This window comes from Cellulophaga sp. 20_2_10 (assembly GCF_023476645.1).
In the GTDB taxonomy this organism is placed as follows: Bacteria; Bacteroidota; Bacteroidia; order Flavobacteriales; family Flavobacteriaceae; genus Cellulophaga.
On sequence record NZ_JAMCOJ010000006.1, the window covers coordinates 1 to 171,128 of the forward strand.

The window sequence follows — 171,128 nt, forward strand, 5'->3', positions numbered from 1 at the left end:
TACGAACCTGCAATTGGAACTGTTCCTGCTGAAACAAATGAAAATAGTTGGCGATTAAATCAAGGAAAATGGAGAAAAGTCTGGAAAAATAATGATAAATCTATGAAGAAATATAGAAATAAATATAATCAGCTAGCAATTGAATTAACATTAACGAATTAAAATACTGTGGGCAACACCGTGTATAATTAATTGCTTGTTTTAAGCCTACTTACGAATCCCGAAGCGTCGGGACTCGCGGACTTTCTATTCGGTTTTTTTTGCTAACTTCAGTGCTTAAACACGTAACTAACCATATACAATCACGTTGTATTCAATTTAAAAAATGCAGGACAATTTTAAATTAATTACTGAAGGAGTATTAATAATTGCATCTTCAAATTCCTTAAAGCGGAAGTATAAGAATGAAGAATTTAATTACGATTTTCCAGATGGTATTAGTCAATTGATTTTCGATAATTCAATCATCGCGATAACAAATTCTGGCGGAGATAGTTTATTGGTGGAATTCTCAATGGAAAAAGAGGTTGACATTGCTGAATTCGATAAGGTCATTGAGCAATCCATAGAATTATCCGAAAATGACGAGCTATTAATCCTTTCGCATGCAGAATTTACTATGATTTGCCGTAAGGATGGAGATTTCAGAAATGATAAATGTTGGCCAATAAAATTTTCAAAATCACTTGAAAACGGAAAATATCTTGTACAGATTGCTGTAATGGATGTTGAAGAAGAATTTGAAAAATATAACGCATATTTTAAAGTGGATATTAATTTGAAAAAGATTTCGGAAGAATTAACTACAAATTTCGTCTGTGAATTGTGCGAGTAAAAACTGAATACAACAAAACCTATAAACAATACGGGCTTAGGTTTTAAACGCTAAGGTCTGCGTATATTTATAAAGTCCGCCAAATCTTTTGATTTGGCTTTTAAAATGAAAGATTAAAACAAAATAAATCCCGAAGCGTCGGGATGACTTAGTAACAATCCAAAATGTAGTGCTTATCATCTGCCCTACGTGTTTTATACTAAACCTTGCCAACAATATGGAAAAACGAACCTCTACATACATTTTAGTTATATTTATCATGTCATTTGTGTGTTGTAAAAGTCAAGAAAACAAACAATCTGAATTAATTAAAATACCAAATTCGTTTAAAATTCTTGGCGAAACAGAAGGCGATTTAGACAAAGACGGAATATCTGAAAAAATTGTAGTTTACGATACAGAAAAGAAAACTTATTTAGATAGAGGCACTGAAAGACAAATATTCATTTACAAAAAGAAGAATGATAAATGGGAAATTTGGAAAAAATCTATCGGAGCAATATTACCAAGTGAACAGGGAATGATGATGGGAGAACCATTTAGAGGAATCTCAGTTGTAAAAAACTGTATTGTAATTAATCATTTTGGTGGAAACCGTAAAACATTCAATTATACGCATACGTTTAAATATCAAAATGCTGATTTTCATTTAATTAGAGCAACAGTATATATGGAATCACAATGTGATAATTACTCTAATCTTGATTATAATCTTTCAAATGGCAAGGTTAATTATAAAAAAGTAATAACAGATTGTGAAAAAGCAAGTTCAAAAATAGAGAAAGAAAAAATGATTAGAAAACTGGAATTTTTACCTACTATGAATGGTTTTTATCCTGGAAATACTAAAATGAAATTTCCGAAATCTGAAACGACAATCTATTATTAAAAAAAATACTGTTGGCAATACCATATATAATTTATTGCCAGTGCAAGCCTACTTACAAATCCCGTAGCGTCGGGATGGCTAAGTGCAAACTTGAGAGGTTATTACTTTTTACTGACTTACTTGCTATATATTTAACGTTACCAACAAGCTAAAACTGCATAGACAAAATTGAAAAATATGAAAATAACAAGAATATTTATTTATTCAATAATATTAATTTTAATTAGCAGTTGTGCAACTAGTAAAGCCGTAAAATACTTTAAAGAAGGTAAAACAAAACAAGGAGCCTTTAAAGTAACTTTACCTTTCGAAGTTAAAAATGGATGGATAATTATCCCTGTAGAAATAAACAATAAAAATTATAATTTTCTTTTAGATACAGGAACACCAACACTTGTCTCAAAAGAACTTGCTCAAAGTTTAAATTTAAAAGTTATTGACTCTGTTAATGTTTCTGATGTTTTTAATAAAAAACAAACTAATAAATATACCAGAATAGAAACTATTCAAATTGGAAAAATAGATTTTATTGAAACAGTAGCCTTAATAAATGATTTTAATTCAGTACCAATTTGGTCTTCTCTCAATATTGACGGATTTATTGGTTCTAGTTTAATGCAACACGCTGTTTGGGATATTGATTTTAATAATAAACAAATTACTATAACTGATAATGAATCGAAATTAAGCTTACCTGAAAAGATAATTGAAAATAAGCTATTTATTGGTTACGCAGGAATACCTTCTATTGCCTGTAAGATAAATGGCGAAAAAGTTTGGAATTTTGATGTTGATTTTGGCTATAATGGAGGTCTAGTTATACCTTTTTCCGAATTTAAAAAGCAAAAAGAAAATGGTAAAATTACAGATTTTACAAAATCTAAAACAACTGGTGCTATTGGAATTTATGGAAAACAAGATAATGAGAGAATATCTTACTCAGGAATTATTAATGAATTGGAATTCGGAAATACTATTTTAAAAAATCAAAAAGTATATTCGGAGCAATATTTGGGTCGTAGATTTGGTTCAGATTTTTTTAAAAATTATAGAGTTATTCTAAATTGGAAGAGTAAAAAAATAAAGTTAATCGAAAAATCGAACTCGAAATAAAAAGTCTACGCGCAACACCCTAAAAAATCAATTGCGAGTAATCACATACTTACGAATCTCAATGCATCCCAATTCTACTCAGTTTTATTTACTAAATTAGTCCCATAAACCTCAAAAAAAACAATGGTAAAATATTTAGTCTCCTTTGAAAACTTTATGTCTAATGAAAAAAAGATAGAGAAAATAGTTTCTTCGCCAGAAGAGGTACTAGAAGAATACAAAAGTATAAATTGGTTTAAATTACTAACCAAAGCTACACCAGAAAACCAAAACGATTCTGATATAGTTGATGACAATTCTTGGAATTTTTCGGTTACATTTAAAAATCATAAAAAAGAAGATATTCTTCATATTCACCCACACCTTTACCCAAGTACGCGTGTGCAACCAGATGAAATTAAACTAGTTGTAGAATTTAGGGCGTGTAAAGTAGTACCTACTTCAAAATTTAGTCAGTTTTTTGGTGGATCTAAAGAAAAAGCTGTTGAGGAAAACAAAACCGCTGCTATAGGTGTTTTACAAGCAGATGCGCTAACTCATCTAACTAATTTTTTAGATAACAACCATATAGATCTTCATAAGTTTAACAGTCCTTCTTTACATACAATTATTGAAGAAAGCGGTAAAGTATATTAATTTAGAATTCATACAAATGACGTTGCCAGAGCTGTAGTATATTTAGCATCTGAGTATGATGGTTTTATAACTGGTGCAACACTAGACATAAACGGTGGCGTATACAATATGTAACACACCAATAACATAATTTTATAGTAGTTTAAAAAATCTAGGGGAGCTTGCTTCTCTAGATTTTTTTTGTGTTTATAATGCCATTTATACTAAAATAATACCCAATTACACATTTCCGTAATTGTGATATAAAAAATAGTTTTACATTGTAGGAAAATTAGTAACCAAACTGCAATATGTGCGTTTACTGACTAGTTGTAAAACATTTTAACCAAAATCTATGAAATCAATTATTGTTGCAATAATATTTATTCTATTAGGTGCTCTAATTAAATATGGAAAAATGTATTTCCTGATTGCTGGATACAATACAATGTCAGAAAAAGAGAAAAACAAATATAATGTGGACGGATTAGCAACCGTAATGTGGAACGGTATGTTAGGAATGGCTGTACTATTAGTAATAGGTTATTTTGCGGCAAAGTTGTTGGACAATCCTCAGATTGAGACTTATGTAATGTTTGGTGCTTTAATAATTGGAATACCCTACATTTTGATAAAGTCCAATTCTGGTAAATACAAAAACGACAACGTATCAGATTGAAAAAAGAAAAAACGTTTTACAACAAAACCTATAAACAATACGGGCTTAGCTGCTTAAGATATAAACCAGGAATATCGACCAACACCGCCAAATCTATTGGATTTGTCTTTTGAAAACAAAAATAAAAAACAAACAAAAAGTTTTAGCTTAGTCCGAAGTCGGAAACGAAAAGGTTTCCTTTACTCCGCACTAACTATAGCTGAAACGTTGTATGCAATGAAAAAAATCATCTTAATATTATTATCTGGGTTGAGTTATTTGAATATTTTTAGTCAAATTGATTCTATCCCTATTGTAAAAATACCTAATGAACAATATGCAATTTATAAATACGATTCGACTCTTCAACTAGATATTTTGACTTACCAATATAACTTATGGGATATTGATAATGATAAGCACAAAGACGAAATAGAGTTTATAAGTAATGGTGGTGCTCATTCTTATTACCACCTTAGAATTCGGCTTTCTTCTAAAAAGAAATGGATAGAATTCCCAACATTTGAGATTGACCTTCCTTACCCTCACAAAATAAAAAATTTGACAGAATTAGGTGAAATGTATCCTCAATTTGTTGTGTATGATTTTGATGATGATGATTTAAAAGAAATATACTTAAATCTTTACAATCTATCTTCAATACCAACAGGATATGGTTTAACGTCAAAACAAATTTTAATTGATTATGAAGATGATAAACTAAACGTAATAGATTTCAAAAAATAGGAAACACTGCATACAACAAGGGCTATATTTAATAAGCGTTTTGGTGTTTTACTCAAAGTTTAGTGTATTTGCGAAGACCGCCAAATTTTTAAATTTGGCTTTATAAAGAAAAAGATAAAACAAAATAAAAAGTTTTGGCTAAGTGCTTAATCGAAAGTTAATCGCTTTTTAATCCCGTACTAACCATAGCCGCGACGTTGTGCACTATTTAAGAAAAAACACACTTGAAAGAATATTTTGATGAATAAACAGTATTTAATAATTGTAATATTTTCAGTTCTGCTATTAACTTCTTGTGACCCTTACGGAGTAAACAAAGATGAGGATTTTCAAAAAATAAGAAAGCAACTATCTGAAAACCTAAGTGTAAATTCAATTGAAATTGAGGATAATAAAAATTTATTAATTAAAGTAAAAAGTCCTTTTAAAGAAAATAAAGGTTCTTTTGAAAATTTTGCTTCTGTGGCTCAATACATAATCGGAAAAAACTACAAACCGAATACTTTAAGTATGGATAAAAATATCATTATTGAAATGACCGATACTTTGAATAATAATTATAAATCCAAGACTGATTTTAAATCAATATTTTTTCTTGAAAAATTTTTCGATAAAACTTTAAACAACTTAGAACTAATTTTAAATCCTGAGTATAATGGGAAAGAAAATACAATTAATGAATTTCACAAAACAGATTGTTTCAAAAAAATCATAAGTAAAGAAATTAAATCAGCAAATATTGTTGGAATAGAGAAAGATAAAACCGGAAAAGTAAATGTAATTATTATAGCAGAAGGAAACGAAGAACATTATTTAAAAATCAATTATATTGGAACTGAATTAAATATTATAAAATGTTTCAATGATAAATAAAAACAGTGCACAACAAAGAACTGAGGTAAAAAACAAACAAATTCTTCGTTAATTTGAGGCATTATTATAGTAAGCTCATAGACTCTAAAACTGGTTCTTTGAGCTTTTTTTATTGTATTTATTTTATATTTATCTAGGCAGTATAGAAACGTAAGTTTCATCATATGGCCTTCCAGATTTTGCAATAGCAAAAGACTGCTTAAGAATTACTGTTATAAAAACAACTAAAAACTCCTTAATTTTTAGCAAAAGTACTTCTGTCAGAATATCGAAAAATTTGTAATTGGTTCGTTTTTGGTGTAAATTAGCATCAAAAATATATTTCTAATGGCTAGACAGAGCATATCTTTTACAAAACCAAATGACGAGTGGTTAAAGGAACAGGTTGACAATCAGGAATACTCCAGTAAAAGTGAACTTGTAAATGATTTAATTAGACAAGCAAGAAGCCAGCAAGTTCAAATAGACTGGATTAATTCTAAGCTAGATAACGCTGAAAAGAGCGGATTTACAAGTGATTCTAAATCTGAAATACTAAAGCAGTCTAAAGCCACGCTTAATGGCTAAATACAAATTAAGTAATTCTGCAAAAGAAGACCTTATAAGAATTCACCATTACGGTGTTAAAAAATTTGGAATGAGTCAAGCCGACAAATACTTTGATTCATTTTTTAAATATTTTGACATAATTGCGCAAAGACCATATTCATTTGAATCAGTAGATTTTATAAAAAACGGATATAGAAGATGTGTATGTGGGTCAGACAGTATATATTATCGCATAAATAATGATACTGCTGAAATAATGGCAATTGTAGGAAAATAGGATTTAAAAAACATACTATAAACTGTCCGCAAAAAAATACTGTTTCCAACAAAGCCTAAACGTAATACCGTCTTTGGAGTTTAAACGGAAAGGTCTTTGTATATTTATAAAGTCCGCCAAACTAGTAACGTAGTGCTCACCACCTGCCATACGTTCCTTAACTAACCGTTACAAGCCATTAAAAAAGATTGAGGAGACTAAAAAAAATAATTAGTTACATTGGAATTATAGCTCTTTTGCTAATTCTGTTTCGTGGATTTATTTACCGAAAATCTGTCCACTATACGCAAGTAAAAACCAGAAATAATATATCGCTAACTAACAAAACGCTTACGAAATCAATTGACAAAGAACTAAAAAATAAAATACTGAATATTGATGAAATAATTGAGTTAAGTAATCAAATAACAAGTAAAAAACTAAGCTTCACTTTTGGAAAAGCATCGAGTAATCCAAATTTGGTCCATGGCGTAACAAAAGCAAATTGTATAGGTTATTCTGCCCTGTTTAATTCAATCGGAAATTACATAATTGCAAAACAAAAAATGACTGATACCTATGAGTTTGAACATTTGGTTGCGAAATTAGATTTTTTTGGAATAGATGTTCATAAAGCTTTTAACAGCCCATTTTTTAAAGACCACGATTATAACGAAGTAAAATTTAAAAAAACTGGTGAAAGCAAATTTGTTGACCCAAGTTTGAGTGATTATTTAAAAATTAGGTATATTAAGTCTGAATAAAAAATTAGGCTCGTACTAAATTCAAAAAGTTAGCGTCTACTTATACGCTACGGACCATATACAGAGACGTTATAAAATATAAATGAAAAACATAACCCTATTTCTAATTCTTAGCTGCTCAACGCTAGTATTTGCCCAAAAGCCAAAAAATAACCTAGAATTATTAGATTTTAAAGGAAAAGTAAAGTCTGTTAAAGAAGTTTACTTTGTGGCAAAAGATAGTTTTGGAATTGCTGTTAAGAGTGAAAAAGAATATAATAAGTATAGTATTAAAAACTTTAATACGAAAGGATACTTAACCGAAGAAAAAACTTATAAAAGTGGCAATAGACTAAAGAATAAAATTAAAACTACTTTTGATAACCAAGGAAATAAAGCCGAAATAAATCAATATTATGGCAAAAAAGAACAACTACAATTTAGGCAAACTCGAGAGTACAACTCACACAACAAACCAATTGTTTTAAAAAACTATACGGCCTACTCCAACGGTGACATACATTTAGATGCTATAACAAAATACACATATGATAAAAAAAATAGGGTAACAGAAGAAAATGTTTTTCTGCCAAGTGGTACTTTAGAAACAAAGACATTATACAAGTATAATACTCAAAAAAAAATAGTTAAACTACAAAATAGATATGACTCGAATGGAGAACTATCTCTAAGAATTTCTGAATACAAAAACCCTAAAAAGATAGTTATACTATATTATTTAGATGGAGAACCAAGTTCTGACAATATATACTTGTTTAACAGTAAAGAACAAAATATAGAAGAGCAAACATCTAATCTTGATGGAACTGTTAGTACTTCTAACAAATTAACGTATAATACATACGGATATAAATTAACCCAAATAAGCGTAGAAAAAAAATTCGGGACTATTATTAAGGAAGATTACTATAAGTTTTCATACAAATTTGATCGGTATAAAAATTGGACAAAAAAAGTTATATCCAAGAATGAATCTTTTACTCTTATTATAGAAAGAGAAATAGCATATTACTAAACATTTTAGAACACTAAATAAAAAGTCTTAAAACGAATTTTTATTTCAACTATTACCACCAATAATAACCCGTATTGATATATATACAACAAACAATTGTATAAAAAACAGGCTAAGGCTAATAGACCATATGCTAGAAAATTTGAGATATAACTAGTCCTAAGAAAATAAAAAGAATGAATAAACTAAGAGAACTAACTGAAGCTAAAATTGCAATGGGGCGAAAAAAAAATCCCGCATTTATGAAAGGTGTTGATGACATTATCAATGAAGCAAAAGAGTTTCAAAAAGGAAAAAATGCTATTAAAATTGGAGAGGAAGCTCCAAATTTTGAGCTCCCTAATCCTCAAGGAAAATCAATTTCTTTATCTACCTTTTTAGATAAAGGTTCTGTTGTTATCTCATTTTATCGTGGTAGTTGGTGCCCATATTGCAACTTACAACTTAGAGCTTTACAAGACAGGTTAAGCGATATTACTAAATTAGGAGCCACACTAATTGCCATTAGTCCAGAAATACCAGACGGATCAATGACAAAAGATGAAATTAGTAAAATGGATTTTATTGTAGTATCTGATCAAGATGCAAAAGTTGCCTCAAAATATGGTGTTGCTTGGGAAGTTCCAGAATTTTTGATGGAACATATGCGAGTAGACCGTAATCTTGATTTAAAAAAAATAAATAATGGTAATGATAGTATATTACCAATTCCAGCCACTTTTGTATTAGGTAGTGACGGAATAGTAAAATGGAGCTATGTGAATGTTGATTACAGAACACGTTCCGAGCCTGATGAAATTATTGAAGCTTTGAAAAACTTATCTTAGAAACTTATTAGGGTACAAAAAACTGTATCATATAAACGGAGTATAAAAAAATTACGGCTTAGTGCTAAATCAAAGATTTGGCACTTAAAGGAAAAGCAAAATAGTTATATTTAGCTAAAGGTTAAACGGAAATGAAAGTACTTTTTTTATTGCCCTTCGTGTTTTATATTAAACTTTAGGCACAAATGGATTCAAAATGAAAACTTATATAAAAATAACGTTAATTGCACTTCTATTGATTTCTTGTAGCTCTGGAATCGATGTGCAAAAGCGGAATTTAGCAGTTGAAAAATATGATTTAATGAATTATGAGAGTTTGGAAAAGCCAATTCTTATGAGTGTAGATGATTTTTTCGACGGAAACAATGACATCTCTTCAATTGCCCCCAACTTAACTGAGAAACCAAAACTATCAGAATACTATTCAGTCTTTAAAAAAATACTAAAGAATAAAAATGTTGAGGATGTCTTTGTAAATATTAAAGACATAAATATTTATGAAAACGGAAAATTACGCGATTCGGAATGGTTTTTTTCAGATATGATATACATCGTAGGAAAAATATCAAAAAGTGAAGTTGCTGAATTAACTGAGCATTTAAAACCGGACGAGGTAGAATTTGACAAGGGGAGTATAATCCAAAATATAAAACCAAAATATTCGGAATTAAATGTAGTCTACGTTTGGTGGGATTAAATCAACAATTGCTAACACCGTGTAAAATTAATTGCTACTTATGAATCCCGAAGCTAGGGGACTAATGGACTTTATTGGTTGGTAATTATTTACTACATTAGTTGCTTGAAACACGTAACTAACCATACAAACAACGTAACCAACAACCTGAAAACAAAATGGATACAGAAGAATTTGTAAAAGCTTTTCACACAGAAAAAGAATCTCAATTAAAAGATTATTTATCTGATAATCCAGATTCCGCTGTTGGACTCCTAATCAAATCCCTCAATTTAGATAAAAGTCAAACCGCCATAATGCAAAATATTATAAATGGTACTCTTACAGACACTTATTACGGTATTCTTTTAGGTTTAGAAGAGAGTGGTTCTATTGGCGGACTTGTGCAGCAACGTTATGATGTAAAGGACAGTAAAGGAAATCAATTAAATGATGGAGATATAGGTGGATTTGCTTATGAATATTTTCAAGAATCAGAATAAAATAAATACATAAAGCCTACAGTAACGCCGTATAAAATATATTGTTAGTATCAGCTTTCATATTATTAGAATAAATCAACTGTTTATTCTTTAAAACTTATAAATCTCAAAACCAATTACAAATGTCACAATCTGCTTCACAAGCCGCAATATTTTATAGAGATGTAGCTTCTTCTGGCAAAGTATGGACTATAAAAGATAGTGGTGGGTTTCCTGCGCCAAAAAACGGAGACGGCATTAGAGCTATGCCATTTTGGTCTAGTAAATCTAGAGCAGAAATAATTATAAAAACGGTTAAAGCTTATGAGGGTTTTGAGCCCGTAGAGATAGATTTAAATACGTTTTACAATTACTGGTTAAAAGTATTAAAAACCCATAAACAACTAATTGGTTTAAACTGGAGCGGAAAAAAAGCTGTTGGGTATGATATACCTCCGGAAAACTTAATTGATTGGATTGACAAAATTAGAACTTCATAAAAAACAGAAACACTAAGACCGCATCATTCTGGCAATTTCTTCTTTAATTTCAGATAGGTTATCTATTTCTTTTGGTATTGCAACAACGTTACCAACGACCCCAGAAACTTTTATTTGTACCGCATTTTTCTTATCCTGTATTGACTTTATTTTATTGGCATAAAATGTTTTATCATTATGAGCACCAAACCTATTAACACGGCTAAATAAGTGTTTTTGTATAAAATTAAGCTCTTCTTTAAACTCTGCACTTGTACCAATAGTTACAGAAGCACTATCTAGTCTAACATATTTATACTTTGCTAATTTATACAGCAAATCGTTTACTTGTTTTATCATTAATGAAAAAAGCACAACAAATAATAACACTACTAAAGTTAAAGGTATCACCGGAACTTTTTTCTCTCCACTTACTATTAAATAAACAGTAATAGACGCTATTATTACAAGTGTTATTACCGTAGAAATAATAGTATTCTTTTTTGTCTTATCAGCTAATTCTTTAAGCTTTTTGGGATCTGTAATTTTGTACATTTTCATATTTTCTTCTCTTAAGTCTTAGCTAATCTATACTTTTTAACAAGAAAAACAGTATTATTGGTTAAATATTAAAAAACAGGAAGCACAAGTCAGCATATAATTAATTTGTTGTTTTAGGCTACTTAGTTAAGCCAAAACGTTACCCCTTATTTAAGAAAAAGGATATAGATGAATTTTATTTATAAAGGAATATTACATATAAAAAGCTTCAAAATCAAGGTAGGAATAACTACAATTGGTGTGTTTTTAGGTGTGATACTTTATTTTTACTCTCTTTTTTTATTTCGAAGTTTTATCGAGGAAAAAAGTTTCTTCCATCTTTTTAGTTATTCATTATCAGTCTACTTTTCTTATTTTTTCTTTAGATTTTTTAGACTTTTAATGTACAGTGCTACATACGATGTAAAACATATAATTTTACACCAAAACAAACATATTTCCAAATGGATATACACTAAAGATGAATCTTCTAATTTTAGAAAGGATTATAATAATTCATTAAAGAAAGACATTATAAAAATCTTAAAATATTTAGGCGTATTTATTTTATTTATGTCCATTATATTTTTTGCTGCAGGTGCACATAGCCTTGATGCGATGTTTGATTTAATTTTTGGTCTAATTACTTTTTCTCTTATTATAGTATTAGCAATCAGAGATTTTAATAGTTTTAGACAAGCACTAAAAGCAGAAAATATTGTCGTAATTTTTTCTAAAGATGGTATTGTTGTTTCAGATTCATTTACGTGTCCTTTTCATATAAAACTTAAAAAATTAACTGAGATAGACTATGATAAAGCAACAAATAAAATTGTGTTTACGTCTAGTGAGTTGTTACGTGACCAAGATGGTCCAGATAGTGTTTACAACATAATACATACATTTCCTGTACCAACAAGATATGCAGAAGAAGCTGAAAAACTTCTAAAGGAAATAAAAACATACCGTTCTTTTTAATTTTAACTTTAACCTAAAAACCAAAACCTATGAAAAAAATAGTCTTTATACTTATTACATTTTCGCTAGTTTCTTGTATTGGAGATTATGAGGTTACTACTGCTTATTTAGATGGTAAAATCTTTGAAGACAAAGGCTACGCAGAAGACCAAATGTCTCCTGCAGATGCAAAAGCAAACCCAGAATTTGCAAAAGAAATACTAACAACTCTTGCTACTATTACTTTTGTAGACCAAACAAATATTACGGCAACATACTGGAACTACTCGCAAGAAACAATAACCAACAAGGGCACCTATTTTATACAAGATAATAAAATTGTAGTCCGTTTTAATGACATAAATTCCATATTTGGTAGAACTTTTGAGTTAAAAGATGCCGAACATCTTACATCTGACGGTCAGCTTAACGCATACCAATTAAAAAAATAAAAGCCAAGCACACGCGCATAAATAAAACCGTACAAACACAAAAAAGAAACAGAAGAACTAGATGTATCTGCATCTGAAATTGTCTTTTTAAAAAAGTATTTAAAGAGAGCCAAACGTAATATAATACTTTCGGTTGCCGCATTTTTTATCATCTACACAGGTCTATTTTGCTCTTCCAGACAAAAATGAGATTAGTATATACAACACATACGGTTTATTTAATGTGCTTTTGGGCTTATTTGTTGTTACCGGTATTATTGCTTTTATAGCGTTTAAAACCATAAAAATTAGCAAACTAAAAAAAGATGTACTAGAACAAAAGAAATTAAGGCAATATGGTATTGTTAGCCGAGCAGCTTATCATAAAGGTAATTACTATCTAAAGCTTGAAGCGGGTAATCCCCGCACTTTAACATCTAAGACGCAAAATTTTTATCATTTAAGTAAAGGAAACACAATTAATTTATTGGTTCAATGCTATTTACAAAACTACACTGATTTTCTATTCAGTTTTTATTTATTAAATTAGACGCTTAACCACCAACTATTCTTGTAGAAAACCGTTGCATTAATTTAACCAAAATGAAAAGCAGAATATTTTTAGCTCTCTTTTTAAGTGGCTTATTTACAAATATTTACTCACAAGATAAAGATTGTAGTTGCAAAACTGACTTCACATTTTTAGACAGTAAAATAAGAAAAACACCTGCCTACAAAGTAAATAAGGAAGCATACAACACTTCGTATTCAAAAATTGTAAAAGAAGTAAACACTATAAATTCAGTTTTTGATTGTTATGCTTTACTAAATAAATTATTAATTTCCTTAAACGACAATCACAGTAAAATTTATGGTCTGGATTTAGGAGCTACAGAGAAAGTAAAAGCAAGTCCTGATGAGCTAGATAATTTTAAAAAATCTCCCCTTTTTAATGCGTACCCCATACCAAATATTGATTTAGATAGTTTAAAATCGGTCTTGAAATCGAAGACTAAAATGGATATAGAAGGTGTCTACACAAGAAAAAATTTTATGACTATTGGTGTGTATAAAAGTGAAGACAAGGAAAGTTATAAGGCCATTATTCTAGAATCTGAGTCTGATGTTTGGCAAGTAGGTGAAATTATGTATGTTCTAATTCCGTTTGCTAATGATTATCTATTAAGCATAGGAGGTAGCACAACATCTAAAAGGTTAATTGCTTACACAGAAAGAATAGAAAATGGTTTCTTTTATTTTATGGGCTTTCAGAAAGATATTTCTGAAACAAATTATGCTGCAAAAATGCCCTCTGGTGATACCTATTACCGTGAGGAGTTTTCTGATGAAATTACATACCTAAGAATAGGAAGCTTTAACTCTTGGTACCCTACTCTATCTGATGCCGAAAATTTTTATAAAACCTTAGAAGGGAATTTAAACAAGAGTAACTTAATTGTTGATCTAAGAAATAATGGCGGCGGTGGTGACCGAAACTCTGATATTATATACAAGCTACTAAAAGACTATGCTAAAAAAAATAAGATTTATGTTTTAATTAATCATAGAACTGTAAGCAACGCAGAACAATTTGCAAATAGACTAAGCAAATTAGAGAACTGCAAACTTTTTGGCATAAGAACAAATGGTACTCTCGCCTATGAAATAAAGGCGGAAAGTTACACGCTACCTTGCGGTAATTTTATAGCTGTACTTTCCTCTAAAAAGAACTCGAACTACCTAGCATTTGAGTCTAAAGGAATAGAGCCAGCGGTTACATACCAAATAAATACAGATTGGATAGAGAAATTAAAAAACCATATTAAGAATAACAACTAAGCCCTAAAATGGGTATAAATAATTACTAAATTGGGTATGTAAGCACTCCCCTATTCTTGTACAAATAGGGGCTACGAAATTTAAAAAAATCCAATTTATGTTTTCAATAAAACAATTATCAATTTTACTTGTTATAATAGCGATACCAAATACTACTTTTTCACAATACAAACAAAACACCTATAGTATTGATAGCGATGGAGAGCATTAAAAGATAGCAAGGAAATAATGTCTGCGCAAAACACGCTGCTTAATTAAACAACAAATACTAAATGGGTTTTTACATCATTTCTGGTCTCTTTATTCTTCTACTCTACTATATGTTAAATTTTATAGCAGAGCACCTAGTTCGTAAAGAATACCAAGATGCAGAAAATAGAATTTCAGGCACTAAGACTTACAAAACCATTTCTAGGCGTAATGAATTGTTTGAATATGAATTTCCTTTTAACCCAAACATAAAGAAGCTCTACTTGCGTCTTATAGCAAAAGTAATTGACTATGGTTTGTATTATGCACTATCTGTAGGTTTTAAAATCTGTTTCCCTAGTCTCGTATTTTCACCATTTTTTACCGCTTTTCTTGCTTTGTTTTTACTAAGTCCCCTTTTAGAATCTTTTACAGGAAAAACAGCTGGTAAATTTGTTCTTGGTCTAGAGGTAATAGATGATATAGGTAACAAACCTTCTTTAACTATATCTTATTTAAAAAACATACTTCAGTTAGGAATTATTATTGTTTATGCGGCATCTTACGCCACATTTTGGGAAGATGAACTGTTTTTTCATAACAAAAAGACATTTACATATACCATTAAATCGAAGCAAAAAAAAGAAATTCTAGACACCGTAAAAAACTTTGCTAAACAACAGCATACTTAAGACATGCTTTATATACAAATCTGCACAGCACACTATGAGCACTTCTTTTATATCAAATATATATTCAACTAGCACGAATATAGGTTTACCAATTAAAACCCTTAAAATTACTCCTATGTTTGTGTTATTAGGTAGCAATTGGTTTAAAAAAGTGACCTAATTAGACATCAACTATAATTTAATAAACAACTAAAAAACTAAAAATGAAAGCATTAAATATTGTTAAATACGTTTTAGCATTTATAGGAACAGCTATGTTAGTAGGAACTTTTTTTCTTTATAAAAGCACTAGCGATTTTATAGAAAAATCTGTAGAAACCCAAGGTACTGTTGTAGAATTATTAGAATCGCGTTCTAATAGCTCGTCAGATAAGTCTATAACGTACAAACCATTAGTGGCGTTTACAGATGCTAAAGGAACAGAGGTAGAGTTTGCATCATCTACAAGTAGTAACCCACCAAGTTATAGTGTTAATGAAAAGGTAGATGTTATTTACAATCCAGAATCACCAAATAAAGCTAAAATAAAAGGTTTTTTCTCTCTTTGGGGAGGCGCTATGATATTAGGAATCTTAGGTCTTATTGTTTTCTTAATTGGTTTTGGTCTAATTGTATCTGGTGTTAAGAAAAAAAATATGTTAAAACACTTAAAAACTCACGGAACAAGGATAGAGTCAGATTTTCAGAATGTAACTCTAAACACTACTCTTGCTGTTAATGGGCAAAATCCTTTTGTAGTTGTGTCTCAATGGCAAAACCCAGCAACTTCTGAGCTACATATTTTTACAAGTGATAATATTTGGTTTGATCCTACTGACTTTATTAAAACAGATAAAATAAATGTTTTAATAGACAAAAAAGATCCTAAAAAATATGCCGTAGACTTATCTTTTTTACCAAAAGTAGCTGGATAGAAAACATAAGGCGTCAGCTTATAAAACCTAGCGTATTAACATAATTAGTTTTAGAAATGAAGCACGTAAAAGACATAGATTGGAGCCTACTTTGGAGCATCACTAAAGATATTATTCTTCCACACACAGGAACACTAATACTTAATAGTATCTTGTTTTTAATAATTGGCCTTTTCTTATCTATTATATATGCTGTTATTTTACATAAAAAAGGAATACTCAAAAGAAAACCTAAATATTACAATTGGTTGGTAAAACTTTACATACCAATTATAATAGGTTTATTTATGTACATTTTTGGCCAAATTGGTTTGTTAAGAGGCGTTTATAAAGTTATAGATAGCGAAAAAGCAATTGTAGTTAACGGCTTATATGATGTAGGTGTAGACTATACTTTTGACTCTGAAGAAAGTAAAAATGATTTTATAAAAAGACTGCAAAAAGCTGCAAAAGAGGCCAGAACTGGGTCTAATTATTTATCTGATATTTTAAAAATATCTGCGGTAAATTACAATACTGGAAACTCTGTTATTGACGCAGGTAAAAACAAACTTTCCCTGTATTTAATTGATGAATACGGAGATGAAATTTATACAACAGGTATGTACGCTATGCTTAATGTTGCTGGTGCCAAAGCGCAGATTAACATTAATGAAGCCTTGCCCTATAGTGAGTTTAGTGCTGCTATGGAGATTTTGTTAGAGGTAGGCTATACTGATATTGAAATTGCTGTAAAAGCCAAGCTAACCAATTGGTTTTCTGCAATGCTAGAGTCGCAATACAAGTCTATGGTAAAATCTTTGTGTGTTTTATTACTCATTATTATGGCTTTTCCGCTGCTAGAATTTTTTATATATACCAGATATATGAAAGCAAAAAACAAAGACATAAAAGCTTAAGACGATACTAATAATAAGCAAAATCATTAAAACTACTTACAACAAAAGAAGTAATTATTATGAAAAAAATAACAATACTACTGCTACTTACTAGCTTATTTGGCTATGCCCAAATAGACTATAAAGGACTTATAAAAAACATAGAAGACATTACATTAGAGACTGATATAAACACTTATTTTAAAGGCGTTCCGTTTACTACAGAATACGGGGATATTAAATGTGATGACGAGCGTTTTTTACGCTTTTATGGGGTTCTTGTAGATAGAGTAAAAATAAGTAATACATATAAAGGTAAAAGTATTACTATGAATTTTTTTGACGAAAAATCTGATTACAACAACATTAAAACTAAACTAATAGCATTGTATGGTGAGCCAGAAGTTAACGAAGGTAGTAGCTCTATTTATTACGAATGGAAAACGGATAATAAAAGCCTAATGCTAAGAATTAATACAGAAGATGGCTTATTTACCGAATTTAATGAACTGGTCGTGACATTATTCCAATAAAACAAAAAATTATACGTAATGAAAAATACAATAACAGTTCTAGTTTTATCAATTTGCACCACCTTTATCTCTTGTAATAGTGGCGATGTACTTAAGTATGACTTTGCAGAAGTTAAATCTAGCTCACAAACAAAAGCTTTAATTGCTAAAATGCAATTAGAAAATTTAGAAGAGGATATAGACAGCACATCTAGTGATCATGATATTACACTAAAAGGAATGCACTATGCTGGTGTACCCATAAAAAGTGCCTCAATTACAGATAATTACACGCTACTTACAACAGACACTATTAATGTTTCTGCTAAAAAATTACTTGAAGTTTTAGAGACCGAAAAAGGCTTGACAAACCCAACTGAAGGTTTTGGTGATGATATTGAGTTTGAATGGAAAGATGAAATTGAAAATAAAGAACTAGAAATTAATTTTATAAACGGTAAACATTTAGCTGCGTTTGGCAATAAAGATTATGCTAGGCTAACTATTAAATACAATCCTCTTTATACTATTCCGTTAGCAAAAATACATGAACAGGTTAAAGTTTTTGATACAGCACCTAAATACCTGCTAAATATTAAGTCGTACAACTGTGTTTTTGATATTCGAATTAATGATATTAATATCGCTAAAAATACTAACTCAGAGTCACTTAATCTAAATAACTACATTACTGGCCCTAATTCTTCAATAGTAGTAACTGCTAAAACAAAAGATAAAAGCAGAAAAAAAGAACAAAATACGTATTATGAAGACCCTATTTTTTCAATAGAAATTATAGATGACAGTACAAAAGAGGTTGTTAAAACTATAGAAAAAACAAGCATTAGAAACAACAACCCCGTAAACCTTAAAATAGACTTTAACACCACATTACCATACTACCCAGAAGCTTGGACAAATGGTGCGGATTTAAGAAACGATAAGGACTTAAAAGAAAAAGTAATTGCATTATACACCAAATTAGGAAATGCCATTTTAGCAAATGATGAGCAAGCCATTAACGACTTGTTTTATCAAAAAGATTTTGAAATGCAACAGCTAGATTTTGATACTAATTTTGAAACCGCGCGTAATGAGTGGGAGGCCTACTTAACAATTTTACTACATACATATAAGTACACGGTAGCAAAAGATTTTGATCTTGAATTTAATGCTGGCGGCAAATTAATTTATACCTACGCAAAAGACAAATCAGATATGCTCATTTTAACCGGTAAAGAATATGATAAAACTTTTAATCATTTTTTATACCAACCAAAAGGGTCTAACGAGCTAAAAATAATCAGATAATGAAAAATATAATATATCTAATTACCGTACTCTTAACCGTAGTAAGTTGTACCAAAAACCAATCTAAAGATAATACAGAATTAAATGAGTTTATATCTGCTTTAGACAATAAACCGTTAGAGGAAATTAAAGAGGAAGTAAACACCAATATTAAACAATTTGAGTCTATGGCTAAATTCTTTAATGGCTCGTTTTCTAATGATATTAAAACAATTGACAAAGAAGACGAAAAGTATGAAGAGCCTTTTAAAGTAGATACCACAGGAATAGGTAAAGCTCTTAATCAATTTAAAAATGTGAAGTTTTCACAAACGTATAGCTACTACAAAAGTGATCTGCAATTTATAGGCACCAATAATGATAATGAGGGTCCTATAAAGCTTGGCCAAGGTGTTACACAAACATTTATTCCTGAAAAAATATACTACCATGATGGCGAGGTTCGCACAGATAGTATTGAAGATTATGAATTAGATTTTCATTTTAATGAAGATTGGGGGAAAGCCAAAGCTATAGATAGCGTAGATATTACCTTTAAAGTAGATTATGTTAAAGATTATGATGTAGTTGAAATTTCATCAGACAACCCAACAGTACAATATAAAGGAGGAGAAATTAACTTTGTAAAAGCAGAAGGCAATTATATTTATTTTACCTTGAGTGATACCATTGCTTCTCCTGTAAAAGTACAAGGGCATAATGAAGAAGGTAAAGTCTTAGACCGCAGCGGATACTCTAACAATGGCGTAGCTCCTGGTGATGAAGAAGATATACTTACAGAAATGTTAGGGTACTTTAAAAAACTACAAGGAAAATTAAACGACGATGATTTTAAGGATACTGCAGAATTACAAGAGTATTTAAAAGACAACCTATCTAGTGTGGACTTTTTTAACGACGATGATGGTATTTTTCACAAGCAATATTACTATTACGGTACTGTAAAAAGTGTAAAGCTATTTTTTAAAAAAGATTCAAAAACCCAAGAAACAACATTTACAGCATACAACCACCAACCAACTAAAAAAAATGATGCACTAATTGCTATGCAAACAGAAGATGCAATTGTATTTATAGACAATAATGGAGAACCAAAAATAACAATACAAGGAGCTGGAGGTTTAGAAAGTATTGGAGGTAATTTTTATGAAGATTACAGTCATTTTTATCACTTAAATAAAGCTGAAGAAAAATTAGATACGCTTTTAGTTTACAGTGTAGAAGCCTTTAGCAATGGCCTTGTTGGTATATTACCAGAACAAGAAAGTGATAATTATACGCTTGTTACCCAAGATAATAAACCAATAGGCTCTAAATTATACTGGCAAGTTAAAGAAATTGACAATTTAGTATTTGGAATTACTTATGATGACAAATACTACCTGTTAGATGAACATGCTAATGCAACTTTACTCCCTGGCATACATAAAATATATGACACAGTAGAAAACGACAGACTTATGGTTAGTGATACCAACTCTAAAATAGGGTTTATGAATAGCAAGGGTAAGTTGGTAATTCCTTGTAAGTATAGTGACGCAAAAGACTTTGAAGATGGTATAACTACAGTAGCGTTTAATGGTACTTATAAACTTATTGATACAAATGGAAAAGTACTCCTAGATACAGAAGAAGATGATTTGGACTTTTTACAGAAAGACGATAATGAAAAACGAATCTATAGTTTTAATTACGGCAGAAAAAAGTACAACTACAAAGGAGAACTAATAGAAGAATAAATATGAAAAAAATTGCCTTAACCTTTATAATTTTCATACAAATTATACCTCTTTTTGCTCAAACCAATTTGTTTGTTACTGCAAGAAGCGGCTTAAACGTTAGGGAAAATTCTAGCTTGGACGCTAAAAAAACAGGGAAATTTAATTATGCCGAAAAAGTAGCGGTATTAACTAAAACAGATCTATTTTTTGAAGTAACTGACGACGGAAAAAAAATAAAAGGACAATGGTACAAAGTAACCGGTAAGTCTGATAATAACGAAGAGCTTACCGGCTATGTTTTTAGTGGGTTTTTATCCCAGCCAAAACAAAAAGAAACGTTTAATTTTCTTCATTATAATGACAATTTTGATTATCCCGTTATAGGAGTATCAAAAGGCAGCTCTTTCTACGGCTTTATTAATACCGAAGAAAGTCGCAACTATTTAAAAGGAGATCGTATTGAAATTGAATGGGAAACGGGTGTTGTTTATATTGCTGGTGATGGTGACAGAAAAGAACTAGCTGATTTTATTCTTACTACTAAAAAAATTAAAAATGGTAAGGTTGCTGACTTTAGAGAAACATATAAAAAAGAAATAACATACACTTATACAAATAATTACACAGAAGATTATTTAGATAAGCTTTATCTAGAAGTTGAAAACTATATAGTTAATTCTAATAATGAATTGATTAAAAAAATAATAGAAGACAAAGAACAGTTAGCCTACACTATAGAAGAAAAAACAGTAGATGGTGAAGATATAACCGTAATAGGAATTTATAAATCCTTTGAGGGAAAAACAACAACAGTACAATGGTTATCTTATTATCCTGAGTTTCCAAAATTGTATGAGATTGATTTATAAAACTATCATTAATTAAAACAATACAACTTACTACCGACTTTTAATACATTTAGTACTATGAAACATTTAATTGCAATTGTATTTTTTTTAAGTTCAATAAGTTTATTTAGTCAAGATTTTAATGCACTTAAAACTAGAATTGGTTTACTAAAAACTACATCTAATTTTAAGGTAGATTCTACGGGTATTTCCAAAATACAAGTACCTACATATTATTGTGACACCAATGAACCTGGAAATAATTGGCACGTACAAGATTTAAATAATGATGGTTTAAAAGATCTTATATTCACTGGAACGTGTCAACCGTATCATCAAACAGCCATCTTTTTAAATAGCAAAAAAGGGTTTCAGCTTGTACATGATGCTCCTGGCAAAATACGGTCAATAACAAGCACTACAAATGGCACAGAAATAAATAGTTACAATCCTAGTTGCTGTTGTGATTATTATTCTAGCTTAATTAAAGTATCTATAAACAACGTATCTGTAGTAGAAGAAAGTACAATATCGTTTCATGATAAAACAATTATTACGGCATCAGACAAATTATATTCTAAAACAATATCCGGGATTTTAAGAAGTACACCAGAGCTAGATGATGTTATTACAAAAGACCCTTGTACAGGTGACGAAATTGTAGGTAACACTATTGGCTCACTAGAAAACGAGTCCGCAATAGTTGTAAACCAAGAAAAAAATTGGCTTTTGGTATTAATTAAACAAAATGATACCTACTCCAATCTTGGATGGGTGCAAAAACCAAAAAATTAATGGGCTTAAAACCTAGTTATAAATCTGAAAAAATACAATACTTAACCCATAATTTATAGTGAAAAAAAGCAAACTTAAATCTTATGAAATAGCACTCATAATAGCTATGTTAATAGTAGTTATTCCCCTGCTTTTTATTTTTCTAATGGGCTTTACTAAAGAAGACATTGATTATGAAATAAGCGCTAATGGTAAAGAGTTGCATGGCAAATTTAAGTTTTATCAAAATAACATCTATGCTTCTGTTACTAGTAATGGCTATTACTTGGTTCCTGAAGCCGACTTAAGTAGTTTTCGTTCAATTGGTGATACGTATACCGATGGACATATGGCACTTGACAAAAACAATGTTTATGTCGGTGATAAAATTGTTACGGGTATGGATCCAAATACAACTAAATCTCTAGGAAATAATTATTATACAGATGGTAAAACCACCATTTTTAGTAGTTACCACACGCAAAAAAATAGTTCTACCCCTCTATATAAAGAGATATGGCTAAGTATTAAATATAGTATATCTGATGAAAAAAAACCACAAACTTATTCATATAAAATAATAAAACTACCTAGCTCAAAAACCCCATACTATACATTATTAAATCCTCCTAACTCTATAATACACCCTAGTATATATGGCACAATCACTAACGGTAAAAGCACTTATTTTAACGGTAACATTATACCCAAAGCAGACCCAAATACGTTACATAATATTAGAGAACTAGATAATGGTCATCAACGCTTAAGCATAGATTATTTAGCGGATAAGAGTAATGTTTATTACCATAATACTTTGCTCCCACTAATAGCAAACGATAGTTTGTACTCCATAGATATTAGTCATCAACCTACAGATCATTGTCTAATAAACCCAATAGATAATATGGTTTATGTTAATGGCATAAGCTTTAACAAAAATTATGCTCCGTATAAATTAATAAGCCAGCATAGTTCTCATATAAATCAAGTTTTGTTTTTAAGTAACAATGGTGTATACTTTTATAACCTTAAAGAAAATAAGGTACAGCGCGCAGGTGACAATCCCTTTTTAGGACGAGACGTTAAAGAAATTGCCCCTTTGGTATTTTCTGATGGAAAAGAAACTTGGTTTGTGAGCAAGAAAGAGAATTGGTCTAGAGGAAGAACTTCTAGATCTCTTATAAGTCGCTCCACAACCATTAACAAACTAAATACTGAACCTGGAAAATGGGAAAAACAAAGTAATAATGCCGATAAACGAGGAGCCATCTGGAAAAAAGGAAATGATTTTTATTATTTTGATTACTCTGATTTTAGACGTCATGCCTTTTACAAAATACCAAAAAGTAATACAGCTAAACAATTTATACAACACTCTAATGAAATACGCGAACTCATAAAAAAGAAAGAGCTGATAGCCGTTACACATACCGAATTACTTGAAGCAAAAACAAAATATAATTTAGAAGAAGGGTTTGTAAGTAAAACACCCGTAAAATGGATAATGCTGCTTGTGGGATTAACCGTAACCATCCTTATAGCTTGGAAAGGTCAAAAAAAGCCAACACCATAACTATGGTTTAAACCATATAGTTTTACAAGAAAATAAAGTAGCACGTTACTATTTAATATAATGAACAAAAAAATAAATTTAATATCTTTTTTACCACTTTTATTTTAACCTTAGATGGTTGCAATGAAGAAAAAAACTAAATATCTCCTAAAAAATAAAAAGCATGTCAATATATTTTAAGCAAATTAAAAACAGATTACCGAATGTTGTTTTAGCAATTACTGTTCTACTATTTTTTGGTAGTTGTACTAGTAAAGATGATAATAACGACTGGACTAAAGATAATTTAAAAGGTAAAGTTACATCTTTTACTGAAAAATCTTATGAGTTTATCAATGAAGCAAAAGAAGAATATCCTTATAAAAATATTCAAAAAAATTACGATGAAAAAGGGTATATGCTAGAAGAAAACAACTATAAATTAGATGGTAGTTTAGATTATCAATTTATTAACCGTTATACAGATAACGGAAGGCTCATAGACAAAAAAAACATCTATGCTAATGGTCACGTATCTTATAAATGGATTTACGAATACGATGAACAAGGGAATGTAATAAAACATTCTATTTTTAATTCTAATGATGAATTAACATTATATCGTTTGTTAGTAAATGATGAAAATGGCAACAGAGTAGAATCTAAAGAAAGATATGTTCATAACCCAGAGGGAGTTGTAAGTAGAAAAACCTATGTATATGATGAAGATGGCAACAATATACGTGTAAATATATTTAGTCCAACAAATGGCGAACTAACGTTATACCATATGTTTGCCTATGACGATAAAGGAAATGCCATTAGAGAAAACATCTATAAAGCCGATGATGAATTAGATACAGAATGGCGATATGACTATATCTATGATGATGAAGATAACTGGATTAAAAAAACAGAATACAAAGTTGGCCAATACCCAAAAACTACTACAACACGCGAGTATGTGTATTATGATTAATAGGTTTTAAATAGAGAATAATAGTACACTTACAATACCATAAAACACTTTATAATATGCTACGTCTTTTTAAATATCTCTTTGTTTTAACTCTAGTTGTTAGTTGTAAAACTAACTCAACTAAGGCAAAAAATAAACCAAACACATTTATAGCGCAAGTACTTAATTCATTACAGGCTGTAGAGGCCGCTGAAAACAATGGAAGTATTGATTTTACAGGCTCAACTAAAAGTAAAGAGGAAGTAGAAGAGTTATTTATTACATTAGATAAAGAGCTAGATAAAGCTATCAAAGAAGTGGAAGACTTGCCTAAACCTGCTAAAGATTTTAAGATAAAAAAGAATACCATTTTTATCTTATATGATACAAAATTTGCATTAAAAAATATTTCATTAACCTATACAGAACTTATAGATTTTGAAAAAACAGATGGTTCAGATCTTAAAAAGATAGGAGCAATAATGAGAAAAACCCTCTTTTATGCTTCTAAGTTCGTGGAAATTTCAAAAGCAACAGATCGTTTAAATACAGATATAATAGCGTATCATAAATTCTATAAAATTGAATTACCAGAAAAGCTTAAACTGATTGACAACGAGTTAGAAGCGAAAGAATATGATGTCAAAAAATTTACAATTCCAGAAGATGATTTAAAAGCATTCTACGCTCAAAAAAATAGATTTGAGGTTAAAGATGGATATGGTTCTTACAATGGTCAAGAAATAAAAGGAAAAATTGACATAGAACATATTGAAACCATTTTAGGTACGGACTACACTCTTGAAAAAAAAGATAACATAAGTAGATTGCATTATAACAATATACCCGTTACTGCAATTTTTAATCAAAATAATCTTCTGTATGGATGTACAATTAATTTAAAAGATAACCTTAACAAACCTTTCTTTATTCTTGTAGAAGGGTACCCTTTTAGTAGACCAACAAAAGATTTTGGAAAAATTATAGGTATTTATACCACAAAAAAACCTGGCCATATTATTGACATCCATACATCTAACGAAATAGAAAATATAATTATGTATACTGATGTAAATAATTTAACCCAACAAGGCTTTACATTTCACAAAACAAGTAAAGGTATAGAAGCTACTATTTACCCATAACAATTTAGAATACACAGTTATTTCTAATGAGAAATAAAAACACCTATTTTAAACCTAAATTACCATAATGAAACAGATACTTTTAATTTTTATTTCTTTGAGCCTTTTTGCTTGCAATCAGTCCAATAAAAAAAGCACTGACAAAGATAATAATGAGGCACAATTAGAATTAGATCAACAATCTAAAATAGATTCTTCAAGCATACAAATTACTGTTGAGCGCGGAGCGTTTCATTTCGATAAATTTATACTAAAAGACACCCTAATTACCTTTTATCCCTCTAAAGAGAACATAGGTTTAGATAACAAAGATTACAATCAAATTTCTGAGCAAGCAATTAGCATACAAACCAGAAATAATTTTGTGAAAAAAATTATTGATGATGGTTTTTTCAAACTAAAAAACACATACACTAGTAATACAACTTGTAATAGTCACCTAACGGTTACCGTTAAATTTAACAACCAATTAAAAAAAGTAGTTTCTGAAGATTTTGAAAGAGAATGTCCTGCTCTTTTAAAGTATATAGAGAAAGAAGTCATTAAAATGCATAATAAAAAATTAAAACGATTTGTTTTACCCGGTTAAACCAAAAGGAATGAAAAAAATAGCATTTATAATTACAGTATTAATTGTTCTTAGTTTGAGTTGTAAACAGCCTGAAATAAAAACGACCCCGAAAATTGAAACCAGACAAAATAACGCTTCTATAAAAGAAATTTCTGTTTCCACTTTTGGAGGAAGAAGCACTATTAAATCGGCAACATACGTTTTTACAAAAGGTAGTATTAGATACCGTCTTGTTGCTCATGACACCACTAAAAATGTCATTACATATTTTATAAATACAGAAACAGATTGGGCAGCTTTATGTGCCAAAATTGATTTGAAACGTTTTAAAGGCATCAAAAGTGGAAAATCTATTCAACCTACAGATGGAAGTGACACAAAAATTAGTATAACAACAGAAAGCGGCAAAGAATATTATAAAATAAACGGAAGCAAAAACGAAGTATGGACTAACATACGAAAAGAACTGAGAGTGCAAATAAACGGTTTAAAAGAAACTAAAAAAACAGTTGTTAAGGATACTATTACTGCAGAGCAAATAAAAAATATAACACAGCTACCATACATAGAAAATTGTAATGATGTAATTTTTTGGAGCCTAGTAAAGCAAAAAGAAAACATTCCGGAATTACTTAAAAAGCTAACAGATACAACCGTTTTAAAAGGTGTCTATGTTCCTAATTTTGGAGGCGAGTATACCGTTGCAGATGCAGCACTAGTTATTTTAAGAGAAAAAATAAAAGGCATTCCTGTTTTAGAATTAATTGGACAAGAACGTAGTTCTGCTTGTGGCTATTGTAGTTATTGGCTTTTTGTAAGAAAAAGCGATAAAAACAGGCTTCTGTTTCAGCAAAACTTAAAGAATTGGTATAGCGATACTAAAACAAAACTTGTTTGGGCTACTTCTAATTCATCTTTAACAGGTGATTGTATTTCCCCCGTAAAAGGCCACTACATCGTAAAAGAATAAAGCAATAAAACACTAGAAAGACCTAGTTTGTAAATTTATTACCCATCCTAAATAAACAAAATATAAACCTAGATTTTTAAAAAACCACGCATTGGGATCTAACTTTATGAACATCGCAGGTAGTGCAATTCTTTTATGTTTTATTACAACAGATTTTTTGGTTTTAACAACGATATATGAAGAAAACACTTTTAAAAATTTAGTTGATAAAAAAATAATTTTAGACAGTATACTCTGGAAAAAAGAACGTGCCGAGATAGTTAATATAAACAAAATAGATAGTGCTGGTAAAACTCTGGAAGCAAAGTAAGTTTAGGAATAGAATATACTCATGAATTAAATTCTGACCGTAAAACGTACAATCTTGTTAACATACCATATCTATTACTAATTGGCACAACCAAAGAGGTTGGCGATAGTATTACTATTGTATATAACAAAAGCATAAAGAACACAAGAAGCAATGCCATTTATTTACCTACAAAAAAAGACTTGCTAGATATTAAAAGAATAAAAGGAATTAAGTTAAGCATTTTTATGGTTTTTCTATTTTTTCCTATACGAGAGCAAAAAAAAAGGTATACAATAAGCAAACAGAAAAAAGCGAGTAACTAAATATGGGATTTGGGTTTAATTTATTTGTCATTTTTATTCTTCTTCCAGTAACAGGAATACTATTTATTATTTGGATTTTATCTAAAAAAAATATAGTCGGGAAAATACTAGGTTTTATTTGGCTTGGGATTTTTGGACTTACATTGCTCTCTGGAATAACACAATGGCTAACAGCAAAGACAGAATTAGACAAAGAAGATTATTATGGAGAATATGTAATTAACAGGGCTTACTTTAAAGGAAAACAAACGGATTGGCAGTACAATCATTTTAGATTTGAAATTAAAAAAAACGACTCAATTTATTTTTACAAAACAGAAAATAAAACAATTATTAAAACCTACAAAGGAAAAATAAATACAACCAAACCCTACAGCTCAGCAAGATTGATAATAGCTATGGAAAAACCAACGCACCATATTATAACAAGCAACCCTACAACGTATAGAAAGGCCTGGAGTTTTTATCTAGTTTTTGACTCTCCTAAATTTAAAAATATGTTTTTTAAGAAAGGAAAATGGAAAGCTATAGATTTAGAATAAAACCTAAGAACCAATGAAACAGATTTTCTTATTATTTTTTTATCTTTCTATCTTTTCTTGCAAATTGGATAAAAAAGATACTGCTATATCTGAGCTAAGTAACAGCATAGAAAAAATGCGAACCTCAACTGCATTGTAATCTAACATAAAAGCATCTCCTGACCCACTCCATACAATCAAACTTAAACATAAATTAGAATGAAAAAAGATTTTAAGTACATCCTATATTTTTTGGTTTTCACCCTTTTAAGTTATGGGCAAAATAAAACTAAAGATGATGCGGCCTACAAAGATTCTATATCAAACAAAAGAACTAAAAGAATAAATTATAGAAAAAACAAAATAGATAGTTTAAATACAACGCTAAATTGGAGAAAATTTAAATCTAACCTTTGGATTAATAAAAATGGAGAGTTAGGAATTAAGACACAAGAGGCAACCCTAGAAGGCATAAATATTAATAGGTATATAACCAAAGTATGCTGTGAAGGAGAATCTTTAAAAACAACAGTAGACACAGCAAGTTTTCAATTTCTTGGAAGCTCTTTTTACAAAGACAAAAACCACATTTACACGCATTACTCAATGTCTGATGGCGGAAATTTTTGGATAGTAGAAGAAGCTGATGTTGCTACTTTTAAAATTTTAGGCGATTGCTACGCTAAGGATAAAAACCATATTTTTGGGGAGAGAGCTATGGTAATGGACAATGTTGATTATAACTCGTTTAAAACAAAAAAAGGAATTGGATGTTTTGCGAAAGATAAAAATGGCTTTTATTTCTGGGACGATAAAATAGACACAACTAATGTAAGTGATATCTTTGTTAAACAGAAAATAGCCGAACTTAAAAAACTTTAGAGGCTGTAATAAAAGCAAAATATGTAATTTTGGATGCACGAACAACTGCGTTTAGAGCTATTACCTACGCAACGCACTTTTGTTTAATCGCATTAATTAAAAATTATATAAATACTTGTGTTATGAATAAAAATAGGTACTTAGTTCTTCTTCTGTTGACCGTATTAACCACCGGAATTCTTAAAGCACAAACACTAAAAGACAGTACTATTTTTAGTTTTAAAGACGTAAACAACCTTGTAACTAAAAAAAGTGAACAATACGGAATAGAAAATGTACTTGTTATTGTAGATATAGACAATACGCTACTAACAAGCAATGTAGACCTTGGTGGCGATATTTGGTACAATTGGCAAAGAGGTAAAATTAAAGACGCTATACCTACAGAAAAACAAAAAATTGAAAACTGTTTTTACGAAGATGTTATTGGCCTATTATACGAGTTAGGTACAATGAAGTTAACAGATTCTTTAATTCCGAAATACGTAAGCAATTGGCAAAAAGACGGCACTACTGTTTTTGCATTAACATCTAGAAGTCCAAGGTACAGAACCGCAACAAAAAGAGAACTACTAAAAAATGGCATAGATTTATCTAAATCTCCATTAAAACAGATAGATGGTTCTACAGCAACATACAACTATACTTTAGATAGAGAAATGAGTTATGAAGACGGACTTATGATGACTACCGGTATGAACAAAGGAGATATGATAGCGCATATTCTTGGTAGAACTGGCAAGACTTTTAAATCTATAATTTTTGTTGATGATTCTGAAAAAAACATAGTAGACGTTACAGAAAAATATAAGAACAATACCAATATTGACTTTACTGTTTTTTATTATGACAAAATAGCTAGGGACAGAAAAATAGCGAATGGCGGAGTATTAATTACTAAGAAACAAGCCAAAAAAATGGCTGCAGACTGGGAGCAACTAACTAAAACTTTAAATACTATTTTCCCTGGTAGAAATATTAAAAACAAATGTGTTAGCCCTAATTAATAGGTCTGTTTTAAAACACAGCATCTAAATAAAAAAAAACAGTGAACATGACCCCAAACATATCTTTTAAGAGTAGCGAGGGAGCCACTGAAATTGAATTTCTTCCTTTGGCCGAACTTTTTACTAGAATAGCCAAAGACCCAAACCACAATCCAAAAGAACCACATAGAATTGATTTTTTTGCATTGCTTATTGTTACAGAAGGCACAGGAATACATCAGGTAGATTTAAAAGATTATACCATACGCAAAGGATCTGTGCTAAAAATTGCAAAGGGCCAAGTACACGCTTTTCAACAAGATTGCAACTACAATGGCTACTTAGTTGTATTTACAGAAGACTTTGTTTTACGGTATTTTTCAAAATCATCCGTTAATTTTATTTCGCATTTGTACAACTATCATATTTCAGAACCTTTAGTAGAAAACAGTACATTTAACGCCTTTTTTTTACAACAATTAACTTAAGAACTTGAAACCGAAAGTACCTATGCTAAAAAAGAGATTGTATCTAAAATACTAGAGATATACTTATTAAAACTAGAGCGTCTCGCACATAAATCGACCCCAAAAAAAGGCACAAAAAAACACCAAGAACTCTTTTTTGCTTTTAAAAATTTGGTTGAAAAAAATTACACCAAAACCAGAAATGTAAAAGATTACGCAGCACTTTTACATATCTCTTCTAAGCATTTAAACAAAATAGTACAAGACGTTACTTTAAATACTGCAAAGCACTTTATAGATAACTATGTAATTTTAGAAATAAAGCGAAGCATATTTAGTAGCTCCCTTAGTCTTAAAGAAGTAGCTTACCAGAATGGGTTTGATGAAGTCACCAACTTTTCCAAATATTTTAAAAACCACACAGACCTTTCTCCTAAAGAATACAAAACAACGCTTTAAGAAGTTTGGTGTCACATCTACCATTTTTAGTTGGAGATTTACCTTTTATAAAACGAACTAAATAGTCAACTTTGTTTAAAAACAAACAATGAGCAAAGTAGCAAAATGCCCTACTTGTGGCAGCAATTCTAAAATAAAAGAAATAGACGGTATAATAAATTATGAAGCCGTACAAGACGATGAAGCCTTTAAAAAAATAAGTCAACTAAAAAAGGCTATGGAAAAGTTTAAAGCTAAAGCAGAACAACTTCAAAAAGAGTTAGAAACATTAAAAGCGGAAACAAAATGAAAATTGCAGTAACATCGGCAAGCGGACAATTAGGTGCTGCTATTGTAAAAACATTAATCGCAGAAATTGGAAAGGACAACGTAATTGCCATAGCAAGGACTCCAGAAAAGGCAAAACACCTTGGCGTAGAAGTTAGAAAAGGCGATTATAACAGTCGTGAAGATTTTAATATAGCTTTAAAAGGTGTCGATGCTGTACTACTTGTTTCTGGTATGGATGAGCCTCAAAAAAGAATACAACAGCACAGAAATGTAATTGAGGCAGCTGCATATAACAGCGTACAAAAAAAAGTATATACAAGTATTGTTGGCGATGCTATTAACACCGCATTTAGTCCTATAGTACAAAGCAACCGACAAACAGAAGAAGACGTGTGTGCGTCTGGTTTAGATTGGGTAATTGGAAGAAATGGTATTTATATAGAACCCGATTTAGAGTATCTAGATACGTATATAAAAGAAGGTGAAATTAAAAATTGTGCCAACGAGGGCAAATGTGGTTACACCAGTAGAGAAGAATTGGGTGTTGCTTATGCACAAATGTTATTGAGTGATAAGCACAATGGAAACACATACAACTTGGTAGGCAAAGCCATTACGCAAACGCAACTCGCAGCATATATTAATCAGGTTTTTGATACCAATCTAAAATACGTTGCTGTCTCTGTAGACGCGTATAAAAAGAAACGCCAAGCCGCTCTAGGTGATTTTATAGGAACTGTAATTGCTGGTATTTATGAAGGTATTAAAAGTGGTGTAAACAATGTACCATCAGATTATGAAAAAGCAGCAGGAAGGCCTCATATATCTCCGCTACAGATGATACAAGATTACCACCTAAAACATTCTACAATATAATTTACATACAAATGAGCATCTTAGAACGCATTATATAAACAGTAGTCCTAGATAAAACTGTACTTACAGAGAAGTTTGCTCTTTCTTAAGCAGCTTTTAAAATTAAATTAGAGAGTGATGCTATAAAAAAGTAAACTTTATACCTGGTTTTTTTTTACGAATGGATATTGGTATTGGCAAATAATAATTGTCCATAAAAGACAAAATAAAAAGCTATAGTATTTGGAATACCAACCAAACTGAAGGCTTTTTAAACATAGCCATTACTACTCATAGCAATGGTAAATTATTAAAAGTACTATACCCAAACTCCCCTAAATGGAACGGAACGTATAACGGAAAATTACTGCCTTCTAGTGACTATTGGTTTTTTGCCATAATATCACCAAAAAAAACAATTAAAGGTCATTTTTCACTAAAAAGGTAACATATTAATGAGCGTAAATTATTTTAAAAGGATACTCTAAATTTTAATAAAAAGACGTTATTATAAAGAATAACTAGCTACTAGCTCTTCTATTTTCATTGTACCCTTAGTTTTTAGTTGTGTATGCCAACTAAAAGCATCTTTAAGTATATGTGGCGTTTGGCCACCTAACTTGTATGCATCCTCAAAATATTTTGATAATTGCTCTTTAAACTCTGGATGAACACAATTTTTGATAATAAGCCTTGCTCTTTCTACAGGGGCTAAACCTCTAATATCTGCTAAGCCTTGTTCTGTTACTAAAACATCTACATCATGTTCTGTATGATCTGTATGAGAGACCATAGGCACAATATGAGATATACTCCCAGCTTTAGACATGCTAGGGCACGCAAAAATACTTAGGTAACCGTTTCTTGCAAAGTCACCAGAACCACCAATACCATTCATCATTTTAGTACCTCCGATATGGGTAGAGTTTACATTACCATAAATATCAAACTCAATAGCTGTATTAATACCAATTACACCTAAACGACTAATAACCTCAGCAGAATTACTAATATTTTGAGGCCTTAATACCAACTTATCTTTATACTTATCAAAGTCATTAAAAACGTTGCGGTAACAATCTTCTGTTACCGTTATAGACGAGGCAGAAGCAAAAGCTAAATTTCCAGAATCAAAAAGCTCAAAAGTACTATCTTGTAATACTTCTGAATACATAGTTAGGTTTTTAAATCTACTATTTTTAAAACCAGATAAAATAGCATTAGCCGTTTTACCTATACCTGCTTGTAGGGGCAATAACGATTCTGTTAACCTACCTTCATCTACTTCTTTACCTAAAAAACTAAGAATATGATTTGAAATTGCTTCCGTTTTTTCATCAGGTTCAGAAATTACGGCAGGACTATCCGGAATATCTGTGTACACAATAGCTACAACTTTGCTAGGATCAATTTTTATATATGTCTTCCCTATTCTGGTGTTAGAATTAAGTACAGGAATAACTCCTCTATTGGGTTGTTTTTTAAGTACTTTAATATCATGTAAACCTATCAAACTATCAGGTAATGTTCTATTAATTTCTATAATAATCTTGTCTGCCTTATCTGCAAAAATAGGAGAATTACCAACAGACGTAGTAGGTACTATATACCCTTCTTCTGTAATGGAGACTGCCTCTATTATAGCTACATCAATTTTAAATATATCTATTTTTTGAAGCATATCTGCCGTTTGTCCTAAGTGCTGGTCTACATAAAGCACTTTATTATTATTTATACTTTTTCGTAAAGTAGCATCTGCCTGAAAAGGCATTCTTTTATGCAAAGCCCCATACTTAGCTAAGTTTGCATCTGTATCATAACCCAATGATGCTCCACTTAAAACTGTAACCTTTAAATCTTCATGAAGCGCTCTTTCTGCTACTTTTGGTAAAACAGCTTTACTATCTCCTGCTTTTGTAAAACCACTAACTCCTAAAATATCATTATTTTTAATAAGCATTGCTGCTTCTTCTGCTGACTGAATTTTGCTTTTATAAGGAGAATAGTTGATTTTACACATAATATAAGTATTTAGTAATTTTAAGGTTAAAAAATTTACTATTTCATTAATTTTTAATCTCACATTGATTAATTAATAAAATAGATTGGCAATGTATGAAGGATATTTAATGTCTATTTATTAAAAAAAGACATTATTTTATTAATTTAGTGCACTTATATAAAATCGTTGTTATTAGGATGAATACTAAATATTATTTAACTGAAGTTGACAAAAACCCTCAAAGCATATTTTGTTACCATAATTTAATGGGTGAAACATTTATAGAGGCTCATAGTCATAACAAAGGACAATTTTTATATACAGAAGGTGGTGTTGTGCACGTTAAAACTAGCAACAGGGTATATTACTTACCTGCAAGACATTATATGTGGATACCATCTGGAGTTAGACACGCTATATACCCAAGTTCTCCAAATGTTATTATGCGTAATTTATATTTCCCCAACGCATCAAGCACTAGCCGATTTTATAAAAAAGAAGGCATTTATCCGGTTAACAATCTATTAATGGAGTTGTTATTGTTTACTAAAAACTGGAACGGAGACATCGTAAAATCTCAAAAAAACAAGTTTGCTATAGTTTTTGCCTTTAAAGCATTATTAGAGCAAACAGTCTCTAAATCATTACATTTAGAGCTTCCCCAAGCAACAGATGGTAGATTAATAAACATTGTTAATTACCTAACAGAACAAATACATCAAGAACATTTATTACCCATATTAGCCTCTAAATTTAGTATGACAGATAAATCTTTGTATCGCTTATTTAAAAAAGATTTAGGCATGTCTTTTATTAAGTACTATACGCAGTTAAGAATATTTAAATCTTTAGAATACTTAATGAATTCTGATTATAACATATCAGAAATTGCAAATATGGTAGGCTATAATAGTTTACCGACATTTAGCAATACTTTTTCAAAAATAATGGGAAAACGACCTTCTGAGTACCGAAAATCTAATGAAATTTACACCGATTCTTAAGCGTATTGTTATCAACGTGAATATATAAAACAGTCGTAATAGATATAAAATAATGTAAGTATTGTTAGCGTTAGCAGACGTATTAGTTGGTGTATTATTTATTAACTTCGGAAGTTAAATACGGCAACAACAACTATTAAACAATTATTACTGAATGATACTAATTATAGGCGCTGGCTTATCTGGACTTTTAACAGCATATCACCTAAAAAAAGAAGGTATACCTTTTAAAATTCTAGAAGCAAGAGATAGGATTGGCGGAAGAATACATACAGTGTACAAAACCAATGAAGCTCCTGTAGAAATGGGCGCAACTTGGTTTACAAGTCAGCACACTTATCTTAGGTCTCTTTTAGAGGAATTAGGCATTAATTACTTTGAACAACATATGGGTTCTAAGGTGTTTTACCAACCATCTTCTGCCCAACCGCCACAATTGGTCACAATACCTAACGAGTCTACCAGTTACAGAATCTCTGGTGGCACTTCTAATCTAATTAATACATTGTTTAGTACATTAGACCCAAACAATGTGTTGCTTAACCAAACCGTAAAAAAGATAAGTTTTGAAGAGAATTCGGTTTTAGTAGAAGCTACAGAAAATTTTAAAGCCACTAAAGTTGTTTTGGCTTTGCCCCCTAAGCTATGGTCAAAAAATATTTTATTTACACCTAGTTTACCAAGTAGCCTTATGAGTATTGCCACAGAAACCCATACCTGGATGGAAGATTCTATAAAAGTTGCTTTAACTTTTGAAGCACCTTTTTGGGAACAAGAAAATATACCTGCAACCTTGTTTAGTAACGCAGGGCCTGTAACCGAGTTTTACGACCATTGCGACCCTAAAAGGTCTGTTTTTGCGCTTTGCGGATTTATAAATGCTGCTTATAAACAGTTCTCTAACGCAGAAAGGCAAGAGGCAGTAATAAAACAGTTGAAAAATACTTATGGATCTAGAGTTTTAGAATATGTAACGTACCAAGAGTGCTTATGGAATAAAGAAGAATATACATTTAAGGCCTCTGAAGATTTCCTTTTTCCACATCAAAACAATGGAAACCCCATTTTTAGCAATTCATTTTTTAATGAAAAACTACTAATTTCTAGTTCCGAGTCGGCCTTAGAATTCCCTGGATATATGAACGGTGCTGTGTTAGCTGCAACTGTAACAGCTAAAAAAATAATAACAGCACAACAAGGCATATAAAAACAAAAAGGCATTACGTATGTAATGCCTTTTTGTTTTTATTCAATAGTGTTAACTATAGTTTATTCGTTTTTATCTGTGACCAACTTGTATGTTGGATCTTCTATAATGTTCACATCAATTATTGCTTCAGCATTTTTTAATAATCGAATGCAATCTTTACTTAAATGTCTTAAAACTACTTTTTTACCTACTTTATGATAACGTTGGGTTACTACGTTTAGAGCTTCAATAGCAGACATATCGGATACACGACTCTCTTTAAAATCTATTACAATTTCTTCAGGATCGTTCTGTACATCAAACTTTTCCATAAATACAGTTGTAGATGCAAAGAATAATGGACCATAAATTTCGTAATGTTTTACACCTTTATCATCAACATATTTTTTAGCTCTAATTCTTTTAGCACTTTCCCAAGCAAAGAATAAAGCAGAAAGAATAACACCGACCAAAACGGCCAATGCTAAGTTGTGCAGTATAACTGTAATTAAAGCAACTACTATAACAAGGAATACATCTTTCTTAGGTACTTTATTAAATATTTTTAAACTTACCCATTCAAAAGTTCCTATTGCAACCATAATCATAACTCCTACTAAAGCTGCCATAGGCAACTGCTCTATTATTGGAGCTCCAAATAAGACAATTACAAGAATAGTTAACGATGCAACTATACCTGACAAACGTGCTCTAGAGCCCGCAGATAAGTTAACTAAAGTTTGTGCTATCATTGGACAACCACCCATACCAAAGAAAAACCCGTTTAGTATGTTAGAACCACCTTGGGCAATACATTCCCTATTTCCGTTACCTTTAGTTTCTGTAATTTCATCTACCAAGTTTAACGTAAGTAGACCCTCGGTTAACCCTACAGCCGCCATAATCATAGAATAAGGCGCTATTAACTTTAGAGTTTCCCAAGTAAAAGGAATTTTAGGTATACTAAAAGGAGGAAAACCACCACTTACAGATGCTATATCTTTTACTGTTTTTGTTTCTATTCCTAGAAAATAAACCAATACAAATATTACAATAATTGCCACTAGAGAGGACGGTACTGCTTTTGTTATTTTAGGCAGTAACACTACAATTGCAATAGTTAAGGCAACTAAAGCAATCATTATAAGCATTGGCGTACCTGTAAGCCACATTTTTTCGCCATTAACTAATGTTTTAAACTGGTCTATTTGCGACATAAATATAATTATGGCCAAACCGTTTACAAACCCAAACATTACCGGGTGTGGCACCAGACGTATAAACTTACCTAATTTAAAAAGGCCTATTAAAAGCTGAAAAACACCTGCCAGAATTACTGCTGCAAATACAAACTCTAGGCCGTTAGATTTCATTAAAGCAATTAATACAATAACCGTTGCACCTGCACCACCAGAGATCATCCCCGGTCTACCACCAAATATTGCAGTAACCAAACCTGCAATAAAAGAAGCATACAGACCCATTAATGGAGGAAAACCTGCTAAAATTGCAAACGATAAAGACTCCGGAATCATAGTCATAGCAACAGTTAAGCCTGCTAATACTTCTGTCTTATAATTTACCTTTTGTGATAAATCGAATAAATTTAATACTTTCTTCATAAAATAATAGAAATAAATAATGGGGTGTTTTCTCAATTAAAAAACACGTGCTTATAATACAAATTCTTATACAGAGGGTTTATCGAAAAAGTCGACTTAACAGATTATAAATCAAGGCGGAGTAACTGTGGTAAAATGAGTAATATTTTTCATAATATTGGTGCAAAAATAATCTTTTTAATCAAAAACACAATATGTTTTAAAAGAAAACATTACTGCAACAAAACTGCTGTGGTTTGTTATAAACCTAAGAAACTTAATAGTAAAACACCAACACTCTAAAAGAATATTAATGCTATTTAATAGCATCCAAATTACCTTATAAAGTTTTCATATGCATTTTGTTTTGATATAAAAAAGAACGACTTTTTCTCAAAACTATTTCCGAAATAAAACCTGCACACCACAATGTATGTAAAAATAGGCGCAACAGTACTAAATTTAAGCTAACCAATACCACACTAATATAACCTATGAACCTATTCCTAATATACATTAAACAAATACGAATATAGATTTACCAATTTAAACTACCATCTCTAATGGTATGTTTGCATTGTTCTATACTACTGTTTAAAAAAACAATTACATTCTATGAGAAAAGCGCTGGTAGTACTATTTATTTTAGGGTTAAACAAAACCTTTTGTCAAAAGATAGACACTTTAAAAGTATATCAAAATGATGAGCTTGCTTTTGAGAGAATAGATTATCTGGCACATAGACCTTGTAGTAAAACAAAAGTAGCTATTAGATATAAACAACTTAAACCTAAAGACAGTACCTATTATTTTATCTACAACGACAAAAAACAGTTACTAAAAGAAGGGCTATACACTATAAAATATCCTAACAAGAAAACTGAAGACAAAGGAGCACTGTATGATTCTAAATATTACTATTATAAAAAAAATGGCGATGTTGTAGCTATTCATTATCAGGAAGATGGTCGTAATGTTAAAACAGAATTTTATGGTTCTAAGAATAAATTAAAAAAAATAAGATATATTGATAAAGTTTCTGCCACCCCTACAAAAGATGAGATCTATAAAAATAGCACACTTATAGAAACACGATATTTTACTAGTTTTTATGCGAATAAATACCATACCGTTAAAGAAAAAAAGCACTGATGTAAATACAAAGCTTTTTAGTACTATAGGCTGGTATATTCACTTATAAGAAAAGAAAAAAACAATTTAAAATATATAAAATGGTATGGTAATTGAAATAGTGAACCTGAACAAAAAAAGTGTCATTTAATGAAAAATCTAAAATTACCAATCTTATTATTATTTCTTTTAATTCTTACAACTGCCTGCACTAGTGATGATGATGCAGCTATGGAATCTTACACTATAGAAGATTTAAGCAAAATGCACAACAATAGCTCTAAAACTTGGAAATTAGAGGCATATTATAGCGATCATAATTCCAAGCAAAAAAGCAAACAAAATGATTGTTTTATAGATGATACCTATATTTTTAAACCAGATGGAATCGTAGAGATTATCAGCGGAACAGAAAACTGCTATTATGGTGCTAATGAACTGGCAGAAGCAGAATATACATTCTACGAAGACAAAGGCCTTCTCTTTTTAACAATAATAAGAGGCGAAGTAACTGATGATCTGGTTAAAACTACTTCTTTCAGCTTACAACTACTAGAGTTAACAGAAAATAGAATGGTGTTTTCTAGTGGTGACAAGAACAACTATAAAAAGTCTTTAATTTTTATAACAGAATAAAACTTAAAACTTAAAAAGCCTTGATAGAAATATCAGGGCTTTTTTTAGTACTCGAGGCGGGAATCGAACCCGCACTCCGAAGAACTGGATTTTGAATCCAGCGCGTCTACCAGTTCCGCCACTCGAGCATTTGTAACGAATTGCAAAAATAAAATAAATTTCTTGTTTTTTGCAAAAAATAAGGACAATTATCCTTTAGCATGCAAAATAAATTTTTAAATTTGCAGCTCGTTTAAAACAAAGGCTTTAACACCTTGAAAACAAACAACATAGAAAACAACAACACAACTATGACATACACGGTCCCAGTACCTAAAATTTTTGCCTGTACACAAAGTACTGCTTTAGCTGAAAAAATTGCCAAATCATTTGGATCAGATATAGGTAAAGTAAAATTCTCTAGATACAGTGACGGTGAGTTTCAGCCTTCTTTTGAAGAGTCTGTCCGTGGCGCAAGGGTTTTTATAATTGGGTCTACAAACCCAAGTTCTGAAAACTTAATGGAAATGTTATTAATGTTAGATGCTGCAAAAAGAGCATCTGCAAGACACATAACAGCTGTTATGCCATATTTTGGATGGGCAAGACAAGACCGTAAAGACAAACCTAGAGTACCAATCGCTGCTAAATTAATAGCTAAAATGCTAGAAACAGCTGGTGCAACTAGAATTATCACAATGGACTTGCATGCAGATCAAATTCAAGGATTTTTTGAAAAACCAGTAGATCACTTATTTGCATCTACTTTATTTTTACCCTACTTAAAAAGTTTAAAACTAGACAACTTAACAATTGCTTCTCCAGATATGGGTGGTTCTAAAAGAGCTTACGCATACTCTAAAGCTTTACAAAGTGATGTTGTTATCTGTTACAAACAAAGAGAGAAAGCCAATATTATCTCTCATATGGAGTTAATTGGTAACGTAGAAGGTAAAAATGTTGTCCTTGTAGATGATATGGTAGATACCGCAGGTACACTTACAAAAGCAGCAGATTTAATGATGGAAAGAGGCGCACTTAGTGTTAGAGCCATTACAACACACGCTCTTTTGTCTGGTGATGCTTATGAAAAAATAGAAAAATCTAAACTTTTAGAACTTATTGTAACAGATTCAATTCCGTTAAAAAAACAAAGTCCTAAAGTAAAAGTCGTAGGATGTGCAGATTTATTTGCCGATGTTATGAACAGAGTACACAACAATACGTCTATTAGTTCTAAATTTTTAATGTAATACCGAACTAATACACTAATTTCGCACATTAATTAAATATATATAATGAAGTCAATTACAGTTACAGGATCAAAAAGAGAAAGCGTAGGCAAAAAAGCAACAAAAGCCTTACGTAATGCTGGAATGGTTCCTTGCGTAGTATACGGAGGAAAACAACCACTACATTTTTCAGCACCAGAATTAGCTTTTAAACATTTAGTGTACACTCCAAACGCGCACACTGTTGTAGTAGAAATGGAAAATGGAGATAAAGTGAACGCTGTTGTTCAGGATATCCAATTTCACCCAGTATCTGACAGAATTATCCACGTAGATTTTTACCAATTATTTGATGATAAAGCGGTAACTATGGATATTCCTGTTCGTATAATAGGTAACTCTCCAGGGGTAAAAAATGGTGGTAGATTATTATTTAGAAAAAGAAAGCTTACTATTAAAGCTTTACCTGGTAAATTACCAGATTTCTTTGATATCGACATTTCAAAATTAAAAATTGGTGGTAACATAGCAGTTTCTTCATTACTAAATGATGATTTTTCTATTTTACACCCAGACAATACAGTTGTTATACAGGTTAAATCTTCTCGTAACGTTGTTGCTGGTGAAGAAGATGAAGAAGAAGGTGAAGCTGCGGCTGAAGCTCCTGCTGCTGAATAAATCTGTGCAGAATTAAAACAAAGCATCCTGCCTTGGAATTACCAAGTTTCAGGATGCTTTTGTATTTTTGGTACTCTTTAGAAAGTATGATAGCAAAACTCTTAAAATCAATTTTTAGAACAAAACCTTTGTTCCAATTAGAAGAAAAAGATCCTATGAAAAAGTTTTTAGTCGTTGGCCTTGGTAATATTGGCGCAGATTACACAGAAACTAGACATAATATTGGCTTTAAAATTCTTGATGCTTTTGCTAAAAAAGAAGACTTGGTTTTTGAACCTCAAAAACTAGGAGCCGTTACTACATACAAAATTAAAGGACGTACTATTCTTTTTCTACAACCTTCTACGTATATGAACCTAAGCGGAAAAGCAATACGTTACTGGCTAGAAAAAGAAAAAATTCCCCAAGAAAATCTTTTGGTTATTACCGACGATATTAATTTACCTTTTGGAACCATTAGAGTCAAAACTAAAGGTAGCGATGGCGGACATAACGGTTTAAAAGACACCCAAAACACACTACAAACTACAACATACAATAGATATAGATTTGGTGTTGGTGCCGATTTTGGCAAAGGAAAACAAGTAGACTATGTTTTAGGCGAGTGGAATCAAGAAGAGAAAGATAAAATGCCTGAGCGCTTAGAAAAGTCTATAGAACTAATTAAATCTTTTGTTTTAGCTGGTATCAAAATAACAATGAACAGCTTTAACAATTCTTAATTATTTCACTCTAAACTCGTAAACACCAGAGTCAGACGCATTACCCTCTTTATCTGTAGTAACTACTTTCCAATAGTATACCGTACTAGCTGTTACACTTACACTTACGCTTGTATTATCTACACTATTTGTGGCCAACAAAGCAGTTGGCGGTGTTGTTTCAGAAAAATAAACTTTATAAGTAGCAATATCATTATCTACATCTTCTGTAAGCCATTCTAAAGTAACATCATTATTAATATCTTTAAATACTGTTTGTCCTGATTTAGGCGCTATAATCTCTGCTGCAAATGGGGGATATGTTGTTTCCGAACCGGCATTGTAGAATTTCCAAATCTCACTAGACCTCGTTTCAGAAACCTCATCGTTTTTAGACGTTACAAACCAAGAATACGCAAGTCCTTTATCTAAAATCACTTTTTGTTTTGTTGCCGTTGTTGTTAAGGTCTGCGTTACGTATGTACTTAAATTTGTTATTTTAATCTCGTATAAATCGGTTCTACTAGAAGCATTCCACTCCAATTCTACCTCACTTGTATTTGTTCCATCAATAGACACCCCTGTTGTACATTCAGAACTTTTTAAAGGAAACATCAATATTGGCGTAGTCGGTGGCTTAGGTGAACTCTTAGAGCAAGACAACACTACAAAACATAAAAGCACTATTATTTTTTTCATCTCTTAATTAATTTTGTTTGTCCCTTTACTTCTACGCCTTCAAAATATAAAATATACATTCCTTTTGCCAAACTAGAAACCTCAAGGTTTACCATACCATTGTTTATGTTATGCTCTTTTTGCTGTACTACTTGTCCGCCTATTTTATAAATAGTAACCGTTACCTTACCAGACAATGCGCCTACATAAGCTACGGTTTCAGACACTACTGGGTTAGGAGATATTACAGGGTTAGTTGCTATATAAATTTGCTCTTCATATACGCCTTGACACTCTAGACCAGTACTTACTTTTATTGTATTTAAACCATTTTTTAGCGTTAAGCTATGTTTAGCATCTGTGGTTTGCACAGCTACACCGTTTAATTCTATAGTATACAAAACGGCCCCAGCAAGGTCTAACTTTAACGTAGTATTCGCTACTGCAGAAAGTACAGAAAGTACATCTGGCTCTGTAACAACAACTGTTACACAGTATTCTTCATACACTTTTACACCATCTGCACCTGTAATACACAGCACATAAGTACCGGCATTTAAATTAGAAATTGTAGTAGTGTCTGTAAAATTAGTTGTAGAATTTACTCCTGCACCAGTAACCACAACAGTATAATCTATTTCTTCTACTGCATCAATAATAATTTCACCATTATTTGTTGTTGTACAAGACTCACTTGCTACAGAAATAGCAAAGTTATCTGACTTAAATCTATATACAGCACAACCACGCACATCTACCTCTACACCATTTGGTGTTCCCAAACACATATCATCACCATCATCAAAAACACCATCGTTATCTGCATCAGGACGCAATGCACCTTCAGCACAAATATCTAAACTAAAATCTATTATTTCTCCTCCGTCGGATGATGCTCCATCTTTCACCTCTAAAATCCACTCCCCCAACATAGACTCTCCATTTAAAGAACCCAAAGAACCTAAAGGCCTAACCGACCCTTCAATTGCTGCACCTGCACCACTACCACAAACAAAACTTGGTGCTGCATCATCAAAAACAGCATTTATATCTTGAAATTCACCACAAGAACTAGATGTTAACACTACTCTTGTTCCTTGTGGAGATAGTAAACTTATGGTTAAATCAGATAAAAAAGTATGCTCTAAATTTAGATTCACTTTTACAGCTGTAATTAGCAAATCATCTAAAAAAGTAATTTTAGACTGTAATATAGAAGTACCAACAGTAGGGATTACTTTTGGTAAATCTTCAGCAATTTTAGTAGCACAGCTTACTAAGGCGGTTGTAAAACTATATGCCGGACCAAAAGTACCTTCAGCGCATAAACTCTTTGGCTTTACTCGCCAATAATAAGTTGTCTCCGCTACTAAATTAGTGGGTTTATACTCAGAAAAAGGAGTCGTTTTTGTTTCTACAATAGTACTAAAAGAAGGGTCTGTGGCTATTTCTAGATCGTAAGACGTATAAGCCTCACTTAACTCCCATAAAAGAGTTTCATTATTGCCTACCCCTATTGCTCCATTAGCTGGAGAAATTAAACCTACATCTGCAAAAGTTGTATTCCCTATAACCAAAGTTACAACTACTGCCGTAGCGTTTGATGCTGAGTTAGACAACACTGTAATTTCATATGTACCAGGAGCTACATTTGCCGTATTAGAAAATGTAAGATTCACATCCGTATTGTTTACGTCTGCTGTAGGCACAGAAAATGCAACACCTAAATTAGTTGGAGCTCCAAAAACACTAAACGTAGAGGTTTCACTAAAACCATTATTTACCGTGTATTTAAAAGGAATTATAACATCATTAGGCTGACACGTACTATAGGTTAGCTTCTCAAATTCTAAATTAACATCAGACGTATTTATTGTAAAATTAGATGAGTTTATAGCATAATACACATTATTTGTAGGCATAACACGTATTCTTGCCGTTGTAGTTACCACATTTGGAATTTGTACAATTTCTGACCCATCATTAACTATGCTTTCTGCCAATACTATAGGGAATGATAATCCTGAATCTATAGACAAATAAATAGAAACGGTTTCTGTATTTATTGGAGCAGCACTTGTACCTGCCACATCCCAATTTACCTGATGCACAGAACCAGATTGGTACACCTCATTAGTTGATTGTGTCGTAACCTTAAACGGCCCTGCAGCATTCACCACACGAACATTCATAGTTTCAGAAACCACCTGACCTCCTCCTACTACATTATCTCTTACTGTAAATGCAAAATTTAAATCTCTTTCAACATCAGATAATGTCTCCCAAGAAGACCCTTCAGAAGGATTAGTCTGAGTTAAAACTCCTTGAATTACACGTTCTATTTTAGGGAAATAGCGTTCGTTATCTGTTGTAGGTTTTAACGATCTAAAATTAGCTCCACTAGGATTCTCAGGACCAAAATTAGTACGCGTTACCACACCATTATCTATTTGTTCCCAGGTATAAGTAAGCACATCTGCAGCATCTGGGTCAGTAGCTTCACCTGTTAAAACAAAAGGTGTAGATTTTGGAATTATATAGTTTGATAAAGGACTTATTACTGGAGGATTATTAGTGATAGACGTAGTAACACCACAACTTAAACCACTAACATATTCTGCGATCTGAAAAATACTATAATAATGAAAATAATCATCTCCATTGGCTTGCACATTATTACCATCTGCAATACCTGCATACCCCATAATTGTTGTTCCACTTGCTGGCTCTACCTGCACCAAAGAACCTTCAGAATCAAAAGACCACGTATGGTTTGCTCCAAATTGATGACCAATTTCGTGCGCAACAAAATCTACATCAAACAAATCTCCTTCTGGTGTGCTACGAGAAGAATAGGCTCTTCCTTTCCAATTAGCATCACACACAGAACCTACTGTACCCGCATTACCACCATTTGGCCCTTGATGAAAAAGGTGTCCAACATCATAGTTTGCAGATCCAATTACTGTAGAAAATGTATTTTGCGCTTGCGTATTTAAACTTCCAGAATACGGATCTGTAGTCGCATCTGTATATATAACTTGGTCTGTATCTGCTATTAATTCTAAATGTATTCCTAAGTCAATTTCAAAAACTTCATTAACCCTAGTTAGTGTTGCATTTATAGCCGCTAAAGCATCTGCAACAGAACCTCCGTGATAGGCTGTATACTCGCCAGATGCAGATATCGCGATTCTAAATGTTCTTAAAGTTTGATCGTCTATTAATTTTAATGCAGATGTATTTTTTTTAGCTGACACTACTTCTTTAGTATCACATATAAATGCGTCTTTTTCAGAATGTGCATTTGCGCTGTACACTATATATTGCCCTTCTTCATTTTTAGATGGTTGCATATACGTTGCATCTTCTATACCATCGTGCACCAACATACTTTGTATTCCTTTATGAGAAACACTAAAACGCAATCGGTCTTTAGGATTTGCAATACCGTAACCTATATAAGACTTTATGTTTGGATACTTTTTAGCCAATTCTGGAGCAAAAACAGCGTGTTCTTTGACAGAAAAAGGAACCACATTTCCCTTACCATCAGGAAAATAAACTATTTTTTCTCCTTTAGAACTTGTAACAAACTCTAAGGTTTTAGAAAAAGTTGACGTATCTAAATAAAACGTTTTTGTTTTATTTACGTCTAGATTTTGCATAGATTTAGAAACTAAATTATGCTGCAAACTACCAGTTTTCCAATAATTCTGTTGTGCTAGCCCGTAAAAGCTACCAAATAATATGGTTATTGAAAAAACAAGGCGTAGTTTTGTAATCATACAAAGCAATTTAATATTCAAAAATAGTCTTTTTATTATTTTAGTCTCGTGATAACAATCAAAAGCATTTCAAAATTCGACAAAGCACACTCTTCCGTTATTACAATTGGTACTTTTGACGGCGTGCATATTGGTCATAAAAAGATATTAGAAAGACTCATAAATAGTGCCAAACTATTAGAAATAGAAAGTACTGTACTTACTTTTTTTCCGCATCCAAGAATGGTTTTGCAACAAGATAGCAATATAAAGCTACTTAACACTATTGAAGAAAAGGAAATGATCTTAAGCAAGTTAGGTTTAGATTTTTTAATTATTCATCCTTTTTCTAAAGAGTTCTCTAGACTTAGCGCCATAGAATTTGTTCGCGATATACTAGTTAATAAACTCAATACTAAAAAAATTATTATAGGATACGACCATAGATTTGGACGTAACCGTAATGCAGACATAAATGATTTAAAAAATTTTGGCACTACATTCGACTTTAACGTAGAAGAAATTACTGCTCAAGAAATAGACGATGTCTCTGTTAGCTCTACCAAAATAAGAAAAGCACTTGCAGACGGTAACGTAGCAAAAGCCAATAGTTACTTGGGTTACAATTACATGCTTACCGGGGTTGTTACCAGAGGTAAAGGACTAGGTAGGCAATTAAATTTCCCAACTGCAAATATCCATATAGAAGAAGATTACAAGCTAATTCCTAAAAATGGCGTGTATATTGTAAAAGCGAACATAGGCCACACTACGGTATTTGGAATGATGAATATTGGCTTTAACCCTACCGTAAATGGTAAAGAGAAAACCATAGAAGTACATTTCTTTAATTTTGATGAAGATCTTTACGACAAAAAAATACAAGTAGATATTCTTGAACGTATTAGAGACGAAGAAAAATTTAATTCGGTTAACGACTTAAAAATACAACTTACCAAAGACCAAGAAACGGCTACGAGCATAATTTCTAAATTATGAGTTCCTTTCTATTTAAAAAAATAGATAACGCTGGTTTAATCCTTTTTAGAATCTTTTTTGGCATTTTAATTAGCCTAGAATGCTATGGAGCAATCCTTACTGGCTGGGTAAGAACCAATCTTGTAGAACCTACTTTTAATTTTTCTTTTATTGGGTTCGAGTGGCTAAACACCCTTACAGGACCAGGAATGTATGTCTATTTTTTGGGTATGGGTACTTTAGGTATTTTTATCTCTATTGGTTACAAATACAGATACAGCATGCTCGCTTTTGCGCTGTTATGGACTGGTGTCTATTTAATGCAAAAAACATCTTACAACAACCATTACTACCTGTTAATGCTTATTTCCTGGATCATGGTATTTTTCCCTGCCAATACAGACATCTCTGTAGATTCTAAAAAAAATCCTGAACTCCGCACTACTAAAATGCACGCGTATTACAAATACATAATTGTGCTGCAACTTATTATTGTTTACACCTATGCTTCTGTTGCAAAACTATATGCAGATTGGTTAGACTTTGGTTTTATAAAGGTATTAATGCAAGGCAAAGCAAACTATTTTTTGGTAGGCGAGTTTTTACAGCAAGCTTGGGTACATAAAGTGGTTGCTGTTTTTGGTATTTTGTTTGATCTTTTAATTATACCAGCCTTACTCTGGAAACCAACTCGAAAAATTGCGTTTATACTAGCCGTATTTTTTCATTTGTTTAATTCTATTGTTTTTCAGATTGGCATTTTCCCCTATTTAGCTTTGGCGTTTACCGTGTTCTTTTTTGAACCACAAAAGCTAAGGAAAATCTTTGTGATGGTAGAGAAAAAAAATGTCTCCGCTGTAGTGGCAACACCAAAACATAAGAATCTAATTATTGGCGTCTGGGTTATTTACTTTTTATTTCAACTAGGACTACCTATACGTCATCACTTTTTTAAAGACGATGTTCTCTGGAACGAGCAAGGCCATAGACTTAGTTGGCGTATGATGTTGCGTTCGCGTAGCGGAAGTGTAAGCTTTAAAACTGTAGATAAAAAGACGAATGAAGAAAAGCGTATAAATCTAAACGACTACCTAACAAAAAAGCAACGTAGAAAAATTGGGGCTTACCCAGATTTTATTTGGCAATTTGCGCAACATTTAAAAGAAGAAGCCCAGAAAAATAATAAAGACGTGGCCGTATACGTAAACTCTAGGGTAAGTATTAATGGTAAACCATACAAGCCTTTTATAGATCCAATGGTTGACTTAGCACAAGAAAAGTGGCATCATTTTAAACATAATACGTTTATTTTACCTAGCCCAAAATAAAATACGTAAGTCAAACTCTTCAAGTTTTACGCATTCTCTTTTGCGCAATCCCTTTTTACCATTAAATTTGCTTTTAAAATTTTAATAGATGCTACAGCTTCAAGCTATTCGAGAACAAAAAGACGAGATCATTATCGCCCTAAAAAAGCGTAATGTAGATGCAACTCCTTTGTTAGAAAACGTAATTTCATTAGACGACAAACGTAGAGATGTACAAACCAAATTAGACAACACACTTGCAGAAAGCAATAAGTTATCTAAAGAAATTGGTATGCTTTTTAAATCCGGTAAAGCAAATGAAGCCACTATTCTAAAAGAACGCACTGTTACTTTAAAAGAAGATTCTAGAACATTCCAAGAAGAATTAAACACTGTTGCAGAAGAATTGCAAGCATTGTTATACCAGATTCCTAATGTGCCACACCCAAGTGTACCAGCAGGAAATACGGATGAAGACAACGAAGAAATTTTTAGAGAAGGTGATATCCCTAAATTGGTAGACGGCGCTTTACCACACTGGGAACTTGCCAAAAAATACGATATAATAGATTTTGAACTAGGTGTTAAAATTGCTGGTGCTGGTTTTCCTGTGTACAAAGGAAAAGGAGCTAGACTACAACGCGCACTTATTGCTTATTTTCTAGATAAAAATACAGCTGCTGGTTACCAAGAAATTCAGGTTCCGCATTTGGTAAACGAAATTTCTGGATACGGAACAGGACAATTACCAGATAAAGAAGGACAAATGTACCACGTTACCGAGGATGATTTGTACCTAATACCAACGGCAGAAATACCAATAACTAATATTTTTAGAGACACTATTGTGAACCAAAAAGATTTCCCAATTACGTACACAGGGTATACACCTTGTTTTAGAAGGGAAGCTGGTAGTTATGGTGCACATGTCCGTGGCTTAAATAGATTACACCAGTTTGATAAGGTTGAGCTTGTACGTGTAGAGCACCCAGACAATTCTTATGCTGCCTTAGACGGAATGGTAGAACATATAAAAGGCATTTTAAGAGAATTAAAATTACCTTATAGAATATTGCGCCTTTGTGGTGGTGATCTTGGTTTTACATCTGCTCTTACGTTCGATTTTGAAGTATTTTCTACAGCACAAGATCGCTGGTTAGAGATTAGTTCTGCATCTAACTTTGAGGCGTACCAAACCAACCGTCTTAAATTACGCTTTAAAGACGAAAACGGTAAAAGTCAGCTTGCACATACACTTAACGGTAGCTCATTAGCATTGCCTCGTGTATTAGCAGGTATTTTAGAGAATTACCAAACGGAAAACGGAATTAAAATCCCAGAAGCACTTGTGCCTTACTGTGGTTTTGATATCATAGATTAAAGCTCTTTTAACAGCAACTATCTATATTCTTGGTATCTTTACCCTAAAAAATAGATTTCTTGAGAATATTTATACTTATACTAGCCCTCTGTTTTGCGCAACTTACTGTTGCGCAAAACAGTTTTTTGGCTAAACAGTATTTTGACGATGGTGATTTTGACAAAGCTGTAATCTTTTACGAAAAACTTGTAAAAGAAAACCCTAGACGATCAGATTACCAAACATCCTTAATTAGTTGTTATCAGCAATTAGAACGTTATATCGATGCCGAAAAAGAAATACGCAAGAACCTACATTCGGACAATCCACACCCAGTATATTTTATAGACCTAGGACACAATTACACCTTACAAGGTAACGACGAGGAAGCTACTAAATACTACGACTTAGCTTATGCGCAAGTAGAAGTTAACCCTAGAGACAGTTATGGATTAGCCTATAAATTTCAAGGCTATTCTCTTTTAGACTATGCAGCAAAAACATACTCTAAAGCAATGCAATTAAACCCTGAATTAGATTTTAATTTTCAGTTGGCTCGTATTTATGGTGAACAAGGTAATGTTGATAAAATGTTTTCTAGTTTGCTAAATATTATTGCGAACGATCCGAACAAAATACCCACTGTTATTCGCAGTTTAGATGATTTTATCACAACCGATTCTGACAACCTAAACAATATAATTTTAAGAAAATTAATTCTTAAAAAAGCACAAAGAAATCCGGATATTATCTGGAACGAAATGCTCAGCTGGTTATTTATACAGCAAAAACAATTTAATAGTGCTTTTACGCAAGAAAAGGCTATTTACAAAAGATCTCCAGAAGGTAGCTTAAGAAGATTGCAAACATTAGCGAACATCTGTGTGGATGAAAATGAAAAAGAAATTGCTCAAGAAATTTACAATTACATAGTTATAAATAGCGCGTACCAAGACAACATAAAACTATACGCCGAATTAAAAAGCATTAGCTTAGATTTGGAATTATCTAACAATAAAAACACTGAAGCTGCACAGAAATCTTACGATATACTATTAGAGACCTACGGATACAAAACCAACAGTATAGTGCTTCAAATAGAATACGCTAACTTTTTAGCTTTTCAAAAAAACAACTCAGATGAGGCCATATCAGTCTTAAAAAAGTCTTTAAAACTAGAGCTTAACCGTTATGAAGAAGCTAAGTTAAAAATGTCTTTAGCAGATATTTTAGTCTACAATAAAAGATTTAATGAGGCTTTAATTTATTACACCCAAATACAAAAAGATTTAAAGAACGATATTTTAGCTCAAAATGCACGTTACAAAGTAGCGAAAGCTAGTTTTTACAAAGGAGATTTTGACTGGGCATTGGCGCAGTTAAAAGTACTACGTAGTTCTACATCTCAACTAATTGCTAATGACGCTATGCAATTAAGCCTATTAATTTCTGATAATACACAGCAAGACTCTACTAAAACAGCATTAAAAAAGTATGCTACTGCAGATTTACTGGCTTACCAAAATAAAAGAACAGAAGCTATTATTGTTTTAGATGATATTTTAAAAAACCATAAAGGAGAAAAAATTGAAGATGAAGCCCTCTTAAGGCAAGCAGAATTATTACAGCAAGAAAAAAAATACGAAGAAGCCGAATTTAACTACCTAAAGATTATAGAGTTTTACGGCTCTGGAATACTTGCAGATGATGCACATTATGCCTTAGGAGAATTATACAGAAACATATTATACAATACCGAAAAGGCAAAGTATCATTACGAAAAAATTATATATGGCTACCAAGACAGCTACTATTTTCCGTTAGCTAGAAAAGAGTTTAGAAAACTTAGAGGAGACGCTATTAATTAGTTTTAGCTTTGCAGGCGATAAAAAATTACATCAAACTTAAAAATAATACTATGTACATATACAACGTAACTATAAATGTAGAAGATGAAGTGCACGATACTTGGTTTTCTTGGATGAAAGAAACTCACATTCCTGATATGCTTTCTACAGGTAAATTTACTGGCGCTAAAATGTGTAAAGTTTTAGTTGAAGAAGAAATGGGCGGACTTACATATTCTATACAATATAGCACTCCTAACAAAGAAACTTTAGAAGTATACTACAAAGAAGACGCAGAAAGGTTACGCCAAGAGGCAAACAAACTATTTGCTGGTAAATTTGTAGCTTTTAGAACAGAATTAGAAATTATTGGCGAGGCAGTATTAACTCCAACAAAAGAGTAAACTACTACCCTACTTTGTTTATCTAAGTTTAAATTATATAGTTACATCTATGTCAAAAAAGAAAAAAGAATATTTCAAAAAAAATAAAGCAGAGCGCAGAAGTGATAGCCCGGTTAAGGCTAAAAAACATCTTGGTCAGCATTTTTTGACAGACGAACCCATTGCTCAACAAATAGCAGAAACGTTAACCCATACCGGGTATACTAATGTTATAGAGATTGGTCCAGGAACAGGTGTGCTTACCAAATACATTTTAAAACACAATCTAGATTTAATAGCTATGGATTTAGATAGGGAATCTATAGCGTATTTAAATCAGAATTTTTTATTAGAACATCCAGAGCTACTTAACCGTAAAGGTAGTTTTACTGTTGTAGAAGCCGATTTTCTAAAACAAGACCTATCTACTGTTTTTGAAACAGAACAATATGCTATAACTGGGAATTTTCCGTACAACATATCTACGCAAATAGTTTTTAAAACATTAGAAAACAAAGAGCGCATACCAGAATTTACAGGTATGTTTCAAAAAGAAGTAGCACAACGTATTTGCTCCAAAGAAGGCAGTAAAGCATATGGTATTTTATCTGTACTTACACAAGCCTATTATACAGCAGAATATTTATTTACTGTACCGCCAACTGTATTTAATCCGCCACCAAAAGTAGAATCTGGTGTATTACGATTAACACGTAAAGAAAATTTAGATATTGGTGTAGATGAAAAATTACTATATCGGGTTGTAAAAGCTGTATTTAATCAGCGTAGAAAAACCATTAGAAACAGCTTAAAAACCTTTGAACTTTCTGATGTTTTAAAAGAAGACCCTATCTTTGACAAACGTCCAGAACAATTAGCAGTTGCAGATTTTGTAGCACTTACAAAAAAGATAGCCAATGATACCGTTTAAGTTAACAGACGATTTTTTAGAGCACATAGAAGATTTAATCTCTAATCAAAAAGATACTGGCCTACAGCTTCTTTTAGAAGAGGTACACTATGCGGATATTGCAGAAATTGTTAATGAACTAAATACTGCAGACGCTACTTATATTATTAAATTATTAGAGAGTGATAAAACCTCTGATATTTTAACCGAATTAGATGAAGATGTAAGGGAGTCTATTTTAGCAAACTTGTCTACAAAAGAAATTGCAGAAGAGCTAGATGAATTAGATACAGATGATGCTGCCGATATTATTGCAGAGTTACCACAAAATATTGTACAGGAAGTAATTTCTGAATTAGAAGATAAGGAACACGCAAAAGATATTGTAGATCTTTTACGTTATGATGAATATTCTGCCGGTGGTTTAATGGCCAAAGAACTTGTAAAAGTTAATGTAAACTGGAACGTGCTAACGTGCGTTAAAGAAATGCGTGCACAAGCAGAAAACGTAACTAGAGTACACTCTATTTACGTTGTAGATGATGAAGATAAACTTAAAGGAAGGTTGTCTTTAAAAGACCTACTTACAACATCTACAAAAACACACATAAAAGACGTTTATATACCTAAGGTAGATTCTGTTTCCGTAAATGAGAAACCAGAGGAAATTGCAAAAATAATGTCTAAGTATGACCTTGAAGCTATACCTGTTGTAGATGAAATAGGCAGACTCGTTGGTAGAATTACAATTGATGATATTGTAGATGTTATTAAAGACGAGGCAGACAAGGATTACCAAATGGCTGCAGGTATATCTCAGGATGTAGAAGCAGATGATAGTATTTTAGACTTAACAAAAGCACGTTTACCTTGGCTTATTTTAGGTCTTTTTGGTGGTGTAGGTTCTGCTACCATAATGGGCACTTTTGAAGGCGTTATAAAAGGGCACCTTTCTCTATTATTGTTTACCCCATTAATTGCCGCTATGGCTGGTAATGTTGGTGTGCAGTCTAGTGCAATTGTTGTACAAGGTATTGCTAATGACGACCTAAAAGGAAGTATGATAAATAGACTGATAAAAGAAGTCCTTTTATCAGCATTAAATGGCACCATATTAGCAATTATACTTTTTTGTTTTGCTTGGCTCATGGAGGGCGATGTTAAAATGGCACTTGCCATATCTATATCTCTTATTGCCGTTATAATTGTTGCTGGTATAATTGGCACCTTTGTACCTATCTTTTTACATAAAAGAGGTATTGACCCTGCCATAGCAACAGGACCCTTTATTACTACAAGTAACGATATTTTTGGTATTATTATTTACTTCTCTATTGCTAAAATGTTTTTATAAAACATAGGCCGTACCATTTTTAATATCATCCAAAACAAAAGAACTTTGTACGTTAGAAATTCCTTTTATTACCGATAATTTATCAACGACAAACTGCTGATACTGGTTCATATCATTAACAGCAACCTTTAGCAAAAAATCGTAATTACCAGACACGTGTTGGCACCCCATAATTTCGGGTAGGTTAGCTACTTGGTCCTTAAAGTTATCTATTAACTCCCTAGAATGTGTTGCCAAAGTAATATGGCAATATACTGTTATGGCTTTGTTTACTTTTTTCTCATTAAGTAACGCCACATAACTCTTTATATAATCTTGTTGTTCTAGCTTTTTTATACGCTCAAAAGTTGGGGATACAGTTAGTCCAATTTTATCTGCTATTTCTTTTGTGTTTTGCTTCGCATTTTCTTGCAACAGCATTAGTATCTTTTTGTCTATGGCGTCCATTTCAGTATTTTTTTTTGTGAGAATGATAAATTGATCTTAAAAACAGATATTAATCATTGCCTAAATCAATAGTTACAGAATTATTTATCAAACTAACAACAAAATAAAGACACTTTGCCTGAAAAAACTAATTTTACAGCATTAAAACCTACAATACTACTATGTATCAAAAAATATCAGAAAAAGACACTGAACGTCTTTATAAATTAAAAGAAACCATAGAGCAGGCAAGAGATTCATTTTTAGGTTATCCTGTATCTAAAGATTTTGATTATTCTGAGCTTAGCAGCTTTTTGCAATACCCAATAAACAACTTAGGAGACCCATTTGAAGATGGTACGTACAAAGTACAGACCCACGAAATGGAGAGAGAAGTTGTTAGTTTTTTTGCAAAGTTATTTAGAGCACAACCAACAGATTATTGGGGCTATATTACCAATGGTGGCTCAGAAAGCAATTTATATGGCTTATACTTAGCGCGTGAATTGTACCCAAAAGGAATGGTATATTATTCTGAGTCTACACACTACAGTGTACGCAAAAACATTCATTTGTTAAATATTCCAAGTATCATTATTCGTTCTCAAGAAAACGGAGAAATAGATTATGAAGATTTTGAGAATACCGTTAGACTAAATCGTCATAAACCTGCCATTGTATTAACCACTTTTGGGACTACAATGAAAGAAGCTAAAGACGATGTTACTAAAATAAAAGGCATCTTAAAAAACTTAGCTATACAGGACCATTACATCCATTGTGATGCTGCGCTGTCTGGTACATATGGTGCTTTTATGGAGCCACGCATACCGTTTGACTTTAGAGATGGTGCAGATAGTATATCTATAAGCGGACATAAATTTATTGGTTCACCTATACCCTCTGGCGTTATTATAACCAAGCGCAGCAACAGAGATCGTATTGCAAAAGGAATCTCTTATATAGGATCTTTAGATACCACTATTACAGGTTCTAGAAATGGCCATAGTCCATTATTTTTATGGTATGCACTTAAAAAACTGGGCATAGAAGGCTTAAGAGCTAGATATCAAAAAAGTTTAGAAACTGCAGTTTATTGCGAAAACAGATTAAAAGAAATTGGAGTAAACGCTTGGCGAAATCCAAATTCTATTACTGTCGTATTTCCTAAAACAGCTATAGAAGTAAAACAAAAATGGCAATTGGCTACAGAGGGCGAAGTGGCTCACGTAATTTGCATGCCTAATGTTACAAAAGCACAAATAGATGAATTTATTTATGATATGTCACAAGCCAGTACTATTGAGGAAGAAGAGTTTGAGCTAGATTTTTAGATTAACACTACTAGTTTAGAACCCAAAAGTCAATGGATGTAATTTCCATTGGCTTTTTTTATTGTCAATTGGTTATCTTTATAGAACTACAAAGCAACAACCAATGACAAAAAACCTATTTCAAATTTGTGTTTTATTCCTTTTACTTGGCGCCTGTAAGCCCAAAGAAAAACCAACAAATACAATAGAAAGCAACACTCAAAAAACAACAAAAACCAGCATACCAAAGCTTAACAATACCGCTTTGGTTATTCTAGGAACTGTACAAGATGCAGGATCACCACAAATTGGTTGTAAAAAAGAGTGCTGCAAAGATTTATTCACAAACCCAGACCCGAGCAGAAAAGTAGTTTCGCTAGGAGTTGTAGACACCGAAAACAAAGCGACTTTTTTGTTTGAAGCCACTCCAGATATAGCTGCACAGGTAAGGGCCTTAAAAAACAGTGCTAGTTTTGCTGCAGAAGAAACCCCTACTGGTATTTTTTTAACTCACGCACACATAGGTCATTATGCCGGCTTAATGTATTTAGGTAAAGAAGCTATGAATGCCAATTGCGCTGCAGTTTATGCAATGCCAAAAATGAAAACTTTTTTAGAAAACAATGGCCCTTGGAATCAGCTTGTAGTAAATAAAAACATAGAGATAAAAGCTACCGAAAATAAAAAAACACTAGAACTTACTTCTAATCTAAAAGTAATTCCGTTTACTGTGCCACACAGAGATGAGTTTTCTGAAACCGTAGGGTATACCATAATTGGTCCAAACAAAAGTGCTTTATTTATTCCTGATATTGACAAATGGAACAAATGGGAAAAAGATATTAGTGCTGAAATTGCCAAGGTAGATTATGCGTTTATTGATGCTACTTTTTTTGATGCCGAAGAAATAAACAATAGAGATATATCAGAAATTCCGCATCCGTTTATTGTAGAAAGTATGGCGTTGTTTAAAAAGCTTCCTGCCTCAGAAAAAAGAAAAATTAATTTTATTCATTTTAATCATACAAATCCAGCCTTAAATTTAGAAAGTGCTAAGGCAAAACAAATTATAAAAAACGGATTTAACATTGCAAAGATTAACGGTGTTTACAATTTATAGAAGATCCTATTAATACTATATTTACTCTAAAATTACGATATGAAAATTAAACTGTTTTATCTTTTAGCCTGTGCTCTTTTCACTACACTTACCAATGCACAAACCTATGCTAAAAATGGTATGGTAGTATCAGATAATAGTGCGGCATCTAAAGTTGGCGCAGATATACTTAAAAAAGGTGGTAATGCAATAGACGCTGCAGTTGCAACTGCTTTTGCTTTAGCGATTACACACCCACAAGCGGGTAACATTGGCGGTGGTGGTTTTTTAGTTTTTATGAAATCTAATGGTAACGCTACCACAATAGATTTTAGAGAAAAAGCACCATTAAAAGCTACTACAGATATGTTTTTAGATAAACAAGGCAACTTAATCTCTGGCTCTAACCACAACGGTTTACAATCTGTTGGTGTTCCTGGTACAGTTGCAGGGCTATTTATGGCGCATAAAAAATATGGCACACTACCCTGGAAAACACTGGTACAACCTGCAATTGATTTAGCAGAAAACGGCGTTCCGCTATCTTACACATTATACCAACAAGCATTACACTATAAAAAAGAATCTGAATTTATGGCCAATTATTTTACCAATGAAAAAGGTGAAATAACACAAATGGATGAAATTTGGAAGCAACCCGTACTTGCTGCTACGTTAAAAGAAATTAGAGACAACGGTAAAGACGGATTTTACAAAGGGAAAGTAGCTAAAGAAATTGCTCGTTTTATGAAAAAAAATGACGGCTTAATTACCTTAAAAGATTTAGCAAAATATGAGGCCGTAGAAAGAGCTCCTTTAAAAGGAACTTACAAAGGACACGATATTTTTGTAATGCCACCTCCTAGCTCTGGTGGTGTTGCACTTTTAGAGATGATGAATATTATGGAGCTAGCAGATTTTAACAAAGCCCCTTTTAACTCTACTCCTTACGTACATGTAGTTGCAGAGGCTATGCGTAGAGCTTTTGCAGACAGAGCAGAACACTTAGGAGATCCTGACTTTAATTTAGATATGCCTTTAGCTAAACTTACCTCTAAAGAATTTGCAGAAAACAGATATAAAAATATAGATTTTCAAAAAGCATCACTAAGTGACTCTACTAAATTTGGACAAATTTATGAGGGCAACAACACCACTCATTTATCAATTTTAGACAAAGATGGCAATGCTGTTTCTTTAACCTACACCCTAGAACATTCTTACGGCTCTAGACTAGGAGATCCTAAACTTGGTTTTATTTTTAATAATGAAATGGGCGATTTTAATCCGCAACCAGGCTACACAAACAGCAAAGGCTTAATAGGTTCTGCTGCCAACATTATTAAGCCAGAAAAAAGAATGCTCTCTAGCATGTCTCCAACTATTGTTGCCAAAGATGGCAAAGCTGTTTTGGTTATTGGTAGTCCTGGCGGAAGAACAATTATAAACACGGTTTTTCAGACAGTTTTAAATGTAATTGAGTTTGATATGCCTATACACAAAGCCATTGAAGCAATGAAAATTCATCATCAATGGTTACCAGATCGTATTTTATATGAAAAAGACCTACTATCGCCAGATACTGTAAAAGCACTAGAAGCTATGGGACACACCATGGTAGAACGCGAACACTTAGGTCGTTTAATGGGTATTACTGTAGATGCTGAAAACAATGTTTATATTGGAGCATCAGATTCTTCTAGTCCAGATGGTGGTGCCATAGGTTACTAATTTTAATTCCTTTTTATTTTGAAAACCATCAACCTAAAAGAAAAACAAAGCACGTTTAGCAAACAGTGGCATCCGCATCAAATTGCGGTTGTAGACAATATGCAAGTACTTTTAGCCAAGCTAAAGGGCGACTTTGTTTGGCACGCACACGAGAATGAAGATGAACTTTTTCAGGTTTTAAAAGGCACATTATATATGCAGTTTAGAGACCGTACAGAAATAGTAAAAGAGGGCGAAATAATTGTTGTTCCCAAAGGTGTAGAACATTGTCCACGAACAGAAAATAATGAAGTGGTAGAGGTTTTATTGTTTGAAAAACTATCTACATCACATACCGGAGCCGTTATTGACGAGAAAACACAAACTGAATATCCAAAAATATAATAATGAAAGTATTGCATTTAGATAAAAACCATCCTTTAATAATAGAACAATTTAAAGATTCTGGTTTTACAAACGATGTAGATTATACGGCTACTAAAGAAGAGGTCGAGGCTATTATACATAATTATGACGGCTTAATTATACGCAGTAGATTTCCGCTAGACAAAGCATTTTTAGACAAAGCAACCAATTTAAAATTCATAGGAAGATTAGGCGCTGGCTTAGAAAATATAGACACCGATTACGCTACGCAAAAAGGCATATTTTTAGCCTCTGCGCCAGAAGGCAACCGTAACGCTGTTGGCGAACATACGTTGGGTATGATTTTGTCTTTGTTTAACAAATTAAACAAGGCAGATAACGAAGTGCGCAACGGAAAATGGGACAGAGAAGGCAACCGAGGCATTGAATTAGACGGCAAAACGGTAGGCATAATAGGCTACGGAAATATGGGCAATGCCTTTGCTAAAAAACTACGTGGTTTTGATGTAGACGTTATTTGTTATGACATTAAAGACGGTGTTGGCAATAAAAATGCAACACAAGTATCATTAGAGGAATTACAACAGAAAGCAGATGTATTAAGCTTGCACGTACCACAGTCTAATTCTACCAAAAATATGGTAACATCTGACTTTATAAATGGTTTTAAAAAACAATTTTGGCTGTTTAATACTGCTCGTGGTAAATGTGTTGTAACGGCAGATTTAGTGGCCGCATTAAAAGAAGGTAAAATACTGGGCGCTGGTTTAGACGTTCTTGAATATGAAAAAGCCTCTTTTGAACATATGTTTACAGATAATAAACTCCCTGATGCTTTTGAATACTTGATACATTCTGATAAGGTATTACTTAGTCCGCACGTAGCCGGCTGGACGGTTGAAAGCAAAATTAAACTTGCACAAACCATAGTAGACAAGGTTAAAGCTAAATTTTTGTAATTTTAAAAAGCCAACCTACATAAGAACCAATTATGCAATCTAAAGCAACTAGTCCAGAAGAATACATAAAAGAATTAGCAGAAGAGCGTAAAGAAGCTGTTTCTAAAATTAGAGAAACAATTTTAAAAAACTTACCTGCTGGTTTTACTGAAACTATGAGTTACGGAATGTTGGGCTATGTTGTACCACATTCGTTATATCCAAATGGTTACCATTGCGACCCAAAGCTACCACTACCATTTATGAATGTGGCATCGCAGAAAAACTTTATAGCCTTATATCATTCTGGCATTTACTCGGACCCGGACTTATTAAATTGGTTTACAACCGAATACCCAAAACATTGTAAGCACAAGTTAGATATGGGCAAAAGTTGTGTTCGGTTTAAAAAGACAGGTGATATTCCTTATGAGTTAATTGGTGAGCTCGCCGCTAAAATGACGGTACAGCAATGGATAGATTTATACGAGAAAAACACTAAAAAATAAAACCGATATGAAAAGAGTTACAGGCTTAGGAGGTTTCTTTTTTAAAACAGAAGACCCTGATAAAATTAAACAATGGTATAAAGACAGGCTAGGACTAGATACGGACCAATATGGATGTACATTTTGGTGGAAAGATAAAGAAGGCAATGACGGTACAACGCAGTGGAGTCCAATGAAAAACGATACCACGTATTTTGAACCTAGTACATCTTCTTTTATGATGAATTTTAGAGTACATAATTTAGTAGAATTATTAGACGTTTTAAAAGCAGAAGGTGTTACCGTTATTGGCGAAATAGAAGAATACAGCTATGGTAAATTTGGATGGGTACTAGACCCTGATGGCAATAAGCTAGAATTATGGGAACCAAAAGACGAAGCTTTTAAGTAATAATTAAAAAAAATTACTACATTTAACCCTCAATTAAATTAAACCAACACACACAAAATTATGTCAGAAGAAAACAAAGATTTTGCTGATGAAGTAAAAGAAACAACAAACGAATTTTCAGAAGGAGCAAAAGAAACTGCAAATGAATTCTCTGAAGGTCTAAATAATATGGCTGGTGGAGAAAACAAGAAAATGTTAGCAGGTCTTTTAGCACTTTTTCTAGGTTCTTTTGGAGTTCATAAATTTATTTTAGGATACCAGAAAGAAGGTATTATTTTAGCAGTAACTACAGTGGTAGGTATTATTACAGCCTGCTTTTTAGTGGGGTATTTATTACTTATGGCTACTTGGGTTATCGGTATCATAGAAGGTATTCTGTACCTAACAAAATCTGATGAAGAATTCTACAATACATACCAAGTAGGTAGAAAACCTTGGTTCTAGAACCAAAAAAAACAATACAATATACAAAAAGGCTATCTATTTTATAGATGGCCTTTTTTTAGTTTACAGGCTCATAATTTAAGGGCAATGTATTTGCTATTCTAAGCAATCCCATATCTCCACCAAATAAAACAACGTCTACAGGAGAATGGTTGCCGTAAGCATCTATATAAAAAGGATTTTGAGTAACTACAACAAAAGAATTGCTCCATCTGTTATACAATACATTTAGTCGTTCTAAAGTCTGCTCTACTTTAGTATTGTCATCTCCTATTTTTTCAACATTATAATACGCATAAGGGTCTACTTCTAGACTTTCTTTAAAAATTCTAAAGTTTTCCTCGGTAAGTTTCTTTGTTGATAATGCCCTCATAAAATGCAATGTAGAACCAAAATAAGTGATTTTTCTATTTTTAATATACCGCTGCTTTACCTTACTATTTAACTCTTTAAACAATGCCGTACCAGCATAAAATACAGATCCTGTTAACCTAAAACCATTGATATTAGTTTTATATCGAACCTCAAAATCTTGTAAGTGATACTCCAAAACGTAACCCAGGAATTTATTTTGCACTAGTATTGGCTTTGATGCAAATGCATATAAAACATCTTCTTTTTTACTGTAATACAATCGCACATCATCTTCATTTAAAATTTTACATTTTAATGCTGGTAATGTAGATCCTAAAAACTGATTTCTAAAGATTCGTAATTTCTTTTCCCTACTCCAAGTGTCTGGCTCTAAAATAACCTCGTTTAATTGCTCTACAGCTTCTTGCAAATAAATAGTACCTAAAGAGGTTTTACCAACCGCACTTACTACTTTATTCTTAAACCCAAAGTAAGTTATTACCAAGGATGCGGTTATATTCTTTTCTGTAGAAATACTAAAATAACCATCTGTATTAGTAACCACACCAATAGTTGTACCATCATAAAAAACAGATGCTCCTTGCAATGGTTCTTTACTAACCTCATCTAAGATATAGCCAGTAACTGTATTTTGCGTAAATGCTTGTAAAAAAAGAAGTGCAAATAAAAAAAAGAAACTTGTTTTCATTTGCACTCGTGTTATTCTGTTTGTCCGTTGTGTAGCTTCTGCTCCAATTCTGCCTGAAACTCTTCCATAACAGGCTTTACTGTACTCTCTGGTATATCTGCAATTTTAATATACATTAAACCATCTACAGAGTTATTAAAAAGAGGATCTACATTAAACGCTACAACTTTTGCATTTTGTTTAATGTATTTCTTAATTAAAACTGGCAGTCGTAAATTTCCTGGTTCCACTTCATCAATAAGTCTATCAAACTTATTAAGATCCGCTTCTGTTTCATCAAAAATAAATTCTTTATCTGCGTCTTTTAATTTTACTTTAAATTCTTTTTTAGGTCTAATATATTGAGCCACATACGGGTCCCAGTAATTAGACTTCATAAACTCTATCATTAATGACTTAGAGAAATTAGAAAACTGATTACTTATACTAACACCACCAATTAAATATTTATATTCAGGGTGCCTAAGTGTTGTGTGCACAATACCTTTCCATAATAAAAATAAAGGCATTGGTTTTTGTTGGTATTCTTTTACAATATAAGCTCTACCCATTTCTATGGTTTGCTGCATCATACCATATAATTCTGGTTCTAGTCTAAAAAGATCTTGAACATAAAAACCATCTATACCATATTTTTTAAAAATTTCTGCGCCCATACCCATACGGTATGCTCCTACAATAGCTTTACCATCATCATCCCAAAGAAATAAATGGTGGTAGTAATTATCAAACTCATCTAAATCTATAGCCTTGTTTGTTCCCTCGCCAATAGCTCTAAAAGTAATTTCTCTTTGCCTGCCTATCTCTTGTAAAATGTAAGGCATATCCTCTGCTGTGGCTAAAAACACCTCATAAGATTTACTTTGTAAAAGCCTACAGTCTTTTTTACGCAGTTCTTCAATTTCTTTTTCTATAAGGTCTCTGCTAATAGGAGTTGCTATTTTTTTTGGAGCCTTAGGAATTTTAAGTGTTGTTGGCACTTTATCTATAAGCCTTTCTTTTTCAAAAGCATTAGATAACATATATGTTTTTCTACGCAATAAATCCGTAAAGTCTGCTAAACTCTCGTGCTCCTTCTGCGTTTTTACAGTTATAGGCTGACCAATTCTAACCTTTATAACTCTATTTTTTTGGGTTGTAACCTCAGATGGTAATTTAGCTGTTCTAAAAACATCACTAATTTTAGAAAGCCTGTAAAACAACCTACTATTTTTAGCGTGAAAGTATATTGGAACCACAGGCACTTCTGCTCTTTTAATAAGCTTTAACGCCGTTTCTTCCCAAGGTTTATCTACAATTAGTTTTCCGTCTCTATAAGTAGACACTTCACCAGCCGGAAAAATACCCAATGGGTGTCCGCCTCTTAAGTGTAGCATCGCATTTTTAAATCCGGCTAAACTACTTTTTGCATCTTTTCTAGACTCAAAAGGGTTTACCGGAAGTATGTAAGGAGACATTGGCTCTATTCTGTTTAACAGAAAGTTAGCCATTATTTTAAAATCTTCTCTGTGTTGCAGTAATAACTTTAACAACAAAACACCATCTATACCACCCAACGGATGATTAGATATTGTTATGTATGCGCCATCTTTAGGTAGTCTTTTAAAATCTTCCTCCGGAATCTCAAATTTAATTTGAAAATGCTCTAAAATAGCGTCTAAAAAAACGGTTCCGCTAAGGTGCTTATGATCGTCATAAAAGCTATTAATACTAGATATTTTAGTCACTTTCATTAACAACCAGCCTATAAAAGTACCTATAAAGCCATACTTGTCTACTTTAATAGTTTTTGCAACTTCTTTTGCTGTAACTAATCCCATATATTCTATTGTGATAAACAAATATAACCCAATAGTTTTAATGTAGAACAGTGTCCGTTATTTTAATACAAACAAGCTGCTATTTTACTACTAATTGTACTGTTTCTTTAGCTCTTTGTTCTAGTAAAATTTCTTTTCCGTTTTGTATGCTAGCAATAGCCTCTGGCGTAAAATGACGAATTGTAAACAACGAGACACCCTCTTGGTGTACTACCTTAAATTTGCCCTTTAAAATGTTTAATAAATCCTGCAACCTATCAAACTTATTGTCTACACAAACAGAAAAACTAATAGCAGAATTCTGAATTAAATCTACCTTCATTTTATGGTCGTGTAGCAACTTAAATAGTTCACTTATACTATCTTCTACAATAAAAGAAAAGTCTAACGAAGAAAGTTTCATCAACACTAAATCTCTCTTAATTATAAAACAAGGAACTTTTGGTTCTATACCATTACCCTTACCAACAATAGTTCCTGTATCTAATGGGTTTAAAAAAGATTTTACACGCAACGGAATTTCCTTACGCTGTAATGGTTGTAATGTTTTAGGGTGAATTACGGACGCTCCATAAAAAGCAAGTTCTATTGCTTCTCTGTACGATATTTTGTTTAACAGCTGTGTTTCTTCAAAATACCTAGGATCTGCGTTTAAAACACCAGGCACATCTTTCCAAATAGTTACCTCTGTTGCATTTAGGCAATATGCCAAAATAGCTGCGGTATAATCAGACCCTTCTCTACCTAAAGTAGTCGTAAAATTATTGTCATCACTACCTAAAAAACCCTGTGTTATGTTCAGTTTATTTTTGTCTATCCCAGCAGTAATTCTTTCTTGAGTTTTATCCCAATCTACAATTGCATCTCTGTAATTATCGCTAGTTTTTATAAAATCTCTAACATCTAACCAGTTACTTTTTATGTTTACTTCGTTTAAATAAGCATCTAAAATTGTGGTAGACAATAATTCTCCGTACCCCACAACTTGATCATATACAAAACTGCGTTTTGGAGACTTATTCCAAGCTAAAAAGCCTTGTACTTCATCAAACAAAACCTTAACTCTACCATAAACCTCGTGCTGCGTATTTTCAAAAAGATCGTTTAAAATTTTATTATGAAAATCTACAACCTCTTGTATTGCTGCTGGCAAAGCCGTTTTATCTTTAAAATATGCATTTACAATACTTTCCATTGCATTTGTAGTTTTGCCCATTGCAGAAACTACAACTAGTGTATTTGCATACCCAACTTGTTGCAACACATTTACAATATTCTTTACACCGGTAGCATCTTTTACAGAAGCGCCACCAAACTTAAAAATCTTCATTCTATTTCTTGTATTAAAAACTTATGCAACCAAGGTTGTTATAAGTTTGCTATGTAATTTTCTATTCCTTTTTCGTTTAAATGTACAACGTCCCAATCTCTTTTTACGTCTGCCCCTTTACTTTGGTAAAACTTAATGGCAGGCTCGTTCCAATCTAAAACCTCCCAACAAATACGTTTTACACCCTGCTTATGGCCGTATTTAACTACCTCATCTAACAATGAAGTTCCTAAACCAGTACCTCGCATTTTTTTAGTTACAATTAAATCTTCTAAATGTAAGACAGGGCCTTTCCAAGTAGAGTATCTATTGTACACTAAAGCTGTGCCAACGATAGCGTTATTTACTTGGGCTACAAAACAATGAAATAACTTATAATCGCCAAAACCGTCTAAAATTAAATCGTCTACAGTGACTTCTACCGCCTGTGGTTCTTTCTCAAACAGGGCCAATTCCTTAATTAAATCAAGGACTTGAGCCATATCTTCTTGCGTTGCTTCTCTTATTAAATATTCCATTTTCTTTGTTCTAATAATCTGCAAAGTAACACGTTTAAGCGACTTTATATTGCGAAAACGTTGTAGTATCACAAAATTATCGATATTTGTACTTAAATAAAACACTACCATTAATGGACAAGAGACATAAGACTTTAGGAGAGTTTATAATTGAGAATCAATCTTCATTTCAATACTCTTCTGGGGAGCTATCTAAACTAATAAATGCAATACGTTTAGCTGCTAAAGTGGTAAACCACGAGGTTAATAAAGCAGGACTAATAGACATTCTAGGAGCTGCAGGCGACACCAACATACAAGGTGAAGACCAGCAAAAACTAGACGTATTAGCTAATGAAAAGTTTATACAAACCTTAAAAAACAGAGAAATAGTTTGTGGTATTGCGTCAGAAGAAGAGGACGATTTTATTAGCATTAATAGTCAAGATGAGCAGCACCAAAACAAATACATTGTACTTATAGACCCACTAGATGGTTCGTCTAACATAGATGTAAACGTATCTGTAGGTACTATTTTTTCTATTTATCGCAGAGTAACTCCAGTAGGTACACCTGTAACAATAGATGACTTTTTGCAGCCAGGAGACAACCAAGTAGCAGCAGGTTATATTGTTTATGGTACCTCTACAATGTTGGTATATACAACCGGTGACGGTGTAAATGGTTTTACACTTAACCCAGCAATTGGTACTTTTTACTTATCGCACCCAAACATGCAGTTTCCTGAAACAGGTAAAATTTACTCTGTAAACGAGGGGAACTACATACACTTTCCACAAGGTGTAAAAGATTATATAAAATATTGTCAGCAAGAAGAAGGAGACAGACCATATACCTCTAGATACATTGGTTCATTGGTATCAGATTTTCATAGAAATATGATAAAAGGAGGCATTTATATGTACCCTAAAAGTAGTAAGGCCTCTGAAGGTAAATTAAGATTGTTGTACGAGTGTAACCCAATGGCATTTTTAGCTGAACAAGCTAACGGTAAGGCTAGTGATGGTAAAGGTCGTATTATGGCGTTAAAACCAACCGAATTGCACCAACGTGTACCCTTTTTCTGCGGAAGTACTAAAATGGTAGAAAAAGCTGAAGAATTTATTGCAAACGCACTTAAATAAGTACAAACACTATAAAAACAAAAAACGAGGCAATTGCCTCGTTTTTTTTATATCTAAAAAGTAACTATTTTTATTTTCTAACAAGCATAGCGTAATCTTCAAAATCTAATTTGCCACCAAAAATCACAATAGATCTAGAAATAACTATATCGGCAGAGTCATTAGAGTACCCTAAACCAATAGCATATTTTTTAATAAGCTGACGTTCATCATCATCAATATCGTGATCTGCAAAAACAATCTTAAACAAATCGAACATACGCTCTAAACGTCTGTCTAAACTACTTGGAGGATCAATTGGGTATTTCCCAGGGTTTTTCATTACCTCTTTATATTCCGCTTCAGTAATATCTAATTTACGAGCAAAACGATCTAAGACCACCTTTTCTGCTTCATTAATTTCACCATCTACACTCGCCAAAGACGCTATAGAAGCAAAGTGTGCAACATTTTTTCTATGTTCGCTATTACCGTATAAATCTACAAAAGACATAATTTATTATTTAATTTAGATTGCAAATATAATTTATTGACTTATACAACCTCAAATTTTTAAAAAATATTTTGGACGTTCGTTAAAACCGCTGTTTTTAACGCCGTGCTATGCGTTACTAATCCTCGCAAAAAAAGCTGCGGGTTATGCACTGCTATCACTAACGCTGTACAAAGCAAATTGCAAGCAATAAAAATTAGATACATAATTCCCACCAACCTTTATTTTACCACGCATTATTCTTTTTAAAATTAACTACAAACTATAATTGTTTAAAATTGTAGCTTTATATTTGCAAAAAATGTATTGACTTTTGGGAAAATCTCTCATTTTAAAATCGTTGGCACAGCTTCCGCAAATGCAGAAACTGCAAAATACTATTGCCAAAACTGAAAAAAACAATTCACTTACAGGTTTAACAGGCTCTGCCCTATCCTTTGTAATATCTGAAACTTTTAAAGAAGCAGACGTACCCTTTTTGGTTGTTTTTAGCGACAAAGAAGAGGCGGCTTATCATTTAAATGATTTAGAACAATTGGTAGGCGAAAAAGATGTGCTGTTTTATCCTGGCAGTTACCGTAGGCCTTACCAAATAGAAGAGGTAGATAATGCTAATGTACTACTACGTGCAGAGGTTTTAAACCGAATTAATTCGCGCAAAAAACCAGCATTACTAGTTACGTATCCAGATGCGTTGTTTGAGAAAGTGGTAACCCGTAAAGAACTAGATAAAAACACACTAAAAATTAAGGTTGATGATACCATTACCCTAGATTTTTTAAATGAGGTGTTGTTTGAGTATAAGTTTAAACGTGTAGACTTTGTTACCGAACCTGGAGAGTTTTCGGTTCGTGGTGGTATTGTAGATGTTTTTTCGTTCTCTAATGATGTACCTTACAGAATAGAGTTTTTTGGTGATGAGGTAGATAGTATTAGAACTTTTGATGTAGAAACACAATTATCTACAGACAAAGTCACTAAAATTACTATTGTACCCAATGTAGAAAACAAATTTTTAGACGAAACCAGGGAAAGCTTTTTAAAATATATTGCTTCTAAAACTGTCATTTTTTCTAAAAACACGGAGCTTTTACACGACAGGTTAGACTCGCTTTACACAAAAGCAGAAGAAGCTTTTACAAAACTTACAGGCGAGCTAAAACACGCTCAACCCAATGAGTTGTTTGTAGATTCGGATCAATTAAAAAGAGAATTTGATGGGTTTACGGTTATAAGCATTCATCAAACAGCGACAGATGCAGATAAATCTATTGTTTTTCATTCTAAACCACAGCCGTCTTTTAATAAAAAGTTCGACTTACTAATTGAAAACCTAAATCAAAATCACGCTAATAAATATACCAATTATATCTTTTGTTCTACAGAACAGCAAGCAAAACGTTTTCACGACATTTTTGATGAAGTAGAACAAGATGTACATTACCAAACAGTAGTTCTTCCTCTTTTTCAGGGGTTTATTTTAGACGATATAAAAGTTGCTTGTTATACAGATCATCAAGTTTTTGAACGTTACCATAAATTCAACCTTAAAAATGGCTATGCTAAAAAACAAGCTATTACGCTTAAAGAGCTTACCAAGTTAGACATTGGAGATTATGTTACACACATAGATCATGGTGTTGGTAAATTTGGCGGATTACAGAAAATAGATGTAGAAGGCAAAAACCAAGAGGCTATAAAATTAATGTATAGTGAGCGAGATGTGCTCTACGTTAGTATACACTCGCTCTATAAAATATCTAAGTTTGCCGGTAAAGATGGTAAGCCACCAAAAATATTTAAACTAGGTTCTGGTGCCTGGAAAAAACTGAAGCAGAAAACAAAAACCAGAGTTAAACAAATTGCGTTTGACCTTATTAAAGTGTACGCCAACCGTAGACTTAAAAAGGGCTTTAAATACGCTCCAGATAGTTATTTACAACACGAGTTAGAGGCTTCTTTTATTTATGAAGATACGCCAGACCAAAGTAAGGCCACCGAAGATCTTAAAAAAGATATGGAGAGTGACAGGCCAATGGATCGTCTTATTTGTGGCGATGTTGGTTTTGGTAAAACAGAGGTTGCCATACGTGCCGCTTTTAAAGCGGTAGATAATGGCAAACAAGTAGCTGTTTTAGTGCCTACAACTATATTGGCTTTTCAGCATCAAAAAACATTTGCAGAACGTTTAAAAGATATGCCAATTACGGTAGATTATGTAAACCGTTTTAGAACTGCAAAAGAGAAAAAAGAAACACTACAACGCTTAGCAGAAGGCAAAGTAGATATTATAATTGGCACACACCAATTGGTTAATAAAAACGTAGTTTTTAAAGACTTAGGCTTGCTAATTGTAGATGAAGAACAAAAATTTGGCGTTGCCGTAAAAGACAAATTAAAATCTATTAAAGAAAATGTAGATGTACTTACATTAACTGCTACGCCCATACCAAGAACATTGCAATTTAGTTTAATGGCCGCGAGAGATTTATCTACAATAAATACGGCACCGCCAAACAGATACCCCATAGATAGTCACGTTGTACGTTTTAATGAAGATACCATTAGAGATGCCGTTTCTTACGAGATACAAAGAGGCGGACAAGTATTTTTTATACACAACCGTATAGAAAATATTAAAGAAGTCGCTGGGATGTTACAACGTTTGGTTCCCGATGCAAAAATTGGCATTGGTCACGGACAAATGGAAGGTAAAAAACTAGAGACCTTAATGCTTGCTTTTATGAATGGTGAGTTTGATGTTTTAGTATCTACCACCATTATAGAAAGTGGCTTAGACGTACCAAATGCCAACACTATATTTATAAACAACGCCAATAATTTTGGTTTAAGTGATTTACACCAAATGCGTGGTCGTGTTGGGCGTAGTAATAAAAAGGCATTCTGTTACTTTATTACGCCTCCTTATGATTCTATGAGTAATGATGCCCGGAAACGTATACAAGCATTAGAGCAATTTACAGAATTAGGTAGTGGCTTTAATATTGCTATGAAAGATTTAGAAATTCGTGGTGCAGGTGATATTTTAGGTGGCGAGCAAAGCGGATTTATTAATGAGATTGGGTTTGATGCTTACCAAAAAATATTAGCCGAAACCGTTGAAGAATTAAAAGAAAACGAGTTTAAAGATTTATACGAAGAAGTAGAAGGAAAAGAAAAAGTGTTTGTAAAAGAAACACAGATAGACTCGGATTTTGAGCTTCTATTTCCTGATGATTATGTAAATAATGTTACAGAACGATTAAACTTATACACCCAATTAAACCTAATTACAACAGAAGAAGGTTTGGTTAGATATGAAAAGGAATTGATAGACCGTTTTGGAGAAATACCTAGTCCGGTTGAAGATTTACTAAACTCGGTTCGTATAAAATGGATTGCCAACAGTATTGGCTTGGAAAAAATTGTTCTTAAAAAAGGTAAAATGATTGGGTACTTTATTGCCGACCAACAATCTGGTTTTTACCAAAGTCCAAAATTTACTAAAGTTTTACAGTTTGTACAAGCCTTTAATTCTATCTGTAAAATGAAAGAAAAAGAAACAAGAACTGGTTTGCGTTTATTATTGGTTTTTGATAAAATTACAACTGTAGAGAAAGCGTTAAAGAGTCTAGCACCTTTTAACGCAAATTAAAAATAATGTATGAAGTAAGTTTGGTTCGGTTTTTGAAATTAAACGAAGTAACTAAGCACTAACAATTGCTAAAAAGCAAACTATGAAAAAATTACTACCACTTTTACTTGTCCTTATCACCACAGTTATATCTGCGCAACATACAATTTCTGGTACATTTTCACCTGCCAAAGAGTATACGTGGCTTATTGCATACCAGCTTAAACCTGGAACGCAAGTATATGTTGCAGACACTAAGATAGAAGATGGTAAGTTTAGCATAGAAATGCCAGCAAATGCTGCTCCTGGAACATACAGGTTGGTATATGCAGTACCACAAGAAGAGTTTAATTTTGATATTCTGTATAGTGGTAAAGAAGACATCGTTTTAAATTTTAATGCACAAGATGGCGCAACGTACACCACATCAGAAGAAAACAAAACACTAAACAGTTACTTTTTAGAAATTAACGCATTACAAAAACAAGTTATAGATTTTTATACCTCTAGCAGTACCGATAAAAAAGAGTTGGCCAAATTGTATTCTAAAATTGAAAGCACACAAGCTAAGTATGAAGCAGATGCTAAAGATTTAATTGCACTTCATTTTATTAAAGCCAACAAACCATACATTGCAAAAAGCGATGAAACTATTTATGATTTTGTAGAAAACAAAAAACAAAACTATTTTACAGCGATAGACTTTAAAAATACAAACTTACAAGCATCGTCTTTTTTAACGGATAAGACCTTAAACTACGTGTTTACTTCTTTGCCTTTAAATAAGATCACAAAAAGCGCTACAGAGTCTATTTTACAGCAAAATATAAAGACCGTAGCAAGCAAATTAGATGGTGTTCAGGAAACATTTAAGTTTAGTTTGTATTACGATTTATGGATCTATGCTGCGAGTGCGCAGTATGATGAAACATCGGATTTTATTTACGCCAATTATATAAAAAAATTAGGTGATATTACCAACAATCAAGAACTTATAAAAAGCATAGAAACACATTCTAGGTTAAGAATTGGCGCTAAAGCACCAGAAATTACTTGGAACAATGACAAAAACAGTTTAAGCAAATTAGAAGCTGCAGCTAATTATGTCGTTATTTTCTGGAGTAGTACTTGTTCTCATTGTTTAAAAGAATTACCAGAATTAAACAAGGTAATGAAAGAATATCCTAATGTAAAAGTACTTGCCGTTGGCTTAGAAGACGAGTACAATTACTGGGATACAGAGTCTGCAAAACTAGGTAATTTTACACACGCATTAGCCTTAGGTAAATGGGACAGTAAATATGCAGATTTATACAACGTATCTGCAACACCAAGTTATTACATTCTGGACAAGGATAAAAAAATTGTGAACAAACCAGAAACCTACAAAGACGTTATTGCCTATTTAAAAAAATAAGCAAACAATCCTCTTTTTAAAATTTAGATTTTATAAAGCCTTTAGATCTTTTATAGTTTTAAAGGCTACATCTACCTGCTCATCATTTACTAAAATAGTAAACTCATTTGTAGTAGAAATAACTTCATACAAAACAATACCTTCCCAAGCTAAACGCTGAAAAATAAAATAGTAAATACCCGGTACAGAAACATTCTCTGCTGGTAACTTTACAGTTATAGAAGATAAGTTTTCAGCTTTTTGCGTACATCTTTCGTGCTTAAACAACTCTTCAACCGTAGCGTCTAGTGAATTATTTACAACAATATTTAGCTCATTTACACCTCTAGAAGACGTATAAAAAATATCCTTGTTTTTATTTACTTCGCGCAATAAGTGTGTTTGATTGTCTAAAATAGAATCTGATACTAAAAAAGTAAAATCTGTTAAAGAAGAACGCACAGTAATCTCGCCTATATTTTTAAGAACCTTTATTATTTTATGTGTAGCTCTAAATTCAAGATCGTCAGACAATCTTTTTAAAGCCATAACTATAGCTCCGTTTCTAATGTCCTTACCTAATTCAGATTCAATTTCTGGCTTAATTATTCTAGACAAGGAAGTTAAGTTAATAATACTCTGTGCTAAAGCGCTTTGTAGAAAGGGTTTCTTTTTAATGTACTCTTCTACTACTGATGATATTGTTTTCATCTCGTTCGTGGGGTTTGGTTAAACGTTTTGGTTGTTTGTTCTTAATTTGGTTAAAAAACTATTCTTAATTGACCTAATAGAATAAAAAATGTTTTTTGAAAGTTCAAAAATAACAAATTGTTTTAAATATAACAATCGTAATTTATTAAAAATACCCCCTGTAGATTTTAAAAATGATAAAAAGCGTCTTTTAAATGCTCAATTTTTAAACTATCATCATTTTTAAGAATTGTAATAATATCAAAACGCACATCTACATCTAAATCATACTCAGTTACATAATGGTCTGCCGCCAACACTAGAAGCTGAATTTTTTTTGGCGTAACAGTTTCTGCGATGTACTGTAAAGCTTCGCTTCTTCTAGCTTTTACCTCAACAATTGCCAAAGTATTATTTAATTGTGCAATTATATCTACCTCAGCTTTTAAATACCTGTAATTAATATGCCTTATGGTATATCCATTTTTCTCTAAATGCTGTACAGCAAGCCGTTCCCCTTCTTTACCAAATTCGTTATGAGCTCCCACTTTTTAAAAGTTTAGCAAACAAAATACGGTATTTCGTCGAAAAAAAATGCTTTTCATCATCTAAAATTGCAAATTGTACGTAGTTAATAAAGTTAACTATGTTAAAATTTTTAACCATTAATATACTGCGCGCTACATTTTAGCGTTAAAAGTTAACACGACCTAATAACCAACAATACTAATGCAACAATAATTATGGCATATTTTGTGAATTGCAACACTGCATCGCTAAACCCCATAGGTGGTTCACTAGACAAGCAAAAGGCAGAACACCTGTATAGAAGACTAGGTTTTAGTGCCTCTGTTGATACTATAAATACTGCTATTGGACTACCAGTTTCTGCATATATAGATAACTTAATAGCCCAGGCAGTTAGTATGCCTGAAATTGCTGCTCCTGTTTGGGGCAATTGGACGGGTGCAGATTACCCTGAGGATAGTGAGGATAGAAATCCTATATTAAATCAGCAAAAAAACGAATTTTACAATTTATATATATCAAGTTTAGTAACCAATAACCTTAGAGATCGTTTAAGTTTCTTTTGGAGCAATCATTTTGTTACAGAATATAGAAACTATAGAGCTGCTCCTTTACTATATCGTTATGTAGATTGTTTACAACGCAATTCTATTGGTAACTTTAAAACATTTGTTAGCGAAATAGGCCTAACAGATGCCATGTTGTATTACCTAGATGGTGTTTACAACAACGGGAACAACCCCAATGAAAATTACGGTCGTGAATTATACGAACTGTTTACCTTGGGCGAAGGAAACAACTATACCGAAGAAGATATTATAGAAACAGCAAGAGCACTTACGGGATATGTAGAAAGAGGTGATGAAAGTTATACTCCAGTTACGTTTAACCCAGAAAAGCATGATGCTGAAAGTAAGACCATATTAGGCCAAACTGCTAATTTTGATTATGATGGTGTTATAGACAATCTATTTACACAAAGACCAAATGAGATTAGCTGGTTTATCTGCAAAAAGCTGTATGAATTCTTTGTACATCCAGATTCAGATGATGCAACAGGCAGCAATGCAGAAGAAATAATACAAGGTCTAGCAGCTACTTTTAGAGCTAATAATTTTGACATAGCACCTGTGCTAGCTCAACTTTTTAAAAGTGAACACTTTTTTGACGAAGAAGCTATTGGTGTTATTATTAAGAGTCCGTTTGACATTTATATTAATTTGATAAACGAAACCAAATTTTCTTACGATGATGATACCCTGGCAAGTATTGAAAATATCTGTAGGTTAATAGGTCAAGAATTATTTAACCCACCAGGAGTAGAAGGTTGGTACAGAGACAGGTATTGGATTAACACCAACTTTATGATTGGTCGTTGGTTATCATCAGAATTGTTTTTACAAAACGCCTGGAATGCTGACACTGAACAATTTAGAACATTTGCTCTAGACGCTACTGGCCCAAGTGGTATGACTACAAATGACCCTGACGAAGTAAGCAAAGCTATTTTAGACAAACTATTGCCTAAAGGCATTGCAGACGACGAACTACAAAATGCGCTAGATGTATTTAGAAGTGATATTCAAGATCAATATTATGCTGGCGGGATATTTGGCACATGGAATCTTTATTATCCAGGAGCAGAAAACCAAGTCTATTTATTACTATTACACATTATTAGACAACCAGAATTCCAATTAAAATAACCATTTATTATGTGCAATACAAATTCTAACGTACACCATGAAGACAAGGAAGCTCATGACTTAGAGCATAAAAAATGGAACAGACGTTCTTTTTTACAAGCAATGGGTATGGCGGGTACTGGATCTATGATGTTGGGTAGCAATGTGCTTAACGCATCTGCTAAATCGCCTTTAGCAACAGCTATAGCCGATGCTGAGTCAGACGGAAAAATATTAATTTTAATAAGACTTGCAGGAGGTAATGACGGTTTAAGTACCGTTATACCAATAGAGCAATACGATACGTATGCCAATGCAAGACCAAACATATATATACCAGAAAGTAAAGTATTAAAACTGACAGATAATTTTGGCGTACCCTCTTACATGACCTCTTTAGAGCGTATGTGGGGAGAAGGCCAGTTTAAAGCTGTACACGGTGTTGGGTATGAAGGACAAAGTCTTTCTCACTTTACAGGATCTGATATTTTTGCAAATACAGACCCCGAAAACACTACAGGTTTTAGTGGAGAGCGAACAGGTTGGATGGGCAGACATTTTGAAAACTGTTACCCTGATTATTTAATGGATCCACCAGAAGCGCCTGCAGCTATACAAATAGGACAATATGGTAGTTTGGTTTTTCAAGGAGAAGAAACAAATTATGCTTTTGTTACTAGTAATATAAACCAATTGGAAAAAATTGCAGAAACAGGTGATAATTTCGCTTTAGACCCTGCTCTTTTTGATGGTTGTATGTACGACGATCAACTAAGATTTTTAAGAGGTGTAGCAAATACAACTTATGAATATTCTGGAAAAATTCACGAAGCTTACAAAAGAGGTGAAGCATTAGCTTGCGGTATAGAATACCAAGACAATAGCTTTGCAAAGCAATTAGCTGTTTTAGCCAAGCTTATAAAAGGTAATTTAGGCACAAAGGTATATATGATTTCTATGGGTGGTTTTGATACCCACGGAAATCAGCCATTGGCACACGAAAAATTAATGACCAACTTATCTGTAGCTATTAGTGATTTTTACAAAGATTTAGCGTGTACAGACCAAGACGATAAGGTTTTAAGTATGACCTTCTCTGAGTTTGGACGTAGAATATATGAAAACGGATCTAACGGTACAGATCACGGTAAAGCTAGTCCTACATTATTTTTTGGATCGGCATTAAATGGGAGCGCCTTTGTAGGTGACCACCCATCTTTAGAAGATCCTGACGGAAGAGGGAACCTAGAGTACACAATGGACTTTAGAGATTTATACGGTACGGTTTTAGCAGAATGGTTATGTGTACCAAGGAATTTAGTAGAACAGCACCTTTTAGGGCGTACGTACGTACCTGTTAATTTAGGATTTAGCTGTAGCGGAGAAGATTTTCCTGATATTGCTATAGACAATGAAGACCCTGTATTACCCGGACCAGGAGGTACAGACCCAACGGACCCTACAGATCCTGAGCCATTGCCAGAAAATGTTATTGTACACAAACCGTATTACCCAACAAAAGGAAATCCTTCTATACATTTAGAGATGCCTTTTACAGCACACGTAGATATACAGATTTACAATATACTAGGTCAGAACCTAGGTACTGTTTACAATGCTATGACTACAGAAGGGCAACAAGAAATTAATATTAGAGAACGTTTACCTGTAAACCTTGCTACTGGTAAATATATTTATAGAATAAGTGTTCAAAATCAGAAAATGAGCAAGTCCGTAATGGTATCCTAATTAGATAGCAGTACACTATAACACAACTAAAAACACCTAATACTTTTGTATTAGGTGTTTTTTTTATGCCAACTTAGAATTGTTCTTCTTTGTCTTAAAACTTAATTCCTTTTTTACTCTAGAGTTTTTGTCTTTATACACTCTAGTTACATCATCTTCAATTTTAGAGTTCTCTTCAACTTTAGAGTTCTCTTCAACTTTAGAATTCTCTTCAACTGCATCTAATTTTACAGACTTTAAAATATCTTCATGTACTGGTTTACCGCTCATAACTTTATGTTTTATACTATAACAACTAAAAAATAACTCATATATTTTAAATTATCGTTGTTCTACCATCCGTTTTCAAACAAAACCGACACTACTCCTTTTATTTATTTCATTCTTTTTCTTTAGTACTGAGGGCTAAAAATGTATTTTTGTAGCTTAATTCAATTTAAATGGCACAGGAAACTAAAACACCAAGCAGATATACAATTACAGCGGCATTACCCTATACAAACGGACCAATACATATTGGCCATTTGGCAGGTGTTTATGTTCCTGCAGATATTTATGCACGTTATTTAAGAGGCACAAACAAAGATGTTGCTTTTGTTTGTGGTAGTGATGAGCACGGTGTTGCCATTTCTATGAAAGCAAAAAAAGAAGGTATTACACCTAAAGAGGTTATAGATAAGTATCATGCAATTATTAAACAATCTTTCTTAGATTTTGGTATTACGTTTGATAATTACTCGCGTACCTCTGCAAAAATACACCATGATACAGCTTCTGAGTTTTTTAAGAATTTGTATGATAAAGGTGATTTTATAGAAGAAACAACAGAACAGTTGTATGATGCCGATGCGAAACAATTTTTAGCAGATAGATTTGTAATTGGTACGTGTCCAAAATGTGGGCATGAAGAAGCTTATGGCGATCAGTGCGAAAATTGTGGATCTACCTTAAATGCAACCGAATTAATAAATCCAAAATCTACCATATCTGGTGCTGTACCATCTTTAAAAGAAACAAAACACTGGTTTTTACCTTTAGATAGATACGAGGACTTTTTAAAGGAGTGGATTCTTGAAGGTCATAAAAACGATTGGAAACCTAACGTATACGGACAATGTAAATCTTGGATAGACGATGGTTTAAAACCACGTGCTGTAACCAGAGATTTAGATTGGGGAATTCCTGTTCCTGTTCCTGGAGGAGAAGGCAAAGTACTTTATGTTTGGTTTGATGCGCCTATTGGTTACATCTCATCTACAAAAGAATGGGCTGCCAGAGAAGGTAAAGACTGGGAACCATACTGGAAAGACGAGAATACAAAAATGCTTCATTTTATTGGTAAAGATAATATTGTGTTTCACTGTATCATTTTTCCTAGTATGCTAAAAGCACACGGAGATTTTATTCTACCTGAAAACGTACCTGCAAATGAGTTTTTAAATTTAGAAGGCAATAAATTATCGACCTCTAAAAACTGGGCTGTTTGGTTGCATGAGTATTTAGAAGATTTCCCAGATATGCAAGATGTATTGCGTTATACACTAACTGCAAATGCACCAGAAACTAAGGATAACGATTTTACTTGGAAAGATTTTCAGGCGCGTAACAACAATGAGCTGGTTGCTATTTTTGGTAACTTTATAAATAGAGTTGTTGTATTAACAAATAAATATTACGAAGGTGTTTTACCTACACCTGCTGCATTTACAGATATAGACAAGGCTACCTTAGCTGAGGTTAAAAAATACCCAGGTATAATTTCTAGTTCTTTAGAACGCTATAGATTTAGAGAAGCCGGACAAGAATTGATGAATTTAGCTAGACTTGGTAACAAGTACTTGGCAGATGAAGAACCTTGGAAAGTTATAAAACAAGATGAAGAACGTGTAAAAACCATAATGTATGTTGCTTTGCAAATAGCATCTGCTTTAGCGGTGTTAAGTGAGCCTTTTTTACCGTTTACATCAACAAAACTTAAACATATTTTAAACATAGATGCTGCAGATACAAGGGTGCAATGGGACACCGTTTCTACCTTAGATGTATTATTACCAGCCGGACATACAATTAACAAAGCAGAGTTGTTGTTTAGAAAAGTTGAAGACCAAGAAATTGAGGCACAACTGGCAAAATTAGAAGCTACTAAAAAAGCAAACCTACAGATGAACAAAGAGGTTACTCCGCAAAAAGACACCATTACTTTTGACGATTTTACAAAGTTAGATATGCGTGTTGGTACTATTATAGAAGCAGAGAAAATGCCAAAAGCCAAAAAATTATTGGTTTTAAAGGTCGATACTGGTCTAGATACACGCACCATAGTTTCTGGTATAGCAGAAAGCTTTACTCCAGAAGAAATTGTGGGCAAAAAAGTAACCGTATTGGTAAACTTAGCACCAAGAGCTTTACGTGGTGTAGAGAGTGAAGGAATGATTTTAATGACAGAAAATGCAGATGGTAAATTAGTTTTTGTGAATCCAGATGAAGATGGCGTAAATAGCGGAGAAACAATTAATTAATTTGTAATTTTATAAAAAGCGGAAAATTATGGTATCAAAAAATATAGAAAAGGCACTTAACAATCAGATAAAAATAGAAGCAGAATCTTCTCAGATTTATTTAGCAATGGCTTGTTGGGCAGAAGTTAAAGGTCTAGAAGGTGTTGCTGGTTTTATGTACGACCAGTCTAATGAAGAGCGCGACCATATGCTTAAACTTATTAAGTTTGTTAATGAACGTGGCGGACACGCACAAATATCTGAACTGGCTGCACCAAACGTTACGTTTACTTCCTTTAAAGAAATGTTCGAGAAATTATTTGAGCACGAAGTTTTTGTATCTAACAGTATAAACGAATTGGTACACACTAGCCTACAAGAAAAAGATTATGCTACGCACAACTTTTTACAGTGGTATGTATCTGAACAGATAGAAGAAGAAGCAATGGCACGTTCTATTCTAGATAAAATAAACCTTATTGGCGACGATAAAGGTGGTTTGTATTTGTTTGATAGAGATATACAGCAAATAACTGTTTCTACAGCTGCTACAAATAACCCTCAATAAGTTTAACATAATAATCTTATTTAGATTAATTTAAAATAACTACTTTTGCCTTACTATTTTTAGGCATAAGTAGTTATGGGCAAAAAGAAGGACAAGAAAAAAGAAAAAAAGGCATTAAAAAAATTACAAAAGGCTACTCCTAAAGTCGCTAATAAAGTAAAAAGTAAATGCTGTGATAAATACAAGAAATCTGAAAACAAGCGTTGTAAGAAATGTCCTTGTTTTGATTTGCTTAAAAAAGTAGCATAAAGCTGTGCATTTTATCTAATTTACCTTTTTATTTACACACAGTTACTACTTCTTCAAGTATCTTTACCCAAAAAATTAGACTCCCTTTTATTTGCATTACTTTTTATTGCGTATGAGTTACGGTATGGTCTGGTTTTTGATTTATTTCGTACATACACAAAACAATTAAATATTATGAAACAATTAATAGTATTACTATTTGCAGTAAGTTTAGTTTCTTGCGGGGCATCTAAAACCGTTAGAACATCTAAAAAAGTAATTAAAGGAGAATGGACACTTAGTACCATTTCTTACAGTGAAGCGGGTGAATACAACGTTACACTTTTAAACGATGTATCTAAAGACTGTTTTGAGGGTAGTGCTTGGTCTTTTATCCCAAACAATAATACTGGTAAATACAGCATAAACAGTGCTAGTTGTGCAACAGGAGAGCGCGACTTTATTTTTACGATTCAAGAAATTGACGAAACTACAGGTTTATACGACTTTTTACTTAAGCCAACAGACGCTAAGGGTAAAAGTCAAAACAATGTTGGTTTTAGATTATCACTTACATTATTAACAGAGTCTAATATGAGCTGGACACAGACATTATCTGTAGATGGCAAACCATTTACGATTACAATGAATTTTACCAAAGGAAACTGGTAACAAACACAACCCATTAATTATTAAATAATTTTAAAAAAAACACATGAAAACAACAATAAAAAAATTAACATTAGGTGCTTTTGCATTGGTATTAATGGCGAATTTTACAAGCTGTGATGCTGTACAAAACGCAAACAACAAACAAAAAGGTGGTGCAATAGGTGTTGCTGGTGGTGCGCTTTTAGGAGCTATAATTGGTAACAACGTTGGTAAAGGTAATAGCGAATTAGGTGCTGTTATTGGTGGTGTTGTTGGTGGTGGTGCTGGTGTACTTATTGGTAACAGAATGGACAAACAAGCTCAAAAAATCGAGAACGAAATTCCAGGTGCACAAGTAGAACGTGTAGACAACGGTATTGTTATTACTTTTGATGAGAACAGTGGTGTATTTTTTGACACAGCTAAATACAATGTAAATACAGCTTCTAAAGCATCTTTAGATAAATTAGCAAATGTATTTAATGAGTATCCAGATACAAACATATTAGTTGTTGGCCATACAGATAGTTCTGGTGCTGCAGATTACAACATGACGTTGTCTAAAAACAGAGCAAATGCGGTAACATCTTACTTGCAAACAAAAGGTTTAGCTTCTAGTAGATTTACAACACAGTGGTTTGGAGAAGAGCAACCAACTAATGATAATACTACTGCAGAAGGTAGAGCAAAAAACAGAAGAGTTAACGTTGCTATTTTACCTAATGAGAAAATGATAAATGATGCTAAAATGCAGTCTGGCGAAAACTAGAAAATTTATAGCATAGAAATTCGATTAAATCAATTGAGTTAAATATATTAGAGACCTTATAAAACTAAATTTTATAAGGTCTTTTTTAATGATAAAATATATACTTAAACACACGCAGTTACCAGAACTAAGTGTAAAAAATACTATAGAGCTTTTAAATCAAGATTGCACCATTCCTTTTATATCTAGATACCGTAAAGAAAAAACCGGAAACTTAGACGAGGTTCAAATTGGTGACATTGTGACCTACAAAACACAATTTGAGGCTTTAGAAAAAAGAAAAATTGCCATTACTAAGGCATTGCAAGAGCAAGATGTTCTAACTCCAGAGCTCCAAGCTAAAATTAACGCTACAGACAACCTTACTACCTTAGAAGATCTTTACTTGCCTTTTAAGAAAAAGCGTAAGACAAAGGCCGAAACCGCTATTAAGAACGGTTTAGAACCTTTGGCTAAAATAATAATGGCACAGCGTAATGATGAAATTGAATATACTGCTTCTAAATATTTAAATGATGAAATTAGCAATGAAGATTTGGCTTTGGAAGGCGCCAGACATATTATTGCTGAATGGATTAATGAGCGTAGCGATATTAGAAACGGATTGCGGTACCAGCTCGAAAATTATGCACTAATTACCACTAAAGTAATTGGCACCAAAAAGGACGACGAAAAAGCACAAAAATTTAGAGATTATTTTGATTGGAGCGAAGCGCTAAAACGATCTCCATCTCACAGGCTTTTAGCCATTTTAAGAGCAGAGAAAGAAGGTTTTATTCGTGTTAAAATAGAAATAGATACAGAACGTGCTTTAGAAAAAATTGAAAGTCGCATTATAAAAAGTCATAATGCCTGTGGCAAACAAATAGAACTTGCCATACAAGATGCTTATAAAAGGCTACTACTCCCCTCTTTGTCTAACGAGCTTTTAAAAAATGCCAAAGAAAAAGCAGATGCAGAAGCTATAGCTGTATTTTCTAAAAACTTAAAGCAATTACTATTAGGTTCTCCTTTAGGCGAAAAAAGAATTTTAGCCTTAGATCCTGGTTTTAGATCTGGTTGTAAATTGGTGTGTTTAGATGCGCAAGGAGATTTAATACACAACGAAACTATTTACCCGCACGCACCACAAAATAAAAGTACAGAAGCTATTGAAAAAATTAGTTTTTTAGTAGACAAATTTAAAATTGAAGCTATTGCGATTGGTAATGGTACAGCCTCTAGAGAAACAGAGCAATTGGTAAACGGCATACCGTTTAAAAACCCAGTAGAAGTTTTTGTGGTAAGCGAGGCAGGCGCATCTATATACTCGGCTTCTAAAATAGCTAGGGACGAGTTTCCAGATTATGATGTTACCGTACGTGGCGCCGTTTCTATTGGCCGTAGATTGGCAGACCCCTTAGCAGAATTGGTTAAAATAGATGCCAAATCTATTGGTGTTGGGCAATACCAACATGATGTAGACCAAAGCAAACTAAAACAATCTTTAGATACCGTTGTAGAGAGTTGTGTAAACTCGGTTGGTGTAAATATAAACACTGCAAGCACATCTTTACTTAGCTATGTGTCTGGTATTGGCCCAAAACTTGCCGAAAATATTGTTGCTTACCGTAATGAAAACGGTGCATTTACGAACCGAACAGCCATAAAAAAAGTACCGCGATTGGGCGGAAAAGCCTACGAGCAAGGAGCTGCTTTTTTACGAATTAAAAATGCCAAAAATCCCTTAGACAATTCTGCCGTACACCCAGAAAGTTATAGCATAGTACAGCAAATAACTAAAGATGCTAAAATTAGTATTTCGGAGTTAATTGGGAACAAAGAAGTTTTGCAAAAAGTAGATCTTCAAAACTATTGTACAGACACCGTTGGCTTACCTACATTACAAGATATTGTAAAAGAGCTAGAAAAACCAGGATTGGATATTAGAGAAAAAGCCAAGGCATTTTCTTTTAATCAAGATATACGGTCTATAACAGATCTTGTTGTTGGGCAGTTGCTACCTGGTATTGTAAATAACATTACCAATTTTGGTTGCTTTGTAGATGTTGGTATTAAAGAAAGTGGCTTAATACACATTTCTAATATGTCTACTACTTTTGTAAAAGACGTAAATGAACACGTTAGTTTACAACAACAAATTATAGTAAAAGTGTTAGAGGTAGATGTGGCACGCAAACGCATACAATTAGCGTTGCACAAAAATATGTAATACAAAAAAGGCTTTCTAGTTTTACCCAGAAAGCCTTTTTATTTGGTTAGCGTTTATTTAATTCTTATCCTTTACCAAGCATTAAAATCTCATTACAATTAATTTCTGTAGTGTATTTTTTTTCACCTTCTTTGGTCTCGTAAGATCTATTTACCAATTTGCCCTCTAAGGCAATTTCTTTTCCTTTAGTTAGGTAGTTTTCTACAATTTCTGCGGTTTTACCCCAAGCAACAACATTGTGCCATTGGGTATCTGTTACTTTTTCGCCAGCAGCGTTTTTATACGTCTCGTTGGTAGCTACAGAAAAGCGTGCAAGCTTTTTACCGCCATCTAAGTTCATAATTTCTGGATCGTTACCTAAGTTCCCAATTAACTGTACTCTGTTTCTAAGTGCGTTCATACTATGTGTGTTTTAATGTTTAACAGTTATTACTACCAAAGCACTATTGCAATGGCACTGCAAACCTAAAACCGCAACCAAACTTTATACGGTTACAAAGCGCTTACTTTCGGTTGTAACTATTTGTAGTCGTTTAAAAGTGATAAAAAAAACAGAATAAATGTACCGCAGATTTCACCTATTCTAGAGCATAGTATACATAAAATTGGGCCAATTACACATTTCCGTAATTGTGGTACAGAAAATAGTTTTAAATTGTGAGAAAAATAGAAACCAAACAAACAACTAGAAATGTAAAACGTGCGTTTACATAGCCCTATGGGTGGAATAAACGCAATACATTGCGGTTACTGACTAGTTAAGGGCAATACGAAAAAAACATAACGCACAATGAAACAATTATTTACACTTATATTTTTCTTTACTTTTCTATTCTCATTTGCTCAAACGAATTCAAACCACGTTTACGTAAGTGGCTATTATCGAAGTAACGGTACTTATGTAAAAGGTCATTATAGAACAGCGCCAAATAGTACGAATAGAGATAATTTTTCAACTCGTGGAAACACCAATCCTTACACAAGTCAAGCCGGTTATATAACACCTGACAGTAATACATCTTCGACATATACACAAAGCTCATATTCAAGTCCAACTTATTCAAGTTCTTCTTATAACAGAACAAATAATTCATCATCTAATACAACCTATTCGACTAATTCGTCAAACAATTCAAATACTACAACAGCAGAAACGACTACTGTTAATGAAATCTTTGATATTGATGTTTCAAAAATCTATGCGCTACCCAGTAAATATGTTTCAGCACGCAATGCGAATTTGAGATTAGGTCCAACTACAATAACAAATGTTCTCACTACGATTGAGCGTAATCATAAAATAAGAATAATTGATAATTCAACATATAGTTCTTGGACAAAAATAATTGTTGAAGTCGATGATGGTTTTTATATCGGATTTTTAAGTAATAGTTTAATTACTGATAATAAAATTAAGGACGATGAACAAGAAAATGGCCCGACTTCGATAGTAAAAAGTTTCTTGAAACATTTAGGAGATGAAGAATTTTATAGTGCATTTTCATTAACAAATAATCCGAGTTGGAATAAAAATGGTGGCTACAGTTGGTTTTCGTCAACTGATGCATATGGCGGAATTGATGATGTAACTATCTATGAAGTTAGGCTTGAGAATGCTTATGATGACCAAGCAGTTGTGTTTGCAGATTATTATGCAAGCGACCCATTGCACACTTCTCGTCGCTGGAAACAGATTGTGATTTTAGAATATCAATACGGAAAATGGAAAATAGTTCGGACAAAGCTGGCGGAGTAGTACTGCCCTAACAACGTATAAAAATAATAGGGTCATAAGTGCTTAACCCAATGGCATAGGCACTTTCACGAGGTCGCCAAATTTTTAAATTTGGCTTTTGAAAAAAATAAGATAAAAAGAAAAATTTAAAAATTCGGCTCGTGTATAATCCGAAACGATAGCGTCTTTTTACAAGCTACGTTTCATATACGGAGACGTTGTGCTTCATGCAAAAAAACACTAAAAACGAAATAAATTGATAGTTAAAGAAATCGGAATAAATAATTATAGAAATCTTGATTCATGTTCGATTTATTTTGAAGATGATTGCAATTTTATAGTTGGAGAAAACAATATTGGAAAGTCTAATTCACTTCGCCTTTTAAATACTTTATTTAATTTCCGTGCTTTTAATTTTGAGGATTTTACCAACATTAATAATCCTATAGAAATAAAATTAAAATTAAAACTTGCAGAAGTAGAAATTGGACACTTTGAAGACCTTTTCGATATAGAAGACTCTTCCATTATCAATATAAAATGCATACAACTTTCGCCTGATGACAATTTAGATTTTTATCATTTAGAAACAGACACATACATTTTACCATCTCTTATCAAAAATATAAATTATGTTTTTTATGATTCAATAAGAAATCCTATTTCAGAAATATCATTTGATAAAGGAAAGGGAGCCGGTAAATTCCTAGTTTCTTTAGTAAAGATTTATTTAAATAATAAAGAGCAATCTTCTTCAGATTTTATTGATGAATCAAAATTAACTGACCTACTTGGAGATGTTAACTCAAAAATTAAAAAAATAAAAGGATTTGAAGAATATGGTATTAATGCTGTAATAGATGAAGATTTAGAAAGACTGCTTCCAAACATGATTGCGCTAAAAGATTTGAATGGCAACTTATTGAATAAAAGTGGATATGGAATTCAGTTTTTGATTCTTGTTACTCTTTCTATTTTAGAGAAAATACAATTTATTATTGAAAAAAGAGGTGATAAAGGAATTTTTGAAAATGAAGAAAATGGTAATAAAGAAATCTCTCTATTAATTGGTTTAGATGAACCAGAGATACATCTTCACCCCTATATGCAGAGGTCATTGGTTAAATACTTAAAATCGATAATTAACAATAAAAATCAACAATTTAATGAATTAATCAAAGAACTATTTGGAATTGATAAAATCAATGGGCAAATAATTATAGCAACTCATTCGCCAAGTATTCTTCTTAATGATTACAAGCAGATAATAAGGTTTTACGTAGATGAAAATCTTAAAACAAAAGTAATTTCTGGACAAGAATTAAGCTTATCTGCACAACATTCAAATCATTTATTATTAAGCTTTCCGTTTATTAAAGAAGCTTTTTTTTCAAAAGCCGTTATTTTTGTTGAAGGAGTATCCGAAGAAGGGAGCTTTGATAATTTTTCAACCAAAATAAATATAAATTTAGATGATTTAGGTATTGGAGTAATTCAATCTCGAGGGGGCAAAATAAGAACAATAGAAATATTGGTTGAACTTGCTTCAAAATTCATGATTAAAGCTATAGGTATTGGAGATAGAGATAATACTTCATCTGTTAATCATCCAATCTATATTACAAATAAGAGAGATTTTGAAGATGAAATAGTTTCTCTATTAGATATTGGAAAAGAAAGTATTTTAAGAGAGTTAGTAATCCAATATGAAAATGAAAATGCAACAGTTCAATTTACAAAATTGAATAAATGTATTAGAACTTACGCATTAGAAGTTACAGAATATACTCAAAACATAAGACTTTCAGATTTACAGAATACAGATTTAACAAACCTTAAACCATTTTATTTAGCTTGGTTCAGTAGTAATAAAGGTTATCCATTAGGTAAATTAATAAGTGAAAAGTTAGACGGTTCAGAAATACCTTCTATCTATAAAACTGTAATTAATCAAGCCAAAGAACTCTTAAGCTAATGGATAGTTCTTTAGAAATAATAAAAAGCGAAATTGAAAAACGTCATCAAGGTGACGTTAAACAATTAGCTGTAGTCTTCGATACAAACAATCGACTTTTGGTAGAAGCCCCAGCTGGTTACGGAAAAACCAATACAATGGTTAGTAAAATAGCTTACATGTTAGCTACAAATGAAATCCCATATCCTAAAAGACTGCTAGCTTTAACTTTTAGTGTAAATGCTGCGTATAAAATAAAAAAAGATGTAAGTCTGAAAGTTCCAGAATTACTAAAGGATTCGAATTTAAATATTAAAATATCAGATAAAATATTTGTATCAAACTATCATGGGTTTTGTAGGAGAATATTAAAAAAATACGGCTATTTACTTCATTCTAATCTACTGAATATAGACAACTTACAATCTATTGATGATAGCAAGCCTCGAAATACAATGCGAGATGTAACTGGATTGAGTTACGAAAACGCTATGTTTCTTTCTGAGTACAACACTTCTTTGAAAGAACTCAAATATGACTTCGTAAAAGATAATATTATTAAATATAATCAAATTATAATTGATGAATTAATTTCAAGAGAAGTTATCCCTTATAATGCAATTTTGACACTTACAATTAAACTTTTTAATGATTATCCAAAAATATTGAGTTTCTATCAAAATTTTTTTACTTCAATATTAGTTGATGAATATCAAGATACAAATACATTAAGTTATTGGATATTAAACAAACTAATTACCGAAAAAACTAATGTTCTATTGCTTGGAGATTCACTACAAAGGATTTATGGATTTATTGGAGCGATACCTAACCTTTTAAATCTTTCAGCTGAAAAATTTAATCTTCAAAAAATAGAACTCGATAAAAATTATAGGTTTGCACAAAACCCAAGTATGCTTTTGTTAGATAAGAACATTAGAAGCAATGCAGAAAATCCAAAGAATCCTCAAATCTTAGAAGAAGCGAATATTGAATTTGAAATTCTTGAAGACCAAAATGAGGAGTCTCTTTATGTTATAAACAAGGCGATAAAATTAATAAGAGAAGACCCAGAAGCAAAAGTAGCAATATTAGTAAAGCAGAGAGGGGCTAATATTACTAGAATAATTGATACTTTTAATCTTAATAATGTTCCCTTTTTTTATGGTTTATATTCAGACGAAGACCCAATCTACACTAAATTTCATAGAACTTGTTTATTTGAATTTATTGAGATTTTAAAAGTAAATAATCGTGTTTCAAAAAAAATGGGGAAATCTCACCAATTGAAAATCAAATCTTTGTATGAGGAGAATAATTCACCATTAATAGAAGCTATATCGAATTTATTGAGTCTTTTTTGGGAAAGAATATTTATTGACTTTGCTTTTGTTAGTAACGAAGAAAAAATAATTTTAGTTAAAGATACTTTTGAAAATTATGGACTTAAACAATATGTGGAATTTGTGAATTCTAGTATAATTATTTCTACAGTTCATGGAGCAAAAGGTCTTGAGTGGGATTATGTTATTATCCCTGATATGGAGAAAGATTCATTTCCAAATTTTTGGGGATTATGTAATGGATGCTCTAGCAATTCAGATTGTATTTTAGAAATTAAAGACGAAAATGAATCTAAATTTCTTGAAGAGCTCAGTGTTTTTTATGTTGCCGTGACAAGAGGAAGAAAACAAGTGTATTTTTCTGCAAGTAAGAAGCAACTTGATAATAGTGGAAATTATCGAGTAAAAAACAGTAGTTGTTTTATGAATTTAAAAGGAATAAATAAAAGCACGAAAGCACAACAAAGTACTGTGGTAAAAAACAAGTAAAAACTCATTAATTTTCAGCTAAAATACTTCTGTAAGAACCATCTATTAACACCACAGATTTCACCTATTCTAGAGCATAGTATACATAAAATTAGGTCAATTACACATTTCCGTAATTGTGGTACAGAAAATAGTTTTAAATTGTGAGAAAAATAGCAACCAAACAAACAACTAGAATTGTAAAGCTTGCGTTTACACAGCCCTATAGGCGGAATAAACGCAATACATTGCGGTTACTGACTAGTTACCAGCAATAAAAAATAAATAATGAGCTCAGAAAGAAATGATTTAAATAGACAGCTTCGAGAAAAAAAAGTTGAAGTAAGTAGACTAGAATCTAAGATATCTGACCTTACTGAATTAACCGCACAAAGAGACAGTATTCTTACTGAAGTTGGTACTTTGAATGAATCAAAAGTAGAACTTGAAGAATTCATTGCTACAAATAATACCCAAAAGCAAACATTAACAACTGAAATCGGAACCTTAACAGGACAAAAGACAGAGCTTGACACATACATTCAAACTAATACACCTACAAAAGAAACCCTTACTAATGACCTTGTTACATTACAAACTCAGAAAGCTAATTTGGAAGGTGAAATTGAAGAATTAGAATCAAACAAATCAAATACTGAATCGGAAATTGATAAAATAAATCACGAAAAAAGCAAACTGGATGATTTAATAATTGAATTGAGAGACAAATTCGGATTGTATTCAAAAGATATGCGAGATATGTCTTTAGATTCAATCACCCAACTAAAAAAATATTCTTGGTCAGCGGTGGCTGCAATAATAGGAGCTGTAGCATTAATGATTATTCTACTCTGTATCCTAACAACATCTAATCCATTTTCTGAAAAGCTTTTAAAATTTTTCTACCACGAACCCAACTTAAGATTCTATTCAATTTTAACCATCCGGATATCAATATCAGCGGCATTTATTTTTTTAATAATAATCTTTCTAAATCTAGCGAGAGGTTTTGTATCTCAATATATTAAAGCCAGAAATCGTCTGACAGCATTACGGGTTACTGATTTTCTAATTGGTCGTATTCAAAGCAAGAAAAATACAGTAACTACGGATGAAGATAAACTGAAAGTAGAAATTGAACGAATAAAAGAGCAAGTAACTCTTTTAAACACCCATATTCCAAAAATAATGGATTTGGGGAATTCTTCATTTGACAAGGATAGTAAAACCAAAGATCCTATTGAACAATTGAAAAAAATGAAAGAAATATTAAAATAAAAAGCTGGTAACAGTGTATATAGCAAATAGGGCGTTCGGTGGTTTACGAAAGTTCATTGCTATTTACCAATACCGCCAAATCGTTGATTTGGCTTTTAACAATGAATAAATTAAAAACAAAATACAACGTTTTGGCTCAGTGCAAACTTGAAAGGATATTGCTTTCTTCTGCCCTACTTGCCATATACTAAAAATTGTGCACAAACTACCAAAAACCAACCTTGGCATTAAAATTGATTTCTATTCAAAATTAACTTAAAAACATAATATTATGAAAAAAGCAACATTATTATTAGCACTTTTATTTATTACAAATTTTGGCTTTTCTCAAAATAAAGATAAAATTGGTCAGGAATTATTAGATGTTCCTATGGGAGAAATGACTAGAAACATAAAAAACCCCGAAAAGAACCCTTTAATTGACCAAATTAGCGAACTTGAATTTGAATATCTGGATCTAAAAGCGAATGAAATTCAGAATAGTTTTGCGAAGCAAGATTTGTCTAAAATGAAAACAAAGGAGGAAGTTTATAAAGCGTATATCGCTTACTTGAAAAAGAAAATTACGGAAGTAAAACCAGTAATGCAAAAAGCGAAACAAGAGAAGAAAGAAAAAGTCGAAAGAAAGATAAATATGCAAATTAAAAAACAATAAAGTCAGTGCATAACACCTTATGTAATTAATTGCTTGCTTGTTGCCTACTTACGATTCCCAAAGCGTAGGAACTAACAGAATTTCTATCTGGGATTTATTTGCTAAATTAGGTGCTTACACGCGTAACAAACCATATACAAGAATATTGGCAGTAATTAAAAAAATGAGGAACTACATACAAACATTTAATATTTTAACCGAAAAAGAAATTGACCTTTTTGAAAGTAAGGTTCAGGTTAAAAAATTAAAAAAAGGCGATTTTTTTATCAAAGAAAATAGAGTATCTAAAGAAGTAGCATTTGTGGTTTCTGGCTTGTTTAGGTCATTCTATTATTCGTCATCTGAAGAGGAAGTTACTTATTGTTTTACCTTTTCAAATTCATTTGTTAGCGCCTACTCTTCTTTTTTATCTCAGACAGAAACAATAGAAAACATACAAGCATTAACAGATATAGAGTTATTAACTATATCTAGAGAAGAAATATTAGTTTTAGAGAAATCTAGTACAAATTGGCTTAAATTTTTCAAATTAATTACTGAACAAGAATACATTAAAATGGAAAAAAGAGTTTTCTTGTTGCAAAAAGAATCCGCAGAAAAAAAATACAAAGATTTACTTCTACATCAACCTGAATATTTACAATCTATTCCTTTAAATTACCTGTCTTCTTATTTAGGAATTACCCAAAGACATTTAAGTAGAATAAGAAAAACGATTACGAATTAGACAAATGTCCTTTTAGAAAAGTGCCCAAGTATTGTTCTTTGCTATAAACAAAGAGCAAATATGAAACAAGTATTAATAATAAACGGGCATCCAGACAAAGAGAGTTTTAATTACGCATTATCGGAAGCTTACATAAAAGGAGCTGATAAAACAAATTCTATAATTTCTTTAATTAACATTGCAGAATTAGATTTTAATCCTAATCTACAATTTGGCTACCGAAAACGTATGGAACTGGAGCCTGATTTGGTTAAAGCCATCGAGAAAATAAAAAAGGCAGACCATATTGTTTGGGTATTTCCTATGTGGTGGTATGGTTACCCTGCACTTATGAAAGGATTTATAGACAGAACATTTTTACCGTCAATTACATATCAACCAATTGAGGGAAAAGCATTACCTGAAAAACTACTGAAAGGAAAATCTGCACGTTTAATTATTACAGCAGATACACCAAAATGGTATGATTTTCTAATAATGAAAAGCCCAACCATAAACCAATTTAAAAATGGAACATTAAAATTTTGCGGAATAAGTCCTGTAAAAACAACTTATATTGCCTCAATAAAAAATTCAACTTTAGGTTTTAGAGAAAAGTGGTTAAAAAAAGTAATACTACTAGGTGAAAATCTGAAATAACTACTGTTAATAACGTTTATAATCTACTGTTGGTCCTCATCTGCCTAAGAACACCAAAGCGTAGGAACTAACAGATTTTCTATTAGGTTTTTATTTACTAAATTAGGTGCTTAAACACGGAACAAGCCAGATACAACAACCTTGTAATGTATTTAACAAAAAATGAAATATAAGATACATTTAGTTTTAAGCATACTACTTCTTTTAGTTTTAGGCTGTGGAAACAGAAAAACAAAAATCCTAGATTATTATTACATCTATGATTATGTTGATTTCGATAATAATAGAAACCGAATCGATGGGAAAAATGTTTTGATGTGCAATCCTGCTTTCAAAAACGACCCATTTATAAAGGATTTGCAATATGTTGAATGGAATGAATCCGTAATAATTGCTACAACAAATGATGGCCATTTTATTATCGAAGCCAATTCAAATGGCCTTTGTTGTGGATGTGGAAATGAAACAAAAGGACCATTAACATCTAATGAATTGGACATCTTTAAAATCAAAAATAATTTCCATTATATTGAAAAAATAAAGATAAATCAGTAATCTATGCTGCGTATAAAACGCATTACAGCAAAACCTATAATTAATACGGGTTTTAGTACTAAACCAAAAGTTTAGTGCTTTAAACTAAGTCCGTTAAATTTTTATCCCGAATTTTGGAGGTAGTTTTGCACAATAAAAAATAAAGCAAAACATTAAGCTTTAGCTTCATGCTCAGACAGAAACGAAAAGTTTCCTTGTCTCAGTACTACTCATAGCTTAAACGTCACCATACATACAAATGAACATTTTCGGATTTAACAAAAAACAGGAATATTCATCAAAGGATATTTTAAAACAACTTGACAAATGTGCGGAAGATTATACATTTCCGATGCTTGACAATGGATATGTTTATCCTGTCCATTCTAAATTGAGTGTTTATCGAGATGAAAAACGTTGGACTTTAATAATTGAAGTTATCGGATTTAATTATCGTGGTGGCGGACACAATGGAATAAGTAATTGTTTGCACGTATTTGGAAATTGTATTGACACAAAACCAGGAACTGATAATGCAAATTTTCTTTACTTAACTGATAACAGTTCTGACTTCCCAACTTTCGATGAAGAATATGAAGAGAGTTTGAACCCAAAAGCAGAATCTATGATATTGCGAAATAAAGAAATCGCTATTAATCATAATCGAGAATTTTACATAAAAAAAGAAATTAAATTAGAAGAAGCGGACAAAATTTTCGTTTGGGAATTTTTGAGAGGTTTAGAACCAGAATACAATAAAGAGTTTGAGGCAACTGAAAAAGAAATCAGAGAACGAATTCCAACGGACTTGCCAAAGATTATGGAATTGACGAAATGGAATCATCCTGACTGTGCTGATTCTGAAATCCCAAGTAAAAACGAAACATTTAGACAAATAGCAAAGGTTCTAGAAACTGGAAAAACAGAATTTTACAAACCGAATAAACAGCCAAATAATCATTGGAAAAACTGGCCAGATGGAGGAACATTATAAAAAAGTACGTATGGTAACACCGTATATAATTTATTGCTTGGTCCTCGCCTACTTACGAATCTTAAAGCGTAGGGCCTAACGGACTTTCTATTCGGTTTTAATGTGAACCACCCAACAGACCAGATACAAGAACCTTGGCAGCGATTAGCGTTACAAAACAGAAGAAGAAGATCTATAAAACAACTAACATTTTTTGATGTTGAATATGACTTAAAAACTAACGAATATAGGTTGGTTGTACCATTAGACTTAAATAATTCTAATATTTGGAGTATTAGAAATTTCTACTAAAGGAAATGGACTGAATAAATCTATGTTTTAAACTTGACCTTGAATATACAGCTAACACCCTAAAAAAATAATGAAGAAAATAATTTGTTTTTTAATATTGACCATACTTTTTAGTTGTAAAACTGAAAACAAAAAAGAGAAAGAGAATCAAGACGTAATCGAAAATAAACAAGATTGGATATTTATTGAAAATCTGAAAAACAGAAAAAAAATAGATGTAACTGAACTAAAATTAATAAAAAGTAATATTATTTCAGATGAAATAAAAGGAATTATATCAAATGATTCTGTTCAAATACTAGAATATAGAAAAGTAGGAAGTGACGAATACCAAGAAGAAAACTGCTCTGTTATAGATTATAGAACCAATACAGATCTTAAATCAGTGATGCGTTCTTATACGTTGTCTTATCTAGACAATGAAATAGAAAATGGGGAATATGTTTACAAACATGATATAAAGAATAAAGCCGAAAACACATACAAATTATTAGAGAATACCTATTTTAGAATTAGTTCTTACAAGGATACTCCTATTGTTGCTTCTGGAGGTATTTATTATCCCATTTATTTAAATAATAACTCCATAACTTTTACATATATGGATGGTATTGATGTAAATTATTTTTCTAAAATTGAAAAAACAAAAAATGAAACTTTTATGTATCATTTAGACGAAAACAAGTTTTATGAAATAAAAATTCTTGACAACAACTCTATGCTTCAAATCTGGAAAGACCAAGATAATTCTTATACCCTTTTGGCGCCACTAAAAACTGTTTTAAAATTACCTTTATTAGAAACAATATACACAGAAATGGACTATTCTTTTGAAGGATTTGACACGATAAATTTAGAAAAAATATTTAATTCAGATACAAACTAGAAAGCTTATCGCTTATCTGACCCCTACTAAGCATAGCCTAAGCATTAGCACTAATATAAACAACATTAACTAATGAACGAAAATTTGAAAACAGCGTATATTTTATCAAGTAGAAAAAGAAGAATAGCAGCGTTTATAATTGATCATTTTACATTTACATTTCTGATAGTAGGAATTGTATTCTTGTCACTTGGAACAGGTTTTATGGACGAAAGTAATTTCATTAACCTACTAACCAAAATGTTGCCACCAATAATTATTGGCCTTCTACTCTATTTTGCAAAAGATGCAATAAAAGGAATTAGTCCTGGAAAATGGGTTATGGGAATTATGGTTAGAAATGAAAATAACCCGACTGAAGCTCCTTCTTTTGTTAAGTTGTTTATCCGAAATTTATTTTTAATAATTTGGCCAATAGAATTTATAGTTCTTAGTTCGAGTCCCGAGAAAAAAAGATTTGGAGATAAAACTGCAAAAGCAATTGTAGTTAAGAATCCGAATAAACCGAAAAAACTTCCGAGAATTTTAGCATTAGTTGGTATAGGAATTGCCTTTTTTACATTTACTTTCTTGTTTGCTGGTTCTGCGATGAAAAGCTCTGATGCTTATAAAGTAGCAATATCGAAAATTGAACAAAATGAAGAAATAGTAACAGAAATTGGCGGTATCAAAAAGTACGGAATGATGCCAACTGGAAGTGTTTCTATATCAAATGGATATGGAGAAGCACAATTGGAAATAAAAGTTATTGGAAATGATAAGGATTTGAATGTTGCTGTTTATCTAACAAAAGAACCACAAGGAGAATGGAAATTGATAGAACTGAACAAATAAACACTATTGTTTACACCGTATAAAAATAATTACGGTTTAGTGCTTTTAACAACATCCGCCAAATTTTTATGCCAAATCGTTGGGAGGCTTTTAGAATAGAAAAAACTATTTATATTTAACTAAGTAATAAACCGAAGCGAAAGTGCTTATCACCTGCCTTGCGTGTCTTACACTAACCGCAGACAGTAATTAGTTCTACAAAACAGAAGAAGATCTATAAAACAACTAACATTTTTTTGATTTTGAATATGAATTAAAAACTAACGAATATAAGTTGGTGGTACCATTAGACTTAAATATTTCTAATATTTGGAGTATTAGAAATTTGACTGGTGCTAAACCCATAAACTTAGCTACTTTTTACACGCTACGTTTTATACACAAGACCGTTAGCAAACATTAAAAAATGAATAGAAGAATAGTATTTATATTTATTTTAGTTGGAATATGCACCTTATTTCAGTGTACTCTAAATGAAAATAAAAAAGATAAAATTGGTGTCTTTGGTCATCTACAAGATGATTTAGGAAACCCCTTGGGCAACGTATCTATTTCCTATAAGAGCAATTTAACTTCTGTACAAACAGATACCTTAGGGAATTATACAATAGATACCCCAAGAACAGTTTTTATAGAGTTTAAAAAAGAAGGGTATCAAACAATAGCCACTAAAATTGATAATTTCTCAGAAGTAGGTTCTTATAATCTAAAAACAGTGGTACTAAAAAAAACCAATTCTACAGAAGTTAAAGAAAAAGACCTTTACCATACTCCAAAACCTAAACAAAAAAGTTTAAAATTGTCTGGTAACGTACTAACTATTTTTAATGAGCCCATAAAAAATACAAAAGTTACTTTAATGGATAGTACCCAACACAGTACAACCTCGGAAACACAAGAATACAATAGAGGTTTTTTCTCTTTTAGAAAATACAATCACGAGCTTTTATTCCAGAAAAAGGGATTTAGAGCCTTAAAAATAAGCCTATATACCTATAAAGAAAATAATCCGAAAATAAAATTGTTAGAAAAATCAAATAGAAAAGGAGTAGCTGTAATTAAATCTGGGAACTATATTTCTTTACCCAAAACTAACCTTTTACAGAAATCTGAAAGTAAAGAAACTACTTACTTATTGGTATTTGCAGGTCGTTCTACAACAACCGATTTTTTCTACCCAAACAACAAACATCAATTTAAAATAGAGAAAGATACCTTAATTCGTTTTGCGATTTTTAATGAAGGCAATACCAAGCTGTGTAAAGTAATAGACACGAGCAATTATTTATGTACAGTAAAACATAAATATGGATCTAGTTTTACAAAAGGAAATTTTGTAGAAGAAAAGGTGATTTACCCTTCAGAATTATGCATAGATTGTTATGATGAGCCTTCAATTGTAGAATTAAAATTGGATACAATTGGTGGTAATTATGTATTTGCAAATACAAAGAATAAAAAAGGATATTATTTTACATATTAATTAAGAGAAAATTATAGAAAGAATAACATTTATTAAGTAAGGTGCTTAAAAACCCAAACTTTGCTAGATAAATACGCTCCCTTTAATAAATTAGAAAATGACCTTAAGAATAATCATCACCCTTCTTTTTACTGTTTTTTCATCTACACTAGTTGCGCAAGCAAGTTGGGGTTATTCAGTAAAGTTTAAGCTAATATCTAAAGAGAATGATACTATTTCTATTGATCATTTTAAAAGTGGAAAAATAAAATTATTAAGTGCTCCATTTGGATCTCATTCAAATAATAAACTAGAATTTGATTACTCTAGCAACTCCTTCATTTTTAGCCAACACACTATTGCTACAGGTTCAATTTTGGTTTTCGAAACTTTAAAGGACAAGACAATACTTAACGTACAAACGATCAATTTAGACCTAAAAACTATAAAACTAACAGGAAAAAATTATTCTATTCACGTGTGGAATAATGAAGAAAAATTTATCAAAATTGAAGAAAAAGATACGTATTGGAAATTGAAACACCCATTTGAAACTTATTTTGAAAACAACAAAAAATTTATTCCTAAAAACTTAGACGTGTTAGTTGAAGTTAAAATAAAATAACTATTGCCAATAAGGTCTAAAACAATAAGGATTAAGTGGCCAAGCAAAAGTTAGTGCAGAGTAACAAAGTCTCCCAAACCTATTTAGCTTGGTGTTTAAACCAGAGAAATAAAAAGGTAAAACAAAAGTTTTGACTGCGAGCCTAATCGCAAACTTTTGATATGCTAAACATTGTAATCAATAGCTAAAAAAAAAAAAAACAATCCTCAGGCAACGATTTCAAAATTTCTTACGTCTACATAATTAGTAGTAAATAACTAATATTTGCTCGTTACTACAAACCAATAAATAAAAACTAATTATGAAATTAAAAATTGTTTTAAGCATTTATGGCAATAATACTGATATTTTAAAGCTGTTCAGTTTAAAATATTGACACAGTAGTAAAGCGAGAGAAGGTGTTACAAAAAGATTTTAAAACTACCATTCTATTTACATATGTTAATGGTGTATGGTTTTAGAAGCCGAAATTCAAGATAAAGACTATAGTTTTTTTTAGGCACAGGTCATTAGATCTAATTGACCAAAGAATTAGCAACCTAACTCAAAAGTGAAGTAATAGGCAAAATACAAGAGGTTTGACGTGTCTCTATACCTGCATAAATAGTTTGTATTCTGATCAACTTCCGATATATATAATGTTACCAGTAATTTAACTAAGAATTAATTAAAATTTTAATAGTACCCTACAAATGAAAAACATTTTAACTCTAATTTTTTGTCTTTTTTTGACAATCGGCTCTTCACAAGAATTAAAAACAATAGAACTTCTTCCGCCAGAATCAACAGAAATAAAAGATTTAGCATTCCTAAAAGATGAATTAAAGGAAAAACAACTGATAATGCTTGGCGAACAAACTCATATGTATGGAAATATATTTGAGATGAAAGCAAGAATTATAGAATATCTTCATCAAGAGCTGGGGTTTACCACCATAGCGATGGAATCTTCTATGTATGATATTTGGAAAATGAATAAAAGCGGATTTAATCCCGATGAATTTAATAACGCTATTTTTGGAGTTTGGTCTAGTGCACTTGAGTTTCAGAGATTGGTAAATTACATCGATAAAAATAATTTAAAGGTAATTGGTTTTGATTCTCAACTATTTAATTCTTCGCAATTTATAGAAGACTTTTATGATTATTGCGAAAGTCAACATATAACTTTTAAATTAGATGAAGATGATTTAGGTATTGTAATAGAAGGTATTTTAGAAAATTTAACTGTTGAGGAAGATGACATTACATATCAAAATTACGAAAAAGAGCTTACTAGAATTCTAGCGCAAATAGAAAAGTTAAAAGACAACGAGACTAATTATTATTGGAAACAGTTTACAAAAAATCTTTTGGCCTCTTCGCAAGACGCATATTATAATAAAGCGGAAATTATGACAACAGATTTAGGTGATAAAAATCACAATATCCGAGATAAACAAATGGCTGATAATTTGTTGAGCTACATTAAAAGAAATCCGAATGAAAAAATTATTTGCTGGGCAGATAACATCCATATTATAAATGATAATTCAAGCATTACAAAACCGATTGCAAAAGATTTTATTTCAATGGGTTCCTACATTCATACAGCCTTAAAAGACAAGTCATATAGTTTAGCAACCATACACGCAAATGATTCACTATTTGAATCCAGAATAAAAAAATGGGCTTTAACCCCTGTAAAAAGCAATTCTTTTGAAAATGAATTGAGTGGTTTAGGTAAGCCGTATCTATTTATAACCTCAAACCAAGAGAAAATGCATTCCTTGCAGGAAACCAGATTATTAAATTTTATCGATTTCACAACAGCACGGTTAGATCAATTACATGATGGTTATATCTTTTTTCAAAATGCAACCATACCCAGGCCGCAAACCACAACAGATAGCTTAAAAGTTTCTGATAAACAATTAGATATAGCTAAAAATATTGCACAAATTGAAGTAGATGACAATGTTATTCTTAACGGTCAGGTACTAGACAAGGAAAGCAGCGAACCAATACCATTTGCAACCTTAATTTTAAAAAAGGAAGAAATTTATCGAGTAGCAGACGAAAATGGATTTTATGAATTACCTGTAAAAAAAACAATACTACAAAACTCATCGGTTCTTATTTCATCAATGGGTTATGATTCAAATACAATTACCTTAAAAGAACTAAAGGATAAAAGTTATTTAAAACCGAAGTTTGAAGAATTATCTGAAGTTGTCATAACTGGATATTTATTGCCGAAGACCGTATTAAAGAAAGCGGTTTTAAACAAGAAACTAAATCACCCCACAGCGCCATTTAATTTTCACAGGTATGGTACTATTTTAGTAAATAAAAATGACACTACCAAATTGGATTTAGAGTTAATAACTAAAGACTATGATGCTGGTTATTTATCTCCTTTTGTTATATCACAAAGAGTAGAACAAATTAAATGGAATAAAAATAGTACTCCTAAAAAGTATAAATTATCATCTCAATTTTTCTCATATAGACAAAATGCGATTCGTTACGCCAATATTCTAGATAAGCGAAAGTATAAGAAATTTGAACTAAAATTTGTAAAGTCATATGACAGTAATGATGACGGAGTATATATAATAGCATTTGAAACAACAAGGAATAAATGGAATTATACGAACCGAGTATATCCTACAAAGTATTCTGGAAGAGTTTATATTGATAAAGAAAATTTTGCTATAGTAAAAGTTATTGAAAACTGGGAAACTAGTCTAAACAAAGTAGAGATTGAAAATCATTATAAAGGATATGAAAATTATAAAAATGTTGTTCAAATGACCATTAAGGAAGAAAATATTTGTGACTATGCAGATATTTTAGATACTGGTAAATTCTATGCTACAAGATATTTTAATAGGTCCTACGAGGAATACACGTATAATCATGGTAAAACTAAAAATAACGTTTACGAACGCGATTCCTATTTGTTTGACTTTGAGTTAAAGAATGTAGAAGAAATTGAATATTATGAATCTAATAATAAAAAAGAAAACTCATTAAATAGGGTTAACTACGATGAATCTTTTTGGGATTCATTTTACAAGCGAGAAATAACAAAGCCATCTAAATAAAGAACTAAAGGAAACACTTGGTATAATTTGAAAAATATTTGTGGATAGTACTAGTACTATCCACAAATATTTTTGCTCAAGAATATATTGTGACTGCAAAAAGTGGTTTGTCAATTAGGAGTGAAGCTAATATTGAAAGTGATAAAATAGGTAAATTAAACTATGGACAGACTGTTGATGTCTTAAAAGAAACGATAGAACCCTTTGAAATCATAGATAGTAACAACACAATATCAAAATATTGGGTTAAAATAAAGATGAATAACTCTAATTATGATTATGTCTTTAATGGATATTTAGAATTTAAAAAAAAATACACCAGTTATAAAGTGGCTAAGCAGTTTTTTAACGCTCACGTAAGAAGTAGTATTCTAGAGCAAAGATATCTTACTACTAAGAATTTCAAAGAAATATATGCAAAAACATTAGAGCAAGATTATTATTACGAGCCAGAAACAGGACACCATATAGGAGTTGATGCTGACCTTATCCTTGATGCTCAAGACTACCCTGATGATGGATTTAAAATCTCTAGTTTTGATTCAAAATCTGGATATGTTATATTAGAGGGAATTGGATGGGAATCATTTAAAGTTTCGGTAAAAGTTGTGAATAAAAATGGACTTTATTTAGTAGATGGTCTAATAAAGATTTCATTGTGTTAACTACTCTGGTTATTCAAAAAGAAAATGATATTGACTCATATTACAATTCAAATTATTTCTTAATAAAGAGAAGCGAATCAAACAAATTAAAAATACATTTTCCAAAGATTTCTGGATATTGGAATATAGACTGGAACTTAGTTTTGTAAAAATCTATGGCAACATAATAACATAAAATTGCGATCTAGGTCTAACAGAGCTGAAGCTGATTCTTAATAGCACGGAGAGTCCATTATAAATGTTGTAGAAGTCTAAAAGCTACACCTTGGAAAGTAACATTAACTTTCTCTTTTATTCTTGCTGCTTAATATCAACATTTAAAAAAAATAAACTTAAGCGGTATATAATTTATTGCTTGGTCCTCGCCTACTTACGTATCCCAAAGCGTTGGGACTTTCGAATTTTCTATTCGTTTTTAATGTTTAAACCACCCAACGAACCCTATACAACAATCTTGGCGTAATTAGTTTAACAAAACGGAAGAAGGTCTATAAAAAAATAACATTTTTTTGATGTTGAATATTGATTAAAAACTAACGAATATATGTTGGTGCTACCATTAGTATTAAATAATTCTAATATTTGGAGTATTAGAAATTTGACGCTGTATTTATAAAAAAATAAACTTCTTATTTACGTGCTACTTTTAAAATGAAAGAGAATTAGCTTTAATAACTAAGTGAACTAAAAAAAAATGAAGCAATTACTTATAGTAATACTAATTATAATTTTCTACTCTTGTTCTTTTAATAACAAAAAGACAACTACTAAACGAGAGATTGTTTATGATACAATAAAAGTGACTCATACAGAAATAGTTTACGACACAATTATAATAGCTGAAAGAGTTATAGATTCTACAAAAGTTGTGAGAATATTAAATGTGAATTCTAAAAATAAACCGGATGGAATTCCGCAGGACTATTTTGAGTCAGATTCATTTATTAGACTAAAGTCTAATTTTAATTATGAGATTGATAGTAAATTAAATACGGCTTCTCTTGAAGATGATTTTAACGGTGATGGATACTTGGATATTATATATTCGATTCAACATATAGAAACTAAAAAAAAGGGCTGGTTAGTAATCCATGGAAATACCAAGGAGGCCTTTATACTTGCCGTCGGAAAAGGAATAAAAAATAGAGGAATAATTTGCGTTGACAATTCGGTTGAAAGCTGGAATATTAACAAAGAAAAAATTAATGAGCCTGGATTAGAAGAATATTCTGGACAAGGAAAAAATGGAGAATTAATTTTAGAAACTTCATCAATTTTTTTAAGAACAGCATGCGGTTGTGGACTAATATATTGGGATGGCGAGGAATATGCTTATTTTAACCAATGTGCCTAAAAGTTAATAACAAAAGCTAACACGTATAAAATGTATTTTTTTGGCTATAGCCTACTTACCAATTCCGAAGCGTCTAGATTATCACAAATTTTATTCGACTTATATTTATGAAATCAAGTACTTAAACGGATAATAAACAAGGTACCGACACGTTCACAATAGGTTATAAACCCAACTCAATTTGCTACGTTAGTTGCACCACGTTTGACAAGCGTACATTGTAAAACTGAATTTATAAAGTTAACGAATACATTAAAAAAAACTAAAAACCCAGAGCTTAACTACGTTTTGCCCTGCCTTAACAAACATTATGAAAAAAACAGTATTAACCATTACACTTTTAGTATTAATTATTAGCTGTGTGGAAAAAAAAACCAAGGATGAGAACATTTCTTTAGAGGAAGATAAAGCTTTAACTTACAATGAAGGTGCTTTAGATGCTGCGTATACAAAAGATTTTTTTCAAAAAGACATAATTAGATACAACGCGCCATTAGAAGGATATAACTTTAACTTACCTTTTAATTACAGATTAGAATACTATCCAATAGATAACACTTCTGGAAGTACTTTTTTGCTAAAATGGAAAATTACTGATAGCCTTATAATAGATAGTGAAATGGAAGGTTTTAAGCATTTTACTGCAAAAAACTTTATAGAATATCTACCAACAAATGACGAAGGAAACTTTTTCATTTTTAAAAGTGAAGATTCTAGTTTAACAATAGATAAAGTTTTAAATGTAGTAGACAATGTTTCTTATCAGGATGAAAACACTGTTATATTTGAACAACATCAAAAATTACGTGCTTTCTATTTTGAATATTTACAAGAAACAAAAGAATATATTATTTATTTGAGTGACACACATTTTTTTAATAAAAGACCAGAACCTTCTAAATCTGAAAAAATTGAACAATTGTTAAGTCAGCTTCGTATGGCTAAAAATATTTTTAAACCAATAAACAATCCAGATAAAAACTGGAATACCTATAAAAAACAATTAACAATATTAGAAAAAGGTTTCTTTGATAATTTAAATAAAGAGACAATAGACAACTTAGTTTCTGATAGTGAAACCATGTCATACTCACCAAAAACTCAAGGAAATATTAAATACTATACAGCTTTTAAAGAAAGTCCGGAACTTACTACTGCTTGGAAAAAATTGCAATCAGTAAAGAAAAATGGAATACTTACCATTACAGAAACTGATAATAATTCATTTCCTTTCTTTCGTGAGTCTCAATACAAACAAGTTTATAAAAGTGATGTAAGCATGGTCTATAAGAGAGATACAAAAGAATCTTATTGTTTAGTAAGCAAAAGCGATAATTACATCTTATATAAAGAATTTTCAGAATTATATAAAATGAGTAAAGATCATTACAAGAACGAAATTGAATTTTACAGAGAATTATTTGAAAATTATAAATAACAAGTATACCCCCAAGTAAAGACTTAAAAAGCGCCATATTACAAATGCATCACGATTTTGGAAGTAACAAAATCTATTATAATCAGGACAGCGAAAAAGGTATTTGACACCGTCAAGAATTTGATGAATGGAGTGTTAACTAGCATTTAGCAGTATTAAAACAATAGTCAGTTATTGCCAAACCACATTTTTATGCCGAAGCGTAGGGAGGTTTTAAGGCAAAAAAGGTGAATGTAAAATATTGAAAATATGATTAATTTTAATTAGATGGATACTACTCTTAGACAAATTATCTCATTCGTTGTTTTCTTTAGTATCTGTAAGGTTACAATAGCTCAAACATATATCAAAAACAAAAGTTCAGAATCAATTTGGACTTATACTCTTTATAAAGCTAGTATAGATAGTACTATACAACAAAATATAAACGAATATAAAAATGATAGATATGGATATGCTATAGCTGAATCGGGTTTAGGTTTTATTTCTAAAAAACTAAATTATAACACACAACAGAAAAGAATAGATACCACCTTTTTTCCTTCTTACTTAGCAGAGAACCCAAACTCTAAGCTATCTGAAAATAAGGTGACATTATTAAAAACAGCTAACAATAGGTATAAACATTTTATAGTTTTTAATACGCTTGGTCATCATGACTATGGCGGACTTGATCCAAATTCTCCAAAAGACTCTATACCCATATATGGGTATTTTAAAATTATTGACAAATTAAAACCTCATTTGGGTGGGGGTTATGAAGCACCTTCTGGCCAATTACCGGATGTTTATTTTTACGAAAAATACGAGAAAAATTATGAGCCAATGAATAATTGGTGTACAGTGGTTTACCCCATTAAAAACCTACAAAATAGTGTTGGTTTTTTTAACAATGGTTTTAAAACAGGTACATGGGTTTTTTATGGAGAAGGCTTTTCAAAAGTGAAAGAACAGTATAAAGATGGACTTAGAAATGGTTTATATACCGTTTATGATGAGCATGAAAACATCTTGTATAAGACAACTTTTAAAGATGGAACAGGAATAGAAAAAATGTATCGTGATGGAAGTTTATATCACATAAAGCATTTTAAAAATGGTTTAGTAGATTTTACAAATAGTCATAAAGTTTATCATTCTAATGGCAAACTTGCTGTTCTTTATGATTACCCAAATAACACTGTTACCAAATATTACAGCAATGGTTATTTATCTAGTACACAACAAATTATAACAACAGCTACTAAAATAAAATATAGTGGATATTATGAAGGATATAGTTCTGAAAAACCAGGAGAACTAAGAGAGAAGGCCTTATATAAAAACAACCAGCTTATTTATAGTTTTAGATATGATTATCTGGGCAAGCTAAGAGAAATACATAAAGGAAAAACAATACAGTATTTTCACAAAGGTAAACTAGTAAAACTTATTGAAAAGGGTAAGGATGCTAATTTTAGCTTAATGTTTAAAAAAGAGATTAGTAGTACCCCTTTAAATTAACACAATTGAATTGTAATTTTCTAATATCAATACGATATAAACAGAACAGAGAATTAGTGCTAAACTAACAATTTTGTTGTTTTTGCAAGGTCACCACATTTTTATGCCGAAGCGTAGGGAGACTTTAGGACAAAAAAGCAAATGCAAAATATTTAGCTTTAGCCAAGTAATAAACCAAAAATGTAGTATCTTTTTACTCCCTACGTTATTTATACGGCAACGTAGTAAGCCATTTAAGAAAACATCTCGCTATAAATTAGAATGAACAATCTCAAGGACTTAAAGATCGAAAAAGAGATCTTGCCAGTATTTAACTATTCTTTAAATGCGTACGCGAAGGAAAAAATTATTGAGATTTTAAAAACGCCTTTAGACTCAATTGCGGAAATTGTAGCGCGCCAAAATATTTTAAAAGGATTTACGGCCAACAATCAAATTCTTAAAGACTACTCATATACCGTTTTATACTTAAATGAAGTCCATTATTTTTTAAAGGATGAAAAAATTGAGGACTTATCTCAAAAAAAACTGAAGTATAAATTATTTGCATCTAAACAAGAAAAAATTCGGTATATAAGTAAGTTCAATCAACTAATATTATTCTTCCATCGCTTAGAGTCAAGATACTTTACAAGGATAAAATTAAATCAGTTTCCTGAAGAATATGCTACAAAAATAAGAGCAATTTTAAAATTCTTATCAGATTTTGAACTTTCTAAATACGAGTATATTATCCGAGAAAAAAGATTAAAAGACAATCACGTTATAGAGCTAACAGAAAAAATTAACACCCTTAAAGATGCTGGTAAAATTATTCCTTTTTGGGAGAATTTATTTCTATTTGAGGCTTATTTATCCATCAATTTAGGGATTCAAAAAAACAATTTTACCTTTCCTCATTTTAACAAGAAACACATTAAACTAAAAGACTTTTATCATCCTTTAATTAATAAACCCGTAAAGAATGATTTTGAGACCCAGAGTAATGTAATTTTATTGAACGGACCAAATATGTCTGGCAAATCTACTTTTCTAAAAGCGGTTGGACTTTGTGTTTATTTAGGTCATTTAGGAATAGGAATACCTGCGTCTTTTGGAGAACTTCCGTTTTGCAACAACTTTTCAATAGAGATTAATAGACGTGATGATATCTTAAATGGTTACAGTCATTTTATGACAGAAGTTATGAATCTAAAAAGTGTTGTTCAAAAAGCTTCAAGTGGAAAACAATGTTTTGCTATTTTTGATGAACTATTTAGTGGTACAAATGTGGAAGATGCATTTGAGATTTGCCAAACAACAATAAATGGTCTGAGTAAATTTAAAAATTCATTTTTTTTAATATCAACGCACATTCAAGAATTGAAAAATGTTTCTAATGACCAAGTCTCAAATTATTATATAGATTGCGAACTTATAGAAGACAAACCAACATTTACTTACAAACTAAAAAAGGGTTGGTCTGATATCAAAGTAGGTCGAATTTTATTTGATAAAGAAGGGTTAAATGAATTATTGAAATGAATAAAAATATAGAAAAACGGCTTACAACAATGGGTATAATAAATACGCGTATTGGCTTTTTAATACAACGCTCTATGTTTGTTTACAAAATTAACGAAGTAATAAACCAAAAGGATAGTGCTTATCTACGACCAAATGTTTCTTACACATAACCGTGGGCATTTAGTAAGCAAAACTGCTGAAAATTATAATTATGAGTAATTTAAAAGACATTAAATCAGAAATTGAAAAATACGCGAATGAGTCAAATCTAACTGAGTTACAAATTGTTGAAAAGCTAGAAATACACTACTTTGACAAAAAAGTAAATGAGAATTTAAAACTGTATAAAAAAGGGAAGAAAAAAGTGAGCGAAATAACAAAAGACCTAAAAATCTCGCCACGAAAATTTTATGCAATTTTAGAAAAGAAGAAAATAGTTTATACAAAATACAAAAAAGATTAATTAAAAAAATTATGAAAAAACAGATTCTAATAGCAACAGTATTTATTAGCCTTTTATTTATATCATGTGGTTCTGGAGGAGAACTTCTTTGGTTAGACAACCCAACAGATGAACCAATTTCTGTTGAAATTGACGGAAAAAAATACGACATAGCTCCTGGTGAATTAAAAAGAGTTCCGGATGGAACAAGTGGAAAACAAAAATTTAAAGGAACTGATGGTAAAGAAGTAGAAATAGAGATTAATGGCGTTTCATTTATAAACTGCACAAACTCTACCTATATAGAATGTGCAATAGAGTATGCTATTAGCCCTAACACCCCAACTAAACTACCCGAACCAGTAGAAGTAGAAATAGCTGGAGATACATACACGGGCAACTTTAAAGTCCATACCGATATTGTTATACCACATGATAATATTAACTATAAAGTAACTGACCCATTAAAAGATGAGATGACAATTTCTCAGAACAGTACTATTATAAATAAAATGTACAGAATTAAAGACTTTTTAGCAGATTCTGATATGAAAGATTATAAAAACTAATTTTCAGGTTCTAAGAATTGATAAAAACAGTTTAAGACCTACATATTCCAGGTAAGGTATGTGGGTTTTAATGCTTTTAGAAATGAATTGAAAAGCATAATCTTTAACAATCGTTAGAAAAGTCCTAAATAGAAAATTAGGAGTTTTAAAATAACACACGAACCATAGCCAAGACGCTAACTATACTATAACAAGACACTAAAATGAAAAAAACAAGCTTTAACGCACTGTGTATATTCTCCTTAATTCTATTCACTTCTTTTACACCAAATAGCAAAAAAACACCAAAGCAGATTGGCGAACAGGTTTTTGAAATATTAAAAAACATAAACACAAAAAGTAAAGCCGATTATGTTGCTAGTTTTATAGCAATAGAAGCTATACATGAACTTGCGAAAAATAAAAATATAGTTACAGAAGATAGCGCAAGAAACCAAATGACCTCAATGGAAAAAGAAGATTGGGTGCATCTGATTGAAAAACATTAGTACCGCACAAAAGAAAAAGGAGAAGAACACGGAATTAATTGGAAGAAAATTAAATATATAAATTTTGACTACAAAATAGAAACTATTGACGGAATTAAAGGATGCATAGGGTATCTGCACATTAAACATAAGGATCAATTATTTAAGGTTATGGTAATGTCCTTTTTTGATGGTTCAGAATATATTCTTGTTAGAATAAAGAGCCTCCAAGAACAAAACTAAATACCGTTATTGCATTAAATAATATGCAACAAGCCATATAAAAAGACCTATTCATAAAACATATTTAATTTAAAAGGCAAGACTTTTATACACCAGTAATGATAGCATAGGAATTGAATACACCATACTAAACAAAGTAAAGTTAATCTATCATAAACTTAATACTGATGATGGGTACTAAATAGTTTCACCTAACAGGAACTATAATAAAAAGCTTGTACACCTTATGAGTTAAAGCATATAAAACTCCGATTAAAAAAATGAAATATACCATTAAAGTGTGGCTATTTACCATAATTACTTCACCGCTATTAATAGCATTCCTTTTTGGCACCATATTAAATGATTCTAACTCTACCAGCATATTAAATTCTTACGAAATAATAGTTGTAATGATTATTGTTGGTTTCCTTTTATCAATACCTGCAATGGTTATTTTTTGGCTGATAAAAAGAAGTTTGAAAAATAAATATTCACACTTGACAGAAAAAACTATAGTATCAATTTATTCCTTTTTATCTGTCTGGACTACATTTTACATCGTGGATAATGCATTTATTACGAAACCCTCCGAACAGACAATCTGGGCTTTACTATATTCACTAACCATAGTTATAGGGATATGGATTTTCAAATTAAACAGAAAAGAAATAATTGAATAAAAAACCAGTGTACAATAAAGATTTTCCTCATGAATGCCATAAAGATTATGATGCAGATGGTACTCTTGACAAATACACTCAGGAGCTAACAAGAAGAAATTAAAACACAAAAAACCACAACAAGCATATAGTGCCTGTTGTGGTTTTTTACTGTATCAGGTTTAAAGTCCTAATTCACTTTATCAAAACTTAAGAAAACCCTATTATCTTTATTAGCTGTAATATCTAGATTTCCGTGTACATACCCCATAGACGTTTGCGATAATGATGATATTGGCCAACTATTATTTAATGAAGAAAACTCTGATGTATTGTTATTAAAATCTAACATTACCAGTAAGCCTTGCTTTTCATCACCCGTTATGGTCCAACTACCATCTATAACAGTATTATCTGCTTCAGCAATTACTTCACCAGAATCTTTAAAAACAAATGTAAAACCAGAGAATTTAGCCGATCTATTAATATAATCTGTTACCCCTTTCTTTTCTGTTAAGTTTTTTAAACTCCATGAGTTTTTTAGAAGTATACTAGTTAAAAGTGTTTTAGTTATTCCACTCTCTTCACTATTTTGATTGCCTTGATCATCGTCGCTATCATCATCATCATCATCATCATCATCATTAGTCTGGTCGTCATTAGTCTCCACTTCCTCTACCACTGTAGTAGCTTCAGCTTGCTCCTCAGGGCTCTGAAACTCCTCTTCTGTCTGGCAAGATGTTAAGGCAAAAGTTAAGAGTAAACTTAAAAGTAATTGTTTCATGTTTTAATTGTATTAAGGTTAAATTCATATATCAACCTTATAACAACTAAAAACCAAAATTCCCTACTGTTAAATATTTCCCTACACTCTTAATTCAGTTTAAAAATAATATCCTGCGCTTCTAACTCTGCTAACAACTTCGTAGTTATATTTATTTTCTGCTTACGGCTCGCTAAATCTACTTTTATCTGTTCTGCCATTTCATAAACCTCGAACTTTAAAGGGTGTTTGCCCTCTATTTCATCAGAAGTAAGCGTTCGCTTTAAGCTGTGTACATCTTCTTCTTTAAGCGTATCTATATTCAGTTTTATAGTTAGTTTTTTAGCATATTGTTCCATCACATCTTGTAGCAACATAAAGCTATTAAACTGCAATCTAGGGTCTCCTTTTTTACCTGTATCTTTATTTGTCCACCCCTCTCTAATGTATACTTTTAAATACACAAAAGAGCTTATCATTAAAAAGTGACGAAATTTTAGGTACTCTTCTCCAAAAATTCTAAACTCATAGGAGTCCGTATAATCTTCCATAGAGAACATTGCCCATCCTTTTCCGTTTTTAGAAACTCTATGTTGCACGTCTGTAATTACACCTGCTATAGACAGTTCTTTATTTACAAATTGCTCCATATTATGTATTGCAGCAATTCCTGAGTTACAAAACGATTTTATTTCCGATTTAAAATCATCTAAGGGGTGACCAGAAATATAAATACCTACAACTTCTTTCTCTTTTCTAAGTTTTTCCATTGTGCCCCACTCCTCACAAGGTGGCACAATAGGTTCTGGAATTTGTACATCACTAGCCTCTCCAAATAAACTTACTTGAGACGAGTTCTGACTTTCTTGAAACTTAGAGCCATACCTCATCACCTTTTCTAAAAACGTAATTCCGTCTCCTTCATCATGAATATATTGTGCTCTGTGTGCATCTCCAAAAGAATCAAAACCACCAGCATAGGTTAGGTTTTCAAAGGCTCTTTTGTTTGCCGCACGCAAGTCTATTCGTTTTGCTAAATCAAAAACCGATTTATAGGGACCCTCTTCTTTTCTATTTTCTACTATTGTTTCTACTGCACCACGACCAACACCTTTTACCGCTCCCATACCAAAACGTACAGCTCCGGCATCATTCACCGCAAATTTGTAGTAAGATTCGTTTACATCTGGGCCCAAAACCTCTAAGCCCATACGCTTACATTCTTCCATAAAAAAGGTAACCGTTTTAATATCGTTCATGTTATTAGACAGTACTGCAGCCATATATTCTGCTGGGTAATGCGCTTTACAATATGCTGTTTGGTACGCAATCCAAGCGTAACATGTAGAGTGAGACTTGTTAAAGGCGTAAGCTGCAAAGGCTTCCCAATCTTTCCAGATCTTCTCTAATTTATCTACTGCATGTCCTTTTGCTGAAGCCTGTTCTATAAACTTAGGCTTCATCTTATCTAGAACGTGCTTTTGTTTTTTACCCATTGCCTTACGCAAAACATCGGCTTCACCCTTTGTAAAGTCGGCCAACTTTTGCGATAAAAGCATCACCTGCTCTTGGTACACCGTAATACCATAGGTTTCTGCTAAATACTCTTCTGTAGCATCTAAATCGTAAATAATTTCTTCGGTACCATGTTTACGGGCAATAAAACTAGGTATGTATTCCATTGGCCCAGGACGGTACAAGGCATTCATAGCAATTAAATCTGCGAACACTGTTGGTTTTAGCGATCGCATGTGTTTTTGCATCCCCGGAGATTCATACTGGAAAACCCCTACTGTTTCTCCTCTTTGGAAAAGTTCGTACGTTTTTACATCATCTAACGGAAAATTCTCTGGGTCTAACTCTACACCGTGTTTTGCTTTTACAATTTTAACGGTGTCTTTAATTAAGGTTAATGTTTTTAACCCCAAGAAATCCATTTTTAATAAGCCCGCATCTTCTACAACAGAGTTATCAAACTGGGTACAATACATTTCAGAGTCCTTTGCCAAAGCAACAGGAACGAATTTGGTAATATCATCTGGCGTAATAATTACACCACAGGCGTGTATCCCTGTATTACGTACAGACCCTTCTAAAATATAAGCTTGATTTAAGGTTTCGGACTCTAAATCGTCACCTTCAGAAATTTGTATAAGCTCATGTATTTTGGCAAGCTCTTCACTATTAAATTTAGTTTTTAGGATTTTCTCATCAATCCCTATAATTTTTTTAAGCTTAGACATGTTCGGTATAAGCTTTGCCATACGGTCTGCATCACCCAACGGTAAATCTAAAGCACGTGCTGTATCTCTAATTGAAGATTTAGCGGCCATAGTACCGTAGGTAATAATCTGTGCTACTTGGTTGGCGCCATACTTATTAATTACATAGTCCATAACACGGCCACGACCTTCATCATCAAAATCGATATCAATATCTGGCATAGATACACGATCTGGATTTAAGAAACGCTCAAAAAGTAAATCGTACTTAATAGGATCCAAATTGGTAATCCACAAACAATAAGCAACCGCAGAACCCGCAGCAGAACCCCGCCCTGGTCCTACAGATACATCCATTGCTCTGGCAGCCCTAATAAAATCTTCAACAATTAGGAAATACCCTGGATAACCCGTTTTTTCAATTACCTGAAGCTCAAAATCTAAACGTTCATCAATCTCTGGTGTAATTTCACCATATCTCTTTTTAGCACCTTCATATGTTAAGTGCCTTAAAAATTTATTCTCACCTCGCTTACCATTATCAACCTTATCTTCCTCAAAAACAAATTCTTCTGGAATATCAAAAGCAGGTAACAGTACATCCCGCGCAAGCGTAAACGTTTCTATTTTATCTACAACCTCTTGTATGTTTGTTATGGCTTCTGGAATATCTTTAAAAAGCTCCTTCATTTCATCAGGAGACTTAAAGTAATATTCTTGATTTGGTAAACCATAACGGTAACCACGACCACGACCTATTGGCGTAGCTTGTTTTTCACCATCTTTTACACACAGTAATATATCATGTGCATGTGCATTTTCTTTATCTACGTAATAGGTGTTATTGGTTGCCACCAACTTAACACTATGTTTTTTAGCAAACTGAAGCAACACTTGGTTTACACGATCTTCATCTTCCTGACCGTGACGCATAATCTCTATATACAGATCCTCACCAAATTGCTCTTTCCACCAAAGTAAGGCTTCTTCTGCTTGTTTTTCACCTACGTTAAGCACTAAGTTTGGCACCTCACCATACAAGTTACCTGTAAGCACTATAATATCTTCTTTGTACTGCTCTATTACCTTTTTATCTATACGCGGCACATAATACTTACCATCTACAAAGGCAATAGAAGACATTTTTGCTAGGTTGTGGTATCCGTTTTTATTTTTTGCAAACAGTACTACTTGGTAACCATTATCTTTCTGAGACTTATTTGTATGATCCTCACACACCTGAAACTCGCACCCAATTATTGGTGTTATTTCTTGCTCAGGAACAAATTCATGTAAAGGTTCTTCCCCTTCTTCTAAACGGTTTTCCTTAGTAGCCTCAAAACGTATTTCATTAGCATCATTACGAGATTTTACACCTTTATTATGATTAAGAACACCGTTAACAAAATGGAAAGCTCCCATCATGTTCGCATGATCTGTCATTGCAACAGCTGGCATATTATATTTTACTGCCGCTTGTATTAAAGCAGGAATACTAATGGTAGATTGCAATATAGAAAACTGCGTATGGTTGTGTAAATGCGAAAACTGAGCCGACTCTAAGGTCGCTAAATTTTCTTTTATTTCTTCTTTACTAACGCCACCAGTATCTTTGGCCCAAAGTGCATCTGCTATTTTTTTAGAAGCCTTTTTTAGGTTGATGTGTTTTAAACCAATAAGTTTAATTGGCTGAGGATTTACCTCTGAGAAATTTTTAAAATAATCTGCCTGAACATCTAACTGCTCTACAGTATATTGTTGCTTACGTACAAGCTCTAAAAAACAACGCGTAGTTGCCTCTACATCGGCAGTTGCGTTGTGCGCTTCTCCAAAAGGTTCTCCAAATAAAAATTGATGCAATTCTGTTAGTGTTGGCAACTTAAATTTACCACCACGACCACCAGGAATCTGACATAGAGTTGCAGTATGCTCTGTACACGTATCTAAAACAGGCAGCTCTTGTAATTGGTTTTCTACTTGAAGACGATGAAACTCGGCTCCCATTATGTTAAGGTCAAACCCAACATTTTGTCCAACTACAAATTTTGTTTTCCCTAATGCCTCATTAAATTTTTCTAAAACCTCTGCTAATGGTATTCCGTCTTGTTCTGCCAAAGCAGTAGAAATACCGTGAATTTTTTCAGCATCATACGGAATGTTAAATCCGTCTGGTTTTACTAAATAATCTTGATGCTCTATAACATTACCCATATCATCATGCAATTGCCATGCAATCTGTATACACCTAGGCCAGTTGTCAGTATCCGTAAAAGGAACATCCCAACGCTTAGGTAATCCGGTAGTTTCAGTATCAAAAATTAAGTACATAGTGTATTGTTTGTAGTCTTAAAAAAGCAGTGTATAAAAATACCAAAAACTTATTGCTTTTTAAAGGCTTTTAAAGAAGAGTTATCAACGGAAAAACAAAGCCACCAAACACTATAAAAAACAAAAAAACCAAAGAAGCGGGCTTCTTTGGTTTTTTTATAATTTTATAAAGACTTGCCACACAAAGTAGCATTGTTTTTTATTTTTTATTTGCAGTAGTAATATACTTCTGTAATGCCATTGTCATAGATGGCGTTTCTGGCGTTGGCGCAAGAATATCTATACGTAAACCTGCCTCTGTAGCAGCATTTACTGTTGTGTTTCCGTACACAGCAATTCTAGTGTCATTCTGTTCAAAGTTTGGAAAGTTCTTTAATAAAGACTCTATCCCAGACGGACTAAAGAAAACAAGTATATCATAATACACATCTCTTAAGTCAGATAAATCACTAATGACAGTTTTATAAAAAATTGCTCTTTTCCAGTCTAAACCAAGACTATCTAAAGTTTCAGGTACTATTGGCTTTAAAACATCCGAAGAAGGTAAAAGAAACTTTTCTGTTTTATACTTTTTTAATAAAGGAATTAAATCTGCAAACATTCTTTTACCAACATATATTTTACGCTTACGGTAAACTACATATTTCTGAAGATAGTAAGCTACTGCCTCTGATTGGCAAAAGTACTTCATAGAATCTGGCACTTTAAAACGCATTTCTTCTGCTATTCTAAAAAAGTGATCTACAGAATTTCTACTTGTAAGTACTATCGCTGTAAAATTGTTTAGATCTATTTTTTGCTGACGCACTGTTTTTGCATCAACTCCCTCTACATGTATAAACGGTCTAAAATCTACTTTTAACTTCTCCTTTTCAATAAGTCTTGAATAGGGAGAGTTCTCCATTTTAGGTTCTGGTTGAGAAACCAAAATCGTTTTTATCTTCATAGACATCAATATTTTAGGTAACTACCTATTATCACAAAAGGTGAAATTTCGAGTGCGCAAAGGTACAAAATAAAATAGAAAAAATTGATTGTAATAAATTTTCGATGAATTCTTAGTAGATTAACCCATCCTATGCACAGTACAACGAGAAACAAAACCAGCGCCAAATAAGCAACTAGCTCAGAATCTGGCGTAATATATGTAAGAAAAATATTAGCTATAAATAGTACTAAACCACTATAATTCTGATAAGAAATCTTATTGAAAACGATATGAACAATAGCCGTTTCTGCATTAAAAATAAAACCATTTACAAACTGTAACAATAACTTTACAATAACAAATAAGCTTATAATTCCGAAAACAAAAAGGTAATCTATAGGTGTAAGTGTATCTCCTAGTTTAAAAATGGTTAGCACGTAATAAAGAAATAACGCTACGTTTAACCACAGAAAAACACCCCATAGCACATTAAACCAGTTAAATAAGATATGCTTTTTACTGTGTAAAAAAATGTATTTGTTATTAAATGGTAATACTACAAAATTTACAAACTTATTGTAAAAAAAAGTTTTACTTAAAACCAATACAAAAAGACTAACCACAAATATGGCTGTTATCCAATCTACATCGTTAAAAACCCTAGCAATAGATTCCATTCTTCTTTTATATACGTATAAGCGGTGCAAAACTACAAATTAATACTTAGACCAACTTTATTAATTAATACGTGTTAAACCATAAAAAAGATGCAATACTATTGTAAATAAATCATAAAACGCTTTTTAGGTTTTACCAGTAAAATTTAAATAGTACTTTTGTGCATTCAATACTAAAAAAAGAATGACAGATAGCTTAGTTATAATTCCTACTTTTAATGAGATAGAAAATATAGAAGCTATTATTAATGCTGTTTTTGCATTAGAAAAAGAATTTCATGTTCTTATTGTAGACGACAACTCACCAGACGGTACTTCACAAAAAGTAGTAGAGTTACAAGAGCAATTTCCTGAAAAATTATTTTTAGAAGTACGTAAAGAAAAGGCTGGCTTAGGTACAGCATACATTCACGGTTTTAAATGGGCAATTGCTAAAAAATACAACTATATTTTTGAAATGGATGCAGATTTTTCTCATCCTCCTAAAGATTTAATCAACCTATACAACGCCTGTGTTAATGGCGCAGATTTATCTATTGGCTCTAGATATGTAAAGGGAATTAATGTAGTAAATTGGCCCCTGTTTAGAATATTACTTTCGTACGGAGCATCGTTCTACGTAAAAATGATAACAGGCATGCATGTAGATGACCCAACAGCTGGTTTTATTTGCTACAAAAGAAAAGTATTAGAAAACCTTAGTTTAGATACGGTTCGTTTTATAGGCTATGCTTTTCAAATAGAAATGAAATTTAGAGCCCATCTAAAAGGTTTTAAGATAAAAGAAGTTCCTATTGTTTTTACAGACAGGGTTCGCGGAAAATCTAAAATGAGTTCTTCAATTATTGGCGAAGCAGTTTTTGGAGTGATAAAAATGAAATACATAAGCTTGTTTCAAAAAAACAAATTTTAAAATGAAAAAGACACTAATAAAAAACGCTAAAGTTGTAAACGAAGGTACAATTACGATGTTCGACATATTGTTGAACGGTAATTATATTGAAAAAATAAGTAGTTCTATTAGTGATGATACCGCTACGGTTATAGATGCAAAGGGTAATTATGTATTGCCTGGCATCATAGATGACCAAGTGCATTTTAGAGAACCCGGCCTTACGCATAAAGGCACTATTGCCACTGAAAGTAGAGCGGCAGTTGCTGGTGGTGTTACTACGTTTATGGAGCAACCAAACACAAATCCGCAGACAACAACAATAGAAAAATTAGAAGAAAAATTTGCGGTTGCTAAAGACAGTTCTTATGCTAATTATTCATTTTTATTTGGCGGTACTAATGACAACTTAGAGGAACTAAAAAAGCTAGACAAAAATGCATGTTCTGGTGTTAAACTATTTTTAGGTTCTTCTACCGGAAATATGTTAGTAGACAATGAGGAGGTTATAGAAAAGATTTTTAGAAATACAGAAATGGTAATATCTACACATTGTGAAGATGAAACTACCATACGCCATAATATGGCTATCTACCAAGAAAAATTTGGAGACGACATCCCTATAGAGTACCACCCAATTATTAGAAGTACAGAGGCGTGTTACCTCTCTTCTTCTAAAGCAATTGCCTTGGCTAAAAAAACAGATGCTAGATTACACGTTTTTCATTTATCTACAGGTAAAGAAACGAGTCTTTTTAGAAACGATATTCCGTTAAAAGATAAAAAAATTACAGCAGAGGTTTGTGTACATCACCTATGGTTTTCTGATGAAGATTACAAAGAAAAAGGAACACTTATAAAGTGGAATCCTGCGGTTAAAACTGCTGAAGACAGATCTATGCTTTGGGATGCTCTTTTAGACGACCGCATAGATGTTATTGCTACAGACCATGCACCACATACTTTTGAAGAAAAAGATAACGTTTACACTAAAGCCCCATCTGGCGGACCATTAGTACAACACGTTTTACCTGCTATGTTAGAAAAAGTTTTAGATGGCACCATTACTATAGAACGTATGGTAGAAAAAATGTGTCACAACCCAGCTATCTTATTTCAGATTGAAAAAAGAGGCTATATAAAAGAAGGCTATTTTGCAGATTTAGTTATCGTTGACACAAACAACGCTTGGCAAGTGAGCAAGTCCAACATTTTATACAAATGTGGATGGTCTCCTTTTGAAGGGAATACGTTTTCATCTAAAATTTCTCATACATTTGTAAATGGTCATTTGGCATATGCAAATGGTGAAGTTTCAGAAAAAAGAAACGCACACAGATTAACGTTTAATAGATAGTTAAACAACTTACGCATCAATACATAAGAAAATGAAAAGAATTTTTGGTTTATTTTTAGTGATTGCTACTATGGCTTCTTGTGCAGAAAAAACTATAGAAGAGCCAGAGAATCTTATTCCCGAATCTAAAATGGTTGCTATTTTGTATGATTTAGCTATTATAAATGCCGCTAAACAAACAAATTCAAATGTACTCGTAGAAAACAACGTAAGAACAATGCCGTATCTTTTTACTAAATATAAAATAGATAGCGTACAATTTGCGGACAGTAACATTTACTATGCTGCTGACCCAATTGCTTACGAAGCTCTTTATAAAGAGGTACAAACCAAATTAGATACTATTAAAACACAGTTTGAACGCAAAAATCTATTTAAAGCAGATAGCATTGCCATAAGCAAAGAAAAAAAGAAACCTAAAACTACTCCTTTAAAAGAACCTCAGAAGTAAACTTTAAAACACTATCTATATCTGTAAAAGTAAAAGCTAGTGCTGTAGTAACTTTAGTATTATCATAAATATCCTGACTTTTTAATCCGTTTACCTGCATTTTAGAAAGTTTTCTTCCCCTTCTAGTAATTAAGTGTACCAGCCAATCTAATCTATAAAAAATATGTAGTTGCCATATTTTAAGTTCTTTGTGTGGTGCAGGCTTTCCTAAAAACCCAGCTATTTTACCCAACACCTCTTTAAAGGTTCTATTTTTAGCAACAACAATATAGCGTTCATTTTTTAGGGCAGAATTCATTAATCCAACACAAATGTCTACTACATCGTTAACACCTACAAAGCCACTACCATTTGGCGGATAATAGGCTAAACCACCTGCTGTTTTACTAAAAAACTGACCACTCCCAGAGTCCCAATAACCTGGGCCTAAAATAACACCTGGATTTACAATAACAGCATCTAAACCCTCTTGCGTACCGCGCCAAACTTCCATTTCTGCAGCATACTTGGTAAGCGCATACACATTTACATTTACATCATTCCACTCCGTTTCTTCTGTCACATTTGGCGAGGCTTCATTTTTGCCCATTGTTGCTATAGAACTTATATATGCCAGTTTTTTTATATTAAAAGCCAGACATAGATTTACAATATTAGCCGTGCCATTGGTATTTATTCGCCTTAACTTAAAATAATCATTAGGATCAAAAGAAATTAATGCTGCACAATGGTATACGTGTGTAACTCCAATAAAAGCAAGTTCTAAAGAAGGTACATCTGTTATATCTGCAACAAACCAGTTTATTTTTGCATACAACTCATCTGCATTATCTACATAATAAGAAAAAACTTTTTTAACCTGTTTTAAGTCGCTTGTCTGCCTATGTATAGCCGTCACAACTTCTTCTTTTTTTAGTAGCTGCAATAAAAGATGTGCACCTACTAAACCTGTGCCTCCTGTTACCAATATCATAATTCAAATTTAGGAATTTAATTTACCATAGACTACTGCCTAAGCTCTCTATTTCTTTTATATTTGCATCTACTATTACAAAATTGAAATACAATGGCTTCTAATTTTATCGCAGAATTAAAATGGAGAGGGATGATACACGATGTCATGCCCGACACAGAAGAACACTTACTAGAACAAATGCGTGCTGCATATGTGGGTATAGACCCTACTGCAGACTCCTTACATATTGGCCACTTGGTTAGTGTAATGATGTTGCGTCATTTTCAACTAGCAGGTCACAAACCTTATGCGCTTATTGGTGGTGCAACCGGAATGATTGGAGATCCTTCTGGAAAATCTGCAGAGCGTAATTTGTTAGATGAAAAAACACTTAGACACAACCAAAATGCTATAAAAAATCAATTATCTCGTTTTTTAGACTTTAATAGTGATGCAGAAAATGCAGCTATTTTAGTTAACAATTACGATTGGATGAAAGATTTCTCTTTTCTAGATTTTATACGTGATGTAGGTAAACATATTACCGTTAATTATATGATGGCTAAAGATTCTGTAAAAAAACGTTTAACTTCTGAAGCCAAAGAAGGAATGTCTTTTACAGAGTTTACATACCAGTTGGTGCAAGGGTACGATTTTTACCACTTGTTTAAAGAACACAACTGTACATTACAAATGGGTGGTAGTGACCAATGGGGAAACATTACGACCGGTACAGAGATGATACGTAGAATTGGTAGTGGCAAAGGCTACGCACTTACTTGCCCATTAATTACAAAAGCAGATGGCACTAAATTTGGTAAAACTGAAGGCGGTAACATTTGGCTAGATGCGGAACGCACTTCTCCTTATAAATTTTACCAATACTGGCTAAATACATCTGATGAGGATGCTGAAAAGTTTATTAAAATCTTTACTTTTTTAACTAAAGAAGAGATAGACACTTTAATTACAGAGCATAAAGAAGCACCACATATGCGTGCTTTACAGAAAAAATTAGCTGAAGAGATTACAATAAGTGTACACTCTAAAGAAGATTTAGACAACGCCATAAAAGCGAGTAATATCTTATTTGGAAAATCTACTTCTGATGATTTAAAAACCCTAGACGAAAAAACATTTTTAGATGTTTTTGAAGGTGTACCACAAGCAGAAGTTACTGCTGCAGATATTGAAGAAGGTTTAGATATGATTGGTGCATTAGCAGCTAAAACTCAGTTTTTAGATTCTAATGGAGCTGCACGTAGAGAACTAAAACAAAATGCTATTTCTGTAAACAAAGAAAAAGTAAAAGAAGATTATATTATTACTAGTAAAGACTTAATTAATAACAAGTTTGTTTTACTACAACGTGGTAAAAAGAACTATTTTGTATTGGTTGTAAATTAAAGTTATACCTAAGAAAATATCGCAAGCGTCATTCTACTCATTATTAGGATGACGTTTTTTTATACTTAAAAAGCACACTTTAACTCAAAATTAACAACACAAAATTACCGCTTGGTATAATATTAGCGTTCAAGGATAAAAACATTACTACTATGAAAATTATGAACTCTAAATTTTATTACCTACTACTCTTTGTTTCACTATTTGTAACCTCTTGTAATTCTGATGATGACAATAAAACAGACAACCAAGAAGTTCCCGAATACGTAACAGAAACGAAAGCAAGCCTCACCGGAGAATGGCGACTTGTAAGCAGTAAAATTGACGAAAAAAACGTTTCTTCAGCCGATTTTGAATGTTTAAAAAATTCATTAGCCGAATTTAAAGATGACAACACCTATAAATTAAACTTTAAAAAAAGAGGTTCTAGTACATCTACACTGTGTACCGAAACAAGCTCACAATCTGGAACCTATACTGTTACTGCTTTAAATAATGTAACTTTTTTTAACTCTACTTCAGAAATTGAATTAATAGACGATACTTTAAAAATTACAACTGTTATTACTGGGGCTGATTCTAAAACCCAAACTCAGGTTGATGTTTTTGTAAGATCTGACAATGATGAATTTGAAGAACCTAAAACTGCTGAAGAACCTAATGACGTAGAAGTAACCGAAGATGAAACCACAGACAACACTAGTACTTATGATGGCTCTGCTGTTGTAGCTAAACTTTTAGGAAAATGGAAAATAGATGGCGCATCTGATGATTGCCTACAAAAAAACACTATTGAGTTTACATCTGGTTCTATTTTAGAATTTATACAACACCAGAAAAACTTTACTAGAAATGACTTATTAAAAAACAATGCAAATGTTAGCTACCCAATGCCAAAACAATTTAAAATTGTAGTAAACTCGGGCAGACACAATGTAACTTTTGACACAGAAGCAGATTGCAAGTTTATTAAAAAGAGTACTGTAGAATATACTGTCACAGATGAAAAAACTGTGCTATTTAAAAACAGTCCTAACGTTAAAATTTTAGTAGAGGACGATTCTACCATAAAGCTTAACTACGAGTACACTGATAAAGACGCTAACAAACAAACCATTGAGTTTACGTATATAAAAATATAATTCTAGTTTTATTAAAACTAATATAACGATCTAAAGGCTGGTTTTTACCAGCCTTTTTTATGCGCTAAATTTAGGTTTGCTATCACTTTTAACATTATTATTCGTCCTAAATTAAAGCAATAAATTCTACCATCACAAAGCACACCTCAACTACTCTAGAACCTCATAAATAGAAGCCGTTAAACCATACACTCCTTTACAGACCAAACAGATACTTGGAATATATTATTATGGAATTATAAATAATGTTAACTTTAGTGCATTAAACAAATTACAGATACTGACCTAGTCTAGAAATCATCAGAAAGAACCAAAAGAAAATGAAAAAAAATCTACTTTTAAGCGTAAGCATTCTGCTTTGCTCGTTATCAGTCTTTGCTCAAGAAAATAACACATCAACCCTAACCATTAAAGAAATTATGCAGGGTGATGCTTTTATTGGCCACTTGCCTTCTAGTCCAAAATGGTCATCAGATAGTAAAAACATTTATTTTAACTGGAATACGGAAAATGCTTTTAGCGACTCTTTATATGTGTACAACCTTAATAACACAAAGACTAACAAAGTAGATTTTGAAGAAGAATACAACCTACCTTCTTCACCTACTTTTAATTCTAAACGAACAAAAAAAGTATACGAAAAAAGAGGTGATCTTTTTTTAGTTGATATCACCACCAACAAAACCATACAAATTACCCAAACTGAAGATCGCGAAAGGAACGCCAAATTTATAGAAAACAACGGCAAAATAGCATATCAGAAAGGGCAAGATATTTTTACTTGGGATATAGCAACAGGAGCAACTACTCAAATTACAAACTTTACAGATAAAAAAGATAGGGAAGAACGTTTAAGCGACAAAGATGAGTGGCTACGCAACGACCAACTTGCATTGTTTGATGTTTTAAGAGAACGCAAAGCCAAAGAAGATGCACGTAAAAAACAGATGGATCGCTACAAAGAAAAAGAGTTATTTTCTATATATACAGACGGCAAATCTATAAGTGGACAAAGCATTAGTACAGATGGCAATTATGTAACTTATATCGCTGCTAAATATGCAAGCAACAAGCGCACTACAATGCCACACTTTGTAACAGAGTCTGGCTATGTAGAAAACCAGAATACTCGTTCTAAAGTTGGCGATACACCAAGTACTTACGAGCTTCACATTTTTGATATAAAAAACAAGAAAACATACCCAGTTGCCTTAGACAATTTAACGGGTTTAGATTATATTCCAGAATACACTAAAGACTACCCAGATAAAGAGTATAAAAACGAAAATAGAATTGGTTACATTGCTGGTCCTATTTGGAGTGCAGATGGTAAAAAAGCAGTTTTAGATATTAGTGCAAATGATTATAAAGACCGTTGGATAGTTCTTTTAAATCTTGCTGATGGCACTGTTACAAACTTAGATCACCAACACGATAAAGCTTGGATTGCTGGCCCAGGAATTGGCTGGGGTAATTTAGGTTGGATGCCAGATGACAATAGTATTTGGTATCAGTCTGAAAAAACAGGGTATTCTCATTTGTACACTACTAATGTTTTATCTAAAAAAACAAAAGCACTTACTTCTGGTAATTTTGAAATTTACGAACCAACTCTCTCTATAGATAAAAAACGTTGGTATTTTACAGCAAATAAAAATCATCCTGGAGACAGACAATTTTACACAATGGCCTTAAATGGCGGCAAATTAAACCAATTAACTACAATGGTTGGCAACAACGAGGTTACGCTATCTCCAGACGAGCGCCAAATGGCTATTTTACACTCGTACAGCAATAAACCAACAGAATTGTACGTACAGTCTAATCCCGTAAAGAACAGAGCTAAAACTGTTGCAAAACAAATTACAAATTCACTTACAGATAACTTTAAAAAGTACAGCTGGAAAGATCCTGAGGTTATTACTTTTAAAGCCGAGGACGGAGCAGATGTATACGCAAGATTATATCAACCTAAAGCAGCAACAAAAAACAAAGCTGCTGTAATTTTTGTACACGGTGCTGGTTATTTACAAAATGCTCACAAATGGTGGAGTTCTTACAATAGAGAATATATGTTTCATAACATACTCGTAGATAATGGCTATACTGTGTTAGATATAGATTATAGAGGTAGTGCTGGTTATGGTAGCGAGTGGCGTACCGGAATTTACAGACATATGGGGGGCAAAGATTTATCTGACCAAGTTGACGGCGCAAAGTTATTAGTAGAAAATTATGGTATAGACCAAAATAAAGTTGGAATCTACGGTGGTTCTTACGGCGGATTTATAACATTAATGGGGATGTTTAATGCTCCCGATACTTTTAAAGCTGGTGCTGCAATACGCTCTGTGGGCGATTGGGCGGCATACAACCACGGCTATACTGCTCGTATTTTAAATACTCCAGTTACAGACAGCATTGCTTACAGAAAAAGTTCTCCAATTTATTTTGCAGATGGTTTAAAAGGCGATTTACTAATTCTACACGGTATGGTAGATGACAATGTGCATTTTCAAGATATGGTACGTTTATCTCAGCGTTTAATAGAGTTAGAAAAAAAGAATTGGGAAATGGCTGTGTACCCTGTAGAGCGTCACGGTTTTGTAGAACCTAGTAGTTGGACAGATGAATACACGCGTATTTTCAATTTATTTAACGAAAGCCTATTAGACATTAGAACAAAAGAATAAATCTATGAAAAACAGAATAGTTGTATTATTTGCTGCTGTAGCATTAGGATCTTGTACTAACCCACCTGAGAAACCAAAAATGGACACATTAGCAGAAGATTATGTAAAGTTAGTTTTAGAAGTAGGACAATACAATAGTGATTTTGTTGATGCTTACTATGGTCCCGAAGAATGGAAACCAACCTCAGCTAAATTAGATACGATACCTGCTGCAGATTTTATTTATAGAGCTTCTGCCCTATTAGATAAATCTAATCTAGTAGATACAACTGCTTTTTCTAGTCTTGAAAAAGCAAGGCACACGATGTTTAAAAAACAACTAACTGCTGTAAAAACCAAGTTAGAGATGCTGTCTGGCAAAACGTATTCTTTTGATGAAGAAGCTAAACTTTTGTACGATGTAGCACCACCACATTTTACAGAAGAACACTTTAATAAACTTATTACTGCTCTAGAAGAAGAGTTACCCGGTGATGAAGATTTAGCAACAAGATATGCTGCTTTTGAACAGCAATTTGTGATACCAAAAGACAAGTTAGACACTGTTTTTAGAGTAGCTATAACAGAAGCAAGAAAAAGAACAAATCACCATTTTAAATTACCGCAGAATGAAGATTTTGTTTTAGAATATGTAAACGACAAAAGCTGGTCTGGTTACAATTATTACCAAGGAAAAAGTAAAAGTTTAATACAGATAAATACCGATTTTCCAATATTTATACAACGTGCAATAGACTTAGCTTGCCACGAGGGCTACCCAGGACACCACGTATTTAATGCCTTATTAGAACAAAATTTAGTTGATGCTAAAGGATGGAAAGAATTTTCTGTATATCCATTATTCTCTCCGCAGTCTTTAATAGCAGAAGGTAGCGCAAACTATGGTATAGATGTAGCTTTCCCTGGAGATGAGCGTGTTGCTTTTGAGAAAGAAGTGCTTTTCCCTATTGCAGGTTTAGATGCTAGCAAGGCAGACAAATACTATAAAGTTCTAAGATTAATAGGTGAGCTAAATTACGCAGGTAATGAAGCTGCAAGACACTATTTAAACGGAGATATTTCTAGAGAAGAAGCTGCTAAATGGCTAGAAAAATATTTGTTCTATGCACCAGACAGAGCATTGCAACGCACTCGTTTTATAGACCAGTACCGTAGCTATGTTATAAACTATAATTTAGGTAAAGACCTAGTTGCAGATTATGTAAAAGCTAAAGGTGGCACTGTAGACCAACCAGAAAAACGCTGGGCTGTTTTTAAAGAGCTGTTAAGTAACCCACATACAGCGAGTAGTTTAAAGTAGTTAAAATTACAAAAGACTTTCAATTTCTAAACACAATATAATGCAGCTTAATTTATTTATTTTATAGCTTCTAATGGCTATTTTAAAACCAAAAAATATATCTCAACTTTTTATATAACCAGTATCTAAAAATAAATTCTTTACCATCTTTTTTTATAAGTCGTTATTGTTTGGTAACTTCTAGCCAGTCAGTCGGCATTGTTTGTGGAACTTCGGTAGTACAATCCCACATTTCTCCCTCCACCTCTAAATATAGCTTTATTTTTGTTCCGTTGGAACTTTCTAAGACACGGGTAAAAATACTTCCATTTTGCCCGCAATCGGAATCTTTTCCGAAATAATTAAACACATAACTACCAGACTTTGCCAAATACCCCCCCTCTGTATGCACTTTGTTATCTGGCAAGCTTAAAGTGTTTTCTATAACCGTACCATTGCTAGTGGTAATGGTATAACGCATTAAAAGATAATCTTCTTTAATTTCTCCATCGTCCCTTGTAGCCTTGGATATCCTAAAAAGATAATTTTTACCGTTATAATTGCCAGCCCAGTCGCCCACAAATTTCCCTAGAACATTGTTAACATCTTTTAAATATACATAGTTCTTGTCTCCCATAACCCCATTTTCTTCACCTAAATAATTTACTACTTCTTCGGTAGGGATAATATGTTGCGCCTTGCAGTTAAGAAAACCAAAGACTACAATTAGTAAAAAGAATATTTTTTTCATATTTTTTATTTTAGTTTTATTCATCACAATCTCCTTTATATACTTTACCATTACTACCCAATATCTTCGGTATTATTTTACCATTGTTCTGTACTTTATACAAATTAACACCTGAGACTCCCATAGAATCCTTTATATAATTGAGAAATAATTTTTCTTTACTCTTTTTTTGCGCTAAGCGCTTAAAATCTTTTGCTAGCTTTATTTTTTCTGCTTTTGTATAATTTGTTTTTATGTTATAGAGTGTGTTAGTATTACCCGTATAGCGTATGGTATAGGTGCCGCTACTAGAAACCATAGTGCCATAAGCATCTGTTAAGGGGGTATCACTAACACTAATATTTTTAAGGATTTTTAAAAATACAATAACATCTGTTGGTGAAAAAATCTTGACAGGCCGTTCTTCTTCTGGTCTTCCTTCAACAATTTTTCCAGTTTCCCAATCATTTAAATGTGTATGTATATATCCAATAATATTGGGGTTGTTGTCCACGTTAATTTTTAAGGAGTGCCCATCTGTAGAAGCTGTTAGTTTAGTGAACGTTCCGTTTTTATTTTGTGCATATCCTGTTTCTTTTCTAAGCCCTGTGCTATCTTTAAGAATTTCAATCTTAGCATTAAAATTTGTATTTAGATTTTGTTGCTTTATTCTGGCACAAGGAGAAGCAACACAATTGCCTTCATTATCTTTTATATAACCAGGCGGGCAACTGGAAGGAGGCCCTCCTCCAAAAGGGTTTTGCCAATCATCTTCAGTACTATCATCTAACCAGTCTATTTCGGTTTGTTCTTCTTGATATACGCATTTTTCACCTTTATAAAACCACTTACAAGTTGTTTCTGAGTCTCCATTGTTGGTTGCAAGCTCAACACAACCGTAAAAATATTCATCTCCGCAAACCCAACTACCTTTGTTGGCAGATGCTATACTTTTAGCTCTTTTTTTCAGCCTAGTTTCCCCCACCACTTTAACAGTAAGTTTATTGCTATTTAAATTATGGGCTGTTTCTTTAGAAGTATCAATTTTTTGAACCCTGTAAACTATCTCACCTTCTGCATTGTAATAACCTACCAGCCAAGATTTTAAATTGTTGTTTGTATCTACTAGTGGTATTAATGTAGTGGTTTTAGCAATATCTACCACCGTTAAACTACTATTTTTAGGCGTACCATATTCTTTCTCAAAAGATACTTGGGTTGTTTTTGATGCCAATTCGTTCTTTTCCCAATGGTACGGTTTTACTATGAGGTCCTTTTTGGTAAGAATATCTAAGGCTATAGGGTTAGTGATCACCTCTGTTATTACTTCTTGGTTGCTTTCCTTTTCACAAGAAAACAACAATAAGAACATAAGCACTGTACCTTTGACAAGATTTATTTTTTTCATATTTTTTATTTTTCACAATAAAAAACCTATACAAGTTGTAAAATTTACCCTACCAAATATAATAAAAAATTAAACATGATATGATTGTGTACTAAAATTTGAAAAAAAAGTTTCTATTCTATTTTAAAAACTCCATAAAATAATCCCTATCTATTTCTCTAGCACCTAAACTCTCTAGGTGCTGGGTATAGACTTGGCAATCTATAAGCTTGTAATTGTTAGCTTGCATTTCTTGCACCATGGTTATAAAACCATATTTAGAGGCGTTGCTAACATCACTAAACATACTTTCTCCACAAAACACAGTACCTAAATCTATGCCATACAAACCACCTACCAATTGGTTATCTAACCAAACCTCATAAGAGTGGGCAATGCCTTTTTTATGTAGTTCTATATATGCGTTTTGCATATTTTGTGTAATCCACGTGCCTGGTTGTCCGTCTCTAGGTACAGTAGCACAGCGGTGAATTACTTCTTCAAAATTTTTATTTTTTGTAACAGTAAAAGCCTCATCGCGTAAAAGCTTACGCATACTTTTAGAAACTTTTAATTCTTGCGGGAACAAGACCATTCTTGGATCTGGACTCCACCAAAGCAGTAGTCTATCATCATCAAACCAAGGGAAAATTCCGCTTTTATAGGCAAGTTGTAATCGTTCTACAGATAAATCTCCTCCAGCCGCTACTAAACCATCTTCATTAGCTGTGTGTACTGGAGGAAACTCTAACTTATCTGTTAAATAATATATTGGATGAACCATTTAACCTAGAAAGGCAAATCGTCGTGATCTTCTTCATTTAAATTATCTGCAGGCTCAAAAGCTTGTGCTGGTGCAACTGGTGGCATACCTCCTGCACTTGCGTCTGGAGCAGCAGCTTGTAAGTTTTCTATTCTCCATCCTTGTATAGAGTTAAAGTATTTAGTTTCTCCTTGTGGATTAACCCATTCTCTACCTCTTAAGTTAATACTAACTTTTACAGCTTGCCCAACATTGTAACCGTTTAATAAATCGCATTTGTCTTGAACAAACTCTACCATTATGTGTTGTGGATATTGCTCTTCCGTTGTAACAACTAGTTCTCTTTTTCTAAATCCGTTGCTCCCAAAAGTTTGAGTTTCCCCAACCATTTTTACTTTTCCTTGTACTTCCATCTTAAATTAGTTTCTTATGCGTGTTTATCTATTCAGTTCTTATTCTATCAAATCTATTCCGGCCATCAATAATTTTAATGCTCCAATTACGTCATCATTAAAAATATATTCTTTAGCTTTTAGTTGCAGTTGCATATTATCTTTAGTTACCAACACTGCCTGGGCTTCATCATTCTCCGCTACAAATTTAGTTATACTCTTTGCAGTCGGTAATTGCTCTATATTACCAAGCAGCCCTAAGTCATTACCAGATAGCAATTTACTATTTCTTATTTTTAAAGGCAAACTATCTATACCTATTCCCAGAGTAGATAGCGGCTTAGGAACCTCGAACATACCTTCGTTAGCTCTACTATACCAATTGCCACCCATACGGGCTACTAAATCTATTTTATGCTGATCTATACTTCCGTTTTCATCTAAAACGGCAGTATCTACATGCACTTTTACCACCTCAGCAAAAATAAGGTTTCCGGCTCCGCCTTCTTCACCTAAAGCTTCAACCTTAGTAACCTTACACTCAAACTGCACTGGAGACTCTGCTACTCTAAACGGTTTAACCACATCAGACTTTAGCATTGTTAAACCAGCCTTATCAAACTCATTAATACCCTCTGCATACTCTGTACTAGACAAAGACATTTGTTGTACTATTGAGTAATTTACAATATTAATAACAACCTCTTTAGTTTCTAACACATTTTCCAAAGTGTGCTTAATAGTGTTGTTTCTTACTCTTCTGGCTGGAGAAAATATAAGAATTGGCGGATTTGCACTAAATACATTAAAAAAGCTAAACGGAGATAAATTTGGATTACCGTCTTTATCTACAGTACTTGCAAATGCTATTGGCCTAGGACCAACCGCCCCTAAAAGATAACCGTGCAATTTTGCAGTAGTTACCTCGTTTGGAACTATAGAAATTGTTTTTTTCATAGAATGCAAAGGTACATAATTTGTGCACTAATTAAAACAACATGCCCATATAGAAATACCAAATTCGCTTTAAATTACGTTATCTTTAAACCCAATAATTGGTAAAATGAATTTTAATCCTAAAAACAAAACTATAAACATTTCCTTAATGGTTAGTGCTTTCTTTATTGTAAGCCTTATTCTATGGAACACAAATAGTTTTTTTGAACAATTTAAAAAGGAAGAACGCCATAAAATGGAAATCTGGGCTACTGCTCAGTCAGAATTTCTTAATTCTTCGCAGACACAGGATTTAGGAGATTTGCACTTAAAGATTTTTCAGAATAACACCTCTACACCAATGATTTTGGTGAATAAAAATGGTAGTTTCAACGCTAAAAACATAGAAAACAGCAAAACCAAAGACACCTCTTTTATTCAAGAAAAAATAGAAGAATTTAAAACCGAAAACACTCCAGTTTTAATGACTCATAAAGGGGAGTTAATTGCCACTCTTTACTACGGAAACTCAGAAGTTTTAAATAACTTAAAATATTACCCTTTAGCACTACTGCTTATCATTTGTTTATTTGGAGCCGTAATTTTCTTTTTCTTTAAAACGAATAAAGCTTCTGAACAAAGTAAACTTTGGGCGGGTATGGCTAAGGAAACAGCTCACCAGATAGGCACTCCACTAACATCTCTTCTGGGATGGAACGAGCTATTAAAAGACGAAAATATAAATCCTGAAATATCTGTGGAAATAGAAAAAGACATAGATAGACTCCAAACCATTACAGATCGTTTTTCTAATATTGGGTCTTTACCAAAGCTAGAAGAAAAAGATATTGTTGCAGAAACAAAAAGTGCTTTTGACTATCTAAAACGAAGAAGCTCTAAGCTTATACAATTTTCTTTTGATAGTAAGATTGATTCCCTTTCGGTGATGCTAAACAAGCCTTTGTACAATTGGACTATTGAAAACTTGGTAAAAAATGGAATTGATGCTATGCGAGGCAAAGGTCATATCGCCATAGAAATTGTACAAGCAGGAAACAGTGTCAATATTTTAGTATCTGATACAGGACACGGAATACCAAAAAGAAACTACGCTACTATTTTTAATCCAGGACACACTTCTAAGAGGCGTGGCTGGGGCTTAGGACTATCTCTAGTTAAAAGAATTGTAGAAGAATACCATAACGGAAAGGTAAAAGTGTTATCTTCGAGTAAAGATGGCACCGTAATGCAGATTTCGCTAAAAACAAAAGTTTAAACTATGTCTAAGGAGAAATTAGTTGTACTAAAAGAAGCAAACATAAAAAATAACTGTCCTGAATGTTTTCATAACGAACTTTCGGTTACTTTTTATCAAAAGCAAAAATTTGGCAAGTTTATACACAAAACAACCAATGAGGTTAGCAATGATATCAAATGCCAAAGATGCCACTCTACCATATACCCTGTTAATTGGACAGACGATATAGAGCGCTCTTTTAACTACTACCAAAAATTAGCAGTACCAGAAAAAACAAGTGTAAAATTTACATCTTTGTTCTACATAGTTGTACTTGTACTTATAGCTTTAATAGCTACAGCAGTATACCTATTTACCCAAAAAATTATTTAATTTTTGCGCTAATTGCTGCTGCAATAGACGTAAACTCTTCTGTAGTTAATTCTTCTTTTTTCTTAAAAGAAGCATCTTCCATAGAATTTAATGGTATTAAATGCACATGTACGTGTGGCACTTCTAAGCCTATAACAGAAATACCAACACGGTTGCAAGGAACAACCTCTTCTATAGCCTTACCCACTTTTCTAGAAAAAGCCATTAAACCCATATAGGTTTCTTCATCTAAATCTAGAATCTTATCTACTTCTTTTTTGGGCACACAAAGCGTATGCCCTTTTGCATTTGGACTAATATCTAAAAAGGCAAAATAATTAGCATCCTCAGCTACTTTGTAACAAGGAATTTTGCCATTTATTATTTTGGTGAAAATAGATTCCATTATGCTCTAGTTATTTCTAGGATTGTTAGTTTTATTTTTCCATTAGGAACTGCAATTTCTGCTTCATCACCAACACTCTTACCTAACAAACCTTTACCAATTGGCGAGTTTACAGATATTTTTCCTGTTTTTAAATCGGCTTCGCTTTCTGCTACTAAAGTATATTTTACTTCCATACCGTTTGCTTGGTTCTTAAGCTTAACAGTAGACAACACCAATGCCTTAGAAGTATCTAACTGAGATTCATCTATAATTCTAGCATTAGACACAATTTCTTCTAATTTAGAAATTTTAAGCTCTAACAAGCCTTGTGCTTCTTTAGCTGCATCGTATTCCGCATTCTCAGATAAATCTCCTTTATCCCTAGCTTCTGCAATTGCCTGTGACGACTTTGGTCGTTCTATATCCTTAAGCTGATTTAGCTCGCCCTTTAACTTTTTTAAACCTTCTACGGTATAATAAGACACGTTACTCATAACATTATCATTTTAAAAATGAGAAAATCCTCTTATTTCTAGAGGATTTTATACAAATATACATAATTTTTGTTCACATTTGTTGTTGTATTAGTACTAAGAAAACATATTATGAAATCACTTTTTTCCCTATTTGCTATTTTACTATTATTTTCTTGTGATAGTGGCAGAACCAATAGAAACCCATACTTACAAGACATAGGCTTTAGAGTAGATCTAAACTTAAATTTACCATCTTACAGCGCTTTAAAGAATGCGGGAAGCGGTGTTTATGTAGGCAGCCAAGGTGTTGGCACTAAAGGTATATTTGTTATAAACACAGGGTTTGATAACTTTATGGCTTTTGAAGCCAGCTGTCCTAATCACGAGCCAAGCTCTTGTTCTACAATGGTATTAGATGATGACAGACAAAATGTAACTTGCTCTTGTGAAGATTATAAATACAATCTTTTTACGGGTCAGTTTTTAAACAGACCAGAAGGCAGCACTAAATACCACGACATGCTTTTTTACAGTTCTTCTATAAATGGAAATGTAGTAACTGTTAGAAATTAAAAAAAGGGCAAACCTTGCAATAAGGCCCACCCTTTATAAACATGGTTAGTGTTCAATCTTTAAAAGTTAAATGTTGCTCCCACTAAAAAGTTTGTTCCTGCTTGTGGGTAATAACCCTGTACTTCAAAAGTAGTGCCAGGAGTTGACCAAGAGTTTAAATATGTATATCCGTTAGATACGTATTTCTCATTAAATACATTATTTACCAATCCAGACAATACAATAGATTTAAAAATCTTATTACATTTTATTTCATAAGCAACATTAAAATCGTTTACAAAATAGCTATCTAACTTAGATGCTTTTGTGTCTGTGTTACTTAAATATTGTTCGCTTACAAATTTAGATAAAAAAGATAATTTTATATGTTCTTTAGGTGCAAATGTAAAAATATTTCCTGCTACAACGCTAGGCGAATATGCAATATCTGTATCACCTAAATCTTGCAAAGCACCATCTCTATCTGTAAAAAAGTCTTTATTTTTATTGCTACTTAACGCTACGTTTGGTCTAGTTGAAAACTGATCATTAAAAATAATATTTGCATCTACCTCTAATCCAAAACGGTAACTATCCCCTATATTTTCTCTAAGTGGCGCGCCAACATCGTTTAAACCACCAGTTAAAACTAACTGATCCTTATACCCCATATAATAAACGTTTGTGTTTACCTGTACCGCTGGAGACACATAACGCCAACCCAACTCAAAATCGTTTAATTTTTCTGGCTTAGGATTACCACCTTCATAATCATTTCTATTAGGCTCTCTGTTAGCTACCGCATAAGAAAGGTAAAAATTATTATTCTTGTTAAAATCAAAAGTTACACCCGCTTTTGGGTTAAAAAAATCAAACGTATCATCTACTAAACCAGTATCATCTCCATTAGCTTTATAGCCAACAGTTCTGTATTGCATATCTCCAAAAAGACTCCATTTAGCATCTAATTTATAATTTAATTTACCGTAGATATTAAAATCTGTTTTAGTAGAACTATCATCATAATAACGATCCTCATAATTTCTGTTTGCAGCAAATTGTTGCGCCCAAATTACTTCTCCAAAATGATCTCCTTCATACTTATTCCAACCACCACCTAATATTAGGTTTACAGCCTTGTTCGTATAGTTTGCAGAAAATGTTGTTCCGTAGAAATTATTATCTAACCATCTTCTACGAATTAAATCTGTAACATCACCGCCGTTAGCGCCTTCTACAATACCATTATAATCCGCAGGATCTTCATCTTCCTTAAATTGCTCAAAAAAGCCACGTCCTTTTGTAAAATGCACCGCTAAATTAGTAGACCAAACAGTAGATATTTGCTCGTTCCATAACAATTGAAAATGATCTTGTTTGTAATCATCATTTTCATTATCGTAAAACTGAGTTATATCATTTTCATCTTTATACGCACCTACTGGATTATACGTTCTGTTTTCTTTTAATGTATTGCCGTCGATACCATCCCAAGATTGGTATGTTACTTCATGACCTCCAAAAAGCAATGCTTTTATTAAGGTGTTATCATCTACATAGGCGGCTTGTAAAAAATAAGAATCTAAGTTAGACGATGCTCTATCTACATAACCATCTGAAGCTATCCTAGATAACCTACCTGAAATTTCTATATGATTATTTAATACACCTGTACTAAATTTTATATTATTTTTTAATGTATTAAAACTACCAATAGATGTAGAAACCTGCCCGTAAGCATCTGTAGAAACAGCATCAGTTAAAATATTTAAACTTGCCCCAAAAGCACCAGAACCGTTTGTAGATGTACCAACACCTCTTTGTAATTGTAAACTTTCTGTAGAAGACGCAAAATCTGGCATATTTACCCAAAATGTACCGTGAGACTCAGAGTCATTATAAGGCACACCATTTATAGTAACATTTACACGCGTAGCATCTGTTCCACGCACTCTAATACCCGTATAACCAACACCTGCCCCTGCATCTGATGTTGTCACTACCGACGGTAAAAAATTCATTAAAACGGGAATATCCTGACCTAAGTTACGAGACTTAAATTGCTCTTTAGTTAAGTTAGAAAATGTAACTGGAGATTGCTTGGTAACTCGTATGCCAGATACTAAGACCTCGTCTAAAACCACCTTTCTACCTTCTAGCGTGTCTATTTCTTTTTCTTGTGCAATACCAGAAAAAGCTAAACAAAAAATAGCAAGAGAAGTAGTTACGGTTTTTACGTAAAATTTTCTGTTGTTACCGCTACTTTTACGTGTTGTAAGATTAAATTTAAAACAGTTTGTTTTCATTCGTAATTATATTACAAATAAAAGGGGTCGTTATTTTTGTTAATTTATATAAATTTATGAGTGGCAAACTCTTTTGTCGCAGCCTAAACCTAGTTAGCAAACACTAACTAATACTTCCCTTGGCAGCATTACCTGCCCAGGTTCGTTGGGTATAATCTCAGCCTAATTTAATAAGCACCCCTTTGAGATGGGCGCAAATGTAGTGCTCACTTTCTACTATTCATAAAAAAAAGCTAACTTTATTAACACAGACACCTAAATCTACAGTACAAAATTAGAAGCATTTTTTAATCTCTTTGAACGTAAAAGACATAAAAATATCTAAATAATTTTATGAAAAAACTAGAACTTACAGTGTCTCTTGTTCATATTAGAAATATGGTAAAAGAACCAAAACCATAGGTATTACCTTAAAATAATGAGATTAAAAATAGTTCTAAACTTCCAAATCACATAACTGACACCTAGACAAGAACCCTATACTTTTAAACCAACACGTGTAACTATGTTGGTTGGTGAGCTGACTTTAATAAATCGTTTACAGTTTTAGCAGGGTTAAATGTAATTGTAGGAACCTCTACAAAAATTGTATTCCAAAAAGCCATTGCGCCATTCCACAAACCGGGAAGTTCCAAAGCTTTTACCTGTCTACCCTCTTTAGTTTTTTCCGTAATAAAACCTTGTTTATCGTTTACAAAATCTACTAAATTATATTTATCTCCTTTATAATTTTTAACCCCACAAACTAAATCTACAGGATTAAAATGAGTTGCATTTTGTAAAATTTTGGCTTGATTAAAATTAGATGTATCTATCTGCGCAGACTCTACAATTTGAAGCGACACATTCTCTTGGTAATCCCTAATCCAAAAAGGTCCACCTCCAGGATCTCCTAGATTTTTAACCATACCACAAACTCTAATTGGTCTGTTTATTTTTTCTTTTAACAAGCTAATCTGTTCTTCTTTTCCCAAATGGATAAATCCATTAACAAACCTAACATTAAGTTCGTCTTTTAAAAACAATCTAATTTCATTTATCTGCTCATCATCAACCTCATCATTATCTAAAATTGCTGCATAATCAAAAGCTTTCTTTTGTACTTTTAACAAAAAGCCAGCTAATATTTTTTTACTATCTGCTACGGCCTGTAAATGCTCTTGCACTACAACATTATCAATGTTTTTAATAAAAATAATGTCTGCATTTTTATCATTTAAATTTTCAATTAAAGCACCGTGCCCTCCTGGTCTAAATAATAAACTACCATCTTTTAATCTAAATGGCTTGTTTTCTAAATCTACTGCTATAGTATCTGTTTCTTTTTTCTGAAAAGAATAATCTACAACAAAACTAGTTGCTGTTTCTTTATTGACTTTCTCTGCAACCTGTTTCTCTTTTTCTAAAAACATTTCTTGGTGTTGCTCAGAAATTGTAAAATGTAGTTTTGCTACATCATTTGTTTTTGCATATAAAGCAGCCTCTCTTAAATGCTCGTAAAAAGGTGTAACTATTTTGTCATTATATTTATGAAAAGGCAATAACCCTTTTGGGAAAAAGCCATAATTTAATTTATCCTCAGACAGTAATTCTTGCACAAAAACATAAACTTCTTCTCCTTTTGAAGAAAATTTCTCTCCTATACGCGTCTTTACATCTTTATAAAAAGGAAAATCTTTTAAACCACGCACAAAGGCTTCTACCCCTTTATCTTCGCTTTCTTTTATATACGCTTCTAAAGATTGTTTTTTATAATTGTACTCCTCTAAAAAAGCAAACAAAGCCTTAAACATACGAGTGGCCGCTCCAGAAGCGGGTGTAAATTTTAAAAGATCTTTTTGTAATCGGTATTTTTCAAAATAAGATACAAGTTCTTGCTCTTCTTTATCAGAAAATTTAAGTATACCGTCTCCAACAACCGCAGCCTTAGACAAGTTTACAAAAGGGATACCTTCTTTAAAGGTTTCTATTTGTTCTAAAACCTTTTCGTTGGTAACTCCTTTTGCTATAAATTGCTCTTTATCTTGACTTGTAAAATTCATCTATTTTCTTAAAATTTCATCTATTGCAGCAATAGCCATTGACAGCCTTTCTGCCTTACCACCCTTTAAGGTAATAAAATTCCTATTATACTTTACCAATGTTTGCTCAAAAAATTTAAACATTTCTTCTCGTTCTCCTGGCTTATCTCTTAAATCATCTGCCTCCCAAGGAACGTCTATATAGGTTAAAAAGTATAAATCGTATGTGTTTTTTAACGCATACTTTTCTAAAACAGGATCACAACTACCTATATAATAGGCCTCTGAATATACTTTTGTCTCTAACAAATCTGTATCACAAATAAGAACATCCGTTGCCTTTTTAGCTAATGCATTTTCTATTCTCATTTGTCCTTCTGCTATTGGCAAAAGATCCTTAGGCTCACAAGTTTTACGCTCATTATTCCATTTATCTTGCAAATATTCCCTAGCATACTCTGGCACCCATACAGAATGGTAATGTCTTGCTAATTGCTCAGACAGCGTAGTTTTTCCTGTAGATTCTGGTCCAAATAAAACTACCTTAACAATGTCTGTGGACTCTTGCCTATACTTTTTTTCCATGCTATATATCCTAATATTGCTATTCCTGTAAATACAAAATACTGTAAAGCAGTAAATACAAGTCCCTTATACAAATATAAAGGAACGGAAATAATATCTCCAATAATCCAATATATCCAATTTTCTATCTTTTTTTTAGCCATTAACCACATTCCTACAAAGAAAATAGCTGTAGTTAATGTATCTACATAGGCCGTCCAACTATTAAACTTATCAAAAATTGCATAGAGCAACACAACAAATAACACCGTAAAAACAAACAATACTATTGACCATTTTTTCTCTTTTGCTGTTGTTCTAGTTATGGGTATAAAATGTGTAGCATCTACTTTTCTTGTCCATAAATACCAACCATACATACTCATAGAAAAATAGTAAGCATTGATCATCATATCTCCTAAAAGACCATATACTAAAAGAATATATACAAAAACCGAAGTGCTAATTATACCTGTAGGAAATACAAGTATATTTTCTCTTTTAGAGTAAATAACACTAAGCAAACCAAACAAAACACCAACAGACTCTAAAATTATTAAATGTATTGGCACGTCATTATATTGCGCAAAAATCCAATCAAAAATGTGGTTCATAGTCGCTTCTGTCAGATTTTACAATTTTCATAAAGAGCAACCCTTTATCCATCAATTCAAATGCTTCCTTTACTTCTGAATTTAACACACTCATTACAGTATCATAATCGCCATATACTTGCGTGCTAAGCGGATTTTCTAAAATTGTTAGTCCAGATGCACGTAATTTTTTTATAAAATTGATGATATGCTCCTCAAACGTATCTTGAAGTGGTGAAAACGTAAGTTCTACAGAAATATTCATTATGTATTTATTTGTGATAAATTATTAAAGTGATGCTTTTTTTATTGCGTACACACACGTAAATCCTTCAAACTCTATAAACTGAACGTTATATAATGATGAATGTCCTTGATACAATATTTCGGCTGTTGTTTGCTCTTCTGCAAACGTAAAATCTTTTACATTTATATGGTGCAAAAAACTTAATCCTTTTTGTGCGTAAATTTTATAAAGCGATTCTTTTGCCCCCCAAACGATAGTTAGTTTTTGCATTAAAGCAGCTACATTTGCAATAGTCTTATACTCTTCAATAGGAGTAAATTTATGAGCTATTTTTAAAATTTTATCCCGTTGCATTTCAATATCAACTCCAACTTCATCAGTCTTACTAACGATAATACCAGTAAATTGATGCGAATGTGTTATCGATATAAAGTTACCATCTTTTAAATGTGGTTTTCCTGCTTCATCATACCTTAAATCAAAATCTGTATAACCTGCTTCTTTTAGTAAATGCCTAATACTTAAAAATCCTTTTCTATGCATTTCAGATTTCATACCATTAAATCTATTTTGACAATGGTCTGTTAACTCTATAGGCGCAGCCAAATTAGCCTCCGACTCCTCTATTTTCCAAATATAAAGTGTTGTAGCATTGTTAACTGTTATAGTTTTGTAAAGAGGCATAGCATTATTTAAGATATTAGTATCTTTGCACTGCTTAAGGCAAATGAAATAGTATTGGTAAGCGAATTTAACTATTTAAAACGCTACACCAAAGTGTTTCTTTTTATTAAAAATACGAAAAAAATAAAAAATGAGCTCAAATAAAGTTGCTTACGTACCAAATAAGGTAAAAGATATTTCTCTAGCAGATTGGGGAAGAAAAGAAATTGAACTTGCAGAGGCAGAAATGCCTGGTCTAATGGCTTTAAGAGAAGAGTATAATGATTCTCAGCCATTAAAAGGAGCAAGAATCGCAGGTTGTTTACATATGACAATACAAACAGCTGTTTTAATTGAAACCTTACAAGCTTTAGGAGCAGAGGTTACTTGGAGTTCTTGTAATATTTTCTCTACTCAAGATCAAGCTGCTGCTGCCATAGCTAATGCAGGCACTGCTGTTTACGCTTGGAAAGATATGACAGAAGAAGAATTTGACTGGTGTATTGAACAAACCTTATTTTTTGGTGAAGACAGAAAACCATTAAACATGATTTTGGATGATGGTGGAGATTTAACAAATATGGTTTTAGATAAATATCCAGAATTAGCTGCTGGAATTAATGGCTTATCTGAAGAAACTACAACTGGAGTTCACAGACTTTACGAGCGTGTAAAAAATGGAACTTTACCAATGCCCGCTATTAACGTAAACGATTCTGTTACTAAATCTAAATTTGATAACAAATACGGATGTCGCGAAAGTGCTGTAGATGCTATACGTCGTGCAACAGATATTATGTTAGCTGGTAAACGTGTTGTTGTTTGTGGTTATGGTGACGTTGGTAAAGGTACTGCTGCCTCTTTTAAAGGTGCTGGTAGTATTGTTACTGTTACAGAAATAGATCCTATTTGTGCATTACAAGCTGCAATGGATGGTTTTGAAGTTAAAAAACTAGAAACTGTTGTTGGTAATGCTGATATTGTAATTACAACTACAGGAAACAAAGATATTGTTAGAGGAGAGCATTTTGAAGCTATGAAGGATAAGACCATCGTTTGTAACATTGGCCACTTTGACAACGAAATTGATATTGCTTGGTTAAATGGAAATTTTGGCGATACCAAAAATACAATTAAGCCACAGGTTGATAAATATACTATAAACGGAAAAGACATAATTCTACTTGCAGAAGGTCGTTTGGTAAACTTAGGTTGTGCTACAGGTCATCCTAGTTTTGTAATGAGTAACTCATTTACAAACCAAACTTTAGCACAAATTGAACTTTGGACTAACAAAGAAGCATACGGTAACGACGTATACATGTTACCAAAAGAATTAGACGAAAAAGTAGCTAAATTACACTTAGCTAAAATTGGTGTTGAACTTACAGAATTACGTGAGGACCAAGCCAGTTATATTGGTGTTACTGTTGAAGGCCCATACAAGCCAGAACACTACAGATACTAATACATAACACAAACTAAAGACTTAGCTCTTTTCCTAATTTTAAACCATAAGGAAAAGAGCTTTTTTTATACGTAAATCTTACTTACACAATTGCAGTGATGAATATTATTTTAACAGGAGCAACAGGCACTTTAGGCTCTAAAGTATTACACACCCTTTTTGAAACTAAATACAACGAAATAAAAAACGTTTACCTTTTAGTGCGTAAAAAAGGACAATCTACTCCTAAAGAAAGAGTACTAAATATGCTAGAGAGCGAGTATGCTCCGCAATTTGTAAAAGATAATTTAGATACTATAAACTCTAAGGTTAAAGTAATTAACGCTGACCATATTTTAGAGCCAGAATCTTTCTTAGATACCAACGAGCAGTATTACTTTATACATTCTGCCGGCTACGTTAATCTATCTGTAGATCCTGCTAATAAAGATGAAATTTTTGAGGAGAATTTTCATTTTACAAAATCCATTTTTAAAGCCTACAAAGGCTACCTAAAAAAGTTTGTTTACATAAGCACTGCTTTTTCAATTGGTGATTTAGGAGGTATAATTGGTGATGATTATATAGAAATTGAAGGCGGGGCATACCGTAATTTTTATGAAGCCTCTAAACACGCGTCAGAAAAATTCTTAACTCAAGCTAGTAAAGAAAACAATATACCGCTACAAATATTAAGACCAAGTGTACTAGGAGGAAACGCAATAGACAACCCAAGCTTTTTTATATCTAAGTATATGGTATTTTACCTATTTGCAAAATTCTTCTACAACACACCATCTAGCGACCACATAAGAATTACCGCAAATGCAGACAGCGGACTAAATATTATACCAACAGATTACGTTGCCAAAGTTATTGTTAAGGTTTTTAATACTGATGTAAAACAACTTAACATAGTACACTCGAAAGCAACTAACATTACAAGCGGAATTTCTAAAATACTAGACACTGTTGGCTTTAAAACATACAATGTTACCCAAGACATTATTACAAAATCAGTTGGGTTCGATTCTAAACTAGAGCAGTTCTACTACGAGACTATTGGCGTGCATTTAAACCCATACTTGACATCTAAACCATACGAGTGGGACACATCTGTACTAGAGAGCATTTTGCCTATACCTAAGTACGATCTAGAGCAGTACTTAACCAATACCGTAGAATTTGCTAAACTTAAAAACTTTAGAAATCAGAAATGGTAACAATCTAAACACTGAAAACATAAAAAAGGGATAACTAATTTAATTAGTTATCCCTTTTTTTACACCTATTAACATCCCAAAACAACTACTAGAATTAATTCATCTATAGCAGTATAGAAATGTAAATACTGTTTGCTTTTTTAATACACAAAAAGCCCTTCCTTTTACAAGGAAGAGCTAATTATAGTTTTTTTGCAAAATTCTTAAGCCTCAAAAGGCTCTACAGATACAAAAGATTTTCCTCCTGCTTTCTTCTGAAATTTTACAACGCCATCTACTTTGGCATGTAATGTATGGTCTTTACCAGCATAAACATTATCTCCTGGATTATGTCTAGTACCACGCTGTCTTACTAATATGTTTCCTGCGATAGCTGCTTGTCCACCAAAAATTTTAACTCCTAAACGTTTCGATTCTGACTCTCTACCGTTTTTCGAACTACCAACACCTTTCTTATGTGCCATAATTTTTAGGTTTTATTTTGTTATACTTAAATGGTTAACAATTACGCTTTACCACCGTCTAATTCATCTTGCCATTTCTTTAACTCATCCCATTTACCATCAGCAGCTAATTTAGCTTGTGCTGGCCATGTATCAGTTACGTGGTTACCACGAACGTCAGCGATGATCTCAGAAATTTTTGAAGCATCAGCTTTTGCTAATTCAGCGAAAGTTGATATTCCTGCAGCAGCTAAAGTTTCTGCAATTTTAGGTCCAATTCCTTCAACCTTTTTCAAATCATCTGCTTTTGCAGATTTCTTTGGTGCAGCTTTCTTAGCTTCTGCTTTAGGAGCAGCTTCTTTTTTTGGTGCAGATTTCTTTGCACCTGAGGATAAAATGTTTTCAATAACAATCTCCGTTAAATACTGACGGTGACCGTTTTTCACTTTATACCCTTTACGTCTTTTCTTTTTAAAGACAATAACTTTGTCACCTTTAAGGTGCTTCACGACTTTCGCCTCAACAGCGGCTCCGTCTATAGCTGGGGCGCCAATAGTAATGTTCTTGCCATCTTCTAACAAAAGAACGTTATCAAAAGTTACCTTTTGACCTTCTTCCGTTTGTAAACGGTGAACATACACTTTTTGATCTTTCGCAACTTTAAATTGCTGCCCTGCTATCTCTACAATTGCATACATAGCTTGTGTATTAATTAATTATGTTTAATTTTAAAGAACTTGCCTACCTAAATAAGCGGATGCAAATATACTGCTAATTCCTTAACATACAAGCTATTCTTCTAAAAAAAAGAATGCTCATTTTCAACTATATAAAATAGATCTATTTTTTTCAATTTAATTTCGAACCTCAAAGGCGAAAATGAGAGTCAAACCACCCCCAAAAGAAAGATTTTTCTTAGTTTTTTTAAAATTTATTAAAATATTCTGTAACAAAAAAAGTATTTTTACACTTATAAGTTAACTAAATAAAACACTATTAAAAATGAAAAGAAACTTATTTCTATCGGCTTCCTTTTTTTGTGCTGCATTAACAATGCAAGCCCAACAGGTTGCTTACGAAGAGTACGATCTTGATAACGGTATGCACGTTATCTTGCACCAAGACAACACTGCACCAATTGTTACAACATCTGTTATGTACCACGTAGGCGCAAAAGATGAAAACCCAGATAAAACAGGATTTGCTCACTTTTTTGAACACTTACTTTTTGAAGGAACTGAAAACATAGAGCGAGGCAAATGGTTCGAGATTGTTGCATCTAACGGAGGTACCAACAACGCAAACACAACACAAGATCGCACGTACTATTACGAAGTTTTTCCTTCTAACAAACTACAATTAGGTTTGTGGTTAGAATCTGAAAGATTAATGCATCCTATTATCAATCAAATAGGTGTAGACACACAAAAAGAAGTTGTACAAGAAGAAAAACGTATGCGTGTAGACAATGCACCTTACGGTAAATTCCAAGAACAAATAGGCATCAATCTATTTAAAAATCACCCATACAAATGGCAAACAATTGGGTCTTTAGAACATTTAGCTAACGCCACTCTAGAAGATTTTCAGGCATTTAACAAAATATACTACATACCAAATAATGCCGTATTAGTAGTAGCTGGAGATTTTGAAGTTAATAGCACTAAAAAAATGATTCAAGATTATTTTGGTCCTATTCTTAAAGGAAAAGAAATCAAAAGAAATAAATACCAAGAAGAGCCCATTACACAAACTATTAAAGCAAGTTACAACGACCCCAACATACAAATACCTGCTATTTTCACAGCATACAGAACTCCTGCGAACACAGAAAAAGATGCTTATATTTTAGATATGATATCTACCTACCTAACTAACGGCAAAAGCTCTAAGCTTTACAAAAGTTTAGTAGATGAGAAAAAAATGGCGCTAGAGGTTTTTGCTTTTAACAATTCTCAAGAAGATTATGGCTCTTACATTATTGGCGCTCTACCCTTAGGAGAAACATCTTTAAATGATTTAATTGCCGAATTTGATAAAGAAATAGTAAAATTACAGACAGAATTAATTTCTGAAAAAGACTACCAAAAACTACAAAATAATTTTGAGAACAATTTTGTTAACTCAAACAGTGGCGTAGAAGGTATTGCAAACTCATTAGCTAGATACTATATGCTATATGGCAATACAGATTTAATAAATACAGAAATAAATATCTATAGATCTATAACTAGAGAAGATATTAAAGCTATTGCCAACAAATACCTTAAGCCTAACCAACGCGTAGAATTAGAGTACTTACCTGTTGCAAAACCTGAAAACTAATAAAATGAAAAAAATATATTCTTTACTGGTTATAGCATTACTTGCTTTTAACCTACAAGCACAAGTAGACCGTAGTAAAATGCCAGAGGCTGGCCCACTACCACAAATTAATTTATCTGAACCACAGCGTTTTGAATTAAAAAACGGCTTAAAAGTTTTAGTTGTAGAAAATCACAAATTACCACGTGTATCTGTACAATTAATTATAGATAACCCACCCGTTGCTGAAGGAAACAAAGCAGGCGTAAGCTCATTTGTTTCTAGTCTTTTAGGCAATGGATCTAAAACTATTTCTAAAGATGATTTTAATGAGGAATTAGATTTTATGGGCGCCAGAATGTCTTTTGGGGCTGAAAGCGCTTCTGCATCTTCATTATCTAAGTACTTTCCTAGAATTATGGAACTAATGGCAGATGCCGCTATAAACCCAAATTTTACTCAGGAAGAATTTGATAAAGAAAAAGAAAAGCTATTGACTAGCTTAAAAGCTGATGAAAAAAACGTATCTAGTATTGCTAGCGATGTCCAAAGCGCTTTAGCCTATGGCAAAAACCACCCTTACGGTGAGCTAGTTACAAAAGAAACTGTGAACAACATTACACTAAAAGATGTTCAGCAGTTTTATAGCGATTATTTTGTACCTGCTAATTCTTATATGGTTATTATTGGTGATGTAGATTTTAAAGAGGTTAAAAAATTAGTAAAAAACAACTTTGTTAGCTGGACAAAAGCAACACCTCCGTCTTTCTCTTTACCTACACCTAAAGATGTACAATACACACAAATTAACTTTGTAGATATGCCAAATGCAGTACAATCTGAAGTTGCTGTAGAAAATTTAGTATCTCTTAAAAAGAATGATCCAGATTATTTACCTGCCCTAATGGCAAACCGTATTTTAGGTGGTGGTGGTTCTGCTCGTTTATTTTTAAACTTAAGAGAAGACAAAGCTTATACTTACGGCGCATACTCTAGCATCGGAAATGATAAAAATTCACTATCTAGATTTAGAGCTTACGCAAGTGTGCGTAACGCAGTTACAGATAGCGCTGTTGTAGAATTATTATCAGAGATTGATAAAATAGCCACTACTCCTGTTTCTGAGAAAGAATTAAGTGACGCCAAAGCCGCATACATTGGAAACTTTATTATGGCGCTAGAAAAACCTAGCACTATGGCCAGCTACGCATTAAACATAGAAACAGAAGGCTTATCTAAAGACTACTACAAAACGTATTTAGAGAAAATAAATGCTATTACTGTTGTTGATGTAGAAAATGCTGCTAAAAAGTATTTTAAATCTTCTAACGCACGTATTGTTGTAACAGGCAAAGGAAGTGACGTTTTAGACAACCTAGAGAAAGTTACTTTTAAAGGTCAATCTGTACCTGTTAAGTATTTTGACAAACAAGGAAACCCAACAGAAAAGCCAAAGTACGATGTTGCTATCCCTGAAGGCATAGATGCTAAAAAAGTATTATCTAACTATATTGAAGCTATTGGCGGTAAAGCAAAACTAGAAAGCATTACTTCGTACCACATAAAAGCTAAAGCAGAAATACAAGGTCAAGAATTGCTTTTAGAGATTAAAAAGACAACTAAAGATCAGTTTATGCAAGATGTTAGTATGATGGGTAATTCTATGAGCAAGCAAGTATTAGATGGCGATGCTGGTTTTATGGTGATTCAAGGTCGCAAAATGGACTTACAAGAAGCACAAATAACTGCTATTAAAGCTGAATCTGCTCCTTTTCCTGAACTTAACTACATAAATAGCGAAGTTACATTAAAAGGTATTGAAGATTTTGACGGTACAAAAGCATACGTGATTAAGTTTAACGACACAAAATCTGCGGCTTACGACGTAAAAACCGGATTAAAAATAGTTGATATTACGACAACCCCACAAGGCAACGCTACTATTAACTATAGCGACTACAAAGAGGTTTCTGGTATACAATTTCCTTTTCTTTGGAAACAAACAATGGGACCACAGAAGTTCAATTTTAATGTTACAGAAATAAAAACTAATGAGGGCGTATCTGATGCCGATTTTAAATAATCTAATAAATATATAAACCTCAAAGGCTGTCTACACTATTTTAGACAGCCTTTTTTTTATGATTTTATTTAGATTAACTCCTTCAATTTTAAGAACTAAAAAATTAAAAATTAGTACTTTTGCAGCATACCTAACATCTATTTAGTATGAAACTTATAAAAAACATTAGTTTACTTCTTGTTGCTTCTTTAACATTATTTGCATCTTGTAAAGAAAACAAACAAGAACCAGAAGTAGTAACTGTAAACAATACAGTTGCCAAAGAAAAAACAAAAGTGTTTGCTGATAACGCTAAATTTAGCAAAGCTGAATTTACAATTAAGGGAATGACGTGTCAAATAGGATGCGCAGCAACAATAGAAAAGAAACTAGCAAAAATGGAAGGTGTAAAATCTGCCACAGTTTCGTTCGATAAAGAATTAGCTATTGTAGAGTACGATACAAATTCTGTAACTACAGAAGACTTAACAAACACTGTAACATCAGTAGCCGCTGGAGATACATATACCGTTGAAAATATGAAAGCAGGAGAATAACTACTTTCTTTCAAAAGAAAAAGGCCAATATCTTTAATTAGATATTGGCCTTTTTCTTTTTTTCCATTTAAAAAACAACACTACTCTTTCCAGCGTAATGTTTCCATTATTTTTCTAATGTCTTCCTGCAAATATACCGCTGCCGGCAAAATAGAATCATAATTTGGCTTCACATCAAAATAAAGTGACCCCGTTAAAAAGTGCTTAGTACTGTCTGTAACATAAAATTGGGATTGCGAAGCTGCATCTCCTTTTACATCGTAAAACATACCATAAACATTATCTGCATCATTAACAAAAGGCTGCTCTATTATATTATCTGCTTTTGCTGCGTGCTCATAAGATAACTTTTGAGCATCTGATAACAATTGATTTAAATTACCGGCTACAGGCTTATAACTTAAAAAAACAGATCCATTTATTCTAGGATAGACAACCTTAATAGCTCCTTTTTCACTTTCAATTTTCGCCAAACTACTATGACTAAAAGAATAATTAGACGTCACAAACTCAACACTAGTTGTATCCGGATACTCTAACCTAAGCATAGCATTTGGCTTAGGCAAAGCTTCTTCTTTACAACCAGCTACTAAAACACCAAAAATTACTATTAAAAAAATATATTTACGCTTCATTAGGTAGCATTACTTTAATTTGTTTCAACCTTTTTTTATCCAAACTTTCTACAACAAACTGATAATTTTTAAACACAACCTTCTCTCCTCTTTTAGGAAAACTACCGGCAATCTCTAAAACAAAGCCCGCTATAGTTTCAGACTCTCCTTTTTGCTCTTCAAAAGCATCTTCATCTTCAGTAATACGAGCTACGCGGTAAAAATCTTTTAATGTTGTTTTACCATCAAAAACATAAGTTAAATCATCAATCTTGGAGAATACCAAATCCTCATCATCAAACTCATCACTTATATCACCTACAATTTCTTCTATAATATCTTCTAAAGTTACTATACCAGATGTACCTCCATATTCATCTACAACAACTGCTAAATGATTTTTCTTTTCCTGAAACTCCTTTAGCAAATCGTCTAATTTTTTATTTTCTGGCACAAAATAAGGCTCCCTTAATAAACTTACCCAATTAAATGTTTTACGATCTATGTACGGCAATAAATCTTTTACATACAGAACACCTTTAACATTGTCTACATTTTCTTCAAAAACAGGAATTCTAGAATATCCTTTGTCTTTTATCTCTGTAATTACTTCTAAAAATTTTAATTCAGCATCTAACGCAAAAATATCTATTCTTGGCCTCATAACCTGCTTGGTATCCGTATTACCAAAAGACACTATACCCTGTAATATTTTTTGCTCCTCTTTAGTGGTATCATCTTCGGACGTCATTTCTAAAGCCTGAGACAAATGATCTACACTTAGGTTAGATTTTTGCTTACCCAATTTAGCGTGTAAATACAATGTTACAGAACGCATAGGCCCACTTAATGGGGTGAAAATAACATCTAAAAAGCGTAGCGGATACGCCATAAAATAAGCAAACTGAACATTATTTCTATTTGCATAAATCTTAGGCATAATCTCGCCAAACATTAAGATTAAAAACGTAGCTACTATTACTTCTAATAAAAAGCGAACAGATATTACATCAAAAATTTGATATGTAATTGTAGAAAAAACAACATCCCCAATTGAACTAAATAACAATACAATACCAATATTAATTGCATTGTTAGCAATAAGTATGGTTGCTAGTAATTTTTTAGGTTTTTGCAATAGCTTTAAAACAGATTCTCCTTTGGCTGTTTTTTCTTCTCCTATACCATTTACATCTGTTGCAGATAGGCCAAAAAAAGCCACTTCTGCTCCTGAAATTAAAGCAGACAAGAACAATAGTACAATTAGCACAATAAATTTTGTGATTAATGTGCCATCAAAAACAATTGTATTTAGCAGTAAAATAATGGGGTCTGGGTCCAATAATTAAATTTTAGTTGTATTAAAATGGTAAATCATCATCTTGTTCTGGCTCACTAGGAGCTGTATTTTGAGTAGGAGCGCTTTGTTGCGTCGCCGGTTGTTGTTGTTGTTGTTGTTGTTCTGCTGGTTGCGTAGGATTGTTCTGTGCATTTGTCATACTTTCTTGTTTTGTAGACAAAAAAGTGAAATCTTGAACATGTACCTCTGTCGCGTAACGCGTAGTACCATCTTCCGCTTGCCATTGACGGTTTTTCAACCTACCTTCTACATATATTTTATCGCCCTTACTTAAATACTTTTCACATATTTCTGCTGCCTTATTACGCACCACAACATTATGCCAATCTGTATTAGTAACGCGCTCACCCGTTTGCTTGTTTGTATAGCTTTCATTGGTTGCAATAGGAAACCTCCCAATACAATTACCACCTTCAAAATAGTGCATTTTTACTGCATCTCCCAAATGCCCAATTAGCATTACTTTGTTTAACGTACCACTCATAATTTTGTTATCTTAAAATCAAAAATACAAAAATTTAAAACGTTTTTATGAAGTCTGCAATTAAAACAGGTACAGGATATTTTTCTAGGTCAGAAAAAGCTATACCATCCTCAAGAACTTCATCAACTTTAAGTATCCAAAAATGAGTAAATAAATGTTGATGCGATAACTTATGTACAATTGCATCCGTATTAAACAAACGTATATCTTTTACTTTTACTGCCGGTAACACCTTACTATATAGGTCATAAATTGTTTTAACATCTGCCTCGTCTTCTAACAACGGAAACTGATACAGATTTTGCCATATCCCTTTTCCCGTTCTTTGCTGTAGTAAAGTATTACCAGTACCATCTACAACAACCAAATAATTAAAATTACGTTTCTTTATTTTTGTCTTTTTTAATTTAACAGGCAACACACCTACTACATTCTTTTGCAAGGCTACACAACTATTACTTAAAGGACAAATAGTACAATCCGGATTTTTAGGAGCACACTGCAAAGCACCAAACTCCATTATACCTTGATTATAGTCTCTTATATCTGAAGAGTGCATTACCTCTGTAGCTAACGCTTTAAAATACTTTATACCCTCAGTACTATTAATAGGTAAGTCTACACCATAATACCTAGCTAAAACCCTATACACATTACCGTCTACCACTGCTTGTTGCTCATTAAAAGAGATTGAAGCAATTGCACTAGCCGTATAATCGCCCACTCCTTTTAGCTTAACGAGTTCTTTATATGTATTAGGGAACTCTCCGTTTAGATTAGTTACTATGTGCTTTGCGGTAAAATGAAGATTTCTAGCGCGGGAATAATACCCTAAACCTTGCCATAATTTTAAAACTTTCTCTTCTGAGGCATTAGCAAGATCAAAAATAGTAGGAAAATGTTTTTCAAAACTTAAATAATAAGACGTACCTTGAGCAACTCTTGTCTGCTGGAGCATAATTTCTGAAAGCCATATTTTATAAGGGTTCACAGTGTTTCTCCAGGGTAAAGAGCGTTTATTTAAGGCATACCAATCTAGTATTTTTTGGGAAAAAGTCATCAAATAAATAATAATAAACAAAAGTACAGGTTTATATACTTAAAATTAAGTCTATTAACGTAAAAGAATAAATTTAATTTATATATTTGCAACCCGAAAAAACAAGGACATAATATATACTGACAATGACGAAAGCAGATATCGTATCGAAAATCTCAGACAAACTGGGGATTGAAAAAGGAGATGTACAGGCTACTGTTGAAACTTTTATGGAAGAGGTTAAAACTTCATTAGAAAATGGAGATAATGTTTACCTTAGAGGTTTTGGTAGTTTTATTATTAAAACAAGAGCAGAAAAAACTGGTAGAAATATTTCTAAAAATACTACCATAAAAATACCAGCTCATAATATTCCTGCATTTAAGCCTGCAAAGGTTTTTGTAGAAGGTGTTAAGAGCAACGTACAAGTAAAGTAAAATATTAATATTAATTAAAAAGTAGATTTTATGCCTAGTGGTAAGAAAAGAAAGAGACATAAGGTAGCTACCCATAAGCGCAAGAAGCGTAGAAGAGCTAACCGACACAAGAAAAAGTAGTTGTTAACAACTACTTTTTCGTTTTAAAAAACGTTCATTGACATAGAGATTCTTAACGAAAGAATTTCAGCGGGTATTTTGTACCCGCACAACTATTGTTTAATCCATTTATCTCTCTTATTTATAAGTCGAGATAGATAAAAATTGATTCAGGTGAATAAAGAATTAATCGTAAGATCTGGTTCTAACGCTGTCGATTTTGCCTTAACTAAGGACGGAAAACTAATAGAACTTCACAAAGAAGAGGACAATAACAATTTTTCTGTAGGCGATATATTTATTGCTAAAATTAGAAAACCTGTTACTGGTCTAAATGCTGCATTTGTAGACGTTGGTTATGAAAAAGATGCATTTTTGCATTATCATGACCTAGGTCCGCAGCTCTCTTCTATGTTGAAATTCGTAAAAGGGGCAAGCACAGGAAAATTGAAAGATTTTTCTTTAAAAGACTTCCCTTTTGAAAAAGATATTGATAAAGACGGTAGCATTAATGATGCTATTAAATCTAATCAATCATTATTAGTACAAATTGTAAAAGAACCTATCTCTACCAAAGGACCAAGAATAAGCTCTGAGCTATCATTAGCTGGGCGATATGTGGTTATGGTACCTTTTTCTGATCGAGTTTCTGTTTCTCAAAAAATAGAAAGCAAAGAAGAAAAAGAAAGGTTAAAAAGACTTGTAAGAAGCATAAAACCTAAAGGTTTTGGCGTTATTATAAGAACCGTTGCCGAAGGCAAAAAAGTTGCAGAGCTAGATAAAGATCTAGAAAACTTACTGACCAAATGGACAGTAATGTGCAAGAAATTGTATAAAGCACCTCACCCATCCAAAGTATTAGTAGAGCTAAACAGAGCTTCATCTATACTTAGAGACGTATTTAACGACACCTTTACAGGAATACATGTTGATGATACAACGCTTTACAATGAAATTAAAGATTATGTGCAAGAAATTGCACCGAAGAAAGAATCTATTGTAAAATTATATGAGTCTTCTGTGCCAATTTTTGAGAAATTTGGAATAGAAAGACAAATTAAAACTTCTTTTGGTAGAACAGCCTCTATGAGTAAAGGCGCCTATTTAATTATAGAACACACTGAAGCCCTACACGTTATAGACGTTAACAGCGGTAACAGATCTAATAAGGCCAAAAACCAAGAAGACACAGCATTAGAAGTGAATATGATTTCTGCCACAGAAATAGCCCGACAATTGCGTTTACGCGATATGGGAGGTATTATTGTAGTAGATTTTATAGATATGGGAAAGCCAGATCATAGAAAAAAACTTTTTGAACATCTACGCGATGAGATGAAAGATGACAGAGCTAAGCACAAAATTTTGCCGCCGAGCAAATTTGGCCTTATTCAAATCACAAGACAAAGAGTAAGACCCGAAAGAAATATTAAAACAATGGAGAAAAATCCTAACGGCCTAAACGGCGCAGAGGTAGAAGCTCCGATAGTTTTAATAGATAAGATTAAATCTGACTTAGAGAAACTACTAAGCGGACCTGCAAAAGATAACGATGTTATTCTACACATACATCCGTTTATTGCTGCATATCTTACAAAAGGATTACAATCCATTCGTTTCAAGTGGTTTATGGAATATAAAAAATGGGTTAAAGTACAATCTAGAGACTCTTATACGTATCTAGAATACCGCTTTAAAAACAAAGAAGGTAAAACCATATATTAAAATATACCTTTACTTAAAAAACGGTTTATTATATATGTCTTTATAGAAACCAAAAGACATATATAAAAAAATAAAAGCGACCTCAGCAATGTGGTCGCTTTTTTTGTTTCCGTACATTTGTAATATGAGCTTACAACCATCATACACAATTACAGAAGCCACTAAAAAACTAGAACAATACTGCGCTTATCAAGAGCGTTGCCATAAAGAAGTTACTCAAAAACTAAAAGATATGGGGATGATTCCCGATGCTAGAGATCTTGTAATTACCCACTTAATAAAAGAAAACTACTTAAACGAAGAACGTTTTGCTCAGAGTTTTGCCCGCGGAAAATTTAATATTAAAAAATGGGGTAAAATCAGAATTGTAAACGAGTTAAAGTTTAGAAACATATCTATTTACAATATAAAAACTGCTTTAAAAGAGATAGACGATAACGACTACCTTACAACACTAGATACACTTGCACTTAAAAGAGCTAATGCCGTTAAAGAAACAAACCCATTTAAAAAACAAAAAAAGATAGCAGATTACCTACTCTACCGAGGCTGGGAAAGTCACTTAGTGTATGAAAAAGCAAAAGAATTATCTGCGAAAAAATAAAGAAACAGCTACCTTAAAGCCTTATTTGTTGTTGTAATAGCTTTTCTGTTTTTATTATCGATCCATTTTTGACCCTTAATTCTACGCATTAAATTATCATAATTACGCATTATAAAAACATTATAAATGGCTTTTCCTACATTTTTAGGAGTCCTCGCTATTGCTCGTAAGCTCATAGAAAAACCAGGTGTAATATATTTCATATAATGCCAATAACCCTCCGGCATATACAATACCTCTCCGTGATTTAAACTTGCCTTATATCCTTTAGCATTTTTTAATGCTGGCCATTTTTTATAATCTGGATTAGAAAAATCTATACCTTCGTGAGTAATTAAAGAATGCGGAACCTTGTATAAATACTTATTCTGCGACTGACTAAAAAGAATAACTTGCTTTTCTCCTTCAAAATGAAAATGAAAAATATTCGCCAAATCAATATCATAATGCATAAAGGTATGCGATTCTTTACCTCCAAAAAATAACATTGGTAAGCTCTTCATCAATCTCAAACCAAAATCCGGAAACGTAAAGTCGTTCTGCAATACCGGAACTTCTTTTAATATGTTCCATAAAAAAATTCTAAATTTCGTAGGTTCTTTTTTAAGCAAGTCAATATAATCTGCCATTTTCATTTTTGCATGCGGCTCATTAAAACCATCTTTGTAATCTACAGGTCTATCATCATACAAAGGCACAATTTTATCACCTGCAACAGACTTTATATACTCCAAACTCCATTTAGTATACGCAGGCCACTCCTCTATAAAACACTCAATAACTACGGGTTTTTGAGGCTTAAAAAAGTGCTTAATAAAATCTTCTTTGGTAATTGTTTTTACCCTTGGAATATCTTGTAAATGCAATAGCGTTTAAATTAAAAAGTCAATAAAAATAAAAAATAGGATTTAAATATTACTTAAAAAATAAACAAAATTAAAAACCGCTACTCAATTAAATCTTTAAAATTTAAATTGAATAGCGGTTACTAATAAAGTATAGCGCTCTATCTATTTTGTAAGTTTTGCTTTTTCCTTAGCAACTTCATTACGTTCTATCTTATGCCCAGGTCTAGACCATTTTGGTTTTTCGCCAAGGTTTTGATACTCAGAATCTCCTGCTTCAACCGTTTTTGGCTGAGAAACTTTTGTAAATGGTTTCTGAGGATTTAATCCTAACAACTTAAACATTTCCATATCCTCACCTACATCAGGATTTGGAGTAGTTAATAATTTATCTCCAGCAAAAATTGAGTTTGCACCTGCAAAGAAGCACATTGCCTGTCCTTCTCTACTCATCTCTGTACGCCCTGCAGACAATCTTACTTGTGTATTTGGCATAACAATACGTGTTGTAGCTACCATACGCACCATATCCCATATAGAAACTGGCTCTATATCTTCCATTGGTGTACCTTCTACTGGCACTAATGCATTAATTGGCACTGATTCTGGCTGCGGACTTAAAGTAGACAAAGCAACTAACATACCTGCTCTATCTTCTAAAACCTCACCCATACCAATAATACCACCACTACAAACTGTTACATTTGTTTTACGCACATTTTCAATAGTATCTAGTCTATCTTCAAAAGCTCGTGTAGAAATTACATCTTTATAATAGTCTTCAGATGTATCTAAGTTATGATTGTAAGCATAAAGACCTGCTTCAGCTAATCTCTGTGCTTGGTTTTCTGTTATCATACCTAACGTACAACAAACCTCCATATCTAACTTATTAATCGTACGCACCATCTCTAACACTTGATCAAATTCTGGCCCGTCTTTAACATTACGCCAAGCAGCTCCCATACAAACTCTAGAGCTACCAGAAGATTTTGCACGTAAAGCTTGTGCTTTAACTTGCTGTACAGACATTAAATCATTACTCTCTAACCCAGTATGGTAACGTGCTGCTTGTGGGCAATACCCACAATCTTCAGGACAACCACCTGTTTTTATAGATAGTAAAGTTGATACCTGTACTGTATTTGGATCATGTTCCTGTCTATGGATCGTAGCTGCATCATACAGTAAATCCATTAACGGTCTATTATATATATCTAAAATTTCTTGCTTGCTCCAGTTGTGTCTTACTTCGCTCATACGATTATTTTAAATCAGTTGTCAAAAATAGCCTATTTAGTAATTAAATCCCAATAAAGGTTTTTTAAATAAAAAATGAACCATTAGATTACCTCCAATGGTTCATTCTTATATAGAATTTCGTAAAAAATTTTACTTACTTGCTATCTTCTTTTTTTGATGCTTCAGCCTCTACTGCAGCAGTTTCCACATCTTTTCCTTTTAAGTACTCTGGCAATTGCATACCAGCCATATTAAACATTTCTTGCAATGGCGGCACCGATTTATACATCCCAGAGATAAAGTTTGCTGTAGAGCTTTTACCATCTGCTGAATTTGCGCCAGAATCCCAAACAGTTACCTTATCAATCTTAATATTCTTAATAGCTTCAGCTTGCGTTTTAACCAATTCCGGTAATTTATCTGCAACTAATAACAATACAGCATCTTTAGGACTATCTCCTGCTGCTTTCACAATCTGATCTAAACCTTGTGCTTGTTTTGTAAGAATCTCTAATATACCCTGAGCTTCTGCTTGCGCCTTAAATAATATTGCATCTGCATCACCTTTTGCAATACGTCTTGTACGTTCCGCATCTGCCTCTGCATCTATCTCTACTTTTTTCTTATCTATTTCTGCAGGAACAACAATATCTGCCATTTGTGAGCTACGAACACGTTCTGCCCTTGCCATTTCTGCCATTTGTTCTGCTGCATAAGATTCTTCTAATGCTTTTGCTGTTTGTACTTTTTCTGATGCAATCGCTGTACGTTCTGCTTCTGCCTCTCTTTGACGACGTAAAGAATCTGAATTTGCTACATTAATTTTCGCAATATTCTCACCTTCTACCGCCTGTGCATTTGCTGCCGCTACTTGTGTACGCTCATCTTGCACAGCATTAGCCTCACCAATAGAACCATCTCTTGTTTTTTCTGCAACAGATTTACGTGCTGCGTTAATTGCATGTGCAGCTGCTTCTTTACCTAGAGCTTCAATATACCCAGACTCATCAACAATATCTGTAATGTTTACATTGATTAATTTTAAACCAACTTTCTTTAACTCCGTTTCTACACTTTGAGAAATGTTCGTTAAAAACTTATCTCTATCATTATTAATTTCTTCTATATCCATAGAAGCAACTACTAAACGTAATTGACCAAAAATAATCTCTTGTGCTAAATCTTGAATTTGACTTTGACCTAAACCTAATAAACGCTCAGCAGCATTTTGCATAATTCCAGGTTCAGTAGAAACACCAATAGTAAATCTAGAAGGCACGTTTACACGAATATTTTGCTTACTTAAGGCATTTACCAAATTAACCTCTATAGAAATAGGTGTTAAATCTAAAAATTGATAATCCTGTACAACTGGCCAGATAAAAGCAGCTCCACCGTGGATACATTTGGCAGAATTACCGCCTCCTACTTTACCGTAAACAACCAAAATCCTATCTGAAGGACAACGCTTATATCTACGTATAAAAGAGATAATAATTACAAAAAAGAACAAAATGGCAACTGCAATAGCTATTAAGCTAGCATTACCACCCAGCTGTAGGGGTAAAAAATTCATATGGTTATTTATTTAATAGTTCAACAATTAATATTCCGTTATCTGTAACGTCTTTTACCTTAACAACATTGCCTTGAGTAAGGTTTATATTTTCATCTGTAAGCGCTTCTAACTCCCTTAAAGAACCCTGCACATTAATACTAACTTTCCCTATAAAAGCCCTGCTTGCCCCTATAGTTAAATAGACCTCGCCAACTTGGTTAAGCGCATTTTTTATATGTAAAGTACCACTACTCTGTAATTTACTTAAATAGTAAAACAATGCCGCCATAGACACCATCATTAATAAACCGCAGATAATAGAAATTAGTATCGTTAAAATTATAGAAAAGCCTGCTTCTATACAAGCAACGCCCGTCCAACCAAAAATGGCAAAAAAACCAGATAAGTTTTTTATAGATAAAAATTGAAATCCGACTCCTGAATCCCCTTCTACTTCTGCATCTACATCACCATCAAAATCATCTGCATCACCGCCGATTAAACTTAATAATAAAAAGATAACCAGAACAACAGAGCCAATTAAGGCAATACTCCAGTAGATTTTTGGAAACAATTCCAAGCTTGCATACCACTCTCCCATAAATAAAAATTTAGTTTGGTTTGTGAAAGATAGTAAAATGCAGCTTAGCTAAAGGCCTGTTTTAAAAAGTTTTTTGCAATAAAATACTTACAGCGTTGCCTCCAAAGCCAACAGCATTTACGAGCACCCTTTTTATGCTTTTTGGAGTTTCTGTATAGTGTACAAAAGGAACTTTAATAAACTCCTGTTTTTGCAACATTGCTACCGCCAGCTCTATACTTAACATACCTGAAGCGCCAAAAGAATGACCTATCTTCCACTTATTTGTAGTCAAAGCGGGGGTTTTGTTACAAAAAACTTTTTTTATTGCTTCAATTTCTGACAAATCTCCTTTAATTGTTCCAGGCGCATGCATTACAATAACATCTACCTCATCTGGATGTACACCTTCTAAAGCCATTTTCATAGAACGTTGAAAACATACCGCATCAGAAGAAATAGAAATATTATGTTTTAATACCTCTGTAGCATAACCAACTCCTATAATTTCTGCCAAAGCATTAGTTGCATTACTATTTTCTATACCAATTACTGCTGCACCTTCACCCAAAACCATCGTATTTTGATCCTTTTCTAAATCAAAAGCTTTACAAGGATATGCTCCTGTACCTCTGGCGTAAATTTTTAAAGCTTTCATTTGCGCAATGGTAAAAGGCGTTAAAGGAGCCTCACTACCACCCACTAAAAACTTATTTGCCATTCCACTTTTTACCCAAGCAATACCATTTAACAGAGAATGTAAGGCCGTTGAGCACGTAATAGAATGTGATATTTCTGGTCCTTGAGTTTGCAGATCGTGCGCAACCCAAGAAGAAATATTACCTAATGTAGTTGTTGGTGATGACAAGGTTGATACTTTATCTTTTTCTAAAAATTCTGCGTGATATTTTTCAAACAAAGCTGTAGCTCCCCGTGATGACCCAAAATTTACGCCAAAATTATCTTTCGCCGACCAACCTGCCTGCTCTAATGCTTTTCTTGAAGCATACATTGCAAACAATACAGTATCATCTAAACTTTTATATTTTAAGTCAGAGTTTTTTAGCGCTTCAATTTCTTGCTTCGCCTCATCACTTAAACTAGCAACCCAACTTTTTTGATTGCCTATATTTTTTTCTTGCAGTAAATGTGCATCACTTTTATAACTCTCCCAAACCTGATCTAAAGAAGTTCCTAAAGGAGAAATAGATGCTAATGCCGTAATGTAAATACTCATACCTAAACTATTTCTAGTGCTTCTTTAATTGAATTGTATATTTTTTGAAGCTGCTCATCTGTTGTTACGTATGGCGCCAAAATATAAATGGTATTTCCTAAGGGACGTAAAAACACTCCAGAATCCATAAAATGCTTAAATAATTTATCTCTTAAATTACCATAGCGTTCCATTTTTATATTCAGATCCAATGCATAAATAACACCTAATTGTCTTGTATTATTTACTTTAGGGTGATCCTTAACCTCTTCATTAAATTGTTTATGAGACGCTATTATTCTAGAAATATTAGATTGCATTTCCGAAGACTGAAGTAACTCTAAACCTGCTAATGCAGCAGTACAAGCCAAGGGGTTTGCAGTATAGGTATGCCCATGAAATAATCCTTTAGAGATATCATCATCATAAAAAGCATCATAAACTTGTTTTGTGCAACTAGTTGCTGCCATTGGCACTAAGCCTGCTGTTAATGCCTTAGACACACACATAACATCTGGCTTTACATCTATATAATCAGATGCAAAAAACTTACCTGTTTTACCAAAGCTAGTCATTACCTCATCTGCTACTAAAAGTACATGGTGTTTTTTTAAGGCTGATAAAATTTTATTTAAACCAGCTGCATTATGCATTTTCATAGCTGCTGCTCCTTGTACAAGAGGCTCGTACACAAAACCTGCAATAGCCTTTTCTTTTACCAATGCTTCAATCTGCAATAAAATAGCATCAATATTATCTTCTGTAGGTACTGGAATGCGCTCTACATCAATAAAAAATTCTTCAAAAGGACCATTATAAACAGACAAACTTGAGACAGACATTGCACCAAAAGTATCTCCGTGAAATCCATCTTCAAAAGCCAACATTACATTACGCTTTTCTCCTTTATTAAAATGATATTGCAATGCCATTTTAATTCCTATCTCTACCGAAGTAGAACCATTATCCGAGAAAAACAACTTCTCTTGATTGTGAGGCAATATTTTTATTAACTCTTCAGACAACTCTATAGCCGGCTTGTGTGTAAAACCACTAAACACAACCTGATCTAATTGTTGCATTTGCGCCTGAACTTTTTCTAAAATATAACCATTACAATGTCCGTATACAGATGTATACCAAGAAGATATTCCGTCTATATATTCCTTACCCTCATCATCTGTTAACACGGCCCCTTTAGCTTTTACAATTGGCAACATTGTGCTATGTAATTTATGCTGAGTTAACGGGTGCCACAAGTGTTTTTTATCTCTCTCTGTAAGATTCATAAGCTGTATGCCATCCTTTTCTGTTAGGATTTCTAGCATTTAATTTATTAGTAGATTTCTAAATGCGCTATACTGTTTTTACACTTCACAAATAGTTTTTATTTTTTGACAAAGATACAAACCAACCTAGATTTTACAGGTTATCTCTAAACAAATCTGCATATTCTTTTATAACATTTTTATCAAAATATGGTTCTTCTTCTATACGACCAATAAGCTTTGCATTTGTTTTAGACAGTATAATACTTTCTGTTGTTTTATGTTCTTCTCCGCTAAAAATTATAGACACTTTAAAACCACGTTCTTCTAAATAATTTACAGTTAATAAGGTATGGTTTATGCTACCCAAATAATGCCTAGAAACTACTACAACTTGGTAGCTAGGATCTATAATATCTATTATTGTATCATTATTATTTAAAGGAACCAACAAACCACCAGCACCTTCTATAACCAAGTGATTATTTGTTTTGGGGGCAACTATCTTATCTACCTCTATAACCACACCATCTATTTCTGCTGCGGCATGCGGACTCATAGGTGTTTGTAATGCGTAACTATTTTTATGTATCACGGTTTTAGAGTTAGAAATAAAATCTGCTATTTTATGACTATCTGATGCATCTAAATCTCCGGCTTGTATTGGTTTCCAATAATCTGCTTTTAATGCTTCAGTTAGTATTGCAGAAACAACCGTTTTACCAACTTCTGTAGATATACCCGTTACAAATATTTGTTTTGCTTTCATCTAATTACGTATTTAAGAAACTATATTACAGTTAAAACAACGAAACTTTCGTTTTTCAAAAAAAGGAAACAATCTATAAAAAATTCCATTTCCCGAATAATACCCTTCTAGCTTTTCTGCTTTGCAATTTGGGCAGATTAAAGGCTGTCCGTTATCACCTACTGCATAGCTTCTAATTTCATTATAAATTTTTATTGCTTTGTCTTTATCTTCATTTAAAACCAAAATCTTAATTCCGCCAATTGCATTGCTAATTAATGGGTCTGAGTTGACTGTATTTTCATCCTTTAAAAAAACCTCAATCCCTTCTGACTCTAACCTACCTTTTATTATAACAGTATCTGCTAAATACTCAAATGCTGCTAACCTGTAAAATTTTTGACTCATTCTTTTAAATTTTTATGCAAAACAGTTAGTACTTTTTCTATTTCTTGAGGAGTATTGTAGGCGTGTAAACAAAAACGCAAACGTTCTTGACCCACTGGCACTGTTGGTGATAATATTGCTTTTACGCTAAACCCGTTTTCTTCAAGCTTTTTTGCAATGCTTTTAACTTTTGCATTACCAGATACTAAACAACATTGTATAGCCGAATTACTTGGTATAAAATATTCTTTTAAGTTGTACTTATCAACTTCATTCTTAAAAAGACCTACTGCATTTTCCAAAAGTTGCTGCTGCATTTTACCTTCTTTACTTTCTAAAAAGTAGTACGACTGTAAAATTGTAGCTACACTATGCGGCGCTAATGCCGTTGTATATATAAAACTACGTGAAAAATTAATCAGGAATGTTTTTAAGTCAGTACTCCCTAATATAGCTGCACCGTGACAACCTAAGGCTTTACCAAAAGTTAGTATACGAGCAAAAACCAAGTCCGTTAACTTTTGCTGCTGAACCAAACCCTCGCCATAATCACCAAAAACACCAACAGCGTGTGCTTCATCTACCACAAAAAAAAGCTTATGTTCTTTACAGAATAGTGCCATTTCTTTTAAATTTGAGGAATCACCATCCATAGAAAAAACAGATTCTGTTACTACATAAATAGTTGCTTCTTTATCTTTAATTGTGGCTGAATGTCTTTCTACTAAATTTTCTAAATCAGCAATACTGTTGTGCTTAAATTTATATGCCTTGGCATTACTCATTGCAATACCGTCTCTTATGCTAGCGTGTATAAATTCGTCATAAAAAACCAAATCTCCACGTTGCGGAACAGCGCTAAAAAATCCAATATTAGCGTCATAACCAGAGTTATATACTATTGCTGCTTTAGATTGATGAAATAACGCCAATTTAGACTCTAGCTCATCGTATAAATAATGATTCCCAGAAAGTAATCTAGAGCCAGTTGCTCCATTTTTAAAAAAACTCCGATCTACTAAATATTGATGCGTAGCGTTAAAGATTGAAGCATTCCCAGAAAAACCCAAATAATCGTTAGAAGAAAAATCTATTAATTGCTTAGACACAGGCAATGTACGTAATGACATATTCTGTTGCCTTTCTTCTAATTTTTTTTGAAGTTTTTCTGGTAGCATTTGGCAAAGATACAAAGAGCTGGTTTTTAAAATAAAATTAAAAAATTATTGTTTTTCAATAATTTTCATATATTTGTTATCGAAAAACAATAATAAATAAACATTATGAAGAAAACTATTTTATTTAAAACCCTAATAGATATCCTATTTTTTTGCTTATGCTTAACGTCCATAAGTGCATTCTTAGTAGTACCCTTAGGTTTAGGCTCCATAAATATGGATAACCAAATTGCTGAAAATTGGAATCTGTTTTCAATATTAATTATTGGTTTATCTATAATTAGTTACGCACTACTTATTATAGGCATCTATTTTTTGAGAAAAGTAGCTAGATTGATGCTTAACGAGAGATATTTTCAAAAAAACATTTCGTTATTTCTAAAAAAATCAGGTAATTATCTGATTATGTCTTCAATAGCCTCTATTCTAATGCTTCTAATTGCATTTGCAAGGAAAATTTTATTTAGCCAGACCATAGAGCTACTTTATGATAGCGACAAAGTTTTAATTCTATTTATTTTAATAATTGGTTTCTTTTTTAACATACAAGCTTCTATAATAAAACAATCTATAAGCTTAAAACAAGAAAACGACTTAACCATATAAACTATGCCAATTATTGTAAACCTAGATGTAATATTGGCTGAACGAAACATAAAAAGTAAAGAATTAGCTAAAATCATTAATATTACAGAAGCAAACTTATCTATTTTAAAATCTGGCAAAGCAAAAGCAATTCGTTTTTCAACTTTAGAAGCCATTTGTGAAGCATTATCTTGCCAACCATCAGATATATTAGAATATGTAAAAGAAAAAGAATAAATTTAACCCACTGACGTTTTATGTAAACATTGGTTATACTTTTTTTTATAAAAAAGCTATAACTCCAATACTAACATTTGTCTAATAAATTAAACCCAAAATAATGAAAACCCTATTTTTTACAATCCTACTTATTATTTCTACTTACGCAAGTGCACAAGAAATAAACAGCGACCTTAAAAGTGCTTTAGAGAGTGATAATGTTACTGAACTTAAAAAGCACCTAACAGCTAAAGACTTAGACAAGTGTTACAAGCTAGATGATACCGAATATAGTGTACTAACGTTATCTATAAAACTTAACGCAAAATCTTGCTTTACAGAGCTAATAGCACAAAATGCTAGCGTAGAAAAAACGTGCAACAACAAAACTCCTTTTATGTATGCTGCTAAATACAACAGGTTGGCAATGGCAAAAGACCTTGTTAAAGCAGGTGTACAAATTAGAGTTAGAAACAGTGACAAGCAATCTGCTTTAGATTTTGCTAAAAAATATGAAAGAAAAGAATTTATAGCATACATAAAATCTTTTAATCAATAAAATACACGCTAACCGCAAAGCAATAATTAATTAAGAACACTATGCGAAAATTATTTTTTAGCCTTGGCTTTATGCTTGCCGTAGGCGCTATTAATGCACAAGAAGCATATAAGTTTACAGATGTTATAGATTTAGATGCAACACCTGTTATTAGTCAAGGAGCAACGGGAACGTGTTGGAGTTTTTCTACCTCTTCGTTTTTAGAATCGGAAATTATACGACTTACCGGTAAACAAATAGATTTATCCGAAATGTACACTGTACGCAATACCTACCCTAAAAAAGCAGAAAATTTTGTAATGCGCCAAGGAAAAGCTCAGTTTAGTGAAGGTGGTCTAGCACATGATGTAATTAACTCTGTTAGAGAATACGGACTTGTGCCGCAAGAGGCTTACAACGGACTTTTAGAGAACAACACAAATCATAACCACGCGGAATTAGTAGCCGTCTTAGAAGCTATGGTAAAAACATACGCAGACAACCCTGCAGGTGAATTAAGCAAAAATTGGTCTAAGGCTGTAGATGCTGTTTTAGATGTATATCTAGGAACAAATAAAGATACTTTTACATACCAAGGAAAACAATATACTCCTTCTTCATTTTTGCAAATGACTAAAATTGCACCAGAAGATTATGTAACAATTACTTCTTTTACACACGCTCCTTTTTACAGTTCGTTTATATTAAATATACCTGACAACTGGAGCAACGGAAGTATGCACAATGTTACTTTAGATGACATGATAAGCACTATTGACAATGCACTTACAAACGGTTTTACTGTTGAATTAGATTGTGATGTTAGCGAACGCACATTTTCATCTAAAAACGGAGTAGCTGTAATACCCGCTAACCCAGAGAACAACAGCAAAGCTTTAGAAGGTATTTATCCTGAATTAAAAGTTACTCAAAACTACAGGCAAAACGAGTTTGAAAACTTTACAACGACAGACGATCATTTAATGCATATAACTGGTGTTTTAAAAGATCAAAACGGAACAAAATACTACAAAGTTAAAAATAGCTGGGGTACGGATGCTAACAGAACAACCCATAACGGGTATGTTTATTTTAGTGAAGCCTATATGCGACTTAAAGCAATAAGTATTATGGTACATAAAGATGCTGTACCTAAAGTTCTATCTAAAAAAATAAACTTATAAAAACCACAAACTTGTATTATATTCTATTTTTAATAGCATAATAACTAACATTTGTTTGAATTTATTTGATATGTAAACAAAAAAGTATAACGCAAAAAAAAAAGCGCAAAATGATTATTTTGCGCTTTACATTTATTACAGATACTAACTCCAATAATAAAATAAATAGTATTAAGACATAACATTTTTTAAGACTATGCCCAAATATTTATAGTAAATACGTATAAAACTAATATTTAGATTTTTCAAAAGTAAGAAATTACTTCCACACCACGAGGCTTTAACTTTCAATTAGATGTGTTATTCTAGAAATAAAACAAAAGCATAAAAAAATGTAACAAACTTTAGACTATACAGTACATGATACAAAAATTATTCAGGCTTGTACTCTAAAATCTGTTCGGTATACATTTGCTTCACCTCTACCTCTGTATTGTCTAGCAACCTGCGCACCTTATAACTAATAGGCGCAGCAGACCCCACAAGATCAGAAGTACTTGGTGTTTCTAAAAAGCGCACAAAACTATTATAGTCTGTAACTCTACCGCCTAGTTGCGCTGGACCTCCTGCTATAAGCACCTTAATTTTATTTTGTTCAAAAAGAGATTTAAACTCCTCGGAATAATTGACATCTGTACTTGCTTCTACCACTGCCAAAGCTACTTTAACTGATGCTTTCACCATTGTACTATTATAGGCTTCATCTTTATCTGTTTCTATTAACAAATATGCAACTCGACCATAGTCAACACTACTCACGTATAATGGCTCATGAGAACCTAAATCTTCAACTTCCATTTCTCCATCTATCCATTGGGTATAGTTCTTTGGATCTATAGATGCATTATAAAACCACTGACGCACTTCTACAACAACATACTTTTTACTAGAAACTGTACCACTACTCTGAGTAAAATTAAAATCAGAAGAAACCAAACCTCCTAGCACATCTGCCTTAACATGTATGTCCAAAGTCTTATTAAAACTTTCTTGGGTTGTTACTGAGTTACTCTCATAACTATAAAAACTTGGTACTGCATTGTAATTAATTAAAGCTTGGCTATTTTCCAACAATGCGTTTAATGTTGTTCTAACACTACTTAGACTTGGGTATGCTGGTGAGCTTATTGGCAAGTCCTTTCCTCTAAGTGTTAATGAAAGCTCAACATCATTAAACTCATTTTTAAGTACAATAGGGTCATAAGCTGCATCCATAAAAGAAGAACCTCGTAAAATGCTTCCTGGATAAATAATATCAGATTTATTGGCATTAACAATAGAAAGCGGCTCTAAGGTAGATTGTCTCTCTACTAAAGTAAGGTACTCATATTCTGTTGTATTGGTCTCCGGACTAAGACGCGTATTTCCTGTTTTTTCAGAGCTAATGATATTATCTGGCTCCACTTGAAAAGAAACTTCTTTAAGCTCACTCAAATTTGCACTAGAATTATCGTCATTTTTATCACACCCTATAAAGAAAAGCGATAGACTCAAAATACTGACAATAAACAACCCGCTCCTATTTTTCATTTGTTTCTACTATTAAAAGATATTCTGTACTCATTTTTCCAAAATCCTTGTTTTTAATCTATCTTGTACTCTAAAATTTGCTCAGTATACATTTGCTTAACCTCTACCTCTGTATTGTCTAGCAGCCTACGCACCTTATAACTAATAGGCGCTGCAGAACTCACTAAATCCCCCGTACTTGGCGTTTCTAAAAAGCGTGCAAAACTATCGTAATCTGTTACTCTACCACCTAGTTGCGCTGGACCTCCTGCAATAAGAACTTTAACCTTATTATCTTCAAAAAGAGATTTAAACTCCTCGGAATAATTCACATCCGTACTTGCATCTACTGCTGCCAAAGCTACTTTAACTGATGCCTTAACCATTGTACTATTATAGGCCTCATCCTTATCTGTTTCTATTAATAAATATGCAACTCGACCATAGTCAACACTACTCACGTATAATGGCTCATGAGATCCTAAATCTTCTGTATCCATATCACCTTCTATCCATTGGGTATAATTTTTGGGATCTATAGAGGCATTATAAAACCACTGACGCACTTCTACAACAACATACTTTTTACTAGAAAGTGTACCACTACTCTGACTAAAATTAAAACTAGAAGAAACCAAACCTCCTAGCACATCTGCCTTAACATGTATATCCAAAGTCTTATTAAAACTTTCCTGGGTTGTTACTGAGTTACTCTCGTAACTATAAAAACTTGGTACAGCCGTATAATCAATTAGTGCTTGGCTATTTTCCAACAATCCGTTTAATGTTATTCTAACATTACTTAAAGCCGGAGAGGTTGATGAACTTACTGGCAAATTTTTTCCTCTAAGTGTTAAGGAAAGTTGAACTTTATTAAACTCATTTTTAAGTACAATAGGATCATAAGCTGCATCCATAAAAGAAGAACCTCGTAAAATGCTTCCTGGATAAATAATATCCGATTTATTGGCACTAACAATAGAAAGCGGCTCTAAGGTAGATTGTCTCTCTACTAAAGTAAGGTACTCATATTCTGTTGTATTGGTCTCCGGACTAAGACGC

Annotated in this window: 169 protein-coding genes and 1 tRNA gene; 119 read left to right on the top strand and 51 right to left on the bottom strand. The window is 32.4% G+C overall.

Going from position 1 to position 171,128, the window contains the following annotated elements:
* Positions 1 to 325: 325 nt before the first annotated feature.
* The 15 genes from M4I21_RS12290 (at position 326) to M4I21_RS12365 (ending at position 10,799) form a co-directional block, all read left to right on the top strand.
* Positions 326 to 835: a hypothetical protein gene (locus M4I21_RS12290; protein WP_249559474.1), complete on the top strand. Its 510-nt coding sequence runs from the start codon at positions 326 to 328 to the stop codon at positions 833 to 835.
* 217 nt (positions 836 to 1,052) lie between these two features.
* Complete coding sequence (locus tag M4I21_RS12295; protein WP_249559475.1) at positions 1,053 to 1,724, top strand: hypothetical protein; 672 nt, start codon at positions 1,053 to 1,055, stop codon at positions 1,722 to 1,724.
* 177 nt (positions 1,725 to 1,901) lie between these two features.
* Positions 1,902 to 2,837: a retropepsin-like aspartic protease gene (locus M4I21_RS12300; RefSeq protein ID WP_249559476.1), complete on the top strand. Its 936-nt coding sequence runs from the start codon at positions 1,902 to 1,904 to the stop codon at positions 2,835 to 2,837.
* A 123-nt stretch (positions 2,838 to 2,960) separates the two neighbouring features.
* A complete protein-coding gene (locus M4I21_RS12305; RefSeq protein WP_249559477.1) occupies positions 2,961 to 3,473 on the top strand; it encodes a hypothetical protein in 513 nt (170 codons plus the stop codon).
* Positions 3,474 to 3,807: 334 nt separating this feature from the next.
* Positions 3,808 to 4,131 (top strand): DUF3784 domain-containing protein, encoded by a 324-nt coding sequence (locus tag M4I21_RS12315; protein WP_283771783.1) that lies wholly within the window; start codon positions 3,808 to 3,810, stop codon positions 4,129 to 4,131.
* A 357-nt stretch (positions 4,132 to 4,488) separates the two neighbouring features.
* Entirely contained in the window at positions 4,489 to 4,857 is a 369-nt protein-coding gene (locus M4I21_RS12320; RefSeq protein ID WP_249559479.1) for a hypothetical protein, read from the top strand.
* Between the two features lie 240 nt (positions 4,858 to 5,097).
* Positions 5,098 to 5,730 (top strand): hypothetical protein, encoded by a 633-nt coding sequence (locus tag M4I21_RS12325; RefSeq protein ID WP_249559480.1) that lies wholly within the window; start codon positions 5,098 to 5,100, stop codon positions 5,728 to 5,730.
* 327 nt (positions 5,731 to 6,057) lie between these two features.
* The gene (locus M4I21_RS12330; RefSeq protein WP_249559481.1) at positions 6,058 to 6,297 is read left to right on the top strand and encodes a ribbon-helix-helix domain-containing protein; all 240 of its coding nucleotides are present in this window, start codon (positions 6,058 to 6,060) and stop codon (positions 6,295 to 6,297) included.
* The gene (locus M4I21_RS12335; protein WP_249559482.1) at positions 6,290 to 6,556 is read left to right on the top strand and encodes a type II toxin-antitoxin system RelE/ParE family toxin; all 267 of its coding nucleotides are present in this window, start codon (positions 6,290 to 6,292) and stop codon (positions 6,554 to 6,556) included. Before M4I21_RS12330 ends, M4I21_RS12335 begins: the two co-directional genes overlap by 8 nt.
* A 188-nt stretch (positions 6,557 to 6,744) precedes the next feature.
* Positions 6,745 to 7,299, top strand: a complete 555-nt coding sequence (locus M4I21_RS12340) for a hypothetical protein (RefSeq protein ID WP_249559483.1) — start codon at positions 6,745 to 6,747, stop codon at positions 7,297 to 7,299.
* A gap of 82 nt (positions 7,300 to 7,381) precedes the next feature.
* Entirely contained in the window at positions 7,382 to 8,314 is a 933-nt protein-coding gene (locus M4I21_RS12345) for a hypothetical protein (RefSeq protein WP_249559484.1), read from the top strand.
* A gap of 176 nt (positions 8,315 to 8,490) precedes the next feature.
* On the top strand, positions 8,491 to 9,141 hold the full coding sequence (locus M4I21_RS12350; RefSeq protein WP_249559485.1) for a peroxiredoxin-like family protein: 651 nt from the start codon (positions 8,491 to 8,493) through the stop codon (positions 9,139 to 9,141).
* 196 nt (positions 9,142 to 9,337) lie between these two features.
* Positions 9,338 to 9,838, top strand: a complete 501-nt coding sequence (locus tag M4I21_RS12355; RefSeq protein WP_249559486.1) for a YfbO family protein — start codon at positions 9,338 to 9,340, stop codon at positions 9,836 to 9,838.
* Positions 9,839 to 9,996: 158 nt separating this feature from the next.
* A complete protein-coding gene (locus M4I21_RS12360; protein WP_249559487.1) occupies positions 9,997 to 10,320 on the top strand; it encodes a hypothetical protein in 324 nt (107 codons plus the stop codon).
* Positions 10,321 to 10,442: 122 nt separating this feature from the next.
* Positions 10,443 to 10,799, top strand: a complete 357-nt coding sequence (locus M4I21_RS12365; protein ID WP_249559488.1) for a DUF2750 domain-containing protein — start codon at positions 10,443 to 10,445, stop codon at positions 10,797 to 10,799.
* 12 nt (positions 10,800 to 10,811) lie between these two features.
* Here the strand turns inward: M4I21_RS12365 and M4I21_RS12370 are convergent, their stop codons facing one another.
* Complete coding sequence (locus M4I21_RS12370) at positions 10,812 to 11,339, bottom strand: hypothetical protein (protein WP_249559489.1); 528 nt, start codon at positions 11,337 to 11,339, stop codon at positions 10,812 to 10,814.
* Between the two features lie 381 nt (positions 11,340 to 11,720).
* Here M4I21_RS12370 and M4I21_RS12375 point away from each other — a divergent pair, with 381 nt between their 5' ends.
* From M4I21_RS12375 to M4I21_RS12500, 26 genes are all read left to right on the top strand, one after another.
* The gene (locus M4I21_RS12375; RefSeq protein WP_249559490.1) at positions 11,721 to 12,296 is read left to right on the top strand and encodes a hypothetical protein; all 576 of its coding nucleotides are present in this window, start codon (positions 11,721 to 11,723) and stop codon (positions 12,294 to 12,296) included.
* 29 nt (positions 12,297 to 12,325) lie between these two features.
* Positions 12,326 to 12,727, top strand: a complete 402-nt coding sequence (locus tag M4I21_RS12380; RefSeq protein WP_249559491.1) for a hypothetical protein — start codon at positions 12,326 to 12,328, stop codon at positions 12,725 to 12,727.
* A gap of 133 nt (positions 12,728 to 12,860) precedes the next feature.
* Positions 12,861 to 13,256 carry a hypothetical protein gene (locus tag M4I21_RS12385; protein ID WP_249559492.1) on the top strand — a complete coding sequence of 132 codons (396 nt, stop codon included), beginning with the start codon at positions 12,861 to 12,863 and terminating at the stop codon, positions 13,254 to 13,256.
* 53 nt (positions 13,257 to 13,309) lie between these two features.
* Positions 13,310 to 14,545: a S41 family peptidase gene (locus M4I21_RS12390; protein WP_249559493.1), complete on the top strand. Its 1,236-nt coding sequence runs from the start codon at positions 13,310 to 13,312 to the stop codon at positions 14,543 to 14,545.
* Between the two features lie 320 nt (positions 14,546 to 14,865).
* The gene (locus M4I21_RS12395) at positions 14,866 to 15,426 is read left to right on the top strand and encodes an RDD family protein (protein ID WP_249559494.1); all 561 of its coding nucleotides are present in this window, start codon (positions 14,866 to 14,868) and stop codon (positions 15,424 to 15,426) included.
* 203 nt (positions 15,427 to 15,629) lie between these two features.
* Positions 15,630 to 16,340 (top strand): DUF3592 domain-containing protein, encoded by a 711-nt coding sequence (locus M4I21_RS12400; RefSeq protein ID WP_249559495.1) that lies wholly within the window; start codon positions 15,630 to 15,632, stop codon positions 16,338 to 16,340.
* 56 nt (positions 16,341 to 16,396) lie between these two features.
* Entirely contained in the window at positions 16,397 to 17,239 is an 843-nt protein-coding gene (locus M4I21_RS12405; protein WP_249559496.1) for a hypothetical protein, read from the top strand.
* Between the two features lie 59 nt (positions 17,240 to 17,298).
* Positions 17,299 to 17,751, top strand: coding sequence for a hypothetical protein (locus tag M4I21_RS12410; protein ID WP_249559497.1), 453 nt, complete (start codon positions 17,299 to 17,301; stop codon positions 17,749 to 17,751).
* Between the two features lie 18 nt (positions 17,752 to 17,769).
* Positions 17,770 to 19,041: a hypothetical protein gene (locus M4I21_RS12415; protein ID WP_249559498.1), complete on the top strand. Its 1,272-nt coding sequence runs from the start codon at positions 17,770 to 17,772 to the stop codon at positions 19,039 to 19,041.
* A complete protein-coding gene (locus M4I21_RS12420; RefSeq protein WP_249559499.1) occupies positions 19,041 to 20,780 on the top strand; it encodes a WG repeat-containing protein in 1,740 nt (579 codons plus the stop codon). The genes M4I21_RS12415 and M4I21_RS12420 overlap by 1 nt, the downstream gene beginning before the upstream one ends.
* A 2-nt stretch (positions 20,781 to 20,782) precedes the next feature.
* Positions 20,783 to 21,631, top strand: a complete 849-nt coding sequence (locus M4I21_RS12425; protein ID WP_249559500.1) for an SH3 domain-containing protein — start codon at positions 20,783 to 20,785, stop codon at positions 21,629 to 21,631.
* A 57-nt stretch (positions 21,632 to 21,688) separates the two neighbouring features.
* The gene (locus M4I21_RS12430; protein WP_249559501.1) at positions 21,689 to 22,405 is read left to right on the top strand and encodes a hypothetical protein; all 717 of its coding nucleotides are present in this window, start codon (positions 21,689 to 21,691) and stop codon (positions 22,403 to 22,405) included.
* Between the two features lie 58 nt (positions 22,406 to 22,463).
* Entirely contained in the window at positions 22,464 to 23,960 is a 1,497-nt protein-coding gene (locus tag M4I21_RS12435; protein WP_249559502.1) for a DKNYY domain-containing protein, read from the top strand.
* Positions 23,961 to 24,123: 163 nt separating this feature from the next.
* The gene (locus M4I21_RS12440; protein ID WP_249559503.1) at positions 24,124 to 24,918 is read left to right on the top strand and encodes a hypothetical protein; all 795 of its coding nucleotides are present in this window, start codon (positions 24,124 to 24,126) and stop codon (positions 24,916 to 24,918) included.
* Between the two features lie 56 nt (positions 24,919 to 24,974).
* A complete protein-coding gene (locus M4I21_RS12445) occupies positions 24,975 to 26,042 on the top strand; it encodes a hypothetical protein (protein ID WP_249559504.1) in 1,068 nt (355 codons plus the stop codon).
* A gap of 67 nt (positions 26,043 to 26,109) precedes the next feature.
* Positions 26,110 to 26,631 carry a hypothetical protein gene (locus M4I21_RS12450; protein ID WP_249559505.1) on the top strand — a complete coding sequence of 174 codons (522 nt, stop codon included), beginning with the start codon at positions 26,110 to 26,112 and terminating at the stop codon, positions 26,629 to 26,631.
* A 10-nt stretch (positions 26,632 to 26,641) separates the two neighbouring features.
* Entirely contained in the window at positions 26,642 to 27,583 is a 942-nt protein-coding gene (locus M4I21_RS12455) for a hypothetical protein (protein WP_249559506.1), read from the top strand.
* Positions 27,584 to 27,674: 91 nt separating this feature from the next.
* Positions 27,675 to 27,893, top strand: a complete 219-nt coding sequence (locus tag M4I21_RS12460) for a hypothetical protein (protein ID WP_249559507.1) — start codon at positions 27,675 to 27,677, stop codon at positions 27,891 to 27,893.
* 307 nt (positions 27,894 to 28,200) lie between these two features.
* Entirely contained in the window at positions 28,201 to 28,740 is a 540-nt protein-coding gene (locus M4I21_RS12465; RefSeq protein ID WP_249559508.1) for a hypothetical protein, read from the top strand.
* A 198-nt stretch (positions 28,741 to 28,938) separates the two neighbouring features.
* A complete protein-coding gene (locus M4I21_RS12470) occupies positions 28,939 to 29,601 on the top strand; it encodes a DKNYY domain-containing protein (RefSeq protein WP_249559509.1) in 663 nt (220 codons plus the stop codon).
* Between the two features lie 122 nt (positions 29,602 to 29,723).
* Entirely contained in the window at positions 29,724 to 30,608 is an 885-nt protein-coding gene (locus M4I21_RS12475) for a DUF2608 domain-containing protein (RefSeq protein WP_249559510.1), read from the top strand.
* A gap of 47 nt (positions 30,609 to 30,655) precedes the next feature.
* Complete coding sequence (locus tag M4I21_RS12480) at positions 30,656 to 31,075, top strand: cupin domain-containing protein (protein WP_249559511.1); 420 nt, start codon at positions 30,656 to 30,658, stop codon at positions 31,073 to 31,075.
* A 150-nt stretch (positions 31,076 to 31,225) separates the two neighbouring features.
* Positions 31,226 to 31,513, top strand: a complete 288-nt coding sequence (locus M4I21_RS12485; protein WP_249559512.1) for a helix-turn-helix domain-containing protein — start codon at positions 31,226 to 31,228, stop codon at positions 31,511 to 31,513.
* 88 nt (positions 31,514 to 31,601) lie between these two features.
* Positions 31,602 to 31,802, top strand: a complete 201-nt coding sequence (locus M4I21_RS12490; protein ID WP_249559513.1) for a hypothetical protein — start codon at positions 31,602 to 31,604, stop codon at positions 31,800 to 31,802.
* Positions 31,799 to 32,659 (top strand): SDR family oxidoreductase, encoded by an 861-nt coding sequence (locus M4I21_RS12495; RefSeq protein WP_249559514.1) that lies wholly within the window; start codon positions 31,799 to 31,801, stop codon positions 32,657 to 32,659. The genes M4I21_RS12490 and M4I21_RS12495 overlap by 4 nt, the downstream gene beginning before the upstream one ends.
* A gap of 187 nt (positions 32,660 to 32,846) precedes the next feature.
* Complete coding sequence (locus tag M4I21_RS12500) at positions 32,847 to 33,086, top strand: T9SS type B sorting domain-containing protein (protein ID WP_249559515.1); 240 nt, start codon at positions 32,847 to 32,849, stop codon at positions 33,084 to 33,086.
* Positions 33,087 to 33,146: 60 nt separating this feature from the next.
* Here the strand turns inward: M4I21_RS12500 and scpC are convergent, their stop codons facing one another.
* Positions 33,147 to 34,658 (bottom strand): succinyl-CoA:acetate CoA-transferase ScpC, encoded by a 1,512-nt coding sequence (gene scpC, locus M4I21_RS12505; RefSeq protein ID WP_249559516.1) that lies wholly within the window; start codon positions 34,656 to 34,658, stop codon positions 33,147 to 33,149.
* 179 nt (positions 34,659 to 34,837) lie between these two features.
* On the opposite strand from scpC, the gene M4I21_RS12510 reads away from it, so the two are divergent.
* Together M4I21_RS12510 and M4I21_RS12515 are read left to right on the top strand one after the other, a co-directional pair.
* Positions 34,838 to 35,644, top strand: coding sequence for an AraC family transcriptional regulator (locus tag M4I21_RS12510; protein ID WP_249559517.1), 807 nt, complete (start codon positions 34,838 to 34,840; stop codon positions 35,642 to 35,644).
* Positions 35,645 to 35,798: 154 nt separating this feature from the next.
* Positions 35,799 to 36,851 (top strand): flavin monoamine oxidase family protein, encoded by a 1,053-nt coding sequence (locus tag M4I21_RS12515; RefSeq protein ID WP_249559518.1) that lies wholly within the window; start codon positions 35,799 to 35,801, stop codon positions 36,849 to 36,851.
* A gap of 62 nt (positions 36,852 to 36,913) precedes the next feature.
* Here the strand turns inward: M4I21_RS12515 and M4I21_RS12520 are convergent, their stop codons facing one another.
* The gene (locus M4I21_RS12520) at positions 36,914 to 38,455 is read right to left on the bottom strand and encodes a SulP family inorganic anion transporter (protein WP_249559519.1); all 1,542 of its coding nucleotides are present in this window, start codon (positions 38,453 to 38,455) and stop codon (positions 36,914 to 36,916) included.
* 594 nt (positions 38,456 to 39,049) lie between these two features.
* Here M4I21_RS12520 and M4I21_RS12525 point away from each other — a divergent pair.
* Both M4I21_RS12525 and M4I21_RS12530 read left to right on the top strand, forming a co-directional pair.
* Entirely contained in the window at positions 39,050 to 39,586 is a 537-nt protein-coding gene (locus tag M4I21_RS12525; RefSeq protein WP_249559520.1) for a hypothetical protein, read from the top strand.
* A 129-nt stretch (positions 39,587 to 39,715) separates the two neighbouring features.
* Positions 39,716 to 40,201 (top strand): lipocalin family protein, encoded by a 486-nt coding sequence (locus tag M4I21_RS12530; RefSeq protein WP_249559521.1) that lies wholly within the window; start codon positions 39,716 to 39,718, stop codon positions 40,199 to 40,201.
* A 48-nt stretch (positions 40,202 to 40,249) separates the two neighbouring features.
* Here M4I21_RS12530 and M4I21_RS12535 read toward each other — a convergent pair.
* Positions 40,250 to 40,329, bottom strand: a tRNA-Leu gene (locus M4I21_RS12535).
* 162 nt (positions 40,330 to 40,491) lie between these two features.
* On the opposite strand from M4I21_RS12535, the gene M4I21_RS12540 reads away from it, so the two are divergent.
* The 3 genes from M4I21_RS12540 (at position 40,492) to pth (ending at position 42,812) form a co-directional block, all read left to right on the top strand.
* A complete protein-coding gene (locus tag M4I21_RS12540; protein WP_249559645.1) occupies positions 40,492 to 41,433 on the top strand; it encodes a ribose-phosphate pyrophosphokinase in 942 nt (313 codons plus the stop codon).
* A gap of 45 nt (positions 41,434 to 41,478) precedes the next feature.
* Positions 41,479 to 42,090, top strand: coding sequence for a 50S ribosomal protein L25/general stress protein Ctc (locus M4I21_RS12545; protein WP_249559522.1), 612 nt, complete (start codon positions 41,479 to 41,481; stop codon positions 42,088 to 42,090).
* An 86-nt stretch (positions 42,091 to 42,176) separates the two neighbouring features.
* Positions 42,177 to 42,812 (top strand): aminoacyl-tRNA hydrolase, encoded by a 636-nt coding sequence (gene pth, locus M4I21_RS12550; protein WP_249559523.1) that lies wholly within the window; start codon positions 42,177 to 42,179, stop codon positions 42,810 to 42,812.
* Here the strand turns inward: pth and M4I21_RS12555 are convergent, their stop codons facing one another.
* Both M4I21_RS12555 and M4I21_RS12560 read right to left on the bottom strand, forming a co-directional pair.
* A complete protein-coding gene (locus M4I21_RS12555; protein WP_249559524.1) occupies positions 42,813 to 43,490 on the bottom strand; it encodes a hypothetical protein in 678 nt (225 codons plus the stop codon).
* Positions 43,487 to 47,257, bottom strand: coding sequence for a reprolysin-like metallopeptidase (locus M4I21_RS12560; RefSeq protein ID WP_249559525.1), 3,771 nt, complete (start codon positions 47,255 to 47,257; stop codon positions 43,487 to 43,489). The genes M4I21_RS12555 and M4I21_RS12560 overlap by 4 nt, the downstream gene beginning before the upstream one ends.
* 48 nt (positions 47,258 to 47,305) lie before the next feature.
* Here M4I21_RS12560 and M4I21_RS12565 point away from each other — a divergent pair, with 48 nt between their 5' ends.
* The 7 genes from M4I21_RS12565 to mgtE all read left to right on the top strand — a co-directional run bounded on the left by M4I21_RS12565 (position 47,306) and on the right by mgtE (position 55,375).
* A complete protein-coding gene (locus M4I21_RS12565) occupies positions 47,306 to 48,235 on the top strand; it encodes a bifunctional riboflavin kinase/FAD synthetase (RefSeq protein ID WP_249559526.1) in 930 nt (309 codons plus the stop codon).
* Positions 48,232 to 49,542, top strand: a complete 1,311-nt coding sequence (locus M4I21_RS12570) for an HTTM domain-containing protein (protein WP_249559527.1) — start codon at positions 48,232 to 48,234, stop codon at positions 49,540 to 49,542. Before M4I21_RS12565 ends, M4I21_RS12570 begins: the two co-directional genes overlap by 4 nt.
* 88 nt (positions 49,543 to 49,630) lie before the next feature.
* Positions 49,631 to 50,902 carry a serine--tRNA ligase gene (gene serS / locus M4I21_RS12575; protein ID WP_249559528.1) on the top strand — a complete coding sequence of 424 codons (1,272 nt, stop codon included), beginning with the start codon at positions 49,631 to 49,633 and terminating at the stop codon, positions 50,900 to 50,902.
* Between the two features lie 59 nt (positions 50,903 to 50,961).
* On the top strand, positions 50,962 to 52,749 hold the full coding sequence (locus M4I21_RS12580; protein ID WP_249559529.1) for a tetratricopeptide repeat protein: 1,788 nt from the start codon (positions 50,962 to 50,964) through the stop codon (positions 52,747 to 52,749).
* Positions 52,750 to 52,799: 50 nt separating this feature from the next.
* Positions 52,800 to 53,132, top strand: coding sequence for a DUF4286 family protein (locus tag M4I21_RS12585; RefSeq protein WP_249559530.1), 333 nt, complete (start codon positions 52,800 to 52,802; stop codon positions 53,130 to 53,132).
* Positions 53,133 to 53,181: 49 nt separating this feature from the next.
* Positions 53,182 to 54,042 carry a 16S rRNA (adenine(1518)-N(6)/adenine(1519)-N(6))-dimethyltransferase RsmA gene (gene rsmA, locus M4I21_RS12590; RefSeq protein ID WP_249559531.1) on the top strand — a complete coding sequence of 287 codons (861 nt, stop codon included), beginning with the start codon at positions 53,182 to 53,184 and terminating at the stop codon, positions 54,040 to 54,042.
* Positions 54,029 to 55,375 (top strand): magnesium transporter, encoded by a 1,347-nt coding sequence (gene mgtE / locus M4I21_RS12595; protein ID WP_249559532.1) that lies wholly within the window; start codon positions 54,029 to 54,031, stop codon positions 55,373 to 55,375. The genes rsmA and mgtE overlap by 14 nt, the downstream gene beginning before the upstream one ends.
* On the opposite strand, the gene M4I21_RS12600 is transcribed toward mgtE, so the two are convergent.
* Complete coding sequence (locus tag M4I21_RS12600; RefSeq protein ID WP_072304400.1) at positions 55,370 to 55,822, bottom strand: Lrp/AsnC family transcriptional regulator; 453 nt, start codon at positions 55,820 to 55,822, stop codon at positions 55,370 to 55,372. The genes mgtE and M4I21_RS12600 overlap by 6 nt on opposite strands.
* A gap of 161 nt (positions 55,823 to 55,983) precedes the next feature.
* On the opposite strand from M4I21_RS12600, the gene M4I21_RS12605 reads away from it, so the two are divergent.
* The 8 genes from M4I21_RS12605 to M4I21_RS12640 all read left to right on the top strand — a co-directional run bounded on the left by M4I21_RS12605 (position 55,984) and on the right by M4I21_RS12640 (position 62,592).
* Positions 55,984 to 57,135, top strand: coding sequence for a histidine decarboxylase (locus M4I21_RS12605; RefSeq protein ID WP_249559533.1), 1,152 nt, complete (start codon positions 55,984 to 55,986; stop codon positions 57,133 to 57,135).
* A gap of 103 nt (positions 57,136 to 57,238) precedes the next feature.
* Positions 57,239 to 58,234 carry an MBL fold metallo-hydrolase gene (locus M4I21_RS12610; RefSeq protein WP_249559534.1) on the top strand — a complete coding sequence of 332 codons (996 nt, stop codon included), beginning with the start codon at positions 57,239 to 57,241 and terminating at the stop codon, positions 58,232 to 58,234.
* Positions 58,235 to 58,273: 39 nt separating this feature from the next.
* A complete protein-coding gene (gene ggt, locus M4I21_RS12615) occupies positions 58,274 to 59,944 on the top strand; it encodes a gamma-glutamyltransferase (RefSeq protein ID WP_249559535.1) in 1,671 nt (556 codons plus the stop codon).
* An 18-nt stretch (positions 59,945 to 59,962) separates the two neighbouring features.
* A complete protein-coding gene (locus M4I21_RS12620; RefSeq protein ID WP_249559536.1) occupies positions 59,963 to 60,328 on the top strand; it encodes a cupin domain-containing protein in 366 nt (121 codons plus the stop codon).
* A 2-nt stretch (positions 60,329 to 60,330) separates the two neighbouring features.
* Complete coding sequence (locus tag M4I21_RS12625; protein WP_249559537.1) at positions 60,331 to 61,269, top strand: 2-hydroxyacid dehydrogenase; 939 nt, start codon at positions 60,331 to 60,333, stop codon at positions 61,267 to 61,269.
* Between the two features lie 32 nt (positions 61,270 to 61,301).
* Positions 61,302 to 61,757 carry a DUF1801 domain-containing protein gene (locus M4I21_RS12630; RefSeq protein WP_249559538.1) on the top strand — a complete coding sequence of 152 codons (456 nt, stop codon included), beginning with the start codon at positions 61,302 to 61,304 and terminating at the stop codon, positions 61,755 to 61,757.
* Between the two features lie 7 nt (positions 61,758 to 61,764).
* Complete coding sequence (locus tag M4I21_RS12635) at positions 61,765 to 62,148, top strand: VOC family protein (RefSeq protein WP_249559539.1); 384 nt, start codon at positions 61,765 to 61,767, stop codon at positions 62,146 to 62,148.
* Positions 62,149 to 62,208: 60 nt separating this feature from the next.
* Entirely contained in the window at positions 62,209 to 62,592 is a 384-nt protein-coding gene (locus M4I21_RS12640) for a TM2 domain-containing protein (protein WP_249559540.1), read from the top strand.
* Positions 62,593 to 62,650: 58 nt separating this feature from the next.
* On the opposite strand, the gene M4I21_RS12645 is transcribed toward M4I21_RS12640, so the two are convergent.
* The 4 genes from M4I21_RS12645 to M4I21_RS12660 all read right to left on the bottom strand — a co-directional run bounded on the left by M4I21_RS12645 (position 62,651) and on the right by M4I21_RS12660 (position 67,323).
* Positions 62,651 to 63,655, bottom strand: coding sequence for a carboxypeptidase-like regulatory domain-containing protein (locus M4I21_RS12645; protein WP_249559541.1), 1,005 nt, complete (start codon positions 63,653 to 63,655; stop codon positions 62,651 to 62,653).
* An 11-nt stretch (positions 63,656 to 63,666) separates the two neighbouring features.
* Positions 63,667 to 65,475 carry a GNAT family N-acyltransferase gene (locus tag M4I21_RS12650; protein WP_249559542.1) on the bottom strand — a complete coding sequence of 603 codons (1,809 nt, stop codon included), beginning with the start codon at positions 65,473 to 65,475 and terminating at the stop codon, positions 63,667 to 63,669.
* 79 nt (positions 65,476 to 65,554) lie between these two features.
* Positions 65,555 to 66,805 carry an aspartate kinase gene (locus M4I21_RS12655; RefSeq protein ID WP_249559543.1) on the bottom strand — a complete coding sequence of 417 codons (1,251 nt, stop codon included), beginning with the start codon at positions 66,803 to 66,805 and terminating at the stop codon, positions 65,555 to 65,557.
* A 38-nt stretch (positions 66,806 to 66,843) separates the two neighbouring features.
* Positions 66,844 to 67,323 carry a GNAT family N-acetyltransferase gene (locus tag M4I21_RS12660; protein ID WP_249559544.1) on the bottom strand — a complete coding sequence of 160 codons (480 nt, stop codon included), beginning with the start codon at positions 67,321 to 67,323 and terminating at the stop codon, positions 66,844 to 66,846.
* A 113-nt stretch (positions 67,324 to 67,436) separates the two neighbouring features.
* Between M4I21_RS12660 and fbp the strand changes: the two genes are divergently transcribed.
* Positions 67,437 to 68,447 carry a class 1 fructose-bisphosphatase gene (gene fbp / locus M4I21_RS12665; RefSeq protein ID WP_249559545.1) on the top strand — a complete coding sequence of 337 codons (1,011 nt, stop codon included), beginning with the start codon at positions 67,437 to 67,439 and terminating at the stop codon, positions 68,445 to 68,447.
* Positions 68,448 to 68,517: 70 nt separating this feature from the next.
* On the opposite strand, the gene M4I21_RS12670 is transcribed toward fbp, so the two are convergent.
* Positions 68,518 to 68,940: a tellurite resistance TerB family protein gene (locus M4I21_RS12670; RefSeq protein WP_249559546.1), complete on the bottom strand. Its 423-nt coding sequence runs from the start codon at positions 68,938 to 68,940 to the stop codon at positions 68,518 to 68,520.
* Positions 68,941 to 69,298: 358 nt separating this feature from the next.
* Here M4I21_RS12670 and mfd point away from each other — a divergent pair, with 358 nt between their 5' ends.
* Positions 69,299 to 72,595 (top strand): transcription-repair coupling factor, encoded by a 3,297-nt coding sequence (mfd, locus tag M4I21_RS12675; RefSeq protein WP_502798718.1) that lies wholly within the window; start codon positions 69,299 to 69,301, stop codon positions 72,593 to 72,595.
* Positions 72,596 to 72,677: 82 nt separating this feature from the next.
* Positions 72,678 to 73,991 (top strand): TlpA family protein disulfide reductase, encoded by a 1,314-nt coding sequence (locus tag M4I21_RS12680; protein ID WP_249559548.1) that lies wholly within the window; start codon positions 72,678 to 72,680, stop codon positions 73,989 to 73,991.
* 30 nt (positions 73,992 to 74,021) lie between these two features.
* Here the strand turns inward: M4I21_RS12680 and M4I21_RS12685 are convergent, their stop codons facing one another.
* Both M4I21_RS12685 and M4I21_RS12690 read right to left on the bottom strand, forming a co-directional pair.
* Positions 74,022 to 74,681 (bottom strand): aspartate kinase, encoded by a 660-nt coding sequence (locus M4I21_RS12685; protein ID WP_249559549.1) that lies wholly within the window; start codon positions 74,679 to 74,681, stop codon positions 74,022 to 74,024.
* A 167-nt stretch (positions 74,682 to 74,848) separates the two neighbouring features.
* Positions 74,849 to 75,208: a YraN family protein gene (locus M4I21_RS12690; RefSeq protein WP_249559550.1), complete on the bottom strand. Its 360-nt coding sequence runs from the start codon at positions 75,206 to 75,208 to the stop codon at positions 74,849 to 74,851.
* A gap of 195 nt (positions 75,209 to 75,403) precedes the next feature.
* Between M4I21_RS12690 and M4I21_RS12695 the strand changes: the two genes are divergently transcribed.
* Positions 75,404 to 76,894, top strand: coding sequence for a DUF1800 domain-containing protein (locus tag M4I21_RS12695; protein WP_249559551.1), 1,491 nt, complete (start codon positions 75,404 to 75,406; stop codon positions 76,892 to 76,894).
* Positions 76,895 to 76,903: 9 nt separating this feature from the next.
* Positions 76,904 to 78,622: a DUF1501 domain-containing protein gene (locus M4I21_RS12700; RefSeq protein ID WP_249559552.1), complete on the top strand. Its 1,719-nt coding sequence runs from the start codon at positions 76,904 to 76,906 to the stop codon at positions 78,620 to 78,622.
* A 63-nt stretch (positions 78,623 to 78,685) separates the two neighbouring features.
* Here the strand turns inward: M4I21_RS12700 and M4I21_RS12705 are convergent, their stop codons facing one another.
* Complete coding sequence (locus tag M4I21_RS12705) at positions 78,686 to 78,892, bottom strand: hypothetical protein (protein WP_249559553.1); 207 nt, start codon at positions 78,890 to 78,892, stop codon at positions 78,686 to 78,688.
* Between the two features lie 170 nt (positions 78,893 to 79,062).
* Here M4I21_RS12705 and metG point away from each other — a divergent pair, with 170 nt between their 5' ends.
* The 5 genes from metG to M4I21_RS12730 all read left to right on the top strand — a co-directional run bounded on the left by metG (position 79,063) and on the right by M4I21_RS12730 (position 85,548).
* On the top strand, positions 79,063 to 81,141 hold the full coding sequence (gene metG, locus M4I21_RS12710; RefSeq protein ID WP_249559554.1) for a methionine--tRNA ligase: 2,079 nt from the start codon (positions 79,063 to 79,065) through the stop codon (positions 81,139 to 81,141).
* Between the two features lie 28 nt (positions 81,142 to 81,169).
* Complete coding sequence (locus M4I21_RS12715) at positions 81,170 to 81,688, top strand: ferritin (RefSeq protein ID WP_249559555.1); 519 nt, start codon at positions 81,170 to 81,172, stop codon at positions 81,686 to 81,688.
* 423 nt (positions 81,689 to 82,111) lie between these two features.
* The gene (locus M4I21_RS12720) at positions 82,112 to 82,588 is read left to right on the top strand and encodes a lipocalin family protein (protein ID WP_249559556.1); all 477 of its coding nucleotides are present in this window, start codon (positions 82,112 to 82,114) and stop codon (positions 82,586 to 82,588) included.
* 43 nt (positions 82,589 to 82,631) lie between these two features.
* Positions 82,632 to 83,336, top strand: coding sequence for a YiaD family glycine zipper/OmpA-like lipoprotein (locus tag M4I21_RS12725; RefSeq protein WP_249559557.1), 705 nt, complete (start codon positions 82,632 to 82,634; stop codon positions 83,334 to 83,336).
* Between the two features lie 88 nt (positions 83,337 to 83,424).
* Positions 83,425 to 85,548 carry a Tex family protein gene (locus tag M4I21_RS12730; protein ID WP_249559558.1) on the top strand — a complete coding sequence of 708 codons (2,124 nt, stop codon included), beginning with the start codon at positions 83,425 to 83,427 and terminating at the stop codon, positions 85,546 to 85,548.
* Positions 85,549 to 85,612: 64 nt separating this feature from the next.
* On the opposite strand, the gene M4I21_RS12735 is transcribed toward M4I21_RS12730, so the two are convergent.
* On the bottom strand, positions 85,613 to 85,948 hold the full coding sequence (locus tag M4I21_RS12735; RefSeq protein ID WP_072304433.1) for a single-stranded DNA-binding protein: 336 nt from the start codon (positions 85,946 to 85,948) through the stop codon (positions 85,613 to 85,615).
* A gap of 390 nt (positions 85,949 to 86,338) precedes the next feature.
* On the opposite strand from M4I21_RS12735, the gene M4I21_RS12740 reads away from it, so the two are divergent.
* From M4I21_RS12740 to M4I21_RS12855, 24 genes are all read left to right on the top strand, one after another.
* On the top strand, positions 86,339 to 87,304 hold the full coding sequence (locus M4I21_RS12740) for an SH3 domain-containing protein (protein WP_249559559.1): 966 nt from the start codon (positions 86,339 to 86,341) through the stop codon (positions 87,302 to 87,304).
* A gap of 235 nt (positions 87,305 to 87,539) precedes the next feature.
* Positions 87,540 to 89,258 carry an ATP-dependent nuclease gene (locus M4I21_RS12745; RefSeq protein ID WP_249559560.1) on the top strand — a complete coding sequence of 573 codons (1,719 nt, stop codon included), beginning with the start codon at positions 87,540 to 87,542 and terminating at the stop codon, positions 89,256 to 89,258.
* Entirely contained in the window at positions 89,258 to 91,069 is a 1,812-nt protein-coding gene (locus tag M4I21_RS12750) for a UvrD-helicase domain-containing protein (protein WP_249559561.1), read from the top strand. The genes M4I21_RS12745 and M4I21_RS12750 overlap by 1 nt, the downstream gene beginning before the upstream one ends.
* A 267-nt stretch (positions 91,070 to 91,336) precedes the next feature.
* Positions 91,337 to 92,326, top strand: coding sequence for a hypothetical protein (locus tag M4I21_RS12755; protein WP_249559562.1), 990 nt, complete (start codon positions 91,337 to 91,339; stop codon positions 92,324 to 92,326).
* 271 nt (positions 92,327 to 92,597) lie between these two features.
* Complete coding sequence (locus tag M4I21_RS12760; protein WP_249559563.1) at positions 92,598 to 92,981, top strand: hypothetical protein; 384 nt, start codon at positions 92,598 to 92,600, stop codon at positions 92,979 to 92,981.
* Between the two features lie 40 nt (positions 92,982 to 93,021).
* On the top strand, positions 93,022 to 93,708 hold the full coding sequence (locus tag M4I21_RS12765; RefSeq protein WP_349628878.1) for a Crp/Fnr family transcriptional regulator: 687 nt from the start codon (positions 93,022 to 93,024) through the stop codon (positions 93,706 to 93,708).
* A 60-nt stretch (positions 93,709 to 93,768) separates the two neighbouring features.
* The gene (locus M4I21_RS12770) at positions 93,769 to 94,347 is read left to right on the top strand and encodes an NAD(P)H-dependent oxidoreductase (protein ID WP_249559564.1); all 579 of its coding nucleotides are present in this window, start codon (positions 93,769 to 93,771) and stop codon (positions 94,345 to 94,347) included.
* 162 nt (positions 94,348 to 94,509) lie between these two features.
* A complete protein-coding gene (locus M4I21_RS12775; protein WP_249559565.1) occupies positions 94,510 to 94,902 on the top strand; it encodes a hypothetical protein in 393 nt (130 codons plus the stop codon).
* A 238-nt stretch (positions 94,903 to 95,140) separates the two neighbouring features.
* The gene (locus M4I21_RS12780) at positions 95,141 to 95,875 is read left to right on the top strand and encodes a DUF7003 family protein (protein WP_249559566.1); all 735 of its coding nucleotides are present in this window, start codon (positions 95,141 to 95,143) and stop codon (positions 95,873 to 95,875) included.
* A 102-nt stretch (positions 95,876 to 95,977) separates the two neighbouring features.
* A complete protein-coding gene (locus tag M4I21_RS12785) occupies positions 95,978 to 96,166 on the top strand; it encodes a hypothetical protein (protein WP_249559567.1) in 189 nt (62 codons plus the stop codon).
* 70 nt (positions 96,167 to 96,236) lie between these two features.
* Positions 96,237 to 97,052 (top strand): hypothetical protein, encoded by an 816-nt coding sequence (locus M4I21_RS12790; RefSeq protein ID WP_249559568.1) that lies wholly within the window; start codon positions 96,237 to 96,239, stop codon positions 97,050 to 97,052.
* A gap of 72 nt (positions 97,053 to 97,124) precedes the next feature.
* Entirely contained in the window at positions 97,125 to 97,886 is a 762-nt protein-coding gene (locus tag M4I21_RS12795) for an RDD family protein (RefSeq protein WP_249559569.1), read from the top strand.
* A 406-nt stretch (positions 97,887 to 98,292) separates the two neighbouring features.
* On the top strand, positions 98,293 to 99,369 hold the full coding sequence (locus M4I21_RS12800; protein WP_249559570.1) for a hypothetical protein: 1,077 nt from the start codon (positions 98,293 to 98,295) through the stop codon (positions 99,367 to 99,369).
* 97 nt (positions 99,370 to 99,466) lie between these two features.
* The gene (locus tag M4I21_RS12805; protein ID WP_249559571.1) at positions 99,467 to 99,973 is read left to right on the top strand and encodes a hypothetical protein; all 507 of its coding nucleotides are present in this window, start codon (positions 99,467 to 99,469) and stop codon (positions 99,971 to 99,973) included.
* A gap of 728 nt (positions 99,974 to 100,701) precedes the next feature.
* Positions 100,702 to 103,062 carry an erythromycin esterase family protein gene (locus M4I21_RS12810; protein ID WP_249559572.1) on the top strand — a complete coding sequence of 787 codons (2,361 nt, stop codon included), beginning with the start codon at positions 100,702 to 100,704 and terminating at the stop codon, positions 103,060 to 103,062.
* 89 nt (positions 103,063 to 103,151) lie between these two features.
* Entirely contained in the window at positions 103,152 to 103,727 is a 576-nt protein-coding gene (locus M4I21_RS12815; RefSeq protein WP_249559573.1) for an SH3 domain-containing protein, read from the top strand.
* 694 nt (positions 103,728 to 104,421) lie between these two features.
* A complete protein-coding gene (locus M4I21_RS12820) occupies positions 104,422 to 105,081 on the top strand; it encodes a hypothetical protein (RefSeq protein ID WP_249559574.1) in 660 nt (219 codons plus the stop codon).
* Positions 105,082 to 105,391: 310 nt separating this feature from the next.
* Positions 105,392 to 106,519, top strand: coding sequence for a hypothetical protein (locus M4I21_RS12825; RefSeq protein WP_249559575.1), 1,128 nt, complete (start codon positions 105,392 to 105,394; stop codon positions 106,517 to 106,519).
* Positions 106,520 to 106,786: 267 nt separating this feature from the next.
* Positions 106,787 to 108,022 (top strand): toxin-antitoxin system YwqK family antitoxin, encoded by a 1,236-nt coding sequence (locus M4I21_RS12830; RefSeq protein ID WP_249559576.1) that lies wholly within the window; start codon positions 106,787 to 106,789, stop codon positions 108,020 to 108,022.
* A gap of 261 nt (positions 108,023 to 108,283) precedes the next feature.
* Positions 108,284 to 109,546, top strand: coding sequence for a MutS-related protein (locus M4I21_RS12835; protein ID WP_249559577.1), 1,263 nt, complete (start codon positions 108,284 to 108,286; stop codon positions 109,544 to 109,546).
* Positions 109,543 to 109,698, top strand: a complete 156-nt coding sequence (locus M4I21_RS12840) for a hypothetical protein (RefSeq protein WP_249559578.1) — start codon at positions 109,543 to 109,545, stop codon at positions 109,696 to 109,698. Before M4I21_RS12835 ends, M4I21_RS12840 begins: the two co-directional genes overlap by 4 nt.
* A 41-nt stretch (positions 109,699 to 109,739) precedes the next feature.
* Positions 109,740 to 109,991: a hypothetical protein gene (locus tag M4I21_RS12845; protein ID WP_249559579.1), complete on the top strand. Its 252-nt coding sequence runs from the start codon at positions 109,740 to 109,742 to the stop codon at positions 109,989 to 109,991.
* 11 nt (positions 109,992 to 110,002) lie between these two features.
* A complete protein-coding gene (locus M4I21_RS12850) occupies positions 110,003 to 110,539 on the top strand; it encodes a hypothetical protein (RefSeq protein ID WP_249559580.1) in 537 nt (178 codons plus the stop codon).
* 203 nt (positions 110,540 to 110,742) lie between these two features.
* Positions 110,743 to 111,027, top strand: coding sequence for a hypothetical protein (locus M4I21_RS12855; RefSeq protein WP_249559581.1), 285 nt, complete (start codon positions 110,743 to 110,745; stop codon positions 111,025 to 111,027).
* Between the two features lie 1,053 nt (positions 111,028 to 112,080).
* On the opposite strand, the gene M4I21_RS12860 is transcribed toward M4I21_RS12855, so the two are convergent.
* From M4I21_RS12860 to M4I21_RS12875, 4 genes are all read right to left on the bottom strand, one after another.
* Positions 112,081 to 112,674, bottom strand: coding sequence for a hypothetical protein (locus M4I21_RS12860; RefSeq protein WP_249559582.1), 594 nt, complete (start codon positions 112,672 to 112,674; stop codon positions 112,081 to 112,083).
* Positions 112,675 to 112,763: 89 nt separating this feature from the next.
* Entirely contained in the window at positions 112,764 to 117,203 is a 4,440-nt protein-coding gene (dnaE, locus tag M4I21_RS12865; protein WP_249559583.1) for a DNA polymerase III subunit alpha, read from the bottom strand.
* A gap of 199 nt (positions 117,204 to 117,402) precedes the next feature.
* Entirely contained in the window at positions 117,403 to 118,149 is a 747-nt protein-coding gene (locus tag M4I21_RS12870) for a uroporphyrinogen-III synthase (protein WP_249559584.1), read from the bottom strand.
* 5 nt (positions 118,150 to 118,154) lie between these two features.
* Entirely contained in the window at positions 118,155 to 118,808 is a 654-nt protein-coding gene (locus M4I21_RS12875) for a DUF4271 domain-containing protein (protein ID WP_249559585.1), read from the bottom strand.
* Between the two features lie 184 nt (positions 118,809 to 118,992).
* Between M4I21_RS12875 and M4I21_RS12880 the strand changes: the two genes are divergently transcribed.
* From M4I21_RS12880 to M4I21_RS12890, 3 genes are read left to right on the top strand one after another with little or no spacing between them, the layout of a single operon-like run.
* Complete coding sequence (locus M4I21_RS12880) at positions 118,993 to 119,721, top strand: polyprenol monophosphomannose synthase (protein WP_249559586.1); 729 nt, start codon at positions 118,993 to 118,995, stop codon at positions 119,719 to 119,721.
* A 1-nt stretch (position 119,722) separates the two neighbouring features.
* Positions 119,723 to 121,057, top strand: coding sequence for a dihydroorotase (locus M4I21_RS12885; protein ID WP_249559587.1), 1,335 nt, complete (start codon positions 119,723 to 119,725; stop codon positions 121,055 to 121,057).
* A 31-nt stretch (positions 121,058 to 121,088) separates the two neighbouring features.
* Positions 121,089 to 121,508 carry a DUF4296 domain-containing protein gene (locus tag M4I21_RS12890; protein ID WP_249559588.1) on the top strand — a complete coding sequence of 140 codons (420 nt, stop codon included), beginning with the start codon at positions 121,089 to 121,091 and terminating at the stop codon, positions 121,506 to 121,508.
* On the opposite strand, the gene M4I21_RS12895 is transcribed toward M4I21_RS12890, so the two are convergent.
* Positions 121,480 to 122,481 (bottom strand): NAD-dependent epimerase/dehydratase family protein, encoded by a 1,002-nt coding sequence (locus tag M4I21_RS12895; protein ID WP_249559589.1) that lies wholly within the window; start codon positions 122,479 to 122,481, stop codon positions 121,480 to 121,482. The genes M4I21_RS12890 and M4I21_RS12895 overlap by 29 nt on opposite strands.
* 93 nt (positions 122,482 to 122,574) lie before the next feature.
* Between M4I21_RS12895 and tyrS the strand changes: the two genes are divergently transcribed.
* From tyrS to M4I21_RS12915, 4 genes are all read left to right on the top strand, one after another.
* The gene (tyrS, locus tag M4I21_RS12900; protein WP_249559590.1) at positions 122,575 to 123,870 is read left to right on the top strand and encodes a tyrosine--tRNA ligase; all 1,296 of its coding nucleotides are present in this window, start codon (positions 122,575 to 122,577) and stop codon (positions 123,868 to 123,870) included.
* Positions 123,871 to 124,022: 152 nt separating this feature from the next.
* Positions 124,023 to 125,012, top strand: coding sequence for a lipocalin family protein (locus M4I21_RS12905; protein ID WP_249559591.1), 990 nt, complete (start codon positions 124,023 to 124,025; stop codon positions 125,010 to 125,012).
* Positions 125,013 to 125,332: 320 nt separating this feature from the next.
* Positions 125,333 to 127,705 carry a S9 family peptidase gene (locus tag M4I21_RS12910; protein ID WP_249559592.1) on the top strand — a complete coding sequence of 791 codons (2,373 nt, stop codon included), beginning with the start codon at positions 125,333 to 125,335 and terminating at the stop codon, positions 127,703 to 127,705.
* Positions 127,706 to 127,709: 4 nt separating this feature from the next.
* A complete protein-coding gene (locus M4I21_RS12915) occupies positions 127,710 to 129,005 on the top strand; it encodes a DUF885 domain-containing protein (protein WP_249559593.1) in 1,296 nt (431 codons plus the stop codon).
* Positions 129,006 to 129,168: 163 nt separating this feature from the next.
* Here M4I21_RS12915 and M4I21_RS12920 read toward each other — a convergent pair whose 3' ends face one another.
* The 5 genes from M4I21_RS12920 to M4I21_RS12940 all read right to left on the bottom strand — a co-directional run bounded on the left by M4I21_RS12920 (position 129,169) and on the right by M4I21_RS12940 (position 133,213).
* Positions 129,169 to 129,759 carry a DUF6705 family protein gene (locus M4I21_RS12920; RefSeq protein WP_249559594.1) on the bottom strand — a complete coding sequence of 197 codons (591 nt, stop codon included), beginning with the start codon at positions 129,757 to 129,759 and terminating at the stop codon, positions 129,169 to 129,171.
* Entirely contained in the window at positions 129,752 to 131,122 is a 1,371-nt protein-coding gene (locus tag M4I21_RS12925) for a hypothetical protein (RefSeq protein WP_249559595.1), read from the bottom strand. Before M4I21_RS12925 ends, M4I21_RS12920 begins: the two co-directional genes overlap by 8 nt.
* Positions 131,123 to 131,240: 118 nt before the next feature.
* Positions 131,241 to 131,885 carry a leucyl/phenylalanyl-tRNA--protein transferase gene (gene aat / locus M4I21_RS12930; protein WP_249559596.1) on the bottom strand — a complete coding sequence of 215 codons (645 nt, stop codon included), beginning with the start codon at positions 131,883 to 131,885 and terminating at the stop codon, positions 131,241 to 131,243.
* Between the two features lie 5 nt (positions 131,886 to 131,890).
* The gene (locus M4I21_RS12935; protein WP_249559597.1) at positions 131,891 to 132,277 is read right to left on the bottom strand and encodes a DUF3127 domain-containing protein; all 387 of its coding nucleotides are present in this window, start codon (positions 132,275 to 132,277) and stop codon (positions 131,891 to 131,893) included.
* A 39-nt stretch (positions 132,278 to 132,316) separates the two neighbouring features.
* Positions 132,317 to 133,213: a flavin reductase family protein gene (locus M4I21_RS12940; RefSeq protein ID WP_249559599.1), complete on the bottom strand. Its 897-nt coding sequence runs from the start codon at positions 133,211 to 133,213 to the stop codon at positions 132,317 to 132,319.
* Between the two features lie 106 nt (positions 133,214 to 133,319).
* Here M4I21_RS12940 and M4I21_RS12945 point away from each other — a divergent pair, with 106 nt between their 5' ends.
* Positions 133,320 to 134,468 carry a sensor histidine kinase gene (locus M4I21_RS12945; protein WP_249559600.1) on the top strand — a complete coding sequence of 383 codons (1,149 nt, stop codon included), beginning with the start codon at positions 133,320 to 133,322 and terminating at the stop codon, positions 134,466 to 134,468.
* Between the two features lie 3 nt (positions 134,469 to 134,471).
* Positions 134,472 to 134,822 carry a hypothetical protein gene (locus tag M4I21_RS12950; RefSeq protein ID WP_249559601.1) on the top strand — a complete coding sequence of 117 codons (351 nt, stop codon included), beginning with the start codon at positions 134,472 to 134,474 and terminating at the stop codon, positions 134,820 to 134,822.
* On the opposite strand, the gene M4I21_RS12955 is transcribed toward M4I21_RS12950, so the two are convergent.
* Complete coding sequence (locus M4I21_RS12955) at positions 134,815 to 135,207, bottom strand: HIT family protein (RefSeq protein ID WP_249559602.1); 393 nt, start codon at positions 135,205 to 135,207, stop codon at positions 134,815 to 134,817. The genes M4I21_RS12950 and M4I21_RS12955 overlap by 8 nt on opposite strands.
* On the bottom strand, positions 135,207 to 135,683 hold the full coding sequence (gene greA, locus M4I21_RS12960; protein WP_249559603.1) for a transcription elongation factor GreA: 477 nt from the start codon (positions 135,681 to 135,683) through the stop codon (positions 135,207 to 135,209). Before greA ends, M4I21_RS12955 begins: the two co-directional genes overlap by 1 nt.
* A 111-nt stretch (positions 135,684 to 135,794) precedes the next feature.
* Between greA and M4I21_RS12965 the strand changes: the two genes are divergently transcribed.
* Positions 135,795 to 136,238 carry a Rieske (2Fe-2S) protein gene (locus M4I21_RS12965; RefSeq protein WP_249559604.1) on the top strand — a complete coding sequence of 148 codons (444 nt, stop codon included), beginning with the start codon at positions 135,795 to 135,797 and terminating at the stop codon, positions 136,236 to 136,238.
* 59 nt (positions 136,239 to 136,297) lie between these two features.
* Here the strand turns inward: M4I21_RS12965 and M4I21_RS12970 are convergent, their stop codons facing one another.
* The 6 genes from M4I21_RS12970 to M4I21_RS12995 form a co-directional block, all read right to left on the bottom strand.
* A complete protein-coding gene (locus M4I21_RS12970; protein ID WP_249559605.1) occupies positions 136,298 to 138,523 on the bottom strand; it encodes a TonB-dependent receptor in 2,226 nt (741 codons plus the stop codon).
* A gap of 503 nt (positions 138,524 to 139,026) precedes the next feature.
* Positions 139,027 to 140,565: a DUF4301 family protein gene (locus M4I21_RS12975; protein ID WP_249559606.1), complete on the bottom strand. Its 1,539-nt coding sequence runs from the start codon at positions 140,563 to 140,565 to the stop codon at positions 139,027 to 139,029.
* Positions 140,566 to 141,129 (bottom strand): AAA family ATPase, encoded by a 564-nt coding sequence (locus M4I21_RS12980; protein WP_249559607.1) that lies wholly within the window; start codon positions 141,127 to 141,129, stop codon positions 140,566 to 140,568.
* A complete protein-coding gene (gene pnuC, locus M4I21_RS12985; protein ID WP_249559609.1) occupies positions 141,084 to 141,722 on the bottom strand; it encodes a nicotinamide riboside transporter PnuC in 639 nt (212 codons plus the stop codon). The genes M4I21_RS12980 and pnuC overlap by 46 nt, the downstream gene beginning before the upstream one ends.
* On the bottom strand, positions 141,706 to 141,966 hold the full coding sequence (locus M4I21_RS12990) for a thiamine-binding protein (protein ID WP_249559610.1): 261 nt from the start codon (positions 141,964 to 141,966) through the stop codon (positions 141,706 to 141,708). The genes pnuC and M4I21_RS12990 overlap by 17 nt, the downstream gene beginning before the upstream one ends.
* Positions 141,967 to 141,990: 24 nt before the next feature.
* Entirely contained in the window at positions 141,991 to 142,632 is a 642-nt protein-coding gene (locus M4I21_RS12995; RefSeq protein WP_249559611.1) for a 4'-phosphopantetheinyl transferase family protein, read from the bottom strand.
* A gap of 130 nt (positions 142,633 to 142,762) precedes the next feature.
* Here M4I21_RS12995 and ahcY point away from each other — a divergent pair, with 130 nt between their 5' ends.
* Together ahcY and M4I21_RS13005 are read left to right on the top strand one after the other, a co-directional pair.
* Positions 142,763 to 144,079, top strand: a complete 1,317-nt coding sequence (gene ahcY, locus M4I21_RS13000) for an adenosylhomocysteinase (RefSeq protein WP_249559612.1) — start codon at positions 142,763 to 142,765, stop codon at positions 144,077 to 144,079.
* Between the two features lie 98 nt (positions 144,080 to 144,177).
* A complete protein-coding gene (locus M4I21_RS13005; protein WP_249559614.1) occupies positions 144,178 to 145,281 on the top strand; it encodes an SDR family oxidoreductase in 1,104 nt (367 codons plus the stop codon).
* 203 nt (positions 145,282 to 145,484) lie between these two features.
* Here the strand turns inward: M4I21_RS13005 and rpmA are convergent, their stop codons facing one another.
* Positions 145,485 to 145,745, bottom strand: coding sequence for a 50S ribosomal protein L27 (gene rpmA / locus M4I21_RS13010; RefSeq protein WP_072304497.1), 261 nt, complete (start codon positions 145,743 to 145,745; stop codon positions 145,485 to 145,487).
* A gap of 41 nt (positions 145,746 to 145,786) precedes the next feature.
* Positions 145,787 to 146,422 (bottom strand): 50S ribosomal protein L21, encoded by a 636-nt coding sequence (gene rplU / locus M4I21_RS13015; RefSeq protein ID WP_249559615.1) that lies wholly within the window; start codon positions 146,420 to 146,422, stop codon positions 145,787 to 145,789.
* A 304-nt stretch (positions 146,423 to 146,726) separates the two neighbouring features.
* On the opposite strand from rplU, the gene M4I21_RS13020 reads away from it, so the two are divergent.
* The 3 genes from M4I21_RS13020 to M4I21_RS13030 all read left to right on the top strand — a co-directional run bounded on the left by M4I21_RS13020 (position 146,727) and on the right by M4I21_RS13030 (position 150,647).
* Positions 146,727 to 148,049, top strand: a complete 1,323-nt coding sequence (locus tag M4I21_RS13020; RefSeq protein WP_249559616.1) for a M16 family metallopeptidase — start codon at positions 146,727 to 146,729, stop codon at positions 148,047 to 148,049.
* 4 nt (positions 148,050 to 148,053) lie between these two features.
* Positions 148,054 to 150,111: a M16 family metallopeptidase gene (locus M4I21_RS13025; RefSeq protein ID WP_249559617.1), complete on the top strand. Its 2,058-nt coding sequence runs from the start codon at positions 148,054 to 148,056 to the stop codon at positions 150,109 to 150,111.
* 146 nt (positions 150,112 to 150,257) lie between these two features.
* Positions 150,258 to 150,647 (top strand): heavy-metal-associated domain-containing protein, encoded by a 390-nt coding sequence (locus M4I21_RS13030; RefSeq protein ID WP_249559618.1) that lies wholly within the window; start codon positions 150,258 to 150,260, stop codon positions 150,645 to 150,647.
* 80 nt (positions 150,648 to 150,727) lie between these two features.
* On the opposite strand, the gene gldD is transcribed toward M4I21_RS13030, so the two are convergent.
* Genes gldD through mutY form a run of 4 tightly spaced genes read right to left on the bottom strand, consistent with a single transcriptional unit; the run spans position 150,728 to position 154,165 of the window.
* Positions 150,728 to 151,282 carry a gliding motility lipoprotein GldD gene (gene gldD, locus M4I21_RS13035; RefSeq protein WP_249559619.1) on the bottom strand — a complete coding sequence of 185 codons (555 nt, stop codon included), beginning with the start codon at positions 151,280 to 151,282 and terminating at the stop codon, positions 150,728 to 150,730.
* Positions 151,272 to 152,603, bottom strand: coding sequence for a gliding motility-associated protein GldE (locus M4I21_RS13040; protein WP_249559621.1), 1,332 nt, complete (start codon positions 152,601 to 152,603; stop codon positions 151,272 to 151,274). Before M4I21_RS13040 ends, gldD begins: the two co-directional genes overlap by 11 nt.
* A gap of 19 nt (positions 152,604 to 152,622) precedes the next feature.
* Complete coding sequence (locus M4I21_RS13045; RefSeq protein WP_249559622.1) at positions 152,623 to 153,105, bottom strand: single-stranded DNA-binding protein; 483 nt, start codon at positions 153,103 to 153,105, stop codon at positions 152,623 to 152,625.
* Between the two features lie 34 nt (positions 153,106 to 153,139).
* Positions 153,140 to 154,165, bottom strand: a complete 1,026-nt coding sequence (gene mutY / locus M4I21_RS13050; protein WP_249559623.1) for an A/G-specific adenine glycosylase — start codon at positions 154,163 to 154,165, stop codon at positions 153,140 to 153,142.
* 125 nt (positions 154,166 to 154,290) lie between these two features.
* Between mutY and M4I21_RS13055 the strand changes: the two genes are divergently transcribed.
* The 3 genes from M4I21_RS13055 to M4I21_RS13065 all read left to right on the top strand — a co-directional run bounded on the left by M4I21_RS13055 (position 154,291) and on the right by M4I21_RS13065 (position 157,009).
* The gene (locus M4I21_RS13055) at positions 154,291 to 154,581 is read left to right on the top strand and encodes an HU family DNA-binding protein (protein ID WP_013620605.1); all 291 of its coding nucleotides are present in this window, start codon (positions 154,291 to 154,293) and stop codon (positions 154,579 to 154,581) included.
* A gap of 273 nt (positions 154,582 to 154,854) precedes the next feature.
* Positions 154,855 to 156,405 (top strand): Rne/Rng family ribonuclease, encoded by a 1,551-nt coding sequence (locus M4I21_RS13060; RefSeq protein WP_249559624.1) that lies wholly within the window; start codon positions 154,855 to 154,857, stop codon positions 156,403 to 156,405.
* A gap of 124 nt (positions 156,406 to 156,529) precedes the next feature.
* Positions 156,530 to 157,009 carry a regulatory protein RecX gene (locus M4I21_RS13065; protein ID WP_249559625.1) on the top strand — a complete coding sequence of 160 codons (480 nt, stop codon included), beginning with the start codon at positions 156,530 to 156,532 and terminating at the stop codon, positions 157,007 to 157,009.
* An 8-nt stretch (positions 157,010 to 157,017) separates the two neighbouring features.
* Here M4I21_RS13065 and M4I21_RS13070 read toward each other — a convergent pair whose 3' ends face one another.
* The 9 genes from M4I21_RS13070 to M4I21_RS13110 form a co-directional block, all read right to left on the bottom strand.
* A complete protein-coding gene (locus tag M4I21_RS13070) occupies positions 157,018 to 157,875 on the bottom strand; it encodes a cupin-like domain-containing protein (protein ID WP_249559626.1) in 858 nt (285 codons plus the stop codon).
* A gap of 144 nt (positions 157,876 to 158,019) precedes the next feature.
* Positions 158,020 to 159,114 (bottom strand): biotin synthase BioB, encoded by a 1,095-nt coding sequence (bioB, locus tag M4I21_RS13075; RefSeq protein ID WP_249559627.1) that lies wholly within the window; start codon positions 159,112 to 159,114, stop codon positions 158,020 to 158,022.
* Positions 159,115 to 159,250: 136 nt separating this feature from the next.
* Positions 159,251 to 160,672: a flotillin family protein gene (locus M4I21_RS13080; RefSeq protein ID WP_249559628.1), complete on the bottom strand. Its 1,422-nt coding sequence runs from the start codon at positions 160,670 to 160,672 to the stop codon at positions 159,251 to 159,253.
* A 4-nt stretch (positions 160,673 to 160,676) separates the two neighbouring features.
* Positions 160,677 to 161,255: a hypothetical protein gene (locus M4I21_RS13085; protein WP_249559629.1), complete on the bottom strand. Its 579-nt coding sequence runs from the start codon at positions 161,253 to 161,255 to the stop codon at positions 160,677 to 160,679.
* A 61-nt stretch (positions 161,256 to 161,316) separates the two neighbouring features.
* The gene (locus M4I21_RS13090) at positions 161,317 to 162,471 is read right to left on the bottom strand and encodes a beta-ketoacyl synthase N-terminal-like domain-containing protein (RefSeq protein WP_249559630.1); all 1,155 of its coding nucleotides are present in this window, start codon (positions 162,469 to 162,471) and stop codon (positions 161,317 to 161,319) included.
* Between the two features lie 2 nt (positions 162,472 to 162,473).
* On the bottom strand, positions 162,474 to 163,739 hold the full coding sequence (gene bioA, locus M4I21_RS13095) for an adenosylmethionine--8-amino-7-oxononanoate transaminase (protein WP_249559647.1): 1,266 nt from the start codon (positions 163,737 to 163,739) through the stop codon (positions 162,474 to 162,476).
* Positions 163,740 to 163,872: 133 nt separating this feature from the next.
* The gene (gene bioD, locus M4I21_RS13100; RefSeq protein ID WP_249559632.1) at positions 163,873 to 164,487 is read right to left on the bottom strand and encodes a dethiobiotin synthase; all 615 of its coding nucleotides are present in this window, start codon (positions 164,485 to 164,487) and stop codon (positions 163,873 to 163,875) included.
* Between the two features lie 12 nt (positions 164,488 to 164,499).
* Positions 164,500 to 164,874, bottom strand: coding sequence for a putative signal transducing protein (locus M4I21_RS13105; RefSeq protein WP_249559633.1), 375 nt, complete (start codon positions 164,872 to 164,874; stop codon positions 164,500 to 164,502).
* A complete protein-coding gene (locus M4I21_RS13110; protein WP_249559634.1) occupies positions 164,871 to 166,031 on the bottom strand; it encodes an aminotransferase class I/II-fold pyridoxal phosphate-dependent enzyme in 1,161 nt (386 codons plus the stop codon). The genes M4I21_RS13105 and M4I21_RS13110 overlap by 4 nt, the downstream gene beginning before the upstream one ends.
* Positions 166,032 to 166,136: 105 nt before the next feature.
* On the opposite strand from M4I21_RS13110, the gene M4I21_RS13115 reads away from it, so the two are divergent.
* From M4I21_RS13115 to M4I21_RS13130, 4 genes are all read left to right on the top strand, one after another.
* Positions 166,137 to 166,637 (top strand): DUF2975 domain-containing protein, encoded by a 501-nt coding sequence (locus tag M4I21_RS13115; protein ID WP_249559635.1) that lies wholly within the window; start codon positions 166,137 to 166,139, stop codon positions 166,635 to 166,637.
* Positions 166,638 to 166,640: 3 nt separating this feature from the next.
* A complete protein-coding gene (locus tag M4I21_RS13120; RefSeq protein WP_249559636.1) occupies positions 166,641 to 166,853 on the top strand; it encodes a helix-turn-helix domain-containing protein in 213 nt (70 codons plus the stop codon).
* Positions 166,854 to 166,956: 103 nt separating this feature from the next.
* Positions 166,957 to 167,394: an ankyrin repeat domain-containing protein gene (locus tag M4I21_RS13125; protein WP_249559637.1), complete on the top strand. Its 438-nt coding sequence runs from the start codon at positions 166,957 to 166,959 to the stop codon at positions 167,392 to 167,394.
* A 41-nt stretch (positions 167,395 to 167,435) separates the two neighbouring features.
* A complete protein-coding gene (locus M4I21_RS13130; protein WP_249559639.1) occupies positions 167,436 to 168,557 on the top strand; it encodes a C1 family peptidase in 1,122 nt (373 codons plus the stop codon).
* A 372-nt stretch (positions 168,558 to 168,929) separates the two neighbouring features.
* On the opposite strand, the gene M4I21_RS13135 is transcribed toward M4I21_RS13130, so the two are convergent.
* A complete protein-coding gene (locus M4I21_RS13135; RefSeq protein ID WP_249559640.1) occupies positions 168,930 to 170,087 on the bottom strand; it encodes a thiol-activated cytolysin family protein in 1,158 nt (385 codons plus the stop codon).
* Positions 170,088 to 170,140: 53 nt separating this feature from the next.
* Positions 170,141 to 171,128 (bottom strand): thiol-activated cytolysin family protein (locus M4I21_RS13140; protein WP_249559641.1); only part of this gene is annotated, 988 nt, incomplete at its 5' end.

Bases quoted from the DNA above. Each gene is read 5' to 3' on its own strand.
- M4I21_RS12290 (WP_249559474.1), top strand. From the start codon at position 326: ATGCAGGACAATTTTAAATTAATTACTGAAGGAGTATTAATAATTGCA.
- M4I21_RS12295 (WP_249559475.1), top strand. From the start codon at position 1,053: ATGGAAAAACGAACCTCTACATACATTTTAGTTATATTTATCATGTCA.
- M4I21_RS12300 (WP_249559476.1), top strand. From the start codon at position 1,902: ATGAAAATAACAAGAATATTTATTTATTCAATAATATTAATTTTAATT.
- M4I21_RS12305 (WP_249559477.1), top strand. From the start codon at position 2,961: ATGGTAAAATATTTAGTCTCCTTTGAAAACTTTATGTCTAATGAAAAA.
- M4I21_RS12315 (WP_283771783.1), top strand. From the start codon at position 3,808: ATGAAATCAATTATTGTTGCAATAATATTTATTCTATTAGGTGCTCTA.
- M4I21_RS12325 (WP_249559480.1), top strand. From the start codon at position 5,098: ATGAATAAACAGTATTTAATAATTGTAATATTTTCAGTTCTGCTATTA.
- M4I21_RS12330 (WP_249559481.1), top strand. From the start codon at position 6,058: ATGGCTAGACAGAGCATATCTTTTACAAAACCAAATGACGAGTGGTTA.
- M4I21_RS12335 (WP_249559482.1), top strand. From the start codon at position 6,290: ATGGCTAAATACAAATTAAGTAATTCTGCAAAAGAAGACCTTATAAGA.
- M4I21_RS12345 (WP_249559484.1), top strand. From the start codon at position 7,382: ATGAAAAACATAACCCTATTTCTAATTCTTAGCTGCTCAACGCTAGTA.
- M4I21_RS12350 (WP_249559485.1), top strand. From the start codon at position 8,491: ATGAATAAACTAAGAGAACTAACTGAAGCTAAAATTGCAATGGGGCGA.
- M4I21_RS12355 (WP_249559486.1), top strand. From the start codon at position 9,338: ATGAAAACTTATATAAAAATAACGTTAATTGCACTTCTATTGATTTCT.
- M4I21_RS12360 (WP_249559487.1), top strand. From the start codon at position 9,997: ATGGATACAGAAGAATTTGTAAAAGCTTTTCACACAGAAAAAGAATCT.
- M4I21_RS12365 (WP_249559488.1), top strand. From the start codon at position 10,443: ATGTCACAATCTGCTTCACAAGCCGCAATATTTTATAGAGATGTAGCT.
- M4I21_RS12370 (WP_249559489.1), bottom strand. From the start codon at position 11,339: ATGAAAATGTACAAAATTACAGATCCCAAAAAGCTTAAAGAATTAGCT.
- M4I21_RS12375 (WP_249559490.1), top strand. From the start codon at position 11,721: ATGTACAGTGCTACATACGATGTAAAACATATAATTTTACACCAAAAC.
- M4I21_RS12380 (WP_249559491.1), top strand. From the start codon at position 12,326: ATGAAAAAAATAGTCTTTATACTTATTACATTTTCGCTAGTTTCTTGT.
- M4I21_RS12390 (WP_249559493.1), top strand. From the start codon at position 13,310: ATGAAAAGCAGAATATTTTTAGCTCTCTTTTTAAGTGGCTTATTTACA.
- M4I21_RS12395 (WP_249559494.1), top strand. From the start codon at position 14,866: ATGTTAAATTTTATAGCAGAGCACCTAGTTCGTAAAGAATACCAAGAT.
- M4I21_RS12400 (WP_249559495.1), top strand. From the start codon at position 15,630: ATGAAAGCATTAAATATTGTTAAATACGTTTTAGCATTTATAGGAACA.
- M4I21_RS12405 (WP_249559496.1), top strand. From the start codon at position 16,397: ATGAAGCACGTAAAAGACATAGATTGGAGCCTACTTTGGAGCATCACT.
- M4I21_RS12410 (WP_249559497.1), top strand. From the start codon at position 17,299: ATGAAAAAAATAACAATACTACTGCTACTTACTAGCTTATTTGGCTAT.
- M4I21_RS12415 (WP_249559498.1), top strand. From the start codon at position 17,770: ATGAAAAATACAATAACAGTTCTAGTTTTATCAATTTGCACCACCTTT.
- M4I21_RS12420 (WP_249559499.1), top strand. From the start codon at position 19,041: ATGAAAAATATAATATATCTAATTACCGTACTCTTAACCGTAGTAAGT.
- M4I21_RS12425 (WP_249559500.1), top strand. From the start codon at position 20,783: ATGAAAAAAATTGCCTTAACCTTTATAATTTTCATACAAATTATACCT.
- M4I21_RS12430 (WP_249559501.1), top strand. From the start codon at position 21,689: ATGAAACATTTAATTGCAATTGTATTTTTTTTAAGTTCAATAAGTTTA.
- M4I21_RS12440 (WP_249559503.1), top strand. From the start codon at position 24,124: ATGTCAATATATTTTAAGCAAATTAAAAACAGATTACCGAATGTTGTT.
- M4I21_RS12445 (WP_249559504.1), top strand. From the start codon at position 24,975: ATGCTACGTCTTTTTAAATATCTCTTTGTTTTAACTCTAGTTGTTAGT.
- M4I21_RS12450 (WP_249559505.1), top strand. From the start codon at position 26,110: ATGAAACAGATACTTTTAATTTTTATTTCTTTGAGCCTTTTTGCTTGC.
- M4I21_RS12455 (WP_249559506.1), top strand. From the start codon at position 26,642: ATGAAAAAAATAGCATTTATAATTACAGTATTAATTGTTCTTAGTTTG.
- M4I21_RS12465 (WP_249559508.1), top strand. From the start codon at position 28,201: ATGGGATTTGGGTTTAATTTATTTGTCATTTTTATTCTTCTTCCAGTA.
- M4I21_RS12470 (WP_249559509.1), top strand. From the start codon at position 28,939: ATGAAAAAAGATTTTAAGTACATCCTATATTTTTTGGTTTTCACCCTT.
- M4I21_RS12475 (WP_249559510.1), top strand. From the start codon at position 29,724: ATGAATAAAAATAGGTACTTAGTTCTTCTTCTGTTGACCGTATTAACC.
- M4I21_RS12480 (WP_249559511.1), top strand. From the start codon at position 30,656: ATGACCCCAAACATATCTTTTAAGAGTAGCGAGGGAGCCACTGAAATT.
- M4I21_RS12490 (WP_249559513.1), top strand. From the start codon at position 31,602: ATGAGCAAAGTAGCAAAATGCCCTACTTGTGGCAGCAATTCTAAAATA.
- M4I21_RS12495 (WP_249559514.1), top strand. From the start codon at position 31,799: ATGAAAATTGCAGTAACATCGGCAAGCGGACAATTAGGTGCTGCTATT.
- scpC (WP_249559516.1), bottom strand. From the start codon at position 34,658: ATGTGTAAAATCAACTATTCTCCTTATAAAAGCAAAATTCAGTCAGCA.
- M4I21_RS12510 (WP_249559517.1), top strand. From the start codon at position 34,838: ATGAATACTAAATATTATTTAACTGAAGTTGACAAAAACCCTCAAAGC.
- M4I21_RS12515 (WP_249559518.1), top strand. From the start codon at position 35,799: ATGATACTAATTATAGGCGCTGGCTTATCTGGACTTTTAACAGCATAT.
- M4I21_RS12520 (WP_249559519.1), bottom strand. From the start codon at position 38,455: ATGAAGAAAGTATTAAATTTATTCGATTTATCACAAAAGGTAAATTAT.
- M4I21_RS12525 (WP_249559520.1), top strand. From the start codon at position 39,050: ATGAGAAAAGCGCTGGTAGTACTATTTATTTTAGGGTTAAACAAAACC.
- M4I21_RS12530 (WP_249559521.1), top strand. From the start codon at position 39,716: ATGAAAAATCTAAAATTACCAATCTTATTATTATTTCTTTTAATTCTT.
- M4I21_RS12540 (WP_249559645.1), top strand. From the start codon at position 40,492: ATGACATACACGGTCCCAGTACCTAAAATTTTTGCCTGTACACAAAGT.
- M4I21_RS12545 (WP_249559522.1), top strand. From the start codon at position 41,479: ATGAAGTCAATTACAGTTACAGGATCAAAAAGAGAAAGCGTAGGCAAA.
- pth (WP_249559523.1), top strand. From the start codon at position 42,177: ATGATAGCAAAACTCTTAAAATCAATTTTTAGAACAAAACCTTTGTTC.
- M4I21_RS12555 (WP_249559524.1), bottom strand. From the start codon at position 43,490: ATGAAAAAAATAATAGTGCTTTTATGTTTTGTAGTGTTGTCTTGCTCT.
- M4I21_RS12560 (WP_249559525.1), bottom strand. From the start codon at position 47,257: ATGATTACAAAACTACGCCTTGTTTTTTCAATAACCATATTATTTGGT.
- M4I21_RS12570 (WP_249559527.1), top strand. From the start codon at position 48,232: ATGAGTTCCTTTCTATTTAAAAAAATAGATAACGCTGGTTTAATCCTT.
- serS (WP_249559528.1), top strand. From the start codon at position 49,631: ATGCTACAGCTTCAAGCTATTCGAGAACAAAAAGACGAGATCATTATC.
- M4I21_RS12585 (WP_249559530.1), top strand. From the start codon at position 52,800: ATGTACATATACAACGTAACTATAAATGTAGAAGATGAAGTGCACGAT.
- rsmA (WP_249559531.1), top strand. From the start codon at position 53,182: ATGTCAAAAAAGAAAAAAGAATATTTCAAAAAAAATAAAGCAGAGCGC.
- mgtE (WP_249559532.1), top strand. From the start codon at position 54,029: ATGATACCGTTTAAGTTAACAGACGATTTTTTAGAGCACATAGAAGAT.
- M4I21_RS12600 (WP_072304400.1), bottom strand. From the start codon at position 55,822: ATGGACGCCATAGACAAAAAGATACTAATGCTGTTGCAAGAAAATGCG.
- M4I21_RS12605 (WP_249559533.1), top strand. From the start codon at position 55,984: ATGTATCAAAAAATATCAGAAAAAGACACTGAACGTCTTTATAAATTA.
- M4I21_RS12610 (WP_249559534.1), top strand. From the start codon at position 57,239: ATGACAAAAAACCTATTTCAAATTTGTGTTTTATTCCTTTTACTTGGC.
- ggt (WP_249559535.1), top strand. From the start codon at position 58,274: ATGAAAATTAAACTGTTTTATCTTTTAGCCTGTGCTCTTTTCACTACA.
- M4I21_RS12625 (WP_249559537.1), top strand. From the start codon at position 60,331: ATGAAAGTATTGCATTTAGATAAAAACCATCCTTTAATAATAGAACAA.
- M4I21_RS12630 (WP_249559538.1), top strand. From the start codon at position 61,302: ATGCAATCTAAAGCAACTAGTCCAGAAGAATACATAAAAGAATTAGCA.
- M4I21_RS12635 (WP_249559539.1), top strand. From the start codon at position 61,765: ATGAAAAGAGTTACAGGCTTAGGAGGTTTCTTTTTTAAAACAGAAGAC.
- M4I21_RS12640 (WP_249559540.1), top strand. From the start codon at position 62,209: ATGTCAGAAGAAAACAAAGATTTTGCTGATGAAGTAAAAGAAACAACA.
- M4I21_RS12645 (WP_249559541.1), bottom strand. From the start codon at position 63,655: ATGAAAACAAGTTTCTTTTTTTTATTTGCACTTCTTTTTTTACAAGCA.
- M4I21_RS12650 (WP_249559542.1), bottom strand. From the start codon at position 65,475: ATGGGATTAGTTACAGCAAAAGAAGTTGCAAAAACTATTAAAGTAGAC.
- M4I21_RS12655 (WP_249559543.1), bottom strand. From the start codon at position 66,805: ATGAAGATTTTTAAGTTTGGTGGCGCTTCTGTAAAAGATGCTACCGGT.
- M4I21_RS12660 (WP_249559544.1), bottom strand. From the start codon at position 67,323: ATGGAATATTTAATAAGAGAAGCAACGCAAGAAGATATGGCTCAAGTC.
- fbp (WP_249559545.1), top strand. From the start codon at position 67,437: ATGGACAAGAGACATAAGACTTTAGGAGAGTTTATAATTGAGAATCAA.
- M4I21_RS12670 (WP_249559546.1), bottom strand. From the start codon at position 68,940: ATGTCTTTTGTAGATTTATACGGTAATAGCGAACATAGAAAAAATGTT.
- mfd (WP_502798718.1), top strand. From the start codon at position 69,299: ATGCAGAAACTGCAAAATACTATTGCCAAAACTGAAAAAAACAATTCA.
- M4I21_RS12680 (WP_249559548.1), top strand. From the start codon at position 72,678: ATGAAAAAATTACTACCACTTTTACTTGTCCTTATCACCACAGTTATA.
- M4I21_RS12685 (WP_249559549.1), bottom strand. From the start codon at position 74,681: ATGAAAACAATATCATCAGTAGTAGAAGAGTACATTAAAAAGAAACCC.
- M4I21_RS12695 (WP_249559551.1), top strand. From the start codon at position 75,404: ATGGCATATTTTGTGAATTGCAACACTGCATCGCTAAACCCCATAGGT.
- M4I21_RS12700 (WP_249559552.1), top strand. From the start codon at position 76,904: ATGTGCAATACAAATTCTAACGTACACCATGAAGACAAGGAAGCTCAT.
- M4I21_RS12705 (WP_249559553.1), bottom strand. From the start codon at position 78,892: ATGAGCGGTAAACCAGTACATGAAGATATTTTAAAGTCTGTAAAATTA.
- metG (WP_249559554.1), top strand. From the start codon at position 79,063: ATGGCACAGGAAACTAAAACACCAAGCAGATATACAATTACAGCGGCA.
- M4I21_RS12715 (WP_249559555.1), top strand. From the start codon at position 81,170: ATGGTATCAAAAAATATAGAAAAGGCACTTAACAATCAGATAAAAATA.
- M4I21_RS12720 (WP_249559556.1), top strand. From the start codon at position 82,112: ATGAAACAATTAATAGTATTACTATTTGCAGTAAGTTTAGTTTCTTGC.
- M4I21_RS12725 (WP_249559557.1), top strand. From the start codon at position 82,632: ATGAAAACAACAATAAAAAAATTAACATTAGGTGCTTTTGCATTGGTA.
- M4I21_RS12730 (WP_249559558.1), top strand. From the start codon at position 83,425: ATGATAAAATATATACTTAAACACACGCAGTTACCAGAACTAAGTGTA.
- M4I21_RS12735 (WP_072304433.1), bottom strand. From the start codon at position 85,948: ATGAACGCACTTAGAAACAGAGTACAGTTAATTGGGAACTTAGGTAAC.
- M4I21_RS12740 (WP_249559559.1), top strand. From the start codon at position 86,339: ATGAAACAATTATTTACACTTATATTTTTCTTTACTTTTCTATTCTCA.
- M4I21_RS12750 (WP_249559561.1), top strand. From the start codon at position 89,258: ATGGATAGTTCTTTAGAAATAATAAAAAGCGAAATTGAAAAACGTCAT.
- M4I21_RS12755 (WP_249559562.1), top strand. From the start codon at position 91,337: ATGAGCTCAGAAAGAAATGATTTAAATAGACAGCTTCGAGAAAAAAAA.
- M4I21_RS12760 (WP_249559563.1), top strand. From the start codon at position 92,598: ATGAAAAAAGCAACATTATTATTAGCACTTTTATTTATTACAAATTTT.
- M4I21_RS12770 (WP_249559564.1), top strand. From the start codon at position 93,769: ATGAAACAAGTATTAATAATAAACGGGCATCCAGACAAAGAGAGTTTT.
- M4I21_RS12775 (WP_249559565.1), top strand. From the start codon at position 94,510: ATGAAATATAAGATACATTTAGTTTTAAGCATACTACTTCTTTTAGTT.
- M4I21_RS12780 (WP_249559566.1), top strand. From the start codon at position 95,141: ATGAACATTTTCGGATTTAACAAAAAACAGGAATATTCATCAAAGGAT.
- M4I21_RS12790 (WP_249559568.1), top strand. From the start codon at position 96,237: ATGAAGAAAATAATTTGTTTTTTAATATTGACCATACTTTTTAGTTGT.
- M4I21_RS12795 (WP_249559569.1), top strand. From the start codon at position 97,125: ATGAACGAAAATTTGAAAACAGCGTATATTTTATCAAGTAGAAAAAGA.
- M4I21_RS12800 (WP_249559570.1), top strand. From the start codon at position 98,293: ATGAATAGAAGAATAGTATTTATATTTATTTTAGTTGGAATATGCACC.
- M4I21_RS12805 (WP_249559571.1), top strand. From the start codon at position 99,467: ATGACCTTAAGAATAATCATCACCCTTCTTTTTACTGTTTTTTCATCT.
- M4I21_RS12820 (WP_249559574.1), top strand. From the start codon at position 104,422: ATGAAGCAATTACTTATAGTAATACTAATTATAATTTTCTACTCTTGT.
- M4I21_RS12825 (WP_249559575.1), top strand. From the start codon at position 105,392: ATGAAAAAAACAGTATTAACCATTACACTTTTAGTATTAATTATTAGC.
- M4I21_RS12830 (WP_249559576.1), top strand. From the start codon at position 106,787: ATGGATACTACTCTTAGACAAATTATCTCATTCGTTGTTTTCTTTAGT.
- M4I21_RS12835 (WP_249559577.1), top strand. From the start codon at position 108,284: ATGAACAATCTCAAGGACTTAAAGATCGAAAAAGAGATCTTGCCAGTA.
- M4I21_RS12840 (WP_249559578.1), top strand. From the start codon at position 109,543: ATGAATAAAAATATAGAAAAACGGCTTACAACAATGGGTATAATAAAT.
- M4I21_RS12845 (WP_249559579.1), top strand. From the start codon at position 109,740: ATGAGTAATTTAAAAGACATTAAATCAGAAATTGAAAAATACGCGAAT.
- M4I21_RS12850 (WP_249559580.1), top strand. From the start codon at position 110,003: ATGAAAAAACAGATTCTAATAGCAACAGTATTTATTAGCCTTTTATTT.
- M4I21_RS12855 (WP_249559581.1), top strand. From the start codon at position 110,743: ATGAAAAAAACAAGCTTTAACGCACTGTGTATATTCTCCTTAATTCTA.
- M4I21_RS12860 (WP_249559582.1), bottom strand. From the start codon at position 112,674: ATGAAACAATTACTTTTAAGTTTACTCTTAACTTTTGCCTTAACATCT.
- dnaE (WP_249559583.1), bottom strand. From the start codon at position 117,203: ATGTACTTAATTTTTGATACTGAAACTACCGGATTACCTAAGCGTTGG.
- M4I21_RS12870 (WP_249559584.1), bottom strand. From the start codon at position 118,149: ATGAAGATAAAAACGATTTTGGTTTCTCAACCAGAACCTAAAATGGAG.
- M4I21_RS12875 (WP_249559585.1), bottom strand. From the start codon at position 118,808: ATGGAATCTATTGCTAGGGTTTTTAACGATGTAGATTGGATAACAGCC.
- M4I21_RS12880 (WP_249559586.1), top strand. From the start codon at position 118,993: ATGACAGATAGCTTAGTTATAATTCCTACTTTTAATGAGATAGAAAAT.
- M4I21_RS12885 (WP_249559587.1), top strand. From the start codon at position 119,723: ATGAAAAAGACACTAATAAAAAACGCTAAAGTTGTAAACGAAGGTACA.
- M4I21_RS12890 (WP_249559588.1), top strand. From the start codon at position 121,089: ATGAAAAGAATTTTTGGTTTATTTTTAGTGATTGCTACTATGGCTTCT.
- M4I21_RS12895 (WP_249559589.1), bottom strand. From the start codon at position 122,481: ATGATATTGGTAACAGGAGGCACAGGTTTAGTAGGTGCACATCTTTTA.
- tyrS (WP_249559590.1), top strand. From the start codon at position 122,575: ATGGCTTCTAATTTTATCGCAGAATTAAAATGGAGAGGGATGATACAC.
- M4I21_RS12905 (WP_249559591.1), top strand. From the start codon at position 124,023: ATGAAAATTATGAACTCTAAATTTTATTACCTACTACTCTTTGTTTCA.
- M4I21_RS12910 (WP_249559592.1), top strand. From the start codon at position 125,333: ATGAAAAAAAATCTACTTTTAAGCGTAAGCATTCTGCTTTGCTCGTTA.
- M4I21_RS12915 (WP_249559593.1), top strand. From the start codon at position 127,710: ATGAAAAACAGAATAGTTGTATTATTTGCTGCTGTAGCATTAGGATCT.
- M4I21_RS12920 (WP_249559594.1), bottom strand. From the start codon at position 129,759: ATGAATAAAACTAAAATAAAAAATATGAAAAAAATATTCTTTTTACTA.
- M4I21_RS12925 (WP_249559595.1), bottom strand. From the start codon at position 131,122: ATGAAAAAAATAAATCTTGTCAAAGGTACAGTGCTTATGTTCTTATTG.
- aat (WP_249559596.1), bottom strand. From the start codon at position 131,885: ATGGTTCATCCAATATATTATTTAACAGATAAGTTAGAGTTTCCTCCA.
- M4I21_RS12935 (WP_249559597.1), bottom strand. From the start codon at position 132,277: ATGGAAGTACAAGGAAAAGTAAAAATGGTTGGGGAAACTCAAACTTTT.
- M4I21_RS12940 (WP_249559599.1), bottom strand. From the start codon at position 133,213: ATGAAAAAAACAATTTCTATAGTTCCAAACGAGGTAACTACTGCAAAA.
- M4I21_RS12945 (WP_249559600.1), top strand. From the start codon at position 133,320: ATGAATTTTAATCCTAAAAACAAAACTATAAACATTTCCTTAATGGTT.
- M4I21_RS12950 (WP_249559601.1), top strand. From the start codon at position 134,472: ATGTCTAAGGAGAAATTAGTTGTACTAAAAGAAGCAAACATAAAAAAT.
- M4I21_RS12955 (WP_249559602.1), bottom strand. From the start codon at position 135,207: ATGGAATCTATTTTCACCAAAATAATAAATGGCAAAATTCCTTGTTAC.
- greA (WP_249559603.1), bottom strand. From the start codon at position 135,683: ATGAGTAACGTGTCTTATTATACCGTAGAAGGTTTAAAAAAGTTAAAG.
- M4I21_RS12965 (WP_249559604.1), top strand. From the start codon at position 135,795: ATGAAATCACTTTTTTCCCTATTTGCTATTTTACTATTATTTTCTTGT.
- M4I21_RS12970 (WP_249559605.1), bottom strand. From the start codon at position 138,523: ATGAAAACAAACTGTTTTAAATTTAATCTTACAACACGTAAAAGTAGC.
- M4I21_RS12975 (WP_249559606.1), bottom strand. From the start codon at position 140,565: ATGAATTTTACAAGTCAAGATAAAGAGCAATTTATAGCAAAAGGAGTT.
- M4I21_RS12980 (WP_249559607.1), bottom strand. From the start codon at position 141,129: ATGGAAAAAAAGTATAGGCAAGAGTCCACAGACATTGTTAAGGTAGTT.
- pnuC (WP_249559609.1), bottom strand. From the start codon at position 141,722: ATGAACCACATTTTTGATTGGATTTTTGCGCAATATAATGACGTGCCA.
- M4I21_RS12990 (WP_249559610.1), bottom strand. From the start codon at position 141,966: ATGAATATTTCTGTAGAACTTACGTTTTCACCACTTCAAGATACGTTT.
- M4I21_RS12995 (WP_249559611.1), bottom strand. From the start codon at position 142,632: ATGCCTCTTTACAAAACTATAACAGTTAACAATGCTACAACACTTTAT.
- ahcY (WP_249559612.1), top strand. From the start codon at position 142,763: ATGAGCTCAAATAAAGTTGCTTACGTACCAAATAAGGTAAAAGATATT.
- M4I21_RS13005 (WP_249559614.1), top strand. From the start codon at position 144,178: ATGAATATTATTTTAACAGGAGCAACAGGCACTTTAGGCTCTAAAGTA.
- rpmA (WP_072304497.1), bottom strand. From the start codon at position 145,745: ATGGCACATAAGAAAGGTGTTGGTAGTTCGAAAAACGGTAGAGAGTCA.
- rplU (WP_249559615.1), bottom strand. From the start codon at position 146,422: ATGTATGCAATTGTAGAGATAGCAGGGCAGCAATTTAAAGTTGCGAAA.
- M4I21_RS13020 (WP_249559616.1), top strand. From the start codon at position 146,727: ATGAAAAGAAACTTATTTCTATCGGCTTCCTTTTTTTGTGCTGCATTA.
- M4I21_RS13025 (WP_249559617.1), top strand. From the start codon at position 148,054: ATGAAAAAAATATATTCTTTACTGGTTATAGCATTACTTGCTTTTAAC.
- M4I21_RS13030 (WP_249559618.1), top strand. From the start codon at position 150,258: ATGAAACTTATAAAAAACATTAGTTTACTTCTTGTTGCTTCTTTAACA.
- gldD (WP_249559619.1), bottom strand. From the start codon at position 151,282: ATGAAGCGTAAATATATTTTTTTAATAGTAATTTTTGGTGTTTTAGTA.
- M4I21_RS13045 (WP_249559622.1), bottom strand. From the start codon at position 153,105: ATGAGTGGTACGTTAAACAAAGTAATGCTAATTGGGCATTTGGGAGAT.
- mutY (WP_249559623.1), bottom strand. From the start codon at position 154,165: ATGACTTTTTCCCAAAAAATACTAGATTGGTATGCCTTAAATAAACGC.
- M4I21_RS13055 (WP_013620605.1), top strand. From the start codon at position 154,291: ATGACGAAAGCAGATATCGTATCGAAAATCTCAGACAAACTGGGGATT.
- M4I21_RS13065 (WP_249559625.1), top strand. From the start codon at position 156,530: ATGAGCTTACAACCATCATACACAATTACAGAAGCCACTAAAAAACTA.
- bioB (WP_249559627.1), bottom strand. From the start codon at position 159,114: ATGAGCGAAGTAAGACACAACTGGAGCAAGCAAGAAATTTTAGATATA.
- M4I21_RS13080 (WP_249559628.1), bottom strand. From the start codon at position 160,672: ATGAATTTTTTACCCCTACAGCTGGGTGGTAATGCTAGCTTAATAGCT.
- M4I21_RS13085 (WP_249559629.1), bottom strand. From the start codon at position 161,255: ATGGGAGAGTGGTATGCAAGCTTGGAATTGTTTCCAAAAATCTACTGG.
- M4I21_RS13090 (WP_249559630.1), bottom strand. From the start codon at position 162,471: ATGAGTATTTACATTACGGCATTAGCATCTATTTCTCCTTTAGGAACT.
- bioA (WP_249559647.1), bottom strand. From the start codon at position 163,739: ATGAATCTTACAGAGAGAGATAAAAAACACTTGTGGCACCCGTTAACT.
- bioD (WP_249559632.1), bottom strand. From the start codon at position 164,487: ATGAAAGCAAAACAAATATTTGTAACGGGTATATCTACAGAAGTTGGT.
- M4I21_RS13105 (WP_249559633.1), bottom strand. From the start codon at position 164,874: ATGAGTCAAAAATTTTACAGGTTAGCAGCATTTGAGTATTTAGCAGAT.
- M4I21_RS13110 (WP_249559634.1), bottom strand. From the start codon at position 166,031: ATGCTACCAGAAAAACTTCAAAAAAAATTAGAAGAAAGGCAACAGAAT.
- M4I21_RS13115 (WP_249559635.1), top strand. From the start codon at position 166,137: ATGAAGAAAACTATTTTATTTAAAACCCTAATAGATATCCTATTTTTT.
- M4I21_RS13120 (WP_249559636.1), top strand. From the start codon at position 166,641: ATGCCAATTATTGTAAACCTAGATGTAATATTGGCTGAACGAAACATA.
- M4I21_RS13125 (WP_249559637.1), top strand. From the start codon at position 166,957: ATGAAAACCCTATTTTTTACAATCCTACTTATTATTTCTACTTACGCA.
- M4I21_RS13130 (WP_249559639.1), top strand. From the start codon at position 167,436: ATGCGAAAATTATTTTTTAGCCTTGGCTTTATGCTTGCCGTAGGCGCT.
- M4I21_RS13135 (WP_249559640.1), bottom strand. From the start codon at position 170,087: ATGAAAAATAGGAGCGGGTTGTTTATTGTCAGTATTTTGAGTCTATCG.